The sequence below is a fragment of the Yersinia massiliensis genome (assembly GCF_003048255.1).
Lineage (GTDB): Bacteria > Pseudomonadota > Gammaproteobacteria > Enterobacterales > Enterobacteriaceae > Yersinia > Yersinia massiliensis_A.
Genome location: NZ_CP028487.1, coordinates 3860329 through 4091014, shown reverse-complemented (window position 1 = coordinate 4091014; position 230686 = coordinate 3860329). Strand labels below are relative to the sequence as shown.

Here is a 230686-nt window from a genome sequence, read left to right as displayed (position 1 = left end):
GCTTACCTGATTGACTCTGCTGCTGATATCCAAGAGTCATGGCTAGCAGGCGCTGCGCGGATTGGTGTGACGGCTGGTGCCTCGGCTCCTGATATCTTGGTGCAACAAGTGATTTCACGTTTGCAAGAACTGGGTGCCGGCGGTTCTATTGAGCTCAGCGGTCGTGAAGAGAGCATCGTCTTCGAAGTTCCCAAAGAATTACGTGTGGATATCAAACAGATCGATTGATTCTTTTCAGCACAGATATATATGCGTTAACCCATACTAAGCAGCCGCAGTGGCTGCTTTTTTTTATCGTGAAAATGGCGATTTTGCCATGTTGGCGAATAAGACTAGGGCTAACTAACACAGTGATGGGCAGAATAAGCAGCAATAAATGACAGCGTAACTTGCACTATAACTGAATGAATATGCGCACTAACGGCAAACAAGCAGATCAAGCGTTCTGAAAGTGACGTGGGATGAATGAGATGCTGCCGGACTAAGATTAAATAACGATATTTAAGGCTTTAAGTGGTTTCGCTGATAAACGCGAGCGTATATCATTTTTTTCTAATACAGACTAAATAGACTGGCGGAGTCCATAGTGGGCGGCTAATCTGAACCCTTGTCAGGGTAGATGACACAACATGAGGAGAAATCATGACTGAATCAACAATTCGTATTGCTGTTGTTGGCGCTGGAGGCCGTATGGGCCGGCAATTGATCCAAGCAATCACCGATACAGATGGTGTTGCACTGGGTGCTGCTGTTGAACGCGAAGGCTCCACACTAATAGGCAGTGATGCGGGTGAACTGGCTGGAACCGGTTTGTTAGGTATTACTGTAAGTGATGATTTATCCAAGGTGATTGATCATTTTGATGTGTTGATCGATTTTACTCGCCCAGAGGGCACATTAGCGCATTTAGCCATTTGTCGCCAACATCGCAAAGCGATGGTTATCGGCACTACGGGCTTCGATGAGGCCGGTAAAGCAGCCATTCGTGAGGCAGCAACCGATATTGGTATCGTATTTGCGGCTAACTTTAGTGTTGGGGTTAATGTTGTGCTCAAGTTGCTCGAAAAAGCAGCTAAAGTGATGGGTGACTATACCGATATCGAAATAATTGAAGCTCACCACCGGCATAAAGTGGATGCGCCTTCAGGTACGGCATTAGCCATGGGGGAAGCGATTGCTGACTCACTCGGTTGGTCATTGAAAGAACATGCTGTTTATAGTCGTGAAGGCCATACTGGTGAGCGTAAGCCTGGTACAATCGGCTTTGCGACAGTGCGTGCTGGCGATATCGTCGGTGAGCATACCGCGATGTTTGCGGATATTGGTGAGCGTGTTGAAATCACCCATAAAGCGACCAGTCGCATGACATTTGCCAATGGTGCGGTAAAGTCCGCTATATGGGTATCAAAGCTTGATAATGGTCAGTTTGATATGCGTGATGTCCTGAATTTGAACGAACTTTAACGATGTAAAGCACAGCCAGTGATGTGGTTGTTTTTATCATAATCATTTGATAATAGGGCAATATTTTATTGTCCTTTTTTATTTTGTCACTTAATTTCCACTTTCAATCCAATTTTTGTCTATTAGCTACAAAACATTGTGTTTTAAGTGATGTTTTCCCCTTTTATCTCCTAAATGAAGCAAGCATATGTACTTTTCGCCCTTCTGAACCACTATTTACCAACCATTGGCCCTCGCAACCGATTACTCTATAAAGTTAGTATGTGATTTTGCCGTGATAACTCACTTATTTTAATGAAAACGGCAAAAAATAGAGAAAAAATGGCACTATTAGTAGACAAGAGCATCACTCATCATTAAAATGCGCCCAATTTGCCAAAAATTAGCTTTGAGGGCGGTTTTTGCATTGATTTAGATCGTTAGATGTGAATTAATATGCAAATAATGTGACTGTTTATTCCTTGGAGGGTGTTTTGATTAAGTCAGCGCTATTGGTTCTCGAAGACGGAACCCAATTTCACGGTCGGGCCATCGGGGCAGAGGGTACGGCAGTGGGGGAAGTGGTCTTCAATACGTCGATGACCGGTTATCAAGAAATCCTCACTGATCCTTCCTACTCCCGCCAGATCGTCACTCTTACTTATCCCCATATCGGCAATGTCGGCACTAATGCCTCTGATGAAGAATCCTCCGCAGTACACGCCCAAGGTCTGGTTATTCGCGACCTACCATTAATTGCCAGCAACTACCGTAATGAAGAAGGCTTAGCCGAGTATCTCAAGCGTCACAACATTGTTGCGATTGCGGATATCGATACTCGTAAGCTGACTCGGTTGCTGCGTGAAAAAGGTGCGCAGAACGGCTGTATTATTGTGGGTGACTTGTCTGATGCCGCTTTAGCATTGGAAAAAGCAAAAGCATTCCCTGGCCTGAAAGGGATGGATTTAGCGAAAGAAGTGACCACGAAAGATAGCTACGAGTGGCTACAAGGCAGTTGGACGCTGGAGAATGATTTGCCTGCGGCGAAGCAGCCAGAAGATTTACCCTTCCACGTTGTGGCTTACGACTATGGTGTGAAGCGCAATATCCTGCGCATGTTGGTAGACCGCGGTTGCCGCCTGACGGTGGTTCCGGCACAAACCCCTGCTGAAGAGGTTCTGAAGCTGAATCCGGATGGTATTTTCTTATCTAATGGGCCAGGGGATCCTGAACCATGTGATTATGCTATCACAGCCATTAAGCGCTTCCTTGAAACGGATATCCCCGTATTTGGTATCTGCCTAGGTCATCAATTACTGGCTCTGGCCAGTGGCGCAAAAACGGTAAAAATGAAGTTTGGTCACCACGGTGGTAACCACCCAGTTAAAGATTTAGATGCCGATTGCGTCATGATCACTGCGCAGAACCACGGTTTCGCCGTAGATGAAACCACATTACCCGCTAACCTGCGCACTACGCACGTTTCATTATTCGATGGTTCGCTGCAAGGCATTCATCGCACCGATAAAGCAGCGTTCAGCTTCCAAGGTCACCCCGAAGCCAGCCCAGGGCCGCATGATGCTGCTCCGTTGTTTGATCACTTTATCGAGCTGATTGAAGCTTATCGTGCTGCTAGCCACACCCATAAATAATCAGGAGCGATTACCATGCCAAAACGTACAGATATAAAAAGCATCCTGATTCTGGGCGCAGGCCCTATCGTTATCGGCCAAGCTTGTGAATTTGACTACTCGGGTGCTCAGGCTTGTAAAGCGCTGCGCGAAGAGGGTTACCGCGTCATTCTGGTGAACTCAAACCCTGCGACCATCATGACTGACCCTGAAATGGCCGATGCAACCTATATCGAGCCGATCCACTGGGAAGTGGTACGTAAAATCATCGAAAAAGAGCGCCCAGATGCCGTTTTACCGACTATGGGTGGCCAAACAGCACTGAACTGCGCGTTGGAACTGGAACGCCAAGGTGTTCTCGCTGAGTTTGGTGTCACCATGATTGGTGCCACCGCCGATGCGATTGATAAAGCAGAAGACCGTCGCCGCTTTGATATTGCGATGAAAAAAATTGGTCTGGATACGGCGCGTTCTGGCATTGCACATAATATGGAAGAAGCGCTGGCCGTTGCGGCTGATGTGGGCTTCCCTTGTATTATCCGGCCTTCCTTTACTATGGGTGGCACCGGTGGCGGTATTGCCTATAACCGCGAAGAGTTTGAAGAGATTTGCGAGCGCGGTCTGGATTTGTCACCAACGAAAGAATTGTTGATTGATGAGTCACTGATTGGTTGGAAAGAGTATGAGATGGAAGTGGTTCGCGATAAGAACGACAACTGCATCATCGTGTGTTCAATCGAAAACTTCGATGCAATGGGTATCCATACCGGTGACTCCATTACTGTCGCGCCAGCTCAAACACTGACTGATAAAGAATACCAAATCATGCGTAATGCCTCGATGGCAGTACTGCGTGAAATCGGCGTAGAAACCGGTGGTTCTAATGTCCAGTTCTCGGTTAACCCGAAGAACGGCCGTTTGATTGTCATTGAAATGAACCCGCGTGTATCCCGCTCTTCAGCGTTGGCGTCTAAAGCGACGGGCTTCCCGATTGCTAAAATTGCCGCCAAGCTGGCGGTAGGTTATACGCTCGATGAGTTGATGAATGACATCACCGGTGGTCGCACACCAGCGTCTTTCGAGCCCTCTATTGACTACGTTGTGACCAAAATCCCACGCTTTAACTTCGAAAAATTTGCCGGTGCGAATGACCGCCTAACCACACAGATGAAATCTGTCGGTGAAGTGATGGCAATCGGTCGTACGATGCAAGAATCACTGCAAAAAGCGTTACGTGGTCTGGAAGTTGGCGCGACGGGTTTTGATCCGAAAGTTAGCTTGGATGATCCTGAAGCCTTGACCAAGATTCGTCGTGAATTGAAGGAAGCCGGTTCTGACCGTATCTGGTTCATCGCTGATGCTTTCCGTGCCGGCATGTCGGTTGATGGCATTTTTAATCTGACGAACGTGGATCGCTGGTTCTTGGTACAGATTGAAGAACTGGTTCGCCTAGAAGAAAGTGTAGCGGAGTGCGGTATCAATGGTCTGAATGCTGAGTTTATGCGCCAGTTGAAACGCAAAGGTTTCGCTGATGCTCGTTTAGCCAAATTGGTGGGTGCGGCAGAAAGTGAAGTGCGCAAACTGCGTTACAAGCACGGCCTGCATCCAGTTTACAAACGCGTCGATACCTGCGCCGCAGAGTTCTCAACTGACACGGCTTACATGTACTCAACCTACGAGGAAGAGTGCGAATCCAACCCAACCAGTGATCGTCCGAAGGTGATGGTACTGGGTGGTGGACCAAACCGTATCGGTCAAGGGATAGAGTTCGACTATTGCTGCGTACACGCTTCATTGGCGCTGCGTGACGATGGTTACGAAACCATCATGGTGAACTGTAACCCAGAAACGGTTTCGACCGACTATGACACTTCTGACCGCCTCTATTTTGAGTCAGTAACGCTAGAAGACGTATTGGAAATTGTACGTATCGAGAAGCCACAAGGCGTTATCGTGCAGTACGGTGGCCAAACACCATTGAAATTAGCACGCGAACTTGAAGCGGCTGGTGTACCTGTTATTGGTACCAGCCCTGATGCTATCGACCGTGCTGAAGACCGTGAACGTTTCCAGCAGGCAGTCAATCGTTTGGGACTTAAACAGCCAGCGAACGCCACTGTTGCCACGATTGAACAAGCGGTAGAGAAGGCGACTGGTTTGGGCTACCCGTTGGTGGTTCGTCCATCCTATGTCTTGGGTGGCCGCGCAATGGAAATCGTGTATGACGAAGTTGATTTGCGTCGTTACTTCCAAAACGCGGTCAGTGTATCGAATGATGCACCCGTGCTGCTGGATCGCTTCCTTGATGATGCTGTTGAGGTCGATGTCGATGCCATTTGTGACGGTGAGCGCGTGCTTATTGGCGGGATCATGGAGCATATTGAACAAGCGGGGGTTCACTCCGGTGACTCTGCTTGTTCACTGCCAGCCTACACGCTGAGCAAAGAAATCCAAGATGTGATGCGCCAGCAAGTCGAAAAGTTGGCCTTTGAGCTATGCGTGCGTGGCTTAATGAACGTGCAGTTTGCGGTGAAGAATAACGAGGTTTACCTGATTGAAGTAAACCCTCGTGCTGCCCGTACTGTGCCGTTTGTCTCAAAAGCGACCGGTATGCCACTGGCAAAAATTGCTGCACGCGTGATGGTCGGTCAATCACTGGCTGAGCAAGGTATCACCGAAGAAATCATTCCACCTTATTACTCAGTCAAAGAAGTGGTCTTGCCGTTCAATAAATTCCCTGGCGTTGACCCGATTTTAGGGCCAGAAATGCGCTCGACTGGTGAAGTCATGGGTGTTGGTCGTACCTTTGCTGAAGCATTCTCTAAAGCGATGTTGGGCAGTCAGTCTGGCATGAAAAAGAGTGGCCGAGCGTTATTATCAGTGCGTGAAGGTGATAAACATCGGGTGGTTGATTTGGCAGCAAAACTGCTGAAACAGGGCTTTGAACTGGATGCAACCCACGGTACCGCAGTGGTGCTGGGTGAAGCAGGGATAAATCCGCGCTTGGTCAATAAAGTGCATGAAGGTCGCCCACACATTCAGGACCGTATTAAGAATGGTGAGTACACTTACATTGTTAATACAACGGCGGGGCGTCAGGCGATTGAAGACTCCAAACTGATTCGCCGCAGTGCTTTGCAATATAAAGTGCATTACGACACGACCTTGAATGGCGGTTTTGCTACCGCGATGGCATTAAATGCAGATCCGACTGAACAGGTGATTTCAGTGCAAGAAATGCATGCCAAGATTAAGAATATGAAAGGTTAATGTGGATGTAACACCACAGTAGACAAGACAAGAGGCGATGGAGACATCGCCTTTTTTTATGCTTAGAGATGATAAAATCGCGTTCTTTAGTCTAATTAGCAGTATTTGTTATAAACAGAAGTATTTTTCATAAACAATAATATTGTTCATAAACAACATTGATCTTCACCAATGTTAGTGCTCGCCGTATTGTGGATATTAAGGATAACGGGTTAAAACACCGCTATCGCTAGCTTAGTGCGACTTTGATGCCTAAGCCGATCAATAGGCCACCCAGTAGTTTATCGACCACTTTTTGTGCTTTTGCTAAACCACGACGTACTGGTGCACTTTGAATTAGAATCACCAGCAGAGGCCACCAGATAACGGCCAATACCCAGATGATTGAGGCGTACCACAGTTTTTCACCCACGCCAGAGTTGATCTGTAAGATTTGAGTGAAAACGGCGAGGAAGAAAAGTGTCGCTTTGGGATTCAATAAGTTGCAAAGGTATCCCTGTAAGAAGGCGGCTTTCAGCGTGATGGGGGACTGTGTGGCGTTATCGATATTGAGTTTACTGTCTCCACGCGCCAGAAGAGCTTGAATACCAATCCAAATCAAATAGCAGGCGCCAGCATATTTCAGCAGATTAAATAGCCAAGGGGTGGTGGTGATAACCACTGCCAGACCGGCCACGCAGTAAGACATGTGTGTCGCGACACCCAAAACGACGCCAAGCGCGGTCATCATGGCGGCAGGGCGGCGGTAGCGAGCAGCATTTTTGATGACCAAAAAAAAGTCAGGCCCAGGGGAGAGCATCCCCAAGGTAGCAAGAGTCGCGACGAATAAAGAAGTTTCAAGCATAAGAATTACCGAGTAAGAGTGATGCGTTCTGGCGATAATAACGCCACTAAGCCTTCGTTGCATTATTCTTATTGGTTATCTGTGGTAGTGATATTTTCAGCAGCAACGACACTGAGCATGGCCCTTATGCTCTATTGGCAGGTTCTTTTACTTTTCTGACGGATAGTGATGCACGAATATGAGCCTTGAAAATATAGTCAGTAATGATGTACCGCACCAGCAACAGCGTGAGATTACGAGGCTGTGCATCAAGTGTGCTTTGCTGCTGTTGCAGCATGGTGCCGAAAGTATGCTGGTTGAACAGTTATCTGCCCGCTTAGGTCTGGCGCTGGGGATGGACAGTGTCGAAAGCTCTATCTCTGCTAATGCAGTGGTTTTAACGACCATTAGCCAAGGCAATTGTCTGACCTCTACCCGTAAAAATACCGACCGCGGTATCAATATGCAGGTGGTCACGGAAGTCCAACATATCGTTATTTTGGTCGAACACCATTTGTTGGATGGGAAAGATGTAGAGAAGCGTTTTGAGAATATCAAACCGCTGCGTTACCCGCGCTGGTTGGTCGTCGTAATGGTTGCACTCTCTTGCGGCTGCTTCAGTAAACTCAACGGCGGCGGCTGGGATGCATTTACAATCAGTTTTATTGCCAGTGGGTTGGCGATGTTTGTGCGACAAAGTTTGACTGCTCGTCATATGAACCCGCTTATTAACTTTTGTATCACGGCGTTTGTCGCGACCTCGGCCTCTGGCTTACTGATGCGGTTACCTGCCTTTCATGAGGCTTCCAGCGTGGCGATGGCTGCCAGTGTGCTGTTACTGGTGCCGGGTTTTCCGCTGATTAATGCCGTCGCCGATATGTTTAAAGGGCATGTGAACACCGGATTGGCGCGATGGGCAATGGCAAGCTTATTAACACTGTCGACCTGTATTGGGGTGATATTTGCGATGGGGCTTTGGGGATTGCGGGGGTGGGCGTGAGTTTACTCTGGGCTTTACTACAAGATATGGTGCTGTCAGCAATACCGGCACTCGGTTTTGCGATGGTGTTTAATGTGCCCGGTCGTGCATTACGCTATTGCGCGTTACTCGGGGCGATGGGGCACGGTTCGCGCATGCTGATGGTTCACTTTGGCATGAATATCGAGCTGGCATCACTATTGGCCTCGATAATGATTGGGGTCATCGGAATTAACTGGTCACGTTGGTTGTTGGCACACCCTAAAGTATTTACCGTCGCTGCAGTCATCCCAATGTTTCCGGGGATCTCAGCGTATACCGCTATGATCTCAGTGGTGGAGATTTCTCATCTGGGCTACACCGAGGCATTAATGTCGACGATGGTGACTAATTTCCTAAAAGCGTCATTTATCGTGGGGGCGTTGTCGATTGGTTTATCTTTACCTGGATTATGGCTCTATCGCAAACGTCCTGGTGTATAAGGCTTTTTTTATTCTCTGTTTTAGTATCGCGCTAGGAGCTGTCTTATATGTGCAATTAGCCTGATCATCGCTATCGACGCTGGTTTAGGCTTTACGTATAGTGTGAGCAATTTTTCGGTACTGGCTCTCGTAGCCCACAGGGTTTAGCAATGATTATTAGCCTGATCGCTGCATTGGCAGCAGATCGCGTTATTGGTATGGAAAATGCCATGCCATGGCACTTACCGGCAGATTTAGCGTGGTTCAAACGTAACACGCTTAATAAGCCGGTCATTATGGGTCGTAAGACTTTCGAATCTATCGGCCGTCCTTTACCAGGGCGTTTGAATATTGTGATCAGTAGCCAGCCCGGTACTGATGACCGCGTTACTTGGGCCACCTCTATTGATCAAGCACTTTCTTTGGCTGGTGATGTGGAAGAAGTGATGGTGATGGGGGGCGGGCGTGTCTACAATCAATTTTTAGACCGTGCAAACCGGATGTACCTGACTCATATTGATGCTGAAGTCGGTGGTGATACCCATTTCCCTGACTATGAGCCAGATGAGTGGGAAAGTACCTTCAGTGAATTCCACGATGCAGATGAGGCCAACTCTCACAGTTATTGCTTCGAAATACTGGATCGTCGCTAAAGGCGCATATAGTTCATCGTTTGTATCTCGCTAAAAAGCCCATTAATGGGCTTTTTTTGTATACGTCTTTAGCCGATATCCAATACTACAAATAATTTAGTGGATCTTCAGAGGATGATGCTAATTCATCAGCCGGCGTTATTTCGGCTTCAACTTTGAATGAATGTTGAGTGAAATAGCGCTTATCTTCCCAGCGTAACAAGGTTAAATCGCCACCCCAGCAACAGCCTGTATCCAGCCCATAAATACCCTCAGGTACGCCTTTACCTTCCAATGATGCCCAATGACCAAAAATAATCGAATACTCAGGATCGACTCGTCTTGGCAAATCGAACCAAGGTTTGAGCGGAGCAGGGGCATTGTCTGGCGTATCTTTACAGATCATATCCAGTTGCCCATTCGGGAAGCAAAATCGCATACGGGTGAGCGCATTGGTACTAAAGCGCAAGCGTGCTAACCCCGTCAGCTCAGGTGACCAGTTGTTTGGCATATCACCGTACATGGCATCAAGAAACAAGGGATAACTGTCACTGCTTAATACCATTTCGACTTCACGGGCGCAGATCTTGGCGGTTTCGATATCCCATTGTGGCGTGATACCGGCATGAGCCATGATTAACTTGAGTTCATCATCAACCTGTAAAACCGGTTGGCGACGTAACCAATTGATCAATTCATCAGCGTCAGCCGCCTCTAATAGAGGTGTAATGCGATCTTTTGGCTTATTACGGCTGATACCCGCATAAACGGCCAACAGGTGTAGGTCATGGTTACCAAGAACCATGCGTACAGCGGATCCTAAAGAGCGCACATAACGTAATACATCTAATGAATCGGGGCCTCTGGCGACTAAGTCACCCGTGAGCCATAAGGTATCTTGCTGAGGATCAAAATTGACCTGCGCTAATAGCGCAAGCAATTCATCCAAACAGCCATGAACATCGCCAATAAGATAAGTAGACATATTTGAGTTGAGATCAGGATTAATGGATCAGCGCTGGGATCGCTAAGCGGAACACCGGAATTGCCGTACGGAAAGTCTGACCAAGATGATCAACCATTTCATAATGCCCTTCCATAGTACCCAGCGGAGTTTCTAAAACCGCGCCGCTGGTATATTGAAACTCATTACCTGGCAGGATCAAAGGCTGTTCACCAATGACCCCTTCGCCCTGAACTTCAGTCTGCCGGCCATTGCCATTGGTGATTAACCAATAGCGGCCAATCAGTTGCACATTTGAACGGCCCAAATTACGGATGGTGACGGTATAAGCAAAGACGAAACGTTCTTCATCAGGTATCGATTGAGTTTCCACATAGATACTTTGCACCTGTACACAAACGCGAGGCTGTTCAATCATAATGTGCTCCTGCCTATTCTTGCGGTGTCGATTGGGCTGAAAGCCAGTTCGCCAGCTTACAGTATTGCGCGACAGAAATATTCTCTGCCCGCATTATCGGGTCAATACCTAAATCAATTAACTGCTCTGGAGTGAACAGGTCACCTAAACTATTACGCACTGTTTTTCTACGCTGATTAAATGCCTGCGTAGTAATGCGACTCAGCATGCGTACATCACCCACTGGGTTTGGCATGTTCACATGTGGAACTAAGCGCACCACAGCCGAATCAACTTTCGGGGCAGGGGTAAATGCAGTTGGCGGTACTTCGAGTACCGGAATGACATTGCAATAGTATTGCGCCATGACGGTCAAACGACCATAAGCTTTGCTATTCGGCCCTGCTACCAAGCGGTTAACGACCTCTTTTTGTAACATGAAGTGCATGTCACGGATAGCATCAGTATAGCTGAAAAGATGGAACATCAGCGGGGTGGAGATGTTGTATGGCAAGTTACCAAACACCCGCAATGGTTGCCCCGCAAGTTCTGCCAACTCAGAAAAATTGACCTTCATCGCATCTTGCTGATGGATGGTAAGCTTATCTTTTAATTGAGGATGGCTGGCGAGCCGAGCGGCTAAGTCACGGTCCAACTCGATCACCGTCATACGATCCATACGTGCTGCAACCGGTTCGGTCAATGCGCCTAAACCGGGACCAATCTCGACGACCGCTTCACCGGGAACCGGATGGATCGCTGAGACAATACTATCGATGACAAACTGATCGTTTAAAAAGTTTTGTCCAAAGCGTTTGCGGGCAAAATGCCCTTGGTGGACTCTATTATTCATTGCTGTTATTTATCATTTTAATGGCTAAGTTTAATGCCGTAATGAAACTGCCAACATCGGCAGATCCGGTTGCGGCGAGTTCTAATGCGGTGCCGTGATCCACAGATGTGCGGATAAAAGGTAAACCGAGCGTGATATTCACTGCTCGACCAAACCCTTGATATTTCAGCACAGGTAATCCCTGATCATGGTACATCGCGAGAACAGCATCAGCATGTTGCAGATATTTGGGCTGAAATAAGGTATCTGCCGGCAGAGGGCCGATCAGATTTATCCCCTGCTGACGTAATTCATTCAGCGCAGGAATAATGGTATCAATCTCTTCATGGCCCATATGGCCACCTTCGCCTGCATGAGGATTAAGCCCGCACACATAAATCTGCGGCTGCTGAATACCAAATTTGGTTTTCAGGTCATGATCAAGAATGGTGATCACTTCATGCAAGCAATCGCGAGTGATAGCTTCTGGTACAGCCAGTATTGGCAGATGAGTCGTTGCCAGTGCAACACGCAGTTCTTCTGTTGCCAGCATCATCACAACACGTGGGCAATGGCTACGGTCAGCAAAAAACTCGGTATGCCCGATAAAGGGGATACCAGCATCATTGATAATGCTTTTTTGTACTGGGCCTGTCACAAGGGCAGCAAACTCACCGCTTATCGCGCCATCACACGCTTTGGCCAAGGTTTCCACCACATAGTGGCTGTTCTCGACATCAAGCTTACCGGGTATCACCTGCGCCGCTGTTTTTACTGGCAAAATAGTGAGCGTACCCGCTTGTTGGGCTAACGCGGGTTGGTTTGGCTGATAATCACGCAATTGCAAAGGCAGATTAAGTTGGCTAGCACGCGAAAGAAGCAAGGCCGGATCTGCGCACACCACTAACTCAACAGGCCAATCCTGTTGCGCTAGGGCGACGACTAAATCCGGCCCAACCCCGGCAGGCTCGCCGGGGGTAATAACGATACGATTATTGTGGTTGTGCATTACTACCATCAAGAATTTTTACGTAAGCAGCAGCACGCTGCTCTTGCATCCAAGTTTGAGCTTCTTCAGCAAACTTGCGGCTGAAAAGCATACGGTACGCACGATCTTTCTGCGCAGCATCAGTTTTGTCTACCTGACGGGTATCGACAACCTGAATTAAGTGCCAACCGAATGAGGAATGAACCGGTGCGCTGATTTCACCTTTTTGTAGCTTCATCAAAGCATCACGGAACGCAGGGTCATAAATATCAGGTGATGCCCAACCCAAGTCACCCCCTTGTACCGCAGAACCTGGGTCCTGAGAAATCTCTTTGGCGATATTGGCGAAAGTGGTTTTCCCACTTTTAATGTCAGCCGCAGCGGTCATTAACTTAGCGCGCGCTTGATCGTCCGTCATTACGGGCGATGGTTTCAGCAAGATGTGGCGGGCGTGAACTTCCGTGACAGAAACGGAATTATCCCCACCACGGATATCATTCACTTTCAGAATGTGGAAGCCTACGCCGGAACGGATAGGGCCAACAACTTCACCCTTATTTGCCGATTGCAGTCTTTCAGCAAACAGAGAAGGTAACTCCTGCAATTTCCCCCAACCCATCTGACCGCCTTTCAGCGCTTGAGAGTCAGCAGAGTTAGCGATAGCTAATTTACCGAAATCAGCGCCACTTTTAATGTCGGACACCAATTTGTTCGCTAACTCTTCAGCTTGATCAACTTGTTGCTGAGAAGGATTCTCTGGCAGCGGGATCAAAATATGGCTGAGATTCAGCTCGGCATCACCGCTGGTTTGATTACCAATTTGCTTAGCTAAAGATTCAACTTCCTGTGGCAGGATAGTTATCCGGCGGCGCACCTCGTTGTTACGTACTTCAGAGGTCAGCATCTCTTTGCGGATCTGCTCACGATAAGTATCATAATTCAGGCCATCGGCCGCTAAGCGACTACGCATCTGAGCTGGAGTCATACGGTTTTGCGCTGCAATATCCGCAATGGCTTTATCTAATTGCTCATCACTGATGGTGATGCCCATCTTCTTGCCCATCTGCAACAGGATATTATCCATAATTAGACGTTCAAGGATCTGATGGCGCAAGGTCGCATCGTCTGGCACTTGTTGCCCAGACTGCTGTGCATTCAGTTTCACTGACTGTAACAGGCCATCAACGTCACTTTGCAAAACGACACCGTTATCGACTACGGCGGCAACTTTATTGATTTCTTGTGGTGCTGCGAACGCGGTATTGGCACAGACAACCAATCCGAGAATAAGCGTTCTCCAGTTCTTCATACCTTTTCCATTTATGTAATCCGCTTTGGCGGGTTAAAATTCACTGTATTCAGTGTGTTACACAGTATCAGAATGCACTTTGATAAGGCAGAATACCTGAGCGCAGCATTTGTGCCGTCCCCAGGCTATGGTCACTACTCAGACCACGTAATTCGATATTGAAGCTAATTTTGTTATCGTATTTGCTGGTTTCATATTGTGAATTCCAACCAGTGATTTTACGCTCATAACCTAAGTTTATCGCCCAGCAACAAGTGTTGTATTGTACGCCAACAAGCTGGCTAGCAGGTTGATTAGCTTTGGTATCGTAGTAATAAGCGCCTACCAATGCCCAGCGATCAGCGATTGGCCAACTCGCGGTCGTACCAATCTGAGAGATGCCCTGCTGATAGCCGGGGCTTTTCACGTTAGAAACTGCGGCTTGAATATATTCTGGACTCGCATAACGATAATTCAATTGAATCATACGCTCTGCGTCCTTTCTATACTCCAACACTCCGTTACCTAAAGTTAAATTTCCTAAACGCGTATCATACTGCGCACCACCTTTCAGACCCAACTGATCAGTGATTCGCCAGAAGGTATCGCCAGCCCAAACAAGGCTACCGGTATCATCACTACCATCAATGGTTTCGCTGTTACCGGTACGCGAACGGCTGAAGTAATAGATTTGACCCACAGAAGCATTAAAACGTTCAACCAGCGTGTCATCATATATGCGTGTGGTTAAACCGGTAGAGACTTGATTCGCAGATGCGATACGGTCCAGACCACTGTAGGTACGATCACGGAACAGGCCGGAATAGTCAGACTGCATCAGAGTGGTGTCATAAATGTAGATATCATCCTGATTCCGGTAAGGAACGTAGAGATATTGTACGCGTGGTTCTAAGGTTTGGGTGAAGCCTTCACTCCAGTCCATTGGCCGGTCAAATACCACTTTGCCATCGACTTTAAATTGTGGCATGACTCGATTCACTGAGTCTTTAAGTTCGGGTGCTGTTTCACCTCGATTAGCACTAGAGTAATAGCGGGCAAAGCCAGTCGGGATATCCTGCTGGTAGTGGGTGGCTAATAACTTAGCTTCAGTATTTAAGCTCCCCCAACCGTTAGATAATGGTAGGTTAACCGATGGCTCGACATGGAATCTGCTAGCTTCCGGATTATTCGGGTTAACACTCGTAAATTTGGCGGCTTGACCATAAACATGTAGGTCAAACGGACCAATATCATTTTTGTAGTAGTTCATGTCTAACTGCGGCTGGGCGCGGTAGGCATTACTATTACCGGCGGCAGTAAACACTTGGAACTGCTTGGAGGCCAAAGTGGCATTCCAGTTCTGATCGGCATATCCAGCGCTGAATATCTGCGTTGCATAACCGTCAGTGGTGGAGCCATATTGCGACGTTAAGTCGGTGAAGTAGTTTGGATCACTCACTCGGGTAAAGTTGACGTTGAAACGCCAGACTTTATCCATCACTCCAGAATGGCCCCAGTAGTATAACCAACGGGTCGGGTTTTGCTCCTGGCCATTTTGCCCGTGATATAAACGGTCACTTGGCAGCCAATCCAACGCCATGGTGCCAGAACCGGGAGCCAGTAAGTAGCGGAACTCATTCTGCCATTGCAACCCGCGCCGCTCCATATAATGTGGCGTAATGGTGGCATCAAAGTTTGGGGCAATATTCCAGTAATACGGCAGCATAAATTCGAGGCCGTTATTACTGGTGTATTTAGCATTAGGGATCAGGAAGCCTGAACGACGTTTATCGCCGACGGGTAATTGCATGTACGGGCTGTAGAACACCGGTACTTTGCCAATTTTAAAGCGAGCGTTCCAGATTTCGGCCACTTGTTCTTCGCGGTCATGTATGACCTCTGAGCCCACGACGCTCCAGCTATTATCCCCTGGTAAACAGGAAGTAAAAGTCCCGTTTTCTAGGATGGTGTAGCGGTTCTGCCCACGTAATTTCATCAAATCTGCATCGCCACGTCCCTGACGCCCGACCATCTGATATTTCCCTTTATCCATATCAGTGTCTTTGGTGTTTAGGTTTGACCAGCCTTTGGGGCCTTTTAGCTTGATTTGCGGATCGTCATAATTAACGTTGCCAGTAGCTGTAACATTACGCACCGGGATAGCTTCACCGGGTTTTTGTACTTGTGTCAGCTCAACCTCATCAGCCCTTAACGTGCTGTTACCTTGCTGGACAATAACATTGCCCGTGAACAGCGCACTATCGGGGTAATTGGCTTCGGTTTTATCTGCATTAATGTGAACCGGTAGCTGATTCGGATCGCCTGTGACCAGTGGTTGGTCATAGGTAGGTACACCGAGCATACATTGCTCAGCAAGGTCAGCCAGTGTTTGTTGGCTATATAGCGCCGTCCATATCAATGTGGCCAGCAGTGTGGGGAATCTTTTTTTCATACGCTGTTTAGGTGTTCCGTCATCTGGGGGCATCATGCCGGCAAACGGTTTGAGACTATATTACTCATCACCGTTGCGCTAGTGTTAAATCCGGTCGTTTACACGTCTCGCCGTTAGGCGCTGAGCTGAATGCCGAGTATGATAATGCAAATTTTGACTGACGGCATGATGAATTGAGGAGTATATGCAGTATTGGGGAAAACTGCTCGGTCTGGTATTGGGCTTAATGTCAGGTACTGGTTTCTGGGGTGTGGTACTGGGGTTGCTTGTCGGCCATATGGTAGACAGGGTGCGAAGCACGAAGCGCCGCGGCTATTTTGCCGATCAACAAACACGACAAATCATTTTTTTCCGCGCCACTTTTCAGGTTATGGGGCATTTGACCAAGGCCAAAGGGCGGGTGACGGAGGTTGATATTCAGCTTGCCAGCCAATTGATGGATCGGATGCAATTGCATGGTGAGGCCCGAACTGCAGCGCAGCAAGCGTTTCGTGAGGGCAAAGAGAGCGGTTTCCCGTTACGTGAAAGATTGCAGGAATTACGTAGCGTTTGTTTTGGCCGCTTTGATTTAATTAGGATGTTTCTGGAAATTCAGTTACAGGCCGCATTTGCCGATGGATCATTGCATCCTAATGAGCGGCAAGTGTTGTACGTCATCGCTGAAGAGCTGGGGATCTCGCGTGGTCAATTTGACCAGTTTCTGAGCATGATTGAAGGCGGTCGTCAGTTTGGCGGCCACGGTGGGCAGCACGGGGGATACTCTCGAGGGGGTTACCAGCAAGCCTCTAATGGTCCGACGATGGAAGATGCCTGCAAAGTACTCGGCGTTAACAGTTCGGATGACAGCGTGGTCATCAAGCGTGCTTACCGTAAGTTAATGGGGGAGCATCATCCTGATAAGTTGGTGGCAAAAGGCTTACCGCCAGAAATGATGGAGATGGCGAAACAAAAAGCCCAAGAGATCCAAGCTGCGTATGATTTGATTAAGCGCGAGAAAGGATTTAAGTAAGCTAGGTTAGCTACATTAAAAAAATGCCTGCGATCAGGCATTTTTTACTTTTATCTAATTATGGTCGCCAGAACGATAATCGTTAAGATAGTTGAGGTGCTGCTATTATTGTTGTGGCGAGGGCCGTTAAGATTTTCCCTGTACTATGCCCCACTATATTTATCATTTCTGCCTGATTGATATTGAATGCTGCCATCGCATCAGACAACGACTGAAGTGGTGCTGAATGAGCCAAACAAACATCATTTTCTGTGGCTAGGGTTGAGGGGTGATATTCGTGATGGGATTCGTGAATGTTATCGAAACTGACTTGAGAGTCATTAATTCCTTCTGCCTTTTTTTGTTGCGGAACGTAAGCGCCAAGCTTGGTATAAAATCTTTTTGAATCGGAGGCACCAAACGGAATATCTCGCCGATATATCTCATTATTATCAATGGCAATCTTGATGAGAGGCTGATCTTTATGCATCACCATCTCAAGTTCGAAATGATAATATTGGTCTAATTCAATTTTCTCTATTACAACATTTTCATTTTGATAACGAGGGCTTTCAGCATCAGCAGGAACAAGGTGTTGATTGACGGTATTAATGGTTGAGACGAGCGTACCATCTTGTTTGATATGTAACGAAAAGGAAGGGCGATCACCACCTAATGTTTTCATACTGCCGCCCAGTTCCCTGACCTGAAATAGAATCAGATCTTTAGGCAGAGAAGTTGCTTTGAAATCAAAGGAATATTTTGACTGAGCGGCTATTTTAATCGGCTTAAAGCTGGAAACCTCCGAACGATAGTTGCCTATTTCTTTAGGCAAGTAAAATGTGATTTCACTATCTTCTCCAGGTGTTCCATTTTTAGGAACGATGGAAATATATTTTGATTCAATTGCTTGCCTAGTGGCTTCAGATCTTTCCGTCGGTGTTGTCGTTTTTGTAGAATGCCAGTTTTGTTCGTGGGTATTGATACTGACCGAATACCCTGATAATGCCGCGACATTATTTTCACTAAATCGGTGTATATGGCTTCTTATTTTTTCGCCTTGATGAGTAATGTTTTTATCCGTGTTTAAAGCACAATTCGCGGTGATAGACATCATAATATTCCTTCATTTCAGTGGTGATTGATGGACTATTATTGTCTGGCAAACTATTTTGTTGTTGTTTTACATTCTTAATTATATTCCACTCTAATATTTAATCACTTAATTAAAAGAGTGAAACACAATTCAAATACGACTTATTCTACGAATAAATATTAAAACTCAGCTTCACACTTAAAATGCATAGCTGTCCCAAACTCTGGGTGAGTAATACATAATTCCTGTGCATGGAGTTGTAACCTCGGTGCCATTGCTTTGGCTTCTGGATGAGCATAGAAACCATCACCAAGGATCGGGTGCCCCATCGCCAGCATATGAACGCGTAATTGATGCGAGCGGCCTGTAATGGGAGATAACTTCACTCGAGTACTGCCATCTGCATCACGTGAAAGGACCCGATATTCTGTCTGTGCTGATTTACCGGTTTCATAACAGACTTTCTGTTTTGGCCTATTGGGCCAGTCACAGATTAAAGGCAAATCTATCAAGCCCTCATCTTGGGCTAAATGGCCCCATACGCGCGCGATATACGTTTTTTTCGGCTCACGTTCACGAAATTGCCGCTTAAGTTCGCGCTCAGCAGCCTTGGTCAACGCCACGATAATCACACCACTGGTGGCCATATCCAACCGATGAACAGATTCTGCGTTAGGAAAATCGGCTTGAATACGTGTCATCACACTGTCTTTATTCTCGGGTGCGCGACCCGGAACAGAAAGCAACCCGCTGGGCTTGTTGACCACCATGATGTGTTCATCTTGATACAACACGATCAAATTCATCTATTTCTACCCGCTACTGGTGAGGCTTTCCAACGCCATTGAAAAATTGGAGGCCATAATAGCAAAAAATGGGCATTTTATTCTCGACGCAGAAAAGAAAACTGGGCAAGAAGCGGCTGTCAGTCATATCGCTTGCAACAATATGATGGAAACAGCAGATTCATGCCCAGCGTCGTATTACCGCGTTTCTTCTTGGCTCAAACGCTTCCTATCAGAACAGCACGGAATAGTTCACCGCAAAGGTACGGCCACGACCTTTATAGGTATAGAGGTCAGGTGCGCCGTAGGTTGGGCTATACAGAATCGGTGCACGTTGGCCCCAAACCGTGGTGTAGTCTTTATCCAGCAGGTTTTCGATGCTAAAAGTGACTTTCCCCACTGGCAAGGTGTAACTGCTCATGGCATCGATGGTGTTGTAACCGTTGATCTTACGGCCCTTACTGTCAGAGACATCGAAAGTTTGTTGGGTCTGCACGCGTAGCTCCCAGTCACCCGGTGCCCAGCCAACATAGGCGGTGGCTTTGGATGGGCTGGCGGTGTCGACCGTCAATTTCTGCCATTTACCATCTGTTTGAGTTTCAGATTTGATCAGGTTAAAGGTACCGCCGGTACTCCACTCGCTATCTTCGAATACGTAATCAGCAGCACCTTCAACCCCGTAGATACGGCGCTTATCCGGCAACACATTGATGGTCATATCGGTTTTGTTGATTGAAATAGTTTGGTCAGAAACTGAGTAATAACCTGCGATTTGAGTGCGTAAGTTATCACCGGTATAGCGCCAACCCAGTTCATAAGCATTAACCTTGATGCCTTCCAGCTTGGAGTCATTAACGTTGACACTGTTTTGTAACCGGTAGTGGCCATTGACCAACGTATAGCTACCTGAACCGTAATATTTCGCTAAATCAGGGATCTCAAATCCTTGTGAGAAATTGACCCAAGTCTGTTGGCTTTCTGTCAGATGGGCCAGTAAACCGGCATTAAACAGGAAGTTGTTGTAATCGGTTTTCCCGCCGGGAACCGCATCTGCCGAGGTCGCAGTGCCTTGTGCAATGGCTTGTTGCTGCGCATAGGCCACGAAATCATCAACTTTGTTCTCGGTATATTGATAACGGACCCCACCGCTCAGGGTGAAGATCGGGTTGATGTCATAGCTCGATTGCAGGAATGGTGCCACATTCGTGGTGGTGTAACTTGGATAACGGCCCACGTTGTAGGCATTGATTAACGTCATGCCGCCAGATTGTTGGGCTTGCGCCAAATTAAAGAACTGTTGATTGGCATTGAAACTTTCATGTTCCAAATCGACACCGTATGTCAGCGTCAAACTGTCGATAGGTTTGCTGTTGAGTGTCAGTTTAGTACCATAAAAATCAGTTTTCTGCTGGGATGCACCAATGCTGGTTACTGCGGTACCGGCTTTGTTCAGCGTTGGGAAGGGGTAAAAGGTCAGAGACTCATCGCGATAGAATACCTGAGCCACTAAATCTTGCCCCCAGAGATCCGTGTTGGAGTACTGCAGATTGATAAGGTGGCGTTCTGTACCCGGAATGCGATCTGAATTCAGACTTGAGCTGTTTGACGCCGTTCCTGTCCCCGTGACTGCCGAGAAATTTTGCCCCAAATACAACCCATGTTTACCGTCGGATTCACTGTTGAAGTATTGGGCGGTCAATTGTAGCTGCTGGTGGTCATCAATATTGTACGTGCCACTGCCCATCACGTCTAAACGGTTAGAGAACTGCAAACCAGTCTGGGTGTTATCGATTAAGACTTCGTTGCCTTTACCATCATACCAACCGCCATAGCGCTGGTAAGACACCGAAAACCGCCCGAAGGCTTGTTCTGTGCCACCACTCACCGCTGCGGCGATATTCTCATCATGGTCATTACTACTATTGAACCCTGTTTTTCCCCCAATCTGTAGCTCAACCTGTTTTTCAGGCTGGCCCTTTTTGGTCACGATATTGATCAGGCCGCCGGTACTACCACCACCGTAAAGCGAGGTAGCACCTGAGATAACCTCAATATGCCCAATATTGAACGGATCAATCGAATCGAGCTGGCGGCTATCACTGCGTGAGGAGTTTAGGCGAACGCCATCTACCATCACCATCATTGAACGGCCACGCATATTCATCCCGTAGTTCGTTCGACCCTGACTGCTGACATCCATGCCTGGAATCAACTGCGCAAGGATATCTTTAAGCTCTTTACCGGCCTGAACCTGCTGTTCGAGTTCATTGCCTTCAATCACCCAGGTTGTTTGCGCCATTTCAGTTACACTGCGGTGTGTACGGCTGGCGGAAACCACCATTTGATCTTCTGCCCAAGCGGCGGGGGTGAGCATAGTGAGCAGACACGAATTTATTACCCAGAGGTGCTTCATTATAATTTCCTGTATTCCTATATCGTTATATTGATGTGGTAGTAAAACGCAAAGTTGGCCTAAACCGAGTGTTCCTATCCTCCCCTGTTGAGTGGGAAGCTAGCAGCTCTGCGGCTTCAAATTTGATGTCAGGGTGCTTTCAGCGCGGGTTGTTGCCCCCGTTTGCTGACTACGCCACTGAATCAACGCCGGAGTTGGTGCTAAATCAAACTGCTCACGCCCTAAAGCACGATTGAGGATCCGAGCGGATCGCCAAGCCATCAGGCTGAGTTGGGGTTCGGCGATACCGTGGCTGTGCATACCCATGTTGACGGCAAACAGGCAGTTTTCCCGTGGGCCTCGCCAATCGAGAGTAAAGTCGGGGGCAATACGGTATTGATAATTGGTCGTCATGGTCAGGCGTTTAGCCATCGGCTCGAGAAACGCGGGGCGATCCTGCTGATAACCCGTCGCAAAGATAACGACATCGGTATCGAAGGTCTCTTGGCCCTGATCAAGATGATGCTGGGTGACTAACTGATAGCCGCTGCCTTGCGGATGCATCGCGGTGAGTGATCTGCTGGGTAACAAGCATGCCCAAGGCTGTTCACGTAACACTTCAAATTGATGATACATCGCTCGGTAAATAGCCAGTAGTGACTCACTGGTAATGCCGTCAGATGTCATTTTTTGCTCAGCCAGCATGTGTTGTTTAGCGCTGTCGTTCAGTCCATAGAAACTCTCAACGTATTCCGGCGTAAAATATTCATTAGCAAAAGCGGCTTCATCCAGCGCGTTGTAGTTATTACGGCGTGAAATCCAGTTCAGCTGTTTCGGTTGGCCCCATTCGCCACGGAAAATGTTCAGGAACAAGTCCGCGCCACTCTGGCCTCCACCAATGATAGTGACACGCTTGCCCGCCAGATCTGGCTTGCGCAATGCCATTTCACTGGCGTGGAAGCAGCGGTCATTTTGTTCTGTCACGCAGGCCGGCAACTTAATCCGTTTGCCGATCCCCAAGCAAACATGGCGCGCATGGTAGACTTTTCGTGGTGTGGTGACGACAAAACGGCCCTTTGTATCGTCAAAATCCACACTCTGAATATCCTGACTGAACGCCAATGAATTCAAGTCATTGGCGGCCCAACTGAGATAGTCAGCAAACTCCTCGCGTGACACTGTGCGGTGTTCGGTGGTTAAGAATCGGTAGAATTTTTTACGCTGCACCAAATAGTTAAGGAAACTGTACTGGTTAGTCGGCGAGACTGCGCTGACTAAATCCTTCAGAAAGCTGGTCTGCATATGACAGTCCGGCACCATCATGCCGGGGTGCCAAGAAAAGTGCGGTTTACGCTCAAAGAATTTGCAGTTAAAACCGGGTACTTCACTGCCAAGTGCAGCAATGCTGAGGTTAAATGGACCGATGCCAATGCCGATGAAATCCAGCGTCTGATTCATTGGGCGAGTTCCTTGGTGACCAAAAAGAGAGGGTTGTCCAGATCTTGCAAGTAGTTCGGTAACATGCGGTTGCCGCCGTCTTGCTCTGAATAGGTGAGTTTCACTGGGTTGAGAACCACACGAATAATGCGGGGTTTGAATAAATTGAATAATGTGAAACGGTCTGCCATGTCTGGATGTTGTGCCATATACCGCGTCAACACCTGTGCCAGCAGTTGATAAAACCGATGTTCACTGACACCGAAAGCCTGCATCAGGGGTGAGATAAATCTCAACACAGTCACAAAATGCCCCGTCTGTAGGTCATGAATGAGATAGTCAGCAGGTAAGCGAGCAGTCACATCTTTGACTATTTTCGGCAGGGAGGCTGCTTGCGCAAACTCTTCATCCACCAGACGCATATCACCTTGGAAATCCTTCAATAAGATGCGTTGCGGAACATTGTCTTTCATCACCAGGGTGATGTTTTGGCCGTGGGCAATCAGTGCGACACCATAGCGGCACATCAGGTGGTACATCGGCACCACCACGACGTGGAACATCTGTGTTAGCCAAGCCTCAGCATCTAGCCCTGATTTTGCAATATAGGCCGCGATCAATGGATGGCCCTGATTATCGGTTTCCATCAGCGTCGCCATTAAAATGGCTTGTTCACCCGTTTGTAAGTAGCAGGACGGATTCTCACGCCAGATAACACCAAGCATTTCCTGATAGCGATACGGCGCTTTACCCAGCGTGGCATAAGTTTGATGCGCCATATAACCGGCTGCTGGCTCGCCGAGAATTTCGGCACCACTTTCACGCAGCGTACTGTCCTGCGCAAAAATCTGCTGCAACCAACGCGAAGCTGCTGGACCGGCACTGATGTACTTCCCAGGGATACCTCGATAGCAGGAGGTGTTGTAGATGGTGAGAGGGAGCTTGATATCATAGGGCACGCGGCGGCTGACATTCGTTAGCGTGCGCAATGATTGCTGCGCCAAATAGTGATCACCAAACTCACCCAGTTCGACCAGATCCCCGTCTGCCAACTGCGGCAGGAAGTGCAGGGCAACTTTTTGCTGCCATTGCCAAGGATGCAGCGGCACGGGAACCCAATCATCATTCAACTGTAATTCGTGCCAGCGGGACTCAAAGCGGCGACGTTCAGCACTGGACATAGCACTGTTGAGCAGCGTATCCAGCGCGAGATTGTCATCTGCACACCACACAAAACTGCCACGTTTCGCTGCCAGCCAGTGCAGGCGAAATTGGCCCTGATATTCAGGGGCATATTGTTGCAGGGCGGTTAACCCCCACCCACGGCGGCCTTTGTTGAAGATAAATTTCGGGTGGCCGGATAGCAGACATTGCAGCGCATCAGCATCAAGGGCTATCAGATCCTCTGCACTCATACCGTGACGAGCAGAGAGCAGCTGCATGTCGCCGCGCAGTGTGGCGTATAAGTCCTCCAAATGCTCTGCAATTTGAGCGTCATTCATCGCCAGAACCTGAGCGAGTTGGCGAAGCAAATGGTCAGCAGCCAGTGGGGCACCTTCGCAATGTAACGAGGACGGCTCTATGTGCAGCCAGCCCCAAATACCGCGATGAGCGTTAAAGGTGTAAACCGCTTCCGGTAAGGCGATGCGCCATGCTTCTCCTTGAGGCTCAGCACAGAGTGTGCGCTCGTACTCAAGCTCGGCCAGGATCTTGGCGACCATCTGGCGGTTCACTCGCGCCCAGTCGGTATAATTGTTGCTGATCATAGCGCCCCCTCTCGGAAGAAATCTGCGCGCTGATTGACGACCAGACGCGAGCGCTTATGCGGGAAATCAAACTCTTTCATCGTGTGGTAACCCGCAGCAGGCAGGTGACGGAACAAGCGCTGGTTATCTGCGCGCGGCTCAGCAACCACGCGGGCAGTACGAGGTTCATCCAGATACAAGTAATGCGTTAGGCCGCGTAACCAACTGCGAATGTATTGCGCTCCACGCCAGCACTCTTCGCCCACTAACATATGCAGCCCACGATCAAAAGGCTGCCAACGGTAATGCCGGCCAATTCTGTCTTCCGCTGCCCAATAAACTTCAAAATAACCAAAGGGTTGATCGTCAAAACAGCCCAGTAATGGGTAGCAATAGCTCGAGTCTAACTGACGCTGTAAATAAGCCGCCTGTACTTCAAGCGGGCCGCTCATCTCCCAAAAAGCATCTACGCGCGGTGAATTCATCCAGCGGGTAAACTGCTCGGCGTCACGGTCTATCTCGGGTAAGCGGAAGCTCAACGTGCGCTTAATTTGCGGGTCAAAGCGGCGATAGACTTCTCCGTTAGGGCGGCTAGGTCGCTGCGGGAACCAGATATCACGTTCCGTGTCGTAGAGCATTTGAGGTGAAGAGGACATTTGACTGGAAGCTTGATTGCGATCAGCCCCCAGCCACAGTGGTAACTGATAAAACTGCTCACGGGCCAGATAGTCGCCGCTGGCTAACGCAAAGAGTGCCAGTGCTTGTGGCTCTTCACGCCACTGAGCGTAGGGTAAGGCTATTCCGGTCAATGACGGGGCGGCGACGAATAATTGGTCGAGGGCTTGTACCAACCAACCATCAGGCAACGTTCCTGGCAGCTGTAATACCGCGCTACCATCGAGCCCGAAACCAAGGATGAGATTTTTTTGCAGATATTCGCAGCGAAAACCGCCATTAGCGTGCATTAATTTAGCGCAAGGTTTCATTGGACAGCCTCTTCGCACTGTTGAGACGCGACATCGCGGTGAGCGGTGAAATGAAATGGATTGGCGAAATCAAAGTAGATCACGGCCGGATCAACGATCGTGTTTTCATTGTGGTCATGCAGATAACAGAAGAAGTTGCCTTTGCAATTCCAGTGCGAACTGTCGAGAACGTAATCCAGACACAGCGTATTTTTAGCGTTTAGGCGCAGACCGTGAAGTGCCACGCGTACCCGTGCCATCAGGTTTTCTTCGCTATCGAGATTGGCCGCCGCCAGTGCTGCCGTCACCGCGAGACTTGAATTGACTAGCAAGTAATACGGGAAATAACGCAGTAGCTGTTGCTCGCTGAAACGGTTTTCGGCATCGGCCTCGCCAATTTCTTCCAGCCATGGCGCTGCATCACGGGTAAACCCGCTGCCTTGGCAGTCGCGATACAGCATGCCTACAGGCAAATCTTGCTGCATTTCCACCAGAATATTTTGTTGATGCGCGAGCAGCACCAGCCCGTAGTCAGCTTCAGTACTGAATAATGGCAGCAAGACATGTTGGCAATAGGCATCTAGCCAGCAATGGGCTGCTTGCTGTAAGGGAAGGTTCAAGCGCGCGGCCAAACGGCGAACTGCGCAAACCAACAGGCTGTCGCCGCCATCAGGCGCGGCCTGCGTCAACGTCACTAAGACATTGGTTTGATTATCCGGTTGGCTGAACAGCAGATTATCGCGCAGTACCATTAAGCTCTCTTCCTGAATCACCCCCTCTGGTGAACGTAACCCCGCCCAGCCATCTTCCTGCATCACACGGAAGGTCGGGTAACGTGCTTGTAGCGATTGCCACCGTGAGGTCTGCGCGAGCCGTGCCAGACGAATACCGCGCTTGGCTTCTTTCACTGAAAGGGTCCGCACTGAATTGGTGAGGCGTACACTAAGTGAAAACTTAATCATGTCGCGGTTCGATGGGCTATAGAGCGAACGGGAGGAACTGGTGGGCAACCAACGTTCACCTGCTTCGCCCAAATCTTGTAATCGACCTTGTTGCACTAATTGTTGGCACCAATCCTGCGTCAGCAAATGACTGGCTTGCCAAGGATGCATCGGTAACAGCCATACATCATCGGTAAAGTGCGGCAGAAATTGGGGCGCGCTTTCACTCGCAAACCGTTGTAGCCGCTGTTGCAGTGTCAGATTAAGGCTCTCACCACACACATAGCGTTTATCCACGGCAAACCAGCGTAGAGGGAAGCGGGCAGCGTAGTCGGGCAGGTAGCGACGAGCTTGCTTTTCATCGAAGGGTTCATGGGATTTTGGTGCTGGGTGGAAGGCATGGCCGACCAGTAACCCTTGTTCCGCTTCGGCGAAGTTGAGCGGTTTATCACGCAGTGAGGGCCAATCAAGGCGCAAATTGATGGCTGTTTGAGTGTTGTCATGACTTTCCAGCACCCGTTGACGAAAACGCGCAATAACCTCTTGCGAGAGTTCCCCTTTTACCGCGGGTTTCTCCAGCAATAAGGTCACAAGCTGTTCCACGCTAATTGGCGCACTGACACCGCCATCTTGCTGATGCAGATAAGCAGGGAATAGATAGTGATGGTGTTGCGTTGGAGAAATATGCCGCAAAGCAATGTGGATTGCTTGTGAAGAGGAAATGGGGATATGAATCTGCGGATACTGTTGGTTTTTTGCTGCTGGAACGATTTGCCAATCCCTTGTTTCACGTATCAGGGCGTTGAGGAAACATTGCGCAGCCACATTGGTTGTCGCGGCTTCTAACTGGATAGTCATGATCCCGAATCTTCTTTAGCACAAATGAGAACGATTCTTATATCAATAGCTATTAACATTTTCAATGATTATCGTGATACAATTTGTCAATCAAATACCACAAAATAACCAATGTTATTAACGATTAGTTTACTTTTTATGCGAATTTCCTCACAACCTAATACAGGTTCAAACTTAAGGCTTTCTTCCAACTGGCCATTAGCTTTTTGCGCTGGGCTGTTAGGTATTGGGCAAAACGGCTTATTAGTGGTGCTGCCAATATTAGTCAGCAAAACTCATTTATCACTGTCGGTTTGGGCCGGTTTGTTGACCCTAGGTTCAATGCTATTTTTGGTCGGATCGCCGTGGTGGGGACGCCAATCAGAGATTCGTGGGTGTAAGTTTGTCGTCATCATGGCATTGGCGGGCTATTTATTGAGCTTTGCCCTGCTCGCGTTGGCGGTTTGGGGGCTGGCAACGGGGTGGCTAACTGAAATGATAGGGCTGGGGGGGCTGATTGTGGCGCGTATTATATACGGCCTGACAGTCTCTGGCATGGTCCCCGCTTGCCAGACTTGGGCTTTACAGCGTGCCGGATATGAACAACGCATGGCTGCGCTGGCGACAATCAGTTCGGGTCTGAGTTGTGGCCGTCTACTGGGGCCGTTATGTGCGGCGGCGGCTCTTTTGATACACCCAATGGCGCCTCTGTGGTTGATGGCGATATCCCCGTTGATCGCACTGATCGTGGTCAGTTTCCAATACAATGACCCGCCGTTACCGCCGATGGCGCATCAACAAAATCGCCTGCGTATCAATATGCTACCTTATTTAATCTGCGCACTATTACTGGCAGCGACAGTGAGCCTGATGCAGCTTGGATTGGCACCTCATCTGAGCCTATTATTCAGTGATTCGGCAACGGCAGTCAGCCAGCATGTCGCTATTCTCTTGAGTGTGGCAGCGGGTTGTACTTTATTAGCCCAGTTTTTAGTGGTGCGCCCACAGCGCTTTACAGCACCTCAGTTATTACTGATGGCGGCCATATTGATGGTGCTTGGCTTAGGATTAATGTGTGCTCAACCTCTGTTATTGTTCTATGCGGGTTGTGCATTAGCTTCTTTTGGTGCTGCCATGGCAACTCCAGGTTATCAATTGATGCTAAATGACAAGTTGTCCACGGGAAAAGGTTCAGGCGTAATAGCAACCAGCCATACACTAGGTTATGGCATGAGCGCGTTAATGGTCCCGATTGTGGCCAAACTTTACGGTGAGTCATACCTCATCGCCGCGGCTTTGCTGATGGCCGTTCTGTTGAGCGCAATCAGTGGCTGGCTCTGGTGTCAGCATCAAGAAACAGTCCATTCTGCAGGAGAGTAACGAAAATGTCCGGCTCGTCAAGCTACCGAATTTTTGATATCAAATTGAAAGCAAAAGAAAATGTTTCGCCTTCATTGATGCGCTGTGTCTTTGAAGGTGCAGAAGTTAATCGCATGAAACTTGAAGCGCCCGATCAGCGGATCAAATTGTTATTCCCAGCAGAAGACGGACAGATCCCGCAGTTAGAAAAGAGTGATGATTGGTATCGCAGTTACATGGCTTTACCTAAAGCGCAACGTCCGGTGATGCGCACCTATACTCTGCGCGCGTTGCGTACCGAGCAAAACGAGATGGATGTGGAGTTTGTTTTGCACGGCGAAACGGGCCCAGCATCCGCTTGGGCAACACATGCCAAAGCGGGCGATGCCATTCAGGTCGTAGCGCCGAATGCCGAATATCCACTCGATAGTGGGGGTTATGAGTGGTCACCCCCCGCGCAGATGACGCAAGCGTTATTGATTGCGGATGAGACGGCGTTGCCGGCAGCCGTGGCTATTTTGGAGCAACTGGCATTACAGATTAAGCCACCACAGGTTCAAGCATTTTTTGAGGTGCCGCTCGCCGGTGATTGCCTCAGCCTTGAGCAATATCAGTTTGCACAAATACACTGGTTGCCACGGGATGTTGAAGGGCAATCCGCACACGGCCGCCTATTAGTAGATGCGGTACGTCAATCGGTACAGATCCCAGATATGGCGCAGGTCGCTGGGCAATCGTTGGCGGAAAATAGCTTGGGCGGTGAGGTACTATGGGAGCGCGCTGAAGGTGAGAAGGCGTTCTACGCTTGGGTCGCCGCGGAGTCTTCAACAGTGAAGGTTTTACGCCGCTATCTTATTGGTGAGCGTGGCTTAGATCGTTCCACGGTCAACTTTATGGCGTATTGGTGTTAAGGGCTTTGCTGCGATAGGGAAGAGGTGGCGACATTTTTCTGAAAAAAACCGCTGATAAGGCGAGGTGAAAACCGGGCTTCCCATCCCGGCTCTCACCTAGCATCGAGCACTTAAGACGTTACTGGTGAGTGACCACCACCAAACGAATCGCGTCTAAACGCCAACCCGCCTGATTCAGGCTTTCCAGCACCAGTTTACGGTTATGTTCCAGTGCCTCGAGTTCGTCATCGCGAATATTAGGATTTACCGCTTTTAGCGCTTCCAAACGGGCCAGTTCCGCGCTCAACTTATCATCAGCTTCATGCTTAGCCGCATCAATCAGCAAGCGAGCTTGCTCTTCAACCAATGCTTCCGCTTGCTGCAACATGGTGTGCACTTCTTGCTGTACCGCATTGACCAGCTTGCTGGAGGTATGACGGTTGACCGCATTCAATTGACGGTTAAAGGATTCAAACTCAACCTGTGCCGCTAGATTGGTGCCGTTACGATCCATCAGCATCCGCACTGGCGTCGGTGGTAAGAAACGGGTCAATTGCAGGTGCTTCGGTGCTTGTGCTTCTACCACATACACTAATTCAGCCAGCAGCGTCCCGACCGGTAATGCTTTGTTTTTCAATAATGAAACAGCACAGCTACCGGTATCACCTGACAGGATCAGATCCAAACCATTACGGATGATCGGGTGCTCCCAACTGACAAATTGGGCATCTTCCCGTGAGAGGGCTTGTTCGCGATCAAAGGTCACGGTGCAGCCATCTTGCGGTAGCCCAGGGAAATCAGGCACCAGCATGTGATCAGATGGCGTCAGTACGATCAGATTATCACTGCGATCTTCTTGATTGATCCCGACAATATCGAACAGGTTCAGCGCAAAGCTGACCAAGTTAACGTCATTATCTTGATCCGCAATAATTTGCGCCAATTCTTGCCCATGCTCGCCACCGTTGGAATGCATCTCCAGTAAGCGGTCACGCCCTTGCTCCAACTGAAGTTTCAGCGCTTCATGTTGCTGGCGGCAAGTTTGGATAAACTCATCCAACCCCTCTTGCTCATTCGGGGTCGCCAAATAGCCAATCAGTGTTTGGTAGCCGGCATCATAAATTGTCCGGCCCGTTGGGCAAGTATGCTCGAAAGCGTCTAACCCTTCGTGATACCAACGCACCAGCACCGCCTGCGCAGTATTTTCCAGATACGGCACCATGATTTGGATTTCACGATTCTGACCGATACGGTCTAAGCGGCCAATACGTTGTTCCAACAAGTCAGGGTTGAAAGGTAAATCGAACATCACCAACTGACAGGCAAACTGGAAGTTACGCCCTTCGGAACCAATTTCAGAACACAGCAACACCTGTGCGCCATCTTCTTCAGAAGCAAAATAGGCGGCGGCGCGGTCGCGCTCAATCAGCGACAAACCTTCGTGGAACACCGCTGCGCGGATAGCTTCACGCTCACGCAACACTTGCTCGAGTTGCAACGCGGTGGCAGCTTGCGCGCAAATGACCAACACTTTCTCGTTACGATGAGCAATCAGGTAGTTAAGCAACCACTCAACGCGGGGATCAAAGTTCCACCACGTTGCGTTTTCACCTTCAAACTCCTGATAGATTTGCTCGGGATACAGCATATCTTTCGCGCGCGCTTCCAGCGCTTTTTTGGCCCCCATGATGCCGGACACTTTAATCGCTGTTTGGTATTGCGTCGGCAAGGGCAGCTTAATCTGATGCAAGACACGATGCGGGAAGCCTTTCACGCCATTACGGGTGTTACGGAACAAGATTCGGCTGGTGCCGTGTCTGTCCATCAACATGGCGACCAACTCTTTACGCGCAGCTTCGCTATCTTCACTTTGGCTATTGGCGGCTTTCAGCAGTGGCTCAATGTCCTGCTCAGCCATCAGCTCACCCAACAAATTCAGCTTATCGTCAGCTAAGCGCTCCCCACCCAGCAGCAACGTCACCGCATCGGCAATCGGGCGATATTTCTGCTGTTCGTTGACGAACTCTTCGTAGTCGTGGAAGCGATCGGGATCGAGCAAACGCAAGCGCGCAAAGTGGCTCTGTTGACCGAGTTGCTCAGGGGTCGCGGTCAGTAGCAGCACGCCGGGAATATTTTCAGCCAATTGTTCGATGACCTGATACTCACGGCTTGGCGCTTCTTCACTCCACGCCAGATGGTGCGCTTCATCGACGACCAGTAGATCCCAAGAGGCATCGGCTAACTGTTCCAAACGCTGCTTATTACGGCGCACAAAATCCAGTGAACAGATAACCAGTTGCTCGGTTTCGAATGGGTTAGTGCTATCGAGCAGAGATTCAGAATAGCGGCTGTCATCAAACAGGGAGAAACGCAGGTTGAAGCGGCGCAGCATTTCAACTAGCCACTGATGCTGTAGGCTTTCTGGTACCACAATTAACACGCGCTCAGCACGGCTAGACAGCAGTTGCTGGTTGATAATCATCCCAGCTTCAATGGTTTTACCCAAGCCCACTTCATCCGCGAGTAAGACACGCGGTGCATGGCGTTGGCCGACTTCATAAGCGATATGGAGTTGATGGGGGATCAGGCTAGCGCGGACGCCACGCAAACCGCTCCACGCCAAGCGGAATTGCTCACTTTGATATTTACGCGCGCGAAAACGCAGGGCGAATCGATCCATACGGTCGATTTGGCCAGCAAATAAGCGATCCTGCGGTTTGCTAAAAGTCAGTTTGCTATCGAGCAAAACTTCACGCATCGAGACGCCTGTCTCTTCGGTGTCCAAACGGGTGCCGATATAGGTAATCAGCCCGTTTTCGAGTATCACATCGTCCACTTTCAGCTGCCAGCCTTCGTGGTGAGTGATGGTATCGCCCGGATTGAACATCACGCGGGTGATCGGCGAATCATTTCTAGCGTAAAGGCGGTTTTCACCGGTGGCGGGGAACAGTAAGGTCACCATGCGTACGTCGATGGCAACGACAGTACCTAATCCAAGCTCACTTTCTGTGTCGCTGATCCAGCGTTGACCAAGTGTAAAAGGCATAAATTATCGGCTCGATTTTTTTGTTTGACAGTGATGAATAGAATCGTGTTTGTCAGTGTGATTGATGCGAATTTTGGCAAGGGCGCTATGGTAATGGAAGGCGAGCGCGACGTCACCTCTAAAACAACGGAATAACGATTAAAATAACCCCATCTGACCCGTGATCAGCGTGGTGAAGTCATCGTGCATAAAAGGAAGTATAGCGTCAGCAACCGGTTGTAGCTGGCGGGTGAGATAGTGATCGTAATCGATAGGGGATTGGCGTGTTTCCAGCGGCTCTGGGCCTGCGGTAGTCATCACATAGTTTATCCAACCGCCATTTTGATATTGCAATGGTCGGCCTTTCTGGCGGTTGAACTCATCGGCTAAACGAGCTGCTCTGGCATGAGGTGGCACATTACGTTGATAGTCATCCAGCCGTCGACGTAGGCGTTTACGGTAAATCAGTTGATCATCTAACTCGCCATTCAGTGTACGCGCCACATAATCGCGCACATAGTCCTGATAGGGCTGTTGCTGAAAAATCAGCAGGTAGAGTTCGCGTTGGAATTGTTGCGCCAGTGGCGTCCAATCCGTGCGCACTGTCTCTAGCCCTTTGTAGACCATTTTATCGCCATCGGGGGTAGTAATAAGGCCAGCGTAGCGTTTTTTACTGCCTTGTTCTGCGCCACGAATGGTAGGCATCAGAAAGCGACGATAATGGGTTTCAAATTCCAACTCTAATGCGCAGGGTAAATCATAGGTTTGCCGAATATGGTTTTGCCACCATTGATTGACGTGTTGAACCAGTGCTCGGCCAATGTGCGATGCCTGCTCTTCGCTATGCGCATTCTTCAGCCAGACAAAGGTTGAGTCAGTGTCGCCATAAATCACCTGATAGCCTTGGGCTTCAATTAACTCACGGGTTTGGCGCATGATGTCATGGCCGCGCAAGGTAATCGATGACGCTAATCTCGGGTCAAAAAATCGGCATCCGCTGGAGCCTAACACGCCATAAAAGGCGTTCATAATGATCTTCAGTGCTTGCGACAGCGGCTTATTTTGTTGGCGCTTAGCCGCTTCTCTTCCCTGCCAAATCTGGTTAACGATGGCAGGCAGGCAGTGTTTCTCGCGGGAGAACCAAGCCCCACGAAAACCCGGCACAGAATGTTGCTCATCAGGTTGCTGCATGCCCACAACTAATCCCACCGGATCAATTAAAAAGGTGCGGATAATCGAGGGGTACAGGCTTTTATAGTCGAGCACCAACACTGAATCATATAAACCGGGCTGGGAATCCATTACAAAGCCGCCGGGGCTGTGCTCTTCGGGGAGCTCACCTAAGTTGGGGGCGACATAACCGATGCGGTGCATTCGTGGTAGATAAAGATGAGTAAACGCCGCCACTGAACCACCACTGCGATCTGCCGCGAGTCCGGTGACGGTAGAGCGCTCAAGCAAAAAGCTCAGCAGCTCAGTTTTGGCAAAAATCCGTGTCACCAACTCGCAGTCTTTTAGGTTATAACGTGCCAGCGCGGGCTTATCATGGGCAAAACGATGATTGATCTCATCCATACGCTGATAAGGGTTATCACTGGCTTTACCTTCGCCCAGTAACGTCTGGGAAACCGATTCCAAGCTGAAAGAGGGGAAGTTCCAAGTGGCTGATTTGAGTGCCTCAATGCCATCGATAATCAACCGCCCAGCGGCAGAGGCGAAGAAATGCCCTTGCTTGAAACCGTGTTCACGCCATTCGAGCAGGTTACCACCACGGCCAAAGCGCAGTGGGATCTGATAGCGGTCTGCATGCTTTTGCAATACCCGTAAATCGAACTGCACCAAATTCCAACCAATAATGGCATCGGGATCATACTGTTCCAGCCACTGATTCAGCTTTTCCAGTAATAGCGGGCGGCTGGCAACATACTCTAGATTGAAATCCAGTGCGGCAGCCTCTTGCGTCTCCCCATTGGGTGGCCCGAGCATGTAGACCTGACGCTGACCGCAACCCTCGAGCCCAATACAGTAAAGCTCGCCGTGTTCACTGGTTTCGATATCCAGTGATAGTAGCTTCAGTGTCGGCCGGTAGTCATCGGCGGGTTTCATTTGAGTATTGAGCAGTGGGCCGTTACCGTTGTTATCACCGCTAAACCAGACTGGCGCGGTAATAAAGCGTTCCATCAGAAAACGTTCAGGCGGGCGTATATCACCCTCATACACATTCACGCCACTTTCGCGCAGCAGTTTTTCCAAGCGGATTAATTGGCGATGCTGGCTGCAATACAGGCCCAACACGGGGCGTTGATGGAAGTCTGTTAGCTCAAGGGGGCGCAGTTCCCAGCGCCGTTCATTACGCAGCAGAGTTTCAGCCCGTTGCCGTTGTTCAGCCGGGATAAAGGCCACCGATGGCTGAGCCGGCAGCCGGACATGCTGCGGGCCTTCATCGGTGGCTAACCAGAATTCAACTTCGGTGCCTGCCTGCGTATCGCGCCAGTGGCGGGTGAGCAGGAAGCCCTGACGGGTTTGCCCCACAGTGCTACCTTTAGTATATGAATGAATTAATATCGTTTGAAATCTTAAGCTATCTTAGTATGGGTATTTATACAGTGATTGTCTATTTCAATGATAGGTTACTCTCAATCTATCTACCCGCAAAATCATTGGCTTTGCCGCTAAGGTTGCAGTGCTTTGATGTCAAATGCGAGAAATTGCTGATTGACTGATTTAGCCGAGGGCCGGACAATCCCCCGCGCCTTAAACAGGGTTGTTAACTCACTGAGCGTTATGATAAACGGATAAATCTATGGAAGCCTACGTATTACATTTATTGACACAATCACTGGCTTTCGCGCTATTTGTCGTCATGTTAGTGACATTTCTCGAATCTTTAGCGCTGGTGGGCATGCTACTGCCCGGTACGGTCATGATGACGACGGTCGGGGCATTGATTGGCAGTGGAGAGATGAGTTTTTATTGGGCTTGGGCTGCCGCGACGGTGGGTTGCCTCACGGGGGATTGGCTCTCGTACTTTATTGGTCGCCGCTTCAAAGAACCACTACACCGCTGGTCGTTCCTGAAAAAGCATAAATCCTTGTTGGCAAAAACCGAGCATGCGCTGCACAACCACAGTATGGCAACGGTGCTACTAGGGCGCTTTATTGGTCCCGCACGGCCTATCGTGCCGATGGTGGCAGGGATGCTGAATCTGCCGCCGGTCAAATTCGCGCTACCCAATGTGATTGGTTGCCTCACTTGGCCCCCTATTTACTTCTTCCCCGGTATTCTCGCCGGTGTTGCTATTGATATTCCGCCCAGTGCCAACAGCTTTATGTTCAAGTGTCTGCTGGTTACGGTTGTCCTGTTGATTTGGCTGGCGTGTTGGCTGTCATGGCGCTGGTGGCGTTTTGGTAAACGTAGCCCAGACCGTCTCAGCCGTTGGTTACCTCTTGGCCGACTGCGTTGGTTGACGGTATTGGCGATTGCCATGGCGATAGCCAGTTTTGTTTGGCTGCATATGCAACCCATCATGCCGGTTTATCGTCATTTGTTGTGGAAGGTGCTGGCTGGCTGATTGCCTCGTGCTCACCCCAATCACAAACTTGAGGTGGCGATCCCCAGTACCTTGGCTTCGGGTGCGCTGCCATTCACCAGTGCTTGTGTCGGGCCGTCGTAATAAATGCGGCCATCCACGATCAGCAAGGTACGATCGGCGATGCGAGCGGCATCATCAAGATTGTGTGACACCATCAATAGGGTGAGTTGTCGCTGGCGGCACACCTGATCAACCAATAACAGCATTTCATTACGCAACGCGGGATCTAGCGCCGAAAATGGCTCATCGAGCAGCAAGATGGGCTGGCTACGCACCAAACACCGCGCCAATGCCGCTCGTTGGCGTTGACCACCAGAAAGCTGGGCTGGCAGGCGATCGAGGCAGTCCTCTAATCCCACTTGCTGGGCAATTTGGCGCAGTAATTGTTTTTGTTCCTGATTCAGTTTCAGCCCCGGATGCAAGCCCAGCCCGATGTTCTGTTCCACACTCAGATGGGAGAATAAATTGTTCTCCTGAAACAGCATCGACACCGGCCGCTGGGCGGGCGTGGTGGCGGTATGGTCCTGATGGTTCAGTAACATGTGACCGCTGGTGGGCGCTAAAAAACCCGCAATGAGGCTCAGCAGGGTACTTTTCCCTGCGCCACTCGGCCCGAGGATGGCCACCCGTTCACCCTGTTGAATCCGCACATCAAAGCGCATGGGTAAGTGGTCATACAGATAGGTGATTTTTTCAAGCGTTAGCATGGCGGCTCGGCAGTCGTTCAATAAGGGTAAACAGCAAGAAACAGAGCAACAGCAGGAGCAAGGCGGTCACCGCACCATCGTGGCTGCGGTAAGAACCTATCTGTTGATAGAGATAAAATGGCAGGGTGCGGAAATGTTCATTGCCAAATAACGCCACCACACCAAAATCACCAATAGAGAGCACGCTGGCAAAGGCCAGTGCTTGCGCTAATGGGCGTTTCAGGGCGCTCAATTCAATATAGCGCAACCGATGCCAGCCGCGAATATCCAGTGATAAGCACAGCGGCGTGTAGCGCTCAGCCAGATCCCGCATCGGGTTATCCAGCACTTTCAAGGCATAGGGTACCGCCATCAGCGCATTGGTGAGGATCACCAGCGCGTAAGGGGATTGCGGTAAGCCAACCGTGTCGTTGAGCAGCAGGAAGAAACCGGTCGCTAACACGATACCCGGCATCGCCAAAATCACCATGCCACTCACTTCGAGCGCCTGACCATAAGCCATTTGATGGCGTAACTGTAGCTCACGACTGCTCCACAACAACATCATGGTGAGGGTCACACACAGCAATCCGGCCCCAATGGCAATCGTCAGTGAGGTGAAGAAGGCTTGCCAAAGTGCCGGTTGTTGCAACACCGTCAGGATCGTCTGATTGCTACCATCAATGACGACGGCTAACAACGGTGGAACCATCAATAGCAAGGCGGAACCTATGAGCAGCGTATCGCTGATGCGCGACCAAGGGCTATCTTGCTGATTGCGCCAGACTTGCGCGTGGGTATTGCCGACCGCCAGTACGGAATTAAGCCGCTGGCTCAATATCACTAACCCCAAGCAGCAGCCCAGTTGAATCAACGCCAACAGTGCGGCGCGCCCGAGATCGTAGTCGTAACTCAGCGCCTGATAAATGGCCAGCTCGATCGTGGTGGCTTGTGGCCCGCCACCCAGTGATAGCACGGTGGCGAAACTGGCAAAACAGAGCATAAAAATCAGTGCGGAAGTGGGCAGAATTTGGCGGCGCAGGTAGGGCCATTCGACCCAGCGGAAATGCTGCCAACCGTTCATGCCTAATTGCGCCGCTAATTGTCGCTGCTCAACAGCAATACTTTCCAATGACTGCAACAGCAATCGTGTTGCCAGCGGCATATTAAAGAAGATATGCGCCAATAAAATGCCTTGTAAACCATAGGGGGAGAAACGGTAATCCACCCCCATCCAGCCAAATAATCCGGCTAGCCAACCTTGGCGGCCGTACACCGTCAAAATACCAAATAGCGCGACAAGCACGGGCAACACCAGCGTCATGGCACATAAACGCAGCATCAATTGGCGGCCAGGAAAGCGGCGGCGATACAGGGCACGCGCCAAAAAAATAGCGGGTAGCACCGACAGTAGCGCAGAGAGAAACGCCTGCCAGAAGGTAAAGCGAATCACATGCCACAGATAGCTGTCATGCCAGAGGCTGCGCCAGTCGGCTGCCGGCGCATGTCGCCAAATCGCGGTGAACGCCAATAAGGCGACACCGACTATCAGCGCAGCGGCGAGCAGCCCCGGCCACAACCACGCGGGGATTAACGGCTGACGGCGGATTGCCATGCCTGAATCCATTTTCCACGGTTATCGGCCACGTCTTTAGCATCAAACTGTAACGCTTTTTGCGGCACGTTTAGCGTTTCAAACCCAGCAGGCAGATCCATTTTGATGACGGGATACATCCAGTTACCGGTCGGAATGTGGTCTTGGAACGCGGGGGTCACGATAAATTTCATAAAGCGCTGTGCCAGTTCTGGCTGTTTGCTGGACGCGACTTGACCGGCGACTTCCACTTGCAGATAGTGGCCTTCACTGAAATCAGCGGCGGCATAATTATCTTTCTTCTCTTCAATCAGATGGTAAGCCGGAGAGGTGGTATAGCTGAGTACCAAATCGCCTTCACCTTTGAGGAACAGGCCATAAGCCTCACTCCAGCCTTTGGTGACAGTGACGGTTTTCTTCGCCAGTTGTTGCCATGCCTGTGGCGCTTTATCGCCATACACTTTTTGCATCCACAACATCAAACCAAGGCCCGGTGTGCTGGTGCGAGGATCTTGATAAATGACTTTCCACGGCGCATCACTGCTAACTAATTCTTGCAGGCTTTTTGGCGGGTTTTTCAGTTTGTTTTTGTCATACACAAAGGCGAAATAGCCGTAGTCGAAAGGAACAAAGGTTTTGTTTTGCCATGGTTCAGGGAGTGTTAGCGTGCTCGTATCCACTTGGCTGGGGGCGAATAAGCCCGTTTGTTCCGCTGCCTGCACCAAATTGTTATCTAAGCCTAAAATCACATCAGCTTGGCTGTTCTTCCCTTCCATTCGCAGGCGGTTTAGCAGTGAAACGCCGTCTTCCAGCGCCACAAATTTAAGCTGGCAATCACATTCGGCTTCAAAGGCTTTTTTTATCGCTGGCCCTGGCCCCCAGTCGGCAGCAAAGGAGTCATAAGTGTAAACCGTCAAGGTGGGTTTATCGGCAGCAACAGCGGCAACAGAAAATAAGAACAAGCAGGGAATCATGCGTTTAAACACTTTGCACTCCTTAAGATAAAGGTGGCAAAGGTATCTGAGGCGGTGAATAACATCGGCATCGCAGTGAGGCGGCGTTATTTTTCTCAAATCCCTCCGCCGGTTTTAACCGGATCAGGTTCGACGGGTTTACTCTCAGCGAAAAAAACCTGCTGCGGTGAGGTTGATCCGGCGTTGGGCAGTACTCGATATCCTCACGTACTCGCAGTACGCTCCGGTTTCTCTGTGCTGTCCGCCTCCGGCTGAACCTCCCTCGCAACGTTTTTGTTTCAGCGTTAATGGAACGAAGCAGAATAAATTCTGATCACGACCACAGCAGCTTTTCCGCACCCCGTTGAGACGGCGCTATTGTAGAGACTAATTCGGGCCGGTGAAAGTGTGTTTATGCCTCGGGTGGGGTAAACCATGCGGATTTGAAATCAAACCAGCCGAGGGTGTTCATGCGCACGCCGCGCATGCTGTGCTGCCCATATAATTCTAGCCAGTGATGGAAGAGCGGGTGGAATTGATTTTGGCTGACCAACCGTTGACTCCAATCCGCCATGGGAAGGGTATTATTACGCCATAACTCCACGTCTTGATGCAGTTTATCGTCGAGACAATATTGCAGCAGGGGCAACTCATACAGCGTCGCAAACAGTGAAAACTCCAGCGGCAGGTAGAAGTTGGCGCTACCAAGCCACATATCGCTTTCAGCACCGCCTTGATACCAACTGACATAATCGACCACCTGAATCACCAATTTGACGCCGTGCGCGGCCAGCAGTGTGGTCAGTGTTTGGCTGATGGCATCAAATTCAGAATGCTCACTGTAAAACGTCAGCGTCAGCTCCGTTAACCCTTCGGGCTTCGGCTCTAGTGTGGTCAACCGGTTATGGTGCCAGCGCGGTAGCATGCCGTAAGCGGGCGACCAGTAACGCTGATAAAACGGGTCAGCGTGGCTGAGTAGGGCGACCGGTGTGATCAGCTCACAAAGCCAGCGGCGGATTTCGGGTTGGCTCGTTTGTGCCGATCGTTGGTCAAACAGTAAGAAATAGCAGCCTTCTTCCAAGCGGCTTTCCAGCTCATTTTTACTGGTGTCGTCAGCTTGCAACTGCACACCAGAGTAAACTAATTCCTCGGACAACTCCGGCAGTACCCAGATGTTCACTTCATCAATCAGTGCGCGAAAACCAAAATAGTTATCAAAGGCCTGAATTTTCAACTGACTGTGGTGATTACGCATCACCGAATAGGGGCCAGTGCCGATAGGATGGCGCTGGAAGTCCGGCTGGCTTTCCCACTCTTGCGGCAAAATCATGGCGTGAACGCACCCCAATAGCCAAGGTAACCAGTGGTCTGGGCTGCTCAGATGCACGTCAATGACATAGGGGGTGGGGGAGCGCACAGCGGTGATGTGCGAAAACAGCGGCTGCGGGATCAAGCGCGTCAAACTGGCGATGACATCGTTCATTTCCAATTCACGGCCGTGGTGAAAATGGATGGCGGGCCGCAAATAAAAACGCCAATGCAACGGACTCATGGCTTGCCAGTGATGAGATAAGTCCGGTTCGAGTTCCCCGTTTTCCTCATTTATTCGCGTTAGGCCATTAAATATCTGCCGCACCATATGCGTTTCGGAACGTCGTAGGGCAGTACCGGGTAACAGGTTCGGCAGTGGGCGGTAATAGAGCACGCGCAGAATATGTTTCCCTTGCCGGAAGCTACGTCCTAACTGGGATAGCAGCATTTGTCGTACGGCTTTTTTATCGCCAACTAATTGCACCAGTTGATCAATATGATCCTGCTCGAGTAACTCCTCGGCCCGTTGTTGTTGCAGTGCTAAACCAGAATAGAGAAACGTCAATTGTGAACGCTTACCACGGCCCGCTTCGGCTTGCCAACTCAACCAACCCGCTTGCTGCATGCTGCTGAGCAAGGATCGGACATGGCGGCGTGAACAACTGAGTACGTCTGCCAGCTCTTGCAAGGTGGTTTCCGTTTGCTGACCATTAAAACGTTGCCAGAGCCGAATAAACTGTTGTTGCAGACGTGAGGCAGACATAAAAGGGGAACTCCACGGCAAAATTCATCAATTTTTCTTTCCCTATATTACGCAGATACTGGTGTGCATGAAAAGCGGGTTATCACTGCAACGTCTAAGAAGTCACACTAAGTGGAGGGATAATATGATTTTTAATCTACAACGTTATTCCACCCATGACGGTCCTGGCATTCGCAGCGTGGTGTTCCTCAAAGGCTGTTCGCTCAGTTGTCGTTGGTGCCAAAATCCGGAGAGCCGATCAGCAAAACCTGATGTGCTATATGACCCACGCCTTTGTCTTTCTGGTTGCGATTTGTGTCAGCAAAGTTGCCCGCAAGCGATCCAACGAATTGATGATCAATTAGTTATCCAGCGCCAGTTATTGGCCGAAGATGATATACAGGCGCTCACCCTTCGCTGCCCCAGTGGCGCACTCACGGTATGTGGTCGCCCCATTGATCTTGATGCCACGATGGAGACTTTACTGCGCGATTTGCCATTTTATCGGCGTAGCGGTGGTGGGGTGACCTTATCCGGTGGCGAACCTTTTATGCAGCCTGAGATTGCCGCTGAAATATTGCAACGTTGCCATCAAGTGGGCATTCATACGGCTGTTGAATCTTGCTTACATACGCCATGGCGTTATATCGCGCCCTCATTGCCGTGGCTTGATTTGATGTTGGCGGACTTAAAACACACCGATGAGCGCCGTTTCCAGCAGTGGACGGGGGGATCCGCCAAACGAGTCATGGCGAATTTTCGCCAATTAGCCGCTGCGGGCACCAATATCACCGTGCGAGTGCCATTAATCCCTGATTTCAATGCTGACCGCCGTTCGGTGAAAGGGATTGTCGATTTTGCTGCTGATGAGATTGGCGTGAAAGAGATTCATTTTTTGCCTTATCACACACTGGGGATCAATAAATATTCGTTGCTGGGTGAAACCTATCTGGCCGCAAGTACCCCGTTGGATTCACCTGATTTGTTGGCCTTCGCGGAAAGTTATGCCCGTGACAAGGGCCTAACCGCAATGTTAAGAGGATGATGCAATGACCACTCTCGATTTGGTAACCCTAAGCGAACGGACAAAACAGCATAAAAACGCACTGATTCATATTGTGAAACCGCCAGTGTGTACGGAGCGGGCGCAGCATTACACCGAGGCTTATCAGCAGCATCAGGATAAACCGCTACCGGTTCGTCGTGCGTTAGCCTTGGCCCACCATTTACAGCAGCGCACGGTGTGGATCAAAAATGATGAGTTGATTATCGGTAATCAGGCTAGCCAATTGCGTGCAGCCCCGATTTTCCCTGAGTACACCGTCGGCTGGATCGAAAGTGAAATCGATGACTTAGCCGATCGACCAGGCGCAGGTTTCTCCGTCAGCGAACAAGACAAAGCGGTATTGCATCAAATCTGCCCATGGTGGCGTGGTCAAACCGTACAGGACCGCTGCTACGGCATGTTTACCGATGAACAGAAAGCCTTACTGGCGACAGGTATCATCAAAGCGGAAGGCAACATGACTTCCGGTGATGCCCATTTGGCGGTGAACTTCCCACTGTTGCTGGAGAAAGGTTTGGATGGCCTGCGCGCTAAAGTCGCCAGCCGCCGTGAGCGCCTGCAACTGACCGATTGGGGTGATCTGCACAAAGAGCAATTCCTGAAAGCGATTGATATCTCGCTGGCGGCACTGAGCGAACATATTGAGCGTTATGCCGCAGTGGCGCGGCAAATGGCCGAGGAAGAAACCCGTGAATGGCGGCGCGCTGAGTTGTTGAGTATGGCTGATAACTGCGCCCTGATTGCTCATCAACCACCGCAGAGTTTCTGGCAAGCGTTGCAACTGTGCTATTTCATTCAACTGATACTGCAAATTGAATCCAACGGCCACTCGGTATCATTTGGTCGCCTCGACCAGTATCTCTACCCGTGGTATCGCCGCGATGTTGAGCTGGAAAACACCCTCAGCCGCGAACAAGCCATTGAAATGCTGCATAGTTGCTGGCTGAAATTACTGGAAGTGAACAAGATTCGTTCTGGCTCTCACTCCAAGGCATCGGCAGGCAGCCCGCTTTATCAAAACGTCACCATCGGCGGGCAGAAATTGGTGCAGGGCAAGGCCATTGATGCCGTCAACCCGCTTTCGTATGCCGTGCTGGAATCCTGTGGCCGCTTAAAATCCACTCAGCCCAACCTCAGTGTCCGCTACCATGCGGGGATCAGTGATGATTTCCTCGATGCTTGTGTACAGGTCATCCGCTGTGGTTTTGGTATGCCAGCGTTTAATAATGATGAAATCGTCATTCCTGAATTTATCAAGTTGGGTGTGGAACCGCAGGATGCTTACGACTATGCGGCTATTGGTTGTATTGAAACTGCCGTCGGGGGGAAATGGGGTTATCGCTGTACGGGCATGAGTTTCATCAACTTCGCTCGTGTGATGTTGGCCGCGTTAGAACAAGGCCGTGATGCGACATCTGGGCAAGTCTTCATGCCGCAAGAGCAGGGGTTATCAAAAGGTAACTTTACCGATTTCGACCAAGTGATGGCGCAATGGGATCAGCAGATTCGCTATTACACCCGCAAATCCATCGAGATAGAGTGCGTGGTCGATACCGTGCTGGAAGAGAATGCCCACGATATTGTCTGTTCAGCGCTGGTGGATGATTGTATTGAGCGCGGTAAAAGCATCAAACAAGGGGGGGCGCGTTATGACTGGGTTTCTGGCTTGCAAGTGGGGATTGCCAACTTAGGTAATAGCCTGGCCGCCGTGCGCAAACTAGTGTTTGAACAACAGCTTATTGGCCAGCAGCAACTGGCAACCGCACTAGCCAATGATTTTGCAGGGCTGAACGGTGAACAACTTCGCCAACATTTGATTAATTCAGCTCCGAAATACGGCAATGATGTCGATGATGTCGACCAGCTGTTAGTGCGGGCGTATCAGACCTACATCGATGAACTGAAGCAATACCACAACACCCGTTTCGGTCGTGGCCCGATTGGTGGCACCTATTACGCAGGGACGTCATCCATTTCTGCCAACGTGCCCTTTGGGGCGGCCACGATGGCCACACCGGATGGTCGCAAGGCGCATAGCCCGCTGGCAGAAGGGGCAAGCCCAGCCTCTGGTACTGACCATTTAGGGCCAACGGCGGTGTTTAACTCGCTGTCCAAGCTACCTACGGCCTCAATTCTGGGAGGCGTGTTGCTGAATCAAAAACTGAACCCGTCCACGTTGGATAATCCTCGTGACCGCGAAAAGTTGATGATGATGCTACGCACCTTCTTTGAGGAGTATCTGGGCTGGCACGTGCAATACAACATCGTCTCCCGCGAGACGCTGGTGGATGCCAAGCAGCATCCAGATCGTTACCGCGATCTGGTGGTCAGGGTGGCGGGTTATTCGGCCTTCTTCACCGCGTTATCGCCTGATGCACAGGACGATATTATCGCCCGCACCGAGCATACGCTGTGATCTCTGATGTTAGCGATTGAACGTGTTAAGTCATGACTGTGTAGTGAAGTGAATCTTGCTGTGATACTGAGTTCCAAAAATTTCTGAGTAATGGTGTCTTTCACCAGCCAGCAGGTTTAGTCGCCCGCTGGCTTTTTTTATTACTCTGCGTGATTGACGCTGTGGCGTGAGCGTAAGCATTCATTGCAACGCAAATATTTGAGTATAAAATTAATTTATCTTTCTCTAAAAATAAGCACTTCTGTCGCTTCTGCCTAACCAATTTCAAGGCGCGCTTGCATTTGAAATCGGGGGAGAGGGCGTAATAGCTGTTTCTGGCGCTGGAGCCTGGAATGAAATCTGCATTAACTTTTTCCCGCCGCATCAACCCGGTATTTCTTGCTTTCTTTGTGGTGGCTTTTCTTTCAGGTATCGCGGGCGCGTTACAGGCACCGACCTTAAGCCTGTTTTTAAGTACGGAAGTGAAAGTCCGGCCATTGTGGGTCGGCCTGTTTTATACCGTGAATGCCATTGCTGGGATAACCGTCAGCTTCTTACTGGCCAAACGCTCAGACTTACGTGGCGATCGCCGCAAGCTCATCATGGTCTGTTACTTGATGGCGGTGGGGAACTGCCTATTATTTGCTTTTAATCGTGATTATCTGACGTTAATCACTGCCGGTGTGCTCTTGGCGGCCGTCGCCAACACCGCTATGCCGCAAATTTTTGCTTTGGCGCGTGAATACGCGGATAACTCTGCACGTGAAGTGGTGATGTTCAGCTCCATTATGCGTGCGCAGCTCTCATTGGCTTGGGTTATCGGGCCACCGCTGTCGTTTATGTTGGCGCTTAATTATGGCTTTACGCTGATGTTCAGTATTGCCGCCGGCATTTTTGTGCTGAGTGCGCTGGTGGTGTGGTTTGTCTTACCCTCAGTGAAGCGCGCAGAACCCGTAGAGGATGCACCGGTAGTGGTGCAAGGCAGCCTATTTGCCGACAAAGACGTCCTGCTATTGTTTATTGCCTCGTTGCTGATGTGGACGTGCAACACCATGTACATCATTGATATGCCACTCTATATCACCGCCAGTTTGGGGTTGCCTGAGCGGTTGGCCGGCTTATTGATGGGCACCGCTGCGGGGTTGGAAATCCCTATCATGTTGCTGGCGGGATATTCAGTCAGACGCTTTGGTAAACGCAAAATCATGCTGTTTGCGGTGCTTGCGGGCGTCTTGTTCTATACCGGATTGGTGCTGTTTAAATTCAAATCTGCACTGATGATGCTGCAAATTTTTAACGCCATTTTTATCGGTATCGTTGCCGGTATCGGTATGCTCTATTTCCAAGATCTGATGCCGGGCAGAGCTGGGGCGGCGACCACGTTGTTCACCAACAGTATTTCGACAGGTGTCATTTTGGCAGGTGTGTTGCAAGGGGTACTGACCGAAACTTGGGGACATGATTCTGTGTATGTGGTGGCGATGGTGTTAGCGGTTTTAGCGTTGATTATTTGTGCGCGAGTCAGGGAGGCTTAGCGCCCCGTAGGGCGCTGGTTGATGAGTTTTAGTAGACCGGCAGCAGATTCAAGCTGGACAGAACATGGGCGATGGCATTCACTGCCCCGAACAGCAGAATCAACACAATCATGGGTGTCCCTCCCCATACACGATACAGCGGGCTACCAAAGCGTTTGCGAGAGGCTCGGGCCAACAGCGCGGGGACGATGGCAGCCCAGACGGTGGCGGCGAGTCCCGCGTAGCCGATGGCGTAGATGAAGCCATCTGGATATATCAACCCACCCAAGATGGGCGGTATGAAGGTAATGGCGGCGGTTTTCCCTCGCCCTAATCGGCTGTCGTCAAATTTAAATAAATCAGCCAGATAATCGAATAATCCCAATGTCACGCCCAGGAATGAACTGGCGACCGCGAAGTTTGAGAATACCGTCAGCAGCAGGTCCATTGACGGGCTTTTTAAGATCCCCCCTAATGCACTGACCAACACATCGATATTGCCGCCCTGACTGGCTATTTCACGAAATTGCGGTCGCGGAATATTGCCCATGGTGCCGACCAGCCAAATGATATAGAGGGCCAGTGCCAGCAGCGTGCCAATCAGCAGACAGTTGCGGATTCGATGAGGATTCTTGCCGTAATGCTTCATCAGGCTAGGGACGTTACCGTGGTAGCCGAATGAAGCCAGACAAAACGGCAGTGTCATCAGTAGATAGGGCAGGTAACTGGGGTTAGCATCGCTTAGATTAAACAACTTCACGGGTTCGACATGCCCGAGCAGCCCGCCAAACGTCATAAAGAAGGTGAGTATTTTTGCGCCTAGCACGATAGTTGTCATGCGGCTCACCGCAGTGGTACTGAGCCAGACAATAAAGGCGACAAATAAGGCAAAGAATAAGCCACCTAATCGAGCAGGAAAATCGATGCCCATGCCACGTAGTGTATGTTGAATAACAGAACCGCTGGCGGAGATATAGGCATAGGTCAGAATGTAGAGTACAAAGGCGACGGTCAGGCCATTAATCACGTTCCAGCCATTGCCCAGTAAGTCTTTGGTGATGGTGTCAAAACTGGCGCCGGTGTGGTAGTTGAGGTTGGCTTCGAGGATCATTAATCCAGAGTGGAGCATGCAAAACCAAGTAAAAACCAGAACGGCAATAGACCAATAAAACCAGATCCCTGACATAACAACGGGTAGCGAAAACATCCCTGCGCCCACAATGGTGCCTGCAATAATCATTGCACCACCGAGTAGGGAAGGACTTTTAATTTTTACTGCTGTGACCTGATCTTCTAATGTTGTTTGGGCCATAGTAGGGTGTCCTCGTGTGGTTTTACCACTTATAGAGGTAACAATTTGGTCGCTGTGTACCCCCTACCGGTGTGATAGGGGGCGTATTGTCAGAATGGCAGTTGCCGCTTATTCGATGGGTTTCAAGCGGGCAACAAAGTGACGCAAAACAGGGGGTTCGTAGGTGAAAGTCAGCCCTTTGATTTCTTCAGCACGTGATTTGAGTGCAATCAGCGCATCGGCAATATAATCCATATGGTCATTGGTGTAGACACGGCGCGGGATGGTCAGGCGTAGCAATTCCAGTGGTGATGGTTTTTGTTTGCCAGTTTGCGGATCACGGCCGAGCAGGAGTGAACCAATTTCCACGCTACGGATACCGGCTTCCAGATACAAGGCGTTATTCAGTGCCTGCGCAGGGAATTGTTCCGCCGGAATATGGGGCAGCAGGATTTTGGCATCGACAAAGACAGCATGGCCCCCTGTTGGGTATTGAATCGGAATCCCCCCCGCGCGCAGACGTTCACCCAGATACTCAACTTGGCCAATACGGTAAGTCAGGAAGTCTTCATTCATCCCTTCTTCCAACCCGATGGCCAGTGCTTCCATATCGCGGCCCGCTAAACCACCGTAAGTGACAAAACCTTCCATTGGTACGCAACGGATGCGAACGTCGTTGAACAAGTCTTCATCGTTGCGGAAGCAGCATAAGCCACCAATGTTAACCATCGGGTCTTTTTTGGCTGACATGGTGAGCATGTCGCCATACTGGTACATTTCCAGAATGATCTCTTTGATCGACTTATCGCCATAACCGGGTTCACGTTGCTTAATAAACCAAGCGTTTTCGCAGAAGCGGGCCGAGTCAATGACAACGGGGATATTATGCTGTTGAGCAATGCGATACACCTCGCGCATATTGCTCATTGAAATCGGCTGCCCGCCTGAGCTGTTACAGGTGACGGTCGTAATAATTGAGACGACGTTTTCTGCCCCGTATTCGGAAATGGTGGCCTTGAGTTGATCTAAATCGAAATCGCCTTTCCAATCGTAATAAGCCACAGTATCAAAGGCTTTCGGTGTCACAACGTTGATGGCTTTGGCGCCATTCATCTCAACGTGGGCGGCCGTGGTATCGAAATGGAAGTTAGAAATAAAGACAGGGTTTTTCGCGCCGCCCGCTTTTTGTTTTTTCGCAATCAAGCAAGGGAACAGGATTTGTTCCGCTCCACGGCCCTGATGGGTGGGAATGGTAAACGGGTAACCGATCAGCTTCTTCACTTGATCACACAAATTATAATAATTGCGTGAACCCGCATAGGCTTCATCGCCCATCATTAACCCAGCCCATTGGCGATCACTCATTGCGCCAGTGCCTGAGTCCGTCAGTAAATCAATATAGACATCTTCACTCGGTAATAAGAAAGGGTTATAGCCGGCTTCAATTAATGCTTTCTCGCGATCTTCCCGATTGGTCATCCGAATATTTTCTACCATTTTAATACGGAAGGGTTCAGGGATACGTTTCATAGCTTATTACTCCAAATACCTTGAGTACTGGAAACCGCATAAATATAGCCATGCATATTGACAGGCTACTTGCAGCACCAATGACTTTAGGTGTTTTTAGATATTAATATTTAAAATACAGTCATGTTTTGGCAATAAAAATAGCCAACCGATTAACCATGACGGCAATAAAAATAAGAATGAGATGTTTCAGCCGAAGCTGAATAAGCGATGAGAAACTAACGCGGGAAATCGTTGGCGAGGCGGTAATCAATATTAAACCAAGCTCGGCTGTCGCCGGAGATGCGTGCTTCGTAACGCAGTGCGATGCGTATCATAAGGCGCCCTCTAGGAGTGGATGGTGGAAGACAGCATACCGTTGTTTAAGAAATAAAAAGTGACCGCTAGCACAGAATACAATTAAGAAAAACCACATTAAAGACACTAATAGGTAGGCAATCTAATAGCTTACGGCGCTGTTATATAACAGATTGATTATGCGGGTTTTTGGTTGTTTAGGCTTTTTTCTCAGGAAAAACGGGTGAGTATTTGATTAATATTTTTGTGCGATCTTAAATTATTGGTATTAGGAAGATTATTACACCAATAATGCCTACATCATTTTCCGCGACATAATGGACGAAGGTGTAGTAAGCCAGCAATATTAATATTGCTGGCTTCAAAGGATATTAACGTAAAAACGCGGGCTGCTGTTTTTCGTAGGTAGAAATAGCCTTTTCATGTTGCAACGTCAGACCAATACTGTCCAAACCATTCATCATGCAATGGCGGCGGAAACTGTCGATCTCGAACGAATAACTTTTGCCCCCTGCATTCACGGTCTGCGCTTCCAAATCGACAACAAATTGAATGCCTTCATTGTTTTTCACTAACTGGAATAACGTATCAATATCGGCTTCACTTAATGTGACTGGTAGCAGTTGGTTATTAAACGAGTTGCCATAGAATATATCGGCAAAGCTCGGTGCAATAACCACTTTAAAACCGAAATCGGTCAATGCCCAAGGTGCGTGTTCACGAGATGAGCCGCAGCCGAAATTCTCACGTGCGAGCAAAATGCTGGCACCTTGGTAGCGTGGCTGGTTTAGCACAAATTCGGGGTTAGGCACTTTGCCGGCATCGTCCAGAAAACGCCAATCGTTAAACAGGTGTTGTCCAAAACCGGTACGGGTCACTTTCTGCAAAAACTGTTTTGGGATAATCGCATCGGTATCGACGTTCGCCGCATCTAACGGGACAACCAAACCAATGTGTTGAGTAAATTTAGCCATGGTGGTATCTCCGGTTAGTGGGTAGCGGCGGATAAGTCGCGAACGTCAGCAAAATGACCACTGACAGCCGCAGCTGCTGCCATCGCGGGGCTAACCAAATGGGTACGCCCGCCACGGCCCTGACGGCCTTCAAAGTTACGGTTGCTGGTGGAGGCGCAGCGCTCACCCGGTTCCAGACGGTCATTGTTCATCGCCAAACACATTGAGCAGCCGGGTAAACGCCATTCGAAACCAGCGTCGATAAAGATCTTATCCAAACCTTCCGCTTCAGCCTGCGCTTTCACGGGGCCAGAACCAGGGACGACGATAGCCTGTACGCCATTGGCAACTTTACGCCCTTGCGCGATAGCCGCAGCAGCCCGCAAATCTTCAATGCGCGAGTTGGTGCAAGAGCCGATAAATACTTTATCAATCGCCACTTCGGTTAACTTAATGCCCGGACGTAAATCCATATAAGCCAAGGCTTTTTCGGCCGAAGCACGTTCGACAGGATCGCTAAAGGACTCCGGTGCCGGAATAGTTTGATTCACGGCAATCACTTGGCCTGGGTTCGTCCCCCAAGTGACTTGCGGTGCGATATCTGCCGCGTCTAAGGTGACAACCGTATCGAATTTAGCCTCAGCATCTGACTTCAAGCCGCGCCAGTAGGCCACGCCTTGTTCCCATTGTTCACCCGTCGGCGCAAATTGACGCCCTTTCAGGTAATCGAAGGTGGTGTCATCCGGTGCCACTAATCCCGCTTTAGCCCCCATTTCGATAGCCATATTGCACAATGTCATGCGGCCTTCCATGCTCAACGCTTCAATGGCGCTGCCACAGAATTCCACCACATGGCCCGTACCACCGGCACTGCCGGTTTTGCCAATAATGGCCAACACGATATCTTTAGCCGTAATCCCTGCGCCGACGTCGCCATTGACTTCAATTTTCATGGTCTTGGCACGGCCCTGTTTCAGGGTCTGGGTGGCCAACACATGTTCAACTTCTGAAGTCCCGATACCGAAGGCCAAGGAGCCAAATGCGCCATGCGTGGCAGTATGGGAGTCGCCGCAGACAATGGTCATACCGGGTAACGTCATGCCTTGTTCTGGGCCAATCACATGGACGATGCCTTGGAATGGATGATTCAAGTCATATAAAGAGACGCCAAATTCAGCGCAGTTCTTAATCAACTCTTGCATCTGAATGCGCGCCATTTCGCCGCTGGCATTAATATCTTTGGTCTGCGTTGAAACGTTGTGATCCATGGTGGCAAAGGTTTTACTTGGCTGACGCACAGGACGCCCCATGGCCCGCAAGCCATCAAACGCTTGCGGAGACGTCACTTCATGCACTAAGTGACGGTCGATATATAACAAGGGTGTTTCATTCGGCGCTTCGTGCACGATGTGGGCATCGTACAATTTTTGATATAACGTCTTGCCCATGTTAAACCCCCTCAGCCACGAATTTAGCGATGATATCGCCCATTTCGTTGGTGCCAATGGCTTTGCCATCACCGGCTAAATCAGCGGTACGATAGCCTTGTTCTAATGCCTGATTGATTGCGCGCTCAATAGCATCAGCAGCCTCGTCTTTGCCTAAACTAAAGCGCAGCAGCAAGGTTAAAGAGAGGATCTGAGCGATCGGGTTCGCGATGTTTTTGCCTGCGATATCCGGCGCGGAGCCGCCAGCAGGTTCATATAAGCCAAAGCCTTGTTCGTTCAAACTGGCAGATGGCAACATCCCCATTGAGCCAGTAATCATGGCGCACTCATCGGACAAAATATCGCCAAATAAATTGGAGCACAGCAACACATCAAACTGCGAAGGGTCTTTGATTAACTGCATCGTCGCGTTATCGATATACATATGGGACAACGCCACATCTGGGTAATCCGCCGCAATCGCGTTGACCACTTCACGCCACAAAATCGAGCTTTGCAACACGTTGGCTTTATCGATTGAGGTCACTTTACTACGACGTTTACGCGCAGATTCAAAGGCAATACGGGCAATCCGCTCAATTTCGAAGCGATGATACACTTCGGTATCAAACGCACGTTCGTATTGGCCTTGGCCTTCACGGCCCTTCGGTTGACCGAAATAGATACCGCCGGTTAACTCACGCACACACAGAATATCGAAGCCTTTGGCGGCGATATCACTGCGCAGTGGGCAGAAATCTTCCAGCCCTTGATATAAGCGTGCTGGACGCAAGTTACTGAATAATTTGAAGTGTTTTCGCAATGGCAATAAAGCGCCGCGCTCAGGTTGTTCCGCTGGTGGCAAGTGCTCCCATTTAGGGCCGCCAACTGAGCCGAATAAAATGGCATCAGCCTGTTCGCAGCCGTTAACGGTTGCTGGCGGTAATGGGCTGCCGTGGCGGTCAATGGCTGCGCCGCCCACATCATAGACGCTAGTTGAAATCTTAATGCCGAAACGCTGGCGTACCGCATCCATTACTTTATTTGCTTGAGCCATTACTTCTGGACCAATGCCGTCTCCGGGTAAAACGGCAATATGATAAGTCTTCGTCATGTTCACACCATTTCCTGATTATTTTGTTGCAAGCGCTGTTTCTCAATTTCTACTTGATGAGCGCGCCAGATATTATTTAATACGTTAACCAATGCCTTAGCAGAGGATTCGACAATGTCCGTTGCCAAACCTACGCCATGGAAACGACGGCCCTTGTGATCAACCACGATATCAACCTGACCCAATGCGTCTTTACCTTGACCTTTGGCCGATAATTGATATTTCACCAGTTCAATGGGGTAGTCGGTGATGCGGTTAATTGCTTGATAGACAGCATCTACCGGACCGTTACCTGTGGCTGCTTCTGATTTTGTTTCTTCACCACAAACCAATTTTACTGAGGCAGTTGCCATCACACTGGAGCCTGATTGGACGCTGAAATAGTCCAAACGATAATACTCGGGTTCTTCTTGTTGCTTATTGATGAAGGCCAACGCCTCCAAATCGTAATCAAACACTTGGCCTTTTTTGTCTGCCAATTTCAGGAAGGCATCGTACAAAGAGTCCAAATTATAATCTTTATCCTGATAGCCCATCTCTTCCATACGGTGTTTCACTGCCGCGCGACCAGAACGAGAGGTCAGGTTCAACTGCACTTCTTTCAGACCGATAGACTCGGGCGTCATGATTTCGTAGTTTTCGCGGTTTTTCAGTACGCCATCCTGATGAATGCCAGAGGAGTGGGCAAAAGCATTACTACCGACAATGGCTTTGTTACCAGGGATTGGCATATTGCATATTTTGCTGACCAATTGGCTGGTACGGTAAATTTCCTGATGATTGATATTAGTATGCACGCCCAACATCTGATGGCGCACTTTAATCGCCATGATCACTTCTTCCAATGAACAGTTACCGGCACGTTCGCCTAAGCCGTTGATGGTGCCTTCAACCTGACGCGCACCGGCTTGAACGGCGGTAATGGAGTTAGCAACCGACATACCCAAATCATCGTGGCAATGCACAGAGATAATGGCTTTATCAATGTTAGGAACACGCTCATACAAATCAGTGATGATTCCGCCAAACTGATATGGCGTGGTGTAACCGACGGTATCAGGGATATTGATGGTGGTAGCACCGGCACCGATTGCCGCTTCCACGACACGACACAAGTTATCAATTGGAGTACGACCAGCATCCTCACAGGAGAACTCTACGTCGTCGGTATAGTTACGCGCGCGCTTCACTGAATGAACCGCCATCGCCAACACATCATCAAATGAGCGCTTTAACTTGGATTCGATGTGCAACGTCGATGTCGCCAAAAAGACGTGGATACGGAACGCTTCTGCGATACGTAAGGCTTCAGCCGCCACATCAATATCTTTATCGACACAGCGCGCTAAGGCGCAGACTCGGCTGTTTTTCACTTGCTGCGCGATGGTACGGACTGACTCAAAATCACCAGGAGAAGAAACCGGGAAGCCGACTTCCATTATGTCGACACCCATTCTTTCCAGTGCCAACGCGATTTGCAGCTTCTCTTTAACACTCAGACTGGCTTGCAACGCTTGTTCACCGTCACGCAATGTTGTATCAAAAATAATGACCTGTTGGCTCATGTGGATATTCCTTGTCGTGTTTACATTTGCGCTTAGCGGGTAAAAAAAAACCCGCGCATTTGCGCGGGCTTGTTAATCTTGATGACTGAATCAGTTCTGATTTCCGTCCACCAACATACCGCGCAAGTGAGTTGCGTTGAGTAGTAGGCCTAGTAGACGGGTTGAGTAGAACATTTTTTCAGTTTCTCATTGGTTATGATATTGCGTTGCCTAAATTGATACGTGAATTCTATGGGTATGTCAATATTTGTTTGAAATAGTGTCTTCAACTGGTTATGACAATAGGGTAATTATCATTTTAGAACAAATAACTGATTTTCTAGTTAAATTGGATTATTGCTCTAATTTATGCTTAGTGGCCTTTTTGTTTGTTTGGCATAACGATAGTAATGCGGGTTATTGTACTTTTCAGATTATTTTGGGTGATGAGCCGTTTTTTCGGAGGGACTGCTGTGCCAAAAATGATCTTTACACTTAATAAGATAGAGGTTAATAACTGAAACTGTTCTTGATTGTTCAATCAGCGAGTAAATTTATAGCAAAACTTATTATTAATGATTTCTATGTCGTGTAAATATAAATACTTATTCGCGTAATGAATAGTGTTATTTATTTGATTAACATGTTATGACTATGACGTAAACTCATCATTGCATTAGCAAAATTCAATCTATTATTAAGTTAATTAGCCGCTATAATTAATAACTAATAAGTTTTCATTAATGAATTTATTATTTGTTAATGGCATAGTTGTCAATTATCTCATTTTGTGATGTGATCATGTTATTGCTTTTATTATTGGCGCTTATGATATGTCAGAGTCTTATTTTTAGAGTGAATTAGTCTTAAGGGTTATGTGGGGTACTTTATGTGGATGGCTTGTTCACGTATTTATCCATAGGCGTTATTGGCGGAAAATACATGGAGGCAATTCATATCGTTTTATATATACAAGGATGAGGCTCATTTTATCTTACAACGATAACAATGAAAATATTGGCGTCATTAATAGTAAGAAATCAAAGATATTTTGAGAAGATGATAAATATCAACAGGACTCTTTTATTAATCGTGTCATCTGCATAAAGCTTAGTGGAGTTAAGCATGTCTGAATACAACTTAGTAACCGACGGTCAAGCGACTAAAAAAGTATGTAGCGAAGTTCATTTAAGAAGTGTTGACCTCAATTTATTAACTGTTTTTGATGCAGTAATGCAAATGCATAATGTTACACGCGCAGCCCAGTCTTTGGGCATGTCTCAGCCCGCAGTGAGTAACGCCGTCGCCCGCTTGAAAGTGATGTTTAATGACGAGTTGTTTGTTCGTTATGGACGAGGAATTCAGCCGACCGCTAGAGCTCGTCAACTTTTTGGGCCGGTGAGACAAGCATTGCAACTTGTCCAAAATGAGTTACCGGGGGCGGGTTTTGAGGCCAAAAATAGTGGGCGAGTATTTAATTTATCAATTTGTAGTCCATTAGATATTAGGCTTACAGCACAAATAATAGAGCGAATTAAATCATTGGCACCTAATGTGCAACTCATTATCCGATCTTATCTTAATGAGAATATTGAGCATCAGTTACGTTATCAAGAGACCGAATTTGTTATTGGTTATACTAAATTTGAACGCCCAGACTTTCATGATATCTCATTATTTGATGATGAATCTGTATTGGTTGTGTCAAAAGATCATCCTCGTATTGACCATTCAATTACTCAAGAACAACTCATTTCTGAACAACATGCTGTTGTCTCATTAGATAAAATGGGTTCTTTCAGTGAGGCTTATTATGAATCCATTGTGAGCGCTCAAACTATTGCCTATGAAAGTACGGATATGAATAGCGTACTTAATATTGTATCTCAAACTTCCTTTGTGGCTATCGCACCTCGCTGGTTGGTTCAGCAATATAATGAAACGCTTAATTTGAAATTGATCTCATTACCTTGGAAAGAGAAAATAAGCCGGCCATGCTATCTCACATGGCATGAATCGACGGATAGAGATAAAGGCCACCAATGGATGAAAGAATTACTCGGACAACTTAGTACCCCCTTGTAGCGGCTTGTTAAGCCCTGCTGCTGAAATGATATTACGCTCAGTGGCAGGGAAAAGTGAGATTGAATGCCATCTTGCTTGCTTCCATCGCTTATAGCACCACTCAGCAACATGCTATCGCTTTACTTAACCCCTCCCTCTTTGCCTTGCTTTTGCCTTGGATGCGGTATTTTTCATCAAAGTTTCTTTTAGCTCACACTTCTGCGCTGAATTTTATTTGCCATAACCTCTAGAGCAGGTAGACTGCGCGAAAAAAGTGTACACATGTAAGCTGAATATCGGCGAACAGCAAAGTTGCAGTATACTTTATGAGCGAACAATTGATTTAGCAGCGAGCAGCGATGTTATGACCCACACATTAGAGCAATACCACCTTGTGCGCCGTTTGCGCCAGCAAATCAGTGATCGTGCAGATCAAGTCGCCCTACGTGAATGGTCGCCAAAAGGGGAAAAACAGCTCAGTTGGCGTCAGGTTGACGAACACGTCACCCAGATATCTACAGCGCTGCTGTCCTTAGGTGTCGCCATACAAGAGCGTATTGGGATTTTTGCTAATAACAGTATGGCTTGGTCATTGGCCGACTTGGCTATTTTGCAATTGCGTGGCGTGAGTGTGCCCTTATATGCCACCAATACCACGGCACAAGCCGCGTATGTGCTCAATGACGCCGATGTGCGTATTCTGTTTGTCGGTGGACAAGCGCAATTTGATGTTGCTATTACGTTGAAGCCGCATTGTCCTCAATTGACTCAAATTATTGTTTTAGATGCTGCAGTCGATTTGCGCGGATGTGAGTATGCTCAACACTTAGCTGATTTTGAGCAACAACCAGATGCTGTACAGCGGCATTTATTGGACAAACGTGTAGAGTATTGCGACTTAGACGACTTGTTTACCCTGATTTATACCTCTGGTACTACGGGGGAACCAAAAGGTGTGATGCTGGATTATCGTAATATGGCAGCCCAACTTTATTTGCATGATCAGCGCCTAACGCTGACCACTAATGACGTTTCCCTCAGTTTCTTGCCGTTATCCCATGTGTTTGAACGGGCATGGAGCTTCTATGTCATGCATACCGGCGCACAGAATGTCTACATCAGCGATACTGATTGGGTCCGTCCTGCCATGCAGGCGGTAAAACCCACGGTAATGTGTGCCGTTCCCCGTTTCTACGAAAAAGTATTCAGCGCCATCAATGATAAAGTTGCTCTGGCAAAATGGCATCGCCGGATGTTGTTCCGCTGGGCAGTGAACTGTGGCGAAAGCAAATTCCAGCATCAACAGCAGGGGAAAACGCTATCGCCGCTGTCTGAGCAGATGTTTAAGCTTGCGGATCGCTTGGTACTGAGTAAGTTGCGTGATTTATTGGGCGGAAGAGTGCGTTTCTTACCTGCGGCGGGTGCGCGGTTAGATGACAATATTATTCTGTTTTTCCAAGCGATTGGCGTCAATATCAAGTATGGCTATGGTATGACCGAAACCTGCGCGACGGTATCCTGTTGGGAAGAGAAAGACTTCTGTTTTGGCTCCATCGGCAAGCCATTACCGGGGATTGACGTTCGTTTAGGCGCTGAAAATGAGATTCAAGTTCGTGGCCCTATTGTCATGCGTGGCTATCTCAACAAGCCACAAGAGACGGCAGAGTCATTTACCGAAGATGGTTGGCTCAAAACAGGCGATGCGGGCGCATTGGATGCCAATGGCAATTTATTCATCACTGAGCGGCTAAAAGACCTGATGAAAACTTCAGGTGGGAAATACATTGCGCCGCAAATGATTGAAGGCACGCTGGGTCAGGATCGTTTTATTGAACAAGTGGCGATAATTGCCGATACGCGTAAGTTTGTCTCAGCGCTGATTGTTCCCTGTTTCGAGTCACTGGAAGAGTATGCACGTTCGATTAACCTGAAATATCACGATAGATTGGAATTATTACGCCATAGCCACATTGTCAGCTTATTCGAGCAACGGCTAAAAGAGATGCAAAAAGAGTTGGCGCTGTTCGAACAGGTTAAACGCTTCACTCTGTTACCGCAGGCATTCACCATGGAAACGGGTGAGCTGACACCAACTATGAAATTGCGGCGTAAAATCATTCTCCAGCGCTATCAGAATGAAATTGATTCCATGTATCGCGATTAATCCACCTTGTTTTCAGTTTGTAACTACGACGGCCTATATCTCTCTTGCTAGAGGCCGTCGTTGTTTTTATGTTCAAAAGCCCGCTCTATCTACTCATTTCTGTGTAGTAGCTATCAATTTCCTGAATCCAATGCATAAAATCCGTTAGCCTGATTTAGTGCTATTGTTACTCGTTTGTACGGCGTAAAAACCAAGACGATAGATTAATCGATAGTTTTTTATTTCCCTTTCAAGGTGAAATCCAGTGTGTGACTAACAGAATTGTCTTTAGGGCAGATAATTGCTGTTTGCCTGCCAGAAATTCTGACGTTATGTTAATAAGTTAGTAACCCTAACGATAACAAACTAAGAATAGGAATAAGGGGCGTTGTGCCTTTCCTACAGGATCCCGTGGAAATGACTTCCCGTTATCCAATGAGCAAACTAAGCCTGGAGGCAAAACCATGGAGATGTTGTCAGGAGCCGAGATGGTTGTCCGATCGTTAATCGATCAGGGCGTTAAGCATGTGTTCGGTTATCCCGGCGGGGCCGTACTTGATATCTACGATGCCCTGCACACGGTAGGAGGCATTGATCATGTGCTAGTGCGCCATGAGCAAGGTGCGGTTCACATGGCCGATGGCTATGCGCGGGCTACTGGTGAGGTCGGTGTGGTGCTAGTCACCTCCGGCCCCGGTGCAACCAATGCGATTACCGGTATTGCCACGGCATATATGGATTCAGTACCCATGGTGGTGCTCTCTGGTCAGGTGCCTAGCTCGTTGATTGGCTATGATGCTTTCCAAGAGTGCGACATGGTGGGTATTTCCCGCCCAGTGGTTAAACACAGCTTCCTGGTTAAGCGCACGGAAGATATTCCCTCTGTACTGAAAAAAGCTTTTTATCTGGCATCAACAGGTCGCCCTGGGCCAGTCGTCATTGATTTGCCAAAAGATATCGTCGGACCTGCGGTCAGAATGCCTTACGCTTACCCTGAACAAGTTAGCATGCGTTCTTATAATCCGACGGTACAAGGTCACCGTGGGCAGATTAAGCGCGCGCTGCAAACTATTTTAGCGGCTAAAAGACCGATCATGTATGTCGGTGGTGGCGCGATAAATGCAGCTTGTCACGAAGAGTTATTGGCCTTTGCTGAGAAACTAAACCTGCCTGTTACCAGTTCTCTGATGGGGTTAGGCAGCTTCCCCGGCACTCATCGCCAGAATGTTGGCATGTTGGGGATGCACGGGACGTTTGAGGCCAATATGGCCATGCATAATGCGGACCTTATTTTTGCTGTGGGCGTACGCTTTGACGACCGTACGACCAATAACTTGGCGAAATACTGCCCAGACGCGACCGTGTTACACATTGATATCGATCCGACATCCATCTCCAAAACGGTAACAGCAGATATCCCGATTGTTGGTGATGCTAAACAAGTCCTGACGCAAATGTTGGACTTGATGTCTCAGGTCGATTGCGCGCAAGATTTTGATAGCCTACGTGACTGGTGGCAATCCATTGAACAGTGGCGCGCCCGTGATTGCTTGGGTTACAGCAAAGACAGCGGCAAGATAAAGCCACAAGCGGTTATTGAAACGCTGCACCGTCTGACTAAAGGTGGTGCTTACGTGACATCAGATGTGGGCCAACACCAGATGTTCGCTGCGCTGTATTACCCGTTTGATAAACCACGTCGTTGGATCAACTCCGGTGGTTTAGGCACGATGGGCTTCGGGTTACCGGCCGCACTGGGGGTTAAACTGGCGCTACCGGATGAAACCGTGGTCTGTGTGACCGGCGATGGCAGCATCCAAATGAATATTCAGGAATTATCGACTGCGTTGCAATATAACCTGCCGGTGCTGGTATTGAACCTGAATAACCGCTATCTCGGCATGGTGAAGCAGTGGCAGGATATGATTTATTCAGGCCGTCATTCACAGTCTTATATGGATTCACTGCCTGATTTCGTCAAATTGGCTGAAGCCTATGGGCATATCGGTATCGCAATCCGCACCCCTGATGAGCTGGAAAGCAAATTGGCCGATGCCTTGTCACAACTATCCGAGACCAATCGCCTAGTATTTGTGGATGTGACAGTGGATGAAACGGAGCATGTTTACCCGATGCAGATTCGCGGTGGTGGCATGGACGAAATGTGGCTTAGCAAAACGGAGAGGACATAATTATGCGCCGCCGGATCTTATCAGTTCTGCTGGAAAACGAATCAGGTGCTTTATCACGGGTAGTTGGCCTGTTTTCTCAGCGCGGTTATAACATTGAGAGTTTGACTGTCGCACCAACCGATGACCCAACACTGTCAAGAATGACCATCCAAACCGTGGGTGATGCCAAGGTATTGGAGCAAATCGAAAAGCAGCTGCATAAGCTGGTGGATGTTTTGCGGGTCAGCGAGTTGGTCTCTGGCTCACATGTTGAGCGTGAGATCATGTTGGTAAAATTGCAGGCCAGTGGCTACGGGCGTGAAGAAGTGAAACGCTGCACAGAAATTTTCCGTGGGCAAATTGTTGATGTGACCGCTACGCTCTATACCGTCCAGCTTGCTGGGACTAGCGATAAGCTGGATGCATTCTTAAATGCCGTCAGGGAAGTCGCCGAAATTGTTGAAGTGGCCCGTTCCGGTATTGTTGGTGTATCCCGTGGCGACAAGATCATGCGTTAAGCTGAAGGATTAATCCTAATTATTAAGCTCGGCAGACATGCTGAGCTTTTTTTTTCTTATTATTTAACCCAGATAGCGTTATATGGCGGTTAAAGCGGTTGCTCAATAACGAGTTCTGCGGTTAGATCTACAGAGCGCAATATCCGTAGTTAAACTATGTCTATAGGGTGTGATTGTTTAGTTGTCATCCTTAGGTTTATGACGGGTTGAAATATTTCGAGAGATTTTGAGATATTGCGCGCTGGCAGACATCATGCCTTTCATTACTTTATTGGGTTTATAAGGGGTCAATGTGAAACTGGATGAAATCGCGCGTCTTGCGGGCGTTTCGCGCACAACCGCCAGTTATGTCATTAATGGCAAAGCGAAACAGTACCGAGTCAGCGATAAAACAGTCGATAAAGTGATGGCTGTTGTCAGGGAACATAACTATCACCCAAATGCCGTCGCGGCAGGATTGCGTGCGGGGAGAACCCGTTCGATAGGATTAGTTATCCCCGATCTGGAAAATACCAGCTACACACGTATCGCAAATTATCTTGAGCGTCAGGCTCGTCAGCGTGGTTACCAGTTGTTGATCGCCTGTTCTGAAGATCAACCCGATAATGAAATGCGTTGTATTGAACACCTCTTGCAGCGTCAAGTCGACGCCATCATTGTTTCAACAGCTTTACCACCGGAGCACCCTTTTTATCAGCGATGGGCGAATGACCCACTGCCGATAATCGCCCTTGATCGCGCGTTAGACAGGGAGCATTTCATTAGTGTGGTAGGGGCAGATCAAGAAGATGCGTTGATGTTGGCGCAAGAGTTACGAACATTCCCAGCCGAGTCGGTACTGTATTTGGGCGCATTACCGGAACTGTCAGTCAGTTTCCTGCGAGAGATGGGTTTTCGTGAAGCGTGGAAAGACGATCCTCGCAAAGTCGATTATCTCTATGCTAACAGTTATGAGCGTGAAGCTGCCGGTACGCTATTCGCTGAATGGCTAAAGACCCACCCAATGCCACAGGCGCTGTTTACGACCTCATTCCAACTGCTACAGGGTGTTATGGACATCACGTTGAAGCAAAATGGGCGCTTACCCAGCAATCTGGCTATCGCCACCTTTGGCGATAACGAGTTGCTCGATTTCCTAGAATGCCCAGTGCTGGCGGTTGCACAACGTCACCGTGATGTGGCTGAGCGTGTGCTAGAACTGGTGTTAGCCAGCTTAGATGAGCCACAAAAGCCGAAACCTGGTTTAACGCGCATTCGCCGTAACTTGTTCCGTCGCGGTAGTTTGAGCCGCAGATAGCCTAAGTGAGAAATCATGATGACCAATCAGGGCTGTCAAAAGCCCTGATTGAGTATCGCTAACACTGAAACCAATCCTACTATCCTCGTCACTTGCCCTAGCTCCGTTGTGCTAACACGCTTTAGCTTGAGATAAAGTAGGGCAATCAAACATAACCTGCGACGCGGAACAACCTGCGGCAATACTCCAAGAAGTAGCCATAAGCCACGCCCATCGCCATTGAAACCAAGGCATTACTCGCAACAGCTGTCGCAATTTGTTCTAAATCAGCGCCTACCGACCACAGAATCAACGCATAGACCGGTGACTGGAAACTCACGTATGCCAGTAAATCCGCCAGATTTCGTGCCCAGAAATGTTCCCCAGCATGACGATGTGCAAAGCGAATGAATGCATCTCGATACACGCCGTAAGGCCAAGCGATAAGAATGTTGACCGGTATTGAAACCAAGCGGGAAGAGAGCGACTGTTGGAAGGTCATTCCTGAGATCAGGATCTCAATAGCCATGCCAATGACAAAACAATACACCACGAGAGCGAAAGTATCGGCTGCGGCACTACGCAGACGGGACCCAGTTGAAAACATGGCCATTAACTCCCTATTTGGGGTAAAAATCTGCTAAAACGTCAATCGATGACATTATTAGCAGGGTTTATATGTGGGTATTTTTTTAAATAATAGTTAATTGTGTTGTCTTTTTGCTTATTAAGTAGTCTACAGTGCCAGCTCGATCAATATAACTAGCTTAAAATTTTTATTTTTAACATTTGCCTGATTTTTATACTTTCTACTGTAGGGTTTTGGGCTGTCGGTAGTTTTTTAAATGGTGGGTTTTTTGTTTTTTATTTAAAAACAGATAGTTATGATTTTTCGTTGGTCGGGCGGATTAAGGCATGCAATTTAAGCCAAATATAAATTAGCGGCTGAATAAAATGTCATTTGGCCCTATTTTCCGAATTTAGGATTTATCTGTCTGAAGGTATTCATATTTCAGTGGCACTCCAAAATATGTGCCATTAATTTATTTCAAAATAGATTAATCCTTACGGCTTAATTGAAGTAAAATGCAGCGCCGGTAACACATGTTGTTTCCAAGGGTATTATTGTGTTGTTGTGGATTTTACCGCTAATTTTCGCTGTTTCTCCTTTCGAGAAGCCAGCCAATGCGGCTTTTGTACTCAGGTGAGCTATTTTCAGATCGTACAATTTTCATACTGGAAATGAGACATTCCTTGCAGAAGGAAATAATGAGACAATTAATCGACAATTAATTATTTATTTAAGTTGCTGGAATTACTGGCGGAAAAATAGCCCGTTAATCATGACCTTATTTTCTATTTCGAGCACTAAAATAGCCCCTTCTACGAGATATATCTCAAAAATGGCCCATAAATATTGTCAAAGCCCCTCGGCTCTGGCTTGACAAGGTTTTCATACCATCCGTAAACTCTTTAATGTGGGGATTTGTGGGGTAAAGTGGTGAATTGGGTCATGAAGGGGTAACTCAGCCATGTTTCGTGGGGCAACGATGGTTAACCTCGACAGCAAAGGGCGGCTCGCCGTACCTACCCGTTATCGGGATTTGCTGAATGAGGAATCGCAAGGCCAGATGGTCTGTACCATAGACCTTCACCAACCATGCCTATTACTTTACCCACTCCCTGAATGGGAAATCATTGAGCAAAAATTATCTCGTCTGTCGAGCATGAACCCGGCTGAGCGTCGGGTTCAGCGTTTGCTGCTAGGACATGCCAGTGAATGTCAGATGGACGGCGCTGGGCGCTTACTGATCGCAGGAACATTGCGTCAGCATGCTGGGCTAAATAAAGAAGTGATGCTGGTTGGGCAGTTCAACAAGTTTGAACTGTGGGATGAACAGACCTGGTATCAACAAGTCAAGGATGACATCGACGCAGAGCAGTCCACTCAGGAACCACTATCTGAGCGGCTACAGGACTTATCGCTATAAGCATGGTTGATAAAAATAAAGTTGTAGATAACACCTACAAGCACACAAGCGTATTGCTAGATGAGGCCGTGAATGGCCTGAACATCCGCAATAACGGTATCTATATTGACGGAACTTTTGGCCGTGGTGGTCACTCGCGTCTGATTTTGTCCCAACTTGGGCCAGAAGGGCGCTTGATAGCAATTGATCGCGATCCTCAAGCGATTGAAGCAGCAAAATCTATTACCGATCCGCGTTTTTCTATCGTACACGGTCCTTTTTCTGATTTGGCACATTATGTGCGGGAATTGGATTTAGTCGGCCGTATTAACGGTATCTTGCTGGATCTCGGTGTGTCATCACCGCAATTGGATGATCCAGAACGTGGTTTTTCGTTTATGCGTGATGGGCCATTGGATATGCGTATGGACCCTTCTCGTGGGTTATCAGCCGCTGAATGGCTAATGAAAGCGAGTGCTGATGATATCGCTTGGGTATTGAAAACCTTCGGTGAAGAGCGTTTTGCTAAGCGTCTCGCTAAGGCCATTGTTGAGCGTAATCTCACTCAACCTATGACGCGTACTAAAGAGCTAGCGGATTTGATTGCGAATGCCAGTCCATTCCGTGAAAAGCACAAGCATCCGGCGACGCGTAGTTTTCAAGCCATCCGTATTTATATCAACAGTGAATTAGAAGAGATTGAGCGTGCATTGGATGGCGCACATGAGGTGTTGGCACCTGAAGGCCGTTTGTCAGTGATTAGCTTCCACTCGCTAGAAGATCGCATTGTGAAGAACTTCATCCGCCAGCATAGCCGTGGGCCACAGGTTCCGGCAGGGCTGCCGCTGACGGAAGCACAGTTACGTAGCATGGGTGGGCGCACCATAAAGTCCATCGGCAAAATGATGCCAGCAGATGCTGAAGTCGCTGAAAATCCGCGGGCACGTAGCTCCGTATTACGTTTTGCTGAGAAGGTTAAAGCGTGATAGGCAACGAACGTCACGGATTAGTTGGGGTCATCGGCGGGGATTTACTCCGCAACGCGAAGATTCCATTAATTCTACTGGTCGCGGTGTTAGTGTCTGCCGTTTTTGTTGTCACTACCGCGCACCGTACGCGCTTGCTCACCGCAGAGCGTGAGCAGTTGGTACTGGAGCGGGATGCGCTGGATATCGAGTGGCGTAACTTGATTCTGGAAGAGAACGCGTTAGGTGATCACAGCCGTGTTGAAAGTATCGCGACTGACAAACTGAAGATGCAACATGTTGATCCATCACAAGAAAATATTTTGGTTCAACAATAAGGTTTTTCTTGAGCTTAAGTTTTTTATAAGAAACTGTTTTTTCAAAGAAAAAAGGAAATAGTGGCCACCATGACTCTACGTTGCCAAGGTAACGCATGAAAGCAGCGCGCCCTGGGAAGTTAAAGCGCCAACAAGAAGAACAAGCCAGCTTTATCAGCTGGCGTTTTGCGTTGTTATGCGGCTGTATTTTATTGGCATTGGTTGGCTTGATGTTACGCACGGCCTATCTGCAAGTGATTAATCCCGACAAGTTGGTGCGTGAGGGCGATATGCGCTCGTTGCGCGTGCAATCCGTACCGACAGCGCGTGGCATGATAAGCGATCGTTCTGGCCGGCCTTTGGCTGTCAGTGTACCGGTGAATGCGGTTTGGGCTGATCCGAAAGAGTTAATTGAGCGTGGCGGTATCACACTGGATACACGCTGGAAAGCACTGTCAGATGCCTTGGAGATCCCCCTCGATCAATTGGCGACGCGAATCAACGCCAATCCAAAAGGTCGCTTTGTTTATCTGGCTCGCCAAGTCAACCCTGCCATTGGCGACTATATCCATAAGTTGAAATTGCCTGGCATCTATTTGCGCCAAGAATCCCGCCGTTATTATCCCGCTGGCCAAGTTATGGCGCACATTATCGGTGTGACCAATATCGATAGCGAAGGTATTGAAGGCGTTGAGAAAAGTTTTGATCGTTGGCTGACCGGACAACCTGGTGAGCGTACGGTGCGTAAAGACCGCTACGGCCGTGTGATTGAGGATATCTCCTCCGTTGATAGTCAGGCTGCGCATAATTTAGCGCTGAGCATTGATGAGCGCTTACAGGCGTTGGTGTATCGCGAATTGAACAATGCGGTGGCCTTTAACAAAGCGGAATCGGGTACGGCAGTCTTGGTCGATGTGAATACTGGCGAAGTGTTAGCCATGGCGAACAGCCCGTCTTACAACCCGAACAATCTGACCGGTACGCCGAAAGACGCGATGCGTAACCGAGCAATAACCGATATTTTTGAACCCGGCTCAACAGTGAAGCCAATGGTCGTTATGACGGCATTGCAGCATGGTGTAGTGAAAGAAAACAGTGTGCTGAACACCTTGCCGTACTTTGTTAACGGTCATCAAATTAAAGATGTGGCCCGTTACGCAGAGCTATCTGTGACCGGGATCTTGCAGAAGTCGAGTAACGTCGGTGTTTCTAAACTGGCGTTAGCGATGCCATCCTCAGCGTTAGTAGATACTTACTCACGGTTTGGGTTTGGGAAAGCGACCAATTTGGGGTTGGTCGGAGAAAGCAGTGGCTTATATCCTAAAAAACAACGGTGGTCTGACATAGAGAGGGCCACCTTCTCTTTCGGCTACGGGCTAATGGTAACACCGTTACAACTAGCGCGAGTCTATGCAACCATCGGCAGCATGGGGATTTATCGCCCACTGTCGATCACCAAAGTTGACCCGCCAGTGGCCGGTGAGCGCGTTTTCCCTGAGCCGCTGGTACGTACCGTGGTTCATATGATGGAAAGTGTGGCATTACCTGGCGGCGGGGGCACCAAAGCCGCCATCAAAGGCTACCGGATCGCCATTAAAACCGGTACAGCCAAGAAAGTCGGGCCGGATGGCAAATATATGGACCGATACCTCGCTTACACCGCAGGCGTAGCACCTGCGAGTAACCCTCGATTTGCTCTGGTTGTGGTCATTAACGACCCGCAGGCAGGGAAATATTACGGTGGTGCGGTTTCTGCACCGGTGTTCGGTGCCATCATGGGCGGTGTCTTGCGCACCATGAACATCGAACCAGATGCGCTACCCACTGGTGATAAAAGCGAATTAGTGACTAATACAAAAGAGGGTTCAGGTGGCAGATCGTAACTTGCGCAACTTACTCGCGCCTTGGGGGCTTGATGTCCCGGAGCGTGCGCTACGGGAAATGACATTAGACAGCCGTGTTGCCGCTGCCGGGGATTTGTTTGTCGCCATTGTTGGCCACCAGACGGACGGGCGTCGCTATATCCCGCAAGCGATCGCTCAAGGTGTTGCCGCCATTGTCGCTGAAGCTGATGGTGTGGCACCGGATGCCAGTGTTGCAGAAATGCATGGTGTCCCTGTTATTTATTTGCGTAATTTGAATCAGCATTTATCCACGCTGGCTGGGCAGTTTTATCACCAACCTGCGGCTGCGTTACGTTTGGTCGGTGTGACCGGCACGAACGGCAAAACCACCACGACTCAGTTGTTGGCGCAATGGAGCCAAGCGCTGGGCGAAACCAGTGCAGTGATGGGGACGGTGGGTAATGGTTTATTAGGGCAAGTGGTGCCAACTGAAAACACCACTGGCTCAGCAGTTGATATTCAACATTTACTGCGCAATTTAGTTGATCAAGGTGCGACATTCGCTGCGATGGAAGTCTCTTCCCACGGTTTGATTCAAAATCGCGTAGCAGCATTGCCGTTCGCCGCCGCAGTGTTCACTAACTTAAGTCGTGATCATCTGGATTACCACGGCGATATGGCGAGTTACGAAGCAGCAAAATGGCTGCTGTTCTCCACTCATCAATCCGAACACAAGATTATTAATGCTGATGACGAAGTGGGTCGCCGCTGGCTAAGCCAGTTGCCACAGGCGGTCGCTGTCAGTATGGAAGGTAACGTTCCAACAGGCTGGAAAGGCCCGTGGTTATCGGCCAGCAAGGTGGAATATCACGATAATGGTGCCAGTATCGTTTTCGATTCCAGCTGGGGCGAAGGTCAGTTAGAAAGCCGCCTGATGGGAGCATTCAATGTCAGCAATTTGCTGGTCGCACTGTCAACGCTGTTATCGCTGGGTTATCCGTTGCCACAACTTTTAGCTGCCGCGCCGCATTTACAACCGGTTTGTGGGCGAATGGAAGTGTTCAATGCACCGGGTAAACCGACGGTCGTGGTGGATTATGCTCACACACCAGATGCATTAGAAAAAGCGCTGGCGGCAGCCCGTTTACATTGCAAAGGGCAGCTTTGGTGCGTGTTTGGTTGCGGTGGTGATCGTGACAAAGGTAAGCGCCCACTTATGGGCGGTATCGCAGAACAACTGGCTGATCGTGTCGTCGTGACGGATGACAACCCGCGTAGCGAAGAGCCTCAGGCCATTGTGGCCGATATCCTCAATGGCTTATTAGATGCGGGTCATGCGCAAGCGATTCATGGTCGTGCTGAAGCGGTGACCAGCGCCATTATGCAGGCTAAAGAAGACGATGTTGTTCTGATCGCTGGTAAAGGACATGAAGATTATCAGTTGGTTGGTAATCGCCGACTGGATTACTCCGACCGTGTGACCGTCGCCCGTTTATTGGGGGTGATCGCATGATTAAGGTCTCGCTGCATTTCTTGTCCGAGTTGCTTAACGCTGAATTAATCGGCGATAGCATCGAGATAACCGAAGTGACCATTGATACCCGTAAGGTCACGGCTGGCTGTCTGTTTGTGGCGCTCAAAGGCGAGCGTTTTGATGGACATGATTTCGCAGAAGATGCAGTTGCTGCTGGTGCTGCAGCTTTGCTGGTAAGTAAACGCTTACTGGTGGGGGCACCGCAATTAGTGGTTAAAGACACTCGCTTGGCATTGGGGCAATTTGCCGCTTGGGTTCGCCTGCAAGTGCCTGCTCGCGTGGTGGCCTTAACGGGCTCATCAGGTAAAACGTCCGTCAAAGAAATGACGGCAGCGATTTTGCGCCAATGCGGCAATGTGCTGTATACCGCCGGTAACTTTAATAATGATATCGGAGTACCGCTGACGTTACTGCGTTTGACGCCTGAGTATGATTTTGCCGTCATTGAATTGGGTGCCAATCATGTAGGTGAAATTGCTTACACCACAGATTTAAGCCGCCCAGAAAGCGCTTTAGTGAATAATTTAGCGGCAGCTCATCTGGAAGGTTTTGGTTCACTGGCAGGCGTGGCGCAGGCCAAAGGCGAGATTTTTGCCGGATTACCCGCTAACGGCACCGCGATTATCAATGCCGACAGCAACGACTGGCCACATTGGCAAGAAACACTGCATAACAAGCAGGTTTGGCGTTTTTCCCCACAGGGTGTAGTCGATATTGATTTCTATGCCAGCGATGTCCGCATTACGCCGCAGGCAACGCATTTCACCCTGCATTCACCCTTTGGAACGGTTGCCATTGAGCTGCCATTACCGGGGCGGCATAACATCGCCAATGCGCTTGCCGCAGCGGCGTTAGCCATGTCGGTTGGTGCTGATCTCGCGGCTGTTCGTCAGGGGTTGATGCAGTTACAAGCGGTACCGGGGCGCTTATTCCCGATACCACTCGCCACGGGAAAATTGCTACTAGACGACACTTACAACGCCAACGTGGGTTCCATGACTGCCGCCGCGCAAGTGCTAGCAGAAATGCCGGGCTATCGTGTCATGGTGGTCGGTGACATGGGTGAATTGGGCGATACCGCGATCGATTGCCATCGTCAGGTGGGTGAAGCCGCTAAACAGGCGGGTATCGACAAAGTACTGAGTGTCGGCACGTTAAGTCAGACATTGAGCGACGCCAGTGGCAGTGGCGAACATTTTCAGGATAAGAGTGCATTGGCAGCCCGTGTGAGTGAATTGCTGCTCGAACATCCGGTTATTACCGTCTTAATTAAAGGTTCACGTAGCGCCGCCATGGAGCATGTCGTGCGTGCGTTACAGGAGAAGGCATCATGTTAGTTTGGTTAGCTGAATATCTCGTGCAATTTTACTCGGGCTTTAACGTCTTTTCCTATTTGACGTTCCGAGCCATTGTGAGTCTGTTAACGGCGTTGGTGATCTCATTGTGGATGGGGCCGCATTTGATTGCTTATTTGCAGAAATTGCAGATTGGGCAAGTGGTACGTAACGATGGGCCAGAGTCACATTTCAGTAAACGCGGCACGCCGACCATGGGCGGCTTAATGATTCTGTTCTCCATCACCATTTCGGTGCTGATGTGGGCTTATCCCTCTAACCCGTATGTCTGGTGTGTGCTGTTCATCTTAGTGGGCTATGGCATCGTCGGGTTCATCGATGACTACCGCAAAGTGGTACGTAAAAACACCAAAGGTTTGATTGCTCGCTGGAAGTACTTCTGGCAATCGATCATTGCACTGGCCGCGGCATTCGCGATGTACAGCATCGGTAAAGATACGCCCGCGACTGAGTTAGTGGTGCCATTTTTCAAAGACATCATGCCGCAACTGGGCTTGCTCTACATCCTGCTCGCTTACTTCGTGATTGTTGGCACCAGTAATGCGGTTAACTTGACTGACGGGTTGGATGGCTTGGCGATTATGCCAACGGTATTTGTTGCGGGCGGTTTTGCATTAGTGGCTTGGGCGACCGGTAACGTCAACTTTGCGGCCTACCTGCATATTCCTTATCTGCGCCACGCCGGTGAATTGGTGATCGTCTGTACCGCCATTGTTGGCGCTGGGTTGGGCTTCCTCTGGTTTAACACTTATCCGGCACAAGTTTTTATGGGCGATGTAGGCTCATTGGCCTTAGGCGGCGCGCTAGGTACCATCGCGGTGTTACTGCGCCAAGAATTCTTATTAGTGATTATGGGTGGCGTGTTTGTGGTCGAAACACTGTCAGTCATCTTGCAAGTCGGGTCCTTTAAGTTACGTGGGCAGCGCATATTCCGTATGGCGCCGATTCACCACCATTACGAACTTAAAGGCTGGCCGGAACCACGAGTGATTGTGCGCTTCTGGATTATTTCGCTGATGCTGGTGCTGATTGGCCTGGCGACGCTGAAGGTGCGGTAATGATGGTTGATTATCAGGGTAAAAAAGTGGTCATTATCGGGCTGGGGCTAACCGGCCTTTCCTGCGTTGATTTCTTTATGACACGTGGTGTTAAGCCGCGCGTCATGGATACCCGTATCAACCCAGCAGGTCTGGATAAGTTACCGGAAAGTATCGAGCGCCATGTTGGTGACCTGAATCAGCAGTGGTTATTGGATGCTGATTTGATTGTCTCCAGCCCCGGTATTGCATTGGCACATCCTGCCTTGAGTGAAGCGGCTGATGCGGGTGTCGAGATTGTTGGTGATATCGAGCTGTTTTGCCGTGAGAACCAAGCGCCTATTGTGGCAATCACTGGCTCTAACGGTAAAAGCACTGTGACCACATTGGTCGGAGAGATGGCGAAAGCGGCAGGTTGGCAGGTCGGCGTCGGTGGCAATATCGGCGTTCCGGCTCTGACATTGCTGAAGCAAGAAAACCAATTGGTGGTGTTAGAGCTGTCCAGTTTCCAGTTAGAAACGACCTCGAGCCTACGGGCTAGTGCCGCCACCATACTGAACGTGACAGAAGATCATACTGATCGTTATCCATTCGGTTTGCAGCAATATCGCGCAGCTAAACTGCGGGTGTATGAAAACGCTAAAGTTTGTGTCGTGAATGCCGATGACGCGCTCACGATGCCTGTACGTGGTGCTGATAGCCGCTGTATTAGCTTTGGGGTTGATGTCGGTGATTACCACCTCAACAAGCAGCAGGGCGAAATCTGGCTGCGTGTGCGGGGCGAGAAAGTGCTGAATACGCGTGAGATGAAGTTAACTGGGCGTCATAACTACACTAATGCGTTGGCTGCTTTGGCGCTGGCTGATGCTGTGGGTGTTCCGCGCTCGTCCAGTTTGACGGCGTTGACCACTTTTACCGGTTTACCTCATCGCTTCCAAATGGTGTTTGAACACAATGGGGTGCGTTGGATTAATGATTCTAAAGCCACCAATGTGGGTAGCACAGAGGCGGCCTTAGAAGGATTACAGGTTGATGGTACCTTGCATCTGTTACTCGGTGGCGACGGTAAATCGGCTGATTTCTCTGGGTTAACGCGTCTTTTGCAAGGCGACAATATCAAGATTTACTGCTTTGGCCGTGATGGCGAGGAGCTGGCTGCATTGCGCCCTGAGGTTTCCCAACTGACAGAGACCATGGCACAGGCCATGGCTTTACTGGCGAAGGATCTGACGCCAGGCGATATGGTGTTGTTATCACCTGCTTGCGCCAGTTTGGACCAATTCCGTAGTTTCGAGCAGCGTGGTGATGAGTTTGCTCGTTTGGCAGAGGAGTTGGGCTGATGCGCATGCCGGGGCTGGGGCTGGTCAATACCCTGAAGCATTTTGTGATGGGATCGCGGGAGAGCGATACCACCAGTATGGTGCTTTACGACAGAACCTTGCTGTGGCTGACATTTGGTTTGGCGATTATTGGTTTCGTGATGGTGACATCGGCGTCAATGCCGATTGGTCAGCGTTTAGCCAGTGACCCATTCTTGTTCGCTAAGCGTGATGCGCTCTACTTGGCGCTGGCGTTTGGTCTGTCACTGGTGACGTTGCGTATACCGATGGCCGTTTGGCAGCGTTACAGTAATGTTATGTTATTGATTTCACTGGTGATGCTGTTGGTGGTATTGGTCGTTGGCAGCTCAGTCAACGGGGCATCACGCTGGATTGCAATTGGGCCGCTACGTATTCAGCCAGCAGAATTGTCCAAGCTGTCACTATTTTGTTACCTGGCGAGTTATTTGGTTCGTAAGGTTGAGGAAGTCCGCAGTAACTTCTGGGGCTTTTGTAAACCGATGGGTGTGATGGTCATTCTGGCGGTATTACTGCTGGCGCAGCCCGATTTAGGCACCGTGGTGGTGCTGTTTGTGACCACGCTGGCGATGCTGTTTTTAGCTGGGGCCAAAATGTGGCAGTTTCTGGCCATCATCGGCTCAGGTGTCTTTGCGGTTGGTCTGCTGATTGTCGCCGAACCTTATCGTATGCGCCGCGTGACCTCATTCTGGAATCCATGGGCGGATCCATTCGGTAGCGGTTACCAGCTAACTCAGTCGCTGATGGCATTTGGCCGCGGTGAATTCTGGGGGCAGGGTTTAGGGAATTCAGTGCAGAAACTGGAGTATTTACCGGAAGCACATACCGACTTCATTTTCTCGATTTTAGGCGAAGAACTCGGCTATTTCGGTGTGGTTCTTGCATTGTTAATGGTATTCTTCGTCGCTTTTCGTGCGATGTCCATTGGGCGTCGCGCATTAGAGATAGATCAGCGATTTTCCGGCTTTTTGGCCTGCTCGATCGGCGTCTGGTTTAGTTTTCAGGCACTGGTTAACGTTGGGGCTGCGGCGGGAATGTTGCCGACCAAGGGTTTGACATTACCGCTGATCAGTTACGGTGGTTCGAGCCTGATTATTATGTCAACTGCGATAGTGCTGTTGTTACGTATTGATTTTGAGACACGTTTGGCTAAAGCCCAAGCGTTTGTAAGGAGTGCCCGATGAGTGGGAAGACCAAGCGTTTGATGGTGATGGCCGGTGGCACTGGGGGGCATGTCTTCCCCGGTTTGGCCGTGGCACATCATCTTATGGCGCAAGGTTGGCAGGTGCGTTGGTTAGGCACCGCAGACCGAATGGAAGCATCATTAGTACCCCAACATGGCATTGAAATTGATTTTATTCAGATATCAGGTTTACGCGGTAAAGGGTTAATGGCCCAACTGACAGCTCCGTTGCGGATTTACCGTGCGGTACGTCAGGCGAAGAAAATCATGCGTGATTATCAGCCTGATGTCGTGCTGGGCATGGGTGGCTATGTTTCTGGCCCCGGCGGTTTAGCGGCATGGCTGTGCGGTATCCCAGTGGTATTGCATGAGCAGAATGGGATTGCGGGTTTGACTAACCGCTGGCTGGCGAAGATTGCGAAGAAGGTTTTGCAGGCATTCCCCGGTGCCTTCCCTAATGCCGACGTGGTAGGGAATCCCGTTCGCACCGATGTTTTGGCGCTGCCATTACCCGCAGAGCGTTTGGCGGGTCGTGAAGGGCCGGTTCGTGTATTGGTTATCGGTGGCAGTCAGGGTGCTCGAGTGCTTAACCAAACAATACCGCAGGTTGCTGCAACTTTGGGTGAGCAGATCACTGTGTGGCATCAGGTGGGAAAAGGTGCGTTGCCGGAAGTCTTGCAAGCTTATCAGCAAGCCGGGCAGGGAGATAAGCATCAGGTTGTCGAGTTCATCGATGATATGGCTGCCGCCTATGCTTGGGCTGATGTGGTGGTTTGCCGCTCAGGAGCATTGACGGTGAGTGAGGTTGCCGCTGCAGGGTTACCCGCGATTTTTGTGCCTTTTCAGCATAAAGACCGGCAGCAATATTGGAATGCATTACCGCTGGAAAAAGCAGGTGCAGCCAAAATTATCGAGCAACCACAATTTACCGCGCAAGTCGTCAGCAGCCTGTTAGCTGAGTGGGATCGCGCAACTTTACTGAATATGGCCGAACGGGCAAGAACCGTGGCCATCCCTGACGCGACGGAACGTGTGGCAGTTGAAGTCGTCTCTGCCAGTAAGTGAACAAAGAGATAATGAATGGCCGGCAGCGATGCGGGTCATGAGTGTGTAACAGACAAAAAAGTGAAGAGAAACGTGAATACACAGCAACTAGCGAAACTACGAACTATCGTGCCTGAGATGCGTCGCGTCCGGCACATACACTTTATCGGCATCGGTGGTGCTGGTATGGGTGGTATCGCTGAAGTGTTGGCAAACGAAGGTTATCAGATTAGCGGTTCAGATTTAGCACCCAACCCGGTAACTCAGCATTTGGCTTCATTGGGCGCACAGATTTACTTTCATCACCGTCCAGAGAATGTGCTGGATGCGAGTGTAGTTGTGGTTTCAACGGCAATTTCTGCGGATAACCCAGAGATTGTTGCGGCTCGCGAGGCGCGTATTCCGGTGATCCGCCGCGCAGAAATGTTGGCAGAGTTAATGCGTTACCGTCATGGTATTGCTGTTGCTGGAACCCACGGTAAAACCACCACCACCGCGATGGTTTCCAGTATTTATGCTGAAGCAGGTTTGGACCCAACGTTCGTCAATGGTGGATTGGTTAAAGCTGCGGGAACCCATGCGCGCTTAGGGTCTAGCCGTTATTTGATAGCAGAAGCTGATGAAAGCGATGCATCATTCTTGCATTTGCAGCCGATGGTGGCGATTGTCACCAATATTGAAGCCGACCACATGGATACCTATCAGGGCGACTTCGAGAACTTAAAACAGACATTTATTAACTTTTTGCACAACTTGCCATTTTATGGCCGTGCCGTGATGTGTATCGATGATCCTGTGGTACGCGAATTGTTACCACGAGTCGGTCGCCATATCACCACTTATGGCTTCAGTGATGATGCCGATGTGCAGATCGCCAGCTACCGTCAGGAAGGCCCACAAGGGCATTTCACGCTCAAGCGTTTGGATAAACCATTGATGAGCGTGACCTTGAATGCACCGGGTCGCCACAATGCACTGAATGCAGCGGCAGCGGTTGCCGTCGCAACGGAAGAAGGCATTGAGGACGAAGATATCCTGCGCGCGTTGGCAGGGTTCCAAGGGACTGGTCGCCGTTTCGATTTCCTCGGCAACTTCCCATTGGCACCGGTCAATGGAAAAGAAGGGAGTGCAATGCTGGTGGATGATTACGGTCATCACCCAACGGAAGTGGATGCCACTGTTAAAGCGGCCCGTGCTGGCTGGCCAGATAAGCGCATCGTGATGGTTTTCCAGCCGCACCGTTATACCCGCACCCGCGATTTGTATGACGACTTTGCGAATGTGCTTTCGCAAGTCGATGTTTTGTTGATGTTGGATGTGTATGCTGCCGGTGAAGCGCCGATCCCAGGTGCGGATAGTCGCTCACTCTGCCGAACCATCCGCAACCGTGGCAAGTTAGACCCGATTTTGGTTTCAGACAGTGAAACCGTACCAGAGGTATTGGCGCAAGTGCTGAATGGCGATGATCTGATTCTGGTTCAGGGCGCAGGTAACATTGGTAAGATTGCCCGTAAATTGGCTGAGCTTAAATTGCAGCCACAGATAAAAAACGAGGAACATCATGGCTGAGAAAGTTGCGGTACTGTTGGGGGGAACCTCTGCCGAACGTGAAGTGTCATTGCTATCCGGTCAGGCCGTTTTAGCCGGCTTGCGTGAAGCAGGTATCGACGCACATGGCGTGGATACCAAAGACTTCCCGGCCACTCAGCTTAAAGAACAGGGCTTTGATAAGGTCTTTATCGCCCTGCATGGTCGTGGTGGTGAAGACGGCACCTTGCAAGGTGTTTTGGAATTCCTGCAACTACCTTATACCGGTAGTGGTGTGATGGCATCAGCCCTGACCATGGACAAATTGCGCACTAAATGGGTGTGGCAGGCATTAGATTTACCCATTTCCCCGTATGTTGCATTGAATCGTCAACAGTTTGAAACACTTTCGTCAGAGGAATTGGCGGCCCGTGTCGCTAAGCTTGGCCTGCCATTAATCGTCAAGCCAAGTCATGAAGGCTCTAGCGTGGGCATGAGCAAAGTTGATCATGTCAGTGAGTTACAGAGCGCGCTGGTTGAAGCGTTCCGCCATGATACTGATGTGTTGATTGAAAAATGGTTGAGCGGCCCAGAATTTACTGTCGCGATCCTCGGCGAGGATGTTTTACCGTCCATCCGTATTCAAGCGCCGGGCGTGTTTTATGATTATGAAGCGAAGTATCTGTCGGATGAGACGCAATACTTCTGTCCAAGTGGCCTGAGTGATGCGTTAGAACAACAACTGGCGACATTGGCATTACAGGCTTATCAGGCGCTGGGTTGCAGCGGCTGGGGGCGAGTAGACGTTATGCAAGATAGCGACGGCAATTTTTACTTGCTTGAAGTGAATACGTCACCGGGTATGACCAGCCACAGTTTAGTGCCGATGGCAGCCCGCCAATATGGGTTGAGTTTCTCCCAGTTGGTGGCCCGAATTCTGACGTTGGCTGACTGAGATGTCGCAAGCTGCCCTGAATGCGCGCGAACGTGCGGCTGAAACTAGCGTAGCCCGGCGCAGTAACGGAGGACAGTTGGCAGGTATGATTTTCCTGCTAATGGTCCTTGGAACCATGCTCTGGGGCGGTTGGGTGGTAGTGGGGTGGATGAAGGACGCTAGCCGTTTACCACTGTCGAAGTTGGTGGTGACAGGTGAACGCCATTACACCACCAATGATGATATTCGCCAGGCGATTCTGGCATTGGGCGCACCGGGCACGTTTATGACGCAGGATGTGAATATCATCCAGCAACAGATTGAACGGTTGCCTTGGATTCAGCAGGCCAGCGTGCGTAAACAATGGCCGGATGAGCTGAAAATCCATCTGGTGGAGTATGTTCCCTTTGCCCGCTGGAATGATTTACATATGGTTGATGAGCAGGGGCGGTCATTCAGTGTGCCTTCTGAACGAATTGGCAAACAGGCATTGCCATTACTGTATGGCCCGGAAGGTAGTGAACAAGATGTTCTTGAAGGCTATCGGGCAATGAGCAAGGTATTAGCGGCCAACAAGTATCAGCTAAAAATGGCGGCGATGAGTGCCCGACATTCTTGGCAATTGGCCTTAGATAATGATGTTCGGCTGGAGCTGGGACGGGATGACAGAATGGGGCGTTTGCAACGTTTCATTGAGTTATACCCGATGTTGCAACAGCAGCCAGATAAGCGCGTCAGTTATGTTGATTTGCGTTATGAAACAGGAGCAGCAATAGGTTGGGCTCCTGTCTTCATCGGCAGTCAGGGTGGTGAACTACCCCAAGGTGGTGAACAACCCATAAATGGCCAGCAGAACAGTAATCCGCAACAGAATCAGGCACAGGCAAAACAACAATGATCAAGTCGACGGACAGAAAACTGGTAGTAGGTCTTGAGATCGGAACGGCAAAGGTCTCCGCATTGGTAGGGGAAGTTCTGCCCGATGGCATGGTCAATATTATTGGGGTCGGCAGTTGCCCATCCCGTGGCATGGATAAGGGTGGAGTTAACGACCTTGAATCGGTAGTGAAGTGTGTTCAGCGCGCTATCGATCAGGCTGAGTTAATGGCTGATTGCCAAATTTCATCTGTTTACTTGGCATTATCGGGCAAACATATCAGTTGTCAGAATGAAATAGGGATGGTTCCTATTTCAGAAGAAGAAGTGACACAGGAAGATGTCGAGAACGTAGTACATACCGCGAAGTCGGTACGTGTGCGTGATGAGCATCGTATCTTGCATGTTATTCCGCAAGAATATGCTATCGACTATCAGGAAGGCATCAAAAATCCTGTCGGGCTGTCTGGTGTGCGGATGCAGGCCAAAGTGCATTTGATCACCTGCCATAACGATATGGCAAAAAATATCGTCAAAGCGGTGGAACGTTGTGGTCTTAAAGTGGACCAACTGATCTTCGCCGGTTTGGCAGCAAGTTATGCCGTCTTGACCGAAGATGAGCGTGAGCTGGGTGTTTGTGTCGTTGATATTGGCGGCGGCACGATGGATATGGCGGTTTATACCGGTGGTGCGTTACGGCACACCAAAGTTATCCCTTACGCCGGGAATGTGGTCACCAGCGACATTGCTTATGCTTTCGGTACACCGCCTACAGATGCGGAAGCGATTAAAGTTCGACACGGCTGTGCGCTCGGGTCGATTGTCAGCAAGGATGAAAGTGTAGAAGTGCCAAGTGTTGGCGGACGCCCTCCGCGTAGTCTGCAAAGACAGACACTCGCTGAGGTTATAGAACCACGCTACACCGAGTTGCTGAATTTAGTTAACGACGAGATTTTACAATTGCAGGAGCAACTGCGTCAGCAAGGCGTGAAGCATCATCTGGCAGCCGGTATCGTGCTGACAGGCGGCGCCGCACAAATTGATGGTTTGGCAGAGTGCGCACAACGGGTATTTCATGCCCAGGTGCGTATCGGCCAACCGCTCAATATCACTGGGCTGACGGATTATGCACAGGAACCTTATTACTCCACTGCTGTTGGGTTGTTGCACTATGGTAAAGAATCTCATCTCAGTGGTGAGTCAGAAGTAGAAAAACGTGCCTCAGTGGGCAATTGGTTTAAACGCATCAATAGCTGGCTGAGAAAAGAGTTTTAATGTTTCAACAAAGAGATCAAGCTGAACCTATTTATTGATCTCGAAGCGACAGGCACAAAACGGAGAGAAACTATGTTTGAACCTATGGAACTAACCAATGACGCGGTGATTAAAGTCATCGGCGTCGGTGGTGGCGGTGGCAATGCCGTCGAACACATGGTGCGCGAGCGCATCGAAGGTGTTGAATTCTTCGCCGTTAATACAGACGCTCAGGCGCTACGTAAGACGGCTGTTGGCCAAACCATCCAAATTGGTAGTGGTATTACCAAAGGTTTGGGTGCTGGCGCGAATCCTGAAGTGGGTCGTAATTCTGCTGAAGAAGACCGTGAAGCACTGCGTGCCGCTCTTGATGGCGCGGACATGGTCTTTATCGCTGCCGGTATGGGCGGTGGTACAGGTACTGGTGCTGCCCCTGTTGTTGCCGAAGTGGCAAAAGATTTGGGCATTTTGACCGTTGCTGTAGTGACCAAGCCTTTCAATTTTGAAGGCAAGAAACGCATGGCGTTCGCTGAGCAGGGTATCGCTGAGTTGTCCAAACATGTGGACTCATTGATCACTATTCCGAACGATAAGTTGCTGAAAGTTCTGGGTCGTGGCATCTCTTTATTGGATGCATTCGGTGCAGCTAACGACGTATTAAAAGGCGCTGTTCAGGGTATCGCCGAGTTGATCACCCGCCCAGGCTTGATGAACGTTGACTTTGCTGACGTGCGCACAGTTATGTCCGAAATGGGTTATGCCATGATGGGTTCTGGTGTGGCTTGCGGTGAAGATCGCGCGGAAGAAGCAGCAGAAATGGCGATTTCCAGCCCGTTGCTGGAAGATATCGACCTGTCTGGTGCCCGTGGCGTGCTGGTCAACATCACAGCCGGCTTCGACTTGCGTTTGGATGAGTTCGAAACGGTGGGTAACACCATTCGTGCATTCGCGTCTGACAACGCGACCGTGGTTATCGGGACGTCGTTAGACCCAGAAATGAACGATGAACTGCGCGTCACTGTGGTGGCAACCGGTATCGGTATGGACAAACGTCCTGAAATCACGCTGGTGACTAACAAGCAGACTCAGCCTGTGATGGACCACCGTTACCAGCAGCATGGTATGTCACCTTTACCTCAGGAAGTTAAGCCTGCGGCTAAAGTGGTCAATGACCCGACTGCTCAAACTAATAAAGAGCCCGATTATTTGGATATTCCGGCATTTTTGCGTAAGCAAGCCGACTAATTTCCGAAAATATTGGAATCTCCGCTCTTTGTGCTAAACTGTCCCGCCGATCTTGTTATAAGCTAGGTCGGTAGGATGGATAACATTGCGAGATAAAACGATGATCAAACAAAGGACTTTAAAACGTATTGTTCAGGCGACTGGCGTCGGTTTGCACACCGGTAAAAAAGTCACGCTGACAATGCGACCCGCGCCGGCTAATACCGGGGTCATCTATCGTCGCACTGACTTGAATCCACCGGTTGATTTTCCGGCAGATGCAAAATCCGTGCGTGATACCATGCTCTGTACTTGCTTAGTCAATGAGCATGACGTGCGTATTTCTACTGTTGAACATCTCAACGCTGCTTTGGCAGGGTTAGGGATCGATAACATTATTATTGAAGTTAACGCACCAGAAGTGCCGATTATGGACGGTAGTGCCAGTCCATTCGTGTATTTACTGCTAGATGCGGGTATCGAAGAGTTAAACTCTGCGAAGAAATTCCTGCGTCTGAAAGAGACCGTGCGGGTAGAAGACGGTGATAAATGGGCTGAATTGTCTCCATTTAATGGATTCCGTTTAGATTTCACCATTGATTTTAATCACCCAGCGATTGACTCAAGTACTCAGCGTTACCGCTTAGATTTCTCGGCCGATTCATTCGTCCGCCAAATCAGCCGTGCGCGTACTTTTGGTTTCATGCGTGATATCGAATATCTGCAGTCCCGCGGTTTGTGCCTGGGCGGCAGCTTCGATTGTGCCATCGTGGTTGATGATTACCGCGTATTAAATGAAGATGGCCTGCGCTTCGAAGATGAGTTTGTTCGTCATAAAATGCTGGACGCCATTGGCGACCTGTTTATGTGTGGTCATAACATTATTGGCGCATTTACTGCGTACAAATCTGGCCATGCGTTAAACAACAAGTTATTGCAGGCTGTTTTAGCTAAGCAAGAAGCTTGGGAATTTGTGACGTTCCAAGACGAAGCTGAAATGCCGTTGGCATTTAAAGCACCGTCTACGGTATTAGCCTACTAATCAGGCTATTTATCACCATCACTTTTGGTTGCGTTGGCACTCTCTCCGGCCAACGCAGCTAATCGTTCCAAAATTATTCTCAGTTTTTCAGGGCTACGGCTCGCCAATCCTCTTAATTCCTTAGCACTTTCCAAACTAAGATGACGTAATGGCGGAGAATTCTCAGGATTTTTCGTTGATTTCGCGATATCTTGCGTCATGTTATGGCCGCGGGTCATTAACGATGGATTAATCCTGATGTCGATTGAAGACAATGATGGTAGAATTTGCGCTCGTAGTGCCGAAAGTAAAGCGGGTTGCTCATAGCGTAAGCGCATTAGCCAGCTAGCATTCGCGGTTTCTAGCACTAAAACACTCTGTCGATAGTTAGCGACACGGCACCACGGCTGCAATTGTGAAGGGAGTAATCCTTTTACCGCACGGTTAAGTTTTAGCAGTGCTGTAGCGCGTTGTTGTACGTGATGTAGTGGCCCGTTTTCTGCCGCAATTGCATCATCGAACAGAACATCTAATAACTGTGGGCGATTCTCACGCATTAATAAGGCTCCGGCGGATTCTAAACTCGTGATTGGTATTCTAAATCGTTGGCGACAATTTGGTAGGCGTTATTTCTGGCCGCATCTCTTATTAGGGATGGTCGCGGCGAGTCTTGGTGTGCCTTCGAATCTAACTGGCGTGCCCGATCAAAATGCGATATCGAACACATCATCAAGCCAAAGCCGCCAGAACTACAGCGCGACAAACTTTACGAGTCTGGCGCTTCTACACGATATACATCGTCGCCCTTCATTCAGCGTAGACTACTGGCAACAGCATGCACTGCGCACAGTTATTCGTCACCTGACATTTGCATTGGCCCCTCAAACTGCTTATAACCGAGCACAAGAGGCTGCTGAAGCTGAGCAAGTTGTGCCCTCACAAGTTCAGCAACTTGCGTTGTTGGATACCCTCAATGCACTTCTGACTCATGAGTTTAAGCCACCTGCGATCATTCGTGATACTGAGCAGGTTAAACAACCGGTCCTTTCGTTACACAAACCAGGGCTTTGGCTTGCACAAGTGCAAGGCATCCGCGCTGGGCCTGCCAATTTCAGTTAATTCTACTCTTGATTTACCCTAACTTTATGCAACCTTTGGCCGCCGCTTTGGTGGTCTTGTAAGAGATACTAAGAATCATGCTAATCAAATTATTAACCAAAGTCTTTGGCAGCCGTAACGATCGTACGCTGCGCCGTATGCGCAAAGTGGTTGAGCTAATCAACCGCATGGAACCTGAAGTTGAAAAGCTGACCGATGCTGAATTACGCGCCAAAACAGACGAATTCCGTGAGCGTCTGGCGAAAGGTGCGGTGCTGGAAACCTTAATTCCTGAAGCATTCGCTGTCGTGCGTGAAGCCAGTAAGCGTGTGTTTGGCATGCGCCATTTCGACGTTCAGTTGCTCGGTGGTATGGTCCTGAACGAACGCTGCATCGCTGAGATGCGTACGGGTGAAGGTAAAACACTGACCGCAACATTGCCTGCTTATCTGAATGCGCTGAGTGGCCGTGGTGTTCACGTGGTTACCGTCAACGACTATTTGGCTCAACGTGACGCCGAAAATAACCGTCCATTGTTCGAGTTCCTTGGTTTGAGTGTGGGCATTAACCTGCCGAATATGACAGCGCCTGCTAAGCGTGCTGCTTATGCTGCTGATATCACCTATGGTACGAACAACGAATACGGTTTTGACTATCTGCGCGACAACATGGCATTCAGTCCTGAAGAGCGTGTACAGCGTAAATTGCATTATGCATTGGTGGATGAAGTTGACTCCATCTTGATCGATGAAGCTCGTACCCCGTTGATCATCTCCGGTCCGGCTGAAGACAGTTCCGAGATGTACATTCGGGTTAATAAACTGATTCCACGACTGATTCGTCAGGAAAAAGAAGACTCAGATACCTTCCAAGGTGAAGGCCATTTCTCTGTTGACGAAAAATCACGTCAGGTTCATCTGACAGAACGTGGTTTGATTCAGATTGAACAAATGCTGGTAGAAGCCGGCATCATGGAGGAAGGCGAGTCACTGTACTCTCCGGCCAACATCATGTTAATGCACCATGTCACGGCAGCATTGCGCGCACATGTGTTGTTCACCCGTGATGTGGATTACATCGTGAAAGACGGTGAAGTCATCATTGTCGACGAACACACCGGTCGTACCATGCAAGGGCGTCGTTGGTCAGACGGTTTGCATCAAGCTGTTGAAGCGAAAGAAGGCGTAGAAATTCAGAACGAAAACCAAACTCTGGCTTCTATTACCTTCCAGAACTACTTCCGTCTCTACGAGAAATTGGCCGGTATGACCGGTACTGCGGACACCGAAGCATTCGAATTTAGCTCTATCTATAAACTCGATACCATCGTTGTTCCAACTAACCGCCCAATGATCCGTAAGGATTTGGCTGACTTGGTCTATATGACCGAGCAGGAAAAAATCGGTGCGATTATCGAGGATATCCGTGAGCGTACTGCGAATGGACAACCGGTATTGGTGGGGACCATCTCGATTGAGAAATCTGAAGTTGTCTCTGCTGAGTTAACCAAAGCCGGTATCGAACACAAGGTTCTGAACGCCAAATTCCACGCAATGGAAGCGGATATCGTTTCTCAAGCGGGTCAACCGGGTGCGGTCACTATTGCAACCAACATGGCCGGCCGTGGTACTGACATCGTGTTGGGTGGGAGCTGGCAGAGTGAGATTGCTTTGCTGGAAGATCCAACTGAAGATCAAATTGCAGCCATTAAAGCCGCATGGCAGATTCGCCATGATGCAGTATTAGCTTCAGGTGGTTTGCACATTATTGGTACTGAGCGTCATGAATCACGCCGTATCGATAACCAGCTGCGTGGTCGTGCAGGTCGTCAGGGGGATGCGGGTTCATCACGTTTCTACCTCTCAATGGAAGATGCGTTGATGCGTATTTTTGCCTCTGACCGTGTGTCTGGCATGATGCGTAAACTGGGTATGAAACCGGGCGAAGCCATTGAGCATCCATGGGTCACCAAGGCCATTGCTAACGCCCAACGTAAAGTGGAAAGCCGTAACTTCGATATTCGTAAGCAATTATTGGAATATGATGATGTTGCCAGCGACCAACGTCGTGCGATCTACAGTCAGCGTAACGAATTGCTGGACGTGTCCGATGTCAGCGAAACCATCAACAGCATCCGTGAAGACGTCTTCAAAACGGTTATTGATAGCTACATCCCAACCCAGTCATTGGAAGAAATGTGGGATGTTGAAGGACTGGAACAGCGCCTGAAAAATGATTTCGATCTTGATATGCCGATAGCGCAGTGGCTGGAAGATGAGCCACAGCTGCATGAAGAGACGTTACGTGAGCGTATCCTTCAGCAGGCGATCGAAGTTTATCAACGCAAAGAAGAAGTGGTTGGCGTTGAAATGATGCGTAACTTCGAAAAAGGCGTGATGCTACAAACGCTTGATTCCTTGTGGAAAGAGCATTTGGCTGCAATGGATTACCTACGTCAAGGGATCCATTTACGTGGCTATGCGCAAAAAGATCCTAAGCAAGAATATAAGCGTGAATCTTTCGCAATGTTTGCCTCCATGTTGGAATCACTGAAATATGAAGTGATCAGCGTATTGAGCAAAGTACAGGTGCGGATGCCAGAAGAGGTAGAAGCGCTGGAAGTACAACGTCGCGAAGAAGCTGAGCGTTTGGCTAAACAACAACAATTGAGCCATCAGTCAGATAACAGCGCTTTGATGTCGCAAGATGAAATCAATGTTGCTGCTAACCTTGAACGTAAAGTGGGTCGTAATGATCCATGTCCATGTGGCTCAGGCAAAAAATACAAACAGTGTCATGGTAGCCTGCAGTAATATTTAGGCTATAAGTTACACTGACCAGTAAGGGCGGCTAAATACCGCCCTTTATTTTGTTTTTTTTTGGTCGATCTTTCTTAGGATAAGTTAGCAGGAAGCCGCATGAGCCAATGTTTATACCAGTACCATGCTCTGGCCCTGATTAGGAGGTAGGAGACTTGAAACATTTACAAATTGCGGTAGGGATTATTCGCAATGCCCAGCAAGAGATATTCATTACTCAACGTACGGCTGACTCCCATATGGCCGGTTTTTGGGAGTTCCCCGGAGGAAAGATTGAGCAGGGTGAAACTCCAGAAATGGCGTTAAAACGTGAACTGTTAGAAGAAACCGGCATTGTGGTGCGAAAGGCGACTTTACTCGATGTGTTAGAACATACTTTTACTGATCGTATCGTGACATTAACTTTCTTTATGGTCGATGGATGGGATGGCGAACCTTTCGGACGCGAAGGGCAGCCGATGCGCTGGGTGAAGCAATCTGAATTGTTGGTTGGAGAGTTCCCGCCTGCCAATGCTCCTATCATCAAATTACTGACAGCCTAGCCAGATAAAAACTGAAATGGAGCAAAAATTCAGTTTGCTCCATTTTATGGTGTGAACATCAGTGCCTAGGAGGTTCTTCCTCACTCCATTCATCACTGTCAGATAAATCACCACTGCTGGGGATTCGTTTTTCTTCGTCCGCCCACTCACCTAAATCAATTAGCTGGCAACGCTTACAACAAAAAGGACGATATGGGCTTTCTTCACCCCAGACGACGATCTTTCCACATGTTGGGCAATTAACCTCAATCACTTCGGGTTCCATTTATTCTCCTAAAATCTATTTATACCTATCATCTTGTCGGTGACAGAAATCACTCATCGCTTATCTGCGACTAAAAACTGATTAGGTATAATGACAACTCAATCAACAACAAGCTAATTCAAACGATAAACGGGCTGGCACAGTACCATTTTCACTGTCTAGCGGTAAGAAACGAATAGCGTATCGTGTCTTGTGCCCTGATATCTGTGGGTAGAGTTGCGGTTCCAGCGGCAAGCGTAATCTGAGCAGGTCTGCACCTTCGGCGTTATCTTGAAAAAAACCATTCAAACTAATTTGTGGACGCAAAGGGCCAGATTGACGTATTAAATCTAAAATGAGTGTCAGCGATTGATTCAATGGCGCTAAACTCGCCATCAATTTACCAATATGCTGGTTACGTTGTTCTTGCGGTTGGTGCAGCCAAGTATGCAAAGTGGGTAAATCAAAACTACAGCAACCCCCAGGGATACTCAGCCGCTGGCGAATAACACTGATTAGGCGGTCTTCTTTCAATGCTTGCCCAATACGTGGTGCAGCCTTTAATACAGATGCACGGCTTTTTAGCTGATTGCGCAAGGTGTCGACTAGCGACATATCAACGCCGGGCATATCTGCCCATTGCTGTAATTTTTGCTGTTGGCGCTCAAGTTCTTTGAGTAAATCAGTACGCACTTCACCGCGTTCTAGGACATCAATTAAATCAGAGGCCGTACGGAAAAAAGTTAATGCGCTGGCGATGTTATCTAATGAGTTCTGGCTTTCTAATTGCTGTAGTAAGAACTCCATTCTCAACCAAGTACGCATTTTTTCATTGAGCGGATGTTCAAAAAGTATTGCTGAGGTGAGGTCACTCATTGATGTAGATCCTGTTGGGCCGCAGCTGCTAATTTTAAATATTGCTGGTGTAATGCAGCAACCTGCGGGGCGATAATTAACGGAACGCCGCTATTGTCAATAATATCATCAGCACAGGCTAGCCGCTGCTGGCGAGAAACCTGTGATGCTAAAATATGTTCAGCCTGTTGGCGGGTAATACCATCTCTCGCCATCGTGCGCGCAAGCTGTATCTCTGGCGCGACATCCACCACTAACACACGATTTGCGCGGTGTTGTAAACCGTTTTCAACTAGCAGCGGGACGACCCAAAGTGCATAGGGTTGAACAATCTTTGCCAGTTGGCGCTGAGTTTCTTGCTGAATAAGTGGATGCAGCAATGAATTTAACCACGCTTTTTCCTGCGGCTCACTGAAAATTTTCTCTCGTAATGTGGCGCGGTTCAATGTGCCGTCAGTTTGTACAATCGTTTCACCATAACGGGAAGCAATAGCATTTAACGCTGGCGTTCCCGGTTCAACGACTTGACGGGCAATGACATCTGCATCCACAAGGGGCACACCAAAATGAGCGAATGCATTTGCTACGGTACTTTTGCCGCTGCCAATTCCGCCAGTGAGGGCCACAATATAGGTCATTGCCAAGCCTTGCATACTGTTAGTGAGAGGCCGAATTGTATCTGAAAGCAGGTAGGAAGGCATAGCAAGGAGTGAGTTCTGTTTAAACTAGATAATGAAATACGTGAAGCGGGTATCTTGTGCGAAGTGTCACTACGGCCCTTCAGGTAATTTGTGGGATTGTAGCGCAAATAAAGGTGAATTCGCAGTCTTGCCGAAGAATTATTCATGCGTATGATAGCTTCACTGGGATGGCGTGATTTACGCCCGATCAATTTTGCGATCTATCGCCACTAACCAGGAATAATAAGCCATGCGTATTGAAGAAGGTTTGAAGTTAGGTTTCAAAGATGTGTTAATCCGCCCTAAACGTTCAACACTGAAAAGTCGCTCTGAAGTAGAACTAGAACGTCAGTTTACCTTCAAACATTCAGGTTGGAAGTGGTCTGGTGTACCTATCATCGCCGCGAACATGGATACCGTTGGCACCTTCCGCATGGCTGAAGTCTTGGCTTCATTCGATGTTCTTACCGCCGTTCATAAGCACTACACTGTTGAACAGTGGAGCGAGTTTGTAAGACGCGTTCCGGAGTCTGTGCTGCGTCACGTTATGGTCTCAACAGGGACTTCTTCCGCTGATTTCGACAAAATGAAACAAATTTTGGCGTTATCACCCGCCTTAAAATTCATTTGTATCGATGTGGCTAATGGCTACTCAGAGCATTTTGTCTCTTTCCTGCAAAAAGCGCGTGAAGCATGTCCGGATAAAGTGATCTGTGCGGGTAATGTGGTGACGGGTGAGATGGTTGAAGAACTTATCCTTTCTGGTGCTGACATTGTTAAAGTCGGGATTGGGCCAGGCTCAGTTTGCACTACACGAGTGAAAACTGGCGTGGGCTATCCACAGTTGTCCGCAGTTATCGAGTGCGCTGATGCTGCTCATGGATTGGGCGGGCAGATTGTGAGTGATGGCGGTTGTTCAGTACCAGGCGATGTGGCTAAAGCATTCGGCGGTGGTGCGGATTTCGTTATGCTGGGCGGCATGTTGGCTGGGCATGATGAGTGTGAAGGACGTGTCGTAGAAGAGAATGGCGAGAAATTTATGCTGTTCTACGGTATGAGTTCTGAATCTGCCATGAAGCGCCATGTTGGCGGTGTTGCTGAGTATCGCGCCGCAGAGGGCAAAACGGTGAAATTACCATTACGTGGCTCTGTTGATAATACTGTTCGTGACATCATGGGCGGTCTGCGTTCAGCATGCACCTATGTTGGTGCTTCACATTTGAAAGAACTGACCAAGCGCACCACGTTTATCCGAGTCGCGGAGCAAGAGAACCGTGTATTTGGTAGTAATTAATACATACTGCTAATGTTCAGTTCCCAGGGATTGTTTTTCTGGATACCGTACCCAATGCATTTCTAAATTAATTCATTGATATATAAAGGGCGTATTGTACTCAGCGCCCTTTATAATTTCGTTGCTCGTTGCTCGTTGCTCGTTGCTCGTTGCTCGTTGCTCGTTGCTCCGCGCGAGTGAACTCCTGACTAGTCGCCCCTCTAACCAATAACATCCCCCAACTGGAATATCGGTAAATACATCGCTATCACTAAAACACCCACAATACCGCCAATAATCAACATCAAAAGAGGCTCTAACATTTGAGTTAGGTTATCAGCTAAATCATGTGTTTGTTGTTGATGCCAATCCGCCAACTTGTTCAACAGTATGTCCAGAGCTCCAGACTCTTCCCCCACTCGCACTAGCTGTTGGCAGAGTGGGGGAAATAAATGATGCTGGGTGAGGGCAGCATACAAAGGCATACCCTGATTTATCTGTTTTTGGATATGCAGTAATGCTTGCCGATAAGTATCGTTACTGATGCTAAGCAACGCTGCATCTAAGCCCGCTGTCAGTGGTAATCCAGCATGTTGGGTGATGGCCAACGTTTGGAATATTTGGCTAAGGCAATTTCCACGAATTAATGCCGAGATTAAGGGTATACGCAATAAAAGTTGTTGCTCATATGCCCGCCAGTGGGCCTTGTGTTGACGTAGATAACAGTAGCCGGTGAGGATAGACAGGAATAATAAGGCAATAACTGGCCCGTAATTCGTCAGCAATCCAGACAACAAGAGAAGTGAAGCAGTCAATGTGGGTAATGGTGTATCAAACGATTGATATATATGTTCAAACTCAGGTAACACCATTACCAGCATCAGTGTACTGACAAGTGAGGCGATGATACAGACAAACGCTGGATACTTGAGTGCCTTGACCACTTTTTTATTGAGTTTTTGCTGTCGTTCCTGATGTTCAACCAATTGAATGCAACATTGCTCGAGATTCCCAGTTAATTCCCCCATTGCAATCACCGGAGGAAATAACTTTGGGAAAATGTGAGGATAATGTGCCATTGCTTCGGATAATGATTGCCCTTGTGAAACTTGTTGGCTGATTTCATGTAATAAACATCGCCAAGGCAGGGCATCCACCTCTTTTGCTAAGAGCTTCAAGCTATTGACTAAAGGCAATCCTGCTTGCAATAGCGTGGCTAACTGACGAGTAATCGTTATGAGGCATTCACCACGCCAATAGCGGCTTGATAACCGCTTACCGCGCTTAATGGCCAGTAGATGTAAGCCACGGCCGAAAATATGTTCATAGACAATATTTTTATCTGTCGCCAGTAATGCGCCTGTTTGCAACTGCCCAGAAGCACCAATCGCTTTCCAATAAAATAAGCGTTGATGGCTCACGACGTTGCCTCAGTTTTTGTTTCAGCTAAAAAACCTACGACACGATTAATTTCCTCAAGTGTGGTGATGCCGCTTTCAACCAATGTCAGCCCTGCGGTGAGTAATGTTATTTGACCCTGCTCTCGTGCAATTAGAGTCAGCTCTGATGGGCTGGCATTAGTTAGCAACGCTTGCTGAACTTTCGGGGTGATACTGAGCATTTCATATACACCCGTGCGGCCATAATAACCTGCACAACAGTGCTCGCAGCCTAGGGCTTGATAATGCTGCAATGGGGTTGCCCTTATGGCTGCTGGAGGCTGATAAAGGTGAGGAGATGCACGCCTACAATGTAAACAGAGTTTTCGAATGAGGCGTTGGGCAATAACTAATGTCAGGCTCGAGGCGATAAGGTGGCGTTCAACCCCCATTTGAGTGAGGCGTATCAGTGTCTCAGTCGTTGAGTTGGTATGTAGCGTTGAAAGGACCAGATGCCCCGTTAGCGCAGCCTTAACTGCTATTTCAGCCGTTTCATTATCACGAATTTCGCCGAGCATAACCACATCGGGATCTTGGCGTAGCATCGCGCGTAAGACAGTTGAGAAATCCAACCCAATCTTACTGTTGGTTTGGGTTTGATTTATGCCATCTACTTGAATTTCGGTTGGGTCTTCAACACTACAGATGTTTCTTTCCGGCTGATTAAGGTGACTTAAGCTGCAATATAGTGTCACCGTTTTACCGCTTCCTGTTGGCCCAGTGACGAGTATCAAACCTTGCGGAGCAGAGAGTGCCTGCGTTAATTGTTGGATAGCCATTTTAGGCAGACCGAGTTTATCCAATGTGGGTTGTTGCTGCATATTAAGGATTCGTAGTACCAGTTTTTCACCGTACTGTACTGGGAGGATCGCAATTCTCATTGAGTAGCAAGTCCCGTTTAGCTGTACATTTAACTGACCATCTTGTGGTAACCGTTTTTCTGCAATATTCAATTTCGACATCACTTTTAAGCGGCTACTGATACGGCTGGCTAGCTCAGTTGAGGGTGATGGGGATTCATGTAATACGCCGTCAATTCGTAATCGAATACGGTAATGATGTTGGTAAGGCTCAAAATGAATATCCGATGCACGCTTTTGAATTGCTAGCCAGAGTGTTTGGTTAATAAATTGGATAACAGGCGCATCACCTTCATTATCCAGCAATGTTTCATCCAAACTTTGTTGAGATTGGGGACGTGAGGTTGATCTTTGTTGTACCTCATTTTGTTGAGGTGTCTCTTGACCTTGCACTGTTGATCTTGTGCCGCTACGCCGTTGTTTTTCTTTCGATATCACTAGATTTAAGGATTGTTCAATTTTTGCCTCTGGCCAAGACTCCACGATGATTTTGCGGCCACAAGTGAAACGCAGAGCTGTTAGTAGTTCATTACTCACTGGGCCAGATACAGCAATAGATAGGCTCTTACCATCAAGCACTAACGCTATTGCATGATGGCGGCGACAGAGAGCGTGTAATTCGTCGCTTATGGTCTCAGATGGCGATGTCACGTGTTCAGTCATCAGATTTAGCCGCCTTATCGTTGAACCGGAAGACAGCTTTACAGCTATCTTCAAGGCTGTCTTCTGCTGCCGTACATGCGCGAGACCAGATGATATTCGTGCTGTTATTTATGGTGGGTGACATCACCAGTGTTAATTTAGCGAGTGTCTGTTGGCCAATCAGTGTAATGACGCCTTTATTTATGGTTGCTGTGCTCACATAGCGCGATGGTTGTCCTTTAGGTATTCCGTTATTACCTTCGTTGCAATCATCAAGTTTGGCGTGTTCGAGTGCACAAAGCTCTACCGCCATTTTGTAGGGGACGACGCTCTGTAACATGTCCGTGAGCGCAGCTTTTTGGATGTAACGTTGATATGACGGGATGCCAATACCGCTAAGAACTGCGATTATCGCAATCGCCACCATCAATTCAATTAATGTGAAACCATGCTGATTTGCCATTTATCACTCTCCCTGTGTTTGAAAAAACGAGGCAAGAGTGCAGTTTTTAAATGCGAGGAGAAAGGGTAATTACATGGATTTGCGAAGTGTACTGTCGGATAGTTAGGTTGTTGCAAAGAAATCACAGATAACTTCGGCGGTGTTCGCAAAACAGAACTCTTGCCTGTTTTTTATTACTCACCGCCGAAGGTCATTTGGTAGAGTTATTTAAATCGCATAGAAAGGTCTAGGGCCGTAACGTGCTTGGTTAATGCGCCGACTGAAATGAAGTCAATGCCGGTTTCGGCATAGCTGCGAAGTGTTTCTAACGTCACATTACCTGAGACTTCCAGTTGGGCACTTTCCTGCGTTTTAGCGAGTTCATCACGCATTTTGACGGCATCACGCATCATTGGGATGGTGAAGTTATCCAACATAATGATGTCTGCACCAGCGTCGAGCGCTTGTTTCAATTCATCAAGTGATTCCACTTCAACTTCGACAGGGACATCGGCATGTATCCAAAACGCTTTGGCAACGGCTTCTTTAATAGAGCCAGCTGCAATAATGTGGTTTTCTTTGATAAGAAAAGCATCAGATAAACCAAGCCGGTGATTATTACCACCACCACAGAGCACGGCATACTTCAAGGCTGTACGTAGGCCCGGCAACGTTTTGCGGGTATCAAGTAGCTGCGTATTCAGCCCCGAAAGTACTGCCATATAACGGCTCACTTCAGTCGCGACACCGGATAACGTTTGTAGGAAGTTGAGAGCAGTACGTTCACCGGTAAGCAGAATACGGGCAGGGCCAGTGAGGTGGCAGAGTGCTTGGTTCGGCACCAACTTGTCGCCATCATTAACGAGCCATTCTACTGATACTTGAGCACCAAGTTGAATGAACACTTCATTCAGCCAGCGTTGACCACAGAAGACACCCGGTTCACGTGTGATAATCGTGGCGTTAGCTTGTTTCTCTACGGGGAGTAATTGCGCAGTGAGGTCACGGTCTGCGTTAACCTCACCACCGAGATCTTCACTCAATGCATGAGCAACAGTTGAAGGGATATCGTATTGAATTCGTTCCAATAGCTCGGCACGGCGGCTGTCAGCGTTATAGCTGCGGGTCGGCATAGAAAACTCCGAAATGGCGGATGGATAGTGGTCCAAACATGCTACTCTGTTGCTAGCAGAAGTGCCATAAAAGAGCCGGTAAAGTGTACGTTTAGGGGAGCTTAAGTAGACTATGCAGTTAAAGAATGGCGGGCCGTTAGACAAAGACTGGCAGTTAGAAGATGGTTGGATTTCAGGGGTGAAGCGGGTTCCCTCTCCCCATTTTGATCTGCGGCCTGAAGATGAAGCGCCATCGCTACTGGTGATTCACAATATCAGTTTGCCTCCTGGTGAATTTGGTGGGCCATATATTGACCAGTTGTTTACGGGTAAGCTGGATGCGGATGAACATCCTTACTTCGCTGATATTGTTCATTTAAGAGTTTCGGCTCATTGTCTGATTCGCCGTGATGGTGAGATTATTCAATATGTTCCATTTGATAAACGTGCTTGGCATGCAGGAGTCTCAATCTTTGCTGGGCGTGAGCGGTGTAACGATTTTTCGATTGGGATCGAGCTAGAAGGGACGGATGTGTTACCGTTTACGCCCGCACAATATCACAGTCTAAATAAGATAAGTGCGCTACTTTTTGCTCATTATCCGATTACAGCTGATCGGGTGACTGGCCACAGTGATATTGCGCCAGGGAGAAAAACAGACCCTGGCCCTGCGTTTGATTGGGCCTCGTATCAACAGTGTTTAGCGACATTGTCGCCATTAGAGTGAAACGGGTATCACCCCAAGGAGAGGCTGATTGCCAAGCGCACATTTGTTTACTGGCTGTACTTGATATTGTTGCCTGTAGATGCCGTGAGGCATATGCCCTGCATCGGGGCGGTTAAATGCAAAGGGAGAATAAGAGCTAATGACACTGTTCACGTTATTACTGGTGCTAGCATGGGAACGCTTATTTAAGCTAGGCGAACATTGGCAACTGGACCATCGTCTTGAAGTCATATTTGCACGTTTACGCCACTTTTCGTTAGTACAAACACTACTGCTGGTTACAGTATGGATGGTGTTGGTATGGCTAGTTTTACAGCTAGTGCAAAATATCTTATTTGGCCTTCCGCAGTTACTCCTCTGGATACTGATTTGTCTGTTATGCATTGGTGCGGGAGGGATACGTAAACATTATCGCGCTTACCTAAAGGCTGCGCGCCAAGGTGATGTGCATGCCACCGATAAAATGGCCGAAGAGTTGGCGTTAATTCATGGTCTACCGATGGACAGTGGCGAGAAAGCGAGGCTGCAATCGCTACAAAATGCACTTTTGTGGATAAATTTTCGTTACTACTTAGCGCCTATTTTCTGGTTTGTTGTCTGCGTGAGCAACGGCCCTGTAGCGTTAGCAGGTTATGCGATGCTACGAGGCTATCAAACTTGGTTAGCGCGACATCACACCCCTTTGCAACGTTCTCAATCTGGTATTGACCGCATCCTGCATTGGCTAGATTGGATACCGGTACGCTTAGTCGGGGTTGCCTATGCATTATTAGGGCACGGTGAAAGAGCATTACCCGCTTGGTTTGCCTCACTGGGGGACTTCCATTCCCAGCAATTCCAAGTGTTGACTAAGCTTGCTCAGTATTCTTTGGCTCGGGAACCACATTTAGATCCAGTACAGACGCCAAGGTCTGCCGTCTCATTGGCGAGAAAAGTGACACTGGCGATCATTGTTGTGGTGGCATTACTGACGATTTATGGCGCATTGATCTAGTCAGTTGGGCTGATAATGATTTATCAGCCCTTATAATATGATTTCCAATCTGACTAAGTTATATCCTTCTTTGGAAAAAATCTGACATTAAATTAAAATAACGTGTCAGTCTTATTTTCCATTAATTCCGATCTATTCATTTCGACTACCTCATTAACTCCCATATTATTTAGCCAATTAATCACTATTGGCTGGTTAACCTTCGCATGACGAAATCTATTTCTCTTTAGTTTGAAATTAATTTTAATTAACTGCGTTTTAATTTATGCCAATACAACAGGGATATTAGAATGAGCCATATGTCTAAAGGCATAAAAAGTTATTTGTGCTTTGGTTTGCTTAAGAAAATAATTGTATACACTCAAATTGTCTTACAGACATTATTGGGTACACTTCCGCTGTATACGATGAGTTTCAGTACTCAGGCAAACAGCGATGTAACAAAAAAAACATCGCTGTTTAAGCAACTTTATACACTCACCCCCAGCGATACACTTGAATCGGTTGCCTCGAGCTATGGCTTATCTGCGGATGAGCTTTGGGCGTTAAACATTAATTTATATAACAGTCGCAGCGCTTTTGACGCTATAAAATACGGTGCGGTTGTTTATGTTCCAAACCACGAAGAAGAGCAAAAATCGACGCAAAAAGCGTCTTTGGTAGCTTCTCATTTGTCCCAGGTTGGCAGTTCATTGAGTAGTGAGAGCCGTGGTGATGCATTTTCTCGCTTAGCTAAGGGCCTATTGTTAACTTCCACGGCTAAATCTGTCGAGGAATGGTTAGGCCATATTGGTAAAGTCCAAGTTAAATTACAGGCTGACGACAAGAATGACTTCAGCGGTTCAGAGTTCGATCTACTTGTCCCTCTCTACGATCAACCTGAGAAATTGACTTTCAGCCAATTTGGTTTTCGTCGTATTGACCAACGTAATATTGTGAATATGGGAATAGGTCAGAGGCATTATTTTTCTGATTGGATGTTAGGCTATAACATTTTTCTTGATCAGCAAATATCAGGTAATGCCCATCGGCGTATCGGCGTTGGTGGCGAACTTGCTCGAGACTATTTGAAACTATCTACAAATGGTTATTATCGTTTTGGCGGATGGAAAAATTCCAATCAGCTGGAAGATTATGATGAGCGTGCGGCTAATGGCTATGATATTCGCACCGAGGCTTATTTGCCTCATTATCCACAATTAGGCGGAAAACTAATGTATGAGCAATACCTCGGAAATGAGGTTGCTCTATTCGGCATTAATGAACGGCAGAAAAACCCATCGGCCTTAACCGCGAGTGTAAGTTATACCCCTTTTCCATTAGTCAGTATGGCGCTTGACCATACTATTGGTCAGGGTGGGAAAAATAAGACAGGGTTGAATTTAGCCGTCAATTACGAAATCAATACACCTTGGAAAAAACAGATAGATCCTGCATCAGTGCAAGCAGCGAGGACGTTGGCCGGTAGCCGGATGGATTTGGTCGATCGCAATAATAATATTGTATTGGAATACCGTAAACAGCAGGTAGTGACACTAAACTTACCTGACAAGATCAGAGGCAAAGAAAAACAAGTCTTACCCATCAGTTATACCGCTAACGCTCGCCATGGTTTGGATCGTATCGAGTGGGATGCCCTTGATGTGATTAGGGCGGGTGGTGCAGTGACCGACCAAGGAAATTTGGCCTATCATGTGATGCTGCCACCTTATATCGATGGCGGGGTTAATTCTTATGTATTAGCAGGGCGAGCTGTCGATAAAAAAGGCAATTACTCATTTTCCAACTCAACAAATATTCACGTTACTGATGTGAATATTCATCCAGGAAACAGCTTAATTTCATTAACCCCTCCGACAATACCAGCTAATGCCATCAGCCGAAGTGTAATCCAACTTCAGTTAAAGACCGATAACGGTAATTTGGTCAGTGGTGTTTCAAACCATATTACTTTTGCTATACGTGACTTTTCGGGTACGAGTCACGCTCGGAGAGCCATTAATTTAGTGCCGCCGGTTGTGATTAGTGATGTACAAGAAATTCAAACCGGTGTTTATGAAGCTTCCATTACGAGTAGCAGTTCGGTAGGGCGTTTTGAAATTATTCCTACTGTTCGCGGGGTTGAACTGAATCCTATTATCCTAACTCAAATTGCAGATTCCGTTAGTGCAACAATTAATGGTAGTGCCTCCGTCACTATTTCTAGCCCTTCAATTATCGCTAATGCGACAGATAAAACTCGTTTAGAAGTTCTGGTGACTGATGCACTGGGGCATCCGGTACAGGGTATTGAGGTGACTTGGGGCAGCGACTTAAATTCTCCAGGTCTTGAGCATGTTACCAGTATCACAAACGCTCAGGGAATTGCAGAAAATCACTTTAGTTCAACGGTGACAGGAACAGCCAACATTACGGTGCAGACCGGTACTTCCGCTCCTGTTCAGGCGGGTATGATAGAAATAAAGCCAGATAACAGCACCATGATGGTAAATGCCAGTAACTTTACTGTGACTAAAGCACCGGTGATTGCTAATGGTGCCAATAAGGCCACATATCATCTGAAGGTAACCGATAAGCAAGGAAATGTGGTTCCTGCAACCGCGGTTGAATGGTTAAGCAATATCGGCACCTTTATTCAGGGGAGCACAACGACCACGGATGCTAATGGTGAAACCTTTGTTGAGCTGGTGAGTACCAAAGCCGAAGAGGCTAAAGTGACCGCAAGAGTTGGCGGAAAACCTTATACAGCAGACGTTGTCACCTTTATTGCTGACCGGCAAAGCGCCAAAATTATGTTAATGCCAATGAGCAAAAAAATTGCAGCGGCAAATGGCGTCGATAGCATCACTCTCAATGCCAAAATTACTGATGCGAACGGCAACCCAATTAAGAATGAAAAAACGAATTGGGACGCTCCGGGCCACCAAGTGAGTTTTGATCCTATCACCGGAAGCACTTTCACAAATGATTTAGGTGAAACGCAGATTACGCTGACTAGCGCTGCCATCGGTGATGTCACCATTAATGCTCAGGTAGAGAAAGGCGATCTAGCCCTAAATCTGGCAACAGAAAATCTGAAATTTACTGCCGATATGGTGACAGCCAAAGTTACCGATTGGTTAGCACCGAGTGATTCAAAGCCTATCGCAGATGGTTTGGCACAAGTCACTTACCAAGTCGTCGTGAAAGACCAGCATGATCACGTTGTGCCAAATAGCATGGTTCATTGGGCAACCAACCTTGGCCAGTTTGCTCCTACACAAGACATCACTGCTGTCACGACCACAGATGTTAATGGTGTGGCTGAGGTTAGTTTGTCTAGCATTAGGGCGGGCAATGCAAGAGTCAACGCATCGGTTAATGGCCAGAGAGAAACCTCTTCTGCCAATGTCGAATTTATGGCGAACAGCAATAGCGCAACAATTGCTATAGCACCTGTAACTCAGCGTGATTACGTCGCCAATGGTAGTGACATGGTGACTTATACTGCGACAGTGATTGATGCTAATAACAACCCTGTTAAGACTGAAACCATCGTTTGGACAGATGAGAACGGGCATCCACTGACGATTAACCCGAATCAGAGCCAAACGGATCACACCGGTAAAGCTACCGTCAATATTACTTCTCTCATAGCGGGTGCATCACAAATTCGTGCAACGCTAGGTAATGCTGGAACAGATATCGCGCAGTCCATTACTTACACTGCTGACCGCCAAACCGCGAAAATTGCGTTGATTTCAGTTGACGGCGCAAGCCAAGTAACTGCTGATGGCAGTAGTCCTATTCGTTACAGAGCTGAAGTAAAAGATGCTAATGATAATCCAGTTTCGGGGATGACACTAAGCTGGGGCAGTAATATCAATAAATTTGATAATTCATGGAGTATTACTGATAGCTCAGGACAAAGTTCTGCAAATTTATCCGGTACTCAGGCGGGTAATGTCACGGCTTATGCTCAGCTAACCTCAGGTAATCATTCGAACGTTCAGAAAGAAAATACTCAGGCCGAGTTTATTGCCGCAACGTCTGTTAATAACAACTCATCCCTGCAGTTAGAACCAAAACTTATCATTGCTGATGGGCAGTCAACATCGATGCTGAAATTTACCCTGCGTGATGCCAATCATAACCCTGTTTCTGGTCTGGCTGCGGGTATTACAGTGATTCAGTTCCCAATTAACCATGTAACGGTTGGGTCCATAACTGAATCGACCACGAAGGGTGTTTATCAAGCCACAGTCTCTGGCATGAGAGAGGGGTCGGTAGATTTAACTGCCACAGCTGCAGCTAGCAATGTTAGCCAAACACAGACACTGACCTTACAGGCTAATAACAGAACCGCTATTTTACAATCAGTTACGGCAAATAAGAATACGGCCAACGCGAATGGTACGGATAGCATTACCTACACAGCCCAAGTGGCCGATGCTCATAGTAATATTAGTCTCGATAATGTTTCTGTGGGCTGGAGAACCAACCTAGGGGAGCTCATTGCAATAACCAAAACCAATCCCTCGGGAATTGCTACAGTCAATTTGACCAGTAAACAAGCGGGTAACGCGACGGTGACCGCTATCGTGAGCAGCACCAGTGAAATGGTAGCTGCGCCTGTCACCTTCACGGCAGGGGCAATTTCCATCGCTCACTCCTCGAGTGGTATGCCCCTTATGGATCTCGTCGCAGATGGTATTTCCACGACGACAGTGACGGTTAAGGTCAATGACGAGAATGGCAACCCATTAGTGGGTCAAAGCGGAAAAATCCAAGTGACGGCGGCTAATTTCCCTGGTCTGGTCATTCCCACGCAATTTACCGAAGTGTCCAATGGGGTCTATACCGCTACCATTACGGCGACTCAAGCGGGCGAGGGCGATATTGTCACTAAACTTGATGGCATTGAGCTGGCTAAACAAAAGTTGAAGGTCGTTGCTGATGTGCGTACCGCTAAGATTGCCAACGTTCAACCGATAAACACAGGCCCGCTGACTGTCGGCGCTAAAGCTACTTATCAAGCAACTATCAAAGATGCCAACAATAACCCACTAGGGGCTAATATTCCGGTAATGTGGTCAGTTAACCGTGACACCTTCATTAGTGGTGGCCAGTTAATGAGCTTGACCAATAGCGCGGGTATTGCAGAAGTTGAAATAAGCCGAGATCTAAAAGGGGATGCACTTGTCACTGCTACCGTTGGTGGAAGTAGTTTGCAGGCGACAGCGGTAACATTTACCAGTGGTGGGATGGATATCACTACATCGAGCATACGGTTAATGCAAGGCAGTATCGTTGCGGATAATGTTGATATCGCTACGATTCAGGTTGATCTGCGTGATAGCAAGGGTAACCCGTTACCCAATCTACAAAGTCAGATTACGACATCACCTCAAGATGGCGAGCACGGCTTGACAATAACGGTTCAAGCTCACCCATCTGGCGGCTATTTGGTTAATGTTAAAGGCACCCAATCGGGTCACCATGCAATGATAGTCTCTGTTGCGGGTACGCCTTTCCCGAATGCTGTGGATTTAAAACTGATCGGTGATGCAACAACCGCTAGATTTGACACGGTTAGCGTAGATCGCCCTTCATTTAAAGCTGATGATGCTGAGCAAGTGACCTATACGGCTACGGTGGTTGATGGCAATAACAACGTGTTGGAAAATCACCCGGTAAGCTGGCGTTTAGCGCAAGGTGAAGGTCGATACCAGAGCTTGAGCTATACCGATCAAACGGGTAAGGCCGAAACCAAACTGAGGGCAAGCCGTTTGGGTCAATATAGAATGGAAGCGCGGATTCGTACACAGGTCATGGCTGCAAATGATGTCTACACGACGGCCAATGATGTGGAACCAGATCAGTCTAATTTTGTGGTGGATGTGAACAGAATTGATGCCAGTGGTAATACTAAGGCTAAATTAACCGCCACACTGAAGGATAAATATGGCAACTTATTAGTTGGGCAGACCGTAAATCTAAGAGATAACCATAATCTGAGTGGAATAAGTTTCACAGCTAATCCAATGCAGGATCATGGGGATGGGACTTATAGTTCTGAAGTGACCTCTACCGCTAAAGGAAATGCCAAATTTATTGCCAGCATTAACGGCAATGATCTGAATCAACAACCACAATTGTTGGTCGGGAATATTATTCCGCAATTGAGTTTTGATAATAAATACTTAACGAAAATATATAACAGAGCTCGGCAACAAAATCAGCCGTTAAAGGGCTTACCTAGTGGCGTGACTGCCCACTGGAGTAGTGATAATACGGATGTCGTGAAAGTTGATGCCACTACGGGTGATATTGAGTTGCTTAAAGCGGGTGTCGTGAATATTTCAGCGGTGACGCTGGCGGATAATACCTATGCGATGGGGACAGCCAATTATCAGCTTGAGGTTGAGCGAGCGGATCCACAACTGAAGTTCCTGAGTTCTTTACAAAATATAGGATGGGGTGAAAAAATTGCCGCCCATAGACCTATGGTGGAAAACAGTGATGCGGATATTAATGGATTAACCTTAAATTGGGAAATTGATGATAGCGTAGTGGCGACTATTGATACCACAAGCGGTGAAATCACAACGAAGAAACCCAACACTACGCAAGTGAAAGTTAAGTCCGCACAAGATGATCGTTTCAAGGCGGGCACGGCCACCTACGCGTTGGTTGTAAATAAGAAGTCATTCCCAATCCGTTTTAGCCAATCAACAATGCAGGCAAAAATTACGGATAGAATTTCACTTCAAGCGCCAAGCGGCAGTTCAAATGCCCCATCAATAGAGTGGTCATCTTCAGATGAGAGCATCGTGAGGGTGAGTAAAAATGGCAGTAATGTAACAGCCCAAAATCCTGGGCGGGCAGAGCTTAACGCTAAAGTGGTGGGAGATGACTATTATCTGGAAACATATAGCAGTTATGTACAGGAGATTTATGGTAAGCCAGAAATAAGTCTTTCTATTATAAAACCGATGAGTAAAGGAAATATTTCTTCAGATCACCGTTCGTGGAAACCAGTTTTTGTCGGTGACAACTTAGTTGTTGATTGGTCTACTAAACATACAGATAAGTACAGATCGCCGGAAGCTGTCACTGTCGAATTAATAGATGAAAATACAGGTGTTAGTTTGGCAAATGAAACGATTAGGAATAATTTCAATTTGCAATCAACAGCTATTAAATACCAATCTGGATGGCTAGATAAAAAAGTTAAAGTTAGGATTCAATCTCATGGCTATCAGAATATTAAGGGTGTCGAAGTTAGCTCTCAATCCATTGATATAGGAAGATTAAGACCGGTAGATATATGGCGTTCAGCTAAGCTTAAACGCAGTTTTAATTTGATCATCACTTCTAATGGTAAAGATGATTCAACCTGCCGAGATACCTATTTAGGGAAAGAACATCATGCCAATTTAATGTGGGACATTGACATCGCAATGGATAATGAATTATTGGAGCCAATGGAGTTAACTTATAGATTAAACCAGCAACAGATCACTAAAGATTCATTTAGAACTGGGTTTAAGAAAAATGGTGCAGATCGAAGTAAAGACTCCAATACATCACTCAAAAAAGAGTGTTGGACTACACATGATGGAGTACCACCAAATTCAATTTCAATTAAGCATGCAGGTAAGGATGTTGGTTTTTATGATGTGAGTGACTTCCATTGGTATGGCGGAGGAAAGGATGTGCTTCGATGGATTACTCGAGATATTAATTAAGTCATTAGTGTTCAGTTAATACTGACTTATAGGGCTGAGTTCCGCAAAATACGGATCTCAGCCCTTTTCATTTATCAGCGTTTTACCCGCTGAGTACGGTTCTTCAAGATATAGCTCACCGCGAGCAACAGTATCCACGCTGGAATCAATAGCACTGAAATCTGGATACCTGGTGTCAGATACATGATGACCAGAATCCCCGTCAGGAAGATTAAGCACAGGTAGTTGCTAAACGGATACCAGAATGCTTTGAACTGAGGAATGACCCCCTGACGGTTTTTGGCTGCACGGAATTTAAGGTGTGCCAGGCTAATCATCGCCCAGTTGATCACCAGCGCGGAAACCACCAATGCCATCAATAATTCAAAAGCACGGCCTGGAATCAGATAGTTGATCAGTACGCAAAATGCGGTAGCAAATGCAGAGACGGCAATAGCAATCACTGGAACACCGCGACCATCGACTTTTAACAAGAATTTCGGGCCATTACCTTGTTTTGCCAAGCCAAATAACATGCGGCTGTTGCAGTAAACGCAGCTGTTATAGACCGATAATGCCGCCGTCAGTACCACGATATTCAAGACGGTAGCGACGGCATTACTGTTCAATGCATGGAAAATTAACACAAACGGACTGCCGCCTTCGACCACTTTTCCCCACGGGTAGAGTGACAACAAGACTGCCAGAGAACCAATATAAAACAGTAGGATACGGTAGATAACCTGATTAGTTGCTTTAGGGATGCTCTTGGCTGGATTTTCAGCTTCTGCTGCGGTAATACCCACTAATTCAAGGCCACCGAAGGAGAACATGATAACCGCCATTGCCATCACCAGACCCATGATGCCATTGGGGAAGAAACCACCTTGCGCCCACAAGTTAGTCACGGTCGCTTCTGGGCCGCCTTGTCCACTCAGTAATAACCATCCGCCAAACAATATCATCGCGATAATCGCAACAACTTTGATAATGGCAAACCAGAACTCCATCTCGCCATAAACTTTGACGTTTGCCAGATTGATAGCATTAATGGCGAGGAAGAAAACAGCGGCAGAAACCCATGTAGGGATCTCAGGCCACCAGTATTGGATATAGATACCGACTGCCGTCAGTTCGGCCATCGCCACTAACACGTACAGAACCCAGTAGTTCCAGCCGGAAGCGAAACCGGCAAAGTTACCCCAATACTTATACGCAAAGTGGCTGAAAGAACCGGCTACCGGCTCCTCAACGACCATTTCACCCAACTGGCGCATAATCAGAAATGCGATAAAGCCACCGATTGCATACCCCAGTAAAACGGAAGGGCCTGCCATTTTAATGGTTTGCGCGATACCCAGAAATAACCCAGTACCAATCGCGCCACCTAAGGCAATTAGCTGAATGTGGCGGTTTTTAAGCCCCCGCTTTAGCTCCGCACCTTCTTGTTGAACACTCATTGTTGCATCCTCTGTCGTTGTGACTTCTAGCCGGCAATCCCGTCACCTTCAAGTTGCTGCTGTATTCGCAGCAATTTGAAATCTATTAGGTATAGATAGGAGCCTTTTGCTATGCGTAAGGTTTTGATTACATTATCTGTATTATTTTGTTTACGGTGGCTCTGTGTGTGATTTTCTCATCTGGCTACCGTTTAAAAGAGAATAGTGGTACGTGAGAATTATTGCATCTGCTTTTTATTTTAACCGGCGATTATTTAGTCAAAATGAGAAGAAAAATGTTGATGCATGATCAAGCTCTTGTTTTGGGAAAGAGTCGTAATACGCGGTTTCTGTATAAAAGAACACCAGTAGGCCATTTCTAACATGGTCTAACCAGTACTCAATCAGAAAATATGGGAATGCAGATTGCTCTGGGCTTTTATTGTTTTGTTATTCATTTTTATTGAATTTAAATTCACAAATAAAATGACTATAACGCTTCAGCTTGCGTAAATCTCCGTTTCATAAAAGTTAAAACTCTTTTATGTCAGGTAATGGTATTACCACCGGTACGTTATCACTTTGCATCGCTTTATCAGTGAAGTTGTTAAAATGTGCTGGGTTTCATGATTTTGGTCAAGGTCCGTATGGACAGGTAGTGAATACTTTGTTACTTTATCGTCACGTTTTAGAAATTGGTATTACCAATTGACTCCGCGCTATTCGCAGAGACGATTCACTCAATACGGCTTACAGCACATATGGCCTACAACAAAATCCGTCAACCCAAATTATCAGATGTTATCGAGCAACAGCTCGAGTACCTGATTTTGGAAGGGACGCTACGCCCAGGCGAAAAGTTACCGCCTGAGCGTGAGTTGGCGAAGCAATTTGATGTTTCCCGACCTTCTTTGCGAGAAGCAATCCAGCGTCTAGAAGCGAAAGGCCTGCTGCTGCGTCGTCAGGGTGGTGGTACGTTCGTGCAAGTCAATCTGTGGCAAAGTTTTAGCGATCCGCTGGCTGAAATGCTGGCCGACCATCCCGAATCACAATTCGATCTGTTAGAAACCCGTCATGCTCTCGAAGGTGTTGCTGCTTATTATGCGGCCCTACGTGGCACAGATGAAGATCTTCAGCGCATCCGTGAATGCCATACTGTTATTCAGCAAGCTCAAGATAGTGGCGATTTGGATGCAGAAGCTGATGCTGTTATGCAGTATCAAGTGGCTGTCACAGAGGCGGCACACAATGTGGTCTTACTGCATTTACTGCGTTGCATGGGGCCAATGCTGGAACAAAACGTTAAACAAAACTTTGAATTGCTTTACTCGCGCCGCGAAATGCTGGCAACGGTGAGCAGTCACCGCGCCGGGATTTTTGAGGCGATTGTGGCACGCGAGCCAGAGAAGGCCCGCGAAGCTTCACACCGTCACTTGGCGTTTATTGAGGAGATCCTGTTGGACCTCAGTCGGGAGCACAGTCGCCGTGAGCGATCTTTGCGTCGGCTCCAACAGCGCAAGGATTAGAAACGAATCATTCAGGTTGCGCCTCTGCAAAACCTCAATAACTCGTTTTATACCCTTTGTATTTGAAATTGCAGGCTTATTCGCTGCAATGCCAATTCATTTGGGTGATGTCTCTCATTTGAGAGGCATTAGCGGCAACTAAACTGATGGGCCTATCTTCCGGTGTTTTCACCAGGGCACGTGCTTTAGCCTGGGGTTAAAGCACAGGAAGATAGGCTCCAAATAAACCATTAGAAACAGATAAGGAATACCACCATGTCAGAACGTTTAAACAATGACGTGGATCCGATCGAAACGCGCGACTGGCTACAGGCGATTGAATCGGTTATCCGTGAAGAGGGTGTTGAGCGTGCTCAGTATCTGATTGATCAGGTCTTGGGCGAAGCCCGTAAAGGTGGTGTGAGTGTTGCTGCTGGTTCAGCCAGCCGTGATTACATCAACACGATTCCAGTGGAAGAAGAACCGGCTTATCCGGGCAACCTGGAACTGGAACGTAACATTCGTTCCGCTATCCGTTGGAACGCAGTGATGACCGTATTGCGTGCGTCGAAGAAAGATCTGGATTTGGGCGGCCACATGGCATCCTTCCAGTCTTCCGCTACCTTCTACGAAGTTTGCTTCAACCACTTCTTCCGTGCGCGTACTGAAAAAGACGGCGGTGATTTGGTTTACTTCCAAGGTCACATCTCTCCGGGCGTTTACGCACGTGCTTTCCTTGAAGGCCGCTTGACTGAAGATCAGATGAACAACTTCCGTCAGGAAGTTCACGGTAAAGGTCTGTCTTCTTACCCGCACCCGAAACTGATGCCTGAATTCTGGCAGTTCCCAACGGTATCAATGGGCCTTGGCCCGATTAGTGCTATCTATCAAGCCAAGTTCTTGAAATACCTCTCTCACCGTGGTCTGAAAGACACTTCAGCACAGACCGTGTACGCCTTCTTGGGCGACGGCGAGATGGATGAGCCAGAATCTAAAGGTGCGATCACCATCGCGACCCGTGAAAAACTGGACAACTTGGTCTTTGTTATCAACTGTAACTTGCAGCGTCTTGATGGCCCTGTAACCGGTAACGGCAAAATCATTAATGAGCTGGAAGGCATCTTCAGCGGTGCTGGCTGGCAGGTTCTGAAAGTGATTTGGGGCGGTCGTTGGGATGAACTGCTGCGTAAAGATACCAGCGGTAAACTGATCCAACTGATGAACGAAACGCTGGATGGTGACTACCAGACCTTCAAATCTAAAGATGGCGCCTATGTGCGCGAACACTTCTTTGGTCGTTTCCCAGAAACTGCTGCACTAGTGAAAGACATGAGCGACGAAGAGATCTGGTCTCTGAACCGTGGTGGTCATGATCCGAAGAAAGTCTTTGCCGCACTGAAAAAAGCACAAGATACCACTGGCAAACCAACCGTTATCCTAGCCCACACCATTAAAGGTTACGGCATGGGTGAAACGGCGGAAGGGAAAAACATTGCCCATCAGGTCAAGAAAATGAACATGGAAGGGGTTCACCACTTCCGCGATCGTTTCAATGTGCCTGTTGCTGATGCTGATATCGAAAAACTGCCATACATCACTTTCGATAAAGCGTCAGAAGAGTACAAATATCTGCACGAACGCCGTCAGGCGCTGGAAGGCTACCTGCCAACCCGTATGCCTAAGTTCACCGAGAAGCTGGAAATCCCTGCCTTGTCAGATTTCAGTTCCTTGCTGGAAGAGCAGAATAAAGAAATCTCTACCACTATCGCTTTCGTGCGTGCACTGAACGTGATGCTGAAGAACAAATCTATCAAAGATCGTATCGTGCCAATCATCGCCGATGAAGCGCGTACTTTCGGTATGGAAGGTCTGTTCCGTCAGATTGGTATTTACAGCCCGAACGGTCAGCAATATACCCCGCAAGACCGTGAGCAGGTTGCTTACTACAAAGAAGACGAAAAAGGTCAGATCCTGCAAGAAGGGATCAACGAACTGGGTGCAGCATCTTCATGGCTGGCGGCGGCAACGTCATACAGCACCAATGATCTGCCAATGATCCCGTTCTACATCTACTACTCCATGTTCGGTTTCCAACGTATCGGCGATCTGTGCTGGGCGGCGGGTGACCAACAAGCACGTGGCTTCTTAGTTGGCGGGACTTCAGGCCGTACCACACTGAACGGTGAAGGTCTGCAACACGAAGATGGTCATAGCCATATTCAGTCACTGACTATCCCGAACTGTATCTCTTACGATCCAGCTTATGCTTACGAAGTGGCAGTTATCATGCATGACGGTCTGGAGCGTATGTACGGCGAAGCGCAGGAAAACGTTTATTACTACCTGACGACGCTGAACGAAAACTACCACATGCCAGCCATGCCTCAGGGCGCAGAAGAAGGTATCCGTAAAGGTATCTACAAACTGGAAACTGTTGCAGGTAGCAAAGGCAAAGTGCAGTTGATGAGTTCAGGCGCAATCTTGCGTCACGTGCGTGAAGCCGCTCAGATTCTGGCTAACGACTACGGTGTCGGTTCTGACGTTTACAGCGTGACTTCATTCACTGAACTGGCACGTGATGGTCAGGATTGTGAGCGTTGGAACATGCTGCACCCATCAGAAACCCCACGTGTTCCTTACGTGGCTCAGGTGATGAACGATGCGCCAGCCGTTGCTTCTACCGACTACATGAAGCTGTTCGCTGAACAAATTCGTAACTTCATTCCTGCTAGCGAGTTCCGCGTTCTGGGGACTGATGGTTTCGGCCGTTCTGACAGCCGTGAGAACCTGCGTCACCACTTTGAAGTTGATGCTTCTTACGTTGTGGTTGCTGCTCTGGGTGAATTGGCTAAACGCGGTGACATCGACACCAGCGTAGTTGCAGAAGCAATTACTAAGTTTGGTATCGACGCTGATAAAGTTAACCCGCGTCTGGCATAAGAGGTAAAGAACAAATGTCTATCGAAATCAATGTACCGGACATCGGTGCGGATGAAGTTGAAGTCACCGAAATTATGGTGAAAGTTGGCGATACCGTTGAAGCGGAACAATCGCTGATCACCGTTGAAGGCGACAAAGCTTCTATGGAAGTCCCCTCTCCGCAGGCGGGTGTGGTGAAAGAAATCAAAATTGCCGTTGGCGACACAGTTGCTACCGGTAAGCTGATGATGATCTTCGAAGCAACGGGTGCCGCTGCGGCGCCTGCTAAAGCTGAAGAGCAAGCAGCTGCACCAGCACCGGCAGCAGCGCCTGCTGCGCCAGCGGCATCAGCGGCTAAAAACGTTGAAGTGCCAGACATCGGTGACGACGAAGTTGAAGTCACTGAAGTGATGGTGAAAGTTGGTGATAAAGTTGAAGCTGAACAATCACTGATCACTGTTGAAGGTGACAAGGCTTCCATGGAAGTGCCTGCTCCTTTCGCGGGTATCGTGAAAGAGATCAAAATCAGCACCGGCGATAAAGTGAAAACCGGTTCCCTGATCATGGTGTTCGAAGTGGAAGGCGCAGCACCTGCGGCCGCTTCGGCTCCAGCTCCGCAAGCCGCAGCCCCAGCAGCACCGGCTGCAACGGCGGCTCCAGCAGCAGCCCCAGCGGCGAAAGCAGAGAGCAAAGGCGAATTTACCGAGAATGATGCTTACGTGCATGCCACTCCGGTTATCCGTCGCTTGGCCCGTGAGTTCGGTGTGAATTTGGCGAAAGTCAAAGGCACCGGTCGTAAAGGCCGTATCCTGCGCGAAGACGTTCAGTCTTACGTGAAAGAGGCGGTGAAACGCGCTGAGTCTGCTCCAGCAGCTTCAGGCGGCGGTTTGCCTGGCATGTTGCCTTGGCCGAAAGTAGATTTCAGCAAGTTTGGTGAAATCGAAGAAGTCGAATTGGGCCGTATCCAGAAAATCTCTGGGGCGAACCTGAGCCGTAACTGGGTCATGATCCCACATGTGACACAATTCGACGAAGCGGATATCACTGAAGTTGAAGCCTTCCGTAAGCAACAGAACATCGAAGCTGAGAAGAAGAAACAAGATCTGAAGATCACCCCATTGGTGTTCCTGATGAAGGCGGCTGCCAAGGCGTTGGAAGAGTTCCCACGCTTTAACAGCTCCATTTCAGAAGATGGTCAGAAACTGACGCTGAAGAAATACATCAACATCGGTGTGGCGGTTGATACCCCTAACGGCCTGGTTGTTCCGGTATTCCGTGACGTGAACAAAAAAGGTATTGTCGAGTTGTCTCGCGAGCTGTCGGTCATTTCTAAGAAAGCGCGTGATGGCAAACTGACTGCATCTGATATGCAAGGCGGCTGTTTCACTATTTCCAGTCTGGGCGGTATCGGCGGCACGGCGTTTACGCCAATCGTCAACGCGCCAGAAGTGGCTATCTTGGGTGTGTCAAAATCATCCATGAAGCCAGTTTGGAATGGTAAAGAGTTTGCTCCACGTCTGATGCTGCCTCTGTCTCTGTCCTTCGACCACCGTGTGATCGATGGCGCAGCAGGTGCTCGCTTCGCAGCGTATATCGCGACCATTATGGCGGATATTCGCCGTCTGGTGATGTAATCGCTAAGGCCGGCTTCGCGCCGGCCTTGTTTTTACATAAGTCGACAAGGTTGTTGAGACACTCGTCACGTGATGCAGCTTTTCAGATTATTAACAATTCTGTAAACTGCCGCGTGTCAGTATCCCGGTGAATGAACGGCGTTATGAACTTTATGAGTCTAATGAAATGACGTCAGACCCGCCGGACAAACAATTAAGAGGTCATGATGAGTACTGAAATTAAAACTCAGGTCGTGGTACTTGGGGCAGGTCCAGCAGGGTACTCTGCTGCTTTTCGTTGCGCGGATTTAGGTTTAGAAACCATTCTGGTTGAGCGTTACTCCACTCTGGGTGGCGTTTGTCTGAATGTGGGTTGTATTCCATCCAAGGCGTTGTTACACGTTGCTAAAGTGATCGAAGAAGCCAAAGCACTGGCTGAACACGGTATCGTTTTTGGCGAGCCTAAAACTGACATCGATAAAGTACGTGTTTGGAAAGAGAAAGTTATCAATCAGTTAACCGGTGGTTTGGCAGGTATGGCTAAAGGCCGTAAAGTCAAAGTGGTTAACGGTTTCGGTAAATTTACCGGTGCGAATACCTTAGTGGTTGAAGGCGAAAATGGTCCAACGACCATCACCTTCGATAACGCGATTATCGCTGCGGGCTCACGTCCAATCCAACTGCCATTCATTCCTCATGAAGACCCACGTGTTTGGGACTCAACTGATGCGCTGGCACTGAAAACTGTCCCTGAGCGTCTGTTGGTCATGGGTGGCGGTATCATCGGTCTGGAAATGGGTACCGTTTACCACGCGCTGGGTTCTAAGATTGACGTCGTAGAAATGGCTGACCAGGTGATCCCTGCTGCTGATAAAGACGTGGTGAAAGTCTTCACTAAACGTATTAGCAAGCAATTCAACCTGATGCTGGAAACTAAAGTCACTGCCGTAGAAGCCAAAGAAGATGGTATCTACGTCACGATGGAAGGCAAAAAAGCACCGGCTGAACCACAGCGTTATGATGCGGTTCTGGTGGCTATCGGCCGCGTACCTAACGGTAAGCTGCTGGATGCAGGTCAGGCTGGCGTTGAAGTCGACGAACGTGGCTTTATCCACGTGGATAAGCAACTGCGTACTAACGTGCCACACATCTTTGCTATCGGTGACATCGTAGGTCAGCCAATGCTGGCACACAAAGGTGTTCACGAAGGTCACGTTGCCGCTGAAGTTATCTCTGGCATGAAGCATTACTTCGATCCGAAAGTGATCCCATCCATTGCATACACTGAACCAGAAGTCGCATGGGTTGGTTTGACCGAGAAAGAAGCAAAAGAAAAAGGCATCAGCTACGAAACCTCCACCTTCCCGTGGGCGGCATCGGGCCGTGCTATCGCTTCAGATTGCGCTGATGGTATGACTAAACTGATTTTCGACAAAGAAACTCACCGTATCATCGGTGGTGCGATTGTCGGGACTAACGGCGGCGAGCTGTTAGGTGAAATCGGTCTGGCAATCGAGATGGGTTGTGATGCGGAAGATCTTGCGTTGACCATCCATGCTCACCCAACACTGCATGAATCTGTTGGTCTGGCGGCGGAAATCTACGAAGGTAGCATTACCGACTTGCCTAACCCGAAAGCGAAAAAGAAATAAATTCTTTTTGCTGAAGCAGTGTGAGTTGTCTACTGCTTTCAACGTTGAAACGGCTCCTTTATCGGGGCCGTTTTTTATTTAACGCTTTTAATCAGCCTGCGCCTAGAAATCAAGAAAGTGTCCTGCTCGTAACTGGCTGGGGGTGATATGAAAGGTCCGCCGCAGAGCGGTGGCGAAATTGGCTGGGCTGGTATAACCCGCGATAGCGGCAGCTTGATCGATACTGATCCCTTCCTTCTGCAAGGCCAGCATCGCACGTTTCAAACGGCAATGACGAAGATACTCAAACACTGTGATGTTGTAGCTTTCACGAAAACGCCGCTGCAAGGTGCTTTGGCTCATGTTCACCAAGCGCGCTAATTCGCTCATCGATAAATGATCTGCTTCACCACTCTCCAGCCAGTCACGCACCTGTTGAACGCGGTTTAACCCACGGAGTGAAACTTTATTTTGCTGTTGAGCTGATTGTTCTAGGGAGCTAAACGCCTCAATAATCAAGCTAATACACTGTGTTTCCCACTGCAATCTTTCCAATGGGGTCGCGAAGGGCGGGGAGTTAACGATTTTCTGGGCAATAGCTTGCGCATGGATTGATGGTCGCCATAGATGAATCGCTAAATGCTGCTGTGTGAAGTTATACAATGCATCCCAATGGCCATCTTGTGGCATTAAATCCCCGTATAGCCATTCACGATCAAAGGTCAGCGTGAGCGTTCTCTCGTGGCTGTTATTCTTGCCGTGACGGGTAAACAACGTGCTTTCAGTCAATGAAACCAGTGAAGCATCGCCTTTTTCCTGCAAATGCAGTTGTTTGCCGCCAAAAGAAATATGTGCGCTGCCATTGACCACAATCGCTAATTTTAGCGCCGGATTGAGCTGGTTTTGTGTCTTGATATCGTAGAGATTGGTGACGTTCGCGGTATGGAGGATCAGATGCGGGTTCAGGCGTAATACCTGAAAGTCACCAAACAAAACCGGGTCAGTGGGTAATGATTTTGCACCACTTAGCTGATAATCGCTGGCGACAAGAGTTGATTGTTGCACAATTTGATCACGATAAATCGGCTTGGATGAAGGGGAGACAGTGCGTAACTTTGTTTTCTTCACCGTCGACATGATGACTCTCCACTGATCTTGATGTTATGGCGCGATTAACATGACAGCCTGATTGACCTTAGAACCCGTATGACATTAGGGCAACATTGACTTTACAACAAACAGCTTTGCCGTTTAAACAAACCTTTTCTTTGGTTGCAAATGTAACAATTAGCGCCGTGAATTGATAATGAAAATAATTATCAATCTTGTTCGTTTTTGTTGCCCCATTAATAGATTGGTAGGGATTTTCCTCTGCTGACATTTGCTGTGGGCTTTTGCATCGGGGAAAGTTAATGAACGTAAAATGGCCGCGCCGCTCGCTGACGACCTTAGCGAGTTTGATCAGTATCAGCCTTTCAACACCGCTCTGGGCGCAAACTCAAGCTACCACACAAAATCAGGCTCAGACTACCACACAAGCTCAGGCAGAGACAGCAACCACACCGTCGCAGGAAACCGCAGATGCTGACCATAAAGCGGCAACGGGTGATACGCTCGTCGTGACCGCTCAGCAGCAAGTGCGTCAAGCATTGGGTGCCTCGACCATTACCGCCGAAGATATCCGCAAACGCCCGCCGGCCAATGATCTGTCCGAAATTATCCGTACCATGCCGGGGGTGAATCTTTCCGGTAACTCCGCCAGTGGTCAGCGCGGGAACAATCGCCAAATTGATATTCGTGGCATGGGGCCAGAAAACACGCTGATTATGATCGATGGCATCCCTGTCACGAGCCGTAATGCCGTGCGATATGGTTGGCGTGGCGAGCGTGATACCCGTGGTGATACCAACTGGGTGCCCGCGAATATGGTTGAGAAAATCGAAGTTCTCCGTGGGCCGTCAGCCGCTCGTTATGGTAACGGTGCCGCCGGTGGTGTGGTGAATATCATCACTAAGCAACCGGACAAAGAACTGCACGGTAGCTGGAATGCCTACATGAATATGCCGGAGCACAGTGCAGAAGGGGCGACCCGTCGTACTGACTTCAACCTGATGGGGCCATTGACGGATACGCTGCGTTTCCGCTTATACGGCGGATACAATAAAACGGATGCGGATGCTTGGGATATCAACGCCGGTCATGAGTCCGCTCGGACAGGTAACCAAGCAGGCACACTGCCTGCTGGCCGTGAAGGCGTGCGTAATAAAGATATCAATGGCTTATTGCATTGGGACTTCGCTCAAGGCCAATCACTGGAGTTCGAGGCTGGCTATAGCCGCCAAGGGAACATTTATACCGGTGATACACAAAATACCAACAGTAATGCCATTGTGCGCAGTTTATACGGCGCAGAAACTAACCGCATGTACCGCGAAAATTTCTCGGTGACACACCGTGGTTTCTGGGATAACGGCGTTAGCTCAACGTCTTATGTTCAGTATGCACAAACACGTAACTCGCGCATCAACGAAGGCCTCGCGGGTGGCACCGAAGGCATCTTCTCGAATAACGGTTTCAGCACCATCAAACTGGATAACTATCGGGCCCACAGTGAAGTTAACGTGCCATTTGAATGGGGCTTTAATCAGGTGATGACAGTGGGTGCTGAGTGGAACGATCAGAAAATGAATGATCCGACCTCCAATACTCAAACCACGACCGAAGGCGGCAATGTTAGCGGCCTGACGGGAACGGGACGCGATACACGTACTTCAGCGCAGATAGCCTCTGTGTTTGTTGAAGATAATATCGAGTTGACCGAGACCACCATGCTCACGCCAGCGTTGCGTTTTGATCATCACAGCACTGCCGGTAGTAACTGGAGCCCTGGGTTAAACGTGTCGCAAGAACTGGGTGATTACTTCACCATGAAAATGGGGATTGCACGTTCGTATAAAGCGCCTAACTTGTACCAAACTAACCCGAACTACTTGCTCTATAGCCGTGGCCAAGGCTGCTACGGCGGTGGCGGTAGCTGCTACCTGATGGGGAATGACTCGCTGTCAGCTGAAACCAGCGTGAACAAAGAGATTGGGTTTGAGTTCCATAATAACGAAGGCATTATTGCCGGTATCACTTACTTCCGTAATGATTATCGCAATAAAATTGAGCCAGGTTTGGTTTCTCTTGGGACGGCCAATGGCGGGACCGGTGCTTATGCAAACTCTGATATTTTCCAATGGGAAAACGTGCCTAAGGCCTTAGTGGAAGGGTTGGAAGGTAACCTGACTGTGCCATTCACCGATACGGTCCAATGGAGCAGCAATCTGACTTACATGCTGGAATCGAAGAATAAAACCACGGGCGATTACTTATCCATCACCCCTGAGTTTACGCTGAACAGTTCGGTCAGTTGGCAGGCAACGGATGATTTATCTTTACTCTCAACCGTGACTTGGTATGGCCGCCAGAAACCGAAGAAATATGATTATCAAGGGCTGCCAGTCACAGGGACTGCGCTCAATGAAGTCAGTCCGTATGCTATCTTTGGTCTCAGTGGCACCTACACCGTGACTAAAAATGTCAGCGTGACCACAGGTATTGAAAACTTGTTCGATAAACGCCAGTTCCGTGCGGGTAATGCTCAGAGCGTTGCGGGCATCGCAGGTGCCGGTGCGGCGACGTACAATGAACCGGGACGCACATACTTTGTTAGCTTGAATACCCAGTTCTAATCACTTCTCTGTATTAATGACAGAAACAGTCGATATCGGCTGTTTCTGTTTCATTTACCACCAAATATCTTCCATTCGTTATTCATTGCCTCAAAAGTCCTACCGAAAGCACGAGACGTTCAGACAGAGATGGTATCCATTCATTAATTATGGTTATTATGCGCTAGCCATTTTAGCTGATAAAACTCGGTGGCTACGGGCTAACTGAGAGCCGTTATCAATAGCTCAGTTGAATAAACTGTACATAACGATTCAGCAAAAATTTAATGTTGCTTTTATGTGAACGAATTAACACAGAGTTCAAATACTGATATGCTGGCTGGGCGAAACTGGGCGTCTTACCTTACACCTACTACCTCAGTGATGATGGCAAGTGGCAACAGATAGCCTGGCAAAATATATGACAATAAAAGCGAGGAGAGAGTCGTGCTAGAAGAATACCGTAAGCACGTAGCCGAGCGTGCTGCTGAGGGTATCGTCCCCAAGCCATTAGATGCATCACAAATGGCCGCGCTGGTTGAATCATTAAAGAATCCGCCTGCGGGCGAAGAAGCCTTCCTGTTAGATCTGCTGATTAATCGTGTACCACCGGGTGTTGATGAAGCCGCTTACGTTAAAGCCGGTTTTCTGGCTGCGATTGCCAAAGGTGATGCCCACTCCCCCCTGATTACCGCTGAGAAAGCAATTGAACTGCTTGGCACCATGCAGGGCGGCTATAATATTCATCCGCTGATTGATGCGTTAGATAATGAAAAGCTGGCTCCCATTGCGGGCAAAGCGCTATCTCACACGCTGTTGATGTTCGATAACTTCTACGATGTGGAAGAAAAAGCCAAAGCGGGTAACCCGCATGCCAAGCAAGTCATGCAATCTTGGGCCGATGCCGAATGGTATCTTTCTCGCCCTGCATTGGCCGAGAAAATTACGGTTACCGTATTTAAAGTCACCGGTGAAACGAATACCGATGACTTGTCCCCAGCCCCTGATGCTTGGTCACGCCCTGATATTCCATTGCATGCGTTGGCGATGCTGAAGAACGCCCGTGAAGGTATTCATCCAGATAAGCCGGGTAGCGTGGGTCCGATCAAGCAAATCGAAGAACTGAACAAAATGGGCTTCCCGTTGGCCTATGTCGGTGACGTGGTGGGTACCGGCTCTTCCCGTAAGTCAGCCACTAACTCAGTGCTGTGGTTTATGGGTGATGACATCCCTTACGTGCCGAATAAGCGCGGTGGTGGTGTAGTGCTGGGTAGCAAGATTGCCCCTATCTTCTTTAATACCATGGAAGATGCTGGCGCACTGCCTATCGAAGTGGATGTTGCTAAGCTCAATATGGGCGACGTCATCGATATCTTCCCGTATTTGGGTGAAGTTCGTCGTCATGATACCGGTGAGATTTTAGCCACTTTCGAGCTAAAAACAGACGTATTGCTGGATGAAGTGCGTGCTGGTGGCCGTATTCCATTGATCGTTGGCCGTGGCTTGACCACGAAAGCCCGTGAATCATTGGGTCTGCCAGCCAGTGACGTATTCCGTGTGGCGAAGCCTGTTGCGAAAAGCAATAAAGGCTTCTCCTTGGCCCAGAAAATGGTGGGCCGTGCTTGCGGCGTAGCTGGCGTGCGTCCAGGCGAATACTGCGAACCTAAAATGACTTCAGTGGGTTCACAAGATACCACCGGCCCGATGACCCGTGACGAGTTGAAAGACTTGGCATGCTTGGGGTTCTCGGCGGATCTAGTGATGCAGTCATTCTGCCATACTGCGGCTTATCCTAAGCCCGTTGACGTGACGACTCATCACACACTGCCTGATTTCATCATGAACCGTGGTGGCGTCTCGCTGCGCCCAGGTGATGGCATTATCCACTCATGGCTGAACCGTATGCTGTTACCGGATACCGTCGGCACTGGCGGTGACTCCCATACTCGTTTCCCTATTGGGATCTCCTTCCCTGCGGGTTCTGGTTTAGTCGCATTTGCCGCAGCAACCGGCGTTATGCCGCTGGATATGCCGGAGTCCGTGCTGGTGCGCTTTAAAGGGAAAATGCAACCGGGTATCACCCTGCGTGATTTGGTTCATGCCATCCCTTACTACGCTATTCAGGAAGGTCTGCTGACGGTTGAGAAGCAAGGCAAGAAGAACATTTTCTCTGGCCGAATTCTGGAAATCGAAGGTTTGCCAGAGCTGAAAGTCGAGCAAGCATTCGAACTGGCTGATGCGTCTGCGGAACGTTCTGCGGCGGGTTGTACCATCAAGCTGGATAAAGCGCCGATTACCGAATACCTGCAATCTAACGTGGTGTTGCTGAAGTGGATGATTGCTGAAGGTTATGGCGATCGCCGCACACTGGAGCGCCGTATCAATGGTATGGAAAGCTGGTTAGCGAACCCGAATCTGCTGGAAGGCGATGCTGATGCTGAATATGCCGCAGTGATCGAAATCGATCTGGCTGATATTACTCAGCCAATCCTGTGTGCGCCAAACGATCCCGATGATGCTCGCCTGTTATCTGATGTTGCCAACAGCAAAATTGATGAAGTGTTTATCGGTTCTTGCATGACTAACATCGGTCACTTCCGTGCGGCGGGTAAGTTGTTAGGCCAACATAAAGGCCAATTGCCAACGCGATTATGGGTTGCACCACCGACCAAAATGGATGCCGCGCAGCTGACGGAAGAGGGCTATTACAGCATCTTTGGTAACAGCGGTGCGCGCATTGAAATCCCAGGCTGTTCACTGTGCATGGGTAACCAAGCGCGAGTAGCTGACGGTGCGACGGTGGTGTCGACTTCAACGCGTAACTTCCCTAACCGTTTAGGTACTGGGGCGAATGTGTATCTGGCCTCGGCTGAATTGGCCGCCATCGCCTCGTTGTTGGGTCGCCTGCCGACACCGGATGAATACCAAACCTATATCGCTCAGGTTGATAAGACCGCAGAGGATACTTATCGCTACCTGAACTTTGATCAGTTGACCCAATATACTGAAAAAGCCGATGGTGTGATCTTCCAAACCGCCGTCTAAGTCGATATATTCTGCACCTGCTAAACAAACGGGGGGCCATTGGCCTCCCGTTTCTATTTTAAAAACCTCATTTGATTAAAATTTTTTAGCTATTTTTTGGCTTTGCGAGCTTGCGCCAAGTGAGGGGGCTAATAACGTTTAAACTAATAATACCCTTCTTAGTTGAGGTGACGACAGGCGTCGCGCCCCAATGATTTTGGGGACATTGATATCAGGAGGGCGTGCTATGGACTATGAATTCTTGCGTGATTTAACCGGGCAAGTGCTCGTTAGATTCTCCATGGGGCATGAAGTGATTGGGCACTGGCTCAATGAAGAGATTAAAGGTGACTTAGCCAAGCTGGATCAAATTGAAGCCGCCGCTGCTGAGGTGAAAGGCAGTGAGCGCCAGTGGCAACTCACTGGCCATGAATATACGTTGTGGTTAGACGGTGAAGAAGTGATGGTGCGCGCCAATCAACTGGATCTCGAAGGCGACGAGATGGAAGATGGCATGAATTATTACGATGAAGAAAGCCTTTGCCTTTGCGGCTTAGAAGATTTTCTTCTGGTGTTACAGGGTTACCGTCATTTTATTCAGACTAACTAGTGGCACGGGTGGCAGACCAGCAAAGCAGTGAACCGACCACTACCATTGCTACGCCCGGCCAGAAGGCGGGGGACGGGAGTGTATTGAGCCACAAGCTGGCAATCAGTATTGATAGCAAAGGTGTGAAGTAAGAGAGGGCAGCGACCAGTGTGGCGTTGCCTTTTTTCATGGCGATATCCCAGCACACGTAGGCCAGTGCGGTATTGGCGCCCATCAGGAGCAGTTCAAAACTCGCCCGTTGGGTGAAGTGCAATTCACCGGGTGTCAGCATAAAGAACATCAGCCATAAACACAGGGCGCAGGCGAGTAAAAACAACGGTAACGCGCCGGGACCTCGGCTATATAAACGAACCAGATTTGAATAAGCGGCCCACGTCAATGCGCCCACCAGTGCCAAACTGTAAGCCAATGGGTTGCTACTGACATTGGCGCTAAGGGTTTTGATGCTCAGTCCATCGCCACCGCTGACAACCCAGATAACACCAAAGAGCGCAAGGGCGGCACCAAGCCATAGCCACCAACGGGCGCGCAGTTTGAGGATCGGAACCGCTAACAGCAGCGTTAAGCTCGGCCATAAATAGTTAATCAGGCCAATTTCTAGTGTTTGCTGCCGATCATTGGCCATACCGATAGCCAGCGCGAACGCCACCATATACACCACAAACAGCACACCGCAGCCATACAGATAGGCAGGATGTTGCCCGCGTAATGTCGGTTTGCCCGCCACCAACCACACTAAAATTCCACTGACAGTATAAATAGCCGCGCCTGCGCCAAACGGCCCAAGTGTTTCGGACAGCCCACGTGTAAGGGCAACACTCATGCTCCAAAGCAAAATCGCAATGATGCCATACAGGGTAGGGAGGCGGTTCATGGCTAGGGCAGCGTCCTTGTGCAACGACAGAGGAAAAATAGGATCTTCTTATACCCTGTTAAACAGGAGGATGGGAATAGTGAGAGATCAATTATTAGCGAGTTAACCATCAGAACGATAAAAATCGAGATATGGCTGATTTTGCTACTTAAAAATCCCGGCCTAAACCGGGATTTTTAATATTAACTGACCCAAGTGTTATCAAACTTCTGGCACGTTACGGCCATAGTAAATTTCCTGCATTTCTTTGTATAACAGGCGAGTAATACGCTCTCGTTCTTGTGCACTTAGCTCTTCTGGCTTGGCATTGAACAGATAATGCTTCAAATCGAAATCCTTCAGCATCATCTTGGTATGGAAAATATTTTCCTGATAAACATTCACATCCATCATGTGGTACAGCGCTTTCATATCGTCTGACATAAAGTTCTGAATCGAGTTGATCTTATGATCGATAAAGTGTTTTACCCCATTGATATCTCGGGTAAATCCTCGCACTCGATAATCCATGGTGACGATATCGGATTCCAGCTGGTGGATCAGGTAATTCAGCGCTTTTAGCGGTGAGATCACTCCACAGGTAGAGACTTCGATATCCGCACGGAACGTGCATAGCCCTGCTTCAGGATGGCTTTCAGGATAGGTATGGACGCAAATGTGGCTCTTGTCCAAATGAGCGACGACCGTATTGGGAAGTGGGCCAGGGTGTTCCGAGGTATCAACATCACGAGGGTCTACCGGCTCTTCGCTCACCAAAATGGTGACACTGGCACCTTGCGGATCGTAATCCTGACGCGCGATATTCAATATATTTGCACCAATGATCGAGCAAGTCTCGCTCAAGATCTCGGTCAAGCGGTTGGCGTTGTACTGTTCGTCAATGTAGGCGATATAGCCATCGCGATCGTCTGCGGTCTCGGCATAACAAATATCGTAAATACAAAAACTCAGGCTTTTTGTCAGGTTATTGAAGCCGTGTAGTTTAAGCTTGGACAATTTGGTTCAGCTCCTTATGGATTATCAACAACGATACCCTTCTTGTTTTTCGTTGCTGCATTTTACATGTCGCAGCGATGACTCACTTGATTAAGGCATCCAACAGATATTGTGGTAATGCAAAGCTGCCAACATGAATGTCTGGATTATAGTAGCGGCAGGTTAGGCCCGCATCGGCAAAACGCTGTTGCAGTGTGGCGCTATCTAACTGGCGTAATAATGGGTTCTGACTCGCCCAAGCGAAGGTCATAATACCACCGTAATAGGTTGGGATTGCTGCCTGATAAAAGCTGACATCGCTGAAATAGTGGCTAAGCTTATTGTGGCTGTCGACCGCTTCATCTTGTTGTAAGAAGCACACCCCGTTTTGTGCAACAAAAATGCCGCCGTCGTTCAGGCTACGTGCGCATCCTTCGTAAAAAGCTGAGGTGAACAAGCTTTCCCCAGGGCCGATGGGGTCGGTACAGTCAGAGATGATGACATCGAATTTTTCAGTCGTTTGATTAACGAAGTTAACGCCATCATCAATAACGAGTTTGAAGCGAGGGTCATCGTAAGCACCGGCGCTGTGGTTTGGCAGGTATTGGCGACAGAACGAGACGACACCGGCATCAATTTCGACCATGGTGATCTGCTCGATATTTTTATGGCGGCTAACTTCGCGCAACATTGCGCCATCACCACCACCGATGATCAGCACCTTTTTTGCGTGGCCGTGAGCCAGCAAAGGAACGTGAGTCATCATTTCGTGATAGATAAACTCGTCACGCTCGGTGGTCTGCACGACGCCATCTAAAGCCATCACTCGGCCCAGTACAGGGTTTTCAAAAATCACCAAATCCTGATGCTCGGTTTTTTCGCGGTAAAGTACGTTTTCAACTGAAAAGTACTGGCCGAAGTTGGCATGTAATGTCTCATACCATAGTTCTTTCTGTGACATGTTCGGGGCTTCTCCTTCGCAGTAACAGCCATGAAAAATGGGGGGCAACATCATAGCCAACTCTGCCAGAGGTTGCACGGCGGAATTCCAAGCGGAAAAGAGATAGGTGGGATTGCTAGTTAGCGTAGGCCAATAAACTTAACGAGTCACGGGCTAAAGACTTGCACTTATTCGGTACAGGAATAGCAATGCCACGAAGGTCTTGATAACTCTCTTCGCCTAAGGCTTTCATATTGAAACTATTGTAGTTACGCAGGTCCCAGCTATTTTGCTGGGCAAAATAGACAATGGCTCGTTTAATTTCGTTATTGGGTAATTCGTTATATCCGCAATCATTTTTCAGATAAACGAATACCGCAGTCAGATCGGCGAGATCTTCTGCTTCAGATTCACTTAATGCAGAACTGGCAGATGAATATCCGCACAGAGTAAGCAGCAGCATAACTAACGTTGTTCTTTTCATCGCGGAGATAGGCTTGTTCATTGTTAACAGACGTTATCACATTGTGATGGTACAGAGTAAATTTTATTCTCCTCGTGAATATGACGCCATGAGGTTGTGAGCCATGCCAAGAACTTTTGCTATGCGAGGCATTGATTCGCAGAGTGATTGATTACGCCTTGACCTTCCCGTTAGGGGAGGGTTTATGCTCAGGCGCAATACACCTTATTGTTAATGCGAATACTGCTTTTGTGCCATTCAGGCACTCACCTGCGATAAATACTGATTTGTCATCAGCCGTTATCGATTTTCCAGAATGGAGACGACCATGCATCGCCGTGATTTTATCAAGTTAACGGCAGCTCTTGGAGCCGCCACTTCACTGCCTTTATGGAGCCGCGCGGCTTTGGCCGCAGATTTTTCACCGTTACCTATCCCGCCACTGCTCCAACCGGATGCCAATGGCAAAATTAAGCTGAATATTCAGACGGGGACGATGGCTTGGGTACCTTCCGCTGCCACCCAAACTTGGGGCTATAACGGCAATTTATTGGGGCCAGCCATTCGCTTGCAACGGGGCAAGCCAGTCACGATTGATATCACCAATGCCTTGCCAGAGACGACAACAGTGCATTGGCACGGCCTGGAAATCCCCGGTGAAGTCGATGGTGGCCCACAGGCGCTCATTCAGCCCGGAGCAACCCGTCAAGTCGCCTTCACACTCGATCAACCCGCCGCGACTTGCTGGTTCCATCCCCATACTCACGGCAAAACCGGTCGTCAGGTCGCGATGGGACTAGGCGGCTTGGTGCTTATTGATGACGTAGAAAGCGAGAAATTGCCCTTGCCTAAACAGTGGGGTGTAGATGATTTTCCGGTTATTTTGCAGGATAAGTTGCTCGGTAAAGATGGTCAGATTGACTATCAATTGGACGTCATGACTGCAGCTGTTGGCTGGTTTGGCGATCTGATGTTGACCAATGGTGCGCGTTATCCGCAACAAATTACGCCGCGTGGATGGGTGCGGTTAAGGCTACTCAACGGTTGTAATGCGCGTTCACTGAATCTGGCGCTAAGCGACGGCAGACCCATGTATGTCATCGGCAGCGATGGTGGTTTACTGGCTGAACCGGTCGCGGTACGTGAATTACCTATCTTGATGGGGGAACGTTTCGAAGTGCTGGTGGATACCTCGGATGGTAAGGCCTTAGATCTGGTGACTTTACCGGTAAAACAGATGGGCATGACATTAGCGCCGTTCGATAAACCACTGCCCGTATTACGCATCCAACCTTCATTGGTGGCTGGCAGTAAAGTATTACCAGACTCGCTGGTTGTGGTGCCCGCACTGGCCGATGCGACCGGTTTACAAGAGCGTTGGTTCCAACTGATGATGGATCCTAAGTTGGATATGCTGGGAATGCAGGCTTTGATGAGCCGTTACGGCATGCAAGCTATGGCGGGCATGAGCATGGATCACGGCGCCATGTCGGGCATGGATCATGGCAATATGGCGGGTATGGGCCATGGAAAAATGAATGGCATGGATCATGGCGCGATGAAAGCAGCACCAGCGTTTGATTTCAGCCATGCCAACATGATCAATGGCAAAGCATTTTCGATGACGGAAGCGGCATTTGATGCCAAACAAGGCCAATATGAGAAATGGACAGTTTCCGGAGAGGGCGACATGATGCTGCATCCATTCCATGTCCATGGTACGCAGTTCCGCATTTTGACTGAGAATGGTAAGCCGCCAGCAGAGCATCGCCGTGGTTGGAAAGATACCGTGAGAGTTGAAGGGGCGCGCAGTGAAATATTAGTGCGCTTTAACCATTTAGCCCCCGCCGCGATGCCTTATATGGCGCACTGTCATCTGTTGGAGCATGAAGACACCGGCATGATGTTGGGCTTTACCGTGAGCGCTTGAATTCATCCCCGGTAAGGTTGCCGGGGATTTTTTACTGGTCAGCGTGAGTGAATGGATGGAAGTTACGCATCTTTTGTCACGTGAACCGTTGCGTTATAGCGCAAGGAGCTCTGCCAAGGCCGGCTGAAGACGCTGCTCGCCACTTTTTTTATCATGCTTGATGATATAAGCCTGATAATAGCTAAAGCCCTCTTTTGGGACTTCCTCAAACACCCACTCTGAACGTCGCAGTGCAAGCAATGTCTTCACTGTCAGCCATACTCTCTGGATAAGAATACAGGCCATCACCACGCCGATAATTCTCAGTGCTAAGAGTAAATAGGGGCTAAGCGTGATCGTCAGATGCAGGGTTTGCTGTAGCGCTAAATAAATTAATGCCAGCTGTATGAGCATTTTGATTATCAGGAAAAGCGTAAAGAAAGAAGACAAACGCGCCACAGTGATAAAACAAGGGTTCTTTAACGATGAGCGAGTTTCGCGCACTGGGATACCTTGTACATAAGTCATCCATTGTGTTTTATCAGTAATGAGATGAGCGAAGCCTTTTTCAGTTTGATGATGTAAAGCGATAGAGACCCATACACTAAAAACCAGCCCCAAAATCAGTAAATAAAATATGGAGGCCGTTAAACCAAAAAATGCAACAAGCATGCATAACGTTGCAATGGAAGCAATTTTTGCAGAGGAAACCAGCATATTGGCGGATTGATATCTCATCCAAACAGTCCTTTCTTATAGATTAGTTAGCAAGTGAATTATTTCTATGATTTGGTCAATTATTATACCTCGCAAAACTCATCGACAAGTCAGTGGTCAGAGTTCTTCATAACTTTTCATATCTTTTCCACTTGGGGATTAATCTTTTTGTTTCACTGCTATCAATGCACCGATGGGGGCATTTTTGCTATACTCTGCGCCCTCAAACGCTGGCTGCCACTAAGGGATATTTCCTGATTTGTGTTAAGCTAAGGGCATTACTCTGTATCCATAAGCCAATTTCAATCAGCGCTTAATGGATATAAAATCAATTAATTCAAATAGGTATGTTGGCTGTGAAACATATTGTAGAAGTCATGATTTCCGAACAGGAAGTAAAAACCCGCATTGCCGAATTAGGCCGCCAAATCTCAGAACACTATCGCGATAGCGGCAGTGAAATGGTACTGGTCGGGTTGCTTCGTGGTTCATTTATGTTTATGGCTGATTTATGTCGTGCCATAGATGTTTCTCATGAAGTCGATTTTATGACGGCCTCCAGCTATGGCAACGGCATGAGTACGACTCGTGATGTCAAAATCCTAAAAGATCTGGATGAAGATATCCGTGGTAAAGACGTGCTGATTGTTGAAGACATCATCGACTCCGGTAATACGTTGAGTAAAGTGCGTGAGATTCTGCAACTGCGTGGGCCAAAATCACTGGCTATCTGCACCTTGTTAGATAAGCCGCAGCGTCGTGAGGTCCAAGTGCCTGTAGAGTGGGTCGGTTTTGCGATTCCAGATGAATTTGTTGTGGGCTATGGTATTGATTATGCACAGCGTTATCGGCACTTACCTTATGTCGGTAAAGTGGTGATGTTAGACGAGTAGTAAGAACCACTCACTTTAGGCGCACGCAAACTGTTTTAGCTTGATACGCCTTTTTTGAAGATAAAGTGTGTGGTTTTAACTGATTCAGTGCGGTATTGATTGATGGGAGAGGGCGCGTTTTACCGTACCCTCCCATAGACTGATTAGTCTTCTTTGGTTTTTTGCTGCAACAACTCAGCCATGGCTTTGCGATAGACCATTTCAAGGCTACCCAAGCTGGTGGCAGATACTTCTAAATCACGCAGTAAGCCGTCTTCAATCCCGTATACCCAACCGTGAATCATCGCTTTTTGTCCACGCTTCCACGCTGAACGAACAATCGTCGAATGACCTAAGTTGTACACTTGTTCTACCACGTTAATTTGGCATAACACATTGCTACGTTCTTCTTGCGGGAGTTCGCCCAGCAGTGAACTGTGCTTATACCAAAGATCACGGATATGCAGTAACCAGTTATCAATCAACCCCATCTCTTCGCCTTTGATGGCGGCTTCAACACCACCGCAGCCAAGGTGACCACAAATAATGATGTGTTCAACTTGTAGAACGTCGATGGCGTATTGCACCACAGACAAGCAGTTAAGATCGGTATGGATAACCAAGTTTGCAACATTACGGTGAACAAATAACTCGCCAGATTTCAAACCGGTAAGCTGCTCCGCAGGGACGCGACTGTCTGAGCAGCCAATCCACAGGAAGCGAGGTTTCTGGGCTTCTGCCAGGTGCTCAAAAAAACCGGGATCGTCTTTACTGATGGTGTTTGACCATGTCCGATTATTCGCGATGAGCTTTTCTATTTCTTTCATGAATGTAAATAGCCTGTAATGAACGGATTGCGATAGAATAATATACGGCAATGATTCCAATTTTGAAATCGGAACTGTAGTTCCTTTGATGACGCAATTTTGTCTACGTAACATCAACTCGGTGTCAGCTTGGATACCTTTTACCCTCAGTGATCTGCTTCAAAGGGGGGTAGGTTAAGTCAGGGATGAATGTATCGCGACAACTGAGATACCCATTGAATAAGGTCCTTTTTTACTTATGACATATGCACTGGAAATAACGCAACTGACCAAAACCTATGCGGGTGGCGTTCAGGCACTGCGTGGCATTGATCTGCACGTAGAAGCAGGCGACTTTTATGCGCTGCTCGGGCCAAATGGTGCGGGTAAATCTACCACCATTGGCATTATCAGTTCATTGGTGAACAAAACATCGGGCAAAGTAAATGTGTTTGGTTACGATATCGATCAGGACATCGTGAATGCTAAACGTCAGCTTGGGCTCGTGCCACAAGAATTTAACTTTAATCCGTTTGAAACGGTCTTGCAGATTGTGGTCACCCAAGCGGGGTATTACGGTGTGACGCGGCGCGAAGCGCTGCAACGTGCTGAAAAATACCTCAGCCAGTTGGATTTGTGGAGCAAACGTGACGAGCGTGCGATTCGTCTATCGGGCGGGATGAAGCGCCGTTTGATGATTGCTCGTGCCCTAATGCATGAACCTAAATTACTGATCCTCGATGAGCCTACCGCCGGTGTTGATATCGAATTACGCCGTTCGATGTGGGGCTTCCTGAAAGAGCTGAATGCACAGGGAACCACTATCATCCTGACTACGCACTATTTGGAAGAAGCTGAGATGCTGTGCCGCAATATCGGCATTATCCAGAACGGCGAATTGGTCGAAAATACCACGATGAAACAGTTGCTGGGTAAACTCGAATCCGAAACCTTTATTTTTGATTTGGCGATCAAAAGCCCGCTACCTAAGCTGGAAGGCTATAGTTATCGTTTGACGGATACCTCAACGTTGGAAGTTGATGTTAAGCGTGAACAGGGGCTCAATGGACTATTTAGCCAACTGAACGCACAAGGAATTCAGGTACAAAGTATGCGTAACAAGGCTAACCGTCTGGAAGAGCTGTTTGTCACCTTAGTCAATGGCAATGGGGGAGAAAAAGCATGACCCGCCTGTATTGGGTAGCTCTACAGAGTATTTGGATCAAAGAGATCACGCGTTTTGCGCGTATCTGGATTCAAACACTGGTGCCGCCAGTGATCACCATGTCGCTCTATTTCGTTATTTTTGGCAACCTGATCGGGTCCAGAATCGGGGATATGGGGGGCTTTGATTACATGCAGTTTATCGTCCCTGGCCTGATTATGATGGCGGTTATCACGAACTCATATGCCAACGTCGCGGCGTCATTCTTTGGGGCAAAATTCCAGCGTAGCATTGAAGAATTGCTGGTGGCACCCGTGCCGACCCATATCGTGATTATCGGTTATGTCGGTGGTGGGGTGGCGCGTGGTATCTGTGTCGGTATTCTGGTCACGATTATCTCACTGTTCTTTGTGCCGCTGCACGTCCACTCTTGGTCAATGATTGCGCTGACATTATTGCTGACCGCGATAGTCTTTTCTCTCGGTGGTTTGTTGAATGCGGTATTTGCCAAAACATTCGATGATATCAGTTTGGTGCCTACCTTTGTGCTGACGCCATTGACCTATCTAGGCGGGGTATTTTACTCATTATCACTTCTGCCGCCGTTCTGGCTGGCCGTGTCGAAGCTTAATCCTATCGTGTATATGATCAGCGGCTTCCGTTATGGGTTCCTCGGTATTACCGATGTGCCACTGGTGTTTACCATCGGTGTGCTGGTGGTGTTTATTGCGGTGTTTTATGCATGGGCTTGGTTTTTGATTGAGCGTGGGCGTGGGCTTCGTACCTAAACGCGACAGCGTGACTACGTTCACTAACTGGCTTTATACAATAAAAAAATGGCGCCCTACCAGAGCGCCATTTTTCTTTTTATCCGCCTAAATAACCAACTGACTAATCAGACTCCATCACTGCTGGGGCTGGCGTCACCTGACCTGGCTCATTGGCAATCCGCTCGGCCATGGTTGGAATTGAGTCAGTACGCAAAATATAAAGCCGTTTCAGTGTAAATGGATTATCACCCGGTTTTACCTTGCCTTGCATCGTCGTCACCGCTAAATGGAAACCTGCACTTTTTGCTGCATCTATGGCAGTTTGGTTAAACCCACCAAAGGGATATGACAGGAAAATAACATGCGGATTAAATTGCGATAACGCACGACGTGAATGCTCAAAATCAAAAACAATATTGTGATAAGAACGACTCAATAAAATCGGGTTACGCTTATTATCCGTCCGATGTAAAAAGTGTGTATGAGATTGAATATCAAATACATCTTGAATCTCTTTCAGCTCGGCAATACTCATAAACTGTAATGAGTCAGGATTCCATTTTTGAGGATGCCGCTTAATTCGCGATGAAATAATAAATGCCGTGGCTCGGAAACCATTTTCTTTCAAAATGGGGTACGCATAGCGGTGGACGGATTTAAGGCCATCATCAAATGTCAGCACCACGACTTTTGCTGGCAGGTTTATCTTATTGTTCAGATAACCTTCAAGCTGATAAAGCGAAATGGTGTCATAACCCGTCTGCTTGAGATAGGTCATCTGGTTACTGAATGCCGCATCAGACGTGGTGGTCGAGGTATTTAAGAAACGCTTATTCTCTTCATTCCGCAACATATGATGATAAGTCAGAATTGGAATACCGTTGTCGATTTCAGCATCAACACTGCTGACATATCCCAAGCGGTCGCCAATATTGACCTGATACCAAGTGTTACCTGACCTATCTTTCAGCTTACCGACAATGGGGTAGCGCAAGTTCTCTTCCAGCGTTGCAAATTGCTCGCTGTCGGCATCTGCTGCGAGATAAACCGTCGTGGTACGCTTAATCAGAATATTTTGATTCGGCAACGGCTTATTCAGGTCACCTAGAATATCGTTGGTTTTTCGGGCTTTATTGATATCGCGTAAATCGTTTTTATCAATAAAACCAATACCGTTACCAAATTTAAATTCATAGTATTCCGCCGCTGCAGGCAACACCTGAATAAGTTGATCTTCTTTTATCTCACCGACAGGAATGACCCGTTCGCCGACCAGCGAATATATTTCGCTATCACGTTCCGCAACCATATATTTCGGGAGAAGTACTGCATCTTCAGGCAAGAGATCTGCATGGGTTGCCGGCATCATTACCGACATGACAACACCGAGTAGCATCCCAATAGCTATTCTGTTTTTATGCCACATTATCGTTCTACTTATGCGCATTCGGCGCTGGATTGAAAAGGGAGAAAATCTGGTGCGCTAGCATAGCATGAGACGCAGAGAGTTGAGAAAGGCGATATTGGACAAAGACATTATTTATTACGATTAAATTCCAGCATTAACAACAATTAACTAACTATTAATTCACGAGTTACGTAAAACGATTTGCCATGACAGAGAGATGACATCCCGAATCACATACACTAGTAATGTGATTCGGGTAAGAGAACGTAGCCAACACCGCTGTCGCGTTAAGATCGAAGGGAATACCCAAAGTCATTGGCGTGACAGCAAGGCGGCAAGTAAACGCATCCCGATGAGCTTACATTAGTAAGTGATTCGGGTAAGAGAACGTAGCCAACACCGCTGTCGCGTTAAGATCGAAGGGAATACCCAAAGTCATTGGCGTGACAGCAAGGCGGCAAGTAAACGCATCCCGATGAGCTTACATCAGTAAGTGATTCGGGTAAGTGAACGTAGCCAACACCGCTGTCACGTCAAGGGCGAAGGGTCATTAGGCAACCTGAACAGGAACAGCCTTAGCCCTACGCTGCAACTGATTCTCACCCTCGAAATAAGCGACTTTCGGGTGATGCAGGCGAGCCTCGGCATCTGACATCTGCACATATGAACAGATAATCAGCTTATCGCCCACACAAGCGCAGCGCGCTGCTGCGCCATTCACAGAGATGATCCGTGAGCCACGCTCAGCAGCGATTGCGTAAGTAGAAAAACGCTGACCATTATCAACGTTATAAATATCAATCGCTTCATATTCCAGAATACCAGCGGCTTCCAGAAAATCCTGATCAATGGCGCAGGAACCTTCATAGTGCAAATCAGCTTGAGTGACTTTGACTCGATGCAGTTTGCCTTGCAACATAGTGCGTATCATAACTCTTACCTTTGACCCCGATTAAGCGAATACCCGATTCCGTCATCAACTGATCCCGAACCAATTGCTCAGTTTTGCTGATTTTATATCACTTGTCTATCACGATGCGATAGAAATGCCCCAATGAGAATCAGTCGCGCAGATTCACTTGCTGGTTATCGATTAGCCGCGCTTTACCTAACCAAGCAGCCATTAGAATCACGGCTTGTTTGCTATCTACCGTCAGTGGTTGCAAGGTCTCCGCGTCGCGGATAAACAGTTCATCTGGGGTAAAACCGGCAAGACGTAACTGCTCAGCAGTCTCTGCGAGTAAATCATCAATTTGCCGTTCACCGGCGGTGAGCTTCTCTGCCAGTGCTTGCATGATTTTATAGAGCTGGGGAGCAATTTTCCGCTCTTCGGCAGTCAAATATCCATTACGTGAGCTTAAGGCTAAACCATCTTTAGCACGGACAATCGGGACACCGACAATATTGATGTCGTATCCCATATCCGCCACCATTTTGCGGATCAGCGCTAACTGCTGATAATCTTTTTCGCCAAAACAGGCAATATCCGGCTGCACCAGATTAAACAGCTTGCTGACAATGGTTGAAACGCCGCGGAAATGCCCAGGGCGGCTAGCGCCTTCCAAAATGGTCGATAGCGCAGGCACATCGACATAAGTCTGACTTTCTAGCCCGGCGGGATAAACATCGGTGGCGGCGGGGGCAAACACTAAATCAACGCCGTGTCGCGTCAGCTTTTCGCAATCTTCCTGCAACGTTCTTGGGTAGTGAGCCAAATCATCAGCGCGTTCAAATTGCATTGGGTTGACGAAAATACTCACCACCACCACATCAGCGCGAGTTTTGGCATCTTCCACTAACGTCATATGCCCTTCATGTAGGTTGCCCATCGTGGGGACCAACGCGACACGCTTACCCTCTTGACGCCAACGGCGCATTTGCTGGCGTAGGAGTGGCAGAGTTTCGATTATCAGCATTTCTTTCCTCCCCCCTTTACGCTTGACGTTGTAGGGGGAGCGAGGTTCATATACCCGATGAACTGAATTGAGTCCGTTCATCGGCGTACATGCTCTTGCTATCGACTACAATGCCAAGTCCTATGGGGATAATTTTTCAATAATAACTTACTGGAAGGTGTGCTCTTCAGCAGGGTAGACACCACTTTCAACTTCTTGGATATACAGCTTAATGGCCGCGCGAATATCACCCGCACTTTGCGCTAAGAAGTTTTTGCTGAATTTGGGGGTATGACCGCCTGTAATGCCCAGCGCATCATGCATAACAAGAATTTGGCCATCGGTCACATTTCCTGCACCAATCCCAATAACCGGAATCGATAGCTCTTCACTGAATTGTTTTGCCAACGCAACGGGAACGCACTCCAATACCAATAATTGCGCACCGGCAAGTTCAAGAGCCAAGGCATCTTTTAGCAACTGATTGGCCGCCACTTCTTCACGGCCTTGCACTTTGTAACCGCCAAAGATATTCACTGACTGAGGCGTTAGCCCTAAGTGGCCGCAAACAGGCACGGCACGCTCAGCTAACATGCGAACGGTATCGCATAACCAGCTACCACCTTCCACTTTGACCATGTTGGCCCCAGCACGCATCAGCTCTGCCGCGTTAGTGAATGTTTGCTCAGGTGTGGCATAACTCATAAACGGCATATCAGCCAATAACAGGCAATGTGGCGCACCACGGCGCACGGCACGGGTATGGTATGCCACATCAGCGATGGTGACAGGGAGCGTTGAGTCAAACCCTTGCAAAGTCATACCGAGCGAATCCCCCACCAGCAGGACTTCAATACCCTGCTCGGCGAATAACTGGGCAAAACTGGCATCATAGGCGGTCAGTGTGGCGAACTTACGCTTTTCTTGCTTCCATTGGCGTAAGTGGCTCATGGTGGTGGCTTTCATCACTCTTTCTCCTGAAATGGGGTTAAAATGGAAAGGAGATATCAGATAGGAATAGTAGGGTTATTTTCGTTCGAGATTATCAGTGTTTGGGGCGGGTTACCAAGGCACAAGTCCATTTTTATCCACTAATGCTAAGCGCGTAGCAAGTGCTTCGCCATCAGGGAAGATAAGATCAGGTGCGATGTCTGCGAGTGGATACAGCATAAACTCACGCTCTTTCAAACCATAATGCGGAACTATCAGGCGGTCAGTTTTTATCACCTGATCGCCGTACAGCATTATATCCAGATCCAGTGTCCGCGGCCCCCACCGTTGTTCTTTCCTGACTCTTCCCTGATTGCGCTCAATGGCTTGAGTGTGATCCAGCAATTGCTCTGGTGGCAGTGACGTATCCAGAGCAACCACCGCATTGAGGAAATCGGGTTGATCCTGCGGGCCTAAGGGTTTGGTACGATAAAAAGGCGAACACGCCACTAACCGAGTGCGCGGCAAATGCGCCAATGCCTCCAACGCAGTTTTAACCTGCTGAAGTGGCATGGACTGATTACTTCCCAGCGCGATATAAACTCGGATCATGATGCGAATTATGCCCCTTCTTTGCGTGGCGCAGGCTTACGCGGGCGACGAGTTCGGGAGCGGCGTGGTGCCGGATCAGCCCCTAACGTATTCAGCATATTTTTCTGTTGCAGTGGCGTTGCTTCTTGGAATTCCCCCCACCACTGTGCAAGGCGCTGCAACTCATGGTTGTTTTCCACTTCGGCACGCAGTGCTAACAGATCGTAAGCAGCGCGGAATTTTGGATGCTCCATCAGCTTGTGCGCACGTTTACCTTGGCGGCGAGACAGGCGTAATTGCAGCAGCCAGATATCCCGTACCAACGAAGTAATACGCTTCGGTATCGCCAGAGAACGGCACTCTTCATCCAGTACATCGTTCATTGCCAAAGCGAAAGCATCGTAGTAGGCCAGCCCACTTTCTTGCGTTAACTTCTGCGCATGCTCAATCAGTGGGTACCAAAGCATCGCGGCAAACAAGAAGGCCGGATTGACGCGCTGATCATTATGCAGACGATGGTCAGTATTTTTCAGCACCTGAACCAGTATGCGCTCCATAGGGGAGTCATGCTGCTCAGTAAAGTTACGGGCAATCAGTGGGAATAATGGCTGGAACAGTTGGTATTCACACAGTTTTAAATAGGTTTTGTAGCCATAACCCGATTGCAGCAGTTTGAGAGATTCCTCAAACAAACGAGCGGGTGGGATATCACGCAGCAATGACGCTAAACGCGGGATTGGCTCAGCGGTTTCTGGGCTGATCGTCATATCCAATTTAGCGGCAAAACGCACTGCTCGCAGCATCCGCACCGGATCTTCACGGTAGCGTGTTTCTGGGTCGCCAATCAGCCGGATAATGCCTTCATTCAGATCACGTAAACCGCCGGTGTAATCACGCAGCGCAAAATCTGAAATGCCGTAGTAGAGGCTATTAATGGTGAAATCGCGGCGTTGTGCGTCATCTTCAATGGTGCCAAAAATGTTGTCACGCAGCAGCATGCCACTTTGTGCCTGCTGGGAAGAGTTTTTATCGCTATCTTCGGCTTGCAGTTGCTCGTGATGACCACGGAAGGTCGCCACTTCAATAATTTCTGGGCCAAACATGACGTGGGCCAGACGGAAACGGCGGCCGACCAGACGGCAGTTACGGAATAATTTCCTTACTTGCTCTGGGGTCGCGCTGGTGGTGATATCAAAATCTTTAGGTTTTTTGCCCAGCAACAAGTCACGAACGCCGCCGCCAACCAGATAGGCTTCATAGCCAGATTTATTCAGGCGATAGAGCACCTTCAGCGCATTATCGCTGATTTCTCTGCGAGAGATATTGTGCTGATCTCGCGGAATAATGGTCATTGGACTCTCTTGCGAAGCCGATGCCGCATGATTCTTGCGCCCAGTATTTGCTCTGGCGGGCCTTCTTTCTTTGCGGGCCACGTTATCTTCACCGCGCACATTATCTTTACGGGTACTGCTATCACGGGCCGAGTCGTCACGGTCAGTTTTGCTATCGCGGGTCGATTTATCATCGCGAATCAGTACCTTACGGCAGAAATTGGCTACTCGGGTAAAAATGGTACACCTCGATAGTGGCTAATAAATATCAGAACGACAGAAAAACAGCGGCTAATCATAGCTCACCCTACTTCTTTTGAGAATGCTGTTGTGTTTTCAGCGACAATTATCAGCCTGCTGAAATAGGGTTTATTGACCCTGAAATCCTGAGGCAGGAATAGTTGCCAACGACCAGTTTTCGACGGCAAAACGTAATAATAATGTTAAATCAAGATCTTGCCAATTTTCAGGTAACGGTTGATGCAAAAACGTCAGCGCTTCAACTAACACTGGTCGCGGATCGCCATTTGGCAGCGGCGGCGCATGATTTTGCTTGGATAGCTTATTACCGTCATGATTCAACGCCAATGGCAAATGCACATAGCTGGGAACCGGTTGCTGCAACTGTTGATAAAGCGCGATTTGGCGCACCGTCGGCTCAATCAAATCAGCTCCGCGCACGATTTCCGTGACACCTTGAAAAGCGTCGTCGACCACAACAGCCAGATTATAGGCGAATAAGCCATCTCGGCGGCGAATAATAAAATCTTCTTTTGCCAGCGCGGGATCGGCATGCAGTTCACCGAGCAATTTATCATAAAAGGCATAAACCGGCTGAGTCTGTCGCAAGCGAATGGCGGCACCGTTGGCGGGCAAATGGCGTTCACGGCAATAACCGTCGTAGTAGCCCCCAATTTGCTGAATTCGGCTACGGGTGCAAGTGCAATAATAGCTCAGCCCTTGTTGTGCCAACCAGTCTAAGGTTGCGCGATAAGCTTCATGGCGCTGAGACTGATAGATAACAGAGCCGTCCCAATGGAGGCCATAATGGTCTAATGTGGCGAGAATACGTGCCGCTGCACCTGGGATTTCACGTGGGGGATCAATATCTTCAATGCGAACGAGCCATTGCCCACCTTGAGCGCGAGCTTGCAAATAACTCCCCAGTGCCGCAATCAATGAACCGAAATGCAAATCGCCAGAGGGGGAGGGCGCAAAGCGGCCGACATACTGATTCTGCTGGCGGTCAGAGTGATGGATAGTATCGGGCATAAAAGTAGGGAAAGGGGATCCAGCTTATGAAATACGGTGCCGGAAAGAGTTCTGACACCGTATTTACCCGTCGTTCTAGGCGTTGCAGGGTTATGAGTGCAACGCCAATAAATTGGGGTAGGCTTATTAACCAGCCATCTGCTTTTCGCGGATTTCGGCTAGGGTTTTACAGTCAATGCACAAATCTGCAGTTGGCCGCGCTTCCAGACGGCGAATACCGATCTCTACGCCACAAGATTCGCAGAAGCCGAAATCGTCATCCTCAACTTTCTTCAGCGTTTTCTCGATCTTTTTGATCAGTTTGCGCTCACGGTCGCGGTTGCGAAGTTCAAGACTAAACTCTTCTTCCTGTGCGGCACGGTCTACCGGATCAGGGAAATTAGCCGCTTCGTCTTGCATGTGCGATACAGTACGGTCGACTTCATCCCTGAGTTGGTTGCGCCATGCTTCAAGGATCAGCTTGAAGTGCAACAACTGGGCCGCATTCATATACTCTTCGCCGGGCTTCTCTTGGTACGGCTCTACCCCAGCGATGGCGAGAATGCTCAAGGACGAGGTTTTACGTTTTTGCCCTTCTTGCATGATGCTTCTCCTACATTCATACGCACTATCGAAATCCCCAAGACGGGGAAAAATCAGGCCGCTATAAATAACAGAAGGAAGGTAGGTTGGCAATTATTCCTGTCGCCTGCTTGACAATGATGTGAAGGAAGGCGTATCTAGCGAGTCGCTTGACCCCATAATCGCTTTTTTATTCAGCGCTTTTGGTGACAGCGTTTCGTCCAGTAATAACGGTAAGCGAACATCCAATGCAATACCGTCAGGCGATAGTTGAAAACCGTAGCAAATAACCTCCACTCCTGCTTGCTGAGCCTGGGCCAGCAATTCTGCATAGCGATTGTCAATGTGTCGGGCAGCAGAAACTTGCCTGATACCCGTATGCAATACGGCAAAAAAAAGTACCGCCCGGTGACCGTCGGCAACCATGCTTTGTAACTCCCTGAGATGCTTTTGTCCCCGTAGGGTGACAGCATCCGGGAAGTACCCACACTGTTGCTGTAATAAGGTGACCGACTTGACTTCAATATAGCAGTTAGACCTATTTTCTGCCTGCAATAACAAGTCTATACGGCTGTTCTCATCCCCATACTTAACTTCTCTTTTGACAGAAGTGTAACCAGATAATTCAATGATCTGATTATTATCTATCGCTAAACTCACTAACTCATTGGCACGCATCGTATTTACGCAGATCCAATCCCCCTCTTGGGTATGCGTCAGTTCCCAACTGTGGGGATACTTACGTTTCGGATTTTCCGAAGTTGAATACCAAACGGTATCTCCTGGCGTAGCGCATCCGGTCATCGCTCCTGTATTAGCGCAATGAATGGTTAATGATTCTCCGGCGGGCGTCACAATATCAGCTAAAAATCGTTTATACCGCTGGATAAGTGTGGCCGATTGTAATTTTGGCTCATAAGTCAGTAGGGGTTTAATGGGCATCAGATATCCTTGCTACTGCCCGTCAACGGCCAGCTTTGAATGACGTTATAACGAGTGCGGCCACGTGCGAAAACAGATTCATACAATGAGAAATGATCCCCGCGGAAGCTTTCATTTTGGGTTTTGGCTGGTAGAGCGACTGGGCGCACAGCGCCACGCAGTAGGGTCACATGGGGATGAAAAGGCAGCGGCGTTTGATAACAACCACTGCGTGCGGCCTGTGAGCGCAGTAATTGCGCTAATTGCAACAACCCTCGAGGCGGGTTTTTACAACCGAGCCATACCACGCCGGAACTGGGCCAATGACCAATATCATCTAGCATCACGTTAAAGCCTGATTGACTGATGCGGCCCGCTTGCTGTTGTAATACTTGCGCTTTGGCAGCGCTCACCTCACCGAGAAAAGCCAGTGTCAGGTGCAGATTCGCTGCGGCAATCGGATGTCCTGCCTCCGGTGGGAGATGGTCTGCCCGCCACTGTACAATTTTTTGTTGTAGCGGCTTAGGCAGTGCCAGTGCAAAGAACAGGCGGCGGTTAGTTTTATCAACGGCATTAATCATTAGATTGGCATAATCACTCGGCTAAATACGCTACAGGGTCATGATGGTATAATGGCTGACGATAAATGTGGAGAACAGAGGGAAGAATGTGGTGAGTTTGAGAGAAAGTGATGCGATGGCCGCTTTACCGGTAGGTGAAGTGCTCAACGAGATAATGGCCGCGCTGCAAAACTCATCGCAAGTCTTACTCCATGCCCCTACGGGGGCAGGAAAATCGACGTGGTTGCCGCTGCAAATCCTAAAATATAGCGGGTTCGCGGGTCGCATTATCATGCTGGAACCACGGCGCTTGGCGGCGAAGAATGTCGCGTATCGTTTGGCTGAGCAATTGGGCGAACAGCCGGGCCAGACGGTAGGTTATCGGATGCGGGCTGAAAGCAAAAGCGGGCCAGAAACACGTCTAGAGGTGGTGACCGAAGGCATTTTGACACGCATGTTGCAGCAAGATCCCATGCTCACGGGCGTCTCTTTGGTCATCCTTGATGAGTTTCATGAACGCAGCTTGCAGGCTGATTTGGCGTTAGCGCTATTGCTGGATGTGCAGCAGGGGCTACGGGATGATCTGACGCTGCTGCTGATGTCGGCGACACTCGATAATTCGCGCCTATCCGCCCTTTTACCTGCCGCGCCCGCGATTGTTTCCGCGGGTCGCAGTTTCCCTGTTGAGCGAAGCTATCAGCCGTTATCGAGCCACGAACGGCTAGAGGATGGTATCGCCAATCGGGTAAAACGCTTGCTCAATGAGCAATCCGGTTCTTTGTTGCTGTTTTTACCCGGTGTCGGTGAAATTCATCGGGTCATGGAGCGCTTGCAGGGTGAAGTGGCCCACGATACGGACCTCTGCCCGTTGTACGGCGCATTGCCGCTCAGCGAGCAGCAAAAAGCGATCCAGCCTGCACCTGCTGGCCGACGCAAAGTGGTATTGGCGACTAACATTGCTGAAACCAGCCTCACGATAGAAGGTATCCGGCTAGTGGTCGATAGCGGATTGGAACGGGTCGCGCGTTTTGATGTCAAAAACGGCTTAACGCGCTTAGTTACCCAACGTATTAGTCAGGCGTCGATGGTGCAACGTGCTGGGCGAGCCGGGCGTTTGGAGCCCGGTATTTGCTGGCATCTGTTTGCCAAAGAGCAGGCCGAGCGGGCAGCGGAGTACAGTGAGCCAGAAATTCTAAACAGTGATCTCTGTAGCCTGTGGTTGGAACTGCTGAATTGGGGCTGTCAGGATGCCACACAACTCACTTGGCTTGATTCCCCTCCATTAACGGCGCTGGCTGTCGCGCGCGAGTTATTACAGCGATTAGGTGCGATTGACGTCACCGGCCGCGTGACCAGTACGGGGCGTGCGATGGCCCGTTTAGGCTGCGAGCCACGGTTGGCGGCGATGCTCTGTTTTGCGACAGAACAAAGTCCGGATGCGCTGGCTACAGCAGCGTTGTTGGCGGCCATTTTGGAAGAGCCGCCGCGTACGGGTCAGATTGATTTACATGATTGGCTAAGCCGCCCGCAGCCCCATTGGCAACGGCGTGCTCGGCAATTGACGCAGAGAATCAATGGGCAAGTGGGCTCAGTTGACAGTGATCTTGCGGGCCAGTTACTCGCGCAGGCTTATCCCGATCGCATTGCACAGCAACGCGGGCAAGATGGTCGCTATCTGTTGGCGAATGGTATGGGTGCAGCCATGGCGCAAGACGAGGCGTTGTCACGTTCACCTTGGCTGGTGGCTGCCAGCTTATTACAAAGCAACAGTGGGCCAGATGCGCGCATTTTACTGGCATTGCCCATTGATATCGACAATCTGACAAAGCAACTTCCTCGGCTGGTGGACGAACAAACTACCGTGGAGTGGGACGAAGCAAAAGGGACGCTACGGGCTTGGCGGCGTTGGCAAGTTGGGCGGTTAACGTTACGCGCGCAGCCGTTGGCTAAACCCAGTGATGAGGCATTACAATCTGCTTTGTTGCATTGGGTGCGTGAGCAGGGGCTGCAAGTGCTGAATTGGGATGACCATGCCGAACAGCTTCGTACCCGTTTGCAATGCGCCAGCCGCTGGCTCTCAGAAGAGCCGTGGCCCGCGGTTGATGATGACAGCTTATTGGACAAGCTTGAGCTATGGTTGCAACCTTCGTTATCGGGCGTGCGTGACCTTAAACGGTTGCGTCAAGTGAACCTCGTCGAGGCATTGACCCGCTTATTGACCTGGCAGCAACGTCAACGGCTGGATACTGAGCTACCAACTCATTACACTGTGCCCACGGGTAGCCGCCTATCGATTCGCTATGAAATCGACCGGCCTCCCGTGTTGGCCGTGCGTTTACAGGAAGTTTTCGGTGAGCAGCACAGCCCAATGCTGGCTAACGGTCGGGTAGCTGTGGTGCTTGAACTGCTTTCTCCGGCCCATCGGCCGCTACAGATTACCGGTGATTTAGCCGCCTTCTGGCAGGGGGCCTATCGAGAAGTACAAAAAGAGATGAAAGGGCGTTATCCCAAGCATGTTTGGCCGGATGACCCTGCAAATACTCGCCCGACCCGCAGAACTAAGAAGTATCAGGATAAATAATATCCTCTGGTTAACCACCCATAATTTCAGATGTTTCCCCTTTCCATTAAGGGCATTGGGGAACACATTAAGCCGCAATAATCGCCAATGCGCGTGGAGAGAAAGACATGTCTGGGGATGATCGCGAGCCAATAGGGCGCAAGGGCAAGAAAGCCCAACCCAAAGCCGCACCGAAACGGCCACTGCGCCGGCGGCGTGATGAAGATGAATACGAAGAAGACTATTTGGATGATGACGACCACGACGATGATGACTATGACGACGAGGAAGAACCGATGCCAAGAAAGGTAGCATCACGTCCCCCCCGCAAAAAACGCCGCTGGCTTGGGTTATTGATCAAACTGTTCTTGGTCGGTGCCGTTGTGTTAGCCGTTTATGGGGTGTACCTCGATTCGCAAATCCGCAGCCGTATCGATGGCAAAGTGTGGCAACTGCCCGCCGCCGTCTATGGCCGTATGGTTAACCTCGAACCGGGCATGTCCTACAGCAAAAAAGAGATGGTCGATCTGCTGGAAGGGATGCAATACCGTCAGGTGAGCCGCATGACTCGCCCAGGTGAGTTTACCGTGCAGGGCGATAATATTGAGATCTTACGCCGACCGTTTGATTTCCCTGATGCCAAAGAGGGCCAAATTCGCGCCCGCTTAGTGTTTAAAAACGATCGTCTAGCCCAGATTCAAAATCTGGACAGTCAGCGTGATTTTGGCTTTTTACGCCTCGATCCTAAGCTGATTACCATGCTGCAATCCCCTAACGGTGAGCAGCGCCTGTTTGTGCCACGTGCCGGTTTCCCCGATTTGCTGGTGGACACCTTGCTGGCAACAGAAGACCGCCATTTCTATGAGCATGATGGTATCAGCCCATATTCAATTGGCCGTGCGATGCTGGCTAACCTGACGGCCGGTAAGGCGGTGCAGGGCGGGAGTACCCTCACGCAGCAGTTAGTCAAAAACCTGTTCCTGACTAACGAACGTTCGCTGTGGCGTAAAGCCAACGAAGCCTACATGGCGCTGTTGGTGGATTATCGTTACAGCAAAGATCGCATTCTGGAGCTTTATCTGAACGAAGTGTACCTCGGTCAGAGTGGCAGTGATCAGATTCGTGGTTTCCCGTTGGCGAGCCTGTATTACTTTGGGCGTCCAGTGGATGAGCTGAGCCTCGACCAGCAAGCTATGCTGGTAGGGATGGTGAAAGGTGCGTCGCTGTATAACCCGTGGCGTAACCCTAAACTGGCCCTTGAACGCCGTAATCTGGTGCTGCGCCTGTTGCAGAATCAGGGCGTGATCGACGCCGAGCTTTACACCATGCTTAGCGCACGCCCATTGGGCGTTCAGCCGAAAGGCGGTGTCATTACGCCTCAGCCTGCGTTTATGCAGATGGTGCGTCAAGAGCTGCAACAAAAACTGGGTGATAAGTACAACGATCTGTCCGGCGTGAAGATTTTCACCACGCTGGATCCGGTTTCCCAAGATGCAGCAGAAAAAGCCATCGAAGACGGCATTCCTGCTCTGCGAGCAGCGCGTCACTTAGATGATTTGGAAGCGGCGATGGTGGTTGTCGATCGCTTCAGCGGTGAAGTTCGTGCCATGGTAGGTGGTGCACAGCCGCAATTTGCCGGTTTTAACCGAGCAATGCAGGCGCGCCGTTTGGTTGGGTCACTCGCCAAGCCGCCGACTTATCTGACGGCTCTTAGTGAGCCAGATAAATACCGCTTGAATACGTGGCTGTCGGATCAACCACTGTCTATCAAGCTGCCGAATGGCTCGTCGTGGCAGCCGAAAAACTATGACCGCCAGTTCCGTGGCCAGGTGATGTTGGTCGATGCGCTGGCGAACTCGCTGAACGTGCCGACGGTGAATCTGGGGATGTCGGTTGGGCTGGATCAGATAACAGCGATGTTACAGCGTTTGGGTATCCCGAAATCGGTGATTAATCCAGTGCCTGCCATGTTGTTGGGGGCCATTGACTTAACGCCGGTTGAAGTGGCGCAGGAGTATCAAACCATCGCCAGTGGCGGGAATCGTGCGCCATTATCGGCGGTACGATCCGTCATTGCCGAAGACGGGACTGTGCTGTATCAAAGTTTCCCGCAGGCAGAACGTATGGTGCCACCACAGGCCGCGTATTTGACGTTGTATGCGATGCAACAAGGTGTTGCCCGCGGAACCTCGCGCTCACTGTCAGTGAAATTCTCTAAATACAATCTGGCGGCAAAAACCGGTACCACCAATGATCTGCGTGATAGCTGGTTTGCGGGTATCGACGGTAAGGAAGTGGCGATTGCTTGGGTAGGACGTGACAATAACGGCCCAGCCAAATTAACCGGTGCTAACGGCGCATTGACTTTATATCGCCGCTATCTGGAAAACCAAACGCCATTGCCGTTGGTATTGCAGCCACCGGAAGGGATTAACCAGATGAACATTGACTCAGCAGGTAACTTTGTCTGCGGTGACGGCGGGGGTATGCGCTCGATTCCGGTATGGACGGAGAATCCGCAAGGGCTGTGTCAGGCAGCAGCACCGGCGGAGCAACCAAAAGCTGACGGCGACGGTGTCGCGGGTTGGATCAAAGATATGTTCGGGCAGTAACTTGCTGTTCTGAAAACCAAGGCCCTTCGGCGCTATGTTCGAAGGGTCTTTTTTTTGCCTGTTATCCCGCTAAATCGGCTGGCTTAGCGCTTGCAGTTCGCCGTGGGTTACGCATAAACTACCGGCTTTGATAATTATTTCACTTTGATAATTATTATCGTTTAGATTTATCTTCTCGCTTGATACTTAATCGCGCAAAGCAGGGCATTATCTTGGACCAACAGGCAAGCCAATCCAGCATCTTCACACTCCAAGGGCTGAGTTTTTCAGTTCCTGGGCGAACCTTATTGCAGCCACTGTCATTGACCTTTCCTCAAGGGAAAGTCTGCGGGCTGATTGGGCATAATGGTTCCGGCAAATCGACGCTATTAAAAATGCTGGGTCGTCATCAACCGCCTTCAAGTGGCGAAGCCTTGCTCAATGATGTGCCATTGGCGTTATGGGACAATAAAGCCTTTGCTCGTGAGGTGGCCTATTTGCCACAACAGTTGCCTGCGGCGGAAGGGATGACAGTGCGTGAATTAGTCGCGATTGGCCGTTACCCGTGGCATGGTGCGTTAGGGCGTTTTCGGCAGGAAGACCGCCAACAGGTAGAAGAGGCGATCGCGCTGGTGGATTTAAAGCCGCTAGCGAACCGGTTAGTGGATAGCTTATCTGGCGGTGAACGCCAGCGTGCATGGCTGGCGATGATGGTGGCGCAAAATAGTCGCTGCCTGTTGCTGGATGAACCGACCTCGGCGTTGGACATCGCTCATCAAGTCGAAGTGTTAGGGCTGATTCAGCGCCTTAGCCGTGAACGCGGCTTGACGGTCATTGCCGTACTGCATGATATCAATATGGCGGCCCGCTACTGTGACCATTTAGTGGCATTGCGTGGCGGGGAAATGATAGCCCAAGGCCCTGCTGACAGCCTGATGCAAGGGGCGGTATTAGAACAAATTTACGGTATTCCGATGGGAATCTTGCCGCATCCGGCCGGTGGTGCGCCGGTAAGTTTCGTGTATTGATGAAAACCACGCGACCTATGATTCAATCCCCGCTAGACGCGCCTGATCGCACTCGCCGTAAGTTACTCACGGCGTTGGCGCTCTCGCCATTACTGTCTTCATTGCCGAGTTGGGCGTCGGCTTCGCCTGTATTGGATAGTCAGCGTGTCGTTGCGTTGGAATGGCTACCGACGGAACTGCTGCTCTCACTCGGCGTTACGCCATATGGCGTGGCAGATACCCATAATTACCGATTATGGGTTGAAGAACCCGTACTGCCCGCTAGCGTCATTGATGTTGGCCAGCGCACTGAACCCAATCTGGAATTGCTCCAGCAAATGGCTCCGTCGTTGATCCTGATGTCGAAAGGCTTTGGCCCCTCACCGCAAATGCTCGCACCTATCGCTCCCTCCATGAGTTTTGCCTTCAACGAAGAAGGCAGTTCTCCACTGGCGGTGGGCAAGAACTCCTTACGAGCATTGGGGCAACGGCTAGGATTGGAAGCAGCGGCAGAGCAGCATATCGCTGATTTTAAAAACTTTATGCTGGCTGCTCGTCAGCGCTTCGCTGATCACGGGCAGCGATCATTACTTATGTTTTCCCTACTGGATACCCGCCACGCATTGGTCGTCGGTCAGGGCAGCTTGTTTCAGGATGTTTTGGACGAGTTGAACATTAAAAATGCTTGGCAAGGGGAGACTAACCTTTGGGGCAGCACGGTGGTTGGGATTGAGCGTTTAGCGATGATAAAACCGGGGCAGGCCATTTGCTTTAGCCACGGCAATAGCGAGATTTTACAGCAAGTTGAGCGTACCCCATTGTGGCAATCCATGTCTTTTGTTCGTGAAAATCAATTACGCATATTACCGCCAGTTTGGTTCTATGGATCGACGCTATCTGCCATGCGTTTTGTCCGCCTGTTAGAACCGGTATGGGGTAAAGCATCATGATGGTCAAACACCTGCGTAAAAGCTGGCTGCTGCCTACGGGATTGCTGGGTTTGTTGTTGATCATTGCGGTGGCATTAACACTGCATAATCTTCACCAATTACTGCCGGTTGCACTTTGGCGCGAAGCATTATGGCAGCCTGACAGTGATGACGTGCGTCAGATGTTATTCCACTACAGTCAATTGCCCCGTCTCGTCGTGGCATTACTTACCGGTGCTGGATTAGGGCTGGTTGGGGTGCTGTTCCAGCAAGTACTGCGTAATCCGCTGGCTGAGCCAGCCACGCTAGGTGTGGCTGCTGGAGCCCAGTTGGGCTTAACCATTGCCACATTGTGGATGTTGCCTGGCGGTGAACTGACTCGCCAATTGGCCGCTATGGCTGGGGGTATTACCATCGGTGTGCTGGTTTTTGGCGTGGCGTGGGGCAAACGAATGTCACCTGTCACGTTGATACTGGCTGGGTTGGTGCTCGGCTTATATTGTAGTGCGGTCAGTAACTTACTGGCGCTGTTCAATTATGACCAACTGCAAGGGTTGTTCTTGTGGAGCAGTGGCGCTTTAAATCAACAGGATTGGAGCACGGTGCAGTTTTTGCTACCACGCTTGCTGATAACCTGCTTATTAGCAGCATTGCTGATTCGCCCACTCACCCTGTTGGGGCTTGATGATGGCGTAGCGCGTAACTTGGGGTTGGGGCTATCGCTGGCGCGTCTTAGCGCACTGGGGTTAGCCATTATCTTCAGCGCCATGTTGGTCAATGCCGTGGGTGTGATTGGGTTTATCGGCTTATTTGCTCCTCTGCTGGCAAAAATTCTCGGTGCGCGGCGGTTATCACAGCGCCTTATATTGGCACCCTTACTGGGCGCTTTGCTGCTGTGGGTGACGGATCAGGGCATTGTTTGGTTGGCGCAAGTTTGGCGGGAGATCCCCACCGGCGCGGCGACGGCATTGATTGGTGCACCGCTGTTATTATGGTTACTGCCCCGTCTGCACAACGCCATGGCGCCGTCGATGGATTTTGGTGACAATGTGCCCGCTGAACGGCAGCGTTTGGGGCTATGGATCAGTGCCGGTTTACTGCTGTTACTGGCCGGATTGACGGTGGCCCTGATGTTTGGCCGCGACAGCCAAGGTTGGACTTGGATCCGCGGTGATGATTTGCAGGCTTTGCTGCATTGGCGTTGGCCACGGGTATTGGCGGCGTTAGCCGCGGGTATGATGTTGGCAGTCGCGGGGACGTTGATTCAAAAATTGACCGGTAACCCGATGGCGAGCCCCGAAGTATTAGGGATCAGTTCCGGCGCGTCTTTCGGCGTGGTCATTATGATGTTCATCGTACCCGGTAATGCGTTGGCGTGGTTACTGCCGGCGGGCAGTGTAGGGGCCGCGCTCACTTTGCTGCTGATACTGGTCGTCGCAGGGCGGGGCGGGTTCTCCCCAAGTAGAATGCTTTTGGCGGGGATCGCACTAAGCACCGCCTTTACCACGGTCATCACCATGCTGCTAGCCAGTGGCGATCCACGCATGCGCGGGTTATTGGCATGGATTTCAGGTTCTACCTACGCTGTTGATGGTTCGCAGGCATTGAGTACCGGATTCATCGCTGTGGTGTTGATTGCCTTAGCCCCCCTTTGTCGCCGTTGGTTAATGATCCTCCCCTTGGGTAGCGTGACAGCCAGAGCCCTCGGTGTTGCGCTCGCGCCCAGCCGGTTAGCTATTTTGCTGTTGGCTGCCACCATGACGGCCGCGGCGACGTTAACCGTTGGGCCATTAAGTTTTGTCGGGTTGATGGCCCCTCATATGGCGCGCATGATGGGCTTTCGCCGTGCGATCCCACAACTGTTTATCGCCGCTATCTTGGGCGGTTTGCTGATGGTCTTTGCTGATTGGTGTGGCCGGATGTTGTTGTTCCCGAACCAAATTCCGGCAGGGCTGTTGGCGACGTTTATCGGTGCGCCGTATTTCGTTTATTTATTACGTAAGCAGGGGCGATAAGCGCTTATTGAACAGCCATCGGCCTCAGTTAAGGTACTGAGGCCGATGGCTGAAACTTGCATTAACGCCCATGATTAGGCAGCGAGTTTTATCGGCGGCGATAAGCATATTGCACGTTAACTGCTGTTACACATTAACTGTTGTTACACATTCAACGGCCATTACACGCTAATCGCTATTACGCCTTAATAGCCATGACAAATGAATGCTGATGACGGATTAAAGCTTAGCAAAGCACCGGCGTGCGGCATCCACAGTTCTCTGGATATCTTCTTTGCTGTGTGCCACGGACATAAAACCGGCTTCGAAAGCAGAAGGTGCCAGATAAATGCCCTCTTCCAGCATCAGATGGAAGAAGCGCTTGAAGCGCTCAACATCGCAATTCATCACATCCTGATAGCAGGTCACGGTTTCGGCATCGGTAAAGAAGATGCCGAACATACCGCCGACATGGTTAACCACGAGTGGAATATTTTCTGCTTTCGCTGCATGTAGCAGGCCCGTTGCCAATGAGTCGGTTAACTCCGTGAGGGTTTCATGGATGCCCACTTGAGCAACTTCAGTCAAACAAGCAAAACCCGCCGCCATAGCGATTGGGTTGCCGGACAGCGTACCTGCCTGATAGACCGGCCCCGTAGGCGCTAATGCATCCATCACGTCGCGGCGGCCACCGAAAGCTCCCACTGGCATGCCGCCACCGATAATTTTACCCAAGCAGGTTAAATCAGGGACGACATTGTAATAATCTTGCGCGCCAGCGAGTGCCACACGAAAACCCGTCATGACCTCATCAATAATCAGCAGCGCACCAAACTCATCACACAATGCGCGCAGACCTGGCAGGAACTCAGGCAACGGCGGCACGCAGTTCATATTACCGGCGACCGGTTCGACGATGATACAAGCCACCTCTTGCGGGTATTGCTCAAAGGCTTCGCGCACACTGGCGAGATCGTTATAAGTACACGTCAGCGTGTGTTTGGCAAAATCGGCAGGGACACCCGGTGAGTTAGGTTGACCCAGTGTTAGCGCCCCAGAACCGGCTTTTACGAGCAGGCAGTCCGCATGGCCGTGATAGCAGCCTTCAAACTTAATGATCTTGTCGCGCCCAGTGAAACCGCGAGCCAGACGAATGGCACTCATGGTTGCTTCGGTGCCTGAGTTGACCATGCGCACCATGTCCATGGTGGGGACTAGATCGGTCACCAACTGTGCCATTTTCACTTCCATCTCGGTTGGTGCACCGAAACTTAAACCACGTTCAACGGCTTCAATCACGGCCTGACGAATCGCTGGGTGGTTGTGGCCTAACACCATTGGACCCCAAGAGCCGACATAATCGATATAAGCTTTGCCATCGACGTCAAACAAGAAAGCGCCATCGGCACGTTCGATAAACAATGGGACGCCACCGACACCAGTGAATGCACGCACTGGAGAGTTAACCCCACCTGGAATTAACTGTTTAGCTTGGGCGTACAAATTTTCGGATTGGCTCATAAAGGGGCTCCTGAGTTGGGTTTGGCGAGATGAGCGGTGATGATATCCAGCTTAACGATATCAATCTTAACAACATCAACCTCACTAACATCCGCCTGACAAAAGAATATTGCGGCCTATTCTAAAGAACTGGCAGCGGTTATCAAATGATTGGGTATATTAAACTGTTGGCTTGCGCAGCGTGCCGCAAAACTTATGTGTTGCCATTCAAACGGCCTGCCATGAGCCAGATCATTTCGTCGCGATTAAAGCAGGCACATCATGGGGACGTAGACTAAACTCAGGCTACTGTTTATTTGTATTACTTATTATTCAACGTGAAAGCATATAAACCATGACTGACTCAACACAAAACATCTCCTCCGAAGGTGAGACTGAGCGCAAACGCGGGCGATTTATCCATGCACTGGTAAACCGTGACAAAACCCCATTGGTTATTCTTATCATGGCAGCACTTGTTGGGGTGATTACGGGTTTGCTGGGGGTTGCGTTTGATCTCGGTGTCGATTGGATTCAGCAGCAAAGATTAGCCTCACTGGCGAAGGTGGCAGACTCGGCCATTTTGGTCTGGCCGCTAGCGTTTATTATGTCGGCGCTCTTGGCGATGGTGGGGTATTTTCTGGTGCGTCGCTTCGCGCCTGAAGCGGGTGGCTCTGGGATCCCTGAAATTGAAGGCGCAATGGAAGAGATGCGTCCTGTGCGGTGGTGGCGGGTTATTCCCGTTAAATTTATTGGCGGCCTAGGGACGTTGGGCGCAGGCATGGTGTTAGGCCGTGAAGGGCCGATGGTGCAGATGGGGGGCAATAGCGGGCGCATGGTCGTCGATATCTTCCGCCTACGCAGCCCAGAAGCTCGGCATTCATTATTAGCGACGGGGGCAGCTGCGGGGCTTTCTGCCGCTTTTAATGCCCCGTTAGCCGGGATTTTATTCGTTATTGAGGAGATGCGCTCGCAGTTCCGCTATAGCCTAGTTTCAATCAAAGCGGTATTTGTCGGGGTTATCACCTCTACCATTGTTTATCGCTATTTCAATGGTGAACGCGCCATTATTGATGTCGGAAAGCTCAGTGATGTACCGCTGAATTCCTTGTGGCTCTATCTCATACTGGGCATTATTTTTGGTGCAGTTGGCGTGATTTTCAATGCACTCATCTTTCGTACTCAAGACTGGTTTGTGCGTATTCATGGTGGTGATTGGCGCAAATTGGTATTGATCGGGGGCTTGCTGGGGGGGATGTGCGGTTTACTGGCACTGATTCATGGTGAAGCGGTGGGTGGTGGGTTTACATTAATTCCCATTGCGCTGGCCGGTAACTTTAGTATTGGCATGTTGATCTTCATCTTCATTGCCCGAATCATCACCACTTTACTGTGCTTTGGCTCAGGTGCTCCGGGCGGGATATTTGCCCCAATGTTGGCTCTAGGGACCATTCTCGGCACGGCTTATGGCCTATCTTGCGCGCACTTATTCCCTGAATACGGTATTGAGGCTGGGACATTCGCTATCGCGGGGATGGGGGCACTGTTTGCCGCTTCGGTACGTGCGCCATTGACGGGCATCGTATTGGTGCTGGAAATGACCGATAACTATCAGCTTATTTTGCCGATGATCGTGACTTGTTTAGGGGCGACATTAATTGCTCAATTTATGGGTGGCAAACCCTTGTATTCAGCTATTTTGGCCCGCACATTAGAGAAGCAAGAGCAGGCAGCATCAGCGGCAGCCCAGCAACAACCGGTGGTTGAAAGTGAGGCTCGAACAGGTAGATAATATGTATCATTAGTCGGCAATACTTGAATGAATTACTCGGGTATTGGATAATTGATGCATAGAACAGGCTGCCATTGTAGTAACCTGCAACTCGAACACCGGTTGGGAGTGATGAGCATGAGCGAAGAAACAGTACTGCCCCTACAGTTTACCGAGGCGGCGGCAAAAAAAGTTAAGCTGCTGATTTCAGATGAGGAAAATCCAAATCTGAAGTTACGAGTTTATATTACCGGTGGCGGATGTAGCGGGTTCCAATACGGTTTTACTTTTGATGACCAAATCAACGATGGTGATATGACCATTGAAAAACAAGGTGTAGAGCTGGTCGTTGACCCAATGAGCCTACAATATCTGGTCGGCGGTGCAGTGGATTACACCGAAGGGTTAGAAGGTTCACGTTTTATCGTGACGAATCCGAATGCGAAGAGTACTTGTGGGTGCGGTTCTTCTTTCAGTATCTAATTTACCCTGCGCCCTTGACGCCTCAGCGGCGTTAGCGGCACTGACTCACCCAAATCACTTACTGGTGTAAGCTCATTGGGACTCGTTCGCTTGCTGCCTTGCTGAAACGCCAATGGCTTTGGGTAAACCCTGTGCCCTTGACGTCTCAGAGGCGTTAGCGGCACTGACTCACCCAAATCACTTACTGGTGTAAGCTCATTGGGATTCGTTCGTTTGCTGCCTTGCTGAGACGCCAATAAAAAACCGCAACATTGAGTCGCGGTTTTTTTATATGTGAATCTTACCATTCTACTGTAATCAGTTGTGCTATCTGACTCTTACGACTGAGACTGTCTTTGCTAAGCAGCGAACCATCTGGAGCAATAAAAGCATGGCTGATTTTAGGCTCTGCCACCCATCCACCTCCTTGGCGACACTGTATTTCTGGATAATTCACGTTTGAATCATTTGCTGTGTGAGCCGATTGATTCGGGGACTGCACCTGACAAGATGAAACGATAGTCAGACGTATATCTAGTGTGCCGCTAAGCCCCTGGGCCAGCGACGGACTGGCAAAAAATACCAGCCAAAACATCAAAAAAACATATTTCATCATTTTAACTGCGCTTGTGACTGTCGGTGTCCCATTTAGTCAGCTAAATGGGGATATCCTTCTTGCTTGATGTAGCAGCTTGTTCGCTGCAACGATATTAGTTTGAATGATATCGACTAATTATTTAAAAACTTGAAGATTTAAATCACATCAATACAAAAAATAAGATTGAGTAGCTGAATCAATGCGTGGATTTTCTGACGCCAAAAGAGCCTAAAAATTCAACGTGAAGATTAAAAACTGTACGTAGTGTACAAAATATAAGCTTAGTTTGGCAATTATTCTTGCGGGCCGTTATTAATGCTCAATTTCAAAGGTTGGCAACTTCAAGCGCCAGCGGATGGCCGCAAGCCGAATGCCGAGCGTTATCACCATCCCCAGCATCATCGCTTGCTGCAATGGCATGCCGAAAGTGTAAAAAGCGGTAGCATGGACAATACCGCCAATGATGCAGGCTGTGGCATAAATCTCAGTCCGTAGGATCATCGGTATTTCACGCGCGAGCACATCACGGATAATCCCGCCGCCAACACCGGTGATCACGCCCATACAGATAGCCACCAACGGGCTGGCATCCGCCGCAAAGGCTTTATTGACACCGATACCCACGAATACAGCCAGACCAATGGCATCCAACACTGGTAGTATCCATTTTGGTGTCCGTCTTGGCTGACGGACCAATAAAATTGTTGCTAGACAAGTGACCATTGCCACCACCAAATCCGTGGGGTCTTTTACCCAAAATACGGGGCCATTGGCTAACGCCATATCGCGGATAGTGCCACCGCCGACGGCGGTCACTACCCCCAAAACCAGCACCCCGAACGGATCCATCCGCAACTTTCCCGCCAGCAACACGCCGGAGATAGCAAATACCGCAGTACCTAAAATATCCAGCCAATAAACCAGCATTAATGTGACTCCGCCACAGGGGATGGAAGGCTGGCCATTTGCTGGCACAGCTGTTTAGCGGCCAGCAGGATACGTGGGCCAGCGCGATTAAACCAGTCCTCATTAAGGGTTATCACCGGTACTGTGAGCTGAGGCCGCCAAAAGGCGCTGACGTTCTCAGCCTGAGACTTTTTACCGCCCACGACGATCATTTGTGGTTGGCGGGTCATCACTTGCTCACGGCTCACCTGTGGCCATGGAACACGGCTGTTGGCAAAAATATTCTCTCCCCCACATACAGAGACGATCTCACTCTGTAAGGTATGCCCTGAACTGGTAAATAAGGGCTGTGTACCAAATTGCAGGAAAGTACGCAGTGGGGATTGGCGAGCATAACGGCTACGTAATTCAGCAAATTGCTGGCGTAGCTGCTCGGCAGCCTGATGAGCTTGCTCAGGATGGGGGCTATATTGCGCCAATTTATCCAGATCATCCGCAATCTGATCAATATTAATGGGATCAGAATAGAGAATTGGAATGCCAAAAGAAGCGAGTTGTTCCAGTGGACGCTGTGGGTTTCCACCACGCCAAGCAAGGATGAGGTCAGGTTTAAGTGCCAAAATTCGCTCGACATTGACGCCCTGCCACGATGCCACATGTTCCAGTTTTTTCGCCGCTTCGGGATAGTCAGAGTAAGCACTTACTGCGACCAGTTTATCCCCCAACCCAGCAGCATAGGCCAACTCGGTGGTACTGGGCGATAAACTGATAATCCGTTCTACCGCCGATGCCTGTATGCAAAACAGGCCAATCAAGACCAGAACGATGACTTGAAAGCGAGCGATAGCTGATTGTGCCAAAGGGGCAAAAATAAACCGCCCCATTAACCGCGTTGAGCCAGCGTTGTTAACATTGCTTCAATCATACGTGTTGATTGTTTCGCGGCGACAACCAAGAATTCATCAAAGCTCAGGTGAGATTCTTTATCTGCTACATCTGAAATCGCGCGAACGACAACGAATGGCGTCTTGAACAGATGACAAACGTGACCAATGGCAGCAGCTTCCATTTCAACGGCTGCGACAGTCGGGAAAGTGGCACGAATTCGTTCCAGTGGTGCCGCCCCATTAATGAAGGCATCACCGCTGCAAATCAAACCGCGCACCGCGTTTAGGTCTAATTCTTTGATGCAATTTTCAGCCAACGCAATCAAATCTGCATCAGCAACGAAGGCGGCAGGACAACCAGCCATCTGGCCGGGTTCATAGCCAAACGCAGTGACATCAGCATCGTGATAGCGAACTTCAGTTGATACCACGATATCGCCCACTTTCAGGCTAGAGGCCAAACCGCCCGCAGAACCGGTATTGATCACGACATTCGGCTTAAAATGCTCTAACAGTAAGGTTGTTCCCATTGCGGCAGAGACTTTGCCGATACCGGATTTCAGCAATACGACGTCCACGCCATTAAGTTTGCCGCTGTACATCTCGCAGCCTGCACGGACTAAGGTTTGGCGGTTTTCAATTTTGTCACGCAGTAGCGTCACTTCTTCTTCCATTGCACCAATAATGCCGACTTTCATAAGGGTACCTGCTGATTTTAAAGGATGGATTAATCTGTCATTAACGGCATACAGTTTATCAGCTAAGTGCGATATTCGGGTAGTTCAGCCAAGATAATGCGTAATGTGCCGCAGTTCATACGTTATCAATTGCATCTATGGTCAAGAGTGAGTATCACTATTTGTAATGAAATATCAGGGGGAAATATGTCTGGGATCGACTTTAAGCAGAAAATTAGTTTCCAGCGGCCATTCGGTAAACCCAGTTCGGCGGAAGACGAATATGAGATTACCCGAGTATTCGAAAGCGATCGTGGGCGTATTGTCAACTCTGCGGCAATAAGGCGTTTACAGCAAAAAACACAGGTATTTCCGCTAGAGCGTAATGCGGCGGTACGCAGTCGCCTGACGCATTCGTTGGAAGTCCAGCAGGTGGGGCGATATATTGCCAAAGAAATCCTAAATCGATTTAAGCAAGATAAAAAGATCACGGTTTATGGTTTGGATAAACTGCTAGATCCTTTTGAAAGTATTGTGGAAATGGCTTGCCTGATGCATGACATCGGTAACCCGCCTTTTGGCCATTTTGGCGAGTCGGCTATCAATAATTGGTTTTCCAAACAGATGGATCCAAACGGTGGTGGAGTAGAACCGCGGGGTAAGGATCAATGCTTGGTGAACGCGCTTAGGCTGCGAGAAGGCGAAGCTGAACTGAATATCCTACGCAGCAAAATACGCCATGATCTCAGCCAGTTTGAAGGTAACGCACAAGCTATACGGTTAGTTTACAGCTTATTAAAACTGAATCTGACTTATGCGCAAGTGGGCTGTATTCTGAAATATACAAAACCGGCTTATTGGTCTGGCGATATTCCTAATTCTCATCATTATTTGATGAAGAAGCCAGGTTTTTATCTTGCCGAAGAAAACTATGTGAAAGATTTACGCCGTGAACTCAATATGGGGGAGTTTAATCGTTTCCCGCTCACCTATATTATGGAAGCCGCCGATGATATTTCTTATTGCATCGCTGATTTAGAAGATGCGGTAGAAAAAAGTATTTTTAGCGTTGAGCAACTTTATGACCATATGATGAAAGAGTGGGGCGATGTCACGCATGGTGATTTGTTTGATAAAGTAGTCGGAAGTGCATTTAGACAATTGGGGCGTGAACAAGGTCGGCGCAGTACTGAAGATCAATTCTTTATGTATTTACGAGTCAATACGGTAGGAAAATTGGTTCCCCATGCCGCACAACGTTTTATTGAAAACCTACCGGCTGTCTTTTCTGGTTCTTTTAATCAAGCATTATTAGAAGATTCCAGTGCAGCATGTAAATTATTGCAAATTTTTAAAAAGGTTGCAGTAAAACACGTATTTAATCATCCAGAAGTAGAACAGCTTGAATTACAAGGATATAGAGTAATTAGTGGGTTGCTCGACATTTATAGCCCGCTATTAGCGATGCCACAGGCGGCTTTCACGCAATTAGTTGCCCAAGATAGCCACCGCCAGTATCCCATTGAGACACGGCTATTTCATAAATTGTCGACAAAACATCGTTTATCTTATGCTGAATCAGTCGAGAGGCTACGGAATTTACCATCAGAACATTATGAGATATATGAATATTATTATCGCGCTCGTCTCATTCAAGATTATATCAGTGGCATGACAGACCTTTATGCTTACGATGAATATCGGCGCTTAATGGCTGCAGAATAGTATGCAAACAAATTAAGTTTCCCTTTTAATTAACTGTAGTTTTGTAAAGACGGACAATATTTTTTACTTTTCTGATTCTTGGGTCTATGAACTTCAACCCCCATATTCAATCTTACAAGCAAGACGACATTAGTCTGCCACATCATTTATTGAATCATTATTAATTGTATATCGGGAATCAGAATACATGAAAAAAACAGCTTTAGTGTTAAGTGCATTGGCATTGAGCGTCGGTTTAGCCATGGGGCCAGTTTCTACTGCCATTTCGGCAGAAACGGTTGCTTCTAGCAGCCAGCAACTCCCAAGCCTAGCGCCAATGCTAGAGAAAGTCATGCCTTCCGTTGTGAGTATCAACGTAGAAGGTAGCGCTCAGGTAAGCAATGCCGGTGCGGGTGGTATGCCACCACAATTCCAGCAGTTCTTTGGCGATGACTCACCATTCTGTCAGGATGGCTCTCCGTTCCAGGGTTCTCCAATGTGTCAGGGCGGCCAAGGTGGTAAAGGTGGCATGCCAAGTAAGCAAGAGTTCCGTGCGCTGGGATCTGGGGTCATTATTGATGCCGCCAAAGGCTACGTCGTGACCAATAACCACGTGGTGGATAATGCGACCAAAATCAATGTCAAATTGAGCGATGGCCGCAGCTATGAAGCGAAAGTTATCGGTAAAGATCCGCGTACTGATATTGCTTTGTTGCAGTTGAAAGATTTTAAAAACCTGACCGCCATTAAAATGGCTGATTCGGATCAACTGCGCGTCGGTGATTATACCGTCGCCATCGGTAATCCTTATGGGCTAGGTGAAACCGTCACTTCCGGTATCGTATCCGCCTTGGGCCGCAGTGGCTTGAACGTAGAAAACTACGAAAACTTTATCCAGACAGATGCCGCGATTAACCGTGGTAACTCTGGCGGTGCGTTGATCAACCTCAATGGTGAACTGATCGGCATTAACACGGCTATTTTGGCTCCAGATGGCGGTAATATCGGTATCGGTTTTGCCATCCCAAGTAACATGGTGAAAAACCTGACAGCTCAGATGGTTGAGTTTGGTCAGGTGAAACGTGGTGAGCTGGGTATCATGGGGACTGAGCTGAATTCTGAACTGGCAAAAGCCATGAATGTTGATGCTCAGAAAGGGGCCTTTATCAGCCAAGTCGTGCCGAAATCTGCTGCTGCGAAAGCTGGGATCAAAGCAGGTGATGTGATTGTTAGCATGAATGGCAAAGCAATCAACAGCTTCGCTGGCTTCCGTGCTGAAATTGGTACGCTGCCTGTTGGTAGCAAAATGACCTTAGGTCTGCTGCGTGATGGTAAGCCTATCAATGTAGACGTGACCTTAGAGCAGAGCAGTCAATCACAAGTTGACTCAGGCAATCTCTATACCGGTATTGAGGGGGCTGAACTGAGCAACTCTGATGTTAACGGTAAAAAAGGCGTGAAAGTCGACAACGTGAAAAGCGGCACTGCTGCAGCGCGTATCGGTCTGAAGAAAGGCGATATTATTATCGGGATTAACCAGCAGCCAGTCCAAAATCTGGGTGAACTGCGTAAGATTCTTGATTCTAAGCCATCAGTATTAGCATTGAATATTCAGCGTGGTGACACATCACTCTATTTGTTGATGCAGTAACGAATGCTGATGCAAAAAAGATTGCTGATGCATAAGCCGGTGTTTGTACTGGGTTGAGCATCAAGTCAGTCGAATCAAAAGGGGCACAGTTGTTTTATCGCTGTGCCCCTCTTTATATCTGTTGATCGGCCTCATCAGCTTGAGATTACGAAGCCCCTAAGTAACTTTTGGCGGCATGGCGAACATTTTCTATCTCATCGATCAATTCAAGCCATTCCGGTTGCAGATCCTGTAGGTCGGTTTGTTGGCGCAACTGCTGCTCAATTGTCATGCAAAGCTGCCTGAGCCGTGGCACGCCGCTACAAGCGCAACTACCATGGAACTTATGAATCAGATTCAGGATATCCTCATCATTCGCCCCCGCTAAAATAGCCTGTACGTGCTCAGTGACTTGCGGCATAAAATCTAACAACATGGTGAGCAGATCTTTAGCGAGTGCTTCTTTATTTGCTGCTTGCCTCACGGCCAAAGGCCAATCTATTGCGCCTGCATACTCATGCGGTGCGAGTGGGCGCATATCGTTTTCTATCGTCAGCGGTGGGGTGCTAGGGTGCAGAAAGCGAGAAAGTGCTTGTAACAGCCGAGCTTCATCAATCGGTTTTGCCAAATAATCAGCCATGCCTAATTTTAGTAATTGCTCTTGTTGCCCTCTCACCGCATGTGCAGTGACGGCAATGATCGGTGTGTCCAGATGGTGGGACATTTGATGAATGATTTCACTGGCACGGATGCCATCAATTTCTGGCATTTGAATATCCATTAAGATGATATCCAAGGTATTTTCTCTTGCGTAGGCAATGGCTTTCGCACCGCTGTCACAGAGCACTGTTTCCGTGACTTGCTCTTCTAGCAGCGTACCAATTAATTTCAGATTTGCGGGGTTGTCATCAACAGCCATCACTTTGAAGGGGAGTTTTAGCGGTTTTTCTGCTTGATCGATAACCGGTGACTCGCTGATTGATTCTTCCGATAACAATAAAGGAATCAGTCGATTAGATGACATTGGCTTGATGAGGCATGCTTTAGCACCTATCAACTTGAGTTGCTCGGCCTCCACTTGTGACTGACTCGGTAGCGCCAGAATCACGCGTTCTGAGATTTTCAACGCCGCAATCAATTTATCCTGATGGACTGCCATATTATTGCGGAACGGAATAGGGACGCCGACGAGCAGAAAATCATAATGCTGAACAGGTAATTGCGCTAAAGTCAGGCTATGAGTGATCTGCAAAGGTGTGATACTGAGAATATCCAGTGTAGCCCTTGCTGCAGCGCTATTGCGCTCAATATAGGCGAGTGTTTTCCCCTCTAAAAACGACATGTCAGGAAGACGATAAGAAATAGTTTCGTTCAGATCCAAAGGGATCTGGAATCTAAACGTTGACCCCTTATCCACCTGACTGTAGAAGCTGATGTCACCCCCCATCTCTTTGACTAGCCTTTCGGTAATGACCAAACCAAGCCCAGTACCACCATGACGGCGTGAAATACTGGCATCCGCTTGGCGAAATGCTTGGAATAACTGAGCTTGCTGCGATTCAGAAATACCGATGCCAGTATCGTGAATCTCTACCACCAGGATGACTTGTTGTGCTGTTTTTGTCTTCACGGCAACCAGAATATCAATGTTGCCCTGTTCGGTGAACTTAATCGCATTTCCAAGCAAGTTCGTGACAATTTGCTGCAAACGCATCGCATCCCCGATCACTTGCTCTGGTACATCATTATTAATGTGTAGCGTCAGTTCCAAACCTTTCTCATGTGCCGTGTGCGTCAGCAAAATGATCACTTCGTCTATCGTGCCGCGCAGTGAGAAGGGGATGTGTTCCAGAATTAATTTCTCAGCTTCCAGTTTGGAGAAGTCCAGCACGTCATTAATGATGCATAACAGGTTATTGGCTGAGCGCTGGATCGTCTGTAAATAGTCGGTTTGCGTTGGCGTGAGTGAGGTTTTCAGTGTTTGGCGAGTAAAGCCAATCACCCCATTGAGTGGAGTACGAAGCTCGTGGGACATGTTCGCGAGAAACTCAGATTTAATTCGCGCAGCTTCCTGAGCACGCTTATTCGCCAATCCCAATTCGACGTTTTGTATCTCCATCTGCTCCAATGTTTCACGCAGATCTGATGTGGCCTGATCGATATTTTGCTGCATCTCTTCGTGATAAGCCGCCAGTGACATCGCCATCGAATTGATACCATTTTTCAGAATATTCAGCTCACCCAACATATGCCCTTCAACTCGGCTATCTAATTGACCGCGACGAATACGGTCAACGGCATTCACCATGTTGCGAATTGGGCCAGTGACATCGCGCATCAGACGATAGGCAAACAAGATGGCGACACACATGCAGAACAGCAATAGCAGGGTCGAAACAAAGATCTCTTTATATTGCTGCAAACGGACGGATTGCAGATCCAGATCGATGGCAATATAGCCTAGTGGCCGACTGGTGATGTCTGAATCTGATTCTCTATCACTGGATAAGTTAGCTTCAGAGACAATGGGCATACGCATAAGGAGCGAGTCACCATGGTAGGAAAGCATCAGTGAACGAGGGATGGACTCACCTTGAGGTAATCTTAATTGTGAGGAATTGTAATTATAGTTAGATGTGACAAAAAGATTATTATCTGCGTCGAAAACGGAAATTGACCGAACAATATTAGAATGACGGCGATGGAATAGATTAATTAACTGACGAATGGTGTCACGGTTACGGAAGGCCATTCCGTATTCACTGGCCACTGCCAGTGGCTCTATAATATTTGTGCCAGCGTTAACTATTTGGTTTTGCAGCTCATTATAGCGGTTTACCATAAACGATGTACTGAGTAACAGCCCAAGAAGCAGCGTGGGGGCTAAGATTAAAATCATCATGCGCGCGCGGAGACTGTATTTGGTCATGGTATTCCAATGTGGGAGAATTAGCAGCTGACGAAACTGATGCTCGATCAATCATTATGGCGCAATTCTACTCTCCAAACCGACGTGTGACGACCCGACAAACGATAACTGTGACAGTAAACTCGCTCGACCCCTTTGGTCAGGGTGTTGCGCGCCACCAAGGCAAAGCTATTTTTATCCCAGGTGCATTACCGGGGGAACAAGCGGAAATTGAGCTATTCGAGCAGAAACGCCAGTATAGCCGTGGCAAACTTAAACGTTTGCTGAACCAAAGCAGCGAAAGGGTCACGCCTCCTTGCCCTCACTTTGCAATTTGTGGAGGCTGTCAGCAGCAACACGCCAGTTGCCAGCTACAACAAAGTAGCAAAGCCGACTCCCTAAAACGTCTGATGATGCAAGTCACGCATATCAACCCTGTACTCGATCCAGTGATCTGCGGACCTGACTACGGCTATCGGCGACGAGCGAGATTAGGACTCGTCTATCAGCCAAAACAGCAGCGATTGCAAATGGGATTTCGTCAAACGGAGTCTCATGATTTGGTTAACATTACGCGCTGTCCGGTGCTACGGCCTGAATTGGAGCGACTGCTACAGCCCCTTCACCAGTGTTTGTCAGCTTTGCAGGCCGTGCAGCGATTAGGGCATGTGGAACTGGTGTTGGCAGATAACGGTCCATTGCTGGTTCTACGTCACCTTGATACCCTAAAAGAGGTAGATCGTACCGCGTTAGCCGATTTTGCCCAACGAGAGCGGGTGACCCTATATTTGGCTGGCGATAGTGAGAATTTAGATAAACTCTTTGGTGAGGAACCCTATTACCAAATCGACGGTCTACGCTTAGCATTCCATCCGCGGGATTTTATTCAGGTCAATGATGCGGTCAACCAGCAAATGGTGGCTCAGGCTGTGGCATGGCTTGATGTGCAGCCAGATGAACGAGTGTTGGATTTGTTTTGTGGTATGGGTAATTTTACGTTGCCGCTGGCAAAACGCGCACGTGAAGTGGTTGGGGTGGAAGGAGTTGCGGCGTTAGTGGCGAATGGGCAGTATAATGCGCGATATAATGTTTTGCCCAATGTGTCATTTTTCCATGAAAATCTCGAATCTGATATTCGATGCCAGCCTTGGGCGGCACAAGGGTTCGATAAAGTATTATTAGACCCTGCGCGCGCTGGTGCTGCTGGGGTCATGTCACATATAGTTAAACTGGCGCCAAAGCGAGTGGTGTATGTTTCGTGTAATCCCACTACGCTGGCACGGGATAGTCAGGTGTTATTAGCCGCCGGTTACCGTCTTGCCCAGGTGCGAATGTTAGATATGTTTCCCCACACCGGGCATCTTGAATCTATGGCGCTGTTCATACAGGCGTCAGGGGTCGCAAAGTAGGGAGAAGTTATGGTTGCGGTACGAAGTGCACATTTGAATCCCGCGGGCGAGTTTGCGCTCGACGATTGGATTGCCAGTTTGGGGCTTCCCAATCCGCAGTCATGTGAGCGATTAGCCGAAACCTGGCGTTACTGTGAACAACAGACGCAAAACCATCCCAATGCTTCGCTATTGCTGTGGCGTGGCCTTGAAATGGTTGAAATTCTATCCACGCTGAGTATGGATAATGACAGCATGCGCGCGGCGCTACTGTTCCCGCTGGTGGATGCCAATGTGGTTGATGAAGCTACATTGACCGAACAGTTCGGTAAAGGTATTACCTATCTGGTGCATGGTGTGCGTGATATGGACGCCATTCGTCAGTTAAAAGCCACCCATAATGACTCCATGAGCTCTGAGCAAGTCGATAACGTGCGCCGCATGTTACTGGCGATGGTGGAGGATTTTCGCTGTGTGGTCATCAAACTAGCCGAACGCATCGCGCATCTGCGTGAAGTAAAAGATGCACCTGAAGATGAACGGGTGTTGGCGGCTAAAGAGTGTTCCAATATTTATGCCCCGTTAGCAAACCGCTTGGGGATTGGCCAGATCAAGTGGGAGTTAGAAGACTTTTGCTTCCGTTATCTGCACCCCGATGAATATAAGCAAATCGCTAAATTACTCCACGAGCGCCGTATCGATCGTGAACAATTTATTGATGATTTCGTCGCGTCATTGCGCCAAGCGATGGCGGATGAAGGCATCAAAGCTGAGATTTATGGCCGTCCTAAGCACATCTACAGCATTTGGCGCAAAATGCAGAAAAAATCACTCGCGTTTGATGAGTTGTTTGATGTGCGTGCCGTGCGAGTGGTGGTCGAGCGTTTACAGGATTGTTATGCCGCGTTGGGGATTGTGCATACCCATTTTCGTCATTTGCCAGACGAATTTGATGATTATGTCGCTAACCCTAAACCTAATGGCTATCAGTCGATTCACACGGTTGTGCTCGGGCCACGCGGTAAAACGCTTGAAATTCAAATTCGTACCCGCCAAATGCATGAAGATGCTGAGCTGGGGGTCGCTGCGCACTGGAAATATAAAGAAGGCGCAGTTGCGGCAGGTCGCTCTGGTTATGAAGGGCGCATTGCTTGGTTACGTAAGCTGATTGCTTGGCAAGAAGAGATGGCCGATTCCGGCGAAATGCTGGATGAAGTACGCAGTCAGGTCTTCGACGACCGCGTCTATGTGTTTACCCCGAAAGGTGATGTCATTGATTTGCCAGCCGGTTCAACACCGCTGGACTTTGCCTATCATATCCACAGTGACGTGGGGCATCGGTGTATCGGCGCGAAAATCAGTGGGCGCATCGTTCCCTTTACCTACCAGTTGCAGATGGGTGATCAAATTGAAATCATCACTCAGAAACAGCCAAACCCAAGTCGTGATTGGTTGAATCCGAATCTTGGTTACGTCACCACTAGCCGTGGGCGTTCCAAGATACATAACTGGTTCCGAAAACAAGACCGAGATAAGAATATCCTTGCTGGCCGGCAGATGCTCGATGACGAACTCGAGCATATGGATATCAGCCTAAAAGAGGCTGAGAAGCTACTGGTACCGCGCTATAACATGAATTCTATGGATGAAGTGTTAGCGGCTATTGGTGTCGGTGATATTCGTTTGAATCAGATGGTGAACTTCCTGCAAGGGAAACTGAATAAGCCGACAGCAGAAGAGGCTGATTTAGAAGCGCTACGCCATCTGAACAACAAAACGCCACCGCCGCCGCGTAATGCCAGTAAAGACAGCGGGCGGATTGTGGTCGAAGGTGTCGGCAACCTGATGCACCACATCGCTCGTTGCTGCCAGCCGATCCCCGGTGATGAGATTGTCGGTTTTATCACGCAGGGAAGGGGGATATCTATCCACCGCGCAGACTGTGAACAGTTGGCTGAATTACAATCTCATGCGCCTGAGCGAATTGTCGATGCGGTTTGGGGAGAGAGTTATTCCAGCGGCTATTCACTTGTCGTGCGTGTAACCGCCAATGACCGCAGCGGCTTGCTCCGCGACATCACCACTATTTTGGCGAATGAAAAAGTTAATGTGTTGGGTGTTGCCAGCCGTAGCGATACCAAAAAGATGGTGGCAACCATTGATATGGATATCGAGATCTATAACTTGCAAGTGCTCGGGCGAGTATTGGCAAAGCTCAATCAGCTACCTGATGTGATAGATGCCCGCCGTCTTCACGGCAATTAGTGATCCTTAAACTGCGACTGTGCCTCGCTATTTAAGCTTGGTGCAGTTCGCACTTAGGCGGGCAGTGCTCGCTGTGTCTTGACTTATATAGTGAAATTGATGAATACGAATCAGCCTGCAACTGACACCACCGCACTCGCCTTGCAACGTTTGTTGGATATTATGCGCACCTTGCGTGATCCGGAACAAGGTTGTCCGTGGGACCGTAAACAGACGTTTGATACGATCGCCCCTTATACGTTGGAAGAAACTTACGAAGTGCTTGACGCGATTCAGCGCAAGGATTTTGATGACTTACGTGATGAACTGGGCGATTTGCTGTTCCAAGTGGTGTTTTATGCCCAAATGGGGCAGGAGCAGGGGCTGTTTGCCTTTGACGATGTCTGCCATGCCATCAGCGATAAATTAGTGCGTCGCCATCCCCATGTGTTCCCCGATGAACCGCAGCACGCATCAGAAGCAAACATGGGCAGTGAGGCCGCGTTGGCAGGTTGGGAATCCCGTAAAGCGGAAGAACGAGCGGAGAAAGCGTTGTATTCGGCCTTGGATGATATTCCTGATGCGCTGCCGGCTTTAATGAAAGCACATAAAATTCAGAAACGCTGTGCGTCGGTGGGTTTTGATTGGGATACATTGGGGCCGGTGCTAGACAAAGTTTACGAAGAGATCGATGAAGTGATGTTCGAGGCGCGTCAAGCTGTGGTCGATGAAGATAAACTGGGTGAAGAGATCGGTGATTTGCTGTTTGCCACAGTGAACTTGTCTCGCCATCTAGGCCACAAAGCTGAAAATGCCCTGCAAGCCGCTAATCGAAAGTTTGAACGGCGTTTTCGTCAAGTAGAACAAATCGTTACCGCATCAGGCCGGACCATGGAAACGGCCACACTTGATGAAATGGAAGCCGCTTGGCAGCAAGTTAAAAAGCAAGAAACTGAAATGTAAGGTGTTTTAATTCATTTCATGGATGATTACGGAATTTGAATTACGTTAATTAATTGAATTATAACGAATAATAAGATGATGTTACGGGCAGTTTTAGCCGCGTAAACTGCCAGGGTAGCGGAGATCATTTGTAGCGAAACCAAGGTTCCGGTATACTACTTTCCCGTCTTGGTACTTCCATCGTCTTTAAACCTAAACTCTCAGGTTCAGCATGACAACTAATTATATTTTTGTGACCGGCGGGGTTGTATCCTCTCTGGGTAAAGGCATTGCCGCAGCCTCTCTGGCGGCTATACTTGAAGCCCGTGGCCTCAACGTAACCATCATGAAACTGGACCCGTATATCAACGTGGATCCAGGCACCATGAGCCCGACACAACACGGGGAGGTTTTTGTCACCGAAGATGGTGCTGAGACCGATCTGGATTTAGGGCACTATGAGCGCTTCATTCGCACCAAAATGACCCGTCGTAATAACTTCACCACGGGCCGTATCTATTCCGAAGTCCTGCGTAAAGAACGTCGTGGCGACTATCTCGGCGCAACCATTCAAGTTATTCCGCATATCACCAATGCTATCAAAGAGCGCATCATCGAAGGCGGCGAAGGCCATGATGTTGTCTTAGTTGAAATTGGTGGTACGGTCGGGGATATCGAGTCTCTGCCATTCTTGGAAGCGATTCGTCAGATGGCGGTTGATGTTGGCCGCGAGCATACACTTTACATGCACCTGACGTTAGTTCCTTATCTGGCTGCGGCCGGTGAAGTGAAAACTAAGCCGACTCAACATTCGGTAAAAGAACTGCTTTCGATTGGTATTCAGCCAGATGTGCTGATTTGCCGTTCTGATCGCGCAGTTCCTGCTAATGAACGCGCTAAAATTGCGTTGTTCTGTAATGTGCCAGAGAAAGCCGTTATCTCCCTAAAAGATGTTGATTCCATTTATAAAATCCCAGGGCTATTGAAATCACAGGGCCTTGACGATTATATTTGTAAACGATTCAGCTTAACTTGTCCTGAAGCAAATCTTGCCGAGTGGGAACAGGTATTATACGAAGAATCAAATCCAGGTGGGGAAGTCACCATCGGGATGATCGGCAAATATGTAGAATTGCCGGATGCCTATAAATCGGTGATTGAAGCCTTGAAACACGGCGGGCTGAAAAATCGCCTCACGGTGAACATTAAGCTGATTGATTCGCAGGATGTTGAGACACGTGGCGAAGAGATGCTAAAAGGGCTGGATGCGATCCTTATTCCGGGTGGTTTTGGCTACCGCGGTGTAGAAGGCAAAGTTTTGGCGGCACGTTATGCACGTGAGCACAATATTCCTTACCTGGGCATTTGCTTGGGGATGCAAGTTGCACTGATGGAGTTTGCCCGCAATGTTGCGGGGATGGAAAACGCGAACTCTACAGAATTTGTGCCAGACTGTAAGTATCCGGTGGTTGCGTTAATCACCGAATGGCGTGATGAAGACGGCAACGTTGAAGTCCGTACGGAAGAAAGCGATTTGGGCGGTACTATGCGTGTGGGGGGGCAGCAATGTCACCTGACCGAAGGTAGCTTGGTACGTCAGATGTATGGCGAACCGACCATCGTTGAGCGCCATCGTCACCGCTATGAAGTCAACAACATGTTGTTGAAGCAGATTGAAGCTGCCGGCCTGCGCGTTGCTGGGCGCTCTGCGGATAACAAACTGGTGGAGATTATCGAGTTGCCAAACCATCCGTGGTTTGTCGCTTGCCAGTTCCATCCAGAATTTACTTCGACGCCACGTGATGGTCACCCGTTGTTCGCCGGCTTTGTGAAAGCGGCTGGTGAGTATCAGAAGCGCCAGGTGAAATAAAATATTTGGTAGAAGGGGCGGCAGCGATGTCGCCCCCTCTGTCTGGAGTTTTAGTTTAACTTGTACTGAGGAAAATCTAATGTCCAAAATCGTTAAAGTCATCGGTCGCGAAATCATCGACTCCCGTGGTAACCCAACTGTAGAAGCTGAAGTTCATTTGGAAGGCGGTTTCGTTGGTTTGGCTGCGGCACCATCAGGTGCTTCTACTGGTTCCCGTGAAGCACTGGAACTGCGTGACGGTGACAAATCCCGTTTCCTGGGCAAAGGCGTTCTGAAAGCCGTTGCAGCAGTAAATGGTCCAATTGCTCAGGCAGTTTTGGGTAAAGATGCCAAAGACCAGGCTAACATCGATAAAATCATGATCGATCTGGACGGTACTGAGAACAAATCCCAGTTTGGCGCTAACGCCATCTTGGCCGTTTCTCTGGCAGCAGCGAAAGCAGCCGCAGCGTCTAAAGGCATGCCTTTGTATGAGCACATTGCTGAACTGAATGGCACTCCAGGCAAATTCTCTATGCCATTGCCTATGATGAACATCATCAACGGTGGCGAGCACGCTGATAACAACGTTGATATTCAAGAGTTCATGATCCAGCCTGTTGGCGCTAAAACCCTGAAAGAAGCTGTTCGTATGGGTTCTGAAGTGTTCCATCATCTGGCTAAAGTATTGAAGTCTAAAGGTATGAACACTGCTGTTGGTGACGAAGGTGGCTACGCGCCAAACCTGGGTTCTAACGCTGAAGCACTGGCTGTTATCGCAGAAGCGGTAAAAGCAGCAGGTTACGAGCTGGGTAAAGACATTACTCTGGCGATGGACTGTGCAGCATCTGAGTTCTACAAAGACGGTAAATATGTTCTGGCTGGCGAAGGCAACAAAGCCTTCACTTCTGAAGAGTTCACTCACTTCTTGGAAGACCTGACCAAACAATACCCAATCGTTTCCATCGAAGATGGCTTGGACGAATCTGACTGGGCTGGCTTCAAATACCAGACCGAAGTTCTGGGTGACAAAATCCAGTTGGTGGGCGATGACTTGTTCGTGACCAATACCAAGATCCTGAAAGAAGGCATCGAGAAAGGTATTGCTAACTCTATCCTGATTAAATTCAACCAGATCGGTTCTCTGACCGAAACTCTGGCTGCTATCAAGATGGCGAAAGATGCAGGTTACACCGCGGTTATCTCTCACCGTTCAGGCGAAACCGAAGATGCGACCATTGCTGATCTGGCAGTAGGTACAGCAGCAGGCCAAATCAAAACAGGTTCTATGAGCCGTTCTGACCGTGTTGCTAAATACAACCAACTGATCCGTATCGAAGAAGCGCTGGGTGACCGTGCGCCATTCAACGGCCTGAAAGAAGTGAAAGGCCAGTAATTACTGCGCTTTGTCTTCTCTAAAGTTGATTGATAAAACCCGCCGAGAATGGCGGGTTTTTTTATGAAATAAATCCTACCCTAAACTTATCCAATCATTTTTTTATCATTTGGTTCTCTTGTGCAAGATTCTTCTGAAACTGGCGCATAACCCTCTCCAGACTCACATCTATTACACAGGCTACCGTGTAGATAATTTATAAGCCGTTATCATTATTAATGATCAGATTGATTTAATAACAATGCATAACGGAAGATAACTAATGAAACTGAAATACTTACTGTTACCGGCAATATTGTTCTCCAGCAGCTTGTTTGCCGCGGAAGTGACTGTCACCATGAATGAAGCTTTGCCAGAAGGTAATGGCAAAGCGCTGGGCACGGTTACGGTAACTGAAACGGCTTATGGCTTATTGTTTACCCCTAATCTGACAGGGCTGACCACCGGTATTCATGGTTTCCATTTGCATGAAAACCCAAGTTGCGCAGCAGGCCAGAAAGAGGGCAAATCCGTGCCAGCGCTAGCGGCTGGCGGTCATTTTGACCCGCAAAAAACGGGCGTACATCTTGGCCCTTACTCAGATAAAGGGCATTTGGGTGACCTACCGGGACTGGTCGTCAATGCCGATGGTACTGCCAACTATCCAGTACTGGCTCCGCGCCTAAAGTCGTTAACTGAGCTGAAACAGCATGCGTTGATGATTCATGCGGGTGGCGATAACTATGCTGACCATCCAATGGCACTTGGCGGCGGCGGTGCACGGATGGTCTGTGGCGTCATCGAGTAACGGATGACGAGCTGGATAACCCAATAGGCCACATCAAAGCGGCCTATTTGGTCACAGCCATGGAATCTGCGATAATCGCCCATTGGCCTGAATCACGATATAGAGAAACTGATGCTGTACCCGATTAATGAAATGTTCCAGACCTTGCAGGGCGAGGGTTACTTCACCGGTGTTCCGGCGATTTTTGTACGCTTGCAAGGCTGCCCAGTGGGCTGTAGTTGGTGTGATACCAAGCATACTTGGGAGAAAGAGGCGGATCGGGAAGTTGATATGCAGCGCATTATGGTGAAAACCGCCGAAAGTGATGCTTGGGGTTCCGCCACTGAGCAGCAGTTACTCGATATCTTTGCTCAACAAGGATATACCGCCCGCCACGTCGTGATTACTGGGGGTGAGCCATCTATTTACGATCTGCTCCCCCTCACTTTTGCACTTGAGCAAGCCGGCTATAGCTGCCAAATTGAAACCAGCGGGACTCACGAAGTGCGGTGCTCGGCCGAGACTTGGGTGACAGTATCGCCGAAAGTGAATATGCGCGGTGGCTTGAAAATCCTCCCCCAAGCTCTGCAACGCGCAGATGAAATTAAGCATCCGGTCGCGCGTTTGCGGGATATTGAAGCATTAGAAGTGTTGTTGGCGACGCTGCATGACGATAAGAAACGAGTCGTTGCGTTGCAGCCAATCAGTCAGAAGGATGAGGCGACTAAACTTTGTATCGAAACCTGTATCGCCAAGAACTGGCGGCTATCGATGCAAACGCATAAATATCTCAACATCGCCTGAGATGAAGGGCGTGGACGCGCCCTAACGAACTATTTATCCGTGAGACATTTATCCGCGAGACATTTACTCACGAAACACCTCTCCACAAAACACTGACTCGCGAACTATTTACCCACGATAGACGCAGCCCGCAGAGCAGGTTTCTTTCACCATCACGGCGCTTAATTCCGGTAATTGAGGCTTAAGCTGCTGCCAAATCCAACTGGCCAACACTTCACTGGTGGGGTTTTCCAAACCAGGGATATCGTTGAGATAGTGGTGATCCAACCGCGCCCAAATGGGGTTAAAGGCTGCTTTCAGATCAGCAAAATCCATCACCCAGCCTGAATGAGCGTCAACTTCACCAGTCACCTCGATACGAACCATAAATGAATGGCCGTGCAGGCGACCACATTTGTGCCCTTCTGGCACATGGGGCAACAGGTGAGCGGCTTCAAACTGAAAATCTTTAAATAGGGTAGTGCTCATCATTCTGACCTTTTTGACTCGAAAAACTGCCGCATAGTACCGGAAAGTAGCGATTCTGGCTATGAATGCACAGCTTCACGAACCCAGTTTAGCCCACGACGCCACCATCAACGTTACGTAGCTCTCTGATTTATATGCAGACATACTAAACCGGCAGCTTGATATCTACCGGCGAGAAATTTCCTAATGAGTTGAACACTTTAACTCATATTAGTTACCTGAAAAACCGCTTAGTCGTTTTAGTTATTTATTATTTCCATCGCTTCTTTAATTGTTATGATCGGGATGGTTAACCTTACAAACCATATACCCTTGGTACGTGAAGTTTCAGAGGCGAGAGCCGCGTTCATTCGCAGGCTACCAATCAGCAACACTTAGGGTGTCAACTTTTGGCGTAAACTCTTCTCGCTGGCAATCATGTGCATTAACCATGGCTAAAGCATAAAGGAATTCCTACAGCAATGACGACTCAGGCTCCTCCTACTTCTTTACTTCCGCTGTCGCCGGAACAGTTGGCCCGCTTACAAACCGCGGTTGGTGATTTATCGCCAACCCAAATGGCATGGCTGTCCGGTTACTTCTGGGGCATGGTTAACCAGCAACCTGGCACAGTGGCATCTCCTGCCGCGATAGCGCCACCAGCGGTAACAATCACCCTGATTTCAGCTTCTCAAACCGGTAATGCAAGGCGTTTGGCTGAACAGTTGCGTGATGACCTCGTTGCCGCAAAGCTCAGCGTGAATTTGGTTAATGCGGGTGATTATAAGTTTAAGCAAATTGCGCAGGAACGCCTGCTCGTTGTTGTGGCCTCAACACAGGGTGAAGGTGAGCCAGCGGAAGAAGCCGTTGCATTGCACAAATTCCTATTCTCTAAAAAGGCCCCCAAGTTACCTGAAACCGCTTTTGCGGTGTTCGGTTTGGGTGACACCTCTTACGAACATTTCTGTCAGGCAGGCAAAGATTTTGACAGCAAACTGGCTGAGCTAGGTGCTGAACGGTTATTAGATCGTGTCGATGCTGATGTGGAATATCAAGAATCAGCCCAACAATGGCGTCAGCAAGTTGTTGCAGCGTTGCAGGCAAGAGTTCCCGCTCAATCTACGGCGGCAGTAGTCGCAACGCAAAGTGGTGCCGTTGATGAAATCACGTCTAGTCCCTACAGCAAAACAGCCCCGTTGACTGCGCAACTGTCAGTTCAGCAAAAAGTGACTGGCCGTAATTCAGAAAAAGATGTGCGCCACATCGAAATTGATTTAGGTGATTCTGGACTGCGTTACCAACCGGGTGATGCATTGGGTGTCTGGTTTGATAATGACCCGACTCTGGTCGAAGAATTACTCGCGCTTCTGTGGTTGAAAGGTGATGAGTTAGTGAGTATTGATGGGCAAAACATGCCGTTGCAACAAGCGCTGGTCAGCCATCTTGAGCTAACACAAAACACCACCGTGATCGTCGACAAATACGCAGCAATGTCTCGTGATGAAACCCTGATTGCATTATTGGCCGACAAACCAGCGCTGCAGCAGTATGCGAAAAATACCCCAATCGTCGATATGGTGCGTCAAGCCCCCTCTGATTTGAACGCTGACCAACTCGTGGCGTTATTACGACCACTGACACCGCGCCTTTACTCCATTGCTTCATCACAAGCAGAAACGGAAACTGAAGTGCATATCACCGTGGGCGTGGTGCGTTATGAGATTGATGGCCGCCCGCGTACTGGCGGAGCATCGGGCTATCTGGCTGACCGACTGGCGGTTGATGGCGATATCCGTATCTTCATCGAACATAACGATAATTTCCGTTTACCGGCGAACCCAGAAACGCCCGTTATCATGATTGGCCCCGGCACGGGTATCGCGCCCTTCCGCGCCTTTATGCAACAGCGTGAAGCGATTGGCGCTTCGGGTAAAAACTGGCTGCTTTTTGGTAACCCGCATTTCACCGAGGACTTCCTCTATCAGGTTGAATGGCAGCGTTATGTCAAAGACGGTTTACTGACTCGCATTGATCTGGCTTGGTCGCGCGATCAGGCCCATAAAATATACGTACAAGACAAACTGCGCGAACAGGGCGCAGAGCTGTGGCGCTGGATTCAAGAAGGCGCTCACATTTACGTCTGTGGCGATGCTAACCGCATGGCAAAAGACGTCGAGCAGGTTTTACTGGACGTGGTGGCTGAGCACGGTGCAATGGATACCGAGCAGGCTGATGAATATTTAAGTGAGCTGCGCTTGGCGCGCCGTTATCAGCGGGATGTGTACTGATGAATGAAAAACACCCAGGGCCACTGGTCGTGACCGGTAAACTGTCCGATGGCGAACGCATGAAATCGGAGAGTCGTTTCCTGCGCGGGACGATTGCCGAAGATCTGAATGACGGTCTGACCGGCGGTTTCAACGGCGATAACTTCCTGTTGATTCGCTTCCACGGCATGTATCAGCAAGATGACCGCGATATCCGTGCAGAACGTGCAGAGCAGAAGTTGGAGCCTCGCCATGCCATGATGCTGCGCTGCCGCTTACCGGGCGGAATTATCACCCCGCAGCAGTGGTTGGGGATTGATAAATTCGCGGCAGATAACACCCTATATGGCAGCATTCGTATTACCAACCGCCAGACATTCCAATTTCATGGCATCCTTAAGGGCAATGTGAAACCGGCTCATCAGCTGCTTAATGAACTGGGGCTAGATGCCTTGGCGACCGCCAATGATGTTAACCGTAACGTGCTCTGTACATCGAACCCCGTCGAGTCGGTGCTGCATCAGGAAGCTTACGAATGGGCGAAAAAGATTTCTGAACATTTGCTGCCACGCACCCGAGCTTATGCCGAAATTTGGCTGGATGCGGAAAAAGTGGCGACCACGGATGAAGAGCCTATTCTCGGCGCGACCTATTTACCGCGTAAATTTAAAACCACAGTGGTTATTCCACCGCAAAATGATGTCGACCTCCATGCTAACGACCTCAACTTTGTTGCGGTCGCGGAAAAAGGCAAGTTGGTTGGTTTTAACGTGTTGGTAGGTGGCGGCCTTTCCATTGCTCACGGCGATAAAAATACCTATCCACGTAAAGCCAGTGAATTTGGCTATATCCCGCTACAACACACATTGGCTATCGCTGAAGCGGTGGTGACGACCCAGCGCGACTGGGGTAACCGTACTGATCGTAAAAATGCCAAAACCAAGTACACGCTTGAGCGCGTGGGTGTTGAGACCTTCAAAGCGGAAGTTGAAAAACGTGCTGGCGTGAGTTTTGGTGCCACCAAACCTTATCAATTTACCGGCCGTGGTGATCGTATTGGTTGGGTGAAGGGTGTCGATAAAAAGTGGCATCTCACCCTCTTTATTGAGAATGGGCGTTTGCTGGATTACCCCGGCCGTAGCCTGAAAACCGGTGTGGCAAAGATAGCTAAAATCCATCAGGGCGATTTCCGTTTGACCGCGAACCAGAACCTGATTGTGGCGGGTGTGCCGGAAAAAGAGAAATCCCGTATTGAGGCATTAGCCCGTGAGCATGGTTTGATGGACGATAATGTCAGCCCACAGCGTGAAAACTCGATGGCTTGTGTGTCATTCCCCACCTGCCCACTGGCGATGGCAGAGGCTGAGCGTTTCTTGCCTGAATTCGTGACCCGTATTGAAGGTATTTTGCAGCAACATGGCCTACCCGATGAACATATTGTCATGCGGGTGACTGGTTGTCCGAACGGTTGTGGTCGTGCATTGTTGGCTGAAATGGGGTTGGTTGGGAAAGCGGTTGGCCGCTATAACTTACATCTGGGCGGCAATCGGGAAGGCACTCGCATCCCCCGTATGTATCGCGAAAATATTACCGAAGATGAAATTCTGGCGATTACCGATCAATTAGTGGGGCGCTGGGCGAAAGAACGTCATACAGATGAAGGCTTCGGGGACTTTGTGATTCGTGCGGGTGTGGTTGCGCCAGTGATTGATTCAGCCCGTGACTTTTATGAAGTGCGGGAGGCGGTATGAGTCGAATCAACCTCAGTGAGTTGAATTCATTACCGAAAGTCGAGCAGGTGCTGGCATTGGCGGAGCTTAACAACGAACTTGAGACATTATCCGCGCAGGCGCGGGTAAGCTGGGCGTTGGATAATCTCCCCGGCGAGTTCGTGCTTTCGTCCAGCTTTGGTATTCAGGCGGCGGTCTGCTTGCATCTGGTCACCCGCCAGCGGCCAGATATTCCGGTGATCCTCACCGATACCGGATATCTATTCCCTGAAACCTATCAGTTTATCGATGCGTTGACCGAGCAACTGCAACTTAACTTGCAGGTGTTTCGTGCACCACAAAGCCCTGCGTGGCAGGAAGCCCGTTACGGCAAGTTATGGGAGCAGGGTGTCGAGGGTATCGAGCGCTACAATGAGCTGAACAAAGTGGAGCCGATGAATCGGGCGCTAGATACATTGGGCGCGCAAACGTGGTTTGCCGGTTTACGCCGTGAGCAATCGGGTAGCCGTGCACAGTTACCGGTGTTGGCTGTTCAGCGGGGTGTATTTAAGCTATTACCGATCATTGATTGGGATAATCGGCAGGTTTATCAGTATTTGACCCAAAATGGCCTGAGCTATCATCCGTTGTGGGAGCAAGGTTATTTGTCTGTCGGTGATACCCATACGACACGTAAATGGGAACCCGGGATGAGCGAAGAAGAGACTCGGTTCTTCGGCCTGAAACGTGAATGCGGCCTGCATGAAGGCTGATGCGGTAGATCAGCTGTAGTGATGCATCAACGATATAGAGGGCGCAAAATACCCACCGAGAGTTATACGCGAGAAAGATGAGAAAGGGCGGCCAATATGACCACCCTAGCGTTGATTTCATTGAGTTTCTGCTTGTTTTGCGCAGTATTTCGCAGGTTGAGATTACCTCTTAGCGGCAGCTAACGCTTCTATCAGCGGTTGCAATATCTTGACGGTATCGTGGGTACGTTTGGTGATTCGCTCTGGCAAGAACTTATCCAGATAATTTAAGTTATCGAGTTGGCTCTGGTGGCGGGTCGTGCCCTGTGGAAAGTGGCTGCTGATGGCGCGTTGCTGGCAACCGTCTTTCTTGCCCAAACTGGCGTTACTGGCCTCGACAGATAACAGCGGCAAGCCGGCTGCCTCAAAGAGGTTTTTATCAGCCCGACACGGCGATACGGCCTGATATTGCAGGGGAGCCGCAGAGATGCCATAACGCCGCGCCAGCTTCAATGCTTGCGTTTGCGCTGCAATGGCTGACGGTTGTTGATTGGCGCTAAAATAAAGGCGATCTCCGGTGATCAGGCCATCCAAATTAATGACCAGCAAGGTATTCGCCTTCTCTGTTTGACTCATGCGCTCCAAATAGTTCTCGGTGCCTTGCGCCCCAATCTCTTCTGCACTGAGGGCGACAAAGCGCAAATCATAGCGCAACGGGATCGCTTTTAGGCGCTCTGCCAGTTCTAGCATAACGCCCACCCCAGCAGCATTATCATCAACGCCTTGCAGCGTCAGACCGCCAAGGTTGTTATCTAAATCCATGTCGCTTTGCGGCGTGTAGGTATCAAAGTGCGCCATGATAACAATCTGTTTCTGCTCATCCGCTTTAGCCGCAGCATTGGGCTGAGTAATCGTCGCATTACGGGCGGCAATCACCGAGGTTGCACTCAGTGTCCGCCAGCTTTGTTTACCATTTTTACTGGTATAGAGATAGCGCGTATTAAAGCCGCGCAGGTTGCTTTGATAACCCATCTGCTGGAAGCGATGATTGATGTACTCAGCGGCCAACAACTCTGCGGGACTACCCGCCATTCGGCCGGGGAAATAGGTGCTGATATGGCGAGTTTGCTGTTCCGCAATTTTACCGACAGCTTGGGAATTAGCGGCCTGTAATGGCAGAGCGATAGTGAAACACAGTGTGAATAATGCCCACTTTAGGCGACGGCGGGAAAACATACCGAAATATCCTTGTCATAGTTTGGGCCATGTCTGTTGGCATGGTTAACGCAGTGCTAAGCGGTGCTTAGTATGAAACTGTCCGCACAAATTAACAATTTGTATGATTCTTAAATTGCAGAAAGATGAACCCAAAAAGCGTTTCAATGATAACGAGCAAACATAGCTGCAAGCTATACCATTACGGCTATATATCATTATGGAACTTGTAATTACTTTTAGTCATTTCATAAGGCCATGGCCCCCCCCTATAGTCACCCTACGCTTTATCATGTAATTGAAGGCCGTTGTGGATTATCTACCTCTATTTGCCGACTTAAAACAGCGCCCCGTATTGGTCGTTGGCGGCGGTGAAGTTGCTGCGCGAAAAATTGACTTGTTGCACCGCGCTGGCGCTCAGGTGCGGGTAGTGGCGCAGACGCTTTCATCTGAACTTGAACAACAGCATCAGGATGGCCGTATTCACTGGCTGGCGAAGGTTTTCTTGCCGGAGCAGCTAGATGAGGTGTTTCTGGTGATTGCAGCCACTAACGATACCGTACTCAATGCGGCTGTTTTTACCGCGGCAGATCAACGTCGTATTTTAGCCAACGTGGTGGATGATCAACCTCGCTGCTCGTTTATCTTCCCGTCGATTGTCGATCGTTCTCCGTTGGTGGTGGCTATCTCTTCTGCCGGTCAAGCGCCGGTGCTGGCGAGAATCCTACGCGAAAAATTGGAAGCGCTGTTACCCGCCAGTCTGGGGGAAATGGCTGCGGTCGCGGGGCGTTGGCGTGGACGTGTTAAGCAACAGATTCAAACCATGGGCGCACGTCGTCGTTTTTGGGAAAACGCCTTCAGCGGCCGTTTTGCCAGTTTGATCAGTCGTGGTCAGTTAGCACAAGCAGAAGACGAATTGCAGCAGTCGCTGGACGGGCAGGGGAGCACACTGGGTGAGATTGCCTTGGTAGGGGCTGGCCCCGGCGACCCTGGTTTGCTGACACTACGTGGCTTACAAGTGATTCAGCAGGCTGATGTGGTGCTCTATGACTATTTAGTCAGTCCGGAAGTATTGGATTTAGTCCGCCGCGATGCTGAGCGCATTTGTGTCGGTAAACGGGCAGGCGCACATTCAGTCGCGCAGGAAGAAACCAACCAATTACTGGTGACTCTCGCACAGAAAGGCAAGCGAGTGGTGCGGTTGAAAGGGGGCGATCCCTTTATCTTTGGCCGAGGTGGAGAAGAGTTACAGGTCGCCGCGCAAGCTGGCATCCCGTTTCAAGTGGTGCCGGGGGTGACAGCGGCGGCAGGGGCGACGGCCTACGCGGGTATCCCTCTGACTCACCGTGATCATGCACAGAGCGTGACTTTTATCACCGGTCATTGCCGCGGTGATGGTGATGATTTGGATTGGCAAGCATTGGCACGTGGTCGCCAAACGTTGGCGATTTACATGGGCACGGTGAAAGCGGCTGAAATTAGCCAGCATTTAATGACACATGGCCGAGCGAGCACAACGCCAGTGGCGGTCATTAGTCGGGGCACTCGCGCAGACCAACAAGTCCGTATCGGCACGTTAGCTGAGCTTGAATCACTCGCGCATCAGGCTCCCACACCCGCCTTGCTGGTTATCGGTGAAGTGGTGGATTTACATCACCAAATCGCTTGGTTTGGGCAACAACGACAGACTGAACAGGCCATTAGCCCGTCAGTCGTGAATTTGGCATAAAGGATCTGTTATGGACGAAAAACGACTCACTCATTTGCGGCAATTGGAGGCGGAGAGTATCCATATCATCCGTGAAGTGGCCGCCGAATTCGGTAACCCGGTGATGCTCTATTCCATCGGCAAAGACTCCTCTGTGATGCTGCATTTGGCGCGCAAAGCCTTCTTCCCCGGTAACTTACCTTTCCCGTTATTGCATGTGGATACCGGTTGGAAATTCCGTGAAATGTACGAATTTCGTGACCGTACAGCTAAAGCTTTTGGCTGTGAGTTGCTGGTGCACCGCAATCCAGAAGGTGTAGCCATGGGGATTAATCCCTTTGTTCATGGCAGTGCCAAACATACCGATATCATGAAAACTGAGGGCCTTAAGCAAGCCTTGAACAAATACGGATTTGATGCCGCTTTCGGTGGCGCACGGCGTGACGAAGAGAAATCGCGTGCCAAAGAGCGTATTTACTCTTTCCGTGACCGCTTCCACCGCTGGGACCCCAAAAATCAGCGTCCTGAGCTGTGGCACAACTACAACGGTCAGATTAATAAAGGCGAAAGTATTCGCGTCTTCCCGCTGTCCAACTGGACAGAGCTGGATATCTGGCAATACATCTTCTTGGAAAAAATCGACATTGTGCCGCTGTATTTAGCGAAACCACGGCCGGTAGTGGAGCGCGATGGGATGTTAATGATGGTGGATGACGATCGCATCGATTTACAACCGGGTGAAGTGATCACTCAGAAGATGGTGCGTTTTCGCACATTGGGCTGCTGGCCACTCACCGGTGCGGTGGAGTCTGAGGCCGAAACCTTACCTGCCATCATCGAAGAGATGCTTATCTCGACCACCAGTGAGCGTCAGGGTCGAATGATCGACCGCGATCAATCCGGCTCCATGGAGCTTAAAAAGCGTCAGGGATATTTCTGAGGAGCGCCCGATGAACACCAAATTACAAAACAAACCTATTGCGGCAGATCAATCAGCGCTCGATAGCCGGTCGATGATTTTACAAAGCAGCTCCATTGCCGAGCAAATTGCCAATGAAGGCGGCGTCGAAGCTTACCTGCACGCGCAACAACACAAAACCATGCTGCGTTTTTTAACCTGCGGGAGTGTCGATGACGGTAAAAGTACTTTAATTGGACGTTTACTGCATGATACCCGCCAAATCTACGAAGATCAGCTGACCACGCTGCACACTGACAGCAAGCGATTGGGTACGCAGGGTGAAAAGCTAGATCTGGCGTTACTGGTGGATGGGTTACAAGCTGAGCGCGAGCAGGGCATCACCATTGATGTGGCTTATCGCTACTTCTCGACAGAGAAACGCAAATTTATCATCGCCGACACTCCAGGACATGAGCAGTACACCCGTAATATGGCCACGGGCGCATCGACTTGCGATTTGGCGATTTTGTTGATTGATGCCCGAAAAGGGGTGTTAGACCAAACTCGCCGTCATAGCTTTATTGCGACCTTGCTGGGGATCCGCCATTTAGTGGTGGCAGTGAACAAAATGGATTTGGTGGATTATCAGGAAAGTGTCTTCGAGCAATTTAAAGAAGACTACCTGAGTTTTGCTGAACAGTTACCGGCTGATCTGGATATTAAGTTTGTGCCACTGTCGGCGCTGGATGGCGATAATGTGGCCTCCCCGAGCGAGCGAATGAATTGGTATTCTGGCCCGACACTGCTTGAAGTGCTGGAAAGCGTTGATGTGGTGAATGCGCGCCGCCAACAACCGTTACGCTTCCCTGTCCAGTACGTCAACCGCCCTAATTTAGATTTCCGCGGTTATGCCGGCACCTTATCTGCTGGCGTGGTGCGTGTTGGGCAAAAAATCAAAGTCCTGCCTTCTGGTGTGGAATCGACAATTGCCCGTATCGTGACCTTTGATGGTGATTTGACTGAAGCTGTCCCCGGAGAAGCTATCACGCTGGTACTGACCGATGAAGTGGATATCAGCCGTGGTGACTTGCTGGTAGATGCCAGCGATACACTAAAAGCGGCGCAAAATGCGTTGGTTGATATTGTGTGGATGGCTGAGCAACCGCTGGTGGTTGGGCAAAGCTATGACATCAAAGTCGCGGGTAAAAAGACGCGCGCGCGGGTGGAAAAAATCCAATATCAGGTTGAGATCAACTCACTGACCCAGCGGGTGGTGGAAAGTTTGCCGCTTAATGGTATCGGATTGGTTGAATTGGCGTTCGATGAGCCACTGGTGCTGGATAGCTACCAAAGTAACCACGAAACCGGTGGCATGATCTTTATTGACCGGCTGAGTAATGTGACTGTGGGTGCGGGCCTGATTCGCGAAACATTGGAATCGGTCTATCAAGAAAGCACGGAGTTTAGTGCCTTTGAGCTGGAACTGAATGCGCTGGTTCGCCGCCACTTCCCACACTGGGGTGCGCGTGATTTATTAGGGGGGAAATAGCGTGTCAGTTGAACATGCCACGCCAGCCGATGAGAATATCGTCTGGCACCCTCATGCTGTCACTCGACAGGATCGAGAACAACAGCATGGACATCAGGGCGTCGTGCTCTGGTTTACCGGCTTATCTGGTTCAGGTAAATCGACTGTGGCCGGTGCGCTTGAACAGGCCCTGTTCGCTCGCGGTGTTAGCACTTACTTGCTGGATGGCGACAATGTTCGTCATGGCTTGTGTCGCGATTTGGGTTTTTCTGATGATGATCGACGCGAAAATATCCGTCGGGTCGGCGAGGTCGCCAAATTAATGGTGGATGCCGGTCTGGTGGTACTCACGGCGTTTATCTCTCCGCATCGTGCGGAGCGCCAAATGGTACGCGATATGCTGGCATCAGGTCAGTTTATCGAGGTGTTTGTCGACACGCCATTAGCCATTTGTGAGGCCCGCGACCCTAAGGGGTTGTACAAAAAAGCCCGTGCCGGAGAGCTAAAAAACTTCACCGGCATCGATGCCGTTTACGAATCGCCGGAAGACGCAGATATTCATTTGCAGGGTGAACAATTAGTAACAAATTTGATTGAACAATTGTTAGACGTACTACGTGATAGCGCTATTATCAAATCCTAAACCTATAACCTACGTCAATGTTGCCGCAGGGCCATCAATTAACGTTAGTTTCGTACACTCGCCCGACTCTCTTACTGATGTAAGCATATCGGGCTGAGTAGGCCACCTATTCTGGGCTGAGTCTGCGAGCTGGCATTGATGAAAACTGCCGACTTGTCATGCCAAAGACGTTGGTATTTAGGGACTTATTGTCACGGGCAAAACGTCTTTAGAACGTGCCGGTAAACTGTACCTACAGGATTTGTATGCTGAATGTCACCCAAATTACGATAGACGAACAACGAGAGCGAGATGAACCTTCATACTCCTTTTTCGGTGGCGTTACTGGTTTTGTGTTCTATTGGTTGGCGTTTGCGATCCCTTTCTTTATCTATGGCCCCAATACCCTCTTTTTCCTGTTGTACACTTGGCCGTTCTTTCTGGCACTCATGCCGCTTTCGGTGTTGATTGGGATCATGCTCAGTGTGCTATCGCGCGGTAATTTACTGATGACCATCGGTGGTACGGGGATTGCGGTGCTGTGCTTGTTCTGGATGTTATTCTCATTTCTCACCGGTTGGTGAGCAGCAATCTGCGGGCCATTGGGTTACCCCGGTAACAGCCCGCTTGTCGACTTTTTACCTGTTATCTTTGAGCCGAGAGCACCTTACTCAGGAATGCTTGTGTGCGCGGATTGCTTGGCGCAGTAAAGATCTCCTCTGGTTTCCCCTCTTCTTGAATCACGCCTTGGTCAATAAACAGCACGCGGTCAGCGACATCACGGGCAAAGCCCATTTCGTGGGTGACGACGACCATGGTCATGCCTTCTAGTGCCAATGCTTTCATCACAGACAGCACTTCCTCCACCAACTCAGGATCAAGTGCTGACGTTGGCTCGTCAAACAACATGATGGTGGGTTCCATCGCCAGTGCTCTGGCAATCGCGACACGCTGCTGTTGCCCGCCAGAGAGGCTACTTGGATAAGCATCAATCTTATCCAGCAAACCCACCTTGCGCAGTAACAACTCAGCGCGTTCGATAGCCTGTGAGCGCGGCAGTTTTTTGACATCCATCGGGGCCATAATCAGATTTTCCAGCACGGTCATATGTGGAAACAGATTAAAGCGTTGGAATACCATGCCGACACTTTCGCGCATACGATTGAGATCCGTTTTTGGATTGTGGATCTCAAAACCGTTCACTGTAATTTCGCCACCGGACAAGGTTTCCAACGCATTTATGCAGCGTAAAAAAGTACTTTTCCCAGAACCGGATGGGCCAATGATGCAGACCACTTCTTTTGGCTGAATGTCACATGAAATGCCACGCAACACATGGGTTTCACCAAATTGTTTTTGCAGGTTATGTACGTGAATCACTTTTACCGAACCTCTTTTCCATATGTCGCACTAACAGCGAAAGTAAAAACGTAATGACCCAATAAACCACTGAAATAACCAGATAGGGTTCCCAATACGTGGCATAGGCACCGGAGACGGTTCGCGCGGCATAGGCTAAGTCAGCCAGCCCAATGGCGGAGGCCAACGATGAGTCTTTCACAATCGCAATGGCGTTGTTCCCCAGCGGCGGCAACATACGGCGGAAAGCCTGCGGCAGAATCACCTTACGCATGGTTTTACCGTAGCTCATCCCCAGCGAGCGAGATGCCTCCATTTGACCACGATCGATTGATTGAATACCCGCTCGGAATATCTCAGAGACATAAGCCCCAGCATTGAGAGTGATCGCCACGATACAAGATAAAAAAGCACCATAATCAGAGCGCAGCATGCGGGCAAAATCAGAAGACATAATGCCATTGGTGACGAGAATGCCATCCCGCGGATTGATAAATAGCGGCACCAACGCAAAGTGCACCACCATTATTTGCACAAACAGCGGTGTTCCTCGAATCGCACTAATATAGATACGCACTGGCCATTGAACACAGTAATGCAGTACCGGCTTCCAAATACCATGAGGTGCTTGCGCCAACCGCCCCAGCCCCAGCGTTAACCCCCAAGTTGTTCCCAAAATCACACAGATAATGGTGCACTTAATCGTCATCCAAGCACCATCCATAAACAGCGGGGCGTATTCTTGAATGATTTCCCAACGAAATCCTGACATATGAAATCCAAATACCCGAGGATCTTGACGCGAACACCAAGATCCTGAGGGCTAAAAGTGTATTAAAGAATTATTTGGTCGGCAGTGTTGGCACCTGTGCATCAAACCATTTTTCGTAGATTTCAGCGTAAGTCCCGTCAGCCACGATTTTTTGCAGGCCACTGTTGATTTTGCTGCGTAATTCTTCGTTACCTTTTGCGACCGCGATACCGAAATATTGGCGCTCGAATTTGTCATCAGAAACCAGCTCAAATGCTTTTTCTGGATGTGTTTTCAGATAGAATTTGGCAACACCCACGTCACCCACTGCGGCAGCGATACCATCTTCATACAACTCTTGCAGCATCAGCGGCGTATTATCGAAACGCTTAATGGCGGTGCTATTTTTACCGAGCACATCAGAGACCACGATATCGCCAGTGCTGGAGTTCACAACGCCAACGTTTAAGTTTTTCAGTGCTGCAATGGAATCTACTTTAGAGCCTTTAGGCACCACGATAGTTTGTTCTGCTGGGAAGTAAGGGTCAGAGAAATCAACCATTTGCTTACGTTTATCGGTGATGGTGATGCCAGAAATAATAATGTCGCGGTCACCTGAACCTAAAGTGGCAAAAATCCCTTCCCAAGGTGTATTCACCAGTTTGATCTGAAAACCTTCCGCTTGAGCGACAGCTTTGATGATATCAATATCAAAACCTTCCAATTGTTTCTGGCTGTTTTCATACTCGAATGGGCGGTAGGTACCACCGGAGCCGACCACATAAGTGGGTTCAGCAGCAATAGCAGTACCTGCTGACAACACGGCTGCCAGACAAGTTCCGACCAACATTAAACGTTTAAACATGCGAATCTCCCGGTTAAAAGATAAAGATGAGTGAGAATGCGATTTTTTTATTTATGCAGTTTGAGTGCATAAAAATATACGCTTATAAATGTAAACTCAACCGCGATAGGGACTATTTATTTATGGCGACATTAAATATGCAGAATTATTTTATTGGCTGGCATAAGGTAATGGAAAAATTCCATTTTCCAGTGTTTACTTCTGAATGATTGGGGCGTGTTTTTCATCGGCAACAGCGGGGAAAGAATGCTGGAAATTAGCATTTAATGACATTTTGTTGGTTGGCGTGCTATTTTTGCCGCAAATCGTCCTTAATCTGAGCGTTGTGGCCTATTTCCGTCACACAGTGGAGTCCGACGAAAAGTTGTGGGATGATTAGGCAGTTTTCGGGGGGCGGGAATGGGAAAACTTACATTACTTTTGCTGATATTACTTGGCTGGCTCCAGTATTCACTGTGGTTGGGCAAGAATGGTGTTCATGATTTTGTTCGGGTTAAGGATGACGTGGCTCTGCAAGAGACCAACAACGGCAAACTTAAAGCCCGAAACGACCAGCTATTTGCTGAAATCGATGATTTAAACGGTGGTCAAGAAGCGATCGAAGAACGCGCACGTAACGAACTGGGTATGATTAAACCCGGCGAAAGTTTCTATCGTCTGGTTCCTGACCAATCCAGACGCAATGCGAGTCCTCCTTCGACGCAAAATAACGCACAATAATAAATAATGAGTAATTTTGTAGTTTCCCTTCCTGAAGTGATTGCTGTCTTACCGGCAGCGGGTATTGGCAGCCGTATGCAGGCTGATTGCCCTAAGCAGTATTTAACGGCGGGCGGTAAGACGATCATTGAGCATGCTATTTCTTCTTTGCTGGATCACCCGCAGATCCAGCAAATTATTGTCGTCATACACCCACAGGATACGCAATTCTCTACGTTACCCATTGCGCAGGATAGCCGTATTCGCGTCGTTCACGGTGGTGAACAACGGGCAGATTCGGTGATGGCTGGCCTACAAGCGGCGGGGCAGGCGGGGTGGGTGCTGGTTCATGATGCAGCACGGCCTTGTTTACACCGAGACGATCTCGACCAGTTATTATCGATCATGCGTCATAGCAAGGTGGGCGGCATTCTGGCGGCTCCGGTGCGTGACACCATGAAGCGCAGTGAAGCAGGCGTACAAGCCATTGCTCATACTGTCGATCGTCAAGCACTGTGGCATGCCCTGACACCTCAACTTTTCCCGCTAGAATTATTAAAATTGTGCTTATCCCGCGCTCTACAAGAAGGGGCGGTTGTCACTGATGAAGCTTCAGCGCTAGAGCATTGCGGTTATCACCCGCTATTAGTTTCTGGCCGCTCGGACAATATTAAAGTGACGCGACCAGAGGATCTGGCGCTAGCAGAATTTTATTTAACGCGATCACATCATCTGGAGAGAAATTAATGCGGATCGGTCACGGTTTTGATGTTCATAAATTTGGCGAGAACGGCACTGGCCCATTAATTATTGGCGGTGTGCGTATCCCTTACGAAAAAGGCTTACTGGCACATTCTGATGGTGATGTGGCATTGCATGCCGCCACCGATGCCCTGCTGGGCGCTGCCGCATTAGGTGATATCGGTAAGTTATTCCCCGACACCGATCCCGCCTTTAAAGGCGCTGATAGCCGCGGATTACTGCGCGAAGCCTACCGTCGTATTCTGGCGAAGGGATATAAACTTGGGAATTTGGATATAACCATTATCGCCCAAGCCCCTAAAATGCTCCCTCATATCCCGCAAATGCGTGTTCATTTAGCGGAAGACCTACAATGTCATATGGATGATATTAACGTCAAAGCCACCACCACGGAAAAGCTGGGTTTTACTGGCCGTGGCGAAGGCATTGCCTGTGAGGCTGTTGCCTTATTGGTTAAGGCATAAAGATTAGGTAAGGCATAAAAATGGACATGGAAAATCTCACTTGGCTGCACGGTAAACCTCGCGCGAGCGGTATCTTAAAAGCCAATCCAGAAGATTTTGTAGTGGTTGAGGATCTGGGCTTTGAACCGGATGGCGAAGGTGAGCATCTCTTAGTTCGTATCCGCAAAAACGGCTGCAATACTCAATTTGTTGCTGATTATTTGGCTCGTTTCGCCAAGATCCACCCTCGTTTGGTGAGCTATGCGGGCCTGAAAGATCGCCACGCCGTGACCGAACAGTGGTTCTGTTTGCATCTGCCAGGTAAAGAAGGCCCCGACCTTTCCACTTTCGAGCTGGAAGGTTGTGAAGTACTGGAATCGGTGCGCCAAAAAAGAAAGCTACGTATTGGTTCACTGAAGGGAAACGCTTTTACCTTGATATTACGTCACATCACAGATAATCAAAATGTTGAGCAGCGCTTACAGCAAATAGCGGCCCAAGGCGTGCCTAACTATTTTGGCAGCCAACGTTTTGGTCGTGGTGGCAATAATCTGGTACAGGCGCGTTTGTGGGCGAATAACGATATTCGAGTTAAAGAACGCAGTAAGCGCAGCTTTTATCTGTCGGCTAGCCGCAGCGCCATGTTCAATTTGGTGAGCAGCGAACGTTTGGCGCAGCAACAGGCCACAACGGTACTTGAAGGCGATGCTATGCAGCTTTCAGGCCGCGGCAGTTGGTTTGTTGCAGGGGCCGATGAGTTGATTTCACTACAGCAGCGTGTCGATGCTGGTGAACTGAATATCACCGCCCCATTACCGGGGGACGGTGAATTGGGTACGCAAGGCGAAGCATTGGCTTTCGAACTAGCCTGCTTGGCAGAACAAAGCGAATTACTGGCACTGGTAAAACGCGAACGCGTCGAGGGCGCACGCCGTGCAATATTACTAAAACCGCAGAATATGACGTGGAATTGGTGGGATGAGGTCACGCTGGAATTGAGCTTTTGGTTACCGGCGGGCAGTTTTGCGACCAGTGTGGTGCGAGAAATCATGAACTTGGATAATGTTGATGCTACGGATATTGCTGAGTAACGATGACGGGATTTCCGCACCGGGTATCCAAACGCTCGCCACAGCTCTGCGTGAGTTTGCTCAGGTGCAAATTGTTGCTCCCGATCGTAATCGCAGTGGTTCATCCAATGCATTGACGCTTGATAGCGCATTGCGTATCGCCACTTTATCGAACGGTGATATTGCTGTTCAGCAAGGAACCCCGACTGATTGTGTCTATCTGGGCGTGAATACATTAATGCGCCCTCGGCCCGATATTGTGATTTCCGGTATCAATGCTGGCCCAAATCTGGGGGATGACGTCATTTATTCGGGGACGGTCGCAGCGGCAATGGAAGGGCGACATTTGGGGCTGCCAGCTTTGGCCATCTCACTCAATGGCCATCAGCATTATGAGACAGCAGCGTCGATCACTTGCCGCATATTGCGCGCGTTACAACATAAACCATTGCGTACCGGCAAAATACTGAATATTAATGTACCTGATTTACCCTTATCTGAGATAAAAGGTATTCGTGTCACTCGCTGTGGTAGCCGCCATCCAGCAGAGCAGGTATTTTGTCAGCAAGACCCGCGCGGGCAAGATCTTTATTGGATAGGGCCGCCGGGTGAAAAATTTGATGTGGCGCCGGATACGGATTTCGCAGCGATTGAACAAGGTTATGTTTCTATCACGCCACTTCAGGTTGATTTAACCGCCTATGGGGCACAAGACGTGGTTGAAAACTGGTTAGCTAGTATGCCAGGTGAACCAACAAGAGGTTGATGGTGAATGGTAAATAAACGCATGCAGACATTGTTGATGCAGTTACGTCAGCAAGGCATTCAGGACGAACGCTTGTTACAAGCGATCGAAGCGGTGCCGCGTGAGCGTTTTGTTGATGAAGCCTTCGCGCACAAGGCGTATGAGAACACGGCCCTACCCATTGGTTCTGGGCAAACGATTTCTCAGCCTTATATGGTGGCGCGGATGACAGAGTTACTGCAATTAACCCCTAAGTCACGGGTTTTGGAAATTGGCACGGGCTCCGGTTATCAGACCGCGATTTTGGCGCATTTAGTTGAGCATGTCTGTTCAGTCGAACGAATCAAAGGGTTACAGTGGCAGGCAAAACGTCGCCTGAAACAGTTGGATCTGCATAATGTCTCTACCCGCCATGGTGATGGCTGGTTGGGTTGGGCATCACGCGGGCCATTTGATGCGATCATTGTGACAGCGGCGCCGCCAGAAATTCCGCAGGCACTGCTTGAGCAGTTGGATGATGGGGGGATATTGGTTCTTCCGGTCGGCGAGCAGGCTCAAACATTGAAATATGTCCAGCGCCATCATAATGAATTCCAGATTGAGACCGTAGAAGCCGTGCGTTTTGTCCCCTTGGTAAAGGGAGAATTGGCCTGATTTTAACGTCTTAGATTTCAACTTTAACTCGTTCATCTCATCCGAGGTGGTTATTGATGCAAAAATCGATGGATATAAAAAAATCGATTTACGTGAAAGAACGGCCAAAAAATCAGTAACATAAATTTTATGGTATGGCAGGCGTGGTATTGATAGCATGCGCACTTCTGTATTTGATACATCGCTAATTATTGCTGTCATGGGGGAAGCATGAGCACGGGAAGCCCAATGATTACATTACGCCGAGTCGCGGCATGTACGGTTATGAGTTTGTGGTTAGTCGGGTGTAGCAATGAGAACACCACTTCTGCACCGATCAGTAGTGTCGGTGGTGATCGCTCAGGGACAATGCTGAGTGGCTCGAACACGGATACGAACACGTCGGGTGAACGTATCGTTTATAACCGTAGCTACGGTACTATCCCCAAAGGAAGTTACAGCGGTGATACCTACACCGTGAAGCGTGGTGACACGCTATTTTATATCGCATGGATAACGGGGAATGATTTCCGAGATCTGGCGGCAAAAAATAATATTGCTGAACCTTATAGCCTAAATGTGGGGCAATCTATTCAATTGGGTAATGGTTCTGGCGGTGGAATGCTCGCTGCGACCGATGCCACATCAGGCGGAATAGCAAAACCACCGGCAAATATTCAGGACACAACTAATATTCAGAACACAACTACAACGGTTGATTCTCAATCAACTAGCGGGTATTCTGGAAATTCGGGTAAACAGAATGTTGGTAAAATGTTGCCAGCGTCAGGGGCGGTTGTCGCATCAACAGCACCTGTTACTGCACCTAGCAGTGCCATCAGTGACCCCACCAGTAATGGTGGTCCAGTCAGTAGCTGGAAATGGCCAACTGAAGGTAAAACGATCGATAGTTTCTCCGCTTCAGAGGGGGGGAACAAAGGGATTGATATCGCCGGTTCTCGTGGGCAACCAATTTTCGCTACAGCAAATGGGCGAGTTGTGTATGCGGGGAACGCACTGCGGGGTTACGGTAATCTAATTATCATCAAACACAATGATGATTACCTGAGCGCCTACGCTCACAACGATACAATGCTGGTCCGGGAACAAGAAGAAGTGAAGGCGGGTCAAAAAATAGCCACCATGGGTAGCACCGGAACCAGTTCAGTAAGATTGCACTTTGAAATTCGTTACAAGGGGAAATCCGTAAACCCGCTGCGTTACCTTCCGCAGCGATAGATTGGGCAGAATACGCTGTATTCTGCTCGCCGGATTCACGGGTAGGAGCAGCATATGAGCCAAAATACGCTGAAAGTTAACGAGTTGCATGAAGATGCTGATTTTGATGAAAACAGTACGGAAACTGAAATTTTCGATGAAAAAGCATTAGTAGAAGATGAACCTACTGAAAGCGAGTTAGCGGAAGATGAGCTGTTGGCGCAAGGCGTTACCCAGCGCGTGCTGGATGCGACACAGCTCTACCTTGGTGAGATTGGTTATTCGCCGCTGCTAACAGCAGAAGAAGAGGTTTATTTTGCCCGGCGTGCATTGCGCGGAGATGTGCCTTCACGTCGGCGTATGATCGAAAGTAACTTACGGTTAGTGGTGAAGATCGCTCGTCGTTACAGTAATCGTGGCTTAGCGCTGCTGGATCTGATTGAAGAGGGTAACCTCGGGTTGATCCGTGCGGTCGAAAAGTTTGATCCTGAACGCGGTTTCCGCTTCTCCACTTACGCCACATGGTGGATTCGTCAAACGATTGAACGGGCCATTATGAACCAAACCCGGACTATTCGTTTACCTATCCATATCGTCAAAGAATTAAACGTTTATTTGCGTACCGCACGAGAACTTTCTCATAAATTAGATCATGAACCGAGTGCTGAAGAGATTGCTGAGCAACTCGACAAACCGGTCGATGATGTGAGCCGTATGTTACGCCTCAACGAACGTATCACTTCTGTTGATACGCCTTTAGGCGGCGACTCAGAGAAAGCCTTGTTGGATATTCTGTCTGACGAAAATGAAAACGGTCCGGAAGATACAACGCAAGATGATGATATGAAACAAAGTATCGTCAAATGGCTGTTTGAATTGAATGCAAAACAGCGCGAAGTATTGGCCCGTCGTTTTGGTCTGTTGGGATATGAAGCCGCAACGTTAGAAGACGTTGGCCGTGAGATTGGCTTAACACGTGAACGTGTTCGCCAGATTCAGGTAGAAGGCTTACGCCGCCTGCGGGAAATTTTGCAGACTCAAGGTTTGAGCATTGAGGCATTATTCCGCGAATAAACTGCCCCATCTTATTTCAGGTTGCTGGCGCATTATTGGTGTCACAGCAATATGGATGAGTGAGGGTACAGAGTGATTCTGATAAAACACAAAAACGGTGAACAGATGTTCACCGTTTTTTTATGGGCGCTATACCATGTTTTTCAGGCGGTAAATCCACTCCAATGCCTGACGTGGAGACAAAGAATCTGGATCCAATGATTCTAATGCTTCAACCGCCGGAGGTGTTTCTTCATTAAGCAGTGTCAGTTGTGAGCCATCAATGTTGCTGGCAGCAGCATGATTGGAAAGCGACTCCAACTCTTTCAACTTCTGCCGCGCCCGCTTAATCACATCTCGCGGTACACCTGCCAAGGCCGCAACAGCCAAACCATAGCTTTTACTGGCCGCGCCATCTTGCACGCTGTGCATAAAGGCGATAGTTTCCCCGTGCTCCAGCGCATCCAAGTGTACGTTTACCACACCTTCCATTTTTTCCGGTAGGGTTGTCAGCTCAAAGTAATGGGTAGCAAACAGCGTCATCGCCTTAATGCGACTGGCCAAATTCTCTGCGCAAGCCCAAGCGAGTGACAAGCCATCATAGGTGGATGTGCCGCGACCAATTTCATCCATCAGCACCAAGCTTTGTTCGGTCGCGTTATGCAGGATGTTCGCGGTTTCGGTCATTTCTACCATGAAGGTCGAGCGGCCCGATGCCAGATCGTCTGCTGCACCCACACGGGTAAAGATGCGATCGACTGGGCCGATGATTGCCTGATCCGCGGGGACATAGCTCCCCATATGTGCTAACAGCACAATCAGGGCAGTTTGGCGCATATAAGTACTTTTACCGCCCATATTGGGGCCAGTAATGATGAGCATGCGCCGTTGCGGTGATAAGGTCAGCGGGTTAGCAATAAAGGGTTCACTCAGCACCTGCTCAACGACTGGATGACGACCACCGGTAATTTTAATCCCCGGTTTATCACTCAGGCTCGGGCAACTGTAGTTGAGGGTTTCCGCTCTTTCCGCCAGATTAGACAGCACATCCAATTCAGCCAGTGCATTGGCGCTGATTTGTAATTCAGACAGATGCGGTAGCAACAGATCGAAAATCTCTTCGTAGAGACCTTTTTCTATCGCCAGCGCTTTGCCTTTCGAGGTCAGAACTTTGTCTTCATACTCTTTCAGTTCCGGAATAATGTAGCGTTCGGCATTCTTTAGCGTTTGTCTGCGGACATAATGAATGGGAACCAGATGGCTCTGACCACGGCTAACCTGGATGTAATAACCATGGACCCCATTAAAGCCCACTTTTAGTGTATCCAGCCCCAACTTTTCGCGTTCGCGAATTTCCAGTCGATCCAGATAATCGGTTGCACCATCGGCCAATGCTCGCCATTCGTCCAACTCGGCATTGTAGCCAGGGGCAATAACGCCGCCATCGCGGACTAAGACCGGCGGTGTTTCAACAATCGCGCGTTCCAGCAGGTCTTGTAATTCGTCAAACTGACCTACTTGTGAGAGTAGGTTTTGTACGTGAGGAACATTGACCGGTTGCAGTAATCGATGGATTTCAGGCAATTGTTGGAAAGCGTGGCGCATACGGGCCAAGTCCCTAGGACGGGCGGTACGCAAAGCTAAACGTGCCAGAATGCGCTCTAAGTCGCCGACTTGGCGCAACGGGGTTTGTAGCTCATCGGTCAGTTCTTGCAAGCCACCTATCGCCTGTTGACGATGGGTCAGCACCTTGATATCGCGGATGGGCATATGCAGCCAGCGTTTCAGCATCCGGCTCCCCATGGCCGTCACACTGCAATCAAGAATTGCCGCCAGCGTATTTTCGGTGCCACCGGATAAATTGAGTGTCAGTTCGAGATTACGACGAGTGGCGGCATCCATCACGATGCCATCTTGTTGGCGCTCCATGGTCAAACCACGGATGTGCGGTAAGGAGGTACGCTGAGTATCTTTGACATATTGCAGCAGGCAGCCGGCGGCGCGTAATGCCTGATGGGCTTGCTCAACACCAAAACCAATTAAGTCGCGGGTGCCAAATTGCAGGTTAAGCTGCTGCTTAGCGGTTTCCAGCTCAAATTCCCACATTGGACGGCGACGTAAGCCATGTCGATGTTCTATCAACGACATTTGCTCGAAATTTTCTGGGTATAAAAGCTCGGCTGGATTGGTACGTTGTAGCTCGGCGGCCATCGTTTCCATATCGGCAGGTTCTGCAACGCGAAAGCGACCAGAGCTAATATCTAAGGTTGCGTAACCAAAACCGCGGGCATCCTGCCAAATTGCGGCAAGCAGATTATCTTGGCGCTCTTGCAGTAAAGCCTCATCACTGACTGTACCGGGTGTCACGATCCGCACGACTTTACGCTCAACCGGCCCTTTGCTGGTGGCTGGATCACCGATTTGCTCGCAGATAGCCGCTGATTCACCTAACTGGACCAATTTCGCCAGATAGTTTTCAATTGAATGATAAGGAACACCGGCCATCGGAATAGGTTCACCGGCGGACGCACCTCGTTTGGTCAGTGAGATATCCAACAATTGTGATGCACGCTTTGCATCGCTGTAAAACAGCTCATAAAAATCCCCCATCCGGTAGAACAGCAGTATGTCAGGATGCTGGGCTTTGAGCCGAAGGTATTGCTGCATCATTGGGGTATGGGAATCTACATTTACATTGTCAGTCATAGACTTAATCTTTTATTCCATTGAATTTAAAGTAAATTGTGATTTTCGAGGTTCTCGTTAGATATCACTTGTCATCCAAAGACATAAGATGAGGAAGTCGACAGACAAGAATAAGGCTGCTATCGATGAAAATCGAGGCTTACATGTTAAGGGTGATGCTAAGGGGATCAAGCTCTTTTTCCCCCGCTATACTAGCCCAGTGAGTCATCGGCTGTCACAAGGAAAAATGGGAAATACTGCGCAAACTTTGCTTGTAATAATCTGGGATATTAACAGAGCAGAAAAAAACATCAGGGAAGGGTACTGCCCGTTATCGGGGTAAAAGGTGAGAAGCAGTAGCATGAAAGAACCAAGCCAAAGGCGGCAGTGTGGACATAGTTTGAGTTCGATAGTTTACTATTCAATTCATTGTTAAACCAAGGGTGAATCTATGTCATCAAAATTAAACTAGCTTTTGCAGAACACTGCACCGGGTTCCTTGGTATTACAGTCTTGGCTGACCAAAAACGGTATTAGCCCTTCTTTAGCCAATAAGTATATGCACAGCGACTGGTTACAAAAGCTACGTGCTGGGGTATACGTGCGGAGTGGGCGTGAACCTCAGTGGAGCGATGCCGTCCTATGCTTACAAAGGCAACAGGGAATTCCTGTGCATCTGGCGGGGCTTACTAGCCTGACCTGGCAGGGACGCTCTCATTATCTTCACTTAACGCGTCAAGCCATTTGGCTCTGCGTAGAAGACAAAGCGTCATTGCCAAAGTGGTTCAAAGAATTTCCCAATGTCGAGTGGCTTTTACTTTCTAATCAGAAGCTTAATATGCATGACGAAAAGTATCTGACAGAGGTAGAAATTAAGGGAGAGCGGTTTAAAGCGAGTGTACCGGAATTAGCTGCTTACGAGATTGCTAATGCAGTCACTGGTTTGCTGTCATTTGAGCACGCTGCGGAGCCGTTTCAGGGGCTGGTAAACCTGAGTCCACGTAAAGTTGAAGTGTTGTTGCAATCCAGTCGCGCAGTGAAAACTAACCGCCTTTACCTGTTTCTGGCCGAACACTATGCTCATGCATGGGTTAAGCGAATAGATAACGCCAACATTGATTTGGGGGCCGGAAAACGGCAAATCGTATCTGGTGGCAAGCTGGACCAAAAATATCAGATCACAGTTCCAGAGAGTTTTGTTAGCAGAGGAAAATCACACGGCTGAGTTAATCGATTCCATACCAACTCCTGTTTAACCTGCTTTTCATCAACTTCGCAGATGAGTTGGCAGATTATGTTCTCTTAGAGACCGCTCTGCTAATCCTCAAGGTTCCTTTATTATTTCCCATCTTCTTTTTATTCAGACCATTCGCTTTTTCATTATCAAAGCAATAGAACGCTGAAAGGGCGTGCGAGATTAAAAGAGTGTTGCTTTCACTTTTCATTAATCTTCAAAAAATTAATTGGGAATACCAGACGATGACTGCCTGCACTTCAGTGGAGACATCTGGGTACAGATTGCATCGCGCAAACAGTATTCGATATCGCCTCTAAGGAACTGTAGAACGGGGGGCTTAATAGCATTAGTGGAAAAGTGGTCCTGTGGGGGAAATTATTCTCTTTATTGTTTTGTGACTAGTATCTCATTGAGTATTTTTACAGTGGATTTATCTTTGGTTATCTATCTGTATTCAATGTGTTTTTATTAATTTAAGTGTGTTTTTTTGTTTTTTCTTGAAGAGAATGAAATTCTCTACAAATCAAAAATAACAGGACATAATGCAAAGTATTTCTCCTCGCGAAACCATAAGATAATAATAAGTAACCTCACTGAATAATGACTGAATAATGACTGAATAATGACTGAATAATGACTGAAAATGCCAAAGATCATTCATCAATAACTTATACAAATTAGTATTATTCCGATGAGGTAAACAGATAAGGAAATTATCAGTATAATGACGCGTAAATAAAATAAGGATTACTGTTTGGCAGTAGGGCCGAGGATCATTATTTATAATGAACGGCTAACTATCGTTAAAATTTAAGGGAAAAAATAATGAAAAAGACAAAATCAATTGCGACTCTGGCGATCCATGCTGGAGATCAAGTTGACCGCGGTAATAATGCTATTTTTCCACCTATTACCACCGCCAGTTCTTTCATTCAGCCAAATTTAGGTGAAGAAGGGGAGTTTTGTTATTCCCGATGCAGTAACCCAACAAGGTATGCATATGAAACCGCCTTGGCTGAATTAGAAGGTGGGAGCTATGCGACGGCAACGGCTTCTGGAATGGCTGCAACCGCGCTCATATTGGAGCTACTACCAAAAGACTCTCATGTCTTAGTGACTAAAGGGGTTTACGGTGGTACCTATCGGCTGTTTGAACGGTTACGAAAGCAAACATCAGGGACCACTTTCAGTTATATCGATCTAAATGACCTCGCGGCAGTCAATAGCCATATTCAAGAGAATACCCGTCTAATCTGGATTGAAACTCCCACTAATCCGCTATTGGAATTAGTTGATATTGAGGTAGTGTGTCAGGTCGCCAAAAATAAGGGGATTATGACCTGTGTAGATAACACTTTTGCTAGCGCCTGGAACCAACGTCCTCTCACCTTGGGTGCTGATATCGTCATGCTATCTACCAGTAAATATATTGGTGGGCATTCTGATTTGATTGGCGGTGCAGTTATTACCAATGTTCAGGATATTGCAGAACAATTGGATTTTTGTAAAACCACAGTTGGTGCTATCGCCTCTCCATTTGATGCCTATCTGGCACTGCGTGGTATGAAAACGCTTGATGTACGTATGGAGCGCCAATGCAGTAATGCTTTAAAAATCGCTCAGTTCTTAGAACAGCATCCTAAGGTACTTGATGTCCATTACCCAGGGCTGGAGTCTCATCCACAACATCAGTTATGTAAAAAGCAGATGCGCTCAGGTGGTGCTGTAGTGAGTATCCGACTGAAAGGTGATATAGCGGAGGTGAAAACATTTATTACCAAGTTAAATTATTTTGTCCTGGCCGAATCACTGGGTGGCGTTGAAAGTATGGTTAACCATTCTGCATCAATGTCTCATGGTTCTATGTCTAAAGAAGAGAGAGAGGATATTGGCATATATGATACAACACTACGCCTTTCAGTAGGTATCGAAGATATTAATGATTTAATAGAAGACGCAGAGCAAGCCCTTTCCTTTATACAATAATTAATAGGGTAGTCATATGCATGATTATGGCGTTTGGACAATTATTACTCCATTAGTGACTATTTGTTTGGCAATATTTACCCGACAGGTAATATTGTCATTGTTAATGGGGATAGTCGTTGGATTTACGGTTATTAATGACCACAATATCATTCATGGTATCAGTGGTACTTTAAATGGCATTATTGATACGTTTGCTTCTCCTGGGAATACACGCACGGTTATCTTTATGGTAATGATTGGCGGGATAATGCGCTTAATTGTTGTTACCGGAGGCGTAAGAAGTTTAGTTCGGGCTTTAACAGAAAAGACCCAATTTGTGACTAATAAAAAAGCCGTTCAACTGTTAGCAATGGTGATTACTTCAATTATTTTCATTGAAAGTTCTATCAATCAACTTATTGCCGGGGCATCAACCAAAGATCTGGCCAAAAGGTACGGCCTGTCACCGGAAAAAATGTCTTACATTGTGCAAACTTCATGTGTATCTGTCTGTTCCTCGGCGATGATTAATGGCTGGGGGGCGGCAATGATGGGGGTTATAGGTGTTCAGATAGCGAAAGGATACATCGATGGTCAGCCATTTGAAATTCTGGCTAGATCAATGGTGTGGAATTTGATGGCGTGGTTCTCTCTAGCCTCAGTGCTGTTCTATATTTTCTCTGGTGCATCTTGGGGGCCAATGAAGAAAGCTGAAGTGAATTTCGTCAGCAAGCAAGACTTACATGTTGAGAAAGAAAAAGATGAAGTTATTGACCATCCGGCATGCAATTCATTACTTAACTTCCTAATCCCCATTCTATCGACCGTCATTGCTGTTCCGGTTGCACTGTATGTCACAGGAGACGGTGATTTTACTAAAGGTAGCGGTTCTATGTCGGTTTATAGCGCCGTGATGTTTGGGACAACCGTTTCTTTTGTGTGGTTCTGTGGCCGGCGAATCCTGAATATAGAATCGTTCTTTAAAGAACTGTATGTCGGTTATGCCAGCATGGTAAAGATCAGTTCAATTATGGTATTGGCATTTTTGATGGGGAATGTCTCGGCCGATCTTAATACTGGGCAATATATTGCAACGATAACTTCCGGTGTCATTTCTCCCGGCTTCTCTATTGGTTTTATATTTATTATCAGTGCCATTATGTCGCTTGCGACGGGGACATCATGGGGAACGTTTGCCATCATGATCCCAATCGGGGTTCAACTGGGGGTTTCCGTCGGAATCCCAGTAGAATATATGATTGGTGCGGCAATCGCGGGGTCCATTTTCGGGGACATGACATCGCCTATCTCTGGTGATGCTATTGTGGCGTCTATGGCTACAGATTGTGACCATATTGAGCATATTCGAACACAGATGCCTTATGCTATTGCAACCGCGAGTATTGTCTTGGCCATTTATCTCTATCTCGGTTTTTCGGTATAACGTACTCGAATTCGGTATTTCCGCTCGATAAAAGTCACTTCCACTGACCACCTCTGATGCCATTATAGATTTTATAATGGCATTACGTTTTGCTACAGGATATTGCCACAGAATTAGGAATGTGGTGGTCTGATCCTAATTGCCGCCACGTCCTACACGTGTAGTCCAATTCTCTCGTTAAAATAATCCTTAGCCTATATTTAATTTATCTGAGGGTCAGTATTATCTATTCATCAGCTAATACCTGCTGGTTAAATATAATTTCAATCGTATTAATATATATTAATGAAGGATTTTTTAATGAAAAGAATTATCGCCCTTGCACCTGTTGCTTTAATTATGGGTCTTACTGGTCACGTTCAAGCTGCAACTCAGACTGACGTCCAGCTGCAAGGGACTATTGTAGACACGACTTGCGAAGTTGCTGCAAATAACGGTGCTGCAACTCTAAACGTTGGTTCGTTCTCTAAAACAGCATTTGACGCAGCTAAAAAACAGATCGGTCAAGAACCACTGGTCATTAGTCTGGCAAACTGCAGCGAAGACGAAGCTGGTGCTCTGCAAGTGACTGGCGTTGTGGGTACTGAAAACAACATGTTCTTGAGCGATACCTCTAAGAGCGCTGGTTTCATGCTGAAGCAGTCAGACAATACCACTCAGGTCACGAATAACACGAGCATTCCAGTTGTTGCTGATGAGAATGGCGCGCTGACCTATACCTTCACTGCGGGTATGGCTGTAATGGATACAGCAAACATCGAACCAGGTGCCTACACTGCGCCAATCAAGATCTCTTACGTTAATAACTAATCGTAAGATATTCTTAGTTCGACATTAATAGTCAGAAATAAATAGTCAGAAAAGAGAGGTGCTTTTCCACCTCTCTTTTTCATTAAATAGATAGAGAATATTATGAAGTGTTATTGCAAGTTAGGCATTATTTTAAGCCTGAGTTTGTTTTTATTCCAACCGGCAATGGCCAGTATTGGCATTGGCGCATCACGTATTATTTTTGCCGAAAGCGACAGCAGCCAAAGTATTAACATTAATAACCGGTCACAGAATCAACCTTATCTTATTAATGTTGGTATTTCAGACAGTCTTTCAGCGAAATCAACGAACAGCGTTTTTATGTCCACGCCTGCGTTATTCCGTATTGAACCTGATTCGATGAATAAAGTTCGAATTTTGAAAAAATCAAATGCTTTGCCTAAAGATAAAGAGTCAGTCTTTTATTTGAATATCATGGCAATTCCAACCGGTAAAACAGGCCAAGATAGCAATGACGACAAGGTTGGCGGCACTCTCCAAGTTGCGACAGGTAATACGCTAAAACTATTCTATCGGCCAGATAACTTACCCATCACTCACAAAGAGGCGATGGGGAAATTACAGTTTTCCAAAGAAGGTCAGGGCATTAAGGTTTCGAACCCAACGCCTTATTTTATTTCACTGAACAAACTGCAGATTGATGGCAGTAAAGTCAAACTCGATGTCATTAAAGGCACCAGTATGATTGCGCCTTTTGCCTCAAACACTTATCCGATTACGGCTGGAAAGGGAAAAGCTGAATGGGCAGCCATTAATGATTATGGCGGGGTAGAGAAATTCAGTGGTACCGTAAATTAGAGAGATAGAATTAAATAACTTACTGATTTAATTGGTCTTGAAGCCATTTTGGTCGGCTGGTGCACTGCGGCGGTGTTTCATTGCTCACGATAGAAACGGCCAGCGCAAAAATCACGTTCGCCTTTATTTTTCCTAACGCTTTCAACAGACAGACACGATGAAAAATCACAACACTTTATCAGGGCAAACCCTTGCCTTGAGGGCTTCGCTTTGCCTGTGCCTGCTGGCGATGGTAACCCAAGTAACAGCAACGGATGTGCAGTTTACCGCGACGTTTCAGGCACCAACCTGTCAGGTCTCAGCACCTCCGGTTATTGATTTCGGCACTGTGCAGTCATCTGACATCAAAAATGGGGGCAGCCAAGAAAAGCCGCTGACGATCACCCTCTCGCAATGTGCTGGGTTTATTGGCGCAGTACAGAAACCAGGTGTGAAAGTTTCAGGTGTGGGAAACACGGCGAGCGGTGACTTTTTGTTCCTGCAACCCGCCTCTTCTCATGTGGTGAATTACGGTGTGCGCATCGTTACCTCGACGGGTGACGTGGTGGATAACACCACCTTTCTACCGGCGGTGATTGACGGTTCCGGCTTTGACGGGGGTAGCGCCAGTATTCCACTGCAAGCTGCACTTTCTTGTGGCAACAAATGCAAGGATGCCGCCACTAAAGGCGGAAAGCTGAATGCCAGTATCACCTTCGATTTTGCTTATCAGTAAGAGGTTCCCTTTGCGTTCTATTCAACTATTTTTACGCTGGGGCCTGTTTGTCAGCGGGATCATGATGGTGCTCATTCAAGGCGCGGCCGCCGCTGAAGGCGGGGTCAGCCTGAGTCGCACACGTGTCATCTTCCAGTCAACAGACAGTGCGCAAACGCTGACGATCCAAAATCATGGCTCGCGACCTTATTTGGTGCAGTCTGCGGTGGTGGTTTCGCCACAAGGGCGTGAAGCAGCCCCGTTTCTCACCACGCCTCCTCTGTTCCGGCTGGAAGAAAACAGCAAAAACACCCTGCGCATTTTGCATAAGGACGATGCTGCACTGCCTGCTGATCGTGAGTCAGTGTTTTATATTACCGCGATCGCCGTACCCGCCATGACGCAACCGACAGAATCGGAAGACGCCTCGCTATCGGCACGTATTGCGGTGGGTATTCAGAACACGATCAAGCTGTTTTATCGCCCTGTAGGGCTATCGATGAAGGTGGAAGAAGCACAAGGGCGCTTAACGTTTCATCTTCAGGACGGAAAGGTTCAAGTACAAAACCCGACGCCTTATTACCTGACGTTCTCGCGTCTTGCCTTTGATGGCAATGAAGTTGCGGTGCGTGATATCGCGCCGATGATTGCGCCTTTTTCGCAGGCCAGTTATCCGGTAACGGGCCGCGTTCAGCAGGCACAGTGGACGGTGATTAATGATTATGGCGGCAACAGTCCGTTGTTCATATCAGACGTGCTGAACGGGGGGAAATCATGAGGTTTTCTCTGACGCTGCCTTTATTTATCGCCGCGCTCGCGTTGCCGTTTTTTGCCGCCGCAGAGCAGCCATCGGGTCTTTCGATCAGTCAGTTTCGGGTTGTGTATCCGGCTTCACAAACCAAGGGCATCACGTGGTCACTGACGAATAACACCGATCGGGCGTATCTGATGCAGTCATGGGTGCGGCCGATGGACTTCGCGACCGGCCTGCCCGCAGCAGAAGCAGATAATAAAGGGCCAACGGATGCGATTCCGCTGCTGGTCACGCCGCCATTAAAGCGAGTAGATCCCGGTGAACAACTCACCCTGCTGGTTCGCCTCACAAAAATGTCATTGCCGCAGGACCGGGAGTCCGTCTTTTACCTTTCGGTAAAAGGGATCCCCTCTACGCCGGATAAAGCCAGCCAGACCGGCGGGCAACTGGTGCTCGCGGTGGTGAACAACATGAAGTTGTTTTATCGCCCAGAAGGATTACCTGAGGGCGGTGTGGCAACAGCATCTAAGCAGCTCCGTTTCAGCTTACAAAACAATGAGCTAGTGGCCGAAAACCCGACGCCTTTTTATATCAATTTTAGCCAGCTGTCTGTGGGGGGAAAAGCACTCCCTGCTGATGCCATGCGCAGACTTGTTCCGCCTAAAGGGCAACAGCGTTATCCCCTCGCGAGTGGTCTGCGAGGGGAAGTGGAATGGCAAGTTATCGCCGAAAATAGTCAGTTGATGCCGTTACAACGTCAGGCGCTGTAGGGCTCGGGAAAGAGAATAATGAATCGTAGAGTAGGGATGATCTTGAGTCAGAAATTGACTTCCTGTTTAAGAACAAATGACCGCGCCTTACCGCGCAATACACTTGCGCTCTTAGTATTAATGAGTTGCCAGAACACTTGGGCTGAGGATTACTTCGAGCCTGAATTACTTTCGCTGGGGGCGGGGGGGACTGATGTCGATCTCTCGGCATTTTCCCATGCTGGCGGGGTGGGGGAAGGTCGCTATCTGGTCACCATATTTGTGAACCAGCACGAAGCAGTATCCCGTGATCTGATGTTTGGCAAAAATACACACGGCAACATTGCGCCAGAACTGACGCCAGAATTACTCAACGCACTCGGCGTTAACGTTGACCAGTTGCCCGCGTTTAAGGATTTACCGAAAGATAAGCCAGTGGATGATTTGTCCGCGCTTATCCCAGAATCCACGGTGAAATTCGACTTATCGCGCTTGCGTCTGGATATCAGTATTCCGCAGGTGGCGATGCAGCCAGGCAGAGACAGCCAGTTTGATCCTACTCAGTGGGACGATGGGATCCCTGCAATGTTGTTTAACTACAACCTGAGTGCCGGACGTAACGAACAGACAACCAATAGCGAACAACACACGACTAACAACGTCTTTGCTAACGTGCAAGCGGGGGCGAATGCGGGGGCGTGGCGTCTGCGCAGTACCATCACGCACAGCCATTCTGATTCGAATAATAATGGGAGTAGCGACAGTACGAATTTCTCCAGTACCTACTTGTCGCGCGATATCCGTAGTTGGCGTTCACGCCTGACGATGGGTGAAGCCAATACCGGAAGCGACGTGCTGGACGGTGTGCCGTTCCTCGGTGTACAGCTGAGTTCGTCAGAACAAATGATGCCGGCACGTTTGCGCGGTTTTGCCCCGCAGATAAACGGCGTGGCTAACAGTAATGCGCGTGTCACTGTGCGCCAGAATGGCTATGTGGTGTATGAGACTTACGTGGCACCTGGCCCATTTGAAATCAAAGATCTCTTTCAGGCAGGCATGTCCGGTGACCTCGATGTGTCGGTCACAGAAGCTGATGGCAGTGTCCGTACCTTCGTGGTGCCCTATTCCTCCCTGCCAGTGATGCTGCGTCCGGGGGCCATGAAATATGAAGTCACGGCGGGCCGCTATGATGGCGGGACCACGCAAGGTTCGCGCGAATCTGAGTTTGTGCTGGCCACGCTGATATATGGCTTACCGAAAAACCTGACGCTGTATGGCGGCGCATTGGCTTCACAAAACTACAGTGCGTTGAGTATGGGTTCCGGTATTTCAATGGGTGATTTTGGCGCCATGTCCGTTGATGGAACCTTCTCCAGCACGAAGTTTGAAGATGAAGAACGTCAGGCTGGGGGTTCATGGCGCATGCGTTATTCCAAAAGTATGTTGACCACAGGAACGTCAATGGACCTGACTGCGCTGCGTTATTCCACGCGAAATTATTACAGTTTTGCGGAATACAACAGCATGGGTTATGCCCAGCGGGAAGATGTCTCGCCTTGGACATTGAGTCGCCGCCGCAGCAGTTTCCAGACTCAGGTCACCCAACAATTAGGTGGCTATGGTTCGGTGAGCCTGCGTGCTAACCGTGATAATTATTGGGGGTCAACGAAAACCCTGACTAGCCTATCGGCAGGTTATAACGGCAGCTATCACAGTGTGAGCTATGGGCTTTACTACACGATTGATCGGATGAAAGACAATGGTAACTGGCCGGAAAATCGCCAGATTTCATTTAACCTAAACGTGCCTTTCAGCATATTTAGTCACTCGTCTGCGTTGCAAAATACTTTCGCGAGCAGTCAGGTGACCCATAACAATCAAGGACGCACTCAGAACCAAGCGGGTATTTCTGGTAGCGACCGAGACGGTGCGCTTTCTTACCGTGTGATGCAAGGGTGGGGTAATCAAGGTCAGGCCAGTAACAGCAACCTCAATCTGGGCTATCAAGGCAGTAAAGGCAACATTGCTGCGGGTTACGGCTACTCGAATGACATGCGTTCGATGAACGTCAACATGAGCGGTGGGGCGGTTGTCCATGCTGAAGGCATAACGCTGTCACGCACATTAGGCAGTTCAGTGGCGTTGGTGAGTGCGCCGGGAGCCGGAGGTGTCAGCCTTTCCAACGGCGGTGGGAAGATTGATTCGCGCGGTTTCGGTGTGGTGCCTTATCTGTCGGATTACACACGTAACAGCATTGGCCTTGACCCTAGCACATTACCGGACGGTGTCGATTTGCCGCAGAACCAGCAGACGGTCTATCCGACCAACGGCGCAGTGGTGAAAACGAAATTCGCGACGCGTATTGGTTATCAAGTATTGATTAATTTGACTCGTGCGGGTGGGGCTGGTGTGGTGCCGTTCGGGGCGACCGCCTCATTGCTGGATAACGCCAGCGGTGAAGAAATCAGCAGTATTGTCGGTGATGACGGACAGGTTTACCTGACCGGTTTGCCGCAAAAGGGCCAACTGTCTGTGTCGTGGGGTAAGGGCGACGATAAACAGTGTCGCGTCAGTTACAACCTTAACGGGCTAGAACCAACACCGCAGATGCCGGTTATCCAGTTGAATGGCGAATGTCGCTGATAAAAGGCCGCGTAACGCTGCGCGGCTTTGCTTAAGAATAGTGTTTTCATAGGAATCAATATGTCTGATTTAAACCACATCGTCACGCAGCCTGATACTGGCAATGTGATTGGACGCACCTCTCAATTGCTGTCTCATTTTTTCGTGAAAGCCACTCGCAGGCACTGGCTCAAGTGGGTTGTTGCTTTCGTATTGATGCCGTGGCATATGGCTTCAGCGCAGGTTATCACGGATGGTTATAACAGACTGGGGACTTGGACACCGTCTATCGTTGGAACTGCGTATGGTCCTTATAATGGCAGCACAGCGTTAAGTTATAGCTGGGGCTGGAAATTATCAGCTTGGCAGACAACACCTACTGACGCAAATGGTGCGACGTGCTCCATTGCCGGTCTGCCGTATACCACGGTAGACGGATGGTCCGGATACCAGATTCAGCCGGGCGTACTCATCATCCTGACGGGAAGCCTGAGTGCAACGGCAAAAACAGGTACGCCGAGCGCTACCACGAATGTTATCACCGATATCTATTCCGCAACTTGGGACAGCAAGGGGGCAATAGCAGCTAACTGGTTGACGCCTGGATCACCGTCACATTGTGCTGCCATTCAGCGCCAGATAACCGGTAACTTTTACATTTTGGATGGCGCAACGACCTCGATGAATGTGACCTATGGGGTATATGTCTCCCCATCGGCTGCCGTGGGGGCGCTTCCCACGACGTATCTCCAACTTCATAAAACCAGCGGCGCCAACAAGCAATCAGCATTGTCTTTCTCTAATCTGACGATCGCCAGAACGGAATGTTCGATGAATACGGCCAACCTCGTTCCATTTGGAGACGTGACACCTGCTCAGGCAACAGATGGGAAGGGGATTGCCGTGCAGTCTTCGCTGAGTGTGAGCTGTACCAACGAAGGCGGTGCTACCTCGGCTATCACTTATTCAGTCACGCCGAAAACGCAGGCTGGAGGTCAATACACTCTGCCGCTGTTGTCGACAGTAGGGGGAAGTATTGCAGGGGATATTCGTGGCTTTATTGGTGCAAATGCGACTTCTGACGCAGGATGCACAGACAAGGCATCGTCTTTACGCATGGATAACACGAAAGTTGCCCTCCGCTCAGTGACGTCAACGGAGTCTTGGTCCGATCCGCTGGTATGGGTCTTGTGCCCGCGTGACACCGCTGAACCCGGCCCTGCCACCGCGACAGCTACCCTTGAGGTGAACTGGTAATAAAAAAGGCGGGCTGTCTAATAACAACCCGCCTTTTTCGATGGCAACACTGCCAGCAGAGGTCATAAAAAGACCCGACTAATCAGCTTAAATCGACATTCTTACTGCCAAACAGCCAAGTCAGAACGAAACCGGCAATATAAGAGATAATAATACCGGCGACATAAACCAGCATGCCTGCAAAGATGCCTTTCGCCGATGTCATCAGAGGAATAGAGACCAAACCCGAAGGGCCGAAAACGGTATTAAGCCCTATCGGTAACCCCATCCAAGCCACCAGACCGATAAAGAACCCCCCGACAGCGCCACCCAAGCAGGCGGTCACAAACGGCTTCAGGCGTGGCAACGTCACCCCATAAATCAGTGGCTCGCCGATCCCCAGCAGACCAGGAAAAATTGCCCCTTTGATCTGAGTTCGCAGCAGCGAACCCTTAGGCGAACGAGCGAACAGCGCCAGCGATGCCCCGACTTGGCCAGCACCTGCCATCGCCAAAATCGGGAACAGCGAGTTAAAGCCTTGCGCATCCATTAACGCGAAATACACCGGAACAAATCCCTGATGAATGCCGAAAACTACGCTAATCAGGAATAACCCAGCCAGTATGGCGGTGCCGAATGGGTTGCCATTAAGGTGCATAAACAGCCATGACATCCCCTTAAACAGCTCGCCACCCACTGGCATAATCACCACAAAAGTAATCGCACCGGTGATCAGCAAGGTAATAGTCGAGGTAAGGATCATATCCAAGTTATCAGGAATCACCCGACGAACCTGCCGTTCAATCCATGCGCCCATAATACAGGCCAGTAGCACGCCAATAATGTTGCCGCGGGGATCGATAACCATGCCAAAGAAGTCGCTCATCCCAGCGTAATAGCCAACAGTGCCTTCTGGCACATAGCGTAAAATAAACAGCGACGCGATAATCGCGCCATTCACGCCAGTCCCGCCAAAGGCTTTCTGAGTGTTATAACCAATCAGAATGCTCAGGAAGGTAAACAAGCCGATGCTGAATACTTTCATATAAGCGATCAGGCTTTTCAACCAAACGGCTGGCGTCACGCCTTCAACGACCAGCGTTTGCTGCATTAGCGTCGCAAACCCGAGCAGTAGCCCTGCGGCAATAAAACCGGGGATCAGCGGGGTAAAAATAGTGGCGAACTTGGTCAGAAAATTATGCACCGCACTATTTTGTTTGGCTTTCATCTGCTGCTTGTTTTGGCTGGCCAACGACTGTAAATCTGCTTGCTCGTGACCGCCCTGCGGTTGACGAGGTTGCGCGTTTAGCAGCGTGTTCATCATTTCGCTGGCCGTCTGGGCTTTACCCGGACCGAGGATGATCTGTAACTGATCGTCGCCGTTAACGACCCCTAACACGCCCGGTATTTTCTTCAGATTATCGAGCTGGATTTGCTCGCGGTCGCGCAACGTCAGCCGCAAACGGGTCATACAGTTACCACAGATAATGATATTTTCACTACCGCCGGTGAGCTGTAAAATCTGCTCTATCATGGAAACGGTTATTTTCGCCATGGCTATGCCTGTATCCCCTCTAACGCCTTACGAATAAAGCCTTTATTCTTACTCAATACCGCAGCCGCCTGTTGTGCTGTCAGGCCACCGAGGATCATGACAATGGCGGTTTTACAGTGGCGCTGGCATTCATTGAGCGCGTTTTCTGCTTCTTCTGGGGTGCATTCTGTGGCTTCAACCACGATATTGACTTGGCGTTGTACGAGTTTGGCGTTGGTGGCTTCAACATCCACCATCAGATTGCTGTACACCTTGCCGCTGCGGATCATGGCACCAGTGGTGATCATATTAAGGATCAGTTTTTGCGCTGTTCCTGCTTTCATGCGTGATGAACCAGTGACGACTTCAGGGCCAACCACGGGTTCAATGGCAATATCAGCAGCCTTGCTCATTTCGCTGTTCTGATTACAAGAGATAGCGGCAACCGTTGCCCCGACACTGCGTGCGTAAGCCATTGCGCCCAACACATAAGGTGTGCGGCCGCTCGCGGCGATCCCCACCAAAACGTCACGGGCGTTGAACTCGAGATTACGCAAATCTTGTTTCCCCATTTCAGGGTTGTCTTCTGCGTTCTCAACTGCCAGCAGAATCGCGGTATGTCCACCTGCAATTAGGCCGATCACCTGCTCACGAGGCGTGCCGTAGGTTGGCGGGCACTCGCTTGCATCCAGAATGCCCAGCCGCCCAGACGTACCGGCACCGCAATAAATTAATCTGCCGCCGTTGGCGAAAGCCTCAACGACCAAATCCACTAATTTGGCCACCTCTGGCAGTGTGGCTTCCACCGCTAAGGGGACTTTTTTATCCTCCGCGTTGATCACCGCAAGCATTTCCAGTGTTGGCAGCATATCAATCTGAGAACTGGCCGGATTGCGGCTTTCGGTCACCATCTTGCTTAAATTAATCTTCATTGGGGCTTCCATTTGATTAGGTTTTCGGCGATGTTAAGGAATTATTTATTCTTAAAGTGTGATTATTATCACAGCAAATCTATTCTGATTCTCTGTTTGATGAGGAATAAACATCGAATAAAAAGATAAAATAAAAAAATATTTTCAATACTTTCATGCAAATAGGTCAATGGAATGAAAGGCGTCATGAGTGGAATAATCTATTACAAATAACGGAGATATTTTTGATGTCAGTGTTAAATGAGATCGCTTGGTTGCTACCTGAACTCGCTGAAAGCCAGCAAAAAATTGCTAAATTCATTCTGGATAATCCTGAGGCTATTCTAGGCATGTCCTCTTCCCGCTTCGCTGAAGACGCTGGGGTGAGTCAATCCGCTGTCATCAAGTTTAGCCAGAAGATTGGTATGAAGGGCTTCCCTGCGCTCAAGATTGTCATCAGTGAAGAACTGGGCAGAAATAACCAATTTAAAACCTACCCGCATAAGGCGTTGCATAATGCTATCTCATCTGAAGATTCGCTGATGGTGATGGCGCAAAAGCTGGCACATGAAAAAACGGCCGCGATCATTGATACCACCAAAAAAATAAACTTCGCAGTATTTCAGCAGGTTGTGGACATTATCAATCATGCTCAACGGGTACAGATTGTCGGCATTTGGGGATCTGGATTAACAGCAAAAGACCTGAGTTACAAACTGCAAAAGATAGGTATTCTCTGCTTAGCGGAAGCCGATCTTCATGTTCAGTTAGCCACTGCTCAGGCTTTGACGCCGAAAGATGTACAGATCGTGTTGTCGTTCAGCGGCAAGCGCAAAGAAATGCGGATGGCCAGTACCATGGCAAAAGCGCAGGGGGCGACGGTCATCGCCATCACGGGCAACAAAGAAACTCCTTTGGCTAAGCTTGCCGATTATGTGCTGGAAAGTATTTCTGATGAAAATGAATGGCGCAGCTCTTCGATATCATCACGGACAGCGCAAAATACCCTGACCGATCTTATTTTCTTGGCGCTATTGCAGCGACGAAAAGAAATCGCCAAACCACTGGTCCTTAACGCCAGTATGACCATCAACAATCTGGACGATTAACCCAAGCCGAGGCTGGTTCTCGCAAAAAAACGCAAACAAACCGTATGCGGGTGCCAACATTATTGCCGTAAATTCCTTTTCTTCGGCCACGATGTGACGCTTTTTTACGGGGCCAGTGATCTGAGCAGTCAAATTAATATCCAATGATAAACGCCCTAAAAGCTTAACGGTCAATATTGTTATTGATTATATACTAAGACTATTCTTGCAAATTGAAATGCCACAGAAATAATTAACGAAATATATTCCAAAAATTAATTTGCTATTCCTTATGCATCTCCTTGAATTAATCAGTTTGCGGCCAAAAAATCTTGAAGGGAAAGTAAATATTATTCCATTGATAACCAAAAACACGAATCGACCAGCTGTGATAATTGTCACTTTATTACTCATTTTGGAATGTACAATCGCTGGGAAATTGACACCATGGAGCTATTCATGAAAAAAATAATATCTGCTATTTTTTTATTCAGTACCGGAAGTTATGCTGCCACTATTTCAGATTCACAATTGAAAGAAATGTGGCAGTCGCCAAAAACTGCTGCGGAAACATTAATAAATCAAATGAGTTTTGAGGAAAAACTCGGACAGATGTTGATGGTCGATATTCGTTCTTGGGATGAAAGTAATACTGAAAATAAGACGCCATTTATCACGATAAATGACAGTGTCAGTAAGATGATTAAAGATTACTCTCTGGGTTCGGTGATTCTGTTTCGTGAAAACTTAATTGATACGCCGCAGACGGTAGAATTAATTAATCATATTCAGAATGCACGCAATAATTTACCATTATTTATTAGTACCGATCAGGAAGGGGGATATGTCACCCGTTTACGTGTCGGGACTGAAATGCCGGGGAATATGGCTTTAGGGGCGACAGGGTCGCCGAAGTTAGCTAAACAAGCAGGGACAATTCATGGCTATGAATTAACGAGTCTTGGTTTTAACTTTAACTTTGGCCCCGTGGTGGATGTTAACAATAACCAAAACAACCCTGTTATCGGTGTTCGTTCTTATTCCGATGATCCGATTTTGGTCGGTAAATTGGCTCGCAGCTATATCGAGGGTATTCAGCAATATCCGGTACTGACCTCGCTAAAACACTTCCCAGGGCATGGCAACGTGAGTTCAGATACCCACTTTGCGCTGCCTAGCATCAATATTGACAAGGCAGCATGGTCGCAGATTGAGCTTAAACCCTTCCTTGAGGTGATGCCGGATAGCGACGCCATCATGACCGCTCATGTGGTCGTTCCCGCGCTTGATGACGCTAAGTTGACCAATACCAAAGGAGAAGAAATCGGCACTCCGGCCACGTTATCGAAGCCTATTCTGACTGACCTTCTGCGCCACCAGTTGAAGTTTGAGGGCCTTATTCTGACCGATGCCATGGACATGGGGGCCATCACCGGTAATTTTGATCGCCAGTGGTCTATCAAGCAAGCGATCCTCGCCGGTAATGATATTGTCTTGATGCCATTAGCGATTAAAGACAAGAGCAGTATCGAGCAACTCGGCGAACTGTATCATTACCTGAAAACTGAAGCAGGAAAAGATGCGGTGCTTAAGCAACGTATTGAGGAGTCAGCACAGCGCGTTATCTATACCAAACTGAACAAACAGCTTTCTCCTGCACCGCATGATGCCGCCAAGGCACAAACTATTGTCGCATCCAAGGCACATAAAGATTTGGAAAATGCGATTTCCGAGCAGGCCATTACGCTGATTAAAAACGACCAAGTACTGCCTTATCGTCTTAAACAACAGAATGAGATGATGGTATTTTCCGATGAAGGGCCACGTAACGAGCTTATTAGCAAACATTTGAATGACATTGCCAATGAGCTAAAAGTTTCATTAAACGTTAAGCATCAGGTAATCAAGCTAGGTCTGGATACACTAACGACAGAAGAGATTGAAAAACAAATTGAAGGTCAGCAATTCATTATTCTTGCGACTTATAATCTCAAAGAAAATCCAATGAATGCTCAGCGGATTATCGATGTCGCTAATAATAAAAAGATTCCACTAGTGGTCATCTCCACGCGTAACCCCTATGACATCGCTTATTTATCTGGCGTAAAGGCAAATATCGCTATTTATGGTATTACGGGTTTCGATGTAACAAATAATGTCCGTAATAGTCTGGAAACCAATATTCGCAGCGGTTTAAGAACGCTATTCCAAGGGCCAGCAGGTAAACAAGATATTCTCGCTAAACCTCAAGGGAAACTCCCCGTCGATATTAAAACGCCTGATGCTAATAAAGTGCTTTATCCGCGCGGTTATGGATTAACAATATTATAAAATAATGGAAGATAAAAAATGAATCGTTTGACAGGGTTAGTGATCCTCAGTGCTATAGCGATGTCTGCGCCGGTAATGGCAGATGAGTCTTCAACCGATTACGATCAGGAAATATTAAAACTGAACCAACGTATTTTAGCGATGGAAAAAGAAAAAAAAGAAGCTCAGACAAAGCTCGAGAAAAAAGTCTGGAACTTTGATACCTATATTGGCGTTGAGCAAGAAATAGACAGCGATGATAATTGGAAATTTATGAAAGGGAGCATGGCGACTTCGCCTTATCTCGGTGCTTTTATTTATCAGAATGATTCGCTGTGGCTCTATGATGTGCAATTTTTGAAAACCTATTTAGACAATATGCAAGAGTACGATCGTACTCGCTGGCAGGCAGGGGTCACGAGAACATTCCCCTTCACGCTGGATGGGAAAAGCGGCAATACGAAACTGCGCATAGGCTATCGTAATGACAACTGGCATTATCCGTCGATAAACAACCCCGCGCTGGCTGTTCCGGAATATCAGGGTGATGTGCGCAAAGGCGAAGAGCGGCACGAATTCTGGATCCGTCCACAGGCTTACTATAAGTATTCCGACAGTGTGAGCTTTAATGCCAGTCTCTCTTTCCGCTTGATTGACCGTAAACTGGATTACGCGCGGGCAAAAGGAGAATATGGCGTCTACAAGCGTGACTGGAGCCAAATCAACGAGCATTTTGCGGGTGCTAACTTCACGTTTGATAAGAAAAATTCGTTGTGGCTGAACTACTTGTATATCGACGAGCAACTGGTCAATACGCTTTATAACAAGGAACATTTCCTGTGGGGGATCTACCGCTACAAGTTCGATAATGGTGTCATGCTCATGCCGTACACCCGTCTGGCGTTAACCAAAGGGACACAAAGTTTCCGCGACTCGCGTAACAATGAAACCCTGTTTAAAGAGAAGAATCGTAGCCGCTACGGATTCCAGGCGATCTATCCCTTTACCAAACAAACGTCGCTATTCTTCGATACCTATTATCGGCCAGAGCAGACTTGGATAAATGGGCATAAAACCAGCAACAACTTCTGGTTCTGGGCAGCGGAATTGCGGCATAACTTCTAAGGCCTCTTCCCACGGGCAAATTCATCTATGATAAGAGAGAAACAAGGCATGAGACACTTCCTGCTGACTTTACTATTTTTGTGTTCTGCGTGTGTTATCAGCATTGGCTCTGCCAATGCGGGACAAAGCATGGTTCTGGGCGTTGATCGGGAAGATATTTACGGGCCGCTGCTCAAAAACAAGCGTGTTGGCTTGATGGTCAATCAAAGTTCTATCAATAAAGATGGCCGTCACACCATTGATAAATTGCTTTCTGAGCAAGACAAGTTTGGCTTCACCGTCACGACATTATTTTCGGTTGAACATGGGATCCGCGGTAAGGCCGATGCGGGCTTGGGCGATGATAACCACCTTGATAAGCAAAGTGGCTTGCCGATCATCTCTCTCTATGGGCGAGATGAAGATGGTCGGGCGCGCGCTCATCCTACTGAAGCGCAGTTAGCCAATATCGATGTGGTGATCTATGACTTGCAGGATGTCGGCGTACGTTATTTTACCTATACCCTCTCCCTGCACCACATGCTGGAAAGCCTGCAAGCCAGCCAGAAGAAGTTGATGGTGTTCGATCGGCCTAACCCGTTGGGGAATCATGTCTATGGGCCAATACTGGAAGAAAAGAACATGTCGGGAATCGGCATGCATCCTATTCCGATGGTTCATGGCCTGACTTCGGGGGAGTTCGCTCGCATGATCGTGGGGGAGGGCTGGTTGACACATTTTGATGACAGCAGTTGGCAGGCATTTGGTATCCCCGCCTACCAGTTACCGCCACAAGACTTAGTGGTTATCAGCATGGCAAATTATACCCATGATATGCCTTATTCGCTGCCGGTCCGGCCGTCACCAAACCTGCGCAGCGATCTGGCGATTCAACTCTATCCTTCTCTGGGATTGTTTGAAGCCACTAGCGTCAATATGGGCAGAGGCTCAGATCACCCGTTTGAGCAATTAGGTTTTCCTTCGCACCAGTTTTATGTCAATACCTGCTATCAGGTCGATATTAATCAACAGAAAACCGGTTGGCCTCATGCGGGCAAACAGGTTTGCGGCGAAAATCTTTCTAAGACCGATATCAGTCAAATTAAGCCAACGGTGCGTTACTTCGTCGATTGGTGGTTCAAGTTCAAGGCTGCGGGCTACCCGATGGTGATCCCTGCGGCACAAGAAGCGAAATATCTGGACTATCAGGAAGCCTTCTTTTTGCTACGCCCGCTCTGGTTAGCCAAACTCACTGGTGCAAGCAATCTCGTGGCATTGATGAATGAAGCAAGTGAGAGAAAGCTTTCCGTTGATGAAACCGTCAGTTTCCTTGAATCCCACTGGCAACCTGATGTGGAGCGTTACTTACAACTGCGTGAGAAGTACAAAATTTACCCATAAGAAAATGCAGTTTCTTTGACTTTTGAGGTGATCGCCTAGGCTTTCACCTCTTTTTTTTTGCTTGTTAAAGCACAGGGAAAGTCATTAGGCTCCAAAAAACGCGCGCCCTCAAAGTAGGACGCGCTGCTGGGATAGGGTTATTTGAAGCTGGGATTATCGGGGAATAACGCTCGCGCAGTTAGGCGCAGATGATTCGCTTGCTCAACATCGCCCTGATAATGAGTAATCATGATAAGGCTTTGATAAACATTCGGGTCATTGTGCAGTTGAAGGTACTGCTCTGCCCATGCCTTAAATTGTGTCAGTAACTCAGGGTCTTGGCGCTGGTTGAATTGCAGTAATAAGTTGATATGTCGTATGTACTGATATCTTTCCCATTGGATATACGGATTTATCAAGTCATCTAATGGCCTCATGTCCACTAAGCCATTTCTTTCTGTCATGGTCAGTACGCGACCCGTTTTGAATCCCGTCACCATAAAGAGCAATGTGCATAGCGCCGCGAAAATGATCGCACCGTTCAACCCACGTTGCCAAGGTGCCGGCGTTGGCGTTGCTGCAACCAAAAGAGTCTCCGGAATCATTAGTCGCCCAAGAAGAATAAGGACCAGCCAATGGGCCGCAGATTGGTAAAGCGGATATTCGGTCATCAGATGCAACGCGATCGGCAATGTGAGGACCCAGATTGGAAACACAGTTTTGGGTTGCATCAATAGGGGTTTGACATAGCCGATAGCGAGTAACAACATCCCAATCAGCGCGGCGATCCCCCCCTCCACCCAGCCAAACAGAACTTCATTATGGGGATGTGAAGGATAAATAAAGTTGTCGGGTACTTGCCCTGCTTGCGCGAGCGTGCGGGCAAAAGCAAACTCAAACTGACCGTAGCCCCAACCTAGCCATGGGTGCTGCGATATCATGTGCCAAGTGTAATGCAGTAATAGCCTGCGCTCTCGGTTACTGCCCTCTTTGAGGACTAGCGCACTGTCGCTCCACTGGCTCAACACATAAACAGCGGCCAGCACGCTCGCGAGACTGAATAACCATAACCCAAGGATTTGCCGCTGACGCCAGTAATAGAAAGAAAGTAGCAGTAAGGTTGAAACCCCACCAACCCAGCCGATCCGCGATTGGAGTAGTACCAATAAGCCAGGGAACACTAAAAGCGTCAGGGTACTGATACCGCGGACCACTCGCTTATTTGGAACCATGAACAGGTAAACTGCGCAGGCATAACCCGTTGCCAGATAACTGGCCAGCACATTCACTTGTTGAAAAATGCCATAAGGGCGTTGCGCAGGATCGAACTCCATCCAGTTATCGGCAGTAAAAACAAACCATTGCAGTAGGGCCAAGACGGCCTGTCCCCAAGTGGACAAGAGGATCAGCATTAGCCACATTTGTCGCGTTCCTGCGTTTAGCTTCAGCCGAAACAGCCCAAATAACAGGATTATCCCGCCCCATAGACCCAGAAGACGCGGCAACCAAGCCCCAATATGCCGTAATGATTCAGGCCATAGTCCAGGGATACTGATCATCAGTGCACCCGATAACAGCCATAAACTACCGGGTGAACTAAAGGGGTGGTTTGCCTCAGACTGGGGCCAATAGAGCGCCATCGTGAGGAGCGCCATCATCGCCCAGATGAGGATATTGGTTGGAAGATCAAGCCCGGCTCCGCCTCGATTGATTTCATAGTGCAGCATGGTAAGAAAGGTAACGGCAATCATCACCATTATTATTGTGTTCATTCTTTGCGCAGGCAAATTGAATCCCTTCAAGGTGATTGGCTTAAATTTAATATACATATCATACTGTTAAGTTTTGTTTGTATACGCAGTTGTTGGATGAGTGGTTATGAGCCAGAAGCGAATCACATCGCTGGAACTTAATCGCGGTCCACATCTTTATTTGTCTGCCGGGTGAGCAATAAACCAGCGCAATGAATTCAGGACCTTAGTTTCTGACATCTTTGCTCTGTTCTCATCAACCAATTTCATCAGGACTAGCCTTGCAGTATAAATATCCAATTCAGCTTTATCAGCCAACTCTCTGGTTTTTGGCCAACTGTCCACTGGGGGGATTGACTCGCTAAACTGTTTTTTTAAGAAAAGACATCTTTCTTCCAAAATACTCATGACTTCTTCTTTGCGTTGATTTTTAGCTTTCATGTTTTTACCTCATATAATCTATATTAAGAATGTCTCATTTTTTATTTCTAATATTCTCTTATTGATTTGTGTATTTCTCACCTTGATGTAGGTAATTTCCCACAAACTAAAAAGATGTTTCCTACGGTCAGCATAATGGCATCTGATTTATTTTATATTTTTTTTGTTATTCTTTTTTTAATAGGCTAACTAGCACGATTAAAATAATGGTTTTGCAAGATTTAAAACCAGATAAATAGCATTATCTCCAACATCGGTAAATATGAAGATTTATTTCACACTAAATAGATGAATTATGTCTTTTTGGTTTTTAATGATTAAAATCAATCACTTATGTAATCTTATTTGTATGATTAATTGATGGTTTTAGTGATGCCAAATAGGCTGTTGAGACGTAATTATGTTACCAATCAGTTTTTTATTCCTTTGGCGTGCACCATGCGAGCATTTAATCTCGATTATAATTTCACTTATGGAATAAGCAATCGTTAATTTTGGAAAATCGCATTTTAACGATCAAATGTGTCGGTATGTTCTTTTTGGGAGAGATAAGTGTCGAGGGTGTGGGGTTTATCGATCAATCTTATCGATATTATTTGGTAAGCGTAATCAATAAAGCTAAAGACTCTGAATTTTGATTTTTTGAATTAATTAGCTATGAAGAACATACTGAAGTTTGTATTATCTGCGGCGAACAAAGAATGCCTTAAACGTTATTTGAAGTTTTTTTAAAATGTAGATGCTTCTTAATGTCTACATGTTGAATTTATCGAACTCGATTTTTATCGGCTTATCATTTCGTATTATTACGAAAACAAGCCGTATGAGCTCATATTTTTCAACTACTTCGATGCACTATATACCTTGATCGGATTAAGGTATTTCAGCTTGCTAAACTTAAAATTGTCTATAAAGGAATGATGTAATGAATCTGAATAAAACTATCTTGGCAGCAGCATTGGTATTAGGTTTCGCTTCTGTTGCTAACGCAGCTGATCAGGGCCAAGGTACTGTAACTTTCAACGGTTCTATCATTGACGCACCATGTTCAATCGCATCTGGTTCTGATTCTCAAACTGTTGAACTGGGTCAGGTTTCTAACGTACGTCTGATGAACGGCGGCGAGTCTCAGTCAAAAGATTTCAACATTAAATTGGAAAACTGTGACATCACTACTCTGAAAACAGTAACTACCACTTTCGGTGGTGCTGAATCAGTTGCAGTCCCTGGCCTGCTGGGTATCACTGGCGTTGCTGAAGGTGCTGGTATCGCAATCGTTGATGGCGGTGGTTCTGTTATTACTCTGGGCTCACCAACTTCAGCACAAACTCTGGTTGCTGGTAACAACACTCTGCTTTTCTCTGCTTACCTGAAGGGCAGCACAACATCTGGCGCTATCAAACCAGGCAGCTTCACCAGCGTAGCTAACTTCACACTGGCTTACCAATAAGCACCCCTTTATTGATGGGACATGCGGATTTATCCGCATGTCTTTTTATCTTGCAAAAGATACGTGTTGGATGAGCTAGGTGATTTATGTTGCGGTCATTTTTTTTGATAGTACCTCCTTCCTTACTGATGGTGTCATTGATGAGTTTTACCGCAATGGCGGATCCCATGAAGACAGACTTGGGCTTCGTGAGTATGGAAGGAAGTATTACTGATACATCTTGCGCGATAGATCCTGGCAGTCAGGAGCAGACCATTGATATGGCCATTATGCCCATCGGTCAATTGGTTGAGAACGGCGTAGGGGATGAGCATCCGTTTGCTATTCGTTTACTCGATTGCACGATAACCCATGCAGACCCAGATAAATCTAACCGCCAGCATTTTACGGTGACATTTGACGGTGCTGCGGACGGTAATAATTTCGCGGTGTATGGTGAGGCCGAAGGTGTTGCGATGCAAATTATTGATGATAAAGGAAATTCGTCTATTCCTGGCATGGCGTCACCGGAAATTAACATTATTCCTACCGATGAGATGAGACTCAATTATGCCCTGCGATTAGTGGGCAATGGCAAGATGCTGCGTGCTGGATCTTACTATTCCAGCGTTCGTTTCAAATTGGATTATTACTGATTTCAATGAGTAAGGTGACATATCCCATGCTATTCGATCGTCCCATCACTCACGGTATTGCCCGCAGTGGTTTGTTACGCCTTTTGATTGCAGTTGCATTAAGTGGCAATGCTTATGGCGTGTCAGCCAATGATGATATTCAGTTTAATACCGATGTATTGGATACCAATGATCGCAGCAATATCGATCTGAGCCAATTCTCCCAACGTGGTTACATTATGCCTGGGAGTTATAACTTATTGGTTCATATGAATAAGCAAGAACTCAATGAACAATCCGTGATGTTCTATGCCTCTGAAAAAGATCCAAAAATAAGTGAGGCGTGTATATCACCGAAGTTGGTTGAGTTGATGGCGTTGAAAGAAGGTAGCCTGAACAAGCTGACTTGGTGGCGCAACGGAGAATGCTTGGATATCAGCAGCTTGCCCGGTTTGACCGTGCAAGGGGATCTGGCAACATCTTCACTTTTTCTGAGTGTGCCGCAAGCTTGGTTGGAATACAGCGAACCCGATTGGGATCCGCCTTCTCGTTGGGAAGATGGGATTCCAGGGGTGCTGTTCGACTATAACTTGCTGGGGCAATTGAACCGCCAGCAGTCAAATAATACCAGTAACAACAGTTTGAGCGGCAACGGTACCACAGGGGCTAACGTGGGGCCTTGGCGGTTCCGTGCTGATTGGCAGTCACGTGTTGACCAAGTATCCGGTTCACCAACTGACCGCCAATGGGACTGGAGCCGTTATTACGCGTATCGCGCAATACCGAGTCTGGGCGCTAAGTTGACGTTGGGTGAAGATTTCCTGAACTCAAAAATTTTCGATAACTTCCGCTTCAGCGGTGCCAGTTTAGCGACTGATGACAACATGCTGCCACCCAATTTACGTGGTTATGCCCCTGAAATCATGGGGGTTGCTCGTACTAACGCCCGTGTTGTCGTGAGTCAACAAGGCCGTGTTCTGAGTGAAACCTTGGTCGCAGCCGGTCCTTTCCGTATTCAAAACCTCAACAGTTTTGTCTCAGGGACGTTGGATGTACGAGTCGAAGAACTGGATGGCCAAGTCCAGCAATTTCAGGTCAATACCGCCAGTATTCCTTATCTGACGCGCCCCGGTATGGTGCGATATCGCGTCGCGGCCGGTAAACCTTCAGAAATTGGCCACAGTGCCCAAGGGCCCGCATTTGGTACAGGGGAATTCTCTTGGGGGATCAACAACGGTTGGTCACTGTTCGGTGGTGGGATCAGCGGTGAAAACGAATATCAAGCCGCATCCATCGGGGTAGGGCGTGATTTGATGGAATTTGGTGCTTTGTCGGTGGATATGACGCAATCGTGGGCCAACTTACCGGACCAAGGTAACTTGAGTGGCGGTTCATACCGCGTCAACTACTCGAAAAACTTCCAAGAAACAGGCAGCCAGGTGACGTTTGCGGGTTATCGCTTCTCCGAACGTAACTTTATGACCATGACCGACTATCTTAATGCGCGTTATCGCGGCGACACCGTCGGTGGCAATAAAGAGATGTACACCGTCAGCTTTAGCCAACAATTCAGTGATCTGGGGTTGAGTGCCTATCTGAATTATACCCATCAGACCTACTGGGATCGCTCAGCGAATGACCGCTATAACCTGTCCGTCGCGCGCTACTTTGATATCGGCAAATTTAAGAACGTTAGCCTGACATTATCTGCTTTCAGCAACCGGTATAACGAGAACAATGATGATGGGATGTACTTATCCTTATCAATGCCGTTTGGTAATAGTGCGACGTTGAGCTATAGCGCGTCAGTGAGCAACGGTGAAAATACCCATCGGGTCGGGTACGCAAACCGTCCAGATGCCCACAACAACTACCAGGTTTCTACCGGTGTTGCCCGTAGCGGCGCATTGGTGAGCGGTAACTATAACCACATGGGTAATAGTGCAGATATCAACGCCAACGCCAGTTATCAAGAAGGGCAATACACTTCTGTTGGTTTAGGTGTTCAGGGTGGCGCCACTGTTACGGCTGAAGGTGCGGCATTCCATCGGTCTAATGTCATTGGCGGGACTCGATTACTGCTTGATACCCAAGGTGTGGGCAATGTACCGGTTCAGGGTTATGGCTCAACGGTACGGACTAACTACTTCGGTAAAGCCGTGGTCAGTGATGTGAACAGTTATTACCGTAACCGAGCCAGTATCGATATCGATAACTTAGACGATAACGTTGAAGCCAGAGGCACGGTGGCACAAGTCACATTGACTGAAGGCGCGATTGGCTACCGCCGCTTTAATGTGATTTCGGGTGATAAAGCGATGGCGATGCTACGCATGGCCGATGGCTCAGCGCCGCCATTTGGCGCGACGGTTTTAAATAAGAATCAGCAAGAAACCGGCATTGTTAATGATGATGGCTCTACATATCTCAGTGGAATTAATGCCGGCGAAACCATGTCAGTGCACTGGAACGGGGCTGCGCAATGTAGCGTAACGATCCCAACAACGCTGTCTCCAGCGGTGCTGACGAATTTACTGTTGCCTTGTCAGCCGATAACGGAAGGGGATAAACCCCCGGTATCACAGTAAAAAGGTTTAGCAATGGACCTGCGGATAACAGCCCGTTTAGTAAACAGAAAACGTTAGGCACCATAGGGTTCTGACTTGATTAATTTGAAGGATAAGGTAATGAAATTGAATAAAAAACTGCGTATCACTGCCCTTTTGGTGACGGCAATGATGGCCCAGCAGGCAAGTGCAGCGATTGCGCTGGACAGAACTCGGGTGATCCTCAACGGTGGCGATAAGTCCATGAGCTTGAACATCAGCAACCAGAATAAGCAGTTGCCTTATCTGGCGCAGGGATGGATTGAAGATGAGCAGGGGAACAAAATTAATACGCCGCTGACGGTGGTTCCCCCTGTTCAGCGTGTAGAACCAGGTGCACTCAGCCAGTTAAAAGTACAGACGTTGCCTGCGATAAGCCAATTGGCGCAAGACCGTGAAACACTGTACTACTTTAACCTGCGCGAGATCCCGCCACGTTCAGATAAAGCCAATACATTGCAGATTGCACTGCAAACCCGCATCAAACTTTTTTATCGGCCAGAAAGTATCGTGCCGCAGAAAACCGATTTATCGACACCTTGGCAAGAAAAGCTCCAGCTGACCCGTCAAGGTGATCGCTATCAGGTGAATAACCCGACGCCGTATTACGTCACGCTGGTGGACGCCACTGACAAAAAAGAGGGCAAAACGGCAGCTGGTTTTGAGCCGCTGATGATCGCACCAAAATCGCAGAGCATGTTGTCTGTCAGCGCAGCGGCATTAGGCAGTAAACCTGTCCTGACTTACGTCAATGACTTTGGTGGCCGACCAAAATTGATCTTTGGTTGTACCGGCAGCACCTGCTCAGTGGTTGAAAGCATCAAATAACCGTGCAGCTCGGCACGGTTTTCGCCGAGTACATGAGACGACAGGCGAATGTCAGACTGAATGATAAAAAAGGAATATGGGATGACTTTTGTTTGTAGTGGTTCTGTGAGTCGTAATGTTGCTACCCGATGGGTACCGATGGTCATGATGACCTTTATCGGGGCCGCGACATTGCTAAGCAGTTCTGCCTGGGCGCTGAATAAAGTTGCTGCGGTCAATGTCTCGGTCACTATTTTTGCTGCGCCGCCTTGTGTGATCAACAGCAATAACACCATTAATGTCAATTTTGGCGATGACCTTCTGACGTCAAATATTAACGGTGTTAATTACAAACAGCCGGTGAACTACACATTGAACTGTAATTCAGCAGCCTCGAATGCATTGAAAATGAGCATCATCGGTAATGGTGCAACGTTTGATACCAGCAAGTTGAGAACGAGCAATTCACAGTTGGGGATCCAACTGATACGTAATGGGCAGCCATTAACATTGAACAGCACATTCAACTTTACCTATCCGACGCTTCCGGTATTAGAAGCCGTGCTGGTTAAACAAAACAATAGCACCTTGAGCACAGGATATTTTTCCGGCACTGCGACCTTAGTTGTGGAGTACCAGTAATGAACATTCACTCACTGATGTTGCGCTGTTCCGTTGCAATGGTACTGGCGCTGGGCAGTACGTTGGCCTATGCAGATAATATGATGTTTTCCGGCACGTTGAATGATTCACCGCCTTGTGTCATCAACAACAGCGGTACCATCCTTGTCAATTTTGGCAATGATGTTCTGACTTCTCGTGTTGATGGCACAGAGTACATGCAGACCGTGACTTATACATTGAACTGTAATGCTGCTGTCAATAATGCGTTGAAAATGACGATCAAAGGTAATGGTGCGGGTTTCGATAACAATGTATTGAGTACCAATAATTCATCATTGGGCATCAAACTGTTACGCAATGATCAAGCATTAGCACTCAATAGCACATTCAACTTTTCTTATCCAACCATCCCCGTGTTAAAGGCGGTGCCTGTCAAACAAAACGGTGCAACCTTGAGTGCTGGGGCGTTTTACGGTACTGCGACCATGGTTGTGGAGTATCAGTAATGAAAAACAGATTATGGTTATCGAGTTGTTTTATCGCAATGCTTCTCGCATTGAGCAGTACGCTGACCTATGCGGATGACATGTTGTTCATGGGGACATTAATTACCCCTGCACCCTGTGTCATTAGTGGGGGGGATACCCTTGATGTTCCTTTTGGGGAAAATCTTGGGGTGAATAAAATTGATGGCATCAATTATACCCGGGCTGTGCCTTACACTGCCGTCTGTAGCTCACCCGTTGGCAGCGCAGAATTGGGTATAACGATCGTGAGTGGTGCGGTGACAACCTTTGATACCGCCGCCATCCAAACGAATACGCCAAATTTGGGTATTCGCATACTGAAGAATGGTAGTGCTTTTACCCTCAATACGCGTATTCCCTATGACCAAAGTAATCCACCCGTACTTCAAGCGGTGCCGGTTCAAGCTCCAGGAGCGACCTTAGCTGAAGGGAGCTTTGAGGCGACCGCCACACTACTCGTGGATTATCAATAGGATCACATGATGAAAAAATTAAATCTGCTGATGCGCCCTAGTCGAATTTTATTTAGCTTTTTGATGCTGAATCTCTTTTTTGTGATGCCGACATGGGGGGCAGATAATATGCGTTTTCATGGCGCATTAGTGGCTGAACCCTGCACCATTCGTCCTGGCGATGAAGCTATTACCATGAGTTTTGATCCCGTGGTCGATAAATTAATCTATTCGAGACAACGTACTTTAGGTAAGCAATTCGAAATTCATCTGGTGGATTGCGATATCACCTTGGGGAATATCGTCACGATTAAGTTTACTGGAAATAATAACCCTAAATTACCGGGGTTATTAGCGGTGTCAGATCCTGATATGGGTGTGGGTATTGGTATTGAAACTCTCGCAGGGAATTTATTGCCTTTAGATCAATCGAGTGACGAAATGATTCTGAGCAATAACAGTAATACGATTAGCCTGAAAGCCTATGTTCAAGGTGAACCAGACGCCATTAGTCAACGCACAATTAAGCGCGGTGAGTTTAATGCCGTGGCGACCTTTAATTTGCAATATTATTGAGCGGCGGTTATTCCCGTTTGATACTACATCGACATTAATATGTTGCCGCTAAAATTTATTATCAACAGCACCCGTGCTGAAGAGAAAATGGAACTTAGATAAATGGAACAGCCTAATATGCGATTAAATCATGGATATTTTTGGCTAATAGCTTGCGTGCTGTTCTTATTGCCGCTCTATAGCCAAGCCAGTGCTTGGGTTTCGACACAAGTGCGTGTCGGAACACAATATCAAGGAACATTCTCTTGGCCGAGCGAAGAAACTTCGGGCGTACTTTGTACCTCATCATCTTGTTCTGTCGCAATATGCCATTACTCAAATGCAGCCAATGCTGAAATATGTGGTAACCCATCAAATGCATTGACGCGCGTATTAGTTCCCAATGGGGCAACTGCGCAAGATATGAGAGCTGCTTTTGTGCAAAAAAATGGTGTGTCGGGGAGTTGGGGGACAGTTACACCGGACCCATTACGTGCGGTGGGGAGTTGTTTTGGTGTGATGTATTGGCAGGGAGCGAATGACGGTAACTTAAGTGGTCGCGTGATCCCTGGCTCTTATTGTGGTGCGGTTCCACCGACACCTGAAACCTGTGAAGTGACAGGGGATGTCTATATCAATCATGGCCTTTTGAATCAGCAAGCCATTGATGGGGCGACAAAAAGTGAGCCGTTAATCATCAATTGTACCGTCAGAACATCGGTGATATTAACGCTGGTCGGTGGTAAAAATATCGACTTAGGGCAAAGCGGTAACCTCACATCGACCTTGAAAACATCAGGGCAAGACTTATCCAATGGTGTCACTGTGACGGCAGGTGTGGGGAATACTTCATTCCAGATTGAATCAACGCTTCATACGATAGGTTTACCAAGCACCGGCACATTCGGTGGTAGCGGAGTTGTGATTATGACATATCTATAAATAAGAATAATATGCACTAATTATTTTAGTGCATGATAACTATGAATATAAGATAGTGAATTAAGATGCTATTTTTATATTCATTATGTGAGATGTTTTACTGTTATTTAAATATAGCAGGGAACGCTCGCGGCATTTATTTGTTGTTGTTATTGAAAATAAATAAATGTTATTTTGGTTGTAATTTGTTGTGCTTGTATAGTATAAAATTGCAGTGTTTTTAGGTTGATTGTTAATATTTAAATTATAACTAAAAACGCGCACTTCACTGGGCTATTAAATAATAGGCTGTAATTAACTTTATTTTTTCTTTAAGGATTTTTTCATGAAAAAGATGAACATGGCTGATGCCAATACAATCGTTGGCGGTACTGGTGTAACTTGTAAAGATACTTATCAGTGGCTGACCGGTAGCACCACTTTAACTTGCCAAGCAGTGACAACTTGTACTGATAAGCACGGTAAAGTGACTAGCACTTCAACTGCGCCAGCTAACGTTGCTAACTGCAAATAAGTTGTCGTGAAAGTTATCGTTAATTTTTATTGATATTTAACGATACCTTTGGCAAGCACAGGGTAGTTGACTGTGCTTGTCTTATTGATTTTATTAATGTGCCGACAAATCTTAAAATTTGAGAATTTTCGCATTAATTTAATGTTAATGAATACAGATTTTAACCGACATAAATGTGATTTTATCGCTGTTTATGTCTTTATTTAACCTTGGAAGTGAATACACCTTTATGTCTATAAAAAACGAATTGTCGATCAAAAACAGCATAATTAGAAATAAGGGATTCTTTATCGGCTATACACTGGTGGTTATCATTATTTCTGCATTGATAACAACAGCTTATTACCAATACTTTGTGTTTGCTCAAGATGAACAAGAAACCCTGTTTTCTCTTAGCGACAGTGAAGTTGCTAACAGCCCGATTAAAGACGACAAAACGATTATCGAAATTTTCTCCTATGGCTGCCATTACTGCTCCATCAATGAAGAAAATATCGCCAATTTAGAAAAGCGCATGCCAGAGGGCAGCCGCTTCGTTCGCTTGCATATCAGCAGTGATAAAACTTCTGGGTTGGGCCGCTTCGCACCGATGTTTGCCACCTTATCGGTAATGGGCATTGAATCACAGCATCGTCAAAGTGCCTACAAGGCGGTGCTCGAAGAAAACATTGACCTGAGCGATCAGGGCCAGCTTGAGACTTGGTTAAAAGCCAATGGCATTGATGTTGCGAAATATCAGCAGGTTAGCCAGTCTGCAGAAGTGAAAGCGCTGCTCGAGTATATGAAGGCAGTGACAGCGCATTACAAAGTGGATGCCACCCCAACCTTTATTGTCGGCAAGAAATGGATCGCTTTGCAGGACAGAGAGTTCTCAGCGTTCTCCGATCATCTGCTGTCGTTACTTGAGCACGATAAGGCGCTGGAGAAGTAATGAGACTGCTAGCGGTATGGGGCTATTTTGCTTGGAAAAACCAGCTGGATAAGCTGGCTTTTCGTGGGCGAGTGTTCGCTCGCTGGCAGGCCCAACTGGCTATTTGGTTATTACGTCACGGTGATTACCGCTTTCTCTTGATGCTCGGTGCCTTGCGCCGAGCTTTCGGCTTAACGGCGCGGCAGCAGAAAAATCTGGCGCGCGTGGCCGCCGCGAATAGCCAGTGTTTGCTAGTTGGCCATAAAAGTTTGCTAGTTGGGCATAAAAGTTTGCTCGCCGGACAGAAAAGCCCTTCGGCTCGGGATTTCATTCGTACCGCTCAACGGCGTCAAATCTTGGAGTTGGCCGCCACTTATGGGCAAAACAAGCAGGTTTTAGCGCAGTTAGCGAGTTGCACTCAGCAGTTAGATAGCCACGTCAAAGCATTGCATGATGCCGGCTCCCCCGTGATTTTAGCCCCGCTGCATATGGTGTCTGATGTGCTTGCTGGCATGGTGGGGGCAGGGGTTTATCCGGGGCAAGCGACGGTGGTGGTCTCGGCCAGTGCTGAAGCCTATGAAGAACAGGCGCGCCAAATGGGTGGCGTAAATATCTCTTATTGCTCCATTCATGCCGATAGCCGCGCAATCGCCGGTAACCTGATGGATGCCATTATGGAAACGGCTGACCATAAGCGAAACATGATGGTTTTTCCTGACATTACGCCGGATTACACCGTCAATAACCGGATGGCTGAGACCGCCAAAATGTCTTGTCAGCTGTTTAACCGCCCCGCCAATTTACACAGCGGCATTATCCGCATGGCCAGAGCGCTATCAGCTCAGGTAGTTTTTTATTACCTGTATTACGACAAAGAAATAAAAATTCATATCTATCCGGCGCTTAGCGCACGGGAAGTGAAAAAGAAATTACCTGAATTGATCGAAACGTCAATGACGCAGCACCCACAAGATTGGCTGTTATGGCACTCACATTCACTGTTTTTTATTAATGAATAATGTCACTCATAAAGAAGTGTAGAAAATGGAAACGATAATCCCAACCCAAGTTTTTCAAAGCGAAACCAATGAGTGCGGCTTGGCCTGCATTTCGATGCTGGCACAAACGCAAGGCATCAACGCGCCGTTGGAAAGCTTGCGGGAGCGTTATCCTGCCTCACAACATGGCACTTCACTGGCGACGCTGTGCACTATTCTCTCCGAATTGGCCATTCCAGCCTATCCGGTGGTCTTTGAGCATCAAGAACTGTCGGCCATTCCGCTGCCTGCCATCTTGCATTACGGCGCGAGCCACTATGTGCTGCTGGCTTATCGCCAAGGTAACTACGTTTGCGTGATGAATCCTGCCATCGGGCAGCAGCTATTACCGATGGATGCCTTAAAAGCGGATATCAGCGGTTATGCACTGGTGCTGGACTCGGAAACGCCCGCTGATCCTGAAGCGGTCAAAAAGATGGAGCGCAGCAAACGGCACAGCGCACTCGACTGCATGAGTCTGAAAGAGACGGCAAGTGTTCGTGGCATCTACTGGCTGATGACGCTGGCGTTTTTAATCTCGCTGACGCTGTTTATTATGCCAACCATGGTTAGCAGCGCCATTAATGACGTGTTTTCGTCAGCTGGCGATAAAGACTTCCCCTACTTCTATTTCTTGTTGGCCTTTGTGGTGTCGACGTCATTAGCGTTCTGCGTACGCTATATCACCGAGCGCTACATCAAACACTTTGTGGTGCTCAAGAGTGTGGCGGGTTTCTCCCGTTTGCTCAGTCATTCGCTCAATTTCTTCGACAAGCGCGCGCCCGGCGACATCTTCAGTCGTTTCTCTAACTGGCAGATGGCGGCCACACAAAAAATTGAATTGGATAACGGCCTACGCACCGACTGGATCATCGGCGCTATTGCGTTAGCGGTGATGTGCTATATGAGCCCGTTGCTGGCGATGGTGTCGGCCATTGGCGTAATGTTGATGGGCCTGATCAGTATTTGGGCCATCTATCGCGACCGTTATTACACCCAGCAGTTGCAGGTTAAAGGCGCTGAGCAAAGTGATTTTATTTTGGAAACCATTCAGGGTTTTTCGACCATTAAATCTGCCGGTTTAGCCAGCCAACGCCAAGGGGTATTTGCCGCATTAGCGCTGTCCTTGTTCAGCGTATTACAGAAGAAAAAGATCTACGATCAGGTCAAAAACAGCCTGTATCAATTGATTGGCAGCTTGGAAATGGTGTTCTTTATGCTGTTGGCGTTGCCACTGCTTAAACAAGGCACCCTGAGCTTGGGTGAGTTTTTCGCTTACAGCTTTGTGCGCGAAATTTTCACCTCGTACATCACCAAAATTTTCTTTGCGATCATCCAGAAAAACCAACTACACGTGATTGATATCCGCGCTCGTGACTTGTTCCCCGCGGAGCAACCTACGCCGCCTGAAAACCACTCGTCGATACCGCCCAAGGTACCGGCGTTTACGCGCCAATTGGACTATCAGCACATCCGCTTTGCTTATGATGCCAGCCAGCCGGTATTACGGGATTTATCGCTATCGCTGATGCGCGGGCAGAGTGTGGCGATCATGGGTGAATCGGGCGCAGGAAAAAGCACTTTGCTCAAAGTGATGGCTGGGTTGATGCCACCGCAGGAAGGGCAGGTATTGGTTGATGGCGAGCCCGTTGATTTTCAGCAGGCCCATGCGCTGTTCTTCCTGCAAAGTCAGGAAGACATTCTATTCAACGCCTCCGTCTTGAACAATATCACGCTGTTTGATGGGCATATGGATGCGGACAAACGCCTGCGGATTGAACGCTCACTGCAAGGTCTGCAACTAGCTTCCGTTATCGATAAGTTACCGGGCGGCCTCAGTGCGTTGGTACGTGAAAGCCATGCGGCGCTCTCTTTAGGGCAACGCCAACGGTTATTACTGGCGCGCGCGATGTACAGCGATTGTCCGGTATTGGTGTTGGATGAACCCACAGCCAATCTGGATGAAGACACTGCCCATCAGGTCATGCAGACCATCGTGTCCCATTGCCGCGAACACCAAAAAACGCTGATCACCGTGACGCACAGCGAAACGGTACTGTCGATGTTTGACCGTGTTTTCCGCTTGAACGACGACGGTCAAATAGTGCGTTTTGCTCAACCCTTGGCCGCAAACCACCTGACACCCGTGGCGGTTAACTGATGCGTATTAACATGACGAAAAAAACGCGCCGTATCTCACTGTTTCTGCTGCTTGCCCTGCTCATTGTGGCGGGTATTGGTATGGCCTTGTGGCTATCGGATAGCCAGCAGGATGCGCCACCGTTAACCGAAACCATCGGTCGTGGTGATATCGAAAGAACGGTCATGGCGACTGGCAGCTTAAAACCGTCATTGCAGGTCAATGTCGGTGCGCAGGTCAACGGGCAGCTCACCAAGCTATACGTCAAGCAAGGTGACAGGGTGACCCGAGGCCAATTGCTGGCGGAAATTGATCCCACGTTACAACAAACCGAATTACGTAAAACCGAAGCGGAGCTAGAGAGTGCGCAAGCGCAGAAACAAGCCGCGCAGGCATTGCTACGCCAATATTTACTGGAGCTTCGTCGTCAGCAAACCTTAGCCAAAGAACGCTCAGGTGTGCAGAGCACGTTAGAAAAAGCGCAAGCTCAATACGACAGCCAAGTCGCGCAGTTGCGGGTTAACGAAGCCTTAATCGTGCAGAGCCAGATGGCATTAGAGACGGCAAAAGCCAATCTGGGCTTTACCCGCATCATGGCACCGATTGACGGTGAGGTG

At 48.6% G+C, this 230686-nt stretch carries 184 protein-coding genes and 1 pseudogene (2 of these 185 running past the window's edge); 115 read left to right on the top strand and 70 right to left on the bottom strand.

The window, feature by feature from the left end; translation table 11 throughout:
• The 4 genes from ispH to carB all read left to right on the top strand — a co-directional run.
• Positions 1-228, top strand: the 3' end of a protein-coding gene (gene ispH, locus DA391_RS18940; protein ID WP_050080178.1) for a 4-hydroxy-3-methylbut-2-enyl diphosphate reductase. Its footprint begins 726 nt before the window's first position; 228 of the gene's 954 nt are visible here — the last part of the coding sequence; its start codon lies off the left edge, out of view; it ends in the stop codon at positions 226-228.
• Between the two features lie 414 nt (positions 229-642).
• The gene (dapB, locus tag DA391_RS18935; protein WP_050080179.1) at positions 643-1464 is read left to right on the top strand and encodes a 4-hydroxy-tetrahydrodipicolinate reductase; all 822 of its coding nucleotides are present in this window, start codon (positions 643-645) and stop codon (positions 1462-1464) included.
• Positions 1465-1937: 473 nt separating this feature from the next.
• On the top strand, positions 1938-3095 hold the full coding sequence (carA, locus tag DA391_RS18930; RefSeq protein ID WP_050080181.1) for a glutamine-hydrolyzing carbamoyl-phosphate synthase small subunit: 1158 nt from the start codon (positions 1938-1940) through the stop codon (positions 3093-3095).
• 15 nt (positions 3096-3110) lie between these two features.
• Positions 3111-6344, top strand: coding sequence for a carbamoyl-phosphate synthase large subunit (gene carB, locus DA391_RS18925; protein ID WP_050080183.1), 3234 nt, complete (start codon positions 3111-3113; stop codon positions 6342-6344).
• Between the two features lie 229 nt (positions 6345-6573).
• Here carB and DA391_RS18920 read toward each other — a convergent pair whose 3' ends face one another.
• Positions 6574-7188 (bottom strand): LysE family transporter, encoded by a 615-nt coding sequence (locus DA391_RS18920; protein ID WP_050080185.1) that lies wholly within the window; start codon positions 7186-7188, stop codon positions 6574-6576.
• Between the two features lie 178 nt (positions 7189-7366).
• Here DA391_RS18920 and DA391_RS18915 point away from each other — a divergent pair, with 178 nt between their 5' ends.
• The 3 genes from DA391_RS18915 to folA all read left to right on the top strand — a co-directional run bounded on the left by DA391_RS18915 (position 7367) and on the right by folA (position 9260).
• Positions 7367-8167: a threonine/serine ThrE exporter family protein gene (locus tag DA391_RS18915; RefSeq protein ID WP_050080186.1), complete on the top strand. Its 801-nt coding sequence runs from the start codon at positions 7367-7369 to the stop codon at positions 8165-8167.
• Positions 8164-8628, top strand: coding sequence for a threonine/serine exporter (locus DA391_RS18910; RefSeq protein ID WP_167398184.1), 465 nt, complete (start codon positions 8164-8166; stop codon positions 8626-8628). The genes DA391_RS18915 and DA391_RS18910 overlap by 4 nt, the downstream gene beginning before the upstream one ends.
• A 149-nt stretch (positions 8629-8777) precedes the next feature.
• Positions 8778-9260 (top strand): type 3 dihydrofolate reductase, encoded by a 483-nt coding sequence (gene folA / locus DA391_RS18905; protein ID WP_019211125.1) that lies wholly within the window; start codon positions 8778-8780, stop codon positions 9258-9260.
• A gap of 85 nt (positions 9261-9345) precedes the next feature.
• Here the strand turns inward: folA and apaH are convergent, their stop codons facing one another.
• From apaH to lptD, 6 genes are all read right to left on the bottom strand, one after another.
• Positions 9346-10224, bottom strand: a complete 879-nt coding sequence (gene apaH, locus DA391_RS18900; RefSeq protein WP_050080188.1) for a bis(5'-nucleosyl)-tetraphosphatase (symmetrical) ApaH — start codon at positions 10222-10224, stop codon at positions 9346-9348.
• Between the two features lie 19 nt (positions 10225-10243).
• On the bottom strand, positions 10244-10621 hold the full coding sequence (apaG, locus tag DA391_RS18895; protein WP_019211123.1) for a Co2+/Mg2+ efflux protein ApaG: 378 nt from the start codon (positions 10619-10621) through the stop codon (positions 10244-10246).
• A gap of 13 nt (positions 10622-10634) precedes the next feature.
• On the bottom strand, positions 10635-11453 hold the full coding sequence (rsmA, locus tag DA391_RS18890; protein ID WP_019211122.1) for a 16S rRNA (adenine(1518)-N(6)/adenine(1519)-N(6))-dimethyltransferase RsmA: 819 nt from the start codon (positions 11451-11453) through the stop codon (positions 10635-10637).
• On the bottom strand, positions 11446-12441 hold the full coding sequence (pdxA, locus tag DA391_RS18885) for a 4-hydroxythreonine-4-phosphate dehydrogenase PdxA (RefSeq protein ID WP_050080191.1): 996 nt from the start codon (positions 12439-12441) through the stop codon (positions 11446-11448). Before pdxA ends, rsmA begins: the two co-directional genes overlap by 8 nt.
• Positions 12425-13729, bottom strand: a complete 1305-nt coding sequence (surA, locus tag DA391_RS18880; protein WP_050080192.1) for a peptidylprolyl isomerase SurA — start codon at positions 13727-13729, stop codon at positions 12425-12427. The genes pdxA and surA overlap by 17 nt, the downstream gene beginning before the upstream one ends.
• 67 nt (positions 13730-13796) lie before the next feature.
• The gene (lptD, locus tag DA391_RS18875; protein ID WP_050080421.1) at positions 13797-16160 is read right to left on the bottom strand and encodes an LPS assembly protein LptD; all 2364 of its coding nucleotides are present in this window, start codon (positions 16158-16160) and stop codon (positions 13797-13799) included.
• Positions 16161-16344: 184 nt separating this feature from the next.
• Here lptD and djlA point away from each other — a divergent pair, with 184 nt between their 5' ends.
• Complete coding sequence (gene djlA, locus DA391_RS18870; RefSeq protein WP_050080193.1) at positions 16345-17169, top strand: co-chaperone DjlA; 825 nt, start codon at positions 16345-16347, stop codon at positions 17167-17169.
• Positions 17170-17251: 82 nt separating this feature from the next.
• Here the strand turns inward: djlA and DA391_RS18865 are convergent, their stop codons facing one another.
• The 7 genes from DA391_RS18865 to DA391_RS18835 all read right to left on the bottom strand — a co-directional run bounded on the left by DA391_RS18865 (position 17252) and on the right by DA391_RS18835 (position 27367).
• Positions 17252-18265: a polysaccharide lyase gene (locus DA391_RS18865; RefSeq protein ID WP_240624755.1), complete on the bottom strand. Its 1014-nt coding sequence runs from the start codon at positions 18263-18265 to the stop codon at positions 17252-17254.
• Between the two features lie 158 nt (positions 18266-18423).
• Complete coding sequence (rluA, locus tag DA391_RS18860) at positions 18424-19044, bottom strand: bifunctional tRNA pseudouridine(32) synthase/23S rRNA pseudouridine(746) synthase RluA (protein ID WP_050080422.1); 621 nt, start codon at positions 19042-19044, stop codon at positions 18424-18426.
• 217 nt (positions 19045-19261) lie between these two features.
• Complete coding sequence (locus tag DA391_RS18855) at positions 19262-21442, bottom strand: TonB-dependent siderophore receptor (protein WP_050285840.1); 2181 nt, start codon at positions 21440-21442, stop codon at positions 19262-19264.
• Between the two features lie 99 nt (positions 21443-21541).
• Positions 21542-22879 carry a lysine N(6)-hydroxylase/L-ornithine N(5)-oxygenase family protein gene (locus tag DA391_RS18850; RefSeq protein WP_050878905.1) on the bottom strand — a complete coding sequence of 446 codons (1338 nt, stop codon included), beginning with the start codon at positions 22877-22879 and terminating at the stop codon, positions 21542-21544.
• Entirely contained in the window at positions 22876-24624 is a 1749-nt protein-coding gene (gene iucC / locus DA391_RS18845; RefSeq protein WP_108088068.1) for an IucA/IucC family protein, read from the bottom strand. Before iucC ends, DA391_RS18850 begins: the two co-directional genes overlap by 4 nt.
• Positions 24621-25589: a GNAT family N-acetyltransferase gene (locus DA391_RS18840; protein WP_050080200.1), complete on the bottom strand. Its 969-nt coding sequence runs from the start codon at positions 25587-25589 to the stop codon at positions 24621-24623. Before DA391_RS18840 ends, iucC begins: the two co-directional genes overlap by 4 nt.
• Positions 25586-27367 carry an IucA/IucC family protein gene (locus DA391_RS18835; RefSeq protein ID WP_050285843.1) on the bottom strand — a complete coding sequence of 594 codons (1782 nt, stop codon included), beginning with the start codon at positions 27365-27367 and terminating at the stop codon, positions 25586-25588. The genes DA391_RS18840 and DA391_RS18835 overlap by 4 nt, the downstream gene beginning before the upstream one ends.
• 138 nt (positions 27368-27505) lie before the next feature.
• Between DA391_RS18835 and DA391_RS18830 the strand changes: the two genes are divergently transcribed.
• Positions 27506-28726, top strand: a complete 1221-nt coding sequence (locus DA391_RS18830; RefSeq protein ID WP_050285931.1) for an MFS transporter — start codon at positions 27506-27508, stop codon at positions 28724-28726.
• Positions 28727-28731: 5 nt separating this feature from the next.
• Complete coding sequence (locus DA391_RS18825) at positions 28732-29616, top strand: siderophore-interacting protein (protein ID WP_108088067.1); 885 nt, start codon at positions 28732-28734, stop codon at positions 29614-29616.
• Positions 29617-29734: 118 nt separating this feature from the next.
• On the opposite strand, the gene rapA is transcribed toward DA391_RS18825, so the two are convergent.
• Positions 29735-32641: an RNA polymerase-associated protein RapA gene (gene rapA, locus DA391_RS18820; RefSeq protein WP_050080204.1), complete on the bottom strand. Its 2907-nt coding sequence runs from the start codon at positions 32639-32641 to the stop codon at positions 29735-29737.
• Positions 32642-32779: 138 nt separating this feature from the next.
• Positions 32780-35152, bottom strand: a complete 2373-nt coding sequence (locus tag DA391_RS18815; protein WP_108088066.1) for a DNA polymerase II — start codon at positions 35150-35152, stop codon at positions 32780-32782.
• A 271-nt stretch (positions 35153-35423) separates the two neighbouring features.
• Here DA391_RS18815 and DA391_RS18810 point away from each other — a divergent pair, with 271 nt between their 5' ends.
• Positions 35424-36191, top strand: a complete 768-nt coding sequence (locus DA391_RS18810; protein ID WP_019211106.1) for a DedA family protein — start codon at positions 35424-35426, stop codon at positions 36189-36191.
• 20 nt (positions 36192-36211) lie between these two features.
• Here the strand turns inward: DA391_RS18810 and thiQ are convergent, their stop codons facing one another.
• The 3 genes from thiQ to thiB are packed head-to-tail and all read right to left on the bottom strand — an operon-like array spanning position 36212 to position 39478.
• Entirely contained in the window at positions 36212-36919 is a 708-nt protein-coding gene (gene thiQ / locus DA391_RS18805; protein WP_049604824.1) for a thiamine ABC transporter ATP-binding protein ThiQ, read from the bottom strand.
• Positions 36906-38513 (bottom strand): thiamine/thiamine pyrophosphate ABC transporter permease ThiP, encoded by a 1608-nt coding sequence (gene thiP / locus DA391_RS18800; protein WP_050872497.1) that lies wholly within the window; start codon positions 38511-38513, stop codon positions 36906-36908. Before thiP ends, thiQ begins: the two co-directional genes overlap by 14 nt.
• On the bottom strand, positions 38489-39478 hold the full coding sequence (gene thiB, locus DA391_RS18795) for a thiamine ABC transporter substrate binding subunit (protein WP_050080212.1): 990 nt from the start codon (positions 39476-39478) through the stop codon (positions 38489-38491). Before thiB ends, thiP begins: the two co-directional genes overlap by 25 nt.
• 21 nt (positions 39479-39499) lie before the next feature.
• Here thiB and DA391_RS24745 point away from each other — a divergent pair, with 21 nt between their 5' ends.
• Complete coding sequence (locus tag DA391_RS24745; RefSeq protein WP_430980860.1) at positions 39500-39721, top strand: hypothetical protein; 222 nt, start codon at positions 39500-39502, stop codon at positions 39719-39721.
• Between the two features lie 136 nt (positions 39722-39857).
• Here DA391_RS24745 and sgrR read toward each other — a convergent pair whose 3' ends face one another.
• Positions 39858-41519, bottom strand: coding sequence for an HTH-type transcriptional regulator SgrR (gene sgrR / locus DA391_RS18790; protein WP_057642527.1), 1662 nt, complete (start codon positions 41517-41519; stop codon positions 39858-39860).
• A gap of 124 nt (positions 41520-41643) precedes the next feature.
• On the opposite strand from sgrR, the gene DA391_RS18785 reads away from it, so the two are divergent.
• The 3 genes from DA391_RS18785 to DA391_RS18775 all read left to right on the top strand — a co-directional run bounded on the left by DA391_RS18785 (position 41644) and on the right by DA391_RS18775 (position 46494).
• On the top strand, positions 41644-42543 hold the full coding sequence (locus DA391_RS18785; RefSeq protein ID WP_050080215.1) for a glycyl-radical enzyme activating protein: 900 nt from the start codon (positions 41644-41646) through the stop codon (positions 42541-42543).
• A 4-nt stretch (positions 42544-42547) separates the two neighbouring features.
• Positions 42548-44980, top strand: coding sequence for a formate C-acetyltransferase/glycerol dehydratase family glycyl radical enzyme (locus DA391_RS18780; RefSeq protein ID WP_050080217.1), 2433 nt, complete (start codon positions 42548-42550; stop codon positions 44978-44980).
• Between the two features lie 332 nt (positions 44981-45312).
• On the top strand, positions 45313-46494 hold the full coding sequence (locus DA391_RS18775) for a sugar efflux transporter (RefSeq protein WP_050080218.1): 1182 nt from the start codon (positions 45313-45315) through the stop codon (positions 46492-46494).
• A gap of 28 nt (positions 46495-46522) precedes the next feature.
• On the opposite strand, the gene mtr is transcribed toward DA391_RS18775, so the two are convergent.
• From mtr to leuA, 7 genes are all read right to left on the bottom strand, one after another.
• Positions 46523-47785, bottom strand: coding sequence for a tryptophan permease (gene mtr, locus DA391_RS18770; protein WP_108088065.1), 1263 nt, complete (start codon positions 47783-47785; stop codon positions 46523-46525).
• A gap of 108 nt (positions 47786-47893) precedes the next feature.
• Positions 47894-49294, bottom strand: coding sequence for a tryptophanase (tnaA, locus tag DA391_RS18765; RefSeq protein ID WP_108088064.1), 1401 nt, complete (start codon positions 49292-49294; stop codon positions 47894-47896).
• A 218-nt stretch (positions 49295-49512) separates the two neighbouring features.
• Positions 49513-49611 (bottom strand): tryptophanase leader peptide, encoded by a 99-nt coding sequence (gene tnaC / locus DA391_RS18760; RefSeq protein WP_019211097.1) that lies wholly within the window; start codon positions 49609-49611, stop codon positions 49513-49515.
• Between the two features lie 351 nt (positions 49612-49962).
• Positions 49963-50565 carry a 3-isopropylmalate dehydratase small subunit gene (leuD, locus tag DA391_RS18755; RefSeq protein WP_050285852.1) on the bottom strand — a complete coding sequence of 201 codons (603 nt, stop codon included), beginning with the start codon at positions 50563-50565 and terminating at the stop codon, positions 49963-49965.
• Between the two features lie 14 nt (positions 50566-50579).
• Positions 50580-51992 (bottom strand): 3-isopropylmalate dehydratase large subunit, encoded by a 1413-nt coding sequence (leuC, locus tag DA391_RS18750; protein WP_050080222.1) that lies wholly within the window; start codon positions 51990-51992, stop codon positions 50580-50582.
• A 1-nt stretch (position 51993) separates the two neighbouring features.
• The gene (gene leuB / locus DA391_RS18745) at positions 51994-53085 is read right to left on the bottom strand and encodes a 3-isopropylmalate dehydrogenase (protein ID WP_019211094.1); all 1092 of its coding nucleotides are present in this window, start codon (positions 53083-53085) and stop codon (positions 51994-51996) included.
• A 2-nt stretch (positions 53086-53087) separates the two neighbouring features.
• A complete protein-coding gene (gene leuA / locus DA391_RS18740; RefSeq protein ID WP_050080223.1) occupies positions 53088-54650 on the bottom strand; it encodes a 2-isopropylmalate synthase in 1563 nt (520 codons plus the stop codon).
• 1104 nt (positions 54651-55754) lie between these two features.
• Here leuA and leuO point away from each other — a divergent pair.
• The 5 genes from leuO to cra all read left to right on the top strand — a co-directional run bounded on the left by leuO (position 55755) and on the right by cra (position 62822).
• Positions 55755-56714 (top strand): transcriptional regulator LeuO, encoded by a 960-nt coding sequence (leuO, locus tag DA391_RS18730; protein ID WP_050080224.1) that lies wholly within the window; start codon positions 55755-55757, stop codon positions 56712-56714.
• Positions 56715-57057: 343 nt separating this feature from the next.
• Positions 57058-58857, top strand: a complete 1800-nt coding sequence (locus tag DA391_RS18725; protein ID WP_050285932.1) for an AMP-dependent synthetase/ligase — start codon at positions 57058-57060, stop codon at positions 58855-58857.
• A gap of 443 nt (positions 58858-59300) precedes the next feature.
• Positions 59301-61028 (top strand): acetolactate synthase 3 large subunit, encoded by a 1728-nt coding sequence (gene ilvI, locus DA391_RS18720; RefSeq protein ID WP_050285854.1) that lies wholly within the window; start codon positions 59301-59303, stop codon positions 61026-61028.
• Between the two features lie 2 nt (positions 61029-61030).
• Positions 61031-61525: an acetolactate synthase small subunit gene (ilvN, locus tag DA391_RS18715; protein WP_004704512.1), complete on the top strand. Its 495-nt coding sequence runs from the start codon at positions 61031-61033 to the stop codon at positions 61523-61525.
• 292 nt (positions 61526-61817) lie between these two features.
• The gene (gene cra / locus DA391_RS18710; RefSeq protein ID WP_050080226.1) at positions 61818-62822 is read left to right on the top strand and encodes a catabolite repressor/activator; all 1005 of its coding nucleotides are present in this window, start codon (positions 61818-61820) and stop codon (positions 62820-62822) included.
• A gap of 145 nt (positions 62823-62967) precedes the next feature.
• On the opposite strand, the gene DA391_RS18705 is transcribed toward cra, so the two are convergent.
• Positions 62968-63408 carry an L-alanine exporter AlaE gene (locus DA391_RS18705; protein WP_042806693.1) on the bottom strand — a complete coding sequence of 147 codons (441 nt, stop codon included), beginning with the start codon at positions 63406-63408 and terminating at the stop codon, positions 62968-62970.
• Positions 63409-64333: 925 nt separating this feature from the next.
• On the opposite strand from DA391_RS18705, the gene mraZ reads away from it, so the two are divergent.
• The 16 genes from mraZ to lpxC all read left to right on the top strand — a co-directional run bounded on the left by mraZ (position 64334) and on the right by lpxC (position 82265).
• Complete coding sequence (mraZ, locus tag DA391_RS18700; RefSeq protein ID WP_004875568.1) at positions 64334-64792, top strand: division/cell wall cluster transcriptional repressor MraZ; 459 nt, start codon at positions 64334-64336, stop codon at positions 64790-64792.
• Between the two features lie 2 nt (positions 64793-64794).
• Entirely contained in the window at positions 64795-65757 is a 963-nt protein-coding gene (gene rsmH / locus DA391_RS18695; RefSeq protein ID WP_108088062.1) for a 16S rRNA (cytosine(1402)-N(4))-methyltransferase RsmH, read from the top strand.
• Positions 65754-66074 carry a cell division protein FtsL gene (ftsL, locus tag DA391_RS18690; protein WP_049604815.1) on the top strand — a complete coding sequence of 107 codons (321 nt, stop codon included), beginning with the start codon at positions 65754-65756 and terminating at the stop codon, positions 66072-66074. Before rsmH ends, ftsL begins: the two co-directional genes overlap by 4 nt.
• 95 nt (positions 66075-66169) lie before the next feature.
• Positions 66170-67936, top strand: a complete 1767-nt coding sequence (locus tag DA391_RS18685; RefSeq protein WP_050080227.1) for a peptidoglycan glycosyltransferase FtsI — start codon at positions 66170-66172, stop codon at positions 67934-67936.
• The gene (murE, locus tag DA391_RS18680; RefSeq protein ID WP_050080228.1) at positions 67923-69410 is read left to right on the top strand and encodes a UDP-N-acetylmuramoyl-L-alanyl-D-glutamate--2,6-diaminopimelate ligase; all 1488 of its coding nucleotides are present in this window, start codon (positions 67923-67925) and stop codon (positions 69408-69410) included. The genes DA391_RS18685 and murE overlap by 14 nt, the downstream gene beginning before the upstream one ends.
• Positions 69407-70768, top strand: a complete 1362-nt coding sequence (gene murF, locus DA391_RS18675) for a UDP-N-acetylmuramoyl-tripeptide--D-alanyl-D-alanine ligase (RefSeq protein WP_108088061.1) — start codon at positions 69407-69409, stop codon at positions 70766-70768. The genes murE and murF overlap by 4 nt, the downstream gene beginning before the upstream one ends.
• A complete protein-coding gene (gene mraY / locus DA391_RS18670; protein ID WP_019211083.1) occupies positions 70762-71844 on the top strand; it encodes a phospho-N-acetylmuramoyl-pentapeptide-transferase in 1083 nt (360 codons plus the stop codon). The genes murF and mraY overlap by 7 nt, the downstream gene beginning before the upstream one ends.
• Before the next feature lie 2 nt (positions 71845-71846).
• Positions 71847-73163 carry a UDP-N-acetylmuramoyl-L-alanine--D-glutamate ligase gene (murD, locus tag DA391_RS18665; RefSeq protein ID WP_108088305.1) on the top strand — a complete coding sequence of 439 codons (1317 nt, stop codon included), beginning with the start codon at positions 71847-71849 and terminating at the stop codon, positions 73161-73163.
• Positions 73163-74365 carry a cell division protein FtsW gene (gene ftsW, locus DA391_RS18660; protein ID WP_049604811.1) on the top strand — a complete coding sequence of 401 codons (1203 nt, stop codon included), beginning with the start codon at positions 73163-73165 and terminating at the stop codon, positions 74363-74365. The genes murD and ftsW overlap by 1 nt, the downstream gene beginning before the upstream one ends.
• Entirely contained in the window at positions 74362-75429 is a 1068-nt protein-coding gene (murG, locus tag DA391_RS18655) for an undecaprenyldiphospho-muramoylpentapeptide beta-N-acetylglucosaminyltransferase (RefSeq protein ID WP_050285858.1), read from the top strand. Before ftsW ends, murG begins: the two co-directional genes overlap by 4 nt.
• A 72-nt stretch (positions 75430-75501) precedes the next feature.
• Positions 75502-76977, top strand: coding sequence for a UDP-N-acetylmuramate--L-alanine ligase (murC, locus tag DA391_RS18650; protein WP_049605127.1), 1476 nt, complete (start codon positions 75502-75504; stop codon positions 76975-76977).
• Positions 76970-77890 carry a D-alanine--D-alanine ligase gene (locus DA391_RS18645; RefSeq protein ID WP_050285859.1) on the top strand — a complete coding sequence of 307 codons (921 nt, stop codon included), beginning with the start codon at positions 76970-76972 and terminating at the stop codon, positions 77888-77890. Before murC ends, DA391_RS18645 begins: the two co-directional genes overlap by 8 nt.
• 1 nt (position 77891) lies before the next feature.
• Positions 77892-78767 (top strand): cell division protein FtsQ, encoded by an 876-nt coding sequence (ftsQ, locus tag DA391_RS18640; RefSeq protein WP_050080232.1) that lies wholly within the window; start codon positions 77892-77894, stop codon positions 78765-78767.
• Complete coding sequence (gene ftsA, locus DA391_RS18635; RefSeq protein ID WP_002210431.1) at positions 78764-80020, top strand: cell division protein FtsA; 1257 nt, start codon at positions 78764-78766, stop codon at positions 80018-80020. Before ftsQ ends, ftsA begins: the two co-directional genes overlap by 4 nt.
• 72 nt (positions 80021-80092) lie before the next feature.
• On the top strand, positions 80093-81244 hold the full coding sequence (ftsZ, locus tag DA391_RS18630; RefSeq protein WP_019211076.1) for a cell division protein FtsZ: 1152 nt from the start codon (positions 80093-80095) through the stop codon (positions 81242-81244).
• 100 nt (positions 81245-81344) lie between these two features.
• Positions 81345-82265 (top strand): UDP-3-O-acyl-N-acetylglucosamine deacetylase, encoded by a 921-nt coding sequence (lpxC, locus tag DA391_RS18625; protein WP_004389005.1) that lies wholly within the window; start codon positions 81345-81347, stop codon positions 82263-82265.
• Positions 82266-82270: 5 nt separating this feature from the next.
• Here the strand turns inward: lpxC and DA391_RS18620 are convergent, their stop codons facing one another.
• Positions 82271-82801: a DUF721 domain-containing protein gene (locus DA391_RS18620; protein ID WP_049604807.1), complete on the bottom strand. Its 531-nt coding sequence runs from the start codon at positions 82799-82801 to the stop codon at positions 82271-82273.
• Between the two features lie 28 nt (positions 82802-82829).
• Here DA391_RS18620 and secM point away from each other — a divergent pair, with 28 nt between their 5' ends.
• From secM to mutT, 3 genes are all read left to right on the top strand, one after another.
• On the top strand, positions 82830-83363 hold the full coding sequence (secM, locus tag DA391_RS18615; RefSeq protein WP_050080234.1) for a secA translation cis-regulator SecM: 534 nt from the start codon (positions 82830-82832) through the stop codon (positions 83361-83363).
• A gap of 77 nt (positions 83364-83440) precedes the next feature.
• Complete coding sequence (secA, locus tag DA391_RS18610; RefSeq protein ID WP_049604805.1) at positions 83441-86155, top strand: preprotein translocase subunit SecA; 2715 nt, start codon at positions 83441-83443, stop codon at positions 86153-86155.
• Positions 86156-86316: 161 nt separating this feature from the next.
• Positions 86317-86703, top strand: coding sequence for an 8-oxo-dGTP diphosphatase MutT (gene mutT / locus DA391_RS18605; protein ID WP_050872504.1), 387 nt, complete (start codon positions 86317-86319; stop codon positions 86701-86703).
• A gap of 58 nt (positions 86704-86761) precedes the next feature.
• On the opposite strand, the gene yacG is transcribed toward mutT, so the two are convergent.
• The 3 genes from yacG to coaE all read right to left on the bottom strand — a co-directional run bounded on the left by yacG (position 86762) and on the right by coaE (position 88440).
• Positions 86762-86968: a DNA gyrase inhibitor YacG gene (gene yacG / locus DA391_RS18600; protein WP_019211071.1), complete on the bottom strand. Its 207-nt coding sequence runs from the start codon at positions 86966-86968 to the stop codon at positions 86762-86764.
• Between the two features lie 102 nt (positions 86969-87070).
• Positions 87071-87823, bottom strand: coding sequence for a cell division protein ZapD (gene zapD, locus DA391_RS18595; RefSeq protein ID WP_050080237.1), 753 nt, complete (start codon positions 87821-87823; stop codon positions 87071-87073).
• The gene (gene coaE, locus DA391_RS18590; protein WP_057642505.1) at positions 87820-88440 is read right to left on the bottom strand and encodes a dephospho-CoA kinase; all 621 of its coding nucleotides are present in this window, start codon (positions 88438-88440) and stop codon (positions 87820-87822) included. Before coaE ends, zapD begins: the two co-directional genes overlap by 4 nt.
• Before the next feature lie 292 nt (positions 88441-88732).
• On the opposite strand from coaE, the gene DA391_RS18580 reads away from it, so the two are divergent.
• A complete protein-coding gene (locus DA391_RS18580) occupies positions 88733-89776 on the top strand; it encodes a GMP reductase (RefSeq protein ID WP_050285862.1) in 1044 nt (347 codons plus the stop codon).
• A gap of 200 nt (positions 89777-89976) precedes the next feature.
• Here DA391_RS18580 and hofC read toward each other — a convergent pair whose 3' ends face one another.
• The 4 genes from hofC to nadC form a co-directional block, all read right to left on the bottom strand.
• Complete coding sequence (gene hofC / locus DA391_RS18575) at positions 89977-91176, bottom strand: protein transport protein HofC (protein WP_108088060.1); 1200 nt, start codon at positions 91174-91176, stop codon at positions 89977-89979.
• The gene (gspE, locus tag DA391_RS18570) at positions 91173-92717 is read right to left on the bottom strand and encodes a type II secretion system protein GspE (RefSeq protein WP_050080242.1); all 1545 of its coding nucleotides are present in this window, start codon (positions 92715-92717) and stop codon (positions 91173-91175) included. The genes hofC and gspE overlap by 4 nt, the downstream gene beginning before the upstream one ends.
• Positions 92710-93159, bottom strand: a complete 450-nt coding sequence (gene ppdD / locus DA391_RS18565; RefSeq protein WP_050080243.1) for a prepilin peptidase-dependent pilin — start codon at positions 93157-93159, stop codon at positions 92710-92712. The genes gspE and ppdD overlap by 8 nt, the downstream gene beginning before the upstream one ends.
• Positions 93160-93362: 203 nt before the next feature.
• Positions 93363-94271, bottom strand: coding sequence for a carboxylating nicotinate-nucleotide diphosphorylase (nadC, locus tag DA391_RS18560; protein ID WP_050080244.1), 909 nt, complete (start codon positions 94269-94271; stop codon positions 93363-93365).
• Between the two features lie 112 nt (positions 94272-94383).
• Between nadC and ampD the strand changes: the two genes are divergently transcribed.
• The 3 genes from ampD to DA391_RS18545 all read left to right on the top strand — a co-directional run bounded on the left by ampD (position 94384) and on the right by DA391_RS18545 (position 103701).
• On the top strand, positions 94384-94977 hold the full coding sequence (gene ampD / locus DA391_RS18555) for a 1,6-anhydro-N-acetylmuramyl-L-alanine amidase AmpD (protein ID WP_050285864.1): 594 nt from the start codon (positions 94384-94386) through the stop codon (positions 94975-94977).
• 139 nt (positions 94978-95116) lie between these two features.
• On the top strand, positions 95117-95971 hold the full coding sequence (ampE, locus tag DA391_RS18550) for a beta-lactamase regulator AmpE (RefSeq protein WP_050080246.1): 855 nt from the start codon (positions 95117-95119) through the stop codon (positions 95969-95971).
• 290 nt (positions 95972-96261) lie between these two features.
• A complete protein-coding gene (locus DA391_RS18545) occupies positions 96262-103701 on the top strand; it encodes an Ig-like domain-containing protein (protein ID WP_098904191.1) in 7440 nt (2479 codons plus the stop codon).
• A gap of 74 nt (positions 103702-103775) precedes the next feature.
• On the opposite strand, the gene DA391_RS18540 is transcribed toward DA391_RS18545, so the two are convergent.
• Entirely contained in the window at positions 103776-105140 is a 1365-nt protein-coding gene (locus DA391_RS18540) for an amino acid permease (protein ID WP_050080249.1), read from the bottom strand.
• Between the two features lie 740 nt (positions 105141-105880).
• Here DA391_RS18540 and pdhR point away from each other — a divergent pair.
• From pdhR to lpdA, 4 genes are all read left to right on the top strand, one after another.
• Positions 105881-106645 (top strand): pyruvate dehydrogenase complex transcriptional repressor PdhR, encoded by a 765-nt coding sequence (gene pdhR / locus DA391_RS18535; RefSeq protein WP_019211060.1) that lies wholly within the window; start codon positions 105881-105883, stop codon positions 106643-106645.
• 255 nt (positions 106646-106900) lie between these two features.
• A complete protein-coding gene (gene aceE / locus DA391_RS18530; RefSeq protein WP_057642496.1) occupies positions 106901-109564 on the top strand; it encodes a pyruvate dehydrogenase (acetyl-transferring), homodimeric type in 2664 nt (887 codons plus the stop codon).
• A 14-nt stretch (positions 109565-109578) separates the two neighbouring features.
• The gene (aceF, locus tag DA391_RS18525) at positions 109579-111177 is read left to right on the top strand and encodes a pyruvate dehydrogenase complex dihydrolipoyllysine-residue acetyltransferase (protein WP_050080253.1); all 1599 of its coding nucleotides are present in this window, start codon (positions 109579-109581) and stop codon (positions 111175-111177) included.
• Between the two features lie 206 nt (positions 111178-111383).
• The gene (lpdA, locus tag DA391_RS18520) at positions 111384-112808 is read left to right on the top strand and encodes a dihydrolipoyl dehydrogenase (protein WP_167311317.1); all 1425 of its coding nucleotides are present in this window, start codon (positions 111384-111386) and stop codon (positions 112806-112808) included.
• Positions 112809-112910: 102 nt separating this feature from the next.
• Here lpdA and DA391_RS18515 read toward each other — a convergent pair whose 3' ends face one another.
• A complete protein-coding gene (locus DA391_RS18515; protein WP_050080255.1) occupies positions 112911-113924 on the bottom strand; it encodes a helix-turn-helix domain-containing protein in 1014 nt (337 codons plus the stop codon).
• A 275-nt stretch (positions 113925-114199) separates the two neighbouring features.
• On the opposite strand from DA391_RS18515, the gene DA391_RS18510 reads away from it, so the two are divergent.
• The 3 genes from DA391_RS18510 (at position 114200) to yacL (ending at position 120134) form a co-directional block, all read left to right on the top strand.
• Positions 114200-116521 carry a TonB-dependent siderophore receptor gene (locus DA391_RS18510; protein ID WP_050080256.1) on the top strand — a complete coding sequence of 774 codons (2322 nt, stop codon included), beginning with the start codon at positions 114200-114202 and terminating at the stop codon, positions 116519-116521.
• A gap of 426 nt (positions 116522-116947) precedes the next feature.
• The gene (acnB, locus tag DA391_RS18505) at positions 116948-119545 is read left to right on the top strand and encodes a bifunctional aconitate hydratase 2/2-methylisocitrate dehydratase (RefSeq protein WP_050080257.1); all 2598 of its coding nucleotides are present in this window, start codon (positions 116948-116950) and stop codon (positions 119543-119545) included.
• A gap of 226 nt (positions 119546-119771) precedes the next feature.
• Positions 119772-120134: a protein YacL gene (gene yacL, locus DA391_RS18500; protein WP_019211053.1), complete on the top strand. Its 363-nt coding sequence runs from the start codon at positions 119772-119774 to the stop codon at positions 120132-120134.
• Here the strand turns inward: yacL and yddG are convergent.
• The 4 genes from yddG to DA391_RS18480 all read right to left on the bottom strand — a co-directional run bounded on the left by yddG (position 120127) and on the right by DA391_RS18480 (position 123407).
• The gene (gene yddG, locus DA391_RS18495) at positions 120127-121008 is read right to left on the bottom strand and encodes an aromatic amino acid DMT transporter YddG (protein ID WP_108088059.1); all 882 of its coding nucleotides are present in this window, start codon (positions 121006-121008) and stop codon (positions 120127-120129) included. The two genes, yacL and yddG, sit on opposite strands and share 8 nt — an antisense overlap.
• A 201-nt stretch (positions 121009-121209) precedes the next feature.
• Entirely contained in the window at positions 121210-122004 is a 795-nt protein-coding gene (gene speD, locus DA391_RS18490; RefSeq protein WP_019211051.1) for an adenosylmethionine decarboxylase, read from the bottom strand.
• An 82-nt stretch (positions 122005-122086) separates the two neighbouring features.
• Entirely contained in the window at positions 122087-122944 is an 858-nt protein-coding gene (gene speE / locus DA391_RS18485; protein ID WP_019211050.1) for a polyamine aminopropyltransferase, read from the bottom strand.
• A 115-nt stretch (positions 122945-123059) separates the two neighbouring features.
• Positions 123060-123407, bottom strand: a complete 348-nt coding sequence (locus tag DA391_RS18480; protein ID WP_050080261.1) for a YacC family pilotin-like protein — start codon at positions 123405-123407, stop codon at positions 123060-123062.
• 307 nt (positions 123408-123714) lie between these two features.
• Between DA391_RS18480 and cueO the strand changes: the two genes are divergently transcribed.
• Positions 123715-125316 (top strand): multicopper oxidase CueO, encoded by a 1602-nt coding sequence (cueO, locus tag DA391_RS18475; protein WP_050285869.1) that lies wholly within the window; start codon positions 123715-123717, stop codon positions 125314-125316.
• Between the two features lie 93 nt (positions 125317-125409).
• On the opposite strand, the gene DA391_RS18470 is transcribed toward cueO, so the two are convergent.
• Positions 125410-126033 (bottom strand): hypothetical protein, encoded by a 624-nt coding sequence (locus tag DA391_RS18470; RefSeq protein WP_050080264.1) that lies wholly within the window; start codon positions 126031-126033, stop codon positions 125410-125412.
• Between the two features lie 335 nt (positions 126034-126368).
• Here DA391_RS18470 and hpt point away from each other — a divergent pair, with 335 nt between their 5' ends.
• Positions 126369-126905 (top strand): hypoxanthine phosphoribosyltransferase, encoded by a 537-nt coding sequence (gene hpt, locus DA391_RS18465; protein WP_042806689.1) that lies wholly within the window; start codon positions 126369-126371, stop codon positions 126903-126905.
• A 143-nt stretch (positions 126906-127048) separates the two neighbouring features.
• On the opposite strand, the gene can is transcribed toward hpt, so the two are convergent.
• Complete coding sequence (gene can, locus DA391_RS18460) at positions 127049-127711, bottom strand: carbonate dehydratase (RefSeq protein WP_019211045.1); 663 nt, start codon at positions 127709-127711, stop codon at positions 127049-127051.
• Between the two features lie 238 nt (positions 127712-127949).
• Here can and DA391_RS18455 point away from each other — a divergent pair, with 238 nt between their 5' ends.
• Positions 127950-128876 carry an ABC transporter ATP-binding protein gene (locus tag DA391_RS18455; RefSeq protein ID WP_049604784.1) on the top strand — a complete coding sequence of 309 codons (927 nt, stop codon included), beginning with the start codon at positions 127950-127952 and terminating at the stop codon, positions 128874-128876.
• Positions 128873-129643 carry an ABC transporter permease gene (locus DA391_RS18450; protein ID WP_050080266.1) on the top strand — a complete coding sequence of 257 codons (771 nt, stop codon included), beginning with the start codon at positions 128873-128875 and terminating at the stop codon, positions 129641-129643. Before DA391_RS18455 ends, DA391_RS18450 begins: the two co-directional genes overlap by 4 nt.
• Positions 129644-129746: 103 nt before the next feature.
• Here the strand turns inward: DA391_RS18450 and DA391_RS18445 are convergent, their stop codons facing one another.
• From DA391_RS18445 to pcnB, 6 genes are all read right to left on the bottom strand, one after another.
• Positions 129747-131051, bottom strand: coding sequence for a polysaccharide deacetylase family protein (locus tag DA391_RS18445; protein WP_050285870.1), 1305 nt, complete (start codon positions 131049-131051; stop codon positions 129747-129749).
• 532 nt (positions 131052-131583) lie between these two features.
• Positions 131584-131964, bottom strand: coding sequence for an aspartate 1-decarboxylase (gene panD / locus DA391_RS18440; protein WP_019211042.1), 381 nt, complete (start codon positions 131962-131964; stop codon positions 131584-131586).
• Positions 131965-132094: 130 nt separating this feature from the next.
• Positions 132095-132949: a pantoate--beta-alanine ligase gene (panC, locus tag DA391_RS18435; protein WP_050080269.1), complete on the bottom strand. Its 855-nt coding sequence runs from the start codon at positions 132947-132949 to the stop codon at positions 132095-132097.
• A gap of 147 nt (positions 132950-133096) precedes the next feature.
• On the bottom strand, positions 133097-133894 hold the full coding sequence (gene panB, locus DA391_RS18430; protein WP_167398183.1) for a 3-methyl-2-oxobutanoate hydroxymethyltransferase: 798 nt from the start codon (positions 133892-133894) through the stop codon (positions 133097-133099).
• Between the two features lie 96 nt (positions 133895-133990).
• On the bottom strand, positions 133991-134470 hold the full coding sequence (gene folK / locus DA391_RS18425) for a 2-amino-4-hydroxy-6-hydroxymethyldihydropteridine diphosphokinase (RefSeq protein WP_050080271.1): 480 nt from the start codon (positions 134468-134470) through the stop codon (positions 133991-133993).
• Positions 134471-134478: 8 nt separating this feature from the next.
• Positions 134479-135801, bottom strand: a complete 1323-nt coding sequence (gene pcnB / locus DA391_RS18420) for a polynucleotide adenylyltransferase PcnB (RefSeq protein ID WP_313769878.1) — start codon at positions 135799-135801, stop codon at positions 134479-134481.
• A 27-nt stretch (positions 135802-135828) separates the two neighbouring features.
• Between pcnB and DA391_RS24540 the strand changes: the two genes are divergently transcribed.
• On the top strand, positions 135829-136035 hold the full coding sequence (locus DA391_RS24540) for a hypothetical protein (RefSeq protein WP_226720627.1): 207 nt from the start codon (positions 135829-135831) through the stop codon (positions 136033-136035).
• Between the two features lie 114 nt (positions 136036-136149).
• Here DA391_RS24540 and gluQRS read toward each other — a convergent pair whose 3' ends face one another.
• The 4 genes and pseudogenes from gluQRS to thpR all read right to left on the bottom strand — a co-directional run bounded on the left by gluQRS (position 136150) and on the right by thpR (position 139115).
• Entirely contained in the window at positions 136150-137052 is a 903-nt protein-coding gene (gene gluQRS / locus DA391_RS18415) for a tRNA glutamyl-Q(34) synthetase GluQRS (protein WP_050872513.1), read from the bottom strand.
• Positions 137053-137178: 126 nt separating this feature from the next.
• The gene (dksA, locus tag DA391_RS18410; RefSeq protein WP_004875059.1) at positions 137179-137634 is read right to left on the bottom strand and encodes an RNA polymerase-binding protein DksA; all 456 of its coding nucleotides are present in this window, start codon (positions 137632-137634) and stop codon (positions 137179-137181) included.
• 186 nt (positions 137635-137820) lie between these two features.
• A pseudogene (gene sfsA, locus DA391_RS18400) lies at positions 137821-138555 on the bottom strand (DNA/RNA nuclease SfsA); the annotation flags it as partial.
• On the bottom strand, positions 138555-139115 hold the full coding sequence (gene thpR, locus DA391_RS18395) for an RNA 2',3'-cyclic phosphodiesterase (protein WP_050080275.1): 561 nt from the start codon (positions 139113-139115) through the stop codon (positions 138555-138557). The gene thpR and the pseudogene sfsA, both read right to left, overlap by 1 nt.
• 115 nt (positions 139116-139230) lie before the next feature.
• Here thpR and hrpB point away from each other — a divergent pair, with 115 nt between their 5' ends.
• From hrpB to fhuB, 5 genes are all read left to right on the top strand, one after another.
• Positions 139231-141675 carry an ATP-dependent helicase HrpB gene (gene hrpB / locus DA391_RS18390; RefSeq protein ID WP_108088057.1) on the top strand — a complete coding sequence of 815 codons (2445 nt, stop codon included), beginning with the start codon at positions 139231-139233 and terminating at the stop codon, positions 141673-141675.
• 107 nt (positions 141676-141782) lie between these two features.
• Positions 141783-144266: a bifunctional glycosyl transferase/transpeptidase gene (gene mrcB / locus DA391_RS18385; protein WP_050080277.1), complete on the top strand. Its 2484-nt coding sequence runs from the start codon at positions 141783-141785 to the stop codon at positions 144264-144266.
• A gap of 212 nt (positions 144267-144478) precedes the next feature.
• Positions 144479-145273 (top strand): Fe3+-hydroxamate ABC transporter ATP-binding protein FhuC, encoded by a 795-nt coding sequence (fhuC, locus tag DA391_RS18380; RefSeq protein ID WP_072084606.1) that lies wholly within the window; start codon positions 144479-144481, stop codon positions 145271-145273.
• A 17-nt stretch (positions 145274-145290) separates the two neighbouring features.
• Positions 145291-146202 (top strand): Fe(3+)-hydroxamate ABC transporter substrate-binding protein FhuD, encoded by a 912-nt coding sequence (gene fhuD / locus DA391_RS18375; RefSeq protein WP_167398182.1) that lies wholly within the window; start codon positions 145291-145293, stop codon positions 146200-146202.
• Complete coding sequence (gene fhuB / locus DA391_RS18370; RefSeq protein ID WP_072084607.1) at positions 146199-148196, top strand: Fe(3+)-hydroxamate ABC transporter permease FhuB; 1998 nt, start codon at positions 146199-146201, stop codon at positions 148194-148196. Before fhuD ends, fhuB begins: the two co-directional genes overlap by 4 nt.
• Before the next feature lie 219 nt (positions 148197-148415).
• Here fhuB and hemL read toward each other — a convergent pair whose 3' ends face one another.
• Positions 148416-149696 carry a glutamate-1-semialdehyde 2,1-aminomutase gene (gene hemL, locus DA391_RS18365; protein ID WP_050080279.1) on the bottom strand — a complete coding sequence of 427 codons (1281 nt, stop codon included), beginning with the start codon at positions 149694-149696 and terminating at the stop codon, positions 148416-148418.
• 334 nt (positions 149697-150030) lie between these two features.
• Here hemL and clcA point away from each other — a divergent pair, with 334 nt between their 5' ends.
• Together clcA and erpA are read left to right on the top strand one after the other, a co-directional pair.
• The gene (gene clcA, locus DA391_RS18360) at positions 150031-151467 is read left to right on the top strand and encodes a H(+)/Cl(-) exchange transporter ClcA (RefSeq protein ID WP_050080280.1); all 1437 of its coding nucleotides are present in this window, start codon (positions 150031-150033) and stop codon (positions 151465-151467) included.
• Between the two features lie 117 nt (positions 151468-151584).
• Entirely contained in the window at positions 151585-151929 is a 345-nt protein-coding gene (gene erpA / locus DA391_RS18355) for an iron-sulfur cluster insertion protein ErpA (protein ID WP_019211028.1), read from the top strand.
• Between the two features lie 280 nt (positions 151930-152209).
• On the opposite strand, the gene DA391_RS18345 is transcribed toward erpA, so the two are convergent.
• The 4 genes from DA391_RS18345 to mtnN form a co-directional block, all read right to left on the bottom strand.
• On the bottom strand, positions 152210-152524 hold the full coding sequence (locus tag DA391_RS18345) for a hypothetical protein (protein ID WP_108088056.1): 315 nt from the start codon (positions 152522-152524) through the stop codon (positions 152210-152212).
• 294 nt (positions 152525-152818) lie between these two features.
• Positions 152819-153433 (bottom strand): TRIC cation channel family protein, encoded by a 615-nt coding sequence (locus tag DA391_RS18340; RefSeq protein WP_025379458.1) that lies wholly within the window; start codon positions 153431-153433, stop codon positions 152819-152821.
• The gene (btuF, locus tag DA391_RS18335; protein ID WP_108088055.1) at positions 153433-154296 is read right to left on the bottom strand and encodes a vitamin B12 ABC transporter substrate-binding protein BtuF; all 864 of its coding nucleotides are present in this window, start codon (positions 154294-154296) and stop codon (positions 153433-153435) included. Before btuF ends, DA391_RS18340 begins: the two co-directional genes overlap by 1 nt.
• Positions 154296-154997: a 5'-methylthioadenosine/S-adenosylhomocysteine nucleosidase gene (mtnN, locus tag DA391_RS18330; protein ID WP_108088054.1), complete on the bottom strand. Its 702-nt coding sequence runs from the start codon at positions 154995-154997 to the stop codon at positions 154296-154298. Before mtnN ends, btuF begins: the two co-directional genes overlap by 1 nt.
• 186 nt (positions 154998-155183) lie before the next feature.
• Here mtnN and dgt point away from each other — a divergent pair, with 186 nt between their 5' ends.
• Positions 155184-156701 (top strand): dGTPase, encoded by a 1518-nt coding sequence (gene dgt / locus DA391_RS18325; RefSeq protein ID WP_050285873.1) that lies wholly within the window; start codon positions 155184-155186, stop codon positions 156699-156701.
• Between the two features lie 187 nt (positions 156702-156888).
• Complete coding sequence (degP, locus tag DA391_RS18320; protein WP_050080284.1) at positions 156889-158331, top strand: serine endoprotease DegP; 1443 nt, start codon at positions 156889-156891, stop codon at positions 158329-158331.
• A gap of 145 nt (positions 158332-158476) precedes the next feature.
• Here the strand turns inward: degP and barA are convergent, their stop codons facing one another.
• On the bottom strand, positions 158477-161239 hold the full coding sequence (gene barA / locus DA391_RS18315; protein WP_108088053.1) for a two-component sensor histidine kinase BarA: 2763 nt from the start codon (positions 161237-161239) through the stop codon (positions 158477-158479).
• A 56-nt stretch (positions 161240-161295) separates the two neighbouring features.
• Here barA and rlmD point away from each other — a divergent pair, with 56 nt between their 5' ends.
• The 7 genes from rlmD to queE all read left to right on the top strand — a co-directional run bounded on the left by rlmD (position 161296) and on the right by queE (position 170607).
• Positions 161296-162627: a 23S rRNA (uracil(1939)-C(5))-methyltransferase RlmD gene (gene rlmD, locus DA391_RS18310; protein WP_057651368.1), complete on the top strand. Its 1332-nt coding sequence runs from the start codon at positions 161296-161298 to the stop codon at positions 162625-162627.
• A 9-nt stretch (positions 162628-162636) separates the two neighbouring features.
• Positions 162637-164871 carry a GTP diphosphokinase gene (gene relA, locus DA391_RS18305; protein ID WP_050080286.1) on the top strand — a complete coding sequence of 745 codons (2235 nt, stop codon included), beginning with the start codon at positions 162637-162639 and terminating at the stop codon, positions 164869-164871.
• Between the two features lie 99 nt (positions 164872-164970).
• Positions 164971-165813, top strand: coding sequence for a nucleoside triphosphate pyrophosphohydrolase (gene mazG, locus DA391_RS18300; RefSeq protein WP_050080287.1), 843 nt, complete (start codon positions 164971-164973; stop codon positions 165811-165813).
• A 211-nt stretch (positions 165814-166024) separates the two neighbouring features.
• Positions 166025-167662: a glutamine hydrolyzing CTP synthase gene (gene pyrG, locus DA391_RS18295; protein WP_005167247.1), complete on the top strand. Its 1638-nt coding sequence runs from the start codon at positions 166025-166027 to the stop codon at positions 167660-167662.
• A gap of 79 nt (positions 167663-167741) precedes the next feature.
• Positions 167742-169037, top strand: coding sequence for a phosphopyruvate hydratase (gene eno / locus DA391_RS18290; RefSeq protein WP_019211017.1), 1296 nt, complete (start codon positions 167742-167744; stop codon positions 169035-169037).
• Between the two features lie 262 nt (positions 169038-169299).
• Entirely contained in the window at positions 169300-169824 is a 525-nt protein-coding gene (gene sodC / locus DA391_RS18285; RefSeq protein ID WP_050285875.1) for a superoxide dismutase family protein, read from the top strand.
• A gap of 111 nt (positions 169825-169935) precedes the next feature.
• Positions 169936-170607 carry a 7-carboxy-7-deazaguanine synthase QueE gene (gene queE / locus DA391_RS18280; RefSeq protein ID WP_108088052.1) on the top strand — a complete coding sequence of 224 codons (672 nt, stop codon included), beginning with the start codon at positions 169936-169938 and terminating at the stop codon, positions 170605-170607.
• A 108-nt stretch (positions 170608-170715) separates the two neighbouring features.
• On the opposite strand, the gene queD is transcribed toward queE, so the two are convergent.
• Positions 170716-171075, bottom strand: a complete 360-nt coding sequence (gene queD, locus DA391_RS18275) for a 6-carboxytetrahydropterin synthase QueD (RefSeq protein ID WP_019211014.1) — start codon at positions 171073-171075, stop codon at positions 170716-170718.
• Positions 171076-171536: 461 nt separating this feature from the next.
• Here queD and cysJ point away from each other — a divergent pair, with 461 nt between their 5' ends.
• From cysJ to DA391_RS18260, 3 genes are read left to right on the top strand one after another with little or no spacing between them, the layout of a single operon-like run.
• Entirely contained in the window at positions 171537-173342 is a 1806-nt protein-coding gene (gene cysJ, locus DA391_RS18270) for an NADPH-dependent assimilatory sulfite reductase flavoprotein subunit (RefSeq protein ID WP_108088051.1), read from the top strand.
• Entirely contained in the window at positions 173342-175072 is a 1731-nt protein-coding gene (cysI, locus tag DA391_RS18265; protein ID WP_050080293.1) for an assimilatory sulfite reductase (NADPH) hemoprotein subunit, read from the top strand. The genes cysJ and cysI overlap by 1 nt, the downstream gene beginning before the upstream one ends.
• Positions 175069-175803 (top strand): phosphoadenylyl-sulfate reductase, encoded by a 735-nt coding sequence (locus tag DA391_RS18260; RefSeq protein ID WP_050080295.1) that lies wholly within the window; start codon positions 175069-175071, stop codon positions 175801-175803. The genes cysI and DA391_RS18260 overlap by 4 nt, the downstream gene beginning before the upstream one ends.
• Positions 175804-175965: 162 nt before the next feature.
• Here DA391_RS18260 and DA391_RS18255 read toward each other — a convergent pair whose 3' ends face one another.
• Entirely contained in the window at positions 175966-177018 is a 1053-nt protein-coding gene (locus tag DA391_RS18255; protein ID WP_108088050.1) for an aminopeptidase, read from the bottom strand.
• Between the two features lie 289 nt (positions 177019-177307).
• On the opposite strand from DA391_RS18255, the gene cysG reads away from it, so the two are divergent.
• From cysG to DA391_RS18230, 5 genes are all read left to right on the top strand, one after another.
• Positions 177308-178726, top strand: coding sequence for a siroheme synthase CysG (cysG, locus tag DA391_RS18250; RefSeq protein WP_050872530.1), 1419 nt, complete (start codon positions 177308-177310; stop codon positions 178724-178726).
• Between the two features lie 10 nt (positions 178727-178736).
• Positions 178737-179645: a sulfate adenylyltransferase subunit CysD gene (gene cysD, locus DA391_RS18245; protein WP_050080301.1), complete on the top strand. Its 909-nt coding sequence runs from the start codon at positions 178737-178739 to the stop codon at positions 179643-179645.
• Between the two features lie 10 nt (positions 179646-179655).
• The gene (gene cysN / locus DA391_RS18240; protein WP_172986862.1) at positions 179656-181155 is read left to right on the top strand and encodes a sulfate adenylyltransferase subunit CysN; all 1500 of its coding nucleotides are present in this window, start codon (positions 179656-179658) and stop codon (positions 181153-181155) included.
• A gap of 1 nt (position 181156) precedes the next feature.
• Complete coding sequence (gene cysC / locus DA391_RS18235; RefSeq protein ID WP_049604758.1) at positions 181157-181777, top strand: adenylyl-sulfate kinase; 621 nt, start codon at positions 181157-181159, stop codon at positions 181775-181777.
• A 245-nt stretch (positions 181778-182022) separates the two neighbouring features.
• On the top strand, positions 182023-182340 hold the full coding sequence (locus DA391_RS18230) for a DUF3561 family protein (RefSeq protein WP_050285882.1): 318 nt from the start codon (positions 182023-182025) through the stop codon (positions 182338-182340).
• 61 nt (positions 182341-182401) lie between these two features.
• Here DA391_RS18230 and DA391_RS18225 read toward each other — a convergent pair whose 3' ends face one another.
• The 3 genes from DA391_RS18225 to DA391_RS18215 all read right to left on the bottom strand — a co-directional run bounded on the left by DA391_RS18225 (position 182402) and on the right by DA391_RS18215 (position 184731).
• Entirely contained in the window at positions 182402-183136 is a 735-nt protein-coding gene (locus tag DA391_RS18225) for an amino acid ABC transporter ATP-binding protein (RefSeq protein ID WP_049604757.1), read from the bottom strand.
• Complete coding sequence (locus DA391_RS18220; protein ID WP_050080307.1) at positions 183120-183887, bottom strand: amino acid ABC transporter permease; 768 nt, start codon at positions 183885-183887, stop codon at positions 183120-183122. Before DA391_RS18220 ends, DA391_RS18225 begins: the two co-directional genes overlap by 17 nt.
• Positions 183888-183957: 70 nt before the next feature.
• Positions 183958-184731: a basic amino acid ABC transporter substrate-binding protein gene (locus DA391_RS18215; protein WP_050285883.1), complete on the bottom strand. Its 774-nt coding sequence runs from the start codon at positions 184729-184731 to the stop codon at positions 183958-183960.
• 399 nt (positions 184732-185130) lie between these two features.
• On the opposite strand from DA391_RS18215, the gene ftsB reads away from it, so the two are divergent.
• The 8 genes from ftsB to rpoS all read left to right on the top strand — a co-directional run bounded on the left by ftsB (position 185131) and on the right by rpoS (position 191375).
• Positions 185131-185451, top strand: coding sequence for a cell division protein FtsB (gene ftsB / locus DA391_RS18205; RefSeq protein ID WP_049599671.1), 321 nt, complete (start codon positions 185131-185133; stop codon positions 185449-185451).
• 6 nt (positions 185452-185457) lie between these two features.
• A complete protein-coding gene (gene ispD / locus DA391_RS18200) occupies positions 185458-186177 on the top strand; it encodes a 2-C-methyl-D-erythritol 4-phosphate cytidylyltransferase (RefSeq protein ID WP_050878916.1) in 720 nt (239 codons plus the stop codon).
• Entirely contained in the window at positions 186177-186656 is a 480-nt protein-coding gene (gene ispF / locus DA391_RS18195) for a 2-C-methyl-D-erythritol 2,4-cyclodiphosphate synthase (RefSeq protein ID WP_050080312.1), read from the top strand. The genes ispD and ispF overlap by 1 nt, the downstream gene beginning before the upstream one ends.
• Before the next feature lie 20 nt (positions 186657-186676).
• On the top strand, positions 186677-187726 hold the full coding sequence (gene truD / locus DA391_RS18190) for a tRNA pseudouridine(13) synthase TruD (protein WP_050285885.1): 1050 nt from the start codon (positions 186677-186679) through the stop codon (positions 187724-187726).
• The gene (gene surE / locus DA391_RS18185; protein WP_050080433.1) at positions 187704-188471 is read left to right on the top strand and encodes a 5'/3'-nucleotidase SurE; all 768 of its coding nucleotides are present in this window, start codon (positions 187704-187706) and stop codon (positions 188469-188471) included. Before truD ends, surE begins: the two co-directional genes overlap by 23 nt.
• 6 nt (positions 188472-188477) lie before the next feature.
• The gene (locus DA391_RS18180) at positions 188478-189104 is read left to right on the top strand and encodes a protein-L-isoaspartate(D-aspartate) O-methyltransferase (RefSeq protein WP_057650340.1); all 627 of its coding nucleotides are present in this window, start codon (positions 188478-188480) and stop codon (positions 189102-189104) included.
• Between the two features lie 228 nt (positions 189105-189332).
• A complete protein-coding gene (nlpD, locus tag DA391_RS18175) occupies positions 189333-190322 on the top strand; it encodes a murein hydrolase activator NlpD (RefSeq protein WP_050080316.1) in 990 nt (329 codons plus the stop codon).
• Between the two features lie 54 nt (positions 190323-190376).
• Entirely contained in the window at positions 190377-191375 is a 999-nt protein-coding gene (gene rpoS / locus DA391_RS18170) for an RNA polymerase sigma factor RpoS (protein WP_019210991.1), read from the top strand.
• A gap of 129 nt (positions 191376-191504) precedes the next feature.
• On the opposite strand, the gene mutS is transcribed toward rpoS, so the two are convergent.
• Complete coding sequence (mutS, locus tag DA391_RS18165) at positions 191505-194060, bottom strand: DNA mismatch repair protein MutS (protein ID WP_108088049.1); 2556 nt, start codon at positions 194058-194060, stop codon at positions 191505-191507.
• A 454-nt stretch (positions 194061-194514) separates the two neighbouring features.
• On the opposite strand from mutS, the gene DA391_RS18155 reads away from it, so the two are divergent.
• The 10 genes from DA391_RS18155 to DA391_RS18110 all read left to right on the top strand — a co-directional run bounded on the left by DA391_RS18155 (position 194515) and on the right by DA391_RS18110 (position 206393).
• A complete protein-coding gene (locus DA391_RS18155) occupies positions 194515-195264 on the top strand; it encodes a type IV toxin-antitoxin system AbiEi family antitoxin (RefSeq protein WP_230820105.1) in 750 nt (249 codons plus the stop codon).
• 837 nt (positions 195265-196101) lie between these two features.
• Entirely contained in the window at positions 196102-197262 is a 1161-nt protein-coding gene (locus DA391_RS18150; RefSeq protein ID WP_050080320.1) for a trans-sulfuration enzyme family protein, read from the top strand.
• A 16-nt stretch (positions 197263-197278) separates the two neighbouring features.
• Positions 197279-198688 carry a Na+/H+ antiporter NhaC family protein gene (locus DA391_RS18145; RefSeq protein WP_049604749.1) on the top strand — a complete coding sequence of 470 codons (1410 nt, stop codon included), beginning with the start codon at positions 197279-197281 and terminating at the stop codon, positions 198686-198688.
• 300 nt (positions 198689-198988) lie between these two features.
• Positions 198989-199498 carry a fimbrial protein gene (locus tag DA391_RS18140; protein ID WP_050080321.1) on the top strand — a complete coding sequence of 170 codons (510 nt, stop codon included), beginning with the start codon at positions 198989-198991 and terminating at the stop codon, positions 199496-199498.
• Between the two features lie 102 nt (positions 199499-199600).
• Positions 199601-200317 (top strand): fimbrial biogenesis chaperone, encoded by a 717-nt coding sequence (locus DA391_RS18135; RefSeq protein WP_240624753.1) that lies wholly within the window; start codon positions 199601-199603, stop codon positions 200315-200317.
• 157 nt (positions 200318-200474) lie between these two features.
• Positions 200475-201032 (top strand): fimbrial protein, encoded by a 558-nt coding sequence (locus DA391_RS18130; RefSeq protein ID WP_108088048.1) that lies wholly within the window; start codon positions 200475-200477, stop codon positions 201030-201032.
• On the top strand, positions 200998-201789 hold the full coding sequence (locus tag DA391_RS18125; RefSeq protein ID WP_108088047.1) for a fimbrial biogenesis chaperone: 792 nt from the start codon (positions 200998-201000) through the stop codon (positions 201787-201789). Before DA391_RS18130 ends, DA391_RS18125 begins: the two co-directional genes overlap by 35 nt.
• Positions 201786-202535, top strand: a complete 750-nt coding sequence (locus tag DA391_RS18120; protein ID WP_108088046.1) for a fimbrial biogenesis chaperone — start codon at positions 201786-201788, stop codon at positions 202533-202535. The genes DA391_RS18125 and DA391_RS18120 overlap by 4 nt, the downstream gene beginning before the upstream one ends.
• 18 nt (positions 202536-202553) lie before the next feature.
• Complete coding sequence (locus DA391_RS18115; RefSeq protein WP_240624751.1) at positions 202554-205157, top strand: fimbria/pilus outer membrane usher protein; 2604 nt, start codon at positions 202554-202556, stop codon at positions 205155-205157.
• A 60-nt stretch (positions 205158-205217) separates the two neighbouring features.
• Positions 205218-206393: a hypothetical protein gene (locus tag DA391_RS18110; protein ID WP_050080327.1), complete on the top strand. Its 1176-nt coding sequence runs from the start codon at positions 205218-205220 to the stop codon at positions 206391-206393.
• A gap of 82 nt (positions 206394-206475) precedes the next feature.
• Here DA391_RS18110 and murP read toward each other — a convergent pair whose 3' ends face one another.
• Complete coding sequence (murP, locus tag DA391_RS18105) at positions 206476-207927, bottom strand: PTS N-acetylmuramic acid transporter subunit IIBC (RefSeq protein WP_050080330.1); 1452 nt, start codon at positions 207925-207927, stop codon at positions 206476-206478.
• Between the two features lie 2 nt (positions 207928-207929).
• The gene (gene murQ, locus DA391_RS18100) at positions 207930-208838 is read right to left on the bottom strand and encodes an N-acetylmuramic acid 6-phosphate etherase (RefSeq protein WP_050080332.1); all 909 of its coding nucleotides are present in this window, start codon (positions 208836-208838) and stop codon (positions 207930-207932) included.
• A gap of 227 nt (positions 208839-209065) precedes the next feature.
• Here murQ and DA391_RS18095 point away from each other — a divergent pair, with 227 nt between their 5' ends.
• From DA391_RS18095 to DA391_RS18080, 4 genes are all read left to right on the top strand, one after another.
• On the top strand, positions 209066-209926 hold the full coding sequence (locus tag DA391_RS18095; protein WP_050080334.1) for an SIS domain-containing protein: 861 nt from the start codon (positions 209066-209068) through the stop codon (positions 209924-209926).
• A gap of 438 nt (positions 209927-210364) precedes the next feature.
• Positions 210365-212236, top strand: a complete 1872-nt coding sequence (locus DA391_RS18090) for a glycoside hydrolase family 3 protein (protein WP_057650353.1) — start codon at positions 210365-210367, stop codon at positions 212234-212236.
• 18 nt (positions 212237-212254) lie between these two features.
• Positions 212255-213340 carry a hypothetical protein gene (locus DA391_RS18085; RefSeq protein ID WP_050080337.1) on the top strand — a complete coding sequence of 362 codons (1086 nt, stop codon included), beginning with the start codon at positions 212255-212257 and terminating at the stop codon, positions 213338-213340.
• 48 nt (positions 213341-213388) lie between these two features.
• Positions 213389-214720 carry an exo-beta-N-acetylmuramidase NamZ family protein gene (locus tag DA391_RS18080; RefSeq protein ID WP_108088044.1) on the top strand — a complete coding sequence of 444 codons (1332 nt, stop codon included), beginning with the start codon at positions 213389-213391 and terminating at the stop codon, positions 214718-214720.
• 137 nt (positions 214721-214857) lie between these two features.
• On the opposite strand, the gene DA391_RS18075 is transcribed toward DA391_RS18080, so the two are convergent.
• On the bottom strand, positions 214858-216471 hold the full coding sequence (locus DA391_RS18075; protein WP_276308715.1) for a PglL family O-oligosaccharyltransferase: 1614 nt from the start codon (positions 216469-216471) through the stop codon (positions 214858-214860).
• A gap of 156 nt (positions 216472-216627) precedes the next feature.
• Positions 216628-216891 carry a faeA-like family protein gene (locus DA391_RS18070; protein ID WP_050080341.1) on the bottom strand — a complete coding sequence of 88 codons (264 nt, stop codon included), beginning with the start codon at positions 216889-216891 and terminating at the stop codon, positions 216628-216630.
• Between the two features lie 925 nt (positions 216892-217816).
• Between DA391_RS18070 and DA391_RS18065 the strand changes: the two genes are divergently transcribed.
• The 14 genes from DA391_RS18065 to DA391_RS18000 form a co-directional block, all read left to right on the top strand.
• The gene (locus DA391_RS18065) at positions 217817-218341 is read left to right on the top strand and encodes a fimbrial protein (RefSeq protein WP_050080342.1); all 525 of its coding nucleotides are present in this window, start codon (positions 217817-217819) and stop codon (positions 218339-218341) included.
• Positions 218342-218469: 128 nt separating this feature from the next.
• Positions 218470-218976 (top strand): fimbrial protein, encoded by a 507-nt coding sequence (locus DA391_RS18060; RefSeq protein ID WP_050080436.1) that lies wholly within the window; start codon positions 218470-218472, stop codon positions 218974-218976.
• 26 nt (positions 218977-219002) lie between these two features.
• Positions 219003-221543: an outer membrane usher protein gene (locus tag DA391_RS18055; protein ID WP_167398181.1), complete on the top strand. Its 2541-nt coding sequence runs from the start codon at positions 219003-219005 to the stop codon at positions 221541-221543.
• 99 nt (positions 221544-221642) lie between these two features.
• On the top strand, positions 221643-222389 hold the full coding sequence (locus DA391_RS18050) for a fimbria/pilus periplasmic chaperone (protein ID WP_050872556.1): 747 nt from the start codon (positions 221643-221645) through the stop codon (positions 222387-222389).
• A gap of 81 nt (positions 222390-222470) precedes the next feature.
• Complete coding sequence (locus DA391_RS18045; protein ID WP_088130224.1) at positions 222471-223010, top strand: fimbrial protein; 540 nt, start codon at positions 222471-222473, stop codon at positions 223008-223010.
• Positions 223010-223498 (top strand): fimbrial protein, encoded by a 489-nt coding sequence (locus tag DA391_RS18040; RefSeq protein WP_050285895.1) that lies wholly within the window; start codon positions 223010-223012, stop codon positions 223496-223498. The genes DA391_RS18045 and DA391_RS18040 overlap by 1 nt, the downstream gene beginning before the upstream one ends.
• Positions 223498-223992, top strand: a complete 495-nt coding sequence (locus tag DA391_RS18035; RefSeq protein ID WP_019210966.1) for a fimbrial protein — start codon at positions 223498-223500, stop codon at positions 223990-223992. Before DA391_RS18040 ends, DA391_RS18035 begins: the two co-directional genes overlap by 1 nt.
• 9 nt (positions 223993-224001) lie before the next feature.
• The gene (locus DA391_RS18030; RefSeq protein ID WP_050080347.1) at positions 224002-224547 is read left to right on the top strand and encodes a fimbrial protein; all 546 of its coding nucleotides are present in this window, start codon (positions 224002-224004) and stop codon (positions 224545-224547) included.
• Between the two features lie 102 nt (positions 224548-224649).
• Positions 224650-225468, top strand: a complete 819-nt coding sequence (locus tag DA391_RS18025) for a hypothetical protein (protein ID WP_050285937.1) — start codon at positions 224650-224652, stop codon at positions 225466-225468.
• A gap of 325 nt (positions 225469-225793) precedes the next feature.
• On the top strand, positions 225794-225982 hold the full coding sequence (locus DA391_RS18020) for a DUF4762 family protein (RefSeq protein ID WP_019210963.1): 189 nt from the start codon (positions 225794-225796) through the stop codon (positions 225980-225982).
• Between the two features lie 304 nt (positions 225983-226286).
• On the top strand, positions 226287-226913 hold the full coding sequence (locus DA391_RS18015) for a DsbA family protein (RefSeq protein WP_050080440.1): 627 nt from the start codon (positions 226287-226289) through the stop codon (positions 226911-226913).
• Complete coding sequence (locus DA391_RS18010; RefSeq protein ID WP_050285896.1) at positions 226913-227911, top strand: ABC transporter; 999 nt, start codon at positions 226913-226915, stop codon at positions 227909-227911. The genes DA391_RS18015 and DA391_RS18010 overlap by 1 nt, the downstream gene beginning before the upstream one ends.
• Before the next feature lie 25 nt (positions 227912-227936).
• A complete protein-coding gene (locus DA391_RS18005; protein WP_050080349.1) occupies positions 227937-230090 on the top strand; it encodes a peptidase domain-containing ABC transporter in 2154 nt (717 codons plus the stop codon).
• Positions 230090-230686 carry the 5' portion of an efflux RND transporter periplasmic adaptor subunit gene (locus DA391_RS18000; protein WP_108088041.1) on the top strand. 579 nt of this gene lie beyond the right edge of the window, so only the first 597 of its 1176 coding nucleotides appear in the window; it begins with the start codon at positions 230090-230092; its stop codon lies off the right edge, out of view. Before DA391_RS18005 ends, DA391_RS18000 begins: the two co-directional genes overlap by 1 nt.

Bases quoted from the DNA above. Each gene is read 5' to 3' on its own strand.
- yacG (WP_019211071.1), bottom strand. From the start codon at position 86,968: ATGGAACCCGAAGTGATTGAGGTTAATTGCCCAACATGTGGAAAGATC.
- mtnN (WP_108088054.1), bottom strand. From the start codon at position 154,997: ATGAAAGTCGGCATTATTGGTGCAATGGAAGAAGAAGTGACGCTACTG.
- DA391_RS18780 (WP_050080217.1), top strand. From the start codon at position 42,548: ATGACCACTCTCGATTTGGTAACCCTAAGCGAACGGACAAAACAGCAT.
- DA391_RS24540 (WP_226720627.1), top strand. From the start codon at position 135,829: ATGATTCTTGCGCCCAGTATTTGCTCTGGCGGGCCTTCTTTCTTTGCG.
- DA391_RS18340 (WP_025379458.1), bottom strand. From the start codon at position 153,433: ATGCTGGTTTATTGGCTGGATATTTTAGGTACTGCGGTATTTGCTATC.
- ilvI (WP_050285854.1), top strand. From the start codon at position 59,301: ATGGAGATGTTGTCAGGAGCCGAGATGGTTGTCCGATCGTTAATCGAT.
- ilvN (WP_004704512.1), top strand. From the start codon at position 61,031: ATGCGCCGCCGGATCTTATCAGTTCTGCTGGAAAACGAATCAGGTGCT.
- leuB (WP_019211094.1), bottom strand. From the start codon at position 53,085: ATGACGAAGACTTATCATATTGCCGTTTTACCCGGAGACGGCATTGGT.
- DA391_RS18090 (WP_057650353.1), top strand. From the start codon at position 210,365: ATGAAAAAAATAATATCTGCTATTTTTTTATTCAGTACCGGAAGTTAT.
- rsmA (WP_019211122.1), bottom strand. From the start codon at position 11,453: ATGAATAATAGAGTCCACCAAGGGCATTTTGCCCGCAAACGCTTTGGA.
- DA391_RS18835 (WP_050285843.1), bottom strand. From the start codon at position 27,367: ATGACTATCCAGTTAGAAGCCGCGACAACCAATGTGGCTGCGCAATGT.
- rsmH (WP_108088062.1), top strand. From the start codon at position 64,795: ATGGTTGATAAAAATAAAGTTGTAGATAACACCTACAAGCACACAAGC.
- apaG (WP_019211123.1), bottom strand. From the start codon at position 10,621: ATGATTGAACAGCCTCGCGTTTGTGTACAGGTGCAAAGTATCTATGTG.
- apaH (WP_050080188.1), bottom strand. From the start codon at position 10,224: ATGTCTACTTATCTTATTGGCGATGTTCATGGCTGTTTGGATGAATTG.
- DA391_RS18915 (WP_050080186.1), top strand. From the start codon at position 7,367: ATGAGCCTTGAAAATATAGTCAGTAATGATGTACCGCACCAGCAACAG.
- DA391_RS18180 (WP_057650340.1), top strand. From the start codon at position 188,478: ATGGTAAATAAACGCATGCAGACATTGTTGATGCAGTTACGTCAGCAA.
- leuO (WP_050080224.1), top strand. From the start codon at position 55,755: ATGTCTGAATACAACTTAGTAACCGACGGTCAAGCGACTAAAAAAGTA.
- DA391_RS18540 (WP_050080249.1), bottom strand. From the start codon at position 105,140: ATGAGTGTTCAACAAGAAGGTGCGGAGCTAAAGCGGGGGCTTAAAAAC.
- DA391_RS18515 (WP_050080255.1), bottom strand. From the start codon at position 113,924: ATGTCGACGGTGAAGAAAACAAAGTTACGCACTGTCTCCCCTTCATCC.
- gluQRS (WP_050872513.1), bottom strand. From the start codon at position 137,052: ATGCCCGATACTATCCATCACTCTGACCGCCAGCAGAATCAGTATGTC.
- DA391_RS18140 (WP_050080321.1), top strand. From the start codon at position 198,989: ATGAAAAGAATTATCGCCCTTGCACCTGTTGCTTTAATTATGGGTCTT.
- mraZ (WP_004875568.1), top strand. From the start codon at position 64,334: ATGTTTCGTGGGGCAACGATGGTTAACCTCGACAGCAAAGGGCGGCTC.
- DA391_RS18130 (WP_108088048.1), top strand. From the start codon at position 200,475: ATGAAAAATCACAACACTTTATCAGGGCAAACCCTTGCCTTGAGGGCT.
- btuF (WP_108088055.1), bottom strand. From the start codon at position 154,296: ATGGGGCGGTTTATTTTTGCCCCTTTGGCACAATCAGCTATCGCTCGC.
- murQ (WP_050080332.1), bottom strand. From the start codon at position 208,838: ATGAAGATTAATTTAAGCAAGATGGTGACCGAAAGCCGCAATCCGGCC.
- DA391_RS18070 (WP_050080341.1), bottom strand. From the start codon at position 216,891: ATGAAAGCTAAAAATCAACGCAAAGAAGAAGTCATGAGTATTTTGGAA.
- DA391_RS18785 (WP_050080215.1), top strand. From the start codon at position 41,644: ATGATTTTTAATCTACAACGTTATTCCACCCATGACGGTCCTGGCATT.
- mutS (WP_108088049.1), bottom strand. From the start codon at position 194,060: ATGACTGACAATGTAAATGTAGATTCCCATACCCCAATGATGCAGCAA.
- dapB (WP_050080179.1), top strand. From the start codon at position 643: ATGACTGAATCAACAATTCGTATTGCTGTTGTTGGCGCTGGAGGCCGT.
- DA391_RS18075 (WP_276308715.1), bottom strand. From the start codon at position 216,471: ATGAACACAATAATAATGGTGATGATTGCCGTTACCTTTCTTACCATG.
- ampD (WP_050285864.1), top strand. From the start codon at position 94,384: ATGCAGTTAAAGAATGGCGGGCCGTTAGACAAAGACTGGCAGTTAGAA.
- DA391_RS18095 (WP_050080334.1), top strand. From the start codon at position 209,066: ATGTCAGTGTTAAATGAGATCGCTTGGTTGCTACCTGAACTCGCTGAA.
- DA391_RS18050 (WP_050872556.1), top strand. From the start codon at position 221,643: ATGAAATTGAATAAAAAACTGCGTATCACTGCCCTTTTGGTGACGGCA.
- DA391_RS18685 (WP_050080227.1), top strand. From the start codon at position 66,170: ATGAAAGCAGCGCGCCCTGGGAAGTTAAAGCGCCAACAAGAAGAACAA.
- DA391_RS18620 (WP_049604807.1), bottom strand. From the start codon at position 82,801: ATGCGTGAGAATCGCCCACAGTTATTAGATGTTCTGTTCGATGATGCA.
- murP (WP_050080330.1), bottom strand. From the start codon at position 207,927: ATGGCGAAAATAACCGTTTCCATGATAGAGCAGATTTTACAGCTCACC.
- pdhR (WP_019211060.1), top strand. From the start codon at position 105,881: ATGGCCTACAACAAAATCCGTCAACCCAAATTATCAGATGTTATCGAG.
- queE (WP_108088052.1), top strand. From the start codon at position 169,936: ATGCTGTACCCGATTAATGAAATGTTCCAGACCTTGCAGGGCGAGGGT.
- eno (WP_019211017.1), top strand. From the start codon at position 167,742: ATGTCCAAAATCGTTAAAGTCATCGGTCGCGAAATCATCGACTCCCGT.
- coaE (WP_057642505.1), bottom strand. From the start codon at position 88,440: ATGACCTATATTGTGGCCCTCACTGGCGGAATTGGCAGCGGCAAAAGT.
- truD (WP_050285885.1), top strand. From the start codon at position 186,677: ATGGACATGGAAAATCTCACTTGGCTGCACGGTAAACCTCGCGCGAGC.
- DA391_RS18045 (WP_088130224.1), top strand. From the start codon at position 222,471: ATGACTTTTGTTTGTAGTGGTTCTGTGAGTCGTAATGTTGCTACCCGA.
- DA391_RS18085 (WP_050080337.1), top strand. From the start codon at position 212,255: ATGAATCGTTTGACAGGGTTAGTGATCCTCAGTGCTATAGCGATGTCT.
- ftsZ (WP_019211076.1), top strand. From the start codon at position 80,093: ATGTTTGAACCTATGGAACTAACCAATGACGCGGTGATTAAAGTCATC.
- murG (WP_050285858.1), top strand. From the start codon at position 74,362: ATGAGTGGGAAGACCAAGCGTTTGATGGTGATGGCCGGTGGCACTGGG.
- DA391_RS18035 (WP_019210966.1), top strand. From the start codon at position 223,498: ATGAAAAACAGATTATGGTTATCGAGTTGTTTTATCGCAATGCTTCTC.
- DA391_RS18920 (WP_050080185.1), bottom strand. From the start codon at position 7,188: ATGCTTGAAACTTCTTTATTCGTCGCGACTCTTGCTACCTTGGGGATG.
- DA391_RS18345 (WP_108088056.1), bottom strand. From the start codon at position 152,524: ATGATGAAATATGTTTTTTTGATGTTTTGGCTGGTATTTTTTGCCAGT.
- panD (WP_019211042.1), bottom strand. From the start codon at position 131,964: ATGATACGCACTATGTTGCAAGGCAAACTGCATCGAGTCAAAGTCACT.
- hrpB (WP_108088057.1), top strand. From the start codon at position 139,231: ATGGCCGCTTTACCGGTAGGTGAAGTGCTCAACGAGATAATGGCCGCG.
- DA391_RS18120 (WP_108088046.1), top strand. From the start codon at position 201,786: ATGAGGTTTTCTCTGACGCTGCCTTTATTTATCGCCGCGCTCGCGTTG.
- panC (WP_050080269.1), bottom strand. From the start codon at position 132,949: ATGCTGATAATCGAAACTCTGCCACTCCTACGCCAGCAAATGCGCCGT.
- mtr (WP_108088065.1), bottom strand. From the start codon at position 47,785: ATGGCCCAAACAACATTAGAAGATCAGGTCACAGCAGTAAAAATTAAA.
- DA391_RS18830 (WP_050285931.1), top strand. From the start codon at position 27,506: ATGCGAATTTCCTCACAACCTAATACAGGTTCAAACTTAAGGCTTTCT.
- surE (WP_050080433.1), top strand. From the start codon at position 187,704: ATGCTACGGATATTGCTGAGTAACGATGACGGGATTTCCGCACCGGGT.
- tnaC (WP_019211097.1), bottom strand. From the start codon at position 49,611: ATGATACGCATCGCACTGCGTTACGAAGCACGCATCTCCGGCGACAGC.
- mrcB (WP_050080277.1), top strand. From the start codon at position 141,783: ATGTCTGGGGATGATCGCGAGCCAATAGGGCGCAAGGGCAAGAAAGCC.
- ftsQ (WP_050080232.1), top strand. From the start codon at position 77,892: ATGTCGCAAGCTGCCCTGAATGCGCGCGAACGTGCGGCTGAAACTAGC.
- DA391_RS18445 (WP_050285870.1), bottom strand. From the start codon at position 131,051: ATGTGGCATAAAAACAGAATAGCTATTGGGATGCTACTCGGTGTTGTC.
- fhuB (WP_072084607.1), top strand. From the start codon at position 146,199: ATGATGGTCAAACACCTGCGTAAAAGCTGGCTGCTGCCTACGGGATTG.
- DA391_RS18030 (WP_050080347.1), top strand. From the start codon at position 224,002: ATGAAAAAATTAAATCTGCTGATGCGCCCTAGTCGAATTTTATTTAGC.
- secA (WP_049604805.1), top strand. From the start codon at position 83,441: ATGCTAATCAAATTATTAACCAAAGTCTTTGGCAGCCGTAACGATCGT.
- nlpD (WP_050080316.1), top strand. From the start codon at position 189,333: ATGATTACATTACGCCGAGTCGCGGCATGTACGGTTATGAGTTTGTGG.
- cysI (WP_050080293.1), top strand. From the start codon at position 173,342: ATGAATGAAAAACACCCAGGGCCACTGGTCGTGACCGGTAAACTGTCC.
- cueO (WP_050285869.1), top strand. From the start codon at position 123,715: ATGCATCGCCGTGATTTTATCAAGTTAACGGCAGCTCTTGGAGCCGCC.
- DA391_RS18545 (WP_098904191.1), top strand. From the start codon at position 96,262: ATGAGCCATATGTCTAAAGGCATAAAAAGTTATTTGTGCTTTGGTTTG.
- DA391_RS18040 (WP_050285895.1), top strand. From the start codon at position 223,010: ATGAACATTCACTCACTGATGTTGCGCTGTTCCGTTGCAATGGTACTG.
- DA391_RS18865 (WP_240624755.1), bottom strand. From the start codon at position 18,265: ATGATGTCTATCACCGCGAATTGTGCTTTAAACACGGATAAAAACATT.
- ftsW (WP_049604811.1), top strand. From the start codon at position 73,163: ATGCGCATGCCGGGGCTGGGGCTGGTCAATACCCTGAAGCATTTTGTG.
- mazG (WP_050080287.1), top strand. From the start codon at position 164,971: ATGAATACGAATCAGCCTGCAACTGACACCACCGCACTCGCCTTGCAA.
- DA391_RS18705 (WP_042806693.1), bottom strand. From the start codon at position 63,408: ATGTTTTCAACTGGGTCCCGTCTGCGTAGTGCCGCAGCCGATACTTTC.
- clcA (WP_050080280.1), top strand. From the start codon at position 150,031: ATGACTGACTCAACACAAAACATCTCCTCCGAAGGTGAGACTGAGCGC.
- DA391_RS18810 (WP_019211106.1), top strand. From the start codon at position 35,424: ATGGAAGCCTACGTATTACATTTATTGACACAATCACTGGCTTTCGCG.
- thpR (WP_050080275.1), bottom strand. From the start codon at position 139,115: ATGATTAATGCCGTTGATAAAACTAACCGCCGCCTGTTCTTTGCACTG.
- DA391_RS18840 (WP_050080200.1), bottom strand. From the start codon at position 25,589: ATGAAACCTTGCGCTAAATTAATGCACGCTAATGGCGGTTTTCGCTGC.
- dgt (WP_050285873.1), top strand. From the start codon at position 155,184: ATGTCTGGGATCGACTTTAAGCAGAAAATTAGTTTCCAGCGGCCATTC.
- mraY (WP_019211083.1), top strand. From the start codon at position 70,762: ATGTTAGTTTGGTTAGCTGAATATCTCGTGCAATTTTACTCGGGCTTT.
- DA391_RS18510 (WP_050080256.1), top strand. From the start codon at position 114,200: ATGAACGTAAAATGGCCGCGCCGCTCGCTGACGACCTTAGCGAGTTTG.
- DA391_RS18260 (WP_050080295.1), top strand. From the start codon at position 175,069: ATGAGTCGAATCAACCTCAGTGAGTTGAATTCATTACCGAAAGTCGAG.
- DA391_RS18060 (WP_050080436.1), top strand. From the start codon at position 218,470: ATGGTGTCATTGATGAGTTTTACCGCAATGGCGGATCCCATGAAGACA.
- DA391_RS18005 (WP_050080349.1), top strand. From the start codon at position 227,937: ATGGAAACGATAATCCCAACCCAAGTTTTTCAAAGCGAAACCAATGAG.
- pdxA (WP_050080191.1), bottom strand. From the start codon at position 12,441: ATGCACAACCACAATAATCGTATCGTTATTACCCCCGGCGAGCCTGCC.
- DA391_RS18110 (WP_050080327.1), top strand. From the start codon at position 205,218: ATGTCTGATTTAAACCACATCGTCACGCAGCCTGATACTGGCAATGTG.
- DA391_RS18725 (WP_050285932.1), top strand. From the start codon at position 57,058: ATGACCCACACATTAGAGCAATACCACCTTGTGCGCCGTTTGCGCCAG.
- sgrR (WP_057642527.1), bottom strand. From the start codon at position 41,519: ATGTCTGCCTCACGTCTGCAACAACAGTTTATTCGGCTCTGGCAACGT.
- DA391_RS18145 (WP_049604749.1), top strand. From the start codon at position 197,279: ATGCATGATTATGGCGTTTGGACAATTATTACTCCATTAGTGACTATT.
- sodC (WP_050285875.1), top strand. From the start codon at position 169,300: ATGAAACTGAAATACTTACTGTTACCGGCAATATTGTTCTCCAGCAGC.
- leuA (WP_050080223.1), bottom strand. From the start codon at position 54,650: ATGAGCCAACAGGTCATTATTTTTGATACAACATTGCGTGACGGTGAA.
- DA391_RS18025 (WP_050285937.1), top strand. From the start codon at position 224,650: ATGGAACAGCCTAATATGCGATTAAATCATGGATATTTTTGGCTAATA.
- folK (WP_050080271.1), bottom strand. From the start codon at position 134,470: ATGATCCGAGTTTATATCGCGCTGGGAAGTAATCAGTCCATGCCACTT.
- DA391_RS18580 (WP_050285862.1), top strand. From the start codon at position 88,733: ATGCGTATTGAAGAAGGTTTGAAGTTAGGTTTCAAAGATGTGTTAATC.
- DA391_RS18215 (WP_050285883.1), bottom strand. From the start codon at position 184,731: ATGTTTAAACGTTTAATGTTGGTCGGAACTTGTCTGGCAGCCGTGTTG.
- DA391_RS18775 (WP_050080218.1), top strand. From the start codon at position 45,313: ATGAAATCTGCATTAACTTTTTCCCGCCGCATCAACCCGGTATTTCTT.
- leuC (WP_050080222.1), bottom strand. From the start codon at position 51,992: ATGGGCAAGACGTTATATCAAAAATTGTACGATGCCCACATCGTGCAC.
- barA (WP_108088053.1), bottom strand. From the start codon at position 161,239: ATGACCAAATACAGTCTCCGCGCGCGCATGATGATTTTAATCTTAGCC.
- DA391_RS18135 (WP_240624753.1), top strand. From the start codon at position 199,601: ATGAAGTGTTATTGCAAGTTAGGCATTATTTTAAGCCTGAGTTTGTTT.
- pyrG (WP_005167247.1), top strand. From the start codon at position 166,025: ATGACAACTAATTATATTTTTGTGACCGGCGGGGTTGTATCCTCTCTG.
- DA391_RS18150 (WP_050080320.1), top strand. From the start codon at position 196,102: ATGAAAAAGACAAAATCAATTGCGACTCTGGCGATCCATGCTGGAGAT.
- leuD (WP_050285852.1), bottom strand. From the start codon at position 50,565: ATGGCTAAATTTACTCAACACATTGGTTTGGTTGTCCCGTTAGATGCG.
- relA (WP_050080286.1), top strand. From the start codon at position 162,637: ATGGTTGCGGTACGAAGTGCACATTTGAATCCCGCGGGCGAGTTTGCG.
- ppdD (WP_050080243.1), bottom strand. From the start codon at position 93,159: ATGGCAAATCAGCATGGTTTCACATTAATTGAATTGATGGTGGCGATT.
- DA391_RS18470 (WP_050080264.1), bottom strand. From the start codon at position 126,033: ATGAGATATCAATCCGCCAATATGCTGGTTTCCTCTGCAAAAATTGCT.
- murF (WP_108088061.1), top strand. From the start codon at position 69,407: ATGATTAAGGTCTCGCTGCATTTCTTGTCCGAGTTGCTTAACGCTGAA.
- iucC (WP_108088068.1), bottom strand. From the start codon at position 24,624: ATGATCAGCAACAATTATACCGACTGGGCGCGAGTGAACCGCCAGATG.
- cysN (WP_172986862.1), top strand. From the start codon at position 179,656: ATGAACACCAAATTACAAAACAAACCTATTGCGGCAGATCAATCAGCG.
- DA391_RS18080 (WP_108088044.1), top strand. From the start codon at position 213,389: ATGAGACACTTCCTGCTGACTTTACTATTTTTGTGTTCTGCGTGTGTT.
- can (WP_019211045.1), bottom strand. From the start codon at position 127,711: ATGAAAGAAATAGAAAAGCTCATCGCGAATAATCGGACATGGTCAAAC.
- tnaA (WP_108088064.1), bottom strand. From the start codon at position 49,294: ATGAAACGTATCCCTGAACCCTTCCGTATTAAAATGGTAGAAAATATT.
- carB (WP_050080183.1), top strand. From the start codon at position 3,111: ATGCCAAAACGTACAGATATAAAAAGCATCCTGATTCTGGGCGCAGGC.
- DA391_RS18115 (WP_240624751.1), top strand. From the start codon at position 202,554: ATGAATCGTAGAGTAGGGATGATCTTGAGTCAGAAATTGACTTCCTGT.
- nadC (WP_050080244.1), bottom strand. From the start codon at position 94,271: ATGCCGACCCGCAGCTATAACGCTGACAGCCGCCGTGCCGAGCTATTG.
- lpdA (WP_167311317.1), top strand. From the start codon at position 111,384: ATGAGTACTGAAATTAAAACTCAGGTCGTGGTACTTGGGGCAGGTCCA.
- yacL (WP_019211053.1), top strand. From the start codon at position 119,772: ATGGACTATGAATTCTTGCGTGATTTAACCGGGCAAGTGCTCGTTAGA.
- DA391_RS18065 (WP_050080342.1), top strand. From the start codon at position 217,817: ATGAATCTGAATAAAACTATCTTGGCAGCAGCATTGGTATTAGGTTTC.
- surA (WP_050080192.1), bottom strand. From the start codon at position 13,729: ATGAAGAACTGGAGAACGCTTATTCTCGGATTGGTTGTCTGTGCCAAT.
- zapD (WP_050080237.1), bottom strand. From the start codon at position 87,823: ATGAGTGACCTCACCTCAGCAATACTTTTTGAACATCCGCTCAATGAA.
- dksA (WP_004875059.1), bottom strand. From the start codon at position 137,634: ATGCAAGAAGGGCAAAAACGTAAAACCTCGTCCTTGAGCATTCTCGCC.
- rlmD (WP_057651368.1), top strand. From the start codon at position 161,296: ATGGCGCAATTCTACTCTCCAAACCGACGTGTGACGACCCGACAAACG.
- queD (WP_019211014.1), bottom strand. From the start codon at position 171,075: ATGAGCACTACCCTATTTAAAGATTTTCAGTTTGAAGCCGCTCACCTG.
- ispF (WP_050080312.1), top strand. From the start codon at position 186,177: ATGCGGATCGGTCACGGTTTTGATGTTCATAAATTTGGCGAGAACGGC.
- lptD (WP_050080421.1), bottom strand. From the start codon at position 16,160: ATGAAAAAAAGATTCCCCACACTGCTGGCCACATTGATATGGACGGCG.
- DA391_RS18455 (WP_049604784.1), top strand. From the start codon at position 127,950: ATGACATATGCACTGGAAATAACGCAACTGACCAAAACCTATGCGGGT.
- rpoS (WP_019210991.1), top strand. From the start codon at position 190,377: ATGAGCCAAAATACGCTGAAAGTTAACGAGTTGCATGAAGATGCTGAT.
- DA391_RS18010 (WP_050285896.1), top strand. From the start codon at position 226,913: ATGAGACTGCTAGCGGTATGGGGCTATTTTGCTTGGAAAAACCAGCTG.
- djlA (WP_050080193.1), top strand. From the start codon at position 16,345: ATGCAGTATTGGGGAAAACTGCTCGGTCTGGTATTGGGCTTAATGTCA.
- DA391_RS18055 (WP_167398181.1), top strand. From the start codon at position 219,003: ATGCTATTCGATCGTCCCATCACTCACGGTATTGCCCGCAGTGGTTTG.
- thiP (WP_050872497.1), bottom strand. From the start codon at position 38,513: ATGGCAATCCGCCGTCAGCCGTTAATCCCCGCGTGGTTGTGGCCGGGG.
- DA391_RS18850 (WP_050878905.1), bottom strand. From the start codon at position 22,879: ATGAATCAGACGCTGGATTTCATCGGCATTGGCATCGGTCCATTTAAC.
- aceE (WP_057642496.1), top strand. From the start codon at position 106,901: ATGTCAGAACGTTTAAACAATGACGTGGATCCGATCGAAACGCGCGAC.
- hemL (WP_050080279.1), bottom strand. From the start codon at position 149,696: ATGAGCCAATCCGAAAATTTGTACGCCCAAGCTAAACAGTTAATTCCA.
- cysJ (WP_108088051.1), top strand. From the start codon at position 171,537: ATGACGACTCAGGCTCCTCCTACTTCTTTACTTCCGCTGTCGCCGGAA.
- DA391_RS18230 (WP_050285882.1), top strand. From the start codon at position 182,023: ATGCTGAATGTCACCCAAATTACGATAGACGAACAACGAGAGCGAGAT.
- DA391_RS18220 (WP_050080307.1), bottom strand. From the start codon at position 183,887: ATGTCAGGATTTCGTTGGGAAATCATTCAAGAATACGCCCCGCTGTTT.
- gspE (WP_050080242.1), bottom strand. From the start codon at position 92,717: ATGACTGAACACGTGACATCGCCATCTGAGACCATAAGCGACGAATTA.
- DA391_RS18855 (WP_050285840.1), bottom strand. From the start codon at position 21,442: ATGAAGCACCTCTGGGTAATAAATTCGTGTCTGCTCACTATGCTCACC.
- folA (WP_019211125.1), top strand. From the start codon at position 8,778: ATGATTATTAGCCTGATCGCTGCATTGGCAGCAGATCGCGTTATTGGT.
- ftsB (WP_049599671.1), top strand. From the start codon at position 185,131: ATGGGAAAACTTACATTACTTTTGCTGATATTACTTGGCTGGCTCCAG.
- DA391_RS18125 (WP_108088047.1), top strand. From the start codon at position 200,998: ATGCCAGTATCACCTTCGATTTTGCTTATCAGTAAGAGGTTCCCTTTG.
- pcnB (WP_313769878.1), bottom strand. From the start codon at position 135,801: ATGACCATTATTCCGCGAGATCAGCACAATATCTCTCGCAGAGAAATC.
- speE (WP_019211050.1), bottom strand. From the start codon at position 122,944: ATGTCACAGAAAGAACTATGGTATGAGACATTACATGCCAACTTCGGC.
- degP (WP_050080284.1), top strand. From the start codon at position 156,889: ATGAAAAAAACAGCTTTAGTGTTAAGTGCATTGGCATTGAGCGTCGGT.
- DA391_RS18645 (WP_050285859.1), top strand. From the start codon at position 76,970: ATGGCTGAGAAAGTTGCGGTACTGTTGGGGGGAACCTCTGCCGAACGT.
- thiQ (WP_049604824.1), bottom strand. From the start codon at position 36,919: ATGCTAACGCTTGAAAAAATCACCTATCTGTATGACCACTTACCCATG.
- ampE (WP_050080246.1), top strand. From the start codon at position 95,117: ATGACACTGTTCACGTTATTACTGGTGCTAGCATGGGAACGCTTATTT.
- DA391_RS18825 (WP_108088067.1), top strand. From the start codon at position 28,732: ATGTCCGGCTCGTCAAGCTACCGAATTTTTGATATCAAATTGAAAGCA.
- DA391_RS18255 (WP_108088050.1), bottom strand. From the start codon at position 177,018: ATGTTTTCCCGCCGTCGCCTAAAGTGGGCATTATTCACACTGTGTTTC.
- aceF (WP_050080253.1), top strand. From the start codon at position 109,579: ATGTCTATCGAAATCAATGTACCGGACATCGGTGCGGATGAAGTTGAA.
- cysD (WP_050080301.1), top strand. From the start codon at position 178,737: ATGGACGAAAAACGACTCACTCATTTGCGGCAATTGGAGGCGGAGAGT.
- erpA (WP_019211028.1), top strand. From the start codon at position 151,585: ATGAGCGAAGAAACAGTACTGCCCCTACAGTTTACCGAGGCGGCGGCA.
- DA391_RS18020 (WP_019210963.1), top strand. From the start codon at position 225,794: ATGAAAAAGATGAACATGGCTGATGCCAATACAATCGTTGGCGGTACT.
- panB (WP_167398183.1), bottom strand. From the start codon at position 133,894: ATGAAAGCCACCACCATGAGCCACTTACGCCAATGGAAGCAAGAAAAG.
- fhuD (WP_167398182.1), top strand. From the start codon at position 145,291: ATGATTCAATCCCCGCTAGACGCGCCTGATCGCACTCGCCGTAAGTTA.
- lpxC (WP_004389005.1), top strand. From the start codon at position 81,345: ATGATCAAACAAAGGACTTTAAAACGTATTGTTCAGGCGACTGGCGTC.
- DA391_RS18450 (WP_050080266.1), top strand. From the start codon at position 128,873: ATGACCCGCCTGTATTGGGTAGCTCTACAGAGTATTTGGATCAAAGAG.
- murD (WP_108088305.1), top strand. From the start codon at position 71,847: ATGGTTGATTATCAGGGTAAAAAAGTGGTCATTATCGGGCTGGGGCTA.
- rapA (WP_050080204.1), bottom strand. From the start codon at position 32,641: ATGCCTTTTACACTTGGTCAACGCTGGATCAGCGACACAGAAAGTGAG.
- ftsA (WP_002210431.1), top strand. From the start codon at position 78,764: ATGATCAAGTCGACGGACAGAAAACTGGTAGTAGGTCTTGAGATCGGA.
- ispD (WP_050878916.1), top strand. From the start codon at position 185,458: ATGAGTAATTTTGTAGTTTCCCTTCCTGAAGTGATTGCTGTCTTACCG.
- DA391_RS18480 (WP_050080261.1), bottom strand. From the start codon at position 123,407: ATGAAAAGAACAACGTTAGTTATGCTGCTGCTTACTCTGTGCGGATAT.
- yddG (WP_108088059.1), bottom strand. From the start codon at position 121,008: ATGAACCGCCTCCCTACCCTGTATGGCATCATTGCGATTTTGCTTTGG.